General features: G+C 60.3%; 220 protein-coding genes, 6 tRNA genes, 1 other RNA gene and 1 pseudogene (2 of these 228 cut by a window edge). 95 read left to right on the top strand and 133 right to left on the bottom strand.

The features are described from left to right. Together RPE78_RS12490 and RPE78_RS12485 are read right to left on the bottom strand one after the other, a co-directional pair. Positions 1-210, bottom strand: the start of a protein-coding gene (locus tag RPE78_RS12490; RefSeq protein ID WP_339107254.1) for a hypothetical protein. It extends 312 nt beyond the left edge of the window; only the first 210 of its 522 coding nucleotides appear in the window; it begins with the start codon at positions 208-210; its stop codon lies beyond the left edge, outside the window. A gap of 532 nt (positions 211-742) precedes the next feature. Continuing rightward, positions 743-1,216, bottom strand: coding sequence for a hypothetical protein (locus RPE78_RS12485; RefSeq protein WP_406720739.1), 474 nt, complete (start codon positions 1,214-1,216; stop codon positions 743-745). Between the two features lie 349 nt (positions 1,217-1,565). Here RPE78_RS12485 and mazG point away from each other — a divergent pair, with 349 nt between their 5' ends. Beyond that, entirely contained in the window at positions 1,566-2,411 is an 846-nt protein-coding gene (gene mazG / locus RPE78_RS12480) for a nucleoside triphosphate pyrophosphohydrolase (protein ID WP_339107252.1), read from the top strand. Between the two features lie 23 nt (positions 2,412-2,434). Here mazG and RPE78_RS12475 read toward each other — a convergent pair whose 3' ends face one another. Continuing rightward, a complete protein-coding gene (locus RPE78_RS12475) occupies positions 2,435-3,253 on the bottom strand; it encodes a sulfite exporter TauE/SafE family protein (protein WP_406720738.1) in 819 nt (272 codons plus the stop codon). Between the two features lie 37 nt (positions 3,254-3,290). Next, positions 3,291-4,331: a tRNA dihydrouridine(20/20a) synthase DusA gene (gene dusA / locus RPE78_RS12470; protein WP_406720737.1), complete on the bottom strand. Its 1,041-nt coding sequence runs from the start codon at positions 4,329-4,331 to the stop codon at positions 3,291-3,293. A gap of 111 nt (positions 4,332-4,442) precedes the next feature. Here dusA and RPE78_RS12465 point away from each other — a divergent pair, with 111 nt between their 5' ends. Continuing rightward, positions 4,443-5,498, top strand: a complete 1,056-nt coding sequence (locus tag RPE78_RS12465) for a tyrosine-type recombinase/integrase (RefSeq protein WP_406720736.1) — start codon at positions 4,443-4,445, stop codon at positions 5,496-5,498. A gap of 175 nt (positions 5,499-5,673) precedes the next feature. Here the strand turns inward: RPE78_RS12465 and RPE78_RS12460 are convergent, their stop codons facing one another. Further along, on the bottom strand, positions 5,674-5,907 hold the full coding sequence (locus RPE78_RS12460) for a hypothetical protein (RefSeq protein ID WP_406720735.1): 234 nt from the start codon (positions 5,905-5,907) through the stop codon (positions 5,674-5,676). A gap of 174 nt (positions 5,908-6,081) precedes the next feature. Between RPE78_RS12460 and RPE78_RS12455 the strand changes: the two genes are divergently transcribed. Continuing rightward, a complete protein-coding gene (locus RPE78_RS12455) occupies positions 6,082-6,522 on the top strand; it encodes a LexA family protein (RefSeq protein ID WP_406720734.1) in 441 nt (146 codons plus the stop codon). 3 nt (positions 6,523-6,525) lie between these two features. Further along, positions 6,526-7,806 carry a Y-family DNA polymerase gene (locus RPE78_RS12450; RefSeq protein ID WP_406720733.1) on the top strand — a complete coding sequence of 427 codons (1,281 nt, stop codon included), beginning with the start codon at positions 6,526-6,528 and terminating at the stop codon, positions 7,804-7,806. A 390-nt stretch (positions 7,807-8,196) separates the two neighbouring features. Here the strand turns inward: RPE78_RS12450 and RPE78_RS12445 are convergent, their stop codons facing one another. The 3 genes from RPE78_RS12445 to RPE78_RS12435 form a co-directional block, all read right to left on the bottom strand. Next, positions 8,197-8,910, bottom strand: coding sequence for a hypothetical protein (locus RPE78_RS12445; RefSeq protein WP_406720732.1), 714 nt, complete (start codon positions 8,908-8,910; stop codon positions 8,197-8,199). Further along, positions 8,910-10,193, bottom strand: a complete 1,284-nt coding sequence (locus RPE78_RS12440) for an AAA family ATPase (protein WP_406720731.1) — start codon at positions 10,191-10,193, stop codon at positions 8,910-8,912. The genes RPE78_RS12445 and RPE78_RS12440 overlap by 1 nt, the downstream gene beginning before the upstream one ends. 305 nt (positions 10,194-10,498) lie before the next feature. Beyond that, positions 10,499-11,023 (bottom strand): hypothetical protein, encoded by a 525-nt coding sequence (locus RPE78_RS12435; protein WP_406720730.1) that lies wholly within the window; start codon positions 11,021-11,023, stop codon positions 10,499-10,501. Positions 11,024-11,539: 516 nt separating this feature from the next. Between RPE78_RS12435 and RPE78_RS12430 the strand changes: the two genes are divergently transcribed. Both RPE78_RS12430 and RPE78_RS12425 read left to right on the top strand, forming a co-directional pair. Continuing rightward, complete coding sequence (locus tag RPE78_RS12430; protein WP_406720729.1) at positions 11,540-12,478, top strand: hypothetical protein; 939 nt, start codon at positions 11,540-11,542, stop codon at positions 12,476-12,478. Between the two features lie 657 nt (positions 12,479-13,135). Then, complete coding sequence (locus RPE78_RS12425) at positions 13,136-13,681, top strand: GNAT family N-acetyltransferase (RefSeq protein ID WP_406720728.1); 546 nt, start codon at positions 13,136-13,138, stop codon at positions 13,679-13,681. 123 nt (positions 13,682-13,804) lie between these two features. Here RPE78_RS12425 and RPE78_RS12420 read toward each other — a convergent pair whose 3' ends face one another. The 32 genes from RPE78_RS12420 to RPE78_RS12265 form a co-directional block, all read right to left on the bottom strand. Beyond that, entirely contained in the window at positions 13,805-15,601 is a 1,797-nt protein-coding gene (locus RPE78_RS12420) for an SGNH/GDSL hydrolase family protein (RefSeq protein WP_406720727.1), read from the bottom strand. Positions 15,602-15,664: 63 nt separating this feature from the next. Then, the gene (locus tag RPE78_RS12415; RefSeq protein ID WP_406720726.1) at positions 15,665-16,000 is read right to left on the bottom strand and encodes a hypothetical protein; all 336 of its coding nucleotides are present in this window, start codon (positions 15,998-16,000) and stop codon (positions 15,665-15,667) included. Positions 16,001-16,011: 11 nt separating this feature from the next. Further along, entirely contained in the window at positions 16,012-16,665 is a 654-nt protein-coding gene (locus tag RPE78_RS12410; RefSeq protein WP_339109278.1) for a glycoside hydrolase family 19 protein, read from the bottom strand. A 43-nt stretch (positions 16,666-16,708) separates the two neighbouring features. Further along, a complete protein-coding gene (locus tag RPE78_RS12405; protein ID WP_406720725.1) occupies positions 16,709-17,155 on the bottom strand; it encodes a hypothetical protein in 447 nt (148 codons plus the stop codon). Next, positions 17,155-17,541, bottom strand: coding sequence for a hypothetical protein (locus RPE78_RS12400; protein ID WP_339109275.1), 387 nt, complete (start codon positions 17,539-17,541; stop codon positions 17,155-17,157). The genes RPE78_RS12405 and RPE78_RS12400 overlap by 1 nt, the downstream gene beginning before the upstream one ends. Positions 17,542-17,617: 76 nt before the next feature. Continuing rightward, a complete protein-coding gene (locus RPE78_RS12395) occupies positions 17,618-17,908 on the bottom strand; it encodes a hypothetical protein (RefSeq protein ID WP_406720724.1) in 291 nt (96 codons plus the stop codon). Positions 17,909-17,969: 61 nt separating this feature from the next. After that, positions 17,970-19,019, bottom strand: a complete 1,050-nt coding sequence (locus tag RPE78_RS12390; protein ID WP_406720723.1) for a hypothetical protein — start codon at positions 19,017-19,019, stop codon at positions 17,970-17,972. Continuing rightward, complete coding sequence (locus tag RPE78_RS12385) at positions 19,019-19,936, bottom strand: hypothetical protein (RefSeq protein WP_406720722.1); 918 nt, start codon at positions 19,934-19,936, stop codon at positions 19,019-19,021. The genes RPE78_RS12390 and RPE78_RS12385 overlap by 1 nt, the downstream gene beginning before the upstream one ends. Further along, a complete protein-coding gene (locus tag RPE78_RS12380; protein ID WP_406720721.1) occupies positions 19,933-25,089 on the bottom strand; it encodes a hypothetical protein in 5,157 nt (1,718 codons plus the stop codon). The genes RPE78_RS12385 and RPE78_RS12380 overlap by 4 nt, the downstream gene beginning before the upstream one ends. A gap of 89 nt (positions 25,090-25,178) precedes the next feature. Then, a complete protein-coding gene (locus RPE78_RS12375; RefSeq protein ID WP_339109270.1) occupies positions 25,179-25,685 on the bottom strand; it encodes a hypothetical protein in 507 nt (168 codons plus the stop codon). Between the two features lie 101 nt (positions 25,686-25,786). Continuing rightward, positions 25,787-26,062: a hypothetical protein gene (locus tag RPE78_RS12370; RefSeq protein WP_406720720.1), complete on the bottom strand. Its 276-nt coding sequence runs from the start codon at positions 26,060-26,062 to the stop codon at positions 25,787-25,789. Positions 26,063-26,142: 80 nt separating this feature from the next. Next, positions 26,143-26,595: a hypothetical protein gene (locus RPE78_RS12365; protein WP_339109268.1), complete on the bottom strand. Its 453-nt coding sequence runs from the start codon at positions 26,593-26,595 to the stop codon at positions 26,143-26,145. A 106-nt stretch (positions 26,596-26,701) separates the two neighbouring features. Further along, entirely contained in the window at positions 26,702-27,148 is a 447-nt protein-coding gene (locus RPE78_RS12360) for a hypothetical protein (protein WP_339109267.1), read from the bottom strand. 3 nt (positions 27,149-27,151) lie between these two features. Further along, positions 27,152-27,358, bottom strand: coding sequence for a hypothetical protein (locus tag RPE78_RS12355; RefSeq protein WP_406720719.1), 207 nt, complete (start codon positions 27,356-27,358; stop codon positions 27,152-27,154). Positions 27,359-27,396: 38 nt separating this feature from the next. After that, positions 27,397-27,807: a hypothetical protein gene (locus tag RPE78_RS12350; protein WP_406720718.1), complete on the bottom strand. Its 411-nt coding sequence runs from the start codon at positions 27,805-27,807 to the stop codon at positions 27,397-27,399. Beyond that, complete coding sequence (locus tag RPE78_RS12345; RefSeq protein ID WP_406720717.1) at positions 27,804-28,130, bottom strand: hypothetical protein; 327 nt, start codon at positions 28,128-28,130, stop codon at positions 27,804-27,806. The genes RPE78_RS12350 and RPE78_RS12345 overlap by 4 nt, the downstream gene beginning before the upstream one ends. Continuing rightward, the gene (locus RPE78_RS12340; RefSeq protein WP_406720716.1) at positions 28,127-28,462 is read right to left on the bottom strand and encodes a capsid cement protein; all 336 of its coding nucleotides are present in this window, start codon (positions 28,460-28,462) and stop codon (positions 28,127-28,129) included. The genes RPE78_RS12345 and RPE78_RS12340 overlap by 4 nt, the downstream gene beginning before the upstream one ends. 86 nt (positions 28,463-28,548) lie before the next feature. Then, a complete protein-coding gene (locus RPE78_RS12335) occupies positions 28,549-30,714 on the bottom strand; it encodes a head maturation protease, ClpP-related (RefSeq protein ID WP_406720715.1) in 2,166 nt (721 codons plus the stop codon). 10 nt (positions 30,715-30,724) lie between these two features. After that, a complete protein-coding gene (locus tag RPE78_RS12330; protein WP_406720714.1) occupies positions 30,725-32,227 on the bottom strand; it encodes a phage portal protein in 1,503 nt (500 codons plus the stop codon). Further along, the gene (locus RPE78_RS12325) at positions 32,227-32,433 is read right to left on the bottom strand and encodes a phage head-tail joining protein (protein WP_406720424.1); all 207 of its coding nucleotides are present in this window, start codon (positions 32,431-32,433) and stop codon (positions 32,227-32,229) included. Before RPE78_RS12325 ends, RPE78_RS12330 begins: the two co-directional genes overlap by 1 nt. Before the next feature lie 4 nt (positions 32,434-32,437). After that, a complete protein-coding gene (locus RPE78_RS12320) occupies positions 32,438-34,597 on the bottom strand; it encodes a terminase gpA endonuclease subunit (protein WP_406720713.1) in 2,160 nt (719 codons plus the stop codon). Continuing rightward, on the bottom strand, positions 34,597-35,244 hold the full coding sequence (locus RPE78_RS12315) for a hypothetical protein (protein WP_406720712.1): 648 nt from the start codon (positions 35,242-35,244) through the stop codon (positions 34,597-34,599). The genes RPE78_RS12320 and RPE78_RS12315 overlap by 1 nt, the downstream gene beginning before the upstream one ends. A gap of 144 nt (positions 35,245-35,388) precedes the next feature. After that, the gene (locus RPE78_RS12310) at positions 35,389-36,099 is read right to left on the bottom strand and encodes a hypothetical protein (RefSeq protein WP_406720711.1); all 711 of its coding nucleotides are present in this window, start codon (positions 36,097-36,099) and stop codon (positions 35,389-35,391) included. A gap of 99 nt (positions 36,100-36,198) precedes the next feature. Beyond that, positions 36,199-36,873 (bottom strand): hypothetical protein, encoded by a 675-nt coding sequence (locus RPE78_RS12305; RefSeq protein ID WP_406720710.1) that lies wholly within the window; start codon positions 36,871-36,873, stop codon positions 36,199-36,201. After that, positions 36,870-37,448: a hypothetical protein gene (locus RPE78_RS12300; protein WP_406720709.1), complete on the bottom strand. Its 579-nt coding sequence runs from the start codon at positions 37,446-37,448 to the stop codon at positions 36,870-36,872. The genes RPE78_RS12305 and RPE78_RS12300 overlap by 4 nt, the downstream gene beginning before the upstream one ends. A 260-nt stretch (positions 37,449-37,708) precedes the next feature. After that, a complete protein-coding gene (locus tag RPE78_RS12295; RefSeq protein WP_406720708.1) occupies positions 37,709-38,323 on the bottom strand; it encodes a hypothetical protein in 615 nt (204 codons plus the stop codon). After that, positions 38,323-38,781 (bottom strand): DUF1937 family protein, encoded by a 459-nt coding sequence (locus tag RPE78_RS12290; protein ID WP_406720707.1) that lies wholly within the window; start codon positions 38,779-38,781, stop codon positions 38,323-38,325. The genes RPE78_RS12295 and RPE78_RS12290 overlap by 1 nt, the downstream gene beginning before the upstream one ends. 211 nt (positions 38,782-38,992) lie before the next feature. Beyond that, the gene (locus RPE78_RS12285; protein ID WP_406720706.1) at positions 38,993-39,223 is read right to left on the bottom strand and encodes a hypothetical protein; all 231 of its coding nucleotides are present in this window, start codon (positions 39,221-39,223) and stop codon (positions 38,993-38,995) included. Further along, the gene (locus RPE78_RS12280; protein ID WP_406720705.1) at positions 39,223-40,110 is read right to left on the bottom strand and encodes a hypothetical protein; all 888 of its coding nucleotides are present in this window, start codon (positions 40,108-40,110) and stop codon (positions 39,223-39,225) included. The genes RPE78_RS12285 and RPE78_RS12280 overlap by 1 nt, the downstream gene beginning before the upstream one ends. 52 nt (positions 40,111-40,162) lie before the next feature. Continuing rightward, positions 40,163-40,525, bottom strand: coding sequence for a hypothetical protein (locus RPE78_RS12275; protein WP_406720704.1), 363 nt, complete (start codon positions 40,523-40,525; stop codon positions 40,163-40,165). Continuing rightward, the gene (locus RPE78_RS12270) at positions 40,525-40,989 is read right to left on the bottom strand and encodes a hypothetical protein (RefSeq protein WP_406720703.1); all 465 of its coding nucleotides are present in this window, start codon (positions 40,987-40,989) and stop codon (positions 40,525-40,527) included. The genes RPE78_RS12275 and RPE78_RS12270 overlap by 1 nt, the downstream gene beginning before the upstream one ends. Positions 40,990-41,067: 78 nt before the next feature. Continuing rightward, positions 41,068-41,265, bottom strand: a complete 198-nt coding sequence (locus RPE78_RS12265; protein WP_406720702.1) for a helix-turn-helix transcriptional regulator — start codon at positions 41,263-41,265, stop codon at positions 41,068-41,070. 25 nt (positions 41,266-41,290) lie between these two features. On the opposite strand from RPE78_RS12265, the gene RPE78_RS12260 reads away from it, so the two are divergent. The 11 genes from RPE78_RS12260 (at position 41,291) to RPE78_RS12210 (ending at position 47,152) form a co-directional block, all read left to right on the top strand. After that, positions 41,291-41,662 carry a helix-turn-helix domain-containing protein gene (locus RPE78_RS12260; RefSeq protein WP_406720701.1) on the top strand — a complete coding sequence of 124 codons (372 nt, stop codon included), beginning with the start codon at positions 41,291-41,293 and terminating at the stop codon, positions 41,660-41,662. 390 nt (positions 41,663-42,052) lie between these two features. Beyond that, positions 42,053-42,202, top strand: coding sequence for a hypothetical protein (locus RPE78_RS12255; RefSeq protein ID WP_339109246.1), 150 nt, complete (start codon positions 42,053-42,055; stop codon positions 42,200-42,202). Between the two features lie 92 nt (positions 42,203-42,294). After that, the gene (gene dnaN / locus RPE78_RS12250) at positions 42,295-43,407 is read left to right on the top strand and encodes a DNA polymerase III subunit beta (protein ID WP_406720700.1); all 1,113 of its coding nucleotides are present in this window, start codon (positions 42,295-42,297) and stop codon (positions 43,405-43,407) included. Between the two features lie 115 nt (positions 43,408-43,522). After that, a complete protein-coding gene (locus tag RPE78_RS12245) occupies positions 43,523-43,798 on the top strand; it encodes a DUF2312 domain-containing protein (RefSeq protein WP_406721656.1) in 276 nt (91 codons plus the stop codon). A 211-nt stretch (positions 43,799-44,009) separates the two neighbouring features. Continuing rightward, complete coding sequence (locus RPE78_RS12240) at positions 44,010-44,210, top strand: hypothetical protein (protein ID WP_406720699.1); 201 nt, start codon at positions 44,010-44,012, stop codon at positions 44,208-44,210. Between the two features lie 58 nt (positions 44,211-44,268). Then, entirely contained in the window at positions 44,269-44,541 is a 273-nt protein-coding gene (locus RPE78_RS12235; RefSeq protein ID WP_406720698.1) for a hypothetical protein, read from the top strand. A gap of 208 nt (positions 44,542-44,749) precedes the next feature. Continuing rightward, positions 44,750-44,980 carry a response regulator transcription factor gene (locus tag RPE78_RS12230; protein ID WP_406720697.1) on the top strand — a complete coding sequence of 77 codons (231 nt, stop codon included), beginning with the start codon at positions 44,750-44,752 and terminating at the stop codon, positions 44,978-44,980. 127 nt (positions 44,981-45,107) lie between these two features. Continuing rightward, positions 45,108-45,743 carry a hypothetical protein gene (locus RPE78_RS12225; RefSeq protein ID WP_406720696.1) on the top strand — a complete coding sequence of 212 codons (636 nt, stop codon included), beginning with the start codon at positions 45,108-45,110 and terminating at the stop codon, positions 45,741-45,743. Continuing rightward, a complete protein-coding gene (locus RPE78_RS12220) occupies positions 45,744-46,019 on the top strand; it encodes a pyocin activator PrtN family protein (RefSeq protein ID WP_406720695.1) in 276 nt (91 codons plus the stop codon). A gap of 711 nt (positions 46,020-46,730) precedes the next feature. After that, the gene (locus tag RPE78_RS12215; RefSeq protein WP_339109504.1) at positions 46,731-46,937 is read left to right on the top strand and encodes a cold-shock protein; all 207 of its coding nucleotides are present in this window, start codon (positions 46,731-46,733) and stop codon (positions 46,935-46,937) included. After that, positions 46,934-47,152 carry a hypothetical protein gene (locus tag RPE78_RS12210; protein WP_406720694.1) on the top strand — a complete coding sequence of 73 codons (219 nt, stop codon included), beginning with the start codon at positions 46,934-46,936 and terminating at the stop codon, positions 47,150-47,152. The genes RPE78_RS12215 and RPE78_RS12210 overlap by 4 nt, the downstream gene beginning before the upstream one ends. A gap of 264 nt (positions 47,153-47,416) precedes the next feature. Here the strand turns inward: RPE78_RS12210 and RPE78_RS12205 are convergent, their stop codons facing one another. Continuing rightward, positions 47,417-48,352: an AEC family transporter gene (locus RPE78_RS12205; RefSeq protein WP_406720693.1), complete on the bottom strand. Its 936-nt coding sequence runs from the start codon at positions 48,350-48,352 to the stop codon at positions 47,417-47,419. A gap of 93 nt (positions 48,353-48,445) precedes the next feature. Here RPE78_RS12205 and RPE78_RS12200 point away from each other — a divergent pair, with 93 nt between their 5' ends. Next, complete coding sequence (locus RPE78_RS12200; protein ID WP_339107247.1) at positions 48,446-49,324, top strand: LysR family transcriptional regulator; 879 nt, start codon at positions 48,446-48,448, stop codon at positions 49,322-49,324. 193 nt (positions 49,325-49,517) lie between these two features. On the opposite strand, the gene RPE78_RS12195 is transcribed toward RPE78_RS12200, so the two are convergent. Then, positions 49,518-50,009 (bottom strand): MarR family transcriptional regulator, encoded by a 492-nt coding sequence (locus RPE78_RS12195; protein WP_339107246.1) that lies wholly within the window; start codon positions 50,007-50,009, stop codon positions 49,518-49,520. Positions 50,010-50,076: 67 nt separating this feature from the next. Here RPE78_RS12195 and RPE78_RS12190 point away from each other — a divergent pair, with 67 nt between their 5' ends. After that, the gene (locus RPE78_RS12190) at positions 50,077-51,042 is read left to right on the top strand and encodes a zinc-binding alcohol dehydrogenase family protein (RefSeq protein WP_406720692.1); all 966 of its coding nucleotides are present in this window, start codon (positions 50,077-50,079) and stop codon (positions 51,040-51,042) included. Positions 51,043-51,157: 115 nt separating this feature from the next. Here the strand turns inward: RPE78_RS12190 and RPE78_RS12185 are convergent, their stop codons facing one another. From RPE78_RS12185 to RPE78_RS12175, 3 genes are read right to left on the bottom strand one after another with little or no spacing between them, the layout of a single operon-like run. Next, entirely contained in the window at positions 51,158-53,395 is a 2,238-nt protein-coding gene (locus tag RPE78_RS12185; protein ID WP_406720691.1) for a PAS-domain containing protein, read from the bottom strand. After that, positions 53,392-54,594 (bottom strand): FIST N-terminal domain-containing protein, encoded by a 1,203-nt coding sequence (locus tag RPE78_RS12180; protein ID WP_406720690.1) that lies wholly within the window; start codon positions 54,592-54,594, stop codon positions 53,392-53,394. Before RPE78_RS12180 ends, RPE78_RS12185 begins: the two co-directional genes overlap by 4 nt. 22 nt (positions 54,595-54,616) lie before the next feature. After that, on the bottom strand, positions 54,617-55,300 hold the full coding sequence (locus RPE78_RS12175) for a response regulator transcription factor (protein WP_339107242.1): 684 nt from the start codon (positions 55,298-55,300) through the stop codon (positions 54,617-54,619). Between the two features lie 470 nt (positions 55,301-55,770). Here RPE78_RS12175 and RPE78_RS12170 point away from each other — a divergent pair, with 470 nt between their 5' ends. Both RPE78_RS12170 and RPE78_RS12165 read left to right on the top strand, forming a co-directional pair. Then, positions 55,771-56,889, top strand: coding sequence for an RNA ligase RtcB family protein (locus tag RPE78_RS12170; RefSeq protein WP_406720689.1), 1,119 nt, complete (start codon positions 55,771-55,773; stop codon positions 56,887-56,889). Further along, on the top strand, positions 56,886-57,518 hold the full coding sequence (locus RPE78_RS12165) for a peptide chain release factor-like protein (protein ID WP_339107240.1): 633 nt from the start codon (positions 56,886-56,888) through the stop codon (positions 57,516-57,518). Before RPE78_RS12170 ends, RPE78_RS12165 begins: the two co-directional genes overlap by 4 nt. Positions 57,519-57,630: 112 nt before the next feature. Here RPE78_RS12165 and RPE78_RS12160 read toward each other — a convergent pair whose 3' ends face one another. The 3 genes from RPE78_RS12160 to RPE78_RS12150 all read right to left on the bottom strand — a co-directional run bounded on the left by RPE78_RS12160 (position 57,631) and on the right by RPE78_RS12150 (position 61,930). Further along, positions 57,631-58,869 (bottom strand): aminopeptidase, encoded by a 1,239-nt coding sequence (locus RPE78_RS12160; protein ID WP_406720688.1) that lies wholly within the window; start codon positions 58,867-58,869, stop codon positions 57,631-57,633. Positions 58,870-58,988: 119 nt separating this feature from the next. Further along, positions 58,989-60,614: an alpha-D-glucose phosphate-specific phosphoglucomutase gene (locus tag RPE78_RS12155; RefSeq protein ID WP_406720687.1), complete on the bottom strand. Its 1,626-nt coding sequence runs from the start codon at positions 60,612-60,614 to the stop codon at positions 58,989-58,991. Between the two features lie 260 nt (positions 60,615-60,874). After that, positions 60,875-61,930: a sensor histidine kinase gene (locus RPE78_RS12150; protein ID WP_406720686.1), complete on the bottom strand. Its 1,056-nt coding sequence runs from the start codon at positions 61,928-61,930 to the stop codon at positions 60,875-60,877. A gap of 170 nt (positions 61,931-62,100) precedes the next feature. On the opposite strand from RPE78_RS12150, the gene RPE78_RS12145 reads away from it, so the two are divergent. Further along, complete coding sequence (locus RPE78_RS12145; RefSeq protein ID WP_339107236.1) at positions 62,101-62,520, top strand: hypothetical protein; 420 nt, start codon at positions 62,101-62,103, stop codon at positions 62,518-62,520. Between the two features lie 17 nt (positions 62,521-62,537). Here RPE78_RS12145 and RPE78_RS12140 read toward each other — a convergent pair whose 3' ends face one another. Both RPE78_RS12140 and gmk read right to left on the bottom strand, forming a co-directional pair. Continuing rightward, positions 62,538-63,056, bottom strand: coding sequence for a gamma carbonic anhydrase family protein (locus RPE78_RS12140; protein WP_406720685.1), 519 nt, complete (start codon positions 63,054-63,056; stop codon positions 62,538-62,540). After that, complete coding sequence (gmk, locus tag RPE78_RS12135) at positions 63,053-63,691, bottom strand: guanylate kinase (RefSeq protein ID WP_339107234.1); 639 nt, start codon at positions 63,689-63,691, stop codon at positions 63,053-63,055. Before gmk ends, RPE78_RS12140 begins: the two co-directional genes overlap by 4 nt. A 972-nt stretch (positions 63,692-64,663) precedes the next feature. On the opposite strand from gmk, the gene RPE78_RS12130 reads away from it, so the two are divergent. Next, positions 64,664-65,389 carry a PAS domain-containing protein gene (locus RPE78_RS12130; RefSeq protein ID WP_406720684.1) on the top strand — a complete coding sequence of 242 codons (726 nt, stop codon included), beginning with the start codon at positions 64,664-64,666 and terminating at the stop codon, positions 65,387-65,389. Positions 65,390-65,573: 184 nt separating this feature from the next. Here RPE78_RS12130 and RPE78_RS12125 read toward each other — a convergent pair whose 3' ends face one another. Further along, a complete protein-coding gene (locus tag RPE78_RS12125; RefSeq protein ID WP_339107232.1) occupies positions 65,574-66,947 on the bottom strand; it encodes a class II 3-deoxy-7-phosphoheptulonate synthase in 1,374 nt (457 codons plus the stop codon). 217 nt (positions 66,948-67,164) lie between these two features. On the opposite strand from RPE78_RS12125, the pseudogene RPE78_RS12120 reads away from it, so the two are divergent. The 7 genes and pseudogenes from RPE78_RS12120 to RPE78_RS12090 all read left to right on the top strand — a co-directional run. Then, positions 67,165-68,199, top strand: a pseudogene (locus tag RPE78_RS12120) (GlxA family transcriptional regulator); the annotation flags it as partial. A 340-nt stretch (positions 68,200-68,539) separates the two neighbouring features. Continuing rightward, complete coding sequence (locus RPE78_RS12115; protein ID WP_339107231.1) at positions 68,540-69,724, top strand: ABC transporter substrate-binding protein; 1,185 nt, start codon at positions 68,540-68,542, stop codon at positions 69,722-69,724. A gap of 109 nt (positions 69,725-69,833) precedes the next feature. Further along, positions 69,834-70,625, top strand: a complete 792-nt coding sequence (locus RPE78_RS12110) for an ABC transporter ATP-binding protein (RefSeq protein ID WP_406720683.1) — start codon at positions 69,834-69,836, stop codon at positions 70,623-70,625. Next, positions 70,622-71,326: an ABC transporter ATP-binding protein gene (locus tag RPE78_RS12105; RefSeq protein WP_339107229.1), complete on the top strand. Its 705-nt coding sequence runs from the start codon at positions 70,622-70,624 to the stop codon at positions 71,324-71,326. The genes RPE78_RS12110 and RPE78_RS12105 overlap by 4 nt, the downstream gene beginning before the upstream one ends. Before the next feature lies 1 nt (position 71,327). Then, a complete protein-coding gene (locus RPE78_RS12100) occupies positions 71,328-71,690 on the top strand; it encodes a hypothetical protein (protein ID WP_406720682.1) in 363 nt (120 codons plus the stop codon). Beyond that, positions 71,690-72,742: a branched-chain amino acid ABC transporter permease gene (locus RPE78_RS12095; protein WP_406720681.1), complete on the top strand. Its 1,053-nt coding sequence runs from the start codon at positions 71,690-71,692 to the stop codon at positions 72,740-72,742. Before RPE78_RS12100 ends, RPE78_RS12095 begins: the two co-directional genes overlap by 1 nt. Then, positions 72,739-74,070 carry a branched-chain amino acid ABC transporter permease gene (locus RPE78_RS12090; RefSeq protein ID WP_339107226.1) on the top strand — a complete coding sequence of 444 codons (1,332 nt, stop codon included), beginning with the start codon at positions 72,739-72,741 and terminating at the stop codon, positions 74,068-74,070. Before RPE78_RS12095 ends, RPE78_RS12090 begins: the two co-directional genes overlap by 4 nt. 36 nt (positions 74,071-74,106) lie before the next feature. Here RPE78_RS12090 and RPE78_RS12085 read toward each other — a convergent pair whose 3' ends face one another. The 5 genes from RPE78_RS12085 to RPE78_RS12065 form a co-directional block, all read right to left on the bottom strand. Beyond that, positions 74,107-74,382, bottom strand: a complete 276-nt coding sequence (locus RPE78_RS12085) for a putative quinol monooxygenase (protein WP_406720680.1) — start codon at positions 74,380-74,382, stop codon at positions 74,107-74,109. Beyond that, complete coding sequence (locus RPE78_RS12080) at positions 74,355-74,984, bottom strand: hypothetical protein (RefSeq protein WP_406720679.1); 630 nt, start codon at positions 74,982-74,984, stop codon at positions 74,355-74,357. Before RPE78_RS12080 ends, RPE78_RS12085 begins: the two co-directional genes overlap by 28 nt. A gap of 353 nt (positions 74,985-75,337) precedes the next feature. Then, the gene (gene guaA / locus RPE78_RS12075) at positions 75,338-76,900 is read right to left on the bottom strand and encodes a glutamine-hydrolyzing GMP synthase (RefSeq protein ID WP_406720678.1); all 1,563 of its coding nucleotides are present in this window, start codon (positions 76,898-76,900) and stop codon (positions 75,338-75,340) included. 150 nt (positions 76,901-77,050) lie between these two features. Then, on the bottom strand, positions 77,051-78,160 hold the full coding sequence (gene aroB, locus RPE78_RS12070) for a 3-dehydroquinate synthase (protein WP_339107222.1): 1,110 nt from the start codon (positions 78,158-78,160) through the stop codon (positions 77,051-77,053). Further along, positions 78,153-78,710, bottom strand: coding sequence for a shikimate kinase (locus RPE78_RS12065; protein ID WP_406721655.1), 558 nt, complete (start codon positions 78,708-78,710; stop codon positions 78,153-78,155). Before RPE78_RS12065 ends, aroB begins: the two co-directional genes overlap by 8 nt. Positions 78,711-78,755: 45 nt before the next feature. On the opposite strand from RPE78_RS12065, the gene RPE78_RS12060 reads away from it, so the two are divergent. The 4 genes from RPE78_RS12060 to RPE78_RS12045 are packed head-to-tail and all read left to right on the top strand — an operon-like array spanning position 78,756 to position 83,072. Then, positions 78,756-79,142, top strand: coding sequence for a hypothetical protein (locus RPE78_RS12060; protein WP_339107221.1), 387 nt, complete (start codon positions 78,756-78,758; stop codon positions 79,140-79,142). A gap of 13 nt (positions 79,143-79,155) precedes the next feature. Beyond that, entirely contained in the window at positions 79,156-80,772 is a 1,617-nt protein-coding gene (locus tag RPE78_RS12055; RefSeq protein ID WP_406720677.1) for a hypothetical protein, read from the top strand. Next, a complete protein-coding gene (locus RPE78_RS12050; protein WP_406720676.1) occupies positions 80,769-81,716 on the top strand; it encodes a site-specific tyrosine recombinase XerD in 948 nt (315 codons plus the stop codon). Before RPE78_RS12055 ends, RPE78_RS12050 begins: the two co-directional genes overlap by 4 nt. A gap of 30 nt (positions 81,717-81,746) precedes the next feature. Then, positions 81,747-83,072, top strand: a complete 1,326-nt coding sequence (locus RPE78_RS12045) for an HlyC/CorC family transporter (RefSeq protein WP_339107218.1) — start codon at positions 81,747-81,749, stop codon at positions 83,070-83,072. Positions 83,073-83,135: 63 nt separating this feature from the next. Here the strand turns inward: RPE78_RS12045 and RPE78_RS12040 are convergent, their stop codons facing one another. Together RPE78_RS12040 and RPE78_RS12035 are read right to left on the bottom strand one after the other, a co-directional pair. After that, positions 83,136-84,614, bottom strand: coding sequence for a trimethylamine methyltransferase family protein (locus RPE78_RS12040; protein WP_406720675.1), 1,479 nt, complete (start codon positions 84,612-84,614; stop codon positions 83,136-83,138). Positions 84,615-84,689: 75 nt separating this feature from the next. Further along, positions 84,690-86,324 carry an alpha-glucosidase gene (locus RPE78_RS12035; RefSeq protein WP_406720674.1) on the bottom strand — a complete coding sequence of 545 codons (1,635 nt, stop codon included), beginning with the start codon at positions 86,322-86,324 and terminating at the stop codon, positions 84,690-84,692. 251 nt (positions 86,325-86,575) lie between these two features. Here RPE78_RS12035 and RPE78_RS12030 point away from each other — a divergent pair, with 251 nt between their 5' ends. The 9 genes from RPE78_RS12030 (at position 86,576) to RPE78_RS11990 (ending at position 93,754) form a co-directional block, all read left to right on the top strand. Next, on the top strand, positions 86,576-87,601 hold the full coding sequence (locus RPE78_RS12030) for a LacI family DNA-binding transcriptional regulator (protein ID WP_339107215.1): 1,026 nt from the start codon (positions 86,576-86,578) through the stop codon (positions 87,599-87,601). Between the two features lie 111 nt (positions 87,602-87,712). Then, entirely contained in the window at positions 87,713-88,696 is a 984-nt protein-coding gene (locus RPE78_RS12025; RefSeq protein ID WP_339107214.1) for an ROK family protein, read from the top strand. Positions 88,697-88,818: 122 nt separating this feature from the next. Beyond that, positions 88,819-89,094, top strand: a complete 276-nt coding sequence (locus RPE78_RS12020; protein ID WP_339107213.1) for an STAS domain-containing protein — start codon at positions 88,819-88,821, stop codon at positions 89,092-89,094. Next, complete coding sequence (locus RPE78_RS12015; protein ID WP_339107212.1) at positions 89,091-89,456, top strand: response regulator; 366 nt, start codon at positions 89,091-89,093, stop codon at positions 89,454-89,456. Before RPE78_RS12020 ends, RPE78_RS12015 begins: the two co-directional genes overlap by 4 nt. 11 nt (positions 89,457-89,467) lie before the next feature. Beyond that, complete coding sequence (locus RPE78_RS12010) at positions 89,468-91,651, top strand: chemotaxis protein CheA (protein ID WP_406720673.1); 2,184 nt, start codon at positions 89,468-89,470, stop codon at positions 91,649-91,651. A 5-nt stretch (positions 91,652-91,656) separates the two neighbouring features. After that, on the top strand, positions 91,657-92,124 hold the full coding sequence (locus RPE78_RS12005) for a chemotaxis protein CheW (RefSeq protein ID WP_339107210.1): 468 nt from the start codon (positions 91,657-91,659) through the stop codon (positions 92,122-92,124). After that, positions 92,121-92,963, top strand: a complete 843-nt coding sequence (locus tag RPE78_RS12000) for a CheR family methyltransferase (protein WP_406720672.1) — start codon at positions 92,121-92,123, stop codon at positions 92,961-92,963. Before RPE78_RS12005 ends, RPE78_RS12000 begins: the two co-directional genes overlap by 4 nt. Before the next feature lie 15 nt (positions 92,964-92,978). After that, on the top strand, positions 92,979-93,365 hold the full coding sequence (locus tag RPE78_RS11995) for a response regulator (RefSeq protein WP_339107208.1): 387 nt from the start codon (positions 92,979-92,981) through the stop codon (positions 93,363-93,365). Then, complete coding sequence (locus tag RPE78_RS11990) at positions 93,362-93,754, top strand: hypothetical protein (RefSeq protein WP_339107207.1); 393 nt, start codon at positions 93,362-93,364, stop codon at positions 93,752-93,754. The genes RPE78_RS11995 and RPE78_RS11990 overlap by 4 nt, the downstream gene beginning before the upstream one ends. A gap of 31 nt (positions 93,755-93,785) precedes the next feature. On the opposite strand, the gene RPE78_RS11985 is transcribed toward RPE78_RS11990, so the two are convergent. From RPE78_RS11985 to speB, 5 genes are all read right to left on the bottom strand, one after another. Continuing rightward, positions 93,786-96,098, bottom strand: coding sequence for a Tex family protein (locus RPE78_RS11985; RefSeq protein ID WP_406720671.1), 2,313 nt, complete (start codon positions 96,096-96,098; stop codon positions 93,786-93,788). Positions 96,099-96,220: 122 nt separating this feature from the next. After that, positions 96,221-96,616, bottom strand: coding sequence for a VOC family protein (locus RPE78_RS11980; RefSeq protein WP_339107205.1), 396 nt, complete (start codon positions 96,614-96,616; stop codon positions 96,221-96,223). Between the two features lie 59 nt (positions 96,617-96,675). Beyond that, the gene (locus RPE78_RS11975) at positions 96,676-97,905 is read right to left on the bottom strand and encodes an MFS transporter (protein ID WP_406720670.1); all 1,230 of its coding nucleotides are present in this window, start codon (positions 97,903-97,905) and stop codon (positions 96,676-96,678) included. 230 nt (positions 97,906-98,135) lie between these two features. Continuing rightward, positions 98,136-99,752: an FMN-binding glutamate synthase family protein gene (locus RPE78_RS11970; RefSeq protein WP_339107203.1), complete on the bottom strand. Its 1,617-nt coding sequence runs from the start codon at positions 99,750-99,752 to the stop codon at positions 98,136-98,138. A gap of 86 nt (positions 99,753-99,838) precedes the next feature. Beyond that, positions 99,839-100,810, bottom strand: coding sequence for an agmatinase (gene speB / locus RPE78_RS11965; RefSeq protein WP_406720669.1), 972 nt, complete (start codon positions 100,808-100,810; stop codon positions 99,839-99,841). A 182-nt stretch (positions 100,811-100,992) separates the two neighbouring features. Between speB and RPE78_RS11960 the strand changes: the two genes are divergently transcribed. Further along, positions 100,993-101,478 carry an Rrf2 family transcriptional regulator gene (locus RPE78_RS11960; protein ID WP_339107201.1) on the top strand — a complete coding sequence of 162 codons (486 nt, stop codon included), beginning with the start codon at positions 100,993-100,995 and terminating at the stop codon, positions 101,476-101,478. Between the two features lie 142 nt (positions 101,479-101,620). Here the strand turns inward: RPE78_RS11960 and ndk are convergent, their stop codons facing one another. After that, on the bottom strand, positions 101,621-102,043 hold the full coding sequence (ndk, locus tag RPE78_RS11955; protein ID WP_406720668.1) for a nucleoside-diphosphate kinase: 423 nt from the start codon (positions 102,041-102,043) through the stop codon (positions 101,621-101,623). Between the two features lie 166 nt (positions 102,044-102,209). Between ndk and ssrA the strand changes: the two genes are divergently transcribed. The 6 genes from ssrA (at position 102,210) to RPE78_RS11925 (ending at position 106,513) form a co-directional block, all read left to right on the top strand. Beyond that, positions 102,210-102,565: a transfer-messenger RNA gene (ssrA, locus tag RPE78_RS11950) on the top strand. Between the two features lie 203 nt (positions 102,566-102,768). Further along, the gene (locus RPE78_RS11945; RefSeq protein ID WP_406720667.1) at positions 102,769-103,197 is read left to right on the top strand and encodes an ester cyclase; all 429 of its coding nucleotides are present in this window, start codon (positions 102,769-102,771) and stop codon (positions 103,195-103,197) included. Positions 103,198-103,301: 104 nt separating this feature from the next. Beyond that, positions 103,302-103,763, top strand: a complete 462-nt coding sequence (locus RPE78_RS11940) for an SspB family protein (protein WP_406720666.1) — start codon at positions 103,302-103,304, stop codon at positions 103,761-103,763. A 188-nt stretch (positions 103,764-103,951) separates the two neighbouring features. Beyond that, positions 103,952-105,346, top strand: a complete 1,395-nt coding sequence (fumC, locus tag RPE78_RS11935; protein ID WP_339107197.1) for a class II fumarate hydratase — start codon at positions 103,952-103,954, stop codon at positions 105,344-105,346. Between the two features lie 79 nt (positions 105,347-105,425). Continuing rightward, entirely contained in the window at positions 105,426-106,046 is a 621-nt protein-coding gene (locus tag RPE78_RS11930; RefSeq protein WP_406720665.1) for a murein L,D-transpeptidase family protein, read from the top strand. Further along, positions 106,043-106,513 carry a hypothetical protein gene (locus RPE78_RS11925; RefSeq protein ID WP_406720664.1) on the top strand — a complete coding sequence of 157 codons (471 nt, stop codon included), beginning with the start codon at positions 106,043-106,045 and terminating at the stop codon, positions 106,511-106,513. The genes RPE78_RS11930 and RPE78_RS11925 overlap by 4 nt, the downstream gene beginning before the upstream one ends. Positions 106,514-106,565: 52 nt before the next feature. Here the strand turns inward: RPE78_RS11925 and cydX are convergent, their stop codons facing one another. The 5 genes from cydX to cydD all read right to left on the bottom strand — a co-directional run bounded on the left by cydX (position 106,566) and on the right by cydD (position 113,012). Beyond that, complete coding sequence (gene cydX, locus RPE78_RS11920) at positions 106,566-106,676, bottom strand: cytochrome bd-I oxidase subunit CydX (RefSeq protein WP_339107194.1); 111 nt, start codon at positions 106,674-106,676, stop codon at positions 106,566-106,568. A 16-nt stretch (positions 106,677-106,692) separates the two neighbouring features. Further along, positions 106,693-107,853: a cytochrome d ubiquinol oxidase subunit II gene (gene cydB / locus RPE78_RS11915; RefSeq protein WP_339107193.1), complete on the bottom strand. Its 1,161-nt coding sequence runs from the start codon at positions 107,851-107,853 to the stop codon at positions 106,693-106,695. 6 nt (positions 107,854-107,859) lie between these two features. Further along, entirely contained in the window at positions 107,860-109,470 is a 1,611-nt protein-coding gene (locus RPE78_RS11910; RefSeq protein WP_339107192.1) for a cytochrome ubiquinol oxidase subunit I, read from the bottom strand. 108 nt (positions 109,471-109,578) lie between these two features. Continuing rightward, positions 109,579-111,246 carry an amino acid ABC transporter ATP-binding/permease protein gene (locus RPE78_RS11905; protein WP_406720663.1) on the bottom strand — a complete coding sequence of 556 codons (1,668 nt, stop codon included), beginning with the start codon at positions 111,244-111,246 and terminating at the stop codon, positions 109,579-109,581. Continuing rightward, the gene (cydD, locus tag RPE78_RS11900) at positions 111,243-113,012 is read right to left on the bottom strand and encodes a thiol reductant ABC exporter subunit CydD (protein ID WP_406720662.1); all 1,770 of its coding nucleotides are present in this window, start codon (positions 113,010-113,012) and stop codon (positions 111,243-111,245) included. Before cydD ends, RPE78_RS11905 begins: the two co-directional genes overlap by 4 nt. 188 nt (positions 113,013-113,200) lie before the next feature. On the opposite strand from cydD, the gene RPE78_RS11895 reads away from it, so the two are divergent. Both RPE78_RS11895 and RPE78_RS11890 read left to right on the top strand, forming a co-directional pair. Continuing rightward, positions 113,201-113,398, top strand: a complete 198-nt coding sequence (locus tag RPE78_RS11895; RefSeq protein ID WP_406720661.1) for a DUF4169 family protein — start codon at positions 113,201-113,203, stop codon at positions 113,396-113,398. Then, entirely contained in the window at positions 113,395-113,652 is a 258-nt protein-coding gene (locus RPE78_RS11890; RefSeq protein WP_339107188.1) for a ribbon-helix-helix domain-containing protein, read from the top strand. Before RPE78_RS11895 ends, RPE78_RS11890 begins: the two co-directional genes overlap by 4 nt. Here RPE78_RS11890 and RPE78_RS11885 read toward each other — a convergent pair. The 3 genes from RPE78_RS11885 to RPE78_RS11875 all read right to left on the bottom strand — a co-directional run bounded on the left by RPE78_RS11885 (position 113,641) and on the right by RPE78_RS11875 (position 115,560). Continuing rightward, complete coding sequence (locus RPE78_RS11885; protein ID WP_406720660.1) at positions 113,641-114,471, bottom strand: lysophospholipid acyltransferase family protein; 831 nt, start codon at positions 114,469-114,471, stop codon at positions 113,641-113,643. The two genes, RPE78_RS11890 and RPE78_RS11885, sit on opposite strands and share 12 nt — an antisense overlap. Beyond that, positions 114,468-115,244 carry a GNAT family N-acetyltransferase gene (locus RPE78_RS11880; protein WP_406720659.1) on the bottom strand — a complete coding sequence of 259 codons (777 nt, stop codon included), beginning with the start codon at positions 115,242-115,244 and terminating at the stop codon, positions 114,468-114,470. The genes RPE78_RS11885 and RPE78_RS11880 overlap by 4 nt, the downstream gene beginning before the upstream one ends. A gap of 142 nt (positions 115,245-115,386) precedes the next feature. Beyond that, positions 115,387-115,560 (bottom strand): DUF3553 domain-containing protein, encoded by a 174-nt coding sequence (locus RPE78_RS11875; RefSeq protein WP_339107186.1) that lies wholly within the window; start codon positions 115,558-115,560, stop codon positions 115,387-115,389. Here RPE78_RS11875 and RPE78_RS11870 point away from each other — a divergent pair. Beyond that, a complete protein-coding gene (locus tag RPE78_RS11870; protein ID WP_406720658.1) occupies positions 115,559-116,197 on the top strand; it encodes a histidine phosphotransferase family protein in 639 nt (212 codons plus the stop codon). The two genes, RPE78_RS11875 and RPE78_RS11870, sit on opposite strands and share 2 nt — an antisense overlap. Here the strand turns inward: RPE78_RS11870 and RPE78_RS11865 are convergent, their stop codons facing one another. The 8 genes from RPE78_RS11865 to RPE78_RS11830 form a co-directional block, all read right to left on the bottom strand. Beyond that, complete coding sequence (locus RPE78_RS11865) at positions 116,198-116,629, bottom strand: hypothetical protein (protein ID WP_406720657.1); 432 nt, start codon at positions 116,627-116,629, stop codon at positions 116,198-116,200. A gap of 193 nt (positions 116,630-116,822) precedes the next feature. After that, a complete protein-coding gene (locus RPE78_RS11860) occupies positions 116,823-118,088 on the bottom strand; it encodes a glutamate-5-semialdehyde dehydrogenase (protein ID WP_406720656.1) in 1,266 nt (421 codons plus the stop codon). Between the two features lie 105 nt (positions 118,089-118,193). After that, positions 118,194-118,270: transfer RNA gene (locus tag RPE78_RS11855), tRNA-Asp, on the bottom strand. Between the two features lie 31 nt (positions 118,271-118,301). Then, a tRNA-Asp gene (locus RPE78_RS11850) sits at positions 118,302-118,378 on the bottom strand. Positions 118,379-118,416: 38 nt separating this feature from the next. After that, positions 118,417-118,493, bottom strand: a tRNA-Asp gene (locus RPE78_RS11845). Positions 118,494-118,746: 253 nt separating this feature from the next. Further along, positions 118,747-119,685: a pirin family protein gene (locus RPE78_RS11840; protein ID WP_339107182.1), complete on the bottom strand. Its 939-nt coding sequence runs from the start codon at positions 119,683-119,685 to the stop codon at positions 118,747-118,749. Between the two features lie 197 nt (positions 119,686-119,882). Beyond that, positions 119,883-120,554 (bottom strand): class I SAM-dependent methyltransferase, encoded by a 672-nt coding sequence (locus RPE78_RS11835; protein ID WP_406720655.1) that lies wholly within the window; start codon positions 120,552-120,554, stop codon positions 119,883-119,885. Positions 120,555-120,735: 181 nt separating this feature from the next. Further along, positions 120,736-120,969: a hypothetical protein gene (locus RPE78_RS11830; RefSeq protein WP_406720654.1), complete on the bottom strand. Its 234-nt coding sequence runs from the start codon at positions 120,967-120,969 to the stop codon at positions 120,736-120,738. A 605-nt stretch (positions 120,970-121,574) separates the two neighbouring features. Here RPE78_RS11830 and RPE78_RS11825 point away from each other — a divergent pair. Together RPE78_RS11825 and RPE78_RS11820 are read left to right on the top strand one after the other, a co-directional pair. Next, positions 121,575-122,159, top strand: coding sequence for a TetR/AcrR family transcriptional regulator (locus RPE78_RS11825; protein ID WP_406720653.1), 585 nt, complete (start codon positions 121,575-121,577; stop codon positions 122,157-122,159). 1 nt (position 122,160) lies between these two features. Beyond that, entirely contained in the window at positions 122,161-123,084 is a 924-nt protein-coding gene (locus RPE78_RS11820; protein ID WP_406720652.1) for a DMT family transporter, read from the top strand. Between the two features lie 425 nt (positions 123,085-123,509). Here the strand turns inward: RPE78_RS11820 and RPE78_RS11815 are convergent. From RPE78_RS11815 to RPE78_RS11765, 11 genes are all read right to left on the bottom strand, one after another. Continuing rightward, positions 123,510-123,586 (bottom strand) — tRNA-Arg (locus RPE78_RS11815). Positions 123,587-123,661: 75 nt separating this feature from the next. Next, on the bottom strand, positions 123,662-124,882 hold the full coding sequence (locus RPE78_RS11810; protein WP_339107177.1) for a cysteine desulfurase: 1,221 nt from the start codon (positions 124,880-124,882) through the stop codon (positions 123,662-123,664). A gap of 70 nt (positions 124,883-124,952) precedes the next feature. Further along, positions 124,953-125,537, bottom strand: coding sequence for a YIP1 family protein (locus RPE78_RS11805; protein ID WP_339107176.1), 585 nt, complete (start codon positions 125,535-125,537; stop codon positions 124,953-124,955). Positions 125,538-125,539: 2 nt separating this feature from the next. Next, entirely contained in the window at positions 125,540-126,037 is a 498-nt protein-coding gene (locus tag RPE78_RS11800) for a YIP1 family protein (protein ID WP_339107175.1), read from the bottom strand. 9 nt (positions 126,038-126,046) lie between these two features. After that, entirely contained in the window at positions 126,047-127,357 is a 1,311-nt protein-coding gene (locus RPE78_RS11795; RefSeq protein ID WP_339107174.1) for a SufD family Fe-S cluster assembly protein, read from the bottom strand. Then, a complete protein-coding gene (gene sufC, locus RPE78_RS11790; protein ID WP_339107173.1) occupies positions 127,357-128,130 on the bottom strand; it encodes a Fe-S cluster assembly ATPase SufC in 774 nt (257 codons plus the stop codon). Before sufC ends, RPE78_RS11795 begins: the two co-directional genes overlap by 1 nt. Before the next feature lie 14 nt (positions 128,131-128,144). Continuing rightward, positions 128,145-128,396 (bottom strand): heavy metal-binding domain-containing protein, encoded by a 252-nt coding sequence (locus RPE78_RS11785; protein ID WP_406720651.1) that lies wholly within the window; start codon positions 128,394-128,396, stop codon positions 128,145-128,147. Between the two features lie 10 nt (positions 128,397-128,406). After that, the gene (locus tag RPE78_RS11780) at positions 128,407-128,745 is read right to left on the bottom strand and encodes a DMT family protein (RefSeq protein WP_406720650.1); all 339 of its coding nucleotides are present in this window, start codon (positions 128,743-128,745) and stop codon (positions 128,407-128,409) included. Positions 128,746-128,760: 15 nt separating this feature from the next. Continuing rightward, positions 128,761-130,275, bottom strand: coding sequence for a Fe-S cluster assembly protein SufB (sufB, locus tag RPE78_RS11775; RefSeq protein WP_406720649.1), 1,515 nt, complete (start codon positions 130,273-130,275; stop codon positions 128,761-128,763). A gap of 83 nt (positions 130,276-130,358) precedes the next feature. Then, complete coding sequence (locus RPE78_RS11770; protein WP_406720648.1) at positions 130,359-131,444, bottom strand: cysteine desulfurase family protein; 1,086 nt, start codon at positions 131,442-131,444, stop codon at positions 130,359-130,361. A gap of 126 nt (positions 131,445-131,570) precedes the next feature. Further along, complete coding sequence (locus RPE78_RS11765; RefSeq protein WP_339107168.1) at positions 131,571-132,029, bottom strand: Rrf2 family transcriptional regulator; 459 nt, start codon at positions 132,027-132,029, stop codon at positions 131,571-131,573. A 300-nt stretch (positions 132,030-132,329) separates the two neighbouring features. On the opposite strand from RPE78_RS11765, the gene RPE78_RS11760 reads away from it, so the two are divergent. From RPE78_RS11760 to RPE78_RS11745, 4 genes are all read left to right on the top strand, one after another. Beyond that, positions 132,330-132,989 (top strand): alpha/beta hydrolase, encoded by a 660-nt coding sequence (locus tag RPE78_RS11760; RefSeq protein ID WP_339107167.1) that lies wholly within the window; start codon positions 132,330-132,332, stop codon positions 132,987-132,989. Next, a complete protein-coding gene (locus tag RPE78_RS11755; protein WP_339107166.1) occupies positions 132,989-133,219 on the top strand; it encodes a hypothetical protein in 231 nt (76 codons plus the stop codon). Before RPE78_RS11760 ends, RPE78_RS11755 begins: the two co-directional genes overlap by 1 nt. 218 nt (positions 133,220-133,437) lie before the next feature. Continuing rightward, complete coding sequence (locus RPE78_RS11750) at positions 133,438-134,058, top strand: HD domain-containing protein (RefSeq protein ID WP_339107165.1); 621 nt, start codon at positions 133,438-133,440, stop codon at positions 134,056-134,058. A gap of 297 nt (positions 134,059-134,355) precedes the next feature. Further along, on the top strand, positions 134,356-135,564 hold the full coding sequence (locus RPE78_RS11745; RefSeq protein ID WP_406720647.1) for an NADP-dependent isocitrate dehydrogenase: 1,209 nt from the start codon (positions 134,356-134,358) through the stop codon (positions 135,562-135,564). Between the two features lie 59 nt (positions 135,565-135,623). Here RPE78_RS11745 and RPE78_RS11740 read toward each other — a convergent pair whose 3' ends face one another. Next, the gene (locus tag RPE78_RS11740) at positions 135,624-135,944 is read right to left on the bottom strand and encodes a hypothetical protein (protein WP_406720646.1); all 321 of its coding nucleotides are present in this window, start codon (positions 135,942-135,944) and stop codon (positions 135,624-135,626) included. A gap of 231 nt (positions 135,945-136,175) precedes the next feature. On the opposite strand from RPE78_RS11740, the gene RPE78_RS11735 reads away from it, so the two are divergent. The 4 genes from RPE78_RS11735 (at position 136,176) to typA (ending at position 139,856) form a co-directional block, all read left to right on the top strand. Continuing rightward, positions 136,176-136,784 (top strand): YitT family protein, encoded by a 609-nt coding sequence (locus RPE78_RS11735; protein ID WP_339107162.1) that lies wholly within the window; start codon positions 136,176-136,178, stop codon positions 136,782-136,784. A gap of 85 nt (positions 136,785-136,869) precedes the next feature. Beyond that, on the top strand, positions 136,870-137,577 hold the full coding sequence (locus RPE78_RS11730) for a YitT family protein (protein ID WP_339107161.1): 708 nt from the start codon (positions 136,870-136,872) through the stop codon (positions 137,575-137,577). Positions 137,578-137,633: 56 nt separating this feature from the next. Then, positions 137,634-137,966: an SMR family transporter gene (locus RPE78_RS11725; RefSeq protein WP_339107160.1), complete on the top strand. Its 333-nt coding sequence runs from the start codon at positions 137,634-137,636 to the stop codon at positions 137,964-137,966. Between the two features lie 72 nt (positions 137,967-138,038). Beyond that, positions 138,039-139,856, top strand: a complete 1,818-nt coding sequence (typA, locus tag RPE78_RS11720; protein ID WP_339107159.1) for a translational GTPase TypA — start codon at positions 138,039-138,041, stop codon at positions 139,854-139,856. A gap of 159 nt (positions 139,857-140,015) precedes the next feature. Here typA and RPE78_RS11715 read toward each other — a convergent pair whose 3' ends face one another. The 4 genes from RPE78_RS11715 to RPE78_RS11700 form a co-directional block, all read right to left on the bottom strand. Next, the gene (locus RPE78_RS11715) at positions 140,016-141,089 is read right to left on the bottom strand and encodes an ABC transporter ATP-binding protein (protein ID WP_406721654.1); all 1,074 of its coding nucleotides are present in this window, start codon (positions 141,087-141,089) and stop codon (positions 140,016-140,018) included. Between the two features lie 26 nt (positions 141,090-141,115). Continuing rightward, positions 141,116-141,922, bottom strand: coding sequence for an ABC transporter permease (locus RPE78_RS11710; RefSeq protein ID WP_339107158.1), 807 nt, complete (start codon positions 141,920-141,922; stop codon positions 141,116-141,118). Continuing rightward, positions 141,919-142,809: an ABC transporter permease gene (locus RPE78_RS11705; RefSeq protein WP_339107157.1), complete on the bottom strand. Its 891-nt coding sequence runs from the start codon at positions 142,807-142,809 to the stop codon at positions 141,919-141,921. The genes RPE78_RS11710 and RPE78_RS11705 overlap by 4 nt, the downstream gene beginning before the upstream one ends. Before the next feature lie 139 nt (positions 142,810-142,948). Next, positions 142,949-144,376: a PLP-dependent aminotransferase family protein gene (locus tag RPE78_RS11700; protein ID WP_406720645.1), complete on the bottom strand. Its 1,428-nt coding sequence runs from the start codon at positions 144,374-144,376 to the stop codon at positions 142,949-142,951. Between the two features lie 172 nt (positions 144,377-144,548). Between RPE78_RS11700 and RPE78_RS11695 the strand changes: the two genes are divergently transcribed. Further along, entirely contained in the window at positions 144,549-144,686 is a 138-nt protein-coding gene (locus RPE78_RS11695) for a DUF1127 domain-containing protein (RefSeq protein ID WP_339107155.1), read from the top strand. A 115-nt stretch (positions 144,687-144,801) separates the two neighbouring features. Here RPE78_RS11695 and RPE78_RS11690 read toward each other — a convergent pair whose 3' ends face one another. The 4 genes from RPE78_RS11690 to RPE78_RS11675 all read right to left on the bottom strand — a co-directional run bounded on the left by RPE78_RS11690 (position 144,802) and on the right by RPE78_RS11675 (position 152,833). Further along, the gene (locus tag RPE78_RS11690; protein ID WP_406720644.1) at positions 144,802-145,488 is read right to left on the bottom strand and encodes a Hint domain-containing protein; all 687 of its coding nucleotides are present in this window, start codon (positions 145,486-145,488) and stop codon (positions 144,802-144,804) included. 125 nt (positions 145,489-145,613) lie between these two features. Further along, positions 145,614-146,765, bottom strand: a complete 1,152-nt coding sequence (locus RPE78_RS11685) for a Hint domain-containing protein (RefSeq protein WP_406720643.1) — start codon at positions 146,763-146,765, stop codon at positions 145,614-145,616. A 245-nt stretch (positions 146,766-147,010) separates the two neighbouring features. Next, complete coding sequence (locus tag RPE78_RS11680; protein ID WP_406720642.1) at positions 147,011-151,963, bottom strand: Hint domain-containing protein; 4,953 nt, start codon at positions 151,961-151,963, stop codon at positions 147,011-147,013. 786 nt (positions 151,964-152,749) lie between these two features. Then, positions 152,750-152,833 (bottom strand) — tRNA-Leu (locus tag RPE78_RS11675). Between the two features lie 215 nt (positions 152,834-153,048). On the opposite strand from RPE78_RS11675, the gene RPE78_RS11670 reads away from it, so the two are divergent. From RPE78_RS11670 to gluQRS, 7 genes are all read left to right on the top strand, one after another. Further along, complete coding sequence (locus RPE78_RS11670; RefSeq protein ID WP_339107119.1) at positions 153,049-153,627, top strand: YqaA family protein; 579 nt, start codon at positions 153,049-153,051, stop codon at positions 153,625-153,627. Next, complete coding sequence (locus tag RPE78_RS11665) at positions 153,624-154,094, top strand: disulfide bond formation protein B (RefSeq protein WP_406720641.1); 471 nt, start codon at positions 153,624-153,626, stop codon at positions 154,092-154,094. Before RPE78_RS11670 ends, RPE78_RS11665 begins: the two co-directional genes overlap by 4 nt. Positions 154,095-154,329: 235 nt before the next feature. After that, positions 154,330-157,041: a DNA gyrase subunit A gene (gene gyrA, locus RPE78_RS11660; RefSeq protein WP_406721653.1), complete on the top strand. Its 2,712-nt coding sequence runs from the start codon at positions 154,330-154,332 to the stop codon at positions 157,039-157,041. Between the two features lie 84 nt (positions 157,042-157,125). Further along, a complete protein-coding gene (locus RPE78_RS11655) occupies positions 157,126-157,830 on the top strand; it encodes a porin (RefSeq protein WP_406720640.1) in 705 nt (234 codons plus the stop codon). Between the two features lie 171 nt (positions 157,831-158,001). Next, positions 158,002-158,352 carry a DUF6614 family protein gene (locus RPE78_RS11650; RefSeq protein ID WP_339107115.1) on the top strand — a complete coding sequence of 117 codons (351 nt, stop codon included), beginning with the start codon at positions 158,002-158,004 and terminating at the stop codon, positions 158,350-158,352. 217 nt (positions 158,353-158,569) lie between these two features. After that, positions 158,570-159,913, top strand: coding sequence for a methylenetetrahydrofolate--tRNA-(uracil(54)-C(5))-methyltransferase (FADH(2)-oxidizing) TrmFO (gene trmFO / locus RPE78_RS11645; RefSeq protein ID WP_406720639.1), 1,344 nt, complete (start codon positions 158,570-158,572; stop codon positions 159,911-159,913). A 6-nt stretch (positions 159,914-159,919) separates the two neighbouring features. Continuing rightward, positions 159,920-160,753, top strand: coding sequence for a tRNA glutamyl-Q(34) synthetase GluQRS (gene gluQRS / locus RPE78_RS11640; RefSeq protein WP_406720638.1), 834 nt, complete (start codon positions 159,920-159,922; stop codon positions 160,751-160,753). Here gluQRS and hisI read toward each other — a convergent pair. Continuing rightward, on the bottom strand, positions 160,743-161,102 hold the full coding sequence (gene hisI / locus RPE78_RS11635) for a phosphoribosyl-AMP cyclohydrolase (RefSeq protein WP_406720637.1): 360 nt from the start codon (positions 161,100-161,102) through the stop codon (positions 160,743-160,745). The two genes, gluQRS and hisI, sit on opposite strands and share 11 nt — an antisense overlap. A gap of 61 nt (positions 161,103-161,163) precedes the next feature. Between hisI and RPE78_RS11630 the strand changes: the two genes are divergently transcribed. Further along, on the top strand, positions 161,164-161,595 hold the full coding sequence (locus RPE78_RS11630; protein WP_406720636.1) for an iron-sulfur cluster assembly scaffold protein: 432 nt from the start codon (positions 161,164-161,166) through the stop codon (positions 161,593-161,595). Positions 161,596-161,647: 52 nt separating this feature from the next. Beyond that, positions 161,648-163,054: a methyl-accepting chemotaxis protein gene (locus RPE78_RS11625; protein ID WP_406720635.1), complete on the top strand. Its 1,407-nt coding sequence runs from the start codon at positions 161,648-161,650 to the stop codon at positions 163,052-163,054. 452 nt (positions 163,055-163,506) lie between these two features. Here RPE78_RS11625 and recG read toward each other — a convergent pair whose 3' ends face one another. The 4 genes from recG to RPE78_RS11605 all read right to left on the bottom strand — a co-directional run bounded on the left by recG (position 163,507) and on the right by RPE78_RS11605 (position 169,007). Continuing rightward, positions 163,507-165,597, bottom strand: a complete 2,091-nt coding sequence (gene recG, locus RPE78_RS11620; protein ID WP_406720634.1) for an ATP-dependent DNA helicase RecG — start codon at positions 165,595-165,597, stop codon at positions 163,507-163,509. Next, positions 165,597-167,720 carry an NAD-dependent DNA ligase LigA gene (gene ligA, locus RPE78_RS11615; RefSeq protein WP_406720633.1) on the bottom strand — a complete coding sequence of 708 codons (2,124 nt, stop codon included), beginning with the start codon at positions 167,718-167,720 and terminating at the stop codon, positions 165,597-165,599. The genes recG and ligA overlap by 1 nt, the downstream gene beginning before the upstream one ends. Positions 167,721-167,925: 205 nt before the next feature. Further along, positions 167,926-168,633: a response regulator transcription factor CtrA gene (ctrA, locus tag RPE78_RS11610; RefSeq protein ID WP_339107107.1), complete on the bottom strand. Its 708-nt coding sequence runs from the start codon at positions 168,631-168,633 to the stop codon at positions 167,926-167,928. A 95-nt stretch (positions 168,634-168,728) separates the two neighbouring features. Further along, positions 168,729-169,007, bottom strand: a complete 279-nt coding sequence (locus RPE78_RS11605; RefSeq protein WP_339107106.1) for a DUF1153 domain-containing protein — start codon at positions 169,005-169,007, stop codon at positions 168,729-168,731. Positions 169,008-169,133: 126 nt separating this feature from the next. Between RPE78_RS11605 and mnmA the strand changes: the two genes are divergently transcribed. Continuing rightward, complete coding sequence (gene mnmA / locus RPE78_RS11600; protein WP_339107105.1) at positions 169,134-170,273, top strand: tRNA 2-thiouridine(34) synthase MnmA; 1,140 nt, start codon at positions 169,134-169,136, stop codon at positions 170,271-170,273. A gap of 98 nt (positions 170,274-170,371) precedes the next feature. Beyond that, positions 170,372-171,778 carry an MFS transporter gene (locus tag RPE78_RS11595; protein WP_406720632.1) on the top strand — a complete coding sequence of 469 codons (1,407 nt, stop codon included), beginning with the start codon at positions 170,372-170,374 and terminating at the stop codon, positions 171,776-171,778. A gap of 17 nt (positions 171,779-171,795) precedes the next feature. On the opposite strand, the gene RPE78_RS11590 is transcribed toward RPE78_RS11595, so the two are convergent. The 7 genes from RPE78_RS11590 to cysS all read right to left on the bottom strand — a co-directional run bounded on the left by RPE78_RS11590 (position 171,796) and on the right by cysS (position 181,945). After that, positions 171,796-173,145: an ATP-binding protein gene (locus RPE78_RS11590; RefSeq protein ID WP_406720631.1), complete on the bottom strand. Its 1,350-nt coding sequence runs from the start codon at positions 173,143-173,145 to the stop codon at positions 171,796-171,798. Between the two features lie 16 nt (positions 173,146-173,161). Further along, a complete protein-coding gene (locus tag RPE78_RS11585) occupies positions 173,162-173,674 on the bottom strand; it encodes a chemotaxis protein CheD (RefSeq protein WP_339107102.1) in 513 nt (170 codons plus the stop codon). Next, positions 173,671-174,717 (bottom strand): chemotaxis response regulator protein-glutamate methylesterase, encoded by a 1,047-nt coding sequence (locus tag RPE78_RS11580; RefSeq protein WP_406720630.1) that lies wholly within the window; start codon positions 174,715-174,717, stop codon positions 173,671-173,673. The genes RPE78_RS11585 and RPE78_RS11580 overlap by 4 nt, the downstream gene beginning before the upstream one ends. A 76-nt stretch (positions 174,718-174,793) precedes the next feature. Continuing rightward, positions 174,794-177,931, bottom strand: coding sequence for a methyl-accepting chemotaxis protein (locus RPE78_RS11575; protein WP_406720629.1), 3,138 nt, complete (start codon positions 177,929-177,931; stop codon positions 174,794-174,796). Positions 177,932-178,047: 116 nt separating this feature from the next. Then, on the bottom strand, positions 178,048-178,806 hold the full coding sequence (locus RPE78_RS11570; RefSeq protein WP_406720628.1) for a squalene/phytoene synthase family protein: 759 nt from the start codon (positions 178,804-178,806) through the stop codon (positions 178,048-178,050). Further along, positions 178,803-180,422: a citramalate synthase gene (gene cimA, locus RPE78_RS11565; RefSeq protein WP_406720627.1), complete on the bottom strand. Its 1,620-nt coding sequence runs from the start codon at positions 180,420-180,422 to the stop codon at positions 178,803-178,805. Before cimA ends, RPE78_RS11570 begins: the two co-directional genes overlap by 4 nt. Next, entirely contained in the window at positions 180,419-181,945 is a 1,527-nt protein-coding gene (cysS, locus tag RPE78_RS11560) for a cysteine--tRNA ligase (protein WP_406720626.1), read from the bottom strand. The genes cimA and cysS overlap by 4 nt, the downstream gene beginning before the upstream one ends. A 288-nt stretch (positions 181,946-182,233) precedes the next feature. On the opposite strand from cysS, the gene RPE78_RS11555 reads away from it, so the two are divergent. After that, on the top strand, positions 182,234-183,166 hold the full coding sequence (locus RPE78_RS11555; RefSeq protein ID WP_339107096.1) for a hypothetical protein: 933 nt from the start codon (positions 182,234-182,236) through the stop codon (positions 183,164-183,166). A 43-nt stretch (positions 183,167-183,209) separates the two neighbouring features. Here the strand turns inward: RPE78_RS11555 and RPE78_RS11550 are convergent, their stop codons facing one another. The 4 genes from RPE78_RS11550 to recA form a co-directional block, all read right to left on the bottom strand. After that, complete coding sequence (locus RPE78_RS11550) at positions 183,210-183,500, bottom strand: DUF1330 domain-containing protein (RefSeq protein WP_339107095.1); 291 nt, start codon at positions 183,498-183,500, stop codon at positions 183,210-183,212. 51 nt (positions 183,501-183,551) lie between these two features. Continuing rightward, positions 183,552-186,206: an alanine--tRNA ligase gene (gene alaS / locus RPE78_RS11545; protein WP_406720625.1), complete on the bottom strand. Its 2,655-nt coding sequence runs from the start codon at positions 186,204-186,206 to the stop codon at positions 183,552-183,554. An 89-nt stretch (positions 186,207-186,295) separates the two neighbouring features. Then, entirely contained in the window at positions 186,296-187,177 is an 882-nt protein-coding gene (locus RPE78_RS11540; protein ID WP_406720624.1) for a GNAT family N-acetyltransferase, read from the bottom strand. A gap of 134 nt (positions 187,178-187,311) precedes the next feature. Then, positions 187,312-188,379, bottom strand: a complete 1,068-nt coding sequence (gene recA / locus RPE78_RS11535; RefSeq protein ID WP_339109499.1) for a recombinase RecA — start codon at positions 188,377-188,379, stop codon at positions 187,312-187,314. Positions 188,380-188,595: 216 nt separating this feature from the next. Between recA and RPE78_RS11530 the strand changes: the two genes are divergently transcribed. Next, complete coding sequence (locus RPE78_RS11530; protein ID WP_339107092.1) at positions 188,596-189,204, top strand: hypothetical protein; 609 nt, start codon at positions 188,596-188,598, stop codon at positions 189,202-189,204. Here RPE78_RS11530 and RPE78_RS11525 read toward each other — a convergent pair. Next, entirely contained in the window at positions 189,192-191,450 is a 2,259-nt protein-coding gene (locus RPE78_RS11525) for an ATP-binding protein (protein ID WP_406721652.1), read from the bottom strand. The two genes, RPE78_RS11530 and RPE78_RS11525, sit on opposite strands and share 13 nt — an antisense overlap. Before the next feature lie 182 nt (positions 191,451-191,632). Continuing rightward, entirely contained in the window at positions 191,633-192,805 is a 1,173-nt protein-coding gene (locus RPE78_RS11520; RefSeq protein ID WP_406720623.1) for an RsmB/NOP family class I SAM-dependent RNA methyltransferase, read from the bottom strand. 259 nt (positions 192,806-193,064) lie between these two features. On the opposite strand from RPE78_RS11520, the gene guaB reads away from it, so the two are divergent. Next, positions 193,065-194,513: an IMP dehydrogenase gene (gene guaB / locus RPE78_RS11515; RefSeq protein WP_339107089.1), complete on the top strand. Its 1,449-nt coding sequence runs from the start codon at positions 193,065-193,067 to the stop codon at positions 194,511-194,513. Positions 194,514-194,599: 86 nt separating this feature from the next. Here guaB and RPE78_RS11510 read toward each other — a convergent pair whose 3' ends face one another. Together RPE78_RS11510 and RPE78_RS11505 are read right to left on the bottom strand one after the other, a co-directional pair. After that, positions 194,600-194,866, bottom strand: coding sequence for a hypothetical protein (locus RPE78_RS11510; RefSeq protein WP_406720622.1), 267 nt, complete (start codon positions 194,864-194,866; stop codon positions 194,600-194,602). An 80-nt stretch (positions 194,867-194,946) separates the two neighbouring features. After that, a complete protein-coding gene (locus tag RPE78_RS11505) occupies positions 194,947-195,846 on the bottom strand; it encodes a GNAT family N-acetyltransferase (RefSeq protein WP_406720621.1) in 900 nt (299 codons plus the stop codon). Between the two features lie 71 nt (positions 195,847-195,917). On the opposite strand from RPE78_RS11505, the gene RPE78_RS11500 reads away from it, so the two are divergent. The 5 genes from RPE78_RS11500 (at position 195,918) to RPE78_RS11480 (ending at position 200,132) form a co-directional block, all read left to right on the top strand. Beyond that, on the top strand, positions 195,918-196,046 hold the full coding sequence (locus RPE78_RS11500; RefSeq protein ID WP_339107087.1) for a hypothetical protein: 129 nt from the start codon (positions 195,918-195,920) through the stop codon (positions 196,044-196,046). A 53-nt stretch (positions 196,047-196,099) separates the two neighbouring features. Continuing rightward, a complete protein-coding gene (locus RPE78_RS11495; RefSeq protein ID WP_406720620.1) occupies positions 196,100-197,224 on the top strand; it encodes a hypothetical protein in 1,125 nt (374 codons plus the stop codon). A 124-nt stretch (positions 197,225-197,348) separates the two neighbouring features. Further along, positions 197,349-198,221 carry an ATPase gene (locus RPE78_RS11490; RefSeq protein ID WP_339107085.1) on the top strand — a complete coding sequence of 291 codons (873 nt, stop codon included), beginning with the start codon at positions 197,349-197,351 and terminating at the stop codon, positions 198,219-198,221. A 56-nt stretch (positions 198,222-198,277) separates the two neighbouring features. Further along, positions 198,278-199,198 carry a homoserine O-succinyltransferase gene (gene metA, locus RPE78_RS11485; RefSeq protein ID WP_406720619.1) on the top strand — a complete coding sequence of 307 codons (921 nt, stop codon included), beginning with the start codon at positions 198,278-198,280 and terminating at the stop codon, positions 199,196-199,198. Next, the gene (locus RPE78_RS11480; protein ID WP_406720618.1) at positions 199,173-200,132 is read left to right on the top strand and encodes an alpha/beta fold hydrolase; all 960 of its coding nucleotides are present in this window, start codon (positions 199,173-199,175) and stop codon (positions 200,130-200,132) included. The genes metA and RPE78_RS11480 overlap by 26 nt, the downstream gene beginning before the upstream one ends. Here RPE78_RS11480 and RPE78_RS11475 read toward each other — a convergent pair. After that, the gene (locus tag RPE78_RS11475) at positions 200,129-200,761 is read right to left on the bottom strand and encodes a LysE family translocator (protein ID WP_406720617.1); all 633 of its coding nucleotides are present in this window, start codon (positions 200,759-200,761) and stop codon (positions 200,129-200,131) included. The two genes, RPE78_RS11480 and RPE78_RS11475, sit on opposite strands and share 4 nt — an antisense overlap. 142 nt (positions 200,762-200,903) lie before the next feature. Between RPE78_RS11475 and ppk2 the strand changes: the two genes are divergently transcribed. Together ppk2 and RPE78_RS11465 are read left to right on the top strand one after the other, a co-directional pair. After that, positions 200,904-201,800 carry a polyphosphate kinase 2 gene (ppk2, locus tag RPE78_RS11470; RefSeq protein WP_339107081.1) on the top strand — a complete coding sequence of 299 codons (897 nt, stop codon included), beginning with the start codon at positions 200,904-200,906 and terminating at the stop codon, positions 201,798-201,800. Continuing rightward, a complete protein-coding gene (locus RPE78_RS11465) occupies positions 201,793-202,410 on the top strand; it encodes a TetR/AcrR family transcriptional regulator (RefSeq protein WP_339107080.1) in 618 nt (205 codons plus the stop codon). Before ppk2 ends, RPE78_RS11465 begins: the two co-directional genes overlap by 8 nt. A gap of 90 nt (positions 202,411-202,500) precedes the next feature. Here the strand turns inward: RPE78_RS11465 and RPE78_RS11460 are convergent, their stop codons facing one another. Beyond that, the gene (locus RPE78_RS11460; RefSeq protein ID WP_339107079.1) at positions 202,501-203,061 is read right to left on the bottom strand and encodes an outer membrane beta-barrel protein; all 561 of its coding nucleotides are present in this window, start codon (positions 203,059-203,061) and stop codon (positions 202,501-202,503) included. Between the two features lie 361 nt (positions 203,062-203,422). Here RPE78_RS11460 and RPE78_RS11455 point away from each other — a divergent pair. Next, positions 203,423-203,512, top strand: a tRNA-Ser gene (locus RPE78_RS11455). A 41-nt stretch (positions 203,513-203,553) separates the two neighbouring features. After that, a complete protein-coding gene (locus tag RPE78_RS11450; RefSeq protein WP_406720616.1) occupies positions 203,554-204,588 on the top strand; it encodes a DUF6538 domain-containing protein in 1,035 nt (344 codons plus the stop codon). A gap of 938 nt (positions 204,589-205,526) precedes the next feature. On the opposite strand, the gene RPE78_RS11445 is transcribed toward RPE78_RS11450, so the two are convergent. The 4 genes from RPE78_RS11445 to adhP all read right to left on the bottom strand — a co-directional run bounded on the left by RPE78_RS11445 (position 205,527) and on the right by adhP (position 209,622). Continuing rightward, a complete protein-coding gene (locus RPE78_RS11445) occupies positions 205,527-206,447 on the bottom strand; it encodes a hypothetical protein (RefSeq protein WP_406720615.1) in 921 nt (306 codons plus the stop codon). Continuing rightward, positions 206,441-207,547: a DNA cytosine methyltransferase gene (locus tag RPE78_RS11440; protein ID WP_406720614.1), complete on the bottom strand. Its 1,107-nt coding sequence runs from the start codon at positions 207,545-207,547 to the stop codon at positions 206,441-206,443. The genes RPE78_RS11445 and RPE78_RS11440 overlap by 7 nt, the downstream gene beginning before the upstream one ends. Next, complete coding sequence (locus RPE78_RS11435; protein ID WP_406720613.1) at positions 207,544-208,008, bottom strand: hypothetical protein; 465 nt, start codon at positions 208,006-208,008, stop codon at positions 207,544-207,546. Before RPE78_RS11435 ends, RPE78_RS11440 begins: the two co-directional genes overlap by 4 nt. Positions 208,009-208,587: 579 nt before the next feature. Next, positions 208,588-209,622: an alcohol dehydrogenase AdhP gene (adhP, locus tag RPE78_RS11430; protein ID WP_339107078.1), complete on the bottom strand. Its 1,035-nt coding sequence runs from the start codon at positions 209,620-209,622 to the stop codon at positions 208,588-208,590. 277 nt (positions 209,623-209,899) lie between these two features. On the opposite strand from adhP, the gene RPE78_RS11425 reads away from it, so the two are divergent. Continuing rightward, on the top strand, positions 209,900-210,748 hold the full coding sequence (locus RPE78_RS11425; RefSeq protein ID WP_406720612.1) for a DUF1206 domain-containing protein: 849 nt from the start codon (positions 209,900-209,902) through the stop codon (positions 210,746-210,748). Positions 210,749-211,083: 335 nt separating this feature from the next. On the opposite strand, the gene RPE78_RS11420 is transcribed toward RPE78_RS11425, so the two are convergent. The 4 genes from RPE78_RS11420 to RPE78_RS11405 form a co-directional block, all read right to left on the bottom strand. Next, positions 211,084-211,707: a thermonuclease family protein gene (locus RPE78_RS11420; RefSeq protein ID WP_406720611.1), complete on the bottom strand. Its 624-nt coding sequence runs from the start codon at positions 211,705-211,707 to the stop codon at positions 211,084-211,086. Positions 211,708-211,940: 233 nt separating this feature from the next. After that, entirely contained in the window at positions 211,941-212,540 is a 600-nt protein-coding gene (locus RPE78_RS11415) for an HNH endonuclease (protein ID WP_339107075.1), read from the bottom strand. 218 nt (positions 212,541-212,758) lie between these two features. Next, positions 212,759-213,421, bottom strand: a complete 663-nt coding sequence (locus RPE78_RS11410; RefSeq protein ID WP_406720610.1) for an alpha/beta hydrolase — start codon at positions 213,419-213,421, stop codon at positions 212,759-212,761. Then, a complete protein-coding gene (locus tag RPE78_RS11405) occupies positions 213,418-214,050 on the bottom strand; it encodes a DNA-3-methyladenine glycosylase 2 family protein (protein WP_339109497.1) in 633 nt (210 codons plus the stop codon). Before RPE78_RS11405 ends, RPE78_RS11410 begins: the two co-directional genes overlap by 4 nt. 81 nt (positions 214,051-214,131) lie before the next feature. Here RPE78_RS11405 and RPE78_RS11400 point away from each other — a divergent pair, with 81 nt between their 5' ends. The 5 genes from RPE78_RS11400 (at position 214,132) to pgi (ending at position 219,743) form a co-directional block, all read left to right on the top strand. Further along, positions 214,132-215,349, top strand: coding sequence for an MFS transporter (locus RPE78_RS11400; RefSeq protein WP_406720609.1), 1,218 nt, complete (start codon positions 214,132-214,134; stop codon positions 215,347-215,349). Next, positions 215,346-215,819 (top strand): DUF2478 domain-containing protein, encoded by a 474-nt coding sequence (locus tag RPE78_RS11395; protein WP_406720608.1) that lies wholly within the window; start codon positions 215,346-215,348, stop codon positions 215,817-215,819. The genes RPE78_RS11400 and RPE78_RS11395 overlap by 4 nt, the downstream gene beginning before the upstream one ends. Positions 215,820-215,947: 128 nt before the next feature. Continuing rightward, entirely contained in the window at positions 215,948-217,420 is a 1,473-nt protein-coding gene (zwf, locus tag RPE78_RS11390; RefSeq protein WP_339107071.1) for a glucose-6-phosphate dehydrogenase, read from the top strand. Further along, on the top strand, positions 217,420-218,091 hold the full coding sequence (gene pgl, locus RPE78_RS11385; protein WP_339109496.1) for a 6-phosphogluconolactonase: 672 nt from the start codon (positions 217,420-217,422) through the stop codon (positions 218,089-218,091). Before zwf ends, pgl begins: the two co-directional genes overlap by 1 nt. Positions 218,092-218,138: 47 nt before the next feature. Next, on the top strand, positions 218,139-219,743 hold the full coding sequence (gene pgi / locus RPE78_RS11380; RefSeq protein ID WP_339107070.1) for a glucose-6-phosphate isomerase: 1,605 nt from the start codon (positions 218,139-218,141) through the stop codon (positions 219,741-219,743). Positions 219,744-220,167: 424 nt separating this feature from the next. On the opposite strand, the gene RPE78_RS11375 is transcribed toward pgi, so the two are convergent. The 3 genes from RPE78_RS11375 to RPE78_RS11365 form a co-directional block, all read right to left on the bottom strand. After that, positions 220,168-221,433: an arabinose transporter gene (locus tag RPE78_RS11375; RefSeq protein WP_406720607.1), complete on the bottom strand. Its 1,266-nt coding sequence runs from the start codon at positions 221,431-221,433 to the stop codon at positions 220,168-220,170. Positions 221,434-221,636: 203 nt separating this feature from the next. Continuing rightward, complete coding sequence (locus RPE78_RS11370; protein ID WP_339107068.1) at positions 221,637-222,185, bottom strand: RSP_2648 family PIN domain-containing protein; 549 nt, start codon at positions 222,183-222,185, stop codon at positions 221,637-221,639. Next, a complete protein-coding gene (locus RPE78_RS11365; RefSeq protein ID WP_406720606.1) occupies positions 222,185-223,378 on the bottom strand; it encodes an RSP_2647 family RNA methyltransferase in 1,194 nt (397 codons plus the stop codon). Before RPE78_RS11365 ends, RPE78_RS11370 begins: the two co-directional genes overlap by 1 nt. Positions 223,379-223,608: 230 nt before the next feature. Here RPE78_RS11365 and edd point away from each other — a divergent pair, with 230 nt between their 5' ends. Together edd and eda are read left to right on the top strand one after the other, a co-directional pair. Then, the gene (gene edd / locus RPE78_RS11360; protein WP_339107066.1) at positions 223,609-225,429 is read left to right on the top strand and encodes a phosphogluconate dehydratase; all 1,821 of its coding nucleotides are present in this window, start codon (positions 223,609-223,611) and stop codon (positions 225,427-225,429) included. A gap of 21 nt (positions 225,430-225,450) precedes the next feature. Continuing rightward, positions 225,451-226,041, top strand: the 5' portion of a protein-coding gene (gene eda, locus RPE78_RS11355) for a bifunctional 4-hydroxy-2-oxoglutarate aldolase/2-dehydro-3-deoxy-phosphogluconate aldolase (RefSeq protein WP_339107065.1). It continues 51 nt past the right edge of the window; the window shows 591 of its 642 coding nt (coding positions 1-591); the start codon lies at positions 225,451-225,453; the stop codon falls past the right edge of the window.

Genomic DNA, 226,041 nt, shown 5'->3' with positions numbered 1-226,041 from the left:
AATGTCGGTGGTGCCACGCAGAGCCTGCTTGATACGCTCTTCGCTGATCATCTGGTGATAGCGCGACATCTTGGCCTGCTGTTCGGTCAGGACGCGATCGCACAGCCCTTCGATATAGTCATAACGACGGATCAGTTCGATCAAGGTCTTGCTGTCTGCACGCTCTGCTTTGGGAGCACCGATGGTTTGGAATTCAACTGCGTTCTGCATTGTGTTCGTCCTTCTGTTCGCCTTGGGCAGTCAGCCCTGTCTGCTGCCGATGAACACATAATTGCGAGTAGGCTTGACCAAATGAGGGAGGAACCAAGGCATTGTTTCCCACTTGGTTACCAATTCCTTAACGAAGGCGGGAAGATGGTTAAATTTGGTTAACACGAAGGCATGGAAGATTTTTTGTTATTTTTCATAAACTTGTAAGGTTAGGTTTGAAGGCGAAAATAAGGCAGAAAATCTGGTGCGTCGGGGCGCCGTGAATCTTTACCCTTTATTTACCAATCAGGCAGGCTTTGCCCTATTTCACAGGCGATCAGGGCAGATTTGGACAGTGGTTCGATCTTGGCAACAATCGTGATTTGCCGGTGATTCCCCATCGGAGCAGAATCACCCCCTGCATCGCGGCAGCCAAGCGCATGACAGGGCGGATAACGGGCCGATACACCGCAGGCAGATGAAAGGCGCCCGAAAGCGCCTTTCGTCAGATACGCCCCCGGCCCTGCGGCTGAGGGGGCCACTAATGATGGCGCTAATGATGGAACGCCATCAGACTCTCGCAGCCCTGAACCGCGCCATGATCCAGAAGCTCGGAACATTCTTCCATGACATTCGCGAAATAGTCGGGAGAGAATTCATAGCCATCCTGCATCTGCCCCGAGAGAAAGCGCAGTTTGGCCAGAGCCTCTGCCGGATCGCGCGGAGGCGTCTCGAAGATCACATCCTCGATCAGTTCCATCTGGTATCCGAGAATGCGGATCTCCTGTTCCAGCTCGTCAATCTCGGCAAGAAGCTTATCGGCAAGCGCCGACATTTCTGCAGGCATCGCATCGGGCGCAAAACGACCCTGCCCTGCCGATACGGTGCGCGCCAGCGCATCCTGTTCCCCGATCATCTTGTCGCTAAGATCGCGAAGATAGCTGTGGCGGGCCACGAGCTCTGTCATCGGTAGCCGTCCTGCGGGGCTACTGCCCGATCCGGTCTCGGTCTTCACTTCTGCAAACATCACCCGTCATCCCTTCTTGGTGCGCAATCGTTTCCGGCTTTCGCCATAGAGCCCCGAAATACGGCAGCCCGAAACACCACGGCCCGAGCACGCCCCGTTCGAGGACATCCGGACAACTGCGCCAAGCGAAGAGACGGCAATTTTTGCCGTACATATTCCACAAGCTCCTGCTTGCAGCCCCGCCTGGCTGGCGCGGTCTTCACGGTTGACGTTAGTGCAGCACGCTTAACGCAAGGTGAATTTGTTCCCCTTTTGATCACTTTTCTCCGCCACCCGCTCTGGACTTTGGGGCGGCGCGGTTTGATAAAGACCCCCATATGGGCGCACAGACTGCAGGAAGGGTTCAGACATGACATCTCCCGATGATCCGATCATCTTCGACGACCAGCCCGAGGCCGGCCACCAGTTCCAGCGCCTGCTGGCGATCATGTCCAATCTGCGCAACCCGGATACGGGCTGCCCGTGGGATATCGAACAGGATTTCGGCACCATTGCGCCCTATACTCTGGAAGAGGCGCATGAGGTGGCCGATGCGATCGAGCGCGCGGCATGGGACGAGCTGCCTGCCGAACTGGGCGATCTCGCGTTGCAGGTGGTGTTCCATGCGCAGATCGCCAAGGATCGCGGCCTGTTCGACGTGACGGATGTGCTGCGCGCGATCAATAACAAGATGGTGCATCGCCATCCCCATGTCTTCGGCACGGAAAATCGTGACAAAACGGCGCAACAGCAGAGCGCGGACTGGGAAAAGATCAAGGCCGCAGAGCGCGCGACCAAGGGAAAACGCGAGACGCCGACGGGCGTGCTGGACGATGTGGCTCTGGCCCTGCCCGCGCTCACCCGCGCCCTCAAGCTGCAGAAGCGTGCTGCGCGGGTCGGGTTCGACTGGACCGATATCGGGGATGTTCTGGCCAAGATCTCGGAGGAATCCGAAGAGCTGGTCGAGGCGCGCGCCATGCTGGGCGCAGACGAGATTGCCGAAGAATATGGCGATCTGCTGTTTGTCATGGTGAATCTGGGGCGGCATCTGGATCTTGACCCCGAAGCCTGCCTACGGGCGGCCAATAGCAAGTTTACCCGCCGGTTCGCCTATATAGAAGACGCCCTGCGCAAACGGGGCAAAACGCCAGATCAAAGCGATTTGGAGGAAATGGATGCGCTTTGGAACGCGGCAAAAGCGGCAGGGATCAAATAATCCCTGCCTTATCGGTCCGAGCCTTAAAAGAAAACCTTCCGCGCCATATTCAGCGCGACCAGCGCCAGAAAGAGCGCAAAAACGCGTTTGAGCACTTTCGGATCCAGCTTATGCGCCAGCGTGGCGCCTATGGGTGCGGTCAGCGTGGTGGTGGCGATCACGATCAGGAAGGCCGGAATATTCACCGCCCCGACAGTGTAAGGCGGCGGATTGCTGACCGAAGTCAGCAAGAATCCGATAGCGGAAGGCACCGCGATAATCACCCCGAAGCCCGAGGCCGTCGCGACCGCGCGATGGATCGGAACGCCATGCAGGGTCATCAGCGGCGTTCCGATGGACCCTCCCCCGATCCCCAGAAGCACGGACACCAACCCCGTCAGCGGCGCATAGATCGCCCGCCGCGCAAGACCGGGCATCGTTTCGGCCAGCCGCCAAGTGGGTTTTCCAAACAGCATATACATTGCAATCACAAACACCATCACCGCAAAAAATGCCTGCAATATCGTGGTGCTGAGATGGTGGACCACCAAAACCCCAGCCAGCGCGCCAATGGCAATGAACACCGCCCATGACCGCAGGATCGACCAGTCGACCGCGCCGCGCTTGTTATGCGCCAGCAGCGAGCGGCAGGAGGTTACGATGATCGTGGCAAGCGAGGTTGCCACGCAGATCTGCATCAGATCATCGGACGCATAGCCCAGAGCCGAGAACAGGTAGAGGAACGCGGGCACAAGCACGATGCCGCCCCCAACGCCCAAAAGCCCTGCCAGGACACCCGCAACGGCACCGGTTGCAATCAGGATAAGAATAAGCGGCCCTAAAGTGGCAGCGTCAGTCGTCATACGGACATCCCCGAAAATGTGGAGAGCCCGCAAGGGCTCATGGATCTTGCTCTGCCTGCGCCGCCATCGCCTCGGATACGGCGGCAACCGCCTGACGGAACAGCGAAACCCCAGCCCCGGAGCGCGTCGCCCCTTCGGACAGGATCTGCCGGTATCGCCGCGCCCCCGGACGGGCATGGAACAGGCCGAGCATGTGACGGGTAATCTGGTGCAAGCGCCCGCCCTGAGCAAGATGTGACTCGATATAGGCGATCATATTTTCGGCAATTTCAAAGGGATCGCGCGGGCTCCCCTCTTGCCAGATCCGCAGATCGGCCTCTCCAAGGATCGCCATCGGTTCATGATAGGCCGCCCGCCCGATCATCGCCCCGTCCAAGCCGCGCGATAAAGCGGCCTCGGCAGCAGACAGATCCGCCAGCCCGCCATTCAGCGACAGGTTCAGATGCGGGAACTCCAGCTTCATCCGATCCACGAGTTCGTAATCCAGCGGCGGGATCTCGCGATTGTCTTTAGGCGAAAGCCCCTGCAACCAAGCCTTGCGCGCATGGATGGTAAAGCGGTTCACCCCTGCCGCCGAAACGGTTTCCAGAAAGCGCGGCAGCACCTCCTGCGGGTCCTGATCATCCACCCCGATCCGGCATTTCACGGTAACCTCCGCCGTGCTGACCGCGCCCATCTCTGACACGCATTCCGCCACCAGCTCGGGCGTTTTCATCAACACCGCTCCGAACGCCCCCGATTGCACCCGATCAGACGGACAGCCGCAATTCAGGTTGATCTCGTCATACCCCCAGTCATTGGCAATCGCGCTTGCCGCACGCAATTCCGCCGGATCGGAGCCGCCAAGTTGCAAAGCCACGGGGTGCTCGGGGGCGTTATACTCCAGAAGCTTGCGCCGGTCCCCATGCACAATCGCCGGAGCCGTCACCATCTCGGTATAGAGCAAGGCGTGACGGGAGATCTGGCGATGAAAGAAACGACAATGCCGGTCCGTCCAATCCATCATCGGTGCGATGGAGAGACGTGAAGCCCTTATAACCAAGGATTTCTCTTTTATTTCTGGACTCTGTTCAATCATCGGCCTTGCTAGTCTTGTCCGGTTTTAGTTGATTTTTGTCCGTTTTTGCTGTCGAAATCCAACACAGTTGGATTTTCATAGGCATCAGTTGGACTCGACGTGGGAAACATCATGGAACGCCGCCGCGCCGATGGCTCGGTAAGCTATACAGCGCAGGTCACAAAGAAAAAAGACGGTAAGATTATCTATCGAAAGTCTCAGACGTTTGACCGAAAAGCAGCAGCCAATGCATGGATCAAAAAGAAAGAAGCCGAGCTGGCAACGCCTGCCGGTCTTGCTCAAGCCGTTGCTAAGGAAGCAGATGCCACGACAGTTGGCGACCTGATCGAAAGATATACTGCGCTTTATGGGGGCGAGATCGGTCGCACCAAGACGCAGGTTCTCAGGTCCCTCCTGTCACATGAGATTGCAACTGCACCTGCCAACGGCCTTCGATCTTCGCAAATCATCGAGCTTGCGGCCGATCTTGGAAAAGACAAACAGCCCCAGACCGTCCTCAACTACCTCTCGCACCTATCTGGTATTTTCCGGGTAGCGAGACCCGCCTGGAACGTCGATATTGATCAGCAGGTTATGCGTGATGCTATGGACGCGTGCAAACGCATGAAACTGACATCCAAAAGCAAGAAACGAGAACGACGCCCTACAGTCGATGAAATGGACAAGATCATGGCGCACTTCGCGGACAAGCAGATCAGACGTCCAAAGTCGATACCCATGACGAAGATCCTGATATTTGCCCTCTTCTCGACACGCCGACAGGAGGAGATCGTCCGGCTACGTTGGGACGATTTGGAGCACGGGCGCGTTCTTGTACGCGACATGAAGAACCCAGGCGATAAGGTCGGAAACAATATCTGGTGCGATCTGCCGATTGAGGCAGAAGTCGTTGCACGCTCAATGCCCCGCGTGGATGATAGAATATTCCCCTTCAAATCGGACACGGTCAGCGCTGCATTTACCCGAGCCTGCAAGTTTCTGCACATCGAAGATCTGCGATTCCACGACCTCCGGCACGAAGGCGTTTCACGTCAATTCGAAATGGGGAAGAGCATCCCTCAAGCAGCAAGTGTGTCGGGACACCGCTCCTGGACGAACCTACAGCGCTACTCACATCTGCGACAGAGCGGCGATCGGTGGGCCGAATGGAAATGGATCTTGGATTGAGCGCTGCGTTCGGAGGGCAGCGCGCGTGGCTTTGTTTGCGCCTCGTTCGCCTTTTAGGCTTGGTTTAAACCCCAGTCAGCCTTAGTCAGACCGGATGTTTCCGGACTGCAACCGGACTGGAAGCGGGGGAGCCAACCGGCTCGCCTTTTCACAATATGATCGTGTCTGCGAAACGTCATAGCGGGTCTTGCAGGTCAGCCATCCATTCCGGCACCTCTTGCGTAGCGCCAAATCCCCGGATCTTCGCTCCACAGAAACCGAGCGCGGCATCGCGGGCCGTCATGTTCGCGGGAATGCAGTAGCTTGCGGCGACCGCATCACCGGCAACGCCCGACCAGCCGACGATATTATCGTTATGCTTAATCATGATCGCCTGCACGATCCAAAGGAAATCATCTCGCTTGCTCATCGCTCTCTCCCATCGCGTCATTCGGTCTATGCGAATACAGATTAGAGCGAATGGGCCCCGCGCCCACAAAATAGCCAGCGACAACGCCGCATCCTATAGCGCGCTGCCATCTTACTTGACCGAATCCCATCGCCAAGGCTAACAGGAACATTACAAGAACAAACGGAGGGCCATATGCCTGTCATTCCCTGTTCGAATGAACCTATTCAGCTGCAACCGCATTCTGTCCCCCTCGCCGAACCTTTGGTCAGCGCAGGCTTCCCCTCGCCTGCGGGTGATGACATCGAGGACGAAATCGATCCAATCGCGTGGGTCGTGCGCCGCCCGTCCTCGACCTTCTGGTGGCGCGTGGAGGGCGAGTGTCTGTGGGATGTGGGAATACGGGATGGTGACCTCATCGCAGTGGATCGCGCAGCGAAGTGCCGCCCCGGGCGCGTTGTGCTGGCGATTGTAGAGGATGCAATCGTCGCCAAAATCATCCAGCGCCGCAAAGACGGGTCCGTATACCTGACAACAGCCAACGCGCGCCAGTCCTACCAAGATATCGAGCTTACCGAAAACAGCCAGATCTGGGGCGTCATCGCTGGCGTCGTGCGCAAGCTACCTGTCGACTAAGCGATGCGCCGCCCCAATCTCATCGCGCTTTCCGACAGCGCAAATTTCTATGTCTCGGCAGAACGCATCTTCGACCCGACGCTTACAGGGGTGCCGGTCATAGTGCTGTCCAACAATGACGGATGCGCAATCGCGCGATCGGACGAGGCAAAAGCGCTGGGCATCAAAATGGGAGCGCCGCTGCACCTGATCCGCGACAAGGTTGAACGGCATGGCATCAGGGTCTTCAGCTCGAATTACACACTTTACGGCGATATCTCGCGGCGGGTGGTCGAAGTCTATCGCGACTTCAGCCCTGCGGTGGAGATCTATTCGATCGACGAATGCTTCCTTGATTTCTCAGGCATACGTGGCCTTGAAGCGCATGCCAGGTCACTGATCGCTGCTGTACAGCAGCGCATCGGTATTCCGGTTCGGGTCGGCATCGGCCCCACCAAAACGCTCGCCAAAGTGGCCAACGAGCTGGCCAAGCGCAATCCGATCTTCGACAAGGTAATGGATATCAGCGATCAAAGCATCGCTGAGCACATGCTGTCCAAAATGGCTGTGAAAGATGTATGGGGCATCGGTCGCAGGACACAAGCCAAACTCGCGCAGATCGGCATCCACACCGCCGCCGATCTGCGAGACATGCCCTCACGGCTGGCCCGCCAGATCGGCACTGTAACACTCGAGCGCACAGTGCTTGAACTGCAGGGCGAAGCCTGTATCGACTTTGAGGAAGTCGAGCCCCAGCGACAGGGAATGGCCGTCACCAGATCTGCGGGCACCCCCATGCGCGATCTGGAGACGCTTTGCGAAGCGCTTGCAGCCCACGCCACGCGCGTGGGTGAAAAACTGCGTTACCACGGCTTGGTTGCGGGACAATTAACGGTCATGTTTCACACCAACCCGCACCGCCAGGACAGGCCGCAATTCAGCACCAGCCGCACAGCTGAACTTGCCCCCATGACCAACAGCACTTTGGAGCTGGTCGCGATGGCCAACCGCTGCGCCAAAGCCGCATGGCCGCGCGATCACGCGGATAAGGGGTATGCCTTCACCAAAGCCGGAATTATCGTAGGAGACTTGCTTCGTGCGGAAGATCAACCGCGCACCCTGTTTGACGCGCCCAACCCCGCCTCCAGCGCGCTGATGCGAGCGTTGGATAGCGTGAACGCGCGCTTCGGAAAGAAGACGCTGGTACTAGCGGCTGAAGGCATCCGCAATAGCGGAACAGCCCAAGCAAGTCATCGCAGCCCCAAATGGACCACGCGCATCACCGACCTGCCTATCGTCCGTTGACCCTGTACAAATCCTGCAAATATTGCGCCATAAGGGCGGCAAGCCGACATTCTCTGCACGGGCGAACCGAACTCTGCCATATCATGAAAGCAGACGTTCGGCCAATATTAGCCCTCAGAGCCAAGCGCGACCTGAATAGAAAATACTGATGTTCCCTTCTGGTGCAGACTACCTCGTGATCAATCTTGAATTCGAGGCACTTGAACACGGTGCCTGAGACTTTTACGGAAAATCATCAAGTAATGCGCAAATTCTGTTTCTCTATCAAAGCCACGATCCAAAGCTAAAAATCCCGAGATTGCTCTTCTCCGCGCTAAGACATTACCGGTGGTTAAAACTTGAATCTAGGAGACTTTATGATCAGTGTTGAGCAGATTTGTTGCGGCGCCACTAACCTACAGCAACTTCACAGGCATCAACGAGCAGCTGATTGAAACTACCGCTCCTGCTTATCAAGCGATCTGTCTTTCCAAGGTTTGTCTGACAAAAAACATGTCGCAAAGCTCTATCTTTCAACCTTCGCCTCTCATCGACGAGAGCTGCATCCGGCAGCGCTGAGAGCGCCGCGAGAAGCAATGCGTTGGTTTCTTCGATTGGAATTTCCTCGACATTTTCTGGATCATCGGACAGGACACCCACGCACCATGACTCAGAGTTATGTGCAGCAGCACAAATCACGTGATTTTCGGCTTTAGCGCCTTCCAAAGATAGCTCGCTAAAATTCTCAATCGCTCGCTTCACGGTGTCGATGTAGGTAAGTCCCTCGGGAACTTCTCTGGCATGCTTTCTGCAAAAATTCAGAAATCCTTCATCCGCCGCACAATCAGAATCCAATAAGATTATTATAGCATCGCACTTTTTGGAGGCGAGCCTGCCACTAAAAAGCCCCCGACCCAAAATAGACACCTGCCTTTGCTTGAGATTATTGTTTTTGAGCCAGAGAAGCGCATTCGACCACCCGCAATTTATCTCGCTCGTTTTGTCAAGCCCCGGTTGCAGGTCAATAAAATCTGCAGCCACCCCCATGTCGGACAACGCTTTTGATAGGAAGCTTGCCACGGTAATGAAATCCGTAGCACCCTCGCACACGAGACCAAAGCGCATCAAATTTCTCTCCCTAATGCGCCCTCGATTTCACCATCGATCCACATCTCAGACAATCGGCGCCCTTGGCTTACTTCAAGCCAGTCAGATGGCGACATGCCGCTTGGAGGCTGCAGCCTTTCGATCATGGTTTCACCATCTTCGGATCTCGAAACTACAAAAATGCGGGTCGAGTCGTCAAAAATGTCAAACGCATCCAAAGACGTCGGATTGTGACTTGTTAGGAAAACCTGTTCCGGACCTCGATTGAGCGAGTATTTAGATTTCGCCTCAGTAGAATATATTATTTCATCCAGAAGAAGGCGCGTCAATCTTGGGTTTAGGGCGCTATCGACATTATCCATCGCGAAAATTTTTGGGGATTGTTTGTGTGCGATGAGCATCGCAGCAAACAATAGGAATAGTGTTCCCTCACTGCTATCGTACACGGAGAGCTTGTTGCGCTTGGCATGCATAAAGCTGTCAACAAAGTATACCATATCTTCATTGGCCAACTCCATATCGCTGGAAGTGGTCAATTCGGAAAGCTTACCGACTTGGAACGAGGAGGCCCAGCCAGGAGCAAACGGCAAATGTGCCGCTCGGTTGACAAGGGTCACCTCCGGATCACTTCTATCACCTTTTTTTCTTGATCGGTTTGAAATAGGAAAATCATGAAGAAAAGTCCTTACCGCACTTGGCAGGCCCTCACCATGCAATCCAATCGGAGGAGTATCTACCGAACCTACTCTGCGCCCTCTCAAAAATTCTGTTTGAGGCGAGTAAATGGCGTATTTGGAGATTTTCTCAATTTCCTCAGAAGCCTGTTCCGGGTAATCAAAGATACTTCTCGTTTGGTCCCAAATGCCTCTGTACTTGTCCATTCCGCGCTTCAAACGGCTGCCCATTGCGGTCGCACCATTCGGGCTTCTCGCGAAAAGCTTTTCTCCTGACTGCTGGAAGTTTTCGTGCGAGAATGAAAGCGCGGTGTCGGTCTCGGATGAACTCAAAGTACATGAATACTGCACATCACAGGAGGCTTTAGCCTTCAAAGTAAATGTTCGCGGGAGATCTTGGTACTTAAAGGCCGACTTCATCAAGGCGGGCGGTGTGATTCTAACGCCTTTTCGACGAAAATCGCTATCTGAGAGACCTCTACTTAGAGCTGCCGAGATGATACCTATTGCCTCAAGGAAGTTAGATTTCCCACTACCGTTGCCACCAATAAAAATGTTGACCCTACCAAGCTCAAGCTTTAGCGCGCGGATTGACTTAAAGCGCTCAATTTCGATTTCTGTGATCACGGGTCTGCCTCAATTTGGCCCGATGAGGGGGCGTTGAACAAAGTTCTACACGCCTTTGAGCCGCATGGCAAATGTGGCGTTTGGATCGACGCATTAATAAGCAATTGAAGACGAATGATTTTCATCCTGCGGTCGATCCTCTTCAGTTTGGGTGTGTCTCGATACTTAAGACCCAGCTCAGAGAGTGGATGTCCTCTCGTTGCATCGTGTTGGCTTCAAAGTCCGCTCCGGTAAAGCTGCATTGCAGCAATCAGCAGTTTGGTGAACTGCGGCAAAGGGCCGAAAGCAAAGACACAGGGGGCTCTTCACCTCGTTTCAAGACCTTTCAATCCAAACTCTGAATTCCACCAATCGCGGTTCTCAGAATTATCAACCAATCTACTTCCGACCTTGGCGTGACGATGGCTGGAGATAATTCTAATGGCGATTGGTATCTTTGAGAGCCATGCGAAAATTATCTGTAACTCCTGCCAAGTGACACTGCCCGTTTCGTCGTTCATTTCCCAAGTTAAAGAGGCGGGCTTATTGTCCTGAGAGGCCGAGACGCCCGCCAAGCCATGACATAGTCCGTTCCGAATATTGAGCGGATGCTGAAGTTGTTCCCGAAGTTTAAGGGCCAGAAACTTGCTAAACGGTGATGTATTTTCCGCATTTTCTATGGTCGCCACCCAAGCGTTAAGGGAATTAGCAATACCATATGCCGACTTGGGAACTTGTCCGTCGTAAGTCCTTGCGATCTCGGCACGCGTCACTTTTTCGATTTTCGACCACAACAGCAACAATGATGCCAGTGCACCTTTCAGTTCCTCGAAGGATACGTGCTCTTCCATCTACTCCACTTTCGCGTTTCTCGCCTGTGCGGTCGTTCTCCACCGAATTACGTCGGTTGGCCTCCTCAAAAAATGTTGCACCGTGCATGAACGACTGCAACGCGAAAGCTGCACTGCAGTGGGGCCTGACCTGATAAATGTCGGCAAAGGGCCGGACGCGTCGGTCGCCGGTCCGAAGCGGAGGGCGGATAGCCGACTTTGGCTGCGCGGGTTATCGGATCACCCAACAGAAATAGAAGCCGACATTCAGAACGGAACAGAATCGAGGTCTGTGCTGCAAAGGCGCATGACATTACCGTGGCCATACAAGCTTTGGTCAGGCAAAGCGAGTTCGCAGTGGCAGTGAAGCGCGCCGCGATAATAGTGGGCTAATCTGGCTAAGTACGAGTTTTTTCGCAACCGCTTGCAACGGATAGAAAAAACTTGATCGACTGATCCGATCAAGAGATCTTGTCGACAAAAGCTGTGCCATTCGGGGAATGTCGGATGAAGATTGAGTCGCGAGGATAGATCACTGTGAAGCAGGACAACGATTTCGACGCCCAGAAAAAAACGAATCCGCTGCAGGGCTTGCTTCCGGATACTCTTGCCGAATTCATAAAGAAGGAAGCTGTTTATGTCGCCTTGGTTACGGGAATTAGCTATTATTTGACCTATAGTTTCCAATCATCATATCTGAGCTACTTTGGCGTCGCTAAAATATTTGTGGATTTGGCGTTGTCGAAAGTTATCGTCTCCGCAATTGGTGTGATTTTTCTTTCATTTTCAATCTACCAAATAGCATCATTGTTGCCACTACCAGCTCTCAAAAGATTTGTGGAAGCTAGCTATGTATTCCCACACATATCTTTTCCACTATTTATTTTGATGTTTTCGATGTGGATTTCTGGGTATTCTTACTTCTCTCAAGCTATAGCAGCGTATCTCCTGATTGTTGGGCCCTGGACTGGGATCCGGCTTCGCCGCAAGTTACGAAGCGGGACTCTATGGCGAGAAATTCTCCGAGAATCCGTTGATAATGATGAAAAAATTCGCCCCCATCTTCTTGGAACCGCAATTGCCGATAGCAGCTTTGGCGGTGTTTTCCTTCTCGCTATCATTTTGATAACCGGCACTTCCTTGCTTGGAGATTGGGCGGGAAATCGGGCTGCTTTCCGTGAAAGAGACTTCATGCTCGTGGAGTTTCAAAAGATGGAGGTTGCACTCATAGGGACGTATAATGAACAATTGATAGGCGTCGCAGTTGAACGGGTCGACGAAGACGCTTCTCTGACTGGATCTATTTTTCTTATTCCACCAGCATCCGGAGACGGGCATCTTTCCATGCAAACTCAGAGAATGCATATCAAAAAAATTGAGCACCCCGAACGGAACTCTATTGAATGGATAACCTTCGAAGATGCTTGGAGAAGAAATAGCGCCAGTATTCTCGGCTTGTTAGGTGTTTATGATTGACTCCCCCTCCTTCCTTTTCACTTAGCGGGCACAAGGTAATTGTCACATACTGCGGATGGTAGCTTTGATAGACCGACCCGCAGCATTTTGATAGAGGGCCTCCCCCCCGGAGTGGGCCGGAAGCCCTTGCCATAGTGATATTACACGGCGGAGCGACTGTCGCATCGCCGTATGACTCCTTCGCATCCGGAGCAAACATTGACGATCGCGTCGATGTTCAGTCTTATTCTTATCCATCTGGACTGGAGTGAATTCTTGAGCATCTATGATCCTTTGCACGAACGCCTTTCGTCCCTGCATGTCACAACAGTGAGAATGAGCTTTACCGACATCGAAGAGATTATCGGTCAAAGCCTACCCGCGAGCTCAAGAACATATTCCGCATGGTGGAGAAATAACGATCAAGGCGGGAAGAGGCACTCAGCTGCCTGGCTGAGGGCTGGGTGGCGTACTGAAGGTCTCGCTCTGGAGACCTGTCTCAGATTGCGCTTAAGATCGCGGACCAAGGCGAATTATTCGACAAGTAAAGGAGGTTCGTGAAGAACGCTGATAGCAGACGTTGGGGTAACCGGAGAGAAAGTTCACTTCGTCTGCAATGCGGGACGATCCGGCCATTCTACAGCTTGCCGTTTGCTATTTCACAGGTAGGGTGGAAGAATGAGTAGGCATTATCTTCTGCCAGCTGAGTTCGAGACCGCCCGCTACCACCTTCGCCGTGTGGAGGTGAACGATGCAAAGGTTATATTCGATAGCTATGCCACCGATGCGGATGTCACGCGCTTTCTCGGCTGGAAACCACATCGCAACATCGCAGACACGTCTGCGTTTTTAGAAAGAGCCGCGGCGGAATGGATCCGAGGGAATGGCTTTCCCATTGTGGCATTCGACCGAAAAAACGGCGATTTCATCGGAATGTTCCATCCCAAGCTGATCGGCCATAGGGTGAATTATGGCTATGTTTTGCAAAAAGCGGCATGGGGAAAAGGCTGCGCAACAGAGGTAATGCGATGGCTTCTAGAGCATGCACTAGCCCACCCCGAAATACACAGGGCCGAGGCTTTCTGTGACGTGGAGCACCCTGCGTCGGCCCGAGTGATGGAAAAAGCAGGTATGGAGCGCGAGGGTATCCTGCGGCGTTACTTCCGACACCCCAATATCTCTGAAGCGCCCCGCGATTGCGTCATCTATTCAAAGGTCCGATAAGGGCCAAAGCCCACCCCCACGAATTAGGCAGCCCTTAACCTGCCCGCGCTATCAAGATGGTGCTAACATGTCCTAAGGCGTGCAGAGTGCGGGGAGCCACACGGCTCCCCTTTTCCTTTCCCATCAGGCGGCGTTGCGCACCCAGAGCACACCGTCATAGGCGTAGCCCGACAGGAGCGTCTGCACGAGCTCCAACCGGCCATTCCCGTCCGTCGTGAACTGCGCCGAGACGATCGAGGTCGGGTCTGCCGTGCCGCTATGCTCGACACTGGTGCCGTCCGAGCCCGTCCAGAGCGCATTGGTCACGCTGGTCGATTTGCGCGAGGCCGTGAAGTCGATATCGAGCACCGTGTTCGGGGCCGCATGCAGCTCGATCTTCACCGCCTGCGCGGTGTTCCACGAACAGGACCGGCGCGTGAACTCGATGTAATCCAGAGTGCCCTGCCACTCGGCGTTCCCGTCCGCACGGCCCGTCGAGTTATAAAGCACCGCCGCGCCGGTATAGGTGCCCTTGGCCGTCAGGCCCCCATAGCTGCCGTCGTAGTTCAGCACCTTGTCGGCAGGCCCGTCAAAATAGGCCCCCGTTTCGGTGAAGCTCAGCCGGTGACAGCCATGCACGATCTGCGGCGAGATCAGCACGAAGGCGTTGATCGCGGGCGCGGTGACCTCTGGGGCGAAATCCGCCCAGCCGAAGCGGACCGCCTTCCGGCTGCCCCTGACCAGCGGCGCCAGACGCTCGGCAAACCAGCCGCGCAGCCGCTCCTGCCCGTCCGCGTCCGGATGCACGATGTCATCGGTCTCGAAGAAATGCGCCCGATGCGCATAGACCCAATCATTGAAACAGGTCACGGCGGTCATGTCATCGTAGTAGCCGTCGGCAAACAGCGTGCTCTTGGCCGCCAGCAGTTTCGCCTTGAGCCAGCTGTTGTAATTGGCCGCGGTCGAGACCGCATCGGCCTTGGTGGTGACATAGGGCGTGCGCCAGCTGATATCGGACCAGAGCACCTGCCCCGGGCGCGTGGCGATGACCGCGAGCATGGCATCGACCTCGGCCTCGAAAGTCGCCTGATCCTGCCCATTGGTCGCATTGTTGCCGCCCGCATGCAGGCAGAACAGCGTGTCATCGCCGGGATAGGCGTCCAGCGCCTCCTGCAACAGCGGCTGGATCTGCGCCACCGTATAGCCGCCCACCGCGCGGCAGCGCACCTCGACCCCCGGCGCGCCATTGGCCGCCAGCTTGGCCTCCATATCGGCCCAGGAGCCGCCCGAGGAATCCTCGGTAAGGCTGGCCCCGCCGAAGGTGCGGTTCATGATCGAGGCCCCGACAAAGACGAGCCGCTTGAAACGCTTGCGCCCCGCCGGACGCCCGCCCAACGCCCGCAGCGGACGCGACACCGGACCCGCCCCGAGCGCGTTCACCGCCCGCAGCTGCAGCAGGTGGCTGCCGGTGCCAAGCGCCAGCGTGTAGCTGCCGCCCGCCACATCGGGCAGCGCGGTCCAGCTGATCCCCTGATCGAGGCTGTATTCCAGCGCGGTCAGCGGGCTGCCGCCATCATAGGGCGCGACCAGATCGAGCGTCACCTCGCCCTCGCCCGCCCCCGGCGCAAGCCGTGCCTCGCGCACCGGCTGTGGCAACAGCACCCCCGCATGCGAGACGCTGGCCGCCCCGCCCATCAGCCCCCAGGCCCAAAGCGTATCGGCCCCCGCGATGCCGGGAAACAGCGTGGCGATCTCCACATCGCGCAGCGCCCCTGCCGGAAGCCGCTGCGCCCCCGCAAGGCTGCGCGGTGCCGCATCGCCCACGCCGGCCAGCAGGTAGATGTCGAAGCCGCCCGAGTTCTGCACCCGTGCCGCCTGCGCATCGGCCCGCATCAGCGCGACAAATTCACCCGCAGGCAGCGGGAAGGTATAGCTGACCATAACGGTCTCCTGTTCTGAAACGGATAGAGCCGGCGCGCGATCCGCCCGCGCGCCGGCAGAAGGTCACGCGGCCAGCGCCGCGATCTTGGCCTCGGCCAGATCCTGCAGCACCTGCGCCGAAGGGCCGAGCCTGGTGATCGCGTCGGGCACCGAGGTTCTGGCGTAATCGACGGCGGCCTGTGTCAGCGCCGTGGGGCCCGCCCCTGCCCCCAGCCGCGCCAGCGCAAGCTGCGCGCCGGTCATCAACGCCGAATGCAGCGCCTCGCGGTGGCGGGCCTCGATCTCGATACCGAAGCGGCGTTTGACCTCGGCGGCGATCCAGCCGACCAGCGCGGTGACCGCCAGCGCCAGCAGTTGCAGAAGATAGGGGGCCAGTGCGGCCATGAGGGCATCAAGCATGGGAGATCCTTTCAGAGCTTGAGAAGATGGGAATGGAGCGCGCCGCGCGTGGCGGGGCCTGCTAGGCCGTCGACCGTCAGACCGGCCAGCCGCTGGAAGGCCCGCACATCGTTCGGGCCCTGCCCCAGCAGCACCAGCCCCGCGCGGGTATAGAGGGCCAGCCGGTCGGCATAGCCGTTCAGCCCGCCATTGATGCGGCGGGTGATCATCTCGATATCGCCTTTATCGGCATAGGCATTGAGGCTGCGCCCCGCCCCCGCCTGCCAGAACCAGACCGCCGACAGCCCGAGCCACGGATCGCCCATGACCGCATCGGGCACCGCCTCGAAATCCGGCCCCTCGGCCCAGGCGGTGAAGCGGGCATAATTCGCCCGCCCCGTGATCTGGATCGGCCCGCGCCCGCGAAAGCGGTAGCCATCGCCCGCCTGCAGATTGCCCAGATCGCGCCGCCCCTCATAGCGGCGCTGCGCGCGGGTCGGCCCCCAGGCCTCGGCGGCATAGCGGAAGCGCGCGCTTTCATGCGCGATCTGCGCGACAAACTGCGCCAGCCGGTGCGGCGGGGCCATATCCCGCGCGCGGGGATCGGCCAGACCGGCCACCACCGACCGCATAAGCGGGGTTTCCCGACGGCCCGCGATAGCCGCCAGATGTGCTGTGCTCAGCATGTGGTTTCTCCATGAAAAAACCCCGCCCAAAGGGCGGGGTGTGTCAGTTCCAGAATTTGGACGCTGTGGCCCAGAGGAAGGCTTTCTCGCCGATCCGCCCGTGGCAGGCGTGGCGCACATCGGCGTAGCTCTCGGCCAGCTGGGCCTCGGTCAGGCCGACCACCAGCGCCTCGAACTCCATACGCCCGACCGCGCGGATCTGCGGCTTGTCATCGAACCGCGCGGGCACCCGCACCGCCTGACCGTGGCGATCGCCCAGCCACCAGACAAGGCCGAGGAAATCGCAGCCCGAGCGGTAGCGCTCGGCCCAGCCCCTGATCCGCACGCCCTCTTCGGTCTGCGTGACCTGCGTGATATGCAACGGCCCCGAGACCGGCCAGAGCTGGCTTTCCACCCAGGGCGGCACCGTCACGAAGACCAGATAGCCCACAACCAGCCGGAACCAGATCTCGCGCTCCCGCAGAAGCTGCCGCCATAGCGCCTCGAACATCACTTCTTCCCCGTGAACTTATGGCTTTGCGCGTCGATCATGGCGATCACGACCTTGGCGACCGACATGCCGCCCACCCCCGCCAGAAACCCCGCCGTGGTGGCGTCTCCGGCATCGGGCCACATGCCGACGCCCGCCAGCCAGTTCGCGATGACCGGCCCCAGATAGCGGGCGAAAATCGCCCCCGTGATCACGGCGGTGACCCCGTCGAGGAGGATCCGCAGAAAGCTGATCGGGCTCTTGCCCTTGATCTCCATGATCCAGCGCACCGCGCCGCCGACCCCGCCCGACACATAGATCTGACCCGCCGCGCCGGTCGCCCATGTGATGATCAATGACAGGTAGAGCCAGATATTTTCCCAGAGGCTGGGATCTTTTTCGGGCATTGTTTCGTCTTTCCGGTTGGCCGCGCATATCGGGATGCGCAGGTTTCCTCATAAAAAAGCCCGCCTCGGGGGCGGGTCAGAGCGTGTCTTCAGGGGCGGGATCTTCGGGCGGAGCCTCGGGCGGCTCGGGCAAGGGCACCGGCCCGCTGTCCACCGTCACCGGCACGGGGAAGCGCTGCGCCTCGGAGGCGCTGTCCCCGATCGGCAGGAGGAGGGTGACGGTCCAGCTATCGCCATCGTGGACGGCGCTCTGGATGTAGCCGGCATCGAGCGCAAGGCCCGTCTCGGGATCCACGGCCAGCGCGGCGAGATCCTGCGCCTGACCGTTGAGGGTCAGCGTGGAGCCGGAAACCGAGAGCGAAACCAATTCGGCTTCTGCGCCCGGAAGGCGCACGACGGGTGAGAACGTGATTTCCATATTGCTTCCCTTATCTCCAAGTGCCTATTGCATGCAGGTAAACGTATTTGTTTGCCCCCGAGGCGCTCGCATTCGCGACCCACGGGCGGAAGTTAACCGTCGATTGCCCGAGGGCGCTGAAGGAAACTCCTGCCGGAATGGCGCCACCGATTTCGACAGAACCTGAAAAACCAGTGGGAACAGAGGCAAACGCAGCTGGATACGACCAGATCGCACCTGCCGATCGCGTGTAGAATGGACCAATCGGCGTATCCCAAGCATCCGAGGCCATACCGATGCGGGCCGTACAAACCTGCGTACCATTCGCAAGACGCACATAGTTACCGTTGGCATTTGACCCGTGTTCGATAACAGCACCTGTCGGGTATGAGCCGTCATGCGAAACAGAGCCAACGACATTTTTCTGGCTATAAGCATAGCACCAATCGGCATCCCAGCCCTCGGAGCCGCCTGCTCTTTTTCGCCATGCCAAATGTGGCACGACGCCGCCAGACCGCGACACGGCCAGCTGTACGGCGATATCATCTGCGACGCGGCTCATATGTATGCCAATCCAGTTCGACGCATTTCTGGCCGGACGATTGATAGAGGTCTGTTCCGCCCCGAAGAACCGGGTTTGGCTCAGCGTATTCAGGTCAAAATCCTGCGTGACAGGTATGCTGCCTCCCAACCCTCCATCACCTACTTTCATCAAACGACCGGACGTCACATCAAACTGGTTCTGCGTGACCGCCGTACCGCTTGCCAGACCACCGGCCACCTTCAGCGCGCCGGACTGGCTCAGAAGGGACCGCCCGTCCGCCGTCAGATCCGCCATCGCCATTGCGCCCGCGCCGGTGAAATAGGGCAGCTTGTTGGCGGCGCCGGTCAGATGGGCGAAGGCTGCGATATTCTCGGAGGGCACATCGCCGATCATGGTCTCGATCCAGTCGCCCATGTCCTGCATGTACTGGCCCATCACCGGAAACCAGCCGAGAAAGCCTTGCGCATCAGCGGCGAAGGTCGGGCTGCCAAGGATCGGCGGGTCATTGGGCGCGGGGGTGAGGGTGGGTTTTGCCATCAGGCGACTCCTGTCAGGGAAAGGGTTGCAATCGTATGCCCGCCGCCCGAAAGCGCGGGGAAGAAGTCATCGGCCACGCCATAGACGGCGAGGGCGAAGGGCGTCATGTCATCGCCCGGGTAGAAATAGGCCGGCGCCCCGCGTGCCTGTTCGAGCGCGCGCTGGATGCGGCGGTTGGCGGTGGCCTCGAACGAGAGCTGCCATTCGGCCTTGCGGGCGGTGGCGCGTTTGACGATCGAGATATTGCCGAAATCATCCACCTCGCGGCGCGAGTAATCGGTGAAGCCCGATTTGGACCCTTCCAGCACCTCGCCCAGCAATTCGCCCCGCCCCATCACGATCTCGGAGACCGAGGCCGTGCCGCCGGGATTGGCGATGGTGATCTCGAGCGTGAAGCCCGACAGCGCGCCCAGATCGGCAAAGATCTGTTCGGGGTCGAAGCTGTCCTCATAGGTGAAGAAATCCAGCCAGCTCTGGATCGCGCCCGTGTCCAGCAGATTGGCGGTGCGGTCATAGACCACACTGCCGCCACTGTCGCGGATCACCAGCTGCAGCGACACCGCCACCAGCCCGATAAAGGCCACCGCATCGACCCGCGCCGGCAGGCCGATGCGATAGGTGATCGCCTCGGGCCAGCTGGTGACCAGCCCGAGCGTCGCGTCAAAGGCCCGCCAGCGATTGGTCGAGCCCGCCGCCACCCAATATTGCGCCGACAGATCCGCGCCCTCGGGGGCAATACCGGAGTTGTCGTCCGCCAGACTTTCGTAGATCTGGTGACGGGCGGCCAGAATGACCCGCTCGCCTGTCTGGTAGACCGCAGCGGCGTCCCATTCGGGATGGTCTTCCTCGGTCACATTCGTGGCCTGCATCGCCCCCGCGCCAATCGCCACGGGGATGATCATCAGAGCTTGGGTCATTGCGCCTCGGCCTCCCGCCGTTCTTCAAGGGTGCGGATCTTGCGCAGATCGCTATTGCCATTGAGCTGCAGCTGGCGGTTCTCCTGCCGCAGGCTCTTCAGCTCGGCGATCACCTCGCGCAGAAGCCCGTCCTGCGCGCCCTCCCCGCCCGAAAGCATCCTGCGGGTCTGGTCCGCCGTCCAGATCCGGCTGGCACCGGTGGCCTCCAGCTCGGGGCCGTTCTCGCCCACCAGCCGCAGCCCGCCGCCATGCAGCCCGCCGCGCGCGAATTGCGGGATCTCGATATCGACCCCCATCGCCTGAAGCTCCTGCGCCGCCGCCACCAGCGCCTCCTGCAGCCCCGATTGCTTGAGCTGTTCGGCGGCGGCATCGGCATTGAGCGTCTGCGCATAGGCCAGCGCTTTCTCATAGGCCGAGCGGTTGAGCGCATTGACCGCCGTCAGATAGGCCTCGCTGCCATCGGAGCGGCTGAGACCGGCCAGCGAGGGGTCGCTGGCGCTGGCCTTGAAGGTCTGGCCCGCCACCACATAGCTTTGCAGCCCCGTGCTGACATAGGAGCCCAGCTTCATCAGCTGCGTCACCGCGCTATAGACCGGCAGCGCCACCGCCTGCGCGGGCGAGAACGCGGCCAGCTCTTCGGCCAGCGCCGCATAGCTGGCCTGCGCCTGCGCCAGCTTCACCTCCTGCGCCTGGGCCTGGGCGAAGGCGGTCTGCGCCTGCACCGCGACCCGCAGCGCGTTGAGATGGTTGCGCAGCTGCACCATCGTCTCGCGCGCGGCCTCTAGCGGCACCTCGACCGTGCTGCCCAGCAGGCTGGCAAAGGCCGCGCCCGGATCGAAGCTGAAGCTGCCGCCCAGCCGGATCGTGGCCGAGGCCCCGCCCGAAAGCGCCGCCACCAGCGTCTTTTGCGCCGCGCTCAGCCCCGACTGATCGACCGCCACCGCCACCGTGCGGGTCATCGCGCGGTCGGTGGCCAGAAGGGCTGCGCGCAGATCGGCCTCGAGCCCCTGCGCCAGATAGACCCGCACCCCGCGCGCCAGCGTCGAATTGCCCGCAAGCGCCAGCGCCATCTCCTGCGCATCGAGGCTGTTGACCGCCCAGAGCCGCACCTGTTTCTGCAGGCTCGAAGTGGTCGCCAGTGCCAGCGCGGTCAGATCCGCGCCCAGATCGTTCTGCGCCAGATAGGTGACCGTCTTCACATGTTCCGAGGCCCCCGTCAGCGCCAGCCATTTCTGCTCGGCGCTCAGATCCGAGCGGGTGATGAAATCCACATAGCGGCTCACCCCCGTGGCACTATCGGCCAGCATCGCCTTGAGATAGGCGGGGATCTGCGCGTCCTCGACCACATCGATGGCCAGATCGATCTGCTTGCGCAGCCCCGCATAATTGAGCGCGGCAGCGGCGGTGATCGCCTCGTCCAGCGCGCCCAGCTGCGTCTCGAGCACCCCGATCTGCGCATCGCTCAGCGCATTGCCCGCCGCCAGATAATCGCGGGCCTCGGTCAGCAGATCGACCTGGCTCTGGCTCAGGCTGGCCATCGCCTCGGCGCGCGCGCCCTCGATCTGCGCGATGCCCTGCGTCTGGCCCAGATCGGCGGCCACCTGCGCCTGTGCCCGCGCCAGATCGAGCGCCGTGCCCGCCTGATCGCCCATCCGGTCGAGATAGGTCTGCGCCACCTGCGTCAGGCCGGTGACCGCGTCCAGATCCCCCGCCTGAGCGGCGGCCAGCGTCATCTGGTAGCGCCCCTGCGCATAGGACAGCGCCGCCCCGGGCGAGGTCATCGCCGAGGAGGTGCCGCGCATCTCGGCGATAAAGGCCGCGATTGTATCGGCGGCCTTGTACCAGTTGGTGGCGGCCTGCGCCGAGGCCTGCTGGGCGGCGGTATAGGCCGAGATCGAGCTGTCGAGCGAGGTCGAGACCGTGCCCGACAGCGCCTCGATCTGCGCGGTGAAACTGGCGACCTGCGGCAGGATCTCGTCAAACACCCCCGCCATGCCGACCAGCGCCGCCCAGAGGCTGCGCCCGCCCGCCGTGCCAAGATCCAGCGCCTCGACCAGCGCGCGGTATTGCGCGCGCGAGGCGGGCATGCTCAGCCCCAGTTCCGCCAGCGCCTCGGTGGTCTGGCGCGTGGTGGTGGCCAGCCGTTCGCTCTCGGAATAGACGGCCTGATAATAGCTGCTGACCGCCGTGCCGAACGCCTCGTCGCCGCCCAGAAGCTGGGTCAGCTGGCTGGCCATATCGGCCCCCACCAGCCCCGTGGCGCGGAACGTATTGCCCAGAGTGTCCATCGCCGCATTGACCGTGGCCAGCGCCGAGGCCAGACGGGTGATCGTGGCCATCGCACCCTCGCCTTCCGCCTGGAACGCCGCCAGCCCCTCGATCTGGCCGGCATAGGCATCGCCCAGACCGGTCAGCTTCTCTTCCAGCACCTCGAGCGCCTCGTCTTTCGACAGGCCCTTGGTCGAGAACTTCAGCGCATAGGTGAAGCCGTCAAAGGCCTCGGCCCCGATCTCGAGACTGTCCGCCGCCGCCACGATCGAGGCCTGCACGTCATAGACCGCGCGGGTGACCGGATCGGCCAGATCGGCAGAGGCCGCGCTATATTTGGTCTTCGTGGACTTGGACAGCCCCCAGAATCTGGATTTCTCGATCAGCTGGTAGGTCTGCACGGTGACATCGCTGCCCGAGATCAGCGCGCGGATGCCGGTATCGAGCACCTTGGTCTTGCCGATCAGCCCCGAGATCAGCAGGCTGACAGCGGCAACCGGCAGGGCAATCGCCCCGACCGCCGCGGCAAAGCCCGACAGGCTGGAGGTGGCCCCGCCCAGCACCGAGCTGAGATAGGTGCCCGCCGCCCCGAAGCCGCCGCCTGCGCCGGTGAGGCTGGTCCAGAGCCCCGCCGCCCCCGAAAGCGCGGACGACCCCAGACCGCCGACCGTGCCCGCAAGCCCCAGCCCGTTGGCCGAGGCCGCCCCGCCCGCCGCAGCCGCCGCACCAGAGCCCGCCGCCGCCGTTCCGGCCACGCCGGTGAGCGAGCCGGTCAGCCCCATCGCCACCATGATGCGGTTCTTGGCCGCCGTGGCGATCATCTGTTTGAGCCAGGTTTTGAACATATCCCCGATATCTCCCAATGTGCCGCGGAAGCCCGCAAACAGCCCGTCGACCAGCGTGTCGGTCAGCTCGCCCGCCAGCGGCAGGCTATCGGCCAGCCCGGCATTGAGCTGCGCCATTGCCTTGTGCACCTCTTGCGGGGTCAGCAGGCCCTTCGTGGCCAGCGTATTCAGCTCGGCCAGCTCGCGGCGGTATTTGTTGAGCGGATCGATCAGATCGCGCCAGCGTTCGGCCTCTTTCGCCTGCGCCTTCTCGAGCCGCTCGGCGGCCTTCGCGCCTGCCGTGCCCGCCTTGGTCGCGGCCTTCTGCGCCGCCGTCAGCTGGTCGAGCGTGGCCAGATCCTTCTCCATCGTGTCGATCTTCTGGTTCTGGCTCAGAAGTTGCGCATCGGCCAAAGCCAGATCCACCCCTTCCGCCACCGCCTTGTCGCGCAGCGCCTGCGCCTCGAGACGCAGCCCCGCAACCCGCGTGGCATTGGCCACGTTCTGCTTGTTGCGCGTGGCTTCGATCTGCACGTCGAGCATGGCGATCTGGTTGTCGAGATTGGCCGAGAACCCCGAAGCCGCTGCCATCGCCGAAGCCAGACGCTGGGCGGCATCGGCGGCGCTGTTCAGCCCCACCGGCAGATTGGCTGCGATCTTCTCGGCCTGATCGGTATAGCCCGCAAGGCGCAGCGCCTCGAGCGCGGTCTGGGCCGCCGCTTTGGCCGCTTCCTGCAGATCGGGCGGAATGCGCCCGCTACTATCCTGCACCGCCATCAGGGCCCGCGTCAGGTCTTTGGCTCCGACCGCCACCTGATCGACATCGCCCGAATTGATCTTCGCCAGCGCATCGGCCACGCCGCGCGCCTCGACGATGGTCAGGCCGAACTGGCTTTGCAGCTGGCGGATGCTGGTCTGCGCCATCGCCAGAAAATCGTCACGCATCGCGCCACTGGCCTGACGGGTCGCGGCATCGAACTGGTCGACCTGCGCCACCAGATCGGCAAAGCAGGTGCGCAGCGCCTCGGTCGAGGCCTCGAGATTGTTCATCGCCTCGAGCTTGGCCAGATCCAGCATCGCAAGGTTCATCTCGCGCGCAGCCTCGGCATTGAGCCCGAATTCCTTGCGCAGCGCCGCCAGCGGGATCGCCGCCACATCAAGGGCGGACCGCAGATCGCCGAGCGAGCTTTCGAGGTCATCAACAGCGTCATCCATGCTTTTGGCCTTCTTGCCAAAATCCACGAGCATCGGCAGCACGACCGCCCCCACGGCCACCAGTGTGCCAAGCGCCGAGCCAATCATCGCGAGCTTGCCCGAGAACCCCAGCGCGCCCAGAAGCTGCGGCGCCTGCATCGCGAAGGCGCGCATCGCATCGGTGCCGCCCGCGATCTGCACGAAGAAGTCCTGCACCTGGAACGAGGCGTTCGAGAAGGCCGAGGACATCCGCCCCGAAATCCCGCCCGCCTTCTGCATCACGCCATTGGTGGCCGAAAGCTGCTGGCCCAGAAGCTTCAGCGTATTGGCCCGCGCGCGGTCATCGATGACCCCTGCCGCCTGCGCCGCATTGAGCACCTCGACCGCTTGCTTGTAGCGCTGCGAGCTGGCATAGAGCGGATCGACCGAGGCGCGCAGGCTCTCATAGGCGCGCGCCGCACTGGCCGCGCTGCGGGCCTGTTCGGCCTGCGCCGCCTCCCCCGCCCGCACTGCCTGCGCCGCGCGATCGGCAGCGGTCGCCACGCCCAGATATTTGGCCGCCGCCTGTTCGAGCACCTGATTGGCCGCGCGCTGGCTGGCCACGCCGCTTTCGACAAAACCCGCCACCTGACGCTGGATATCGGCATAGCGCTGGCTGGCCGCAAAGGCCGGATCGATCGAGGCGCGCAGCTGGTCGAAGGACCGCGCCGCCTTCCCCTCGACCGAGGCGCGCACCCCCGCCCAGGCCTGATTGATATTGCCCGCCATCTTCTGCGCCTCGGCACTCGCCGCCCGCGCCCCGGACTGAAACTGGCTCAGGTCCAGCCCCAGCTTCGCCTGCATCGCTCCCGCTTGGCCCATCGCCATAACGCACCTCATTCGCATAGAAAAAGGGGCAGACCGTGAGGTCCGCCCCTAGGGGAAATTCATGTTTGTTGGGTAATCAGGCCGAGGCGCTAGTGTTCCGAACCAACGTTTTGGTCATCATCGGAAACGGCATTATGCTCTTGAACTGCACGATGCAACTCTTGGGAGTAAGGCTTAACGCGCCCGAATGCCTGCGTGCCAATCTGTAGAGAATACCATCCGAGTATAAGAATGAAGATTCCGCCTACTACAAGAAGCAAGTTAAACAGCCGGCGCCCTAATTTTCGATACCATTTTTCGGAGCTGGAATTCGCCTGCGGGCTTGCGATTGTTGCGATCATTCCACAAACCAAAAGGCTAAGTGCAAAAATGAGAACGCATATCAGAAAACCGATTATACCCCACAAAGCATTAGCAAATAGCGGATAGTCTTGCGATTGTGCAGAGACGTTCAGCAAGTAACCGATTGCAACAAACGGCGCTCCAGCAATCGCCAACAATTGGGTTTTCCATTCGCGGACAAATGCGGCCACACCGCCGGACGGAGCCGCATTTTCAGGTGTAGCTTCTGATACGTTATTTGTTTGGGTATTCAATTTCAGTTCCTCTCAAACGGACCTTGTAGTTTCGAAATCGTTCGTAGTTCCAACGAATAGATCGCAACCTAAGGATGCACTTTACGAATAGAACCAAGACGTTACGTCTCATTGATAATCTCTATCTCAAAATCCCCCAACGCCAGCGGATCCTCCCCTGCCTGCCTTGCCTCGAAATACCCCGCGCACATGTCGAACAGGAGTTCCGCCTCCCAGCCCTCGCTGATCCGGCCCGTGGCCTGCATGAAGGCGCAGAGTTCGGGCCAGTCGGTCGCGCGCAGATCCAGCCCCGTGGAGCGCACCGGATCGAGGCGGATCATCGCCTCGACCAGATAGGCCCCCGCATCCAGATCGGGCAGGCCCAGAGGCCGCCCCATCCGGCGCGCAAAGGCCAGCCGGGTCTCCTTCCACGAGCGGGGCGTGGAATGGAGATGGCCCAGCTGGCGGGCATAGCGGATCAGCGCGCGTTTGCGTTTCCCAGATAGCTCTCGCGGGTGGAGGCGAAGGCCAGCACCTGTTCGACAAAGCTCTTCTCGCCCTCCTGCCCGTTGAGCATCTGCAGGTTCAAAAACCAGCGCAGATCATCCTCGGAGGTGGTCAGCGCCGCTTCGCCCCGCGCGATATTCTCGAAGCCGGTGACCAGCGGCACGGCGCTATCGACCATCTGGCCGTGCAGATCCTCGAGCGAGCGGACCTCCTCGTCCTTCTTGGGCTTGTCCTTCAGCTTGGCGCGCTGCAGCGCCCGCAGCGCCGCCTGCACGCTGCGGCTTTCGGTGCCGCGCACCAGCACGATGCAGGGCTTGGTGCGCCCGGCATCGGCAAAGAGCGGCTCGCCATTGGCGGGGTCTTTCAGATGCAGGCGGGCGGGGGTGTCCGCAGCAGAGCGGCTGTCGAATTTGGTAAAGTCCATGAGGTAAATCCCTGCGGTTCCGGTTCAGATGAAACGGCCCGGAACGCGTGAACCACGCGCGCCCCGGGCCGTACAGCCACGCCGGTCTCCCGGCGTGGATCAGGGGTTAGGGCGCCACGCGCACCAGCGCCGAGTTGATGCGGAACTGGCCGGTCATGCCCTTGGCGGTGGAGGCCGTGCGCGAACGGTCGCGAACATTGGCGACCTTGGCGTGCAGATAGACCACCTCGCCATCGGGATCGGTGATCTTCACCGACACGTCGTCATTGCTGTTCGATTTGGCCTTCAGGATCTCCTGCCCCGCATCCGTGTTGCCGGTCACGAGGAAGGTAAAATCGCAGGTGCCGCCATCGAGCGCGCCGTTGACGTGGAGCGTGCGGCCCTTGAGCGTGGTCTCGGTGGTGTCTTCCGAGGTGTCGCCGATCTCCCCGAACTCGAGGATCTCGCCCACCTCGGCAAAGCCGGTCATCGCGCCGAAGCCCGCCGCATCCAGCGTGGCCGGCTTGCCTTCGGCCACTTCCACGGTGGCGCCGATATAGGTGCGTTGGGTCATCGCTTAGCCTTTCTTCTCGGGGGTGGTGGTGGCGGGTTTGGCCTCCGCCGCAAGGGTGATCGCGCCGGAGCGGATCCGCCCGCCCAGCACATTGCGGTTGTCGATCAGATCGAGCACCGATTGCGCGATCTCGGTCTCTTTGCCCGCAGGCAGGATGTGACCGCTGGGCAGGGTCAGATCACTGGCCCCGGTATTCTTGACCTTCGGCATCGCGAAGCTCCTTTGCTATGAGGAAAGATCCCCGCGCCTTAGCCGCGCAGGGGTTTGAGATAGTTGAGGGTGAAGCTGACCACGGCGGTGCCGATCACCGCCTCGCCCTCGCCATTGAGCGTGGTGGTGACCTCTTCGGGGGTCAGCGTCAGCCGCTCGGCCCCGAAGGCCCCCATCACCGCCGCCTCGATCGCCGCCGCATCGCGGTCGAGCTGATCCTCGATCTCCGCGCCGCCGAGGCGTTTGATCACCACCTGCAACAGCACCTCGCGCTCGAAGGCATTGAGCGTGCCGGGCCTCCCCCGCTCGCGCGGGGTGGCGACCCCCATCACCGGCAGGTCACTGGCCGAGAAGTTGCCCGCCCAGGCCGAGACCAGCGTGACCCCCGCAAGATCGGGGGCGCTGGCAAGAGCGGCCTTGGCCCGCGCGCGATAGAGGGCGCGGCTCATGGCTGCACCTTGCGCAGCTCGCAGATGACAAAGGCATCCCCTGCGGGCGAGCCCGAGGGGCGGATCAGCTCGACGGTGTAAAGCGTCCCCGTCTGCGGATCGATCCGGTCGCCCCTGGCCAGCTCCGGCACCAGATCGCGGCCCACCCGCCAGCTGGGGGCGATGATGACGATCGGGTGGCCGTCCTGATCTTCCGCCTCGATCGGTTCGGTGCGGAAGATCGAGCGGATCTCGCGCGGGGCCCCGCCCTTGGGCGTATAGAGCACCGGCCCGCCCAGCACATCCGCCAGCACCCCCGCCATGCCCTCGAAGACCCCCGTCACCGGATCACGCCGTCCAGCAGGCCGTAGACAACCGTGCTTTCCGCCGCTGCATCCGCCAATGCCGCCCCGACCAGACGGTTCTCCGTGCCGGGATCGGTCGTCAGAACCCGGTCCGTCTCGTCCCAATAAAGCGCATCCCCCTGCGCGATCGCCAGAGCCTGGGGTTTGGGCAGGTCACACGCGATCTGCCGGGTGATCTCCACCTCGGTCCCCTGCGCGGCGGCATAGCCGGTCAACCCGAACACGACCCCCACCCGCACAGGCTCGGAGGCATTCACGTCATAGGGCGCGATAACGGCGACGCTGTCGCCCTTGTGGTAATAGCCTTTCATGGCTCGTTCCTTTCACCAGAAATCCAGAACGACGAAGAGCGCCACAGCGGGCGCTCTTTCGTCAGATCATCGATCCCGCAGGCCGGTTATTGGCCGGGGTTCTTGTAGGCCCCGCGGAAATTGACCGCGCCCGCGCCAAAATCATGCTCGAGGGTCATCCGCATGCCCTGCACGCCGAACGGCTCGTCAACGCGCACCCGCGGGGCTTTGCGCCCGCGCAGATAGCCGTGCTTGAACACATGCGAGCGCTTGGAGGGATCCACGAACAGATACCATTCCTTGCCTTCGATGGCCTCCACGACAACCGGACGCAGCTTGCCGGAGAAGGTGTTCACATCCGCCGCCTTGGTGGGCTGCACGTTCTGCGCCAGATACTGTTCGGCAAGCGTTTCGTTCTCCGGCCCCACCAGCAGGATCGCCGGGGCGTTCATCGCGATCACCCGTTTCCCATCCGCCGCCTTCATCTGGCGCAGCGCCTTGCGCCCCGCCGAAAGCGAGGTGACCGAGATCCCCGTGCCCGCCGCGGCAAGGTTGCCGTGATCGGCATGGAACACCTCGACCCCGTCGCGCAGCTTGGGATTGGACAGGAAGATCTGCCAGAACAGGCTTTCCTCGAACTCGGGCACGATCGCGCCCGCATTGTCGATCACCGACTGGATCGCCCCCATATCGTCATTGACCAGCGCCTGACGGCTGATGGACAGCCCCGTGGCATAGGAGCCAAGCGCCAGCATCTCGGAGCTGTCGCCGATCGAGCCGAACTTGATCTCGCCCGTCTCGTTGACCTTGCGCAGGCCGGGGAATTCATCGGGGCGCACCACGGTATGCTCGCGGAAATCGTTGAACTCCATCTCGCGGGAGATCTCGGTGAAGGTGCGACCGATCAGGTCATAGCCCTGTTCCAGCACCCGGTTCACCGAGAGCGACAGGATATTCGGGAAATCGGACCCGCTCTGCATCGCGCTCATGATGACATCCTCGCGCGAGGCATAGGAGCCAAAGCCCGGTGCCCGCGCGCCTGTCGCGGCGGCGGCCATCTCGTGGATCGACATCTCCATATAGGGCCGCGCACGGTCATCTTCGGGGGCCGCCCCCGAGATCCGCGCGGTCAGCGCCATTGCCAGACCCTCGCGGCGCGTGTCGCGATCCTCGCGGCCCACACGGGCAGGATGGCGCGCGCCCCGCTCGGAGCGGGCCATCGAGATATCGGGCTGGGCCGCCGAGATCTCCTGCAACATGCGATGCGAGGCGGTCTCGATGCTCACGCCCTCGTCGATCAGCGCCTCGACGAAGCTCTCGCTGAGGCTGCCCGCGCTCATATGCGGGCGCGCCGCCGAAAGGATGGCGCGGGCGCGGCGGCGTTCATTGGCCACCGCCTGATCCGAGTTCATCTGCATCGTGGCAGACGGCTGGGGGACCGGCGCCGTGCCGGCCTCGGGGGTCGGGGTGCCGGGGGTGGGCATCGCTGCGGGCGTGCCCGCGTCATCCTCGGGCGCGCGGGTGGTCTGGGTCGTCTGGGTCGTGGGGGTGGGCATGGATACCTCCTTGGTGGCCATCTGGGCCGGTTGGGATTGATTGGGCCTGCGGGCCGTCAGCGCGGACATCCGCAGGCAGGTCTCGGAATAGTGGCGCTGCGCGGCGGCAATGCTCTCGGCCATCATCTCGGGCGCCACCTCGGGCACGGGGCCTGCCCCATCGGGGCTGGCGCGCGCCTCGCCCGCGATCACCGCATCGGCAAAGCCCCGATCCACCGCCTCCTCGGCGGTCATCCAGGTCTCGGCCACCATCAGCGCACGGGCCTCCTGCGCAGGGATCTTCGCGCGGGCGGCATAGATTGCGGCATAGCCCTGGGCTGCACTTTCAAGCCGCTCGGCGGCCTTCAGGTGATCGGCGGCATTGCCCATCGCCAGCACGGAAGGGTCATGGATCATCATCACCGAGCCCGCGCTCATCTCGATCCGGTCCGCCCCCATCACCAGAAGCGAGGCCGCAGAGCAGGCCTCGCCGATGATGCGCACCGTGATATGGGCGGCGGCCTCGGACAGCATCATCCGCACATCTTCCGCCGCCGAGGGGTCCCCGCCCGGCGAATTGACCCGCAAGGTGATCGCGTTTTGCCCCGCGCAGGCATCGAGCGCGCGGCGCACCATCGCGGGGCTGAAGACGCCCTCGTCTTCGGGATAGACATAAGGGTCCGGCAGGATCGCGCCGGTCAGCACGATCTCTGCGCCCTGTAGCAAAGGCTGTGGCATGGAACTGTCCTTAGGGTTTGGGGCCGGTCGGGGCCGCAACGGGCGCGCCCGGCGTCGTCTTCGGGGCGGGCACAACCGGCCCGCCGCCCTCCGTATCGTCCTGCGCCGCATCCTCGATCCGCTCGCGCCGGATCACCGCCGGATCGAGCCCCATCTCGCGCTGCGCCCGCTGGCGGCTGGTCAGACCCGCCTCGATCTCGCGGATCTTCGCGGGGATCTCGCGGGTCGGGTCGATCACCGGACGGCGCGGGGCCGTCCAGCCAAGGGTGAAGCCCGGTGCACGCAGGAATGCCATCTGCCACGCCTCGAGCGTCCAGCGCCCCAGACCCTCGCAGAGCTGGCCGATCATCACCTGCTGCTGCCAGGTCTCGACATTGCGGTCCATCTCCATCCGGCCCATCCGGCCCGAGGAGAAGTTCACATGGCTCAGATCACCCGCCAGCGCCTCGTAGGTGATGCCCAGCCCCATCGCGACCGCCGCCAGCGTCTGGCGCATGAACAGATCATAGCCATCGACCTTAGGCGGCGTGCTCCACGAGATTTTCGTGCCGGGCGGCAGCTCGGTCAGCGTGCCGGGGGCCACATTGCTGAGCCCCATCGCCTCGGCCTCTTCCTCGGCATCCGACGAAGACGCAGGCCCGTCATTATCCTCGCGCTCGATAAAGCCCGCCATGAGTGCGGCCATCTTCTGCTTGAGGATCTCGCCCTCCTGATAATCCGACAGATCGCCGAGCGTCAGCAGTACCGGCGCAAACCAGCTGATCCCGCGCAACTGGCCCGGGCGATCGATGCGGCGGATATGCAGAATGTCCTCCGCCGGCACGCGGATCACCGACAGATCGGTCCGGGTGGAGGCGGTGCCGGGATGCTGGCGGAAGAGGTGATAGGCCACCACCCTGCCCTCGGGCCCGATCTCCAGCCCGTCGATCACCTCGTTATCGCCATGCGATGTCACCCAGGGGCAGAGATAATCGGTCTCGAGAAGCTCGATCTGGAAGGGCAGCTTCAGGCGGCGTGCCTGCGCGCCCTGCCGCCAGCGCCGGCGCACCAGCACCTCGCCATCCTCGACCACCGCATTCATCGCCGCCCGCTGCAGCCCTGCCAGATGCAGCACCCCCATCGCATCGAGATCGGTGCTGCCCAGATGCCCGAGCACGATCTCTTCGGCCTTCATGCGGGTGCGATCGGCACCGGCCTTGACCGAGGGAATGATCCCCGTGCCCACCACATTGCCGGTGATCACCGAGATCCCGCGCGCCGCATAGGGGCGGTTACGGACAAAATCGCGGGTCACCCCGCGCAGCCGCGCCCGCGCGCCCTGCGCCATCCCCGCCCGATCCGCCGAACTGGCGCTGCCATGCCAGCTGCTGGTGCGCGACGAGCGCGAGGCGGCGTCATAATGCATCAGCATACCAAGCCGCTGGCGGGCCACCATCCGCGCCAGCCCCGCCTCGGGGGCGAGATAGCCGATCATCCGGTCCAGCAGGCCGGGGGATTTGATCCGGTCCGCCATCACAGCCCCCGGCTCAGACGCGGGCGCAGCTGGCGCAAGGTCGAGACGCGCCGCGCCCCTGCCACCTCGGCCTGCATCCGGCCCAGCTGGCGCTGCATCTCGTCGAGGCTGCGGAACTGCACCCGCTCGCCATTCATCTCGACGCTGGTCACGCCCTTGGCCATCGCAGCCTTCAAGCTCTCGATCTGGTCCTGCGTATAGGCCATGCGATCATCTCCGCAGATAAGTGAGTGTCTGGACCCTGCGCCGGCGGCGCGCGGGCTTTGCAGCGGTGGCCGGAGCTGCCGTCTCCGACAGGGCCACCGCCATAGAATTGAGCGGGCCCGCCGCCGCCCAGCCGGGGGCCGCGTCCCAATCCGTGATGCGCAGGAGGCCGAGATATTCGGCCAGGGCCCGCGCCTGCACCGAAAGATCGAAGCTCTCGTTGCGGATCTGGCCGCGCCGCTTCTCCCAGCCATCCTTGCCGCGTTCTTCGGCAAGCAGTTCCGAGTGCTGGTCATCGCTCATCCACAGCGCGGTGTAGAACGCGCCCGCGGCATCGCCATTCACCTTGCCGATGGCCGCGCTGATCGTGTCCTTGACCCGATCGGTCGCGATATTGAGGATCTTGATCGAGCGTGCCTTCTTGCCTTTCGAGCCCCGTTCGGGCGTGTCGAGCCAGACGCGCCCGGGCAGTTTGAACCCGCCCCGCCCCCGGCTGACAAACCAGCGTTTGCCGAGGCCCGCCGCCCGCCGGCCGCGCCAGAAGGCCTCCGCATTATCGGACACCCCCGCCGAGCCCTGGAAATCGACAACCAACGCAATCGCCCGCAGCCCGTATGCCGCGCCCGCCACCGGCCAGACCTGTTCGCCAAGCGCCTCGAGCACCGCCCAATCCTCGCCATAGCGCGGCGGCTGCACCGAGCGTTCGGCCTCGGTGTTGGGCGCACCCGCGGGCGGGGTGACCAGATCGTAGCGATCCACCACCTGCGCCCGTCCGCCCTCGCCCCAGGCGGTGACCTGCACCGGAAAGCGGTTGTCCTGCACATCGACCGAGACGGTGACAAAGCGCACCCATTCGGGAAGCACCCCGCGCGGTGTGGCCTGCGCGTGATCCTTGAGGAATTGCAGGCCGATCTCGGCATCCTTGGCCAGACTGCCCCGATAGGGCTTACCGATCTCGGTGTAGAACACCCCCGACAGCTCGCTGTCATCGTTCAGATCTTCCGCCTTGCGCCGCGCCGCCTCGTAGTTTGCCACGAGCTCCGCCCAGTTGGCGAAGGTGGCCGCCGCCCCGTCGAGCGAATAGCTCGCCACATCGGTGCGGCGGACCGCGCTGTCATCGATCGGCACCAGCACGCGCTGCCCGATCCCGTCCACCGCCTGCCCTTCATGCAGCCACCCGCCATGCCCCGCCAGAGCCCGACGGTTCAGCTCGACCTTGTGGCGATGCGCGATCAGCGCGCCGCAATGCGGGCAGCCCATCTCTGCCACAGCCCCCGCCTCGCCCGGATCGAGTGCGCCATCATAGACCAGCCGGTCGAAGCGCGGCTCGAAGAGGCCGTCGCAATCGGGGCATTGCCAGTACCACCGCCCACGGGTGCCCTCGTTATAGATGTTCACGATCCCCGCCGTGGTCGGCGGCAGCATATGCGGGCTATCGATCCCGTTATGCCAGCTCGGATCCTCCCAAGGGTGGGCGGGCGTGCTTTCCACCAGCACGCAACCGCGGCTGAGATAGGTCCGGATGCGCTGGCGCGCCATGCGGTAGGGCGTGCCTTCGGGGCTGTCCTTGGTGCCCATCATCACCGGAAAGTGGTCGAAATCCGTCATCGCCACCAGACCATAGGTCCCGCCCGAAAGCTGCTGCGCGGTCGGATAGCCGATCTCGACCCGTGTGCCGCGGAACCGCTTGCGCGAGAAGGTGCTGTCATCGCGGCCCTTGCCCAGAAGGTCATGGATGCGCGGGCTGTTGCGCACGATCGGATCAAGCTTGTGCTCGACCCATTTATCGCGCTCGGGGCGCGACATATGGATCACCTGCACCGGCATCGGATCGCACATCACGCGGTGCAGGCAGCTGGTCTGCAACATCACCGTCTTGCCCGATTGCGAGGGGCCCACGAAGGCCACCACCTTGAAGCGGCGCGAGCCGGTCATGTCGGCGGGCTCGACCATATAGGGCGTCAGCATCCGGTCGATGGATTGCCAGGTGCCCTGCGTCTCGACCCGCACATAGCGTTCGGCGGCATCGGTCACGCTCATCCGGTTCACCGTCTCGAGAATCGGCATGGAATCGGCGAGGATCTCCTCGGGCCGCGTATAGGGCGGCAGCGGCTCGCGCAGCCGCACCGAATGCGCGCCCATACGGGTGGTCTCGATCTCGATCATCAGGCGTCCTCCTGCTGAACGGGATCGCCTCCCCTCAGCTGCCGCACGACGGCGGGTGTTTCGAACATGTCCTTGCGGATGCGCACGGCGGCCTGCACCAGCACCTCGTCACAGCGGCGCTGCAGCTTGTCGACCTGAAGCGGTTCGAGGCCGAACTCGACCTCGGCGTAATCGGGCAGCGACATCATCGAATTGCGGAAGATGGTCAGCACGTCATCGACCAGCGCCTGCATCCGGGCGCGGCGCACCAGATCGCCCCGCGCCTCGGCGGCGCGCGAGCGTTTGTAATCGGCATCGGCCTCTTCGGCGATCTGCGCCGCCGTCAGCACCTGCTCGTTGGGATCGGCATCCTCGTCATTGCGGAACAGAAGCGACATCTGCGCCGAGGCGCGTTCGCTGGCTTCGAAACGGCGCTGCGTCTCCCCGTCGCGCCACATCTTCCACGCATAGCATTCCGAGAGCCGGAACTCGTAGGACTGCCCGTTCGAGCCGCGCGCCACCACCGGCATGCCCTGATCGAGATATTTGCTGATGATCGGCTCGGTCTTGTTCAAGGCCCGTGCCAGCTGTGTGCGGTTGACGATCTGGTCCTCGACCGTGTCGGGCAGAGGATAGCGCGCCAGTGCCGCCTCCAGATCGAACTCCATGAGGCCAACTCCCTTAAAAACAACAACAACCCAAACCGATACCCCCGACAAAAAAACATCATGTCCGAGGCACGGGGTGCGAATTACCCGCATGCGGGCAGGCCCCCGGAAGGACCCGTGGCCGATCCGACGCGGATGGCGGGCTCAGCCGAACCGCTTGGCGATCATCTTGGCCAGCGTCCGGCCCAGATGCGCGGGCAGCCGCGTCTCGTAGATCCGTTCGGCCTCGGCAAAGAAGCCCAAGCGCTTTTGATAGACTGGCACCTTGTCCGACAGGATCGCCACCCGCTCGGCAATGCCCGACGGCCCGCGCTTGTAGATGTCCTGCGTCAGCCCCGCCTTGGGCACGAAGTAGCGCGCCCGCTTGGGGCGGCGCTTGCGCGAGGCCGTGGTCTCATTGGCGATCCGGTCCCGCTGGGCATTCAGCGCCGAGAGCACCTGATTGCGCTCGCCCGTCGACCAGTTGCCATAGGCATCGAGCCGCGCGCCCTCGGCGGGGATCACCGACTGGATGATGCCCTCGAAGGCGAGGTTCTGCGCCAGCAGCTTCTCGAAGCCCGTCTGGCCGCGCGGCCCGCCCTCTTCCTGCACCTTCAGGTAATGGCGCCGGCCAATCGTCGCCCGCTCCTCCACCGCCGCTTCCAGATCCGAGGCCCGCGCCTTCTTCACCCGAAAGGCGTTCTGCGTGAACCGCGTGGGCCGGTCGAAGACCACCGTCATCCGGTCGGCCACCTGCGCCCGCGCCTCCTCCACCGTGTCATTGAGCGCCCAGGTCGAGGCGATCACCACATCCCGCGTGGCCAGCGTATCAAGCGCGGCGGTGAAGCCCGACACGTCGAGGATGGGCTGGGGCATGAGGGGCACCGATGTCTGGAAATGCAAAACGCCCGCAAGGTCTTTCAACCTTCGGGCGCTCGTGTGGTGACTGCAAAATGTCAAATCGGACTGATGCAGTCAACTGATATTTTGCCACGGAGAAAGCACAGGCTGCGTACTGGTGACAATGATCGTGTCGAGGTAGCCAGGCACACGAAGCTGGGAAGCCACCTCCAGAAGCGCACCACACCAGTCAAGATAGGCTCGACGGCGCTTGGCCGTCTCCGAGCCACCACCAACGAAAGAGATCGGACAGCATCGACTGCCAACCTTTCGCAGGTTACGCGACCGATCCGAGCGATAGGACCAGACATCACCTTTCGCCTCGAGTGCAATCGATCTGCCTTCGTCATCGAAGTCCCAACCGACCGGCACCACATGCCGCCGCACCGATCCCCGCCAATCCGGCGCAGTCCCTGCCCGCGCATGCGTGGCCACCAGCACCGCCATCTCGCGCCCGAACATCGGGTTCATCTCCAGCGCCTCGACCGCCGCCGCAATCATCGCCGCATCGGGGTGGATCTGTGGCGCGGGGCCAGCGCCGCCGCCATCAATCCGGCAGCCCAGCTTGGCCTGCTGCATCATCCGCCACTCCGGCGAGACGCCCACGCGATCGAACTCATGCGCCCCGCTATGATCGAAGTCCATCCGCGCGTTCTCCGGCCCGAAGGCCCATTCCAGCGCCGAGCGCACGCTCATCACCCGAGGCCCCGCCGCCACGATCCGGTCCCGCCGCACATCCGCCATCATCATTGCTCTGCCTCTGCCAACCGCGCGATTGTCTCGCATTTGCCCATTGCCGCCCGCCGCCGCTGGCGGAAGGCCAGATCCGCGTCGCTGACCATCCGGTCCGCCGCGAGGTTTTCTTCGATCACCGTCAGGCGGCGCAGGTTCTCGCGCGCCTGTTCGCGCAACTGGCTGGCCACAAAGGCATTCGGCCAGCGCCGATTCTGTTTCAGCCAGAAGCGCAGCTCGGGGGCCCAGCCATCGCGCAGCGCCTCCTGCCCGATCCCGTTGGCAAAGACCGCGCGCAGAAGCGGGCTGCCATCATCGGAGGGCGGCTGGATCTCGGCGGCCCATTCGAGGATCTTCACCGCGATCGGGAACCGGTCCCCCGCCTTGCCGCCCGGATTGGCCGCCACCTGTTCGGCCAGCGCCGAAAGCGACAGCTCGCTCATATAGGCCAGCCGCTCGCGCAGCCCCCCCTGCATCTCCTCGAACCCCGCCTTGGTCAGGGTCGAGGGCTTGGCCAGCCCCTGCCGCAAAAGCGGCTCGATCAGCATCGCCTGCACACGCTTCTCGCCATTGGCCTGTTCTGCACTGTCCATGTCACCGCTCCTTTCTCAGCAATGGCCGAAGCCCGCCGCAAGCAAGAGGCTCAGGGCGGTGCGATCCGGTATTTCTCTTTTCTTTTCATCTCTTCTCTTTTCCTTTCGGCGGTTACAGAAACCGCGCAAAAAAAGGGAAGACAGGCGGATATTCACGGAAAATTCCGTGTCATTTCCGTTTTGATCTGTGTTTTTCCGTAACCATTCCGGAATATTCTGTAACCGTAACAGAATATCACTGATTACACAGAAGCCTCGCATCACCCGTGAACCTCCATGAACTCGTTAAGAGCTTGGCGCACCAACGCCTCGCGCCGCTGCTTGCCGGTGTAGCGATCTTCCAGAAACTCGTTGAACCGGTCGAGGAACATCGGGTTATTCAGCAACTGCCCTGCCCCGATCCGATCCTTGATCATCGCCTCGAGATCCTTGAGCTGCTTTGCAACCTTCCGGTTCTCGGCATCCACAGCGTTGCGGCGCTTCGACTTTAGCGCCTCTTCGGCCACCTCGGTCACCACGTTATGGGCATAGCGCACCTCGCCATTATCGCAGCGCACCTTGTACCAGCCATGAAGCGGCGTGATATCGCGCTCGCAAAGCTGCTGCCAACGTTCAAGCGTGATCCCCAGAGCCTTGGCCAGCAGCCGCTCATTCGTGGGCAAAGTACCGACCGGCGTTTCGTCATGCGCCTCACAGAAGAGCTGGAAGCCATACCAGCCCACATCGGGCTCGGCCAGCTGGCGGAACTCGCTTTTGCGCCAGCGCTTGAGGTTCCACTGGATGAAGAAGTGGCTGTCGAGCCGTTCTTCGGCAGAGATCGGATAGAATGGCATGCTGTTATCGCCCACCACCGTAAAGCTGCGTTCCGCACCCATCACATTACCCCTTTCGCTTCGACCATGACGGGCACCCCATGCGAGACGGCCCATTGCACATCGGCCCAGATTTGCGGGCAGCTTGCCCAGCCACGGCAGGCAGGAACCCAGATCGCGCCAGCCGCATTGCGGAGACCTGCGACCTGCTTGGCCCACCCGACCGGCTCATTGATTTTGAGATGCATATCGACCTCAAGCATCGCAGCCCCGAGGATTACGGGCGAAGCCGCCCAGATGCCTACGCGCGACAGCTCCGCACATGCCCGTGCGGCGAAAAGCGTGACCGCTTCCGGCACTTGGCACAGCTTGAGACGGACGGGCGAACTGACATAAACAGGCTTCCCGCCCGCATGGCCCACCACATCCGCAGGCCCGACCCCGAAGACAATCGGGCCGGACCAATCCAGCGGCTTGGCCGAACGCGACAGTGCGGCCCAGTTTTCAAATGTAGAGGTCAAGACATCACCGCCTTGCAATATTGCGAGCGAAGAAAGATGCGGGACGGTTTGCGCCAACAAACCGCCCCATAGCGCCGCCCGACCACGCCCAATAGCCGGGAAGCACTTGCACGACACCCACCACTCAAAAGAAGTGCCGCGCGCTTTGCCACAGAAAGGAATTTAACATGGCAAAACCTAAGGAGACGCACCGCTGAGACCATCGCCCCCATCATTCATCCCCCACAAAATTCAGGATACTCTGCGCAACTAACCGCGCCAGTGCGGGGCTGAGATCGACCACCGCGTCAACCGCGCCGCCCGCCTCGATAACCCGCAGTGACAGGCTGCAACCACCCTGCGCCACCACCTCGACCGCCTTACCACCTCTCAGGCCATCCAGCCGCGTCGAAAGGACGAGTTTCTGCGGGCGGGGCGGCGGGCCAACTGTTCTTTCGACCATCACGCCACCCCGCCCGACTTGGCCACATCCGCGCGGTATTGCAGCGCCTCGATCATGGCATCGGTCATCTCCTTGCCCATGCCGATCACCGGCCCGCAGATCAGGCGGAACCGTTTCATCATGGCCTTGCCATCAACACCAAGGTCAGCGGCAACCATGTTCTGCAACTGGCCGTCCAGCAGCGCCTTGCACATGGCCGCCTCGGTCGCAGGGTCAAACGCCGGATCGGGCCGGAGGCCTCGCACATGCCCGAAACACTTGGCCGCGATAGGCGAAAGATCCGGCTTGGCCTCGGACACGACAGACGCGGGCGCGGGCGCGGGTGCCGCCTCGCGCTCCACCAACTGACCGTTCGCGATCATGTATTTGATCTTCGCGCCGACAGACTGATTGCGCCGACCCAACACATTGGCGATCTCCGGCACCGTCTTGCCCGCGCCATAAAGCTGGCGCAGCTTCTCCAGCTCGCCATCCGTATAAGCGCCAGTCCGGTAATCCTTAGCATCGACTGGGATCGCCTCGACAGCAGACACGGGCGCAGCCTCTTCTGCCTCACCCCCATCAGCCACAGGCGCGGCAGGCAGATCGACAATCTCGGGGCCGCGTTGTTCTACAACGGCCCGCGCAAAAGCACCAAGCGCCTCAGGCAGGCACCGGCCTACATCCTCCACCGCCCTCTGAAAAACAGATGACGCATCCTCGCGCGGCCCCTCGAAAGCCACATGGATCGAGGCCCCCGTAACGCCCGAAAGCTGGAACGCTACGTCCCAGCCCTCTTTCGACATCGCATCGCCAATATCCACCAGCGAAGCCAGATTGCTCAAGCTCTTGCGCTGCGCCTGCACGCTACGGTGAAGCTCTTCCAGCGTCATCATTCCGTCGCTCATCACATGGCCCCTTTCGTCTGGATTGTTTGCATGAGGATCGCGTTGAAGGCAGTCATGCTGCCCCCATCTGGCCATTAGACCGGTCGCTTGAAGATCCCACCTTTTGTCTAAGCGCCTCGGCGTCCATCCCCGTCACAGAACGCACCACAAGACGCTTGCCTATGATCGAAAGGTCATAGCGAGCAGCAGACGACACACCCGAATACGGATAATGCGCGATCTCGCCGCCAAAAATTGCCAGACACAGATAGGGATGAAGCTCTTTCTGTGTGATATTCGCCCGAACGGCAATCTCGGCTTCCGTCAACTGCACCCAGTCTTTGCGCGAAGGGGACCAGAAGACGCCGCATATCTTCCGCATCATCATATCTTCATCGGGCCGGATCGCTCTGGAGCGAGCAGATTTAGAAGTCATCACTTGGCCCCTTTCGTCTGGATTGTTTGCATCAGGATCGCGCGAAGGCCGGTCATCTCGGTGATCGACTCGTCCACTTCCGGCAATGCCGCCCGCGCATCTTCCCAGCGGCCCGATTTTGCCGCCTGCAAGGCAAAGAAAATCGCCTCGCCGTTTTCCTTGATGGCATCGGCGCAGGCGCTCGTAAGCTCTTCCATAGCGACCAGCTTGATCGGCTGAAACACACCGCCCGCCAGCGCCGCGAAATGCCGCGCCAGCACGGCAGCCGCCTCCACATCCATTCGCGCCATGCGGTCGAGGTAGTTCACTCCCAAACCGCCGGGGCGATCCTCGCGCATCTCGGTGCCGTAGCTCAGGACCGAAGGCGCAAGCCCCGTCGCCGCCGAGGCTTTCCGCACCCCGCCAAACACATCATAAACATCTGACACCACATCTTGGATCGAACCGGCCTCAACAGGGCGCATGTGAACCTCCGGAAAAACTGTTCGCTAGGATCTGGACGCAAGCCGCGTCACAAAGAGAGCATGGAAAAACCGGCACCATCACTGATCACCGCGCTTGAAATCGGTCGCTCTAACCTCGCCCGAGGTTGCATCCTCAATGGCAATGGCCAGATCCAAACTGGGACGTTTTTTCCCCCGCAGGATCGTACTAATGTGAACCGTGCTGCAGCCCACACTTTTAGCGAAGGCTTCAAGGGTCAGACTGCGACCAGTGATGTACGCGCGAAGTTTTTCCATTCCTCATCATTAGCTGAGAGCTAATATGATAGCAAGCGCGTATCTTCTTTCAGCTAATTGCCAGTTTTCATCCCCAATGCGAAAAAATAGCATGGGTAACAAATTGAAATATTATCGGCAAAAGCGCGGATATACGCTCCAACAGCTAGGAAAGCTGTCTGGTTATGCTGGCCCAACACTGGGCAATGCCGAAAATGGCAAACGCAATCCATCCGTCGAAATGATTAGTCGTCTAGCAGAAATCTATGGCGTTAGCCCCAACGAGCTTTTAGACGACACACCACTTAGTTCCGTCGACGAGCAAATCCGAGACCATGCGGAACTTCTTCGCTCAATGAGCGACGAAGAGCGTATGGCTGTAATACGGCACGCTCAGGCACTCGCCTCCAGGCATTAACATCTCGCCAAAAATTTCGCTGCACTTCCGTGTCCATGCATAATAACGCATGGCGCAGCTCGAGTGAAAATTCATCGTCGTCCAAAGAACAATCTCACACTTACGCGGCTAATAAACCAGCACCTTCGCTGAATTCTTGCTAGTTCTATAAGCAAAATCATATCTTATCGATCCCACGGGTCAAGCTGGATGTTCTTATTTTGTTTTCACCCTGAAGAGCGATCCAAAAGCCACCTTTAGCTTGAGCATACTTGCGGATTACTAGCTACCAGAAATCGTAAGTTAGCCTGTGGCTAATTTTCTCATTGCAAATATATTAGCCTAGAGCTAACGTCTATCCCATCGGCAGCGACATATGAGCCTGCCGCCCCCTCAGGATGGAGCCGCGCAATGCAGACGATGTCACGAACCACCAACTCACGGATGCCCCTCTGGGCCGCCGTCGGCATTGGCGCGGCTCTCCTTGCCCTGATGATCCACCTCGACCCCGTCGCGCAGATTTCCCACGCACATTGGCAGGTCGAGCACCCCGCTTTCTGAGATCGGTTGCCTGATGACTGCTCGCAACCCAACTGCCGGGCGGTGAGCTGCTCGCCGCCGCCCGGCCTTTTCTTTCCACCGGAGGATTGCCCGTGTTTCACGACCCCAAACCGCCCGTAGAACAGGCCACGCGCCTGCGCTGTGATGCGGCGGATCTGCATAAGGCCGTGAAATCGGCCAAGGCGGTGATCAACCGCCACAATACAATCCCGATCATCGGCATGCTTCTGCTGGCCTTCGATGGCGAAACCCTGACCGTCACCGCTACCGATCTGGACATGCGCCTCGAGCTTGAGGTCGAAACCGAGGCACCGGCCTTGCCCTTTAGCGTGACGGTGAAACCCGAGACCATTCTGCCTATCCTGCGCAATGCAAAGGGCACCGTTACGATCAGCCTTGAAGGCGACATGGCCACGATCATCGCAGGCGACATCACCGCGAAGATCCGGCAGGTCTGCCCCGCCGAGGATTTTCCGACCGTCTGGGCTGATGACTATCCTCTCAATGCGGTCGAAATGCCCGAAAGCGCGCTGCACAAGGCCCTGAGCAAAGTGTGCCACTGCATCAGCATGGAAGAGACCCGTTATTACCTGAACGGGATCTACATGCACGAAAAGGCGGGAAAGCTAGCCACGGCAGCGACCGATGGGCATCGTCTCGCCCTGTATCAATCCGATCTGGATTGGCCCTTCCTGCCGGTGATTGTGCCGCGCGAGACCGTGCCAATCATTCTTCAGCAACTGGCAGAGCGCGGCAACAAAGCCGTCATGATGACGACCAGCGCGAAGGACAAAGCGCCCAGCATCGCCATTCAAGGCGACGGCTGGAACTTCCGCGCGAAAACCATCGACGGCACTTATCCCGATTACCAGCGCGTCATTCCGACCCAACCAGAGAAGCCTGCCATCGCCTTCACGCTGTCGAAAGGTGCGGTCGACTGCATGCACCAGAGCGAGCGCGGGGCGACCCTGCGCATACATGCCGACGAGGGCCGCATGTGGCTGAGCGATCTCGGCAAGGAAACCGAAGTTTCGGCTCCGGTGACAGGGCGTGGCGAGCTTTGCGCGTTCAACCTCAGCTACGTCAAAGCCTTCCTGCAGAAGGACAAGATCGTCCGCCTGCAATCCAATAATCAGGGCGATCCGTTTCACATCATCACCGAAGATCCCGCCTTCACCCAAATCATTATGCCCAAGCGCGCCTGATAAGGAAACGGATGCCGTGAACGCCATGACAAACATCAGCCAAGACACCGAGACGCCGGATTTCCTTGCACGCTCGGCCCATAACATCAGCCGCACAAAGGCTGGCAAGCCGCCGATGAAAGAGGATGCCGACTTCAAGGTGGCCGAGGACAAAGCCTATCAGGTCACTGCCGACGAGCTGCGCCAGTTCATCGAACAGTTCGAAAGCCTTGCCGCTGAAAAGGCCGATATCGCCGAACAGCAGAAGGACGTGATGGCCGAGGCCAAAGCCCGCGGCTACGACACCAAGGTGATCCGGAAGATCATCGCCCTACGCAAGCGCGACAAGAACGACGTGGCCGAGGAAGAGGCCATCATGGCGATCTACAAGGAAGCGCTCGGCATGGAATAGCGAGATTTGGCCCCATCCTCCCTGTTTCGGGGGCCAGATATGGGGCGGCGCAAATTCACCCCGCGCCGCCCCGAGACCCGAATTCGTCCGATCCCACTCGGATGATAGGCGGAAGCCGCGCGTAACCCGTGCCCTGTTTGTGCATCGCAGCTTCCGCCGCCCGCGCGACGCGCACGACCCCACCTAAATTGTCATCTGAAAGGACACCCCTATGACCAGCCCCATCATGAAATATTTCACCTACAAGCACCTGCCGGCGCATCTGCAGGAGGTCAGCCGCCCGTTCGGCATTCTGGCCGAAGCTATGGACGGCACGCTGCCAGACGGCCCCGAGAAGAGCGCGGGCCTGCGCAAGCTGCTGGAGGCGAAGGATTGCCTGGTACGGGCCGCCCTCGAAAAGCCCGCCGCCTGATCCTCCGGCGTCCGCCCGCCTCACGCGCGGGCTGCGCCCTTCCCCCGAAGAGGTTGCCATGTTCACATCCCGCCGCAAATCCAACGCCATCCGCGCCGCGAAAATCACCTATCTCGACCATCTGGCGAAAAACCGGCCCTTCTTCCTGATGGGCCTGCCGAGCCGTGCCGACCGGATAGGCGCGCTGCACCTCGCCGCCCGCGCGCATAATCTGACGATGGACGATCTCTGCCCGCATATCGGGGCCTGCGCCCCCGGCAAGTGCAAGGGACACAAACCCTCGGGCACCGCCGCCCTGCCCGCCCGCCCCAAGCTTCTGCCAAGCACCTGATCTTCCGGTGCCCGCCCCCGTGCCGGGGCGGCATCCCGAAGAACAGGAATTCGCGCGGCGGTCGCCCGGATGATCTGCGGGGGCAATGCTGTCCGACGCACCCCCACAGATCCAGTCATTCAGGAGGCCACATGCTGATCGCCATTATCGCAGGCGCGGCGTTCACCGCCTGCCTCGCAATCCTCTTTTATCACGAATGGACTTTCAGATGACCACGATCACCCTGCTATCCCCCGCCGAGAGCCGTGTCCTGCCGCTGATCGCGCTGCCCTACAAAGAGGCCGCCCACCGCCTGAACCTCTCGGAGCCCTGCATCAAGATGCACATCCGCCAGATTGCCCGGAAGCTCGGCGCGCGCGACCGCTATGGCGCGATCGCACTGGCCACCCGCTTCGGCGTGGAGATCGAGATCCGCCGCCCCAAGCGGCTCCCCTGCTGAAAGAGAGACCAATGACCCTCACCCCCGCCGAAGCCAACGCCAAAGACGAACAGGCCGAGCGCCAGCGCGCCACCGGCCACCACGAGGACAGCGCGCCCGCCAATCGGGTCGCGAGGAAGGGGAGCCAATGACCCGCAACACCAGCAGCGCCGTCATGCAGCAGCGCATCGAGCCACACGATAGCCTGGACGATTTCCCGACCCCGCCGTGGGCCACCCGCGCCCTTTGCGACTGGCTTTTGTCGATCGGTCAGGATCTGGCCAGCATGGCCTGTCACGAACCCGCCGCGAACCGTGGCCACATGGTGCGCCCCCTTCGCGAGACGTTCGGGGGCGTCACAGGCAGCGACGTTCACGACTATGGCGCGGGCTTCCCGATCGAGGATTACCTGTTCTATCCGGCGAATCCTGACAGCTTCGATTGGACGATCACTAACCCGCCCTTCCGGCTGGCCGAACAGTTCATTCTGAAAGCACTCGCCCAGAGCCGCGCAGGCGTGGCCGTGATCGTGCGCAGCGCCTTCCTTGAGGGAATCGGACGCCACACGCGCCTGTTCGCGCTGCATCCGCCCACGGACATTCTGCAGTTCACCGAGCGGGTCGTGATGCACAAGGGCAAGCTGTCCGAGAACGGTAGCACCGCGACGGCCTACTGCTGGATCGTCTGGCGCAAGGACGCGGCGGGCGAGCCCGCGCGCTTTCACTGGATCGCGCCCTGCCGGAAGCGGCTGGAGCGGAACGAAGATTATAGGATGGAGGAATAGATGGGGAAGCAAGGTTTTAGCACCATGTGGCTGCTAATGGCGCAATATGAGGGGCGCGCGATGATACCCGCAGAATTGGTATGCCAAGACTTCTTCCCCCCCATGACATTGCAGGTCTTCCTGCGGAAAATCAACGATGGGGAAATACCTCTGCCCTTGGTCAGGATGACGTCGAGCCAAAAGGGGGCTAAAATGGTCCACCTGAAAGACTTGGCAGAGTACATCGACAAAGCCGCAGAAGCCGCTCGGAAAGAAGCAAAAGCTCTCGCAAAGTGAAAAGTTGGACTGCAAAAGTCCAACTGACTCAATGTTTCAAATATTAATGTACTGAATTCAATCGCAAATTATAAAAATGCTCCCCAATCCATCATCGGTGCCACAGAGAGCCTAAAGCTACTGTTTTTATGAATAAAATCAGGTTTGTTCAGGCCTTGTTCTGTCATATCATCCCGCAAGATTTTCGTTTATTTACAGTAGGTCTTGTTGATATCCGTTTTGCATCTGCTGAATTTCAGCAAATTGCAGCACGGGGTTTCAGCAAATGGCCCCCATTCACAACGGCGCTGCCGCGATGGGTCAGCGGTCTATACCGCACAAGTCCGAATAATGCGAGACGGCAAGAGTGTTGCGTTTCTTTCGGTTTTGAACGGCCAAGGCCGCGTAAAGGGCCTCGGCAAAACACGACCATTTCTTGAAAACATGGGAAATTCTTCCTGCAAGGCCGGAACCGCCGACACTGTCGCAATGCGCCCCTGCCATATGGCAAAACATGGACAGGCGCGAACATGTCAAACCCGTACCGATTTCGCACGCCATCAAAAATTTTACTTGCCAATTCCAATCGCGCGCTTCATGTTTGGGCGGCTATTGCTTTTCTCTTCGAAATTCTGCCCCCGCGGTTTCGCGGTCTCGGCTGATCGACTTGGATCGACTTTCGCCGGGTTGCCGCATATCGCGGGCAGCATTTTAAAATTGGAGACTACGGATATGGCCAACGGCACCGTAAAATGGTTCAACAGCACTAAAGGTTTCGGTTTCATCGAGCCCGAAGGTGGCGCGAAAGACGTTTTCGTGCATATCTCGGCAGTGGAGCGCTCGGGTCTGCAAGGCCTGAAAGACGGTCAGAAAGTGACCTTCGAACTGCAAGCCGGTCGCGACGGTCGCGAATCTGCTGTTAATCTTGAACTCGTTTGAGTCGCGCTGACGATCTCTTCAAGAAAATCTCTGATGCAACAGACGCGGCATCGGTACAAAAGCCACTTTCCGGCAATGCTTCACGCAAGCCTGTGAGCGCTTTGGACAAGACCGATGCAGCGTTCTGCAGCATCATGGATGAAGAGACGTTAGAACGTATCGAGAAGACGGCGCGGCTCAAGGCCGCCCGCCTTACCCGTGATAGCCAGAATTAATTCTGTTCATCATCGGCCTCTGGCGAGGGTGTTTACCCCCCTGCCTGTCCTCCCTTCCAGATATCATATACCTCCCACCGCAAACGTCCTGTTATTGCGGTTTTCTGCTATGGCAGCTTGCATATCGGACTAACACGCGCACCACCGGCAACAAGGGAGAAGCTCCCTACAACGCTTGGGTCACGCCTTGCCAAAGCGCTTTTTGCAGCAAAAAGGCCCGATTGATGCGGGCCTCTATGCCTTCCCTGCGTGGGAGGTGACAAATCAGAACAACGCGAGACAGGCCGAGAGGGTTACGATGGACAGCACCGTAGAGATCAAGACCACACGGCCGGTCAATAGCGCTTCGCGGCCATAGAATTCCGCCAGCATGAACGGGCCGGTTCCGGTGGGTAAAGCCGCCAGAATCACAGCGGCAGACGCCATAGGGAGCGGCAAATGCAGCAACGGCACCGCGACAATCCATGTGACCAAAGGCTGGCTTACCAGTTTCAGCAGCACCAGCATCATCTGCATCGGCTTTCCGGCCTTGGGGGCACGCCCCGCATTCTCGGCCAGAAACAGGCCCAAAGCGATCAGTGCACAGGGTGAGGCCGCGCCTCCCATCAGCTTGAGATAGGTATCAAGCGCATGAGGCATCGGCAGATGCCCCGCCATAAAGACCAACCCCAGAACCGGCGCGATAAGAAGCGGGTTTTTCACCAGTTTCAAAACGGTTTGGAACACAATTTGCGACGGGCGCGCCGCCTCCATCGTGCTCACCTCGATCAGCACGATCGCAATCGCGAATAACACGCAGGCGGTGATGATCGTCGCCACCAGTGTCACCCCAAGAGCATCTTGCCCGATCACGGCGGCGATCAGGGGAAATCCGATAAATCCGGTATTGGCATAACCGGCATTCAGCCCGTCAATCGCGGCATCGGCCAGAGCGGTGCCCTGCCACTTGCGCAACAAAACGGTCCCAGCAAACACCACAAGACAGCCCGCGCCAAAGGCGAGGATAAACCCAGGCTGCCAGATCTGCGCCGGATCCGCCTTGGCCATAATATCGAAAAGCAGGGCGGGCAGCGCGAGATAGACCACCACGCGATTGACCTCGCGCGTGGCATTCGGCCCCAATGCCCCGCTCCTGCGCGCGACCCATCCGGTGAGGATCAGGGCAAAGATAGGCAACACGATAAGAAGGTTCGCCAACATGATTGGGCTCCGTTACTAAAAACGGGTTCTTTTTAGAAAGGCTGACCGATATAATCCAATCCATATCAAATACGCTCAGGATACCAAAAAGGTATGGACACACGGCATATGCGGCTTTTCGTGGCCCTTGGTGAAACCCTGAATTTCGGGCAGGCGGCCGCGCGGATGAACATGACGCAGCCGCCATTCAGCCGACAGATTGCCAATCTCGAACGGGATATCGGCACTGTGTTGGTGGATCGCAGCGCCCGTCAGACCCGCCTGACCGCGGCGGGACAACGTTTTCTGGAAGATGCCCGTAAGGTTCTGGCAAGTTTCGAGGATGCCTGCCGCGATGCCCGCCTTGTCGGCGAAGGGCTGAAAGGAGAGTTGCGTCTGGGCTTCATGATGCATGCCGCGCACCGACTTGTGCCGAACCTGCTGCGCGCCTACACCGCGCTCCGCCCCGATGTGCGTGTGCGACTGGAAGAAACAACGCCCGGCGAGATCGAAAATCTGCTGCTTTCAGGAGTTCTGGATGCGGGGATTACCTTCGCCGGTCGCACGACGCCCGCGCTGCACGAAGTGGAGGTGATGCGTGACACGCTCAGCTTCGTGTGTTGCCCCACGCATCCGCTGGCCAAGCGCGCGATCATCCATCCCGAAGACCTCAAGGCGCAGCCGCTGATTGCGGCCCCCGACCAGACGGTGGCCGTTTTGCGTCACGCAATCACCGAATTTCTGGCTCGCGCAGGACTTCCAGCGCATTTCACGCTGGAGCCAAAGCTGCAAAACACCGTCTTGCGCCTGATCGCTGCCGATCTGGGGGTAGCGCTGGTGCCCTCCTCCATCTGCGACCAGCTAGGGGCGGAGGTTGTGATGCGCCCGCTTTTCCAGCCTCCACATCTGTCCGTCGTGCTCAAGACGCGCCGCGATGCGGACAATGCCGCGCTAGCGCCGCTTATCACGCTTGCACAAAACATAAACATTTAATTCCAATGCGTTGTGCAGAAAATATTCTGGCGCAACGCGGGGAACATGACCCGCAGCACGGGCCTTCAAAGCGCTTTGAGGACCATGTGAAACGGCGATCAAGCCCGCACTCCCGCATGCTTCAACAATGCGCCTTTGTGGATCGCGGCCCATGCCGCAGAACCGGCATGACAGCCCCCCAGCAAAACCGTCCCTAGTCCTGCGGATCGGCGAGCCGCGCACTTTGTTCCAGCATCGCATCCGCATAACGACGGGTCAACGTCACCAATGCCGCCACCTCCTCCCCAGACCACCCCGTCAACGTGCGGCGCATAATGGCTTCGCGGGCCGCATCGATACGGTCCGTCATCTGCCGTCCCGCGTCGGTAATGACCGCCGCGCGTACCCGCCGGTCATCGCGCGAAGCCTGACGCTGGATCAGCCCCAGTGCCTCCAGCTTGGCGGCCTGACGGCTGATTGTCGTATGGTCACGCCCGACCCTGTCCGCCAGTTCGCCCAAGGCAATCGGCCCCAGCCTCTCGACCAGCACCAGCAAAGGAAACAATGCCCGATCCAGCTTGATCCCTGCGGCCTCGACCATTTTTCCATCATGCTGCGGGCGGTTCATCACCGCCACGATATCCAGAACCGCCCCGTGAAGCTGCCGCATTTCTGCCGACATATGTGTATTATGCACGTTTTTCATTGACACCCTCAGGCTGCGTGAATTACCTGCATAATACACATATATTCATCTATCGAAAGAGAGATTCATGAAAGCCGCCATTGTCACCCAACTGGGCCAGCCCCCTGAAGCCTCGACGTTTGACGCTCCTTCCTGCAAGGACGGCGAAGTTCTGGTACATGTCCGCGCGGCGGCCATCAGCCAGCTTGTGCGCGCCCGTGCATCCGGCACGCATTACTCTTTCGATGGGCATTACCCGTTTATTCCCGGCGTCGACGGGGTCGGCACCCTGCCCGATGGCACGCGGGTCTATTTCGCCTTTCCCGCCGGGCCGTTCGGGGCAATGGCCGAACAGGTGGCCGTGCCCCGCCTGCAATGTGTCACACTGCCCGACGGGCTTGACGATATCAGCGCCGCGGCGCTCGCCAATCCGGGTATGTCGTCCTGGATCGCGCTCAAGGAACGTGCGGGCCTGCATGCGGGCGAAAGCGTGCTGATCAACGGGGCCACCGGCGCATCGGGGATGCTTGCGGTGCAGATTGCCAAACATCTCGGGGCCAGCCACATCATCGCGACAGGGCGCAATGTCCAGAAACTGGCCCATCTCAAAACGCTTGGGGCGGATGAGACCATACAGCTGACCGAAGATGCCACTGCGATGCAGAAGACCTTCTCGGCGGCGCTCGATACGGGGGCGGATGTCATTCTGGATTATCTCTGGGGCCCGTCGGCGCGCGCGCTCCTTGAGGCGGCAAGCCATGCGCTCCCTCATGAGAAGCGCCGACGCTTCGTACAGATCGGTTCGCAAAGCGGGGCCGAAATCAGCCTTCCCGGCGGCTGGCTGCGCTCTTGCGCGATCGAGCTGATGGGCAGCGGCCTTGGCAGCGTGCCGACCCCGAAAATCATCGCCGCCATCGGCGAGATGCTACAGCTTGCCGCAGACACGGGGATCCGTATACCGACACAGGCCCATCCCCTGAGCGCGTTGCGCAAAGCATGGGCCGATACCGGTTCGGATATGCGGCAGGTCATCACATTCCCGGAAACGGTGTAAGCCGACCGATCCAATATCGCACAGGGCCCGCCTCCTGCGGGCCCTGCCACCATACCTCGCCTCGCTTGGCGCCGCGCCTTTGCAGGAGATGACGGGGCACGCCCCTCACGGGACCCTAGCGCCCTTGCTCCAACCCCGAGAAAAACACCGACAAAGCGGCAGGGACAATCGGCTTGGGCAGGATCGTGATCTTCTCGGCCTCGGCCTGCTTCATCAGTTCCAAGGAGCGATTGGCCGTCACCAGCCGCACCTTGATATCCCCCTGCTGCTGACGCAGCATGCGGATCAGCTCGACCCCGTTCATACCTTCGCCAAGCTGATAATCCACCAGCCAGAAATCCGGCTCTACACCCGTATCGGCGATCAGCTCCAACGCCTCTTCAGCGCTTGACACATCAAGCACATTGATGCCCCATTTTTCAAGCAGTTGCACCATCGCCCGCGACAGTTCCGCGTCATTCTCGACCAGCAGGACGGTCTGTTCCCGGCTATCCGGTTCGCTGGCATGATAGGCCAGAAGATCGGCCGCCGGTTTGGGCAGGCTGTCCTTGCGGGCCAGAGGAATCTCGACGCTGAACGTCGCACCACATCCCAACTGCGAACGCAGGGTCAGCGGATGGCTCAGCAAGGCCGCGGCCCGCTCGACAATCGCAAGCCCGAGCCCCATCCCCTCCGAGGCAGAGGCCTTGGCATTGACCCGATGGAATTCGCGGAAGATCAGCTCCTGTTCGTCATCGGGAATACCGGGCCCGCTATCACGCACCTCCACCCGCACCGCGCCACGCCGGTGACGGGCGCGGACCAGAACCCGTCCCTTGGGCGTATAGCGGATCGCATTGGAGATCAGGTTTTGCAGGATACGGCGCAGATAGGTGTTGTCGGACACCACAACCGCATCCGTGTCGCGGATCAAAAGCTGCAAACCTTTCATCTCGGCAATGGGCGTAAATTCGTCGCGCAGCGCGCGGAACATCGGGGCCAGCGGGATCGGACCGGGATGCACAGCCGCCTTACCGGCCTCGAGCCGTGAAATATCCAGCAGCGCTGAAAGAATCCCCTCGACCGATAGCAGCGCATTCTGCGCCTTTTCCAGCGTTGTTGCCGCGAGCGGGGACATGGTCTCGTCGCTGAGCGAGGCCATATAAAGCTTTGCGGCGGAGAGCGGCTGCAAAAGATCATGGCTGGCGGCGGCAACAAACCGTGCGCGCGAGGCATTGGCCCGTTCCGCCCGTGACAGCGCGTCTTCAAGCTCGAGCGTCCGCTCCATCACCCGCGCCTCAAGCGTATCCTTGGCGCGGCTCAACTCGCTGATGGCCTGCCGCTCGGCGGTGATATCGGTCAGCGACATCACGAAGCCACCATCGGGAAGTTCCTGCGCGTAAAGGTCATAGACCTGCCCGCCCTCGCGCGTCAGCTCCATCTGGAAATTGTCGCGCCGCCGCGCGCGCCGCACCCAATCCGCCAGCCGGTAAGCCGACAGACCATGCGGAAAAACGAACTGGTCGCGCACCTGTTCCAGCAAAAGATCGAACTGCATCCCGCGCCGCAACCGGTTGCGCGGCAACAGCAAAAGCTCTGCCAGCCGTTCATTCCACCCCAACAGACGCAACCGCGCGTCAAAGATACAGGCCCCCAGCTTCAGATGTTCCAGCGTGGCTTGCAAGATCCGTGTCTGGTCATCCAGAAGCCGCCCGCGCTCTTCGCGTTCGCGGCGGATCAGATCGGTCACCTCGGTCTGCAAGATCACCGTGCCACCATCGCGGGTCCGGTGTTCGCTGACCTGAATCCAGCGATCATCGCCCATCTCCTGATTGAAGATGAAGTGATGTTCGTCATGGCGCTTGCGGCGCATCGCCACCCAGTCCGCCCGCGTCATGCCTGCCGGCAAATGCAGATGCGACGAGGCCGACACCAGATCGAGATAGTCGAGAAAGCCGAGGCCGGGCTTGAGATCGGCACGAATATCGATCAGCAGCGCGTTGAAACGGGTATTGCACATCACCAGTTGTTCATGCGCATCGAACAGGGCAAACCCCTCCTGCACCGTCTCGATGGCCGAGGCCAGATTCTGGCGGGCAGATTCGGTTTCGCGATTGGCCTCGGCCAGCCGCGCATTCGACATGTTCAGCAGATCCAGCGCCTTTTCCAGATCCCGCGTGCGTTCGCGTACCTGATCTTCCAGAAGGGCCGCGCGTTCGAACTGCGCATATCCTGCCTCGCTGTCACCACGAGACGATTCCGCATGGCGGATCAATGCCGAGGCAATCGCCAGCAGCTTCTCGTTCTGTCGCAGAATGTCATCACCGGGCCCAAGCAGGGATGCTGCAAGCTGGTCCGGCATCCGGTCCGTCATACTCTCTCCTCTTCCTCCCCTTGGCCCCGAGGCCCGCGACCCAAGGGAGAGTAAAACGCGATGCCGGTGAAAGTCTGATTAACATGCATCGCTCCGAACTGCTCGCCATAGGTGGAGAACCCCTGCACATTATAGCGCCGCAACAAATCGGATACGGGCTGCATAATCTGCCGTCCCTCGACCTCTATACGTCTGAAAATACAATCGAAGGCCAAAATCAGACCGGGGGCGGCGGGCTGACTGAGACGCTCCAGTTCATCTTCCAGATGACGCACCATATTCTGCGGACGCGCAAGCGTTAACACCAATCCGCGATCAATCGCCGAGAAAAACACCAGCCCGCCATCCTCGCTGCATTCACGGATAGAGCGCACGTAATAGCGCCCGCCCACACGCACCTGCACAGGGTTTATTGAAAAAAGAAACTGGCACAGATCTTTCTCGGCAACCCCGAGCAGTCGGGCATATTCGGCAGCGGCAGGTTCGTCATTGATCCGCAGCACGGCGCGGCGGGCAGGATCTGCCTGCGTGACCACCATGCGCCGCCCCGTGGGCACCAGATGGTCCACCGAAAACATCCGGAAGCTGGCATGGGCGCGCACCAGAAGCAGGATGGCCGCATCCTGATAGAGCCTGCCCGACAGGAACAGGCAGGTCTGCCCCGCCGCCCCCCCATCGCCCGCCGAGCCGCCGAAAACCGGCACCGGCCCCAGACCGCCGGACAGCGTGTTCAGCAGCGCATCCTCTTGGGCATTGGTCCCGTCGGCCAGCAAAAGGGCGAATTCATTCGGCCCCGCCCCCTCGCGCAGGGCCATCGCCTGCCGCCGGTTGGTGATCTGTTCGATGATCTGGCGCGCATCTTCGCGTGCCAGCGACGACACCAGCACCGGTTCGACCTCGAACCCCTCCTGCGGGAAGGCAAAAGCCAGAATCTGCCCCTCGCTATAGCCGTGGCGGGTCAGCTCTCCGCTTGTCGTGCAACCCGCCACAACAGAGCCGGAAAACAGCACCTCGGCCTCCGCGACGATCTTGCCGATCTGCGCCTGCGGGCTGCAAAACAGCAGCACCAGCGCGAAGGGCCCCGCGCCCAGTTCTTCGGACAGCGCCTGTAACGGGCGCGCTGCATCGGCACTCACAGAGGCGGTCAGCGGCATCAAAGCGCCTTCGATGCGCCTGTGTTCTATTGCAGCGGACAGCATGGGCGAACTCCGTCAGGCGGGATCAGCGCGGGGTCGCAGGATCGGGCGAGGACGAAAGCGAATGGGCTTCGCGCGCCAGAAGCACGGCCTGCGTGCGCGAATAGACCCCGAGCTTGCGCATGATCGCGGTGACATGCGCTTTCACCGTGGTCTCGGCAATCGACAGATCATAGGCGATCTGCTTGTTCATCTTGCCCTCACAGATCTGGTCGAGAATGCGCGCCTGCTGGCGGGTCAACTGGCTGAGACGGCGGATCGCCTCATCCTGCGACGACGCCTCGTCGGATTTGGTCAGATCGTCGCCCGAACATTCGGGGGCGAAGACCTCGCCTTGGGCGATCGCGCTGAAGGCGATGCGGAACAGTTCGCGCTTGGAATGTTTGGGCACGAAACCCGCCGCCCCCGCCAGAAGCGCCTGCCGGATCACCCGCGGCTCATCCACCGAGGAAATCACCACGATCGGCAGTTGCGGTGCGGCAGCACGCAGCTTCATCAGGCCGTCAAGCCCCGTGACATCGGGCAGGTTGAGATCAAGCACGATCACATCGGGGCTGGGCCTGCTTTCCAGAAATTCCAGCGCCAGACCGATCCGCTCCGCATGGCTGACCTCTTCGATCCCTGCGACCGTCTGCAAGGTCATCGCCAGCGCATCCCCGAAAAGCGGATGATCCTCGACGATAAGGGCGGTGCGAAACTCTCGGCTCATAAGCATCTCCTGCAAGGCATCGCGTCTACTCGTTCACAAGGGAAGCAATCGTTTCACGCAAAAGCATCTGTAATAGGCTCTAGGGTAGCGGTGTCCCTAGCCTTTCTCATACTGGCAAAAAGTATAAGCCAGAATGGCGCAGGAAACGATAAAATGATCCCCGAAGGCCTTGCCCTCCCCGAAAGAGGGAAAAAGCCCCGCGCAAAGCGGGATATAAAAGCAACACACGCGGTGCATAATTAGCACTATTTCTCAACGATCCCGCCCTCAGCTCTGGTGCTTTGCCGCATATCGGCCTATCCAGCCCCCCTCTGAAACCCCAGCCCGAGGAGAGCATGACATGACGACATTCATCACCACAGTCCTTTCTTCGGACATGGCGCGGTTCTGATCGGCCCAAAGCGTTCCTTTCCCCGTCTGTCCAGTCGCGATTCCAGATCGCTATTTCTTCTTGGAAAGACATACAGCCTATGGGCATTTCCTTTTCAGGCAGGACAGGCCGCGCGCCCGTCCGCCATTTCTACACGCGCGACAGCTGGATTGACGGCCGCGCGGAAGACCAGCTTGCGCAAGTGGCGGGCTGGTCCGGCATGCAATCGGTGGCGGGCTTTCCTGACCTCCATCCCGGAAAATTCGGGCCGGTGGGGGCGGCCTTTCTGGCCGACCGGATCTATCCGCAGCTTGTCGGCACCGATATCGGCTGCGGTATGGGGCTCTGGCGGCTGGACCTGCCACGCCGCAAACTGAAACTCGACAAAGCCGCGAAACGACTTGAGGTTCTGGAACGGGGGACCGATCCCGCGCAGGCCGCTGATGCCTTGGCAGCCGCAGGGCTGACGGGGCAGATCGGGGAGGCTGGTCTGGGCACCATCGGCGGCGGCAACCATTTTTGCGAGCTCCAGACCGTCGAGGAGACCGACGGAACTGCGGGGCTGCACAAGGGTGATCTGTGTCTGCTGGTCCATTCGGGCTCGCGCGGTTACGGGGCACAGATTTTCGACGGGCTGGAGGACAGCTGGAAGGCGGGGTTTGACCCGCAAAGCGCGGCGGGGAACGCCTATCTGGCCCTGCATGCACGGGCCGTGGCATGGGCGCGCCTCAATCGTCGTCTGATTGCCGAAACCGCCGCCGACGCTCTGGGCACGACCGTCACGCCTCTTTGCGACAGCGTCCATAATTCGGTGGTGGCGCATCAGGGGCACTGGCTGCATCGCAAGGGGGCCGCCGAGGCCGATCGTGGTCTGGTTCCGCTGGCCGGTTCGCGCGAGGCACCAAGCTTCCTGCTGGCGTTGCCGGATACGGTGCCCGAAGCCCTCTCCTCGGTGTCACATGGTGCAGGACGGCGCTACGACCGCGCCTCGATGCATGGGCGCGTCCGCAAGGTCAGATCCGAACTGGAAGCGCTGACCCGCACCCGTTTCGGGGGCCGCGTGATCTGCCATGACCGCGACCTGCTGATTGAAGAGGCCGGCCCTGCCTATAAGGCTCCCGAAGCGGTGCTGGCGGATCTGACCGCTTTCGGGCTGGCCACGCCGCTGGCGCGCATGGTGCCGCTGATCACCTATAAAACGTCAGGAGGCCAAAGATGAGCCCACGCGAAACCCTACTTGTCTCCTCGGGCAACGGACCGGCAGAATGCCGTCAGGCGGTCGCATATCTGCTGGAGGCACTGGCTGACGAGGCCGGGATCCTCGGGCTGGATATCGACATATCCGAACGTGCTGCCCTGCATGGCCCGTCTTCGGCTGTGGTCGTTCTGACCGGCTCGGGGGCGACGGATATGGCGCGCGACTGGGAAGGCACGGTGCTATGGCGCTGCGCCTCAAGGCTGCGCCCCGCACATCCGCGCAAGAACTGGTTTGCCCAGATCTTCCGCCTACCCTCCCGCCCTGCCTGCCTGTCCATTGCCCCCGATGAGGTGGTGATGGACGGCCTGCGCGCCGGAGGTCCGGGTGGCCAGCACCAGAACAAGACTTCCAGCGCGATTCGGGCACGCTGGTGTGACCCGCAGGGCCGCCTCTGGTCGGTTGTGGTGCGCGAGAGCCGCTCGCAGCACCAGAACCGCAAGATCGCAATCGACCGGCTTTCGGCGCTGATCTCTGCCGATCGGGCCATGAACGAGGCGGCGGCGCGCATGGCGCTGCACGACCTGCACGGCCAGATCCAGCGCGGGAACCCGAGGCGGGTGTTCGACGGGCCGAACTTCCGGCCCGCATGAAGCGTCCCGTTTCAAACCGGTTTGAAGATCAATAACTTAAAAAACGGCCCCGTCCTGCGGGGCCGTTTGTTGTGTCAGGGATGCTCGCCAGCTTGGACGAAGACCCTGCGGATCAGGCCCAATCGCCGTTGCGGAAAATCGCGACACGACTGCCATCGGCGCGAATACCATCGATATCGGTCTGCGGCCCGCCAATCATCCAGTCGACATGGATCAGCGAGCTATTGCCCCCTTTGGCCGCAATCTCGTCGGGCTTCAGGCGTGCGCCGTCAAGGAAACACTTCGAATAGCACTGCCCCAAAGCGATGTGACAAGCGGCATTCTCGTCATAAAGCGTGTTGTAGAACAGAATACCGGATTCCGAGATAGGCGAATGGAAGGGCACCAACGCCACCTCGCCCAGACTGCACGCGCCATCATCGGTCGCGACAAGCTCTTTCAGAACCGCCTCGCCCTTGCTCGCGCGGACCTCGATGGCGCGGCCATCCTTGAACACCATCTCGATATTCTCGATCAGGCTGCCCTGATGCGACAGCGGCTTGGTCGCGCGCACGGTGCCATTGATGCGGTCCTTATGCGGCGTGGTGAAAACCTCTTCGGTCGGGATATTCGGATTGCAGACGATCCCGTTCTGCGCGGGCGAGGCCCCGCCATGCCATTCATGATCATCGGCCAGCCCCACCACCAGATCAGTGCCCGGCCCCGTGAAATGCAGCGCCGAAAACCGTTCTTCGTTGAGCCAGGCCGATTTTTTCGCAAGCGTCGCGTTATGGTCGGCCCAAGCCGAGACCGGATCAGCCCGATCTACACGGGAAGCCGCAAAAATCGCCTCGGCCAGTTTCGCCTGAGCCTCCCGATCCGAGAGATCGGGGAAAATACGCTTGGCCCACGCCACGGTCGGATAGCTGACAATCGACCAGTTGATTTCAAAATTCGAAATTTTCTCCAATGCGGGTTTATAGGCTTTGGCATTGGCCTTGCCCGCGCGCGACACTTTCGCCGGATCGCATTCCGAAAGCAGCATCGGGTCTTCGCCCACAATCGCCAGACGTGCCGCGCCATTGGCATAAGCCTTGGCCATACCTTCATAAAGCCAGCCCGCTGCGGTGTCGAAACTATCATCCGCAGCATAGTCATAGCGCGCCTTTGCCATCTCGCCATCCGACAGGATCGGCGTCACAAGGCCCGCGCCCGCCTTATAGGCCTCGGCCACGATACGACGCAGAAGCGGCAGTGCCTCGACCGGCGCGGTCACCACAAGATCCTGCCCCTTCCGCAGGTTCAAACCGGTTTGGACAGCCACTTTCGCCAAGCGGTCAAGGGCTTCAAGATCAAAGGGTAAATCAGCCATAGGGCCCTCCGTAATCGTCTTCGCCCCCACGTTCTGCCCTTCCCCACGCAAGGTCAAGCAAGTGGCAAAAGAAAAGGGGCGGAAAGACCCGCCCCTTCTGCCGTAAAACCTGACCAAGATCAGGTAATCACATCCGGCTGCTGCTTGCCGGTGGTCGCGGCAATGCCGACAATCTCTTCGGTCGCCTTGATGATTGGGGCCAAGGCCTCTTGCGGGTCCTGAGCCAGACCTTCGGGACCTGCAACATAGCGTTCCAGATAGACCCGCAGGGTTGCGCCCTCGGTGCCCGTGCCCGACAGGCGCAGCACAACACGCGACCCGCCCGCAAACAGGATACGGAAGCCCTGATGCTGCGAAACGGATTGGTCGACCGGATCGGTATAGGCGAATTCATCGGCATTGCCGACGACAAGCCCCTGATATTCCTTGCCGGGAAGGTCGGAAAGCTTGGCGCGCAAATCATCCAGCATGCCTTCCGCCAGCTCTTTCGGCAGCGCCTCGTAATCATGGCGCGAATAATAGTTGCGGCCAAAGCGCTTGAAGTGATCCGCAACGATCTCGCCGACCGACTGGCCACGCGCCGCGATGATGTTGAGCCACATCAGCACCGCCCAGAGGCCGTCCTTCTCGCGCACATGGTCGGAGCCTGTCCCGAAGCTTTCCTCGCCGCAGAGCGACACGCGCCCCGCATCCATCAGGTTGCCGAAAAACTTCCAACCGGTCGGGGTCTCGAAACAGGCCAGTCCCAGTGCCTCGGCCACACGGTCCACCGCCGCCGACGTCGGCATCGAGCGTGCCACACCCTTCAGCCCCTCGGCATAGGCCGGCACCAGTTTCGCATTGGCCGCGATCACCGCCAGACTATCGGAAGGCGAGACATAGGTGCCCGCGCCCAGAATCATGTTGCGGTCGCCATCGCCATCGGAAGCCGCGCCGAAATCGGGGGCATTCTCGCCCATCATCTCGGCCATCAGCTCATGCGCCCAGGTCGGATTCGGATCGGGATGCATGCCGCCGAAATCCTCCAGCGGCACCTCGTGGACCACAGTACCTTTCGGCGCCCCCAGACGGTTCTCGAAGATCTCGACCGCATAGGGACCGGTGATCGCGCACATCGAATCCATGCGCATCCGGAAGCCCTTGGCAAACAGCGCCTTCAACGCGGTAAAGTCGAAAATGCCTTCCATCATATCGGCATAGGCCGCCACAGGATCGAGTACCTCGACAACCATTTCCCCCAGCGTCTGCGTGCCGATATGGCCCAGATCCACGTCCGGCACGTCGAGTTTGAGATAGGAGGTGATGTTTTTCGTGCGCTCGAAGATCGCATCGGTGATCTTTTCCGGCGCTGGCCCCCCATTGGCCGCGTTATATTTAACGCCGAAATCCTCTTCGGGGCCGCCCGGATTGTGGCTGGCCGACAGGATAATCCCGCCATCGGTTTCAAGCGTGCGGATCAGATGAGAGGCCGCAGGCGTCGAAAGCCACGCACCCTGCCCCACAAACACTTTGGCCGCCCCATTGGCCGCCGCCATTTTCAGAATGATCTGCGCCGCTTCTTTGCCGAAATACCGTCCGTCACCGCCCAGAACCAGAATTTTACCATCCACACCGCCGATCGCGTCAAAGGTGGATTGAATAAAATTTTCCAAAAAGTGCTTCTGCATGAAAACCTTGGTTTTCTTGCGCAACCCCGAAGTGCCGGGCTTCTGGCCCTCGAACGGGGTGGTCTGAATCGTTGTCATGATCTCTCCTCATGGACAGTCGGTCGGCTAATGATTTGATCATATTGCGACTTCTTGCAAGTGCTTGGCGGGTTATGAGCGTGGAACTGCGCATCCGGTTCCGTCACGCGCGACCGCTGCGCCCCTCTCCGCGCCCCTTTCTCATCGCATAGTTAACGCGAGCGGATACATATTCCAGCCAGAGACGCGCGTCCTGAGAACGGCACGTCACAAATGCCACAACCTTAAGCTGAAGGTGAAAAAAGCATCAGCCGGACGCGTCATGCCAGCGGCAGATAGACGATAAACCGCGAGCCTTTGCCCTTTTCGCTTTCAACCTTCAGCCGTCCCCGATGGCGCGAAACGATATGTTTAACAATCGCCAAGCCCAGCCCCGTCCCCCCCTGTTCGCGCGAACGATGGGTATCGACGCGATAGAAACGTTCGGTCAGGCGCGGCAGATGGATCGCCTCGATGCCCTCGCCCTGATCGGCCACCACCACCCGCAGCGCGGGGCCGCGCAGGGTAGGCTCATGTTCGACAGAGCCGAGCGTCACGCGCACCTGCGCATCGCGCGCCCCATATTTGATCGCATTCTCGATGAGATTCGAGAAAACCTGTGTCAACTGGTCCGGATCGCCCGAGACCCTTTTGGGTCCGGGTTCACCATCGCGCAGCAAGGTCACATTGCGCGCCTCGGCCACCGGAGCCAAAGCCTGTATCGCACCGTTCAGAACGGCAGAGATATCCACCTTTTCCGTCGGACGCCTGCGCTCTTCCGATTCGACGCGGCTGAGCGACAGAAGATCCCCCACCAGCCGGTTCATCCGCGCCGCTTCCCGCTCCATGATCGACAAAAACCGCGTCCGCGCGACCGGATCATCTTTCGCTGCATGCAGTAAAGTCTCGATAAATCCCGAAAGCGCGGTCAGAGGGGTGCGCAATTCATGGCTGACATTGGCCACAAAATCGCGGCGCTGCGCTTCCGCCTCTTCCAGAGCGGTAATATCCTCGATCACCACCAATGCGCCCCCATGCGGCAAGGTGCCCCCCGGCTCGGCCGGCATGGGCGAGACCGTCACCCGCACCGACATCTCGCGCGCGCCAAGCGAGAGGCGGTCGCGCACACGCTCTTCCCGCTCCTGCCTGAGCGCCTCGTCGAGGGCGAAATTGATGGCGGGTTTACGGATCACGGTCACAAAAGTGCGTCCGGTAAGCCCCTCTCCGAACAATCCAAGCGCCGAGGGGTTGGCGTAGACGATTTTCTCGTCCTTTCCTACCAGCAGGATCGGAAAGGGAACCGCCCCCAAGGCCGCAATCGTCGAAGATTTATTCAAAACGGACTCCTTTTTCCTTTTTGCAGAATTGACCTAAATCAGATCACGGTAAACAGTTGATGACAGGAAATTTTCGCATTTACCATTTGCTAACCACTAGCTGTTTTTGGGGTGTGACATTCCACCCGTTGGCGAGTTAACCTGATCATAACGAAAAGGATTGACGCTAAATGATCTCTCGTCTTGGACCCAATAACCCTCCATCAGAGGTCGAACGCAAATCAGCAGAGCTTGCCGACCGACGGATCTTGGTCATAGAACCGACAATGGAACTGCCGCATGCGCTGCGCGGCGTAACGGGCGCGGCCATCACTATTGCACGGCTGACAACTATAGATGCCGCTCTGATTGAAAGAACAGCACCAGATCTTGTGCTCTCGCCGCTGCTTTCCGAAGCGTTCGATATTCTGGATCTCGCGCGGGTGATGATCCGCTATGGCTATAACGGACCGTTGCGGGCCTATTCCCTGCCCCTGCCCAATGCAGACCTGATCCGGCGCGAAGTGCGCCAGATCTGGCCAAATGGTGATTTCGATATATTCGAAATCCCGAATCTCGCGCCCTCTCCAAACTTTTCACGCAGAAGGTAAACGCAAGGCTCGGGAGGTCAGAGCGCTTTGAGGCCCTTGCGATACCGCTCCGCATTGGCGCGGTAGCGATCAGCCCCCTTGCGCAGCATCGCACGATCCGCCTCTTGCAATTCACGCACGACCTTGCCCGGAGCCCCCAGAACCAGCGAATTATCGGGGATGACCTTGCCTTCGGTCACCAGCGCACCCGCACCAATCAGGCAGCCCTTCCCCACTTTGGCGCCATTCATGATCATTGCGCCCATCCCGACAAGCGTGCCCGCGCAGATTTCGCACCCATGCAGCAATGCGCGATGACCGATGGTGCAGTCCGGCCCGACCACAAGCGGGAACCCCATATCGGTATGCATAATCACGCTTTCCTGCACATTGGACCCCGCGCCGATAAAGATTTCCTCGTTATCGCCGCGCAGGGTTGCGCCGAACCAGACCGAGGCCCCCTCTTCCAGCACCACGCGCCCGATCAGATTGGCATCTGCGGCAATCCAGACATTCTCCGCAAGACGCGGCTTGATCCCGTCAAGTTCATAGATCATCGGTTTTCGAACTCCTCATCCAAAGAACGAATGAACGCATTCAGCCCGGGCTGACGATCCCGCCTTGCCCGTTCGGCCATCAAAATGGTTTTCAGCTCGGCCTCCGCAACATCCAGATCGCGATTGACCAGCACATAGTCATATTCCGCCCAATGGCTGATCTCGGACATGGATTTCTCCATCCGCCCCGCAATCACCTCGTCACTATCTTGCGCACGTGTACGCAACCGGCTTTCCAGTTCGGCAATCGAGGGAGGAAGAATGAAGATCGACACCACATCCTTGCCAAGCGCCGAATTGCGGATCTGCTGCCCGCCCTGCCAATCAATGTCGAACAGCGTGTCGCGGCCTGCCGCCATCGCGGCCTCGACCGGCGCTTTCGGTGTGCCATAGGAATTGCCGAAGACGCGCGCATGTTCGAGCATCTCGTCCTGCGCCACCATATGATCGAACTCTTCATGGGTTTTGAAGAAATACTCGACCCCCTCCCGCTCGCCCGGTCGCGGTTCGCGGGTGGTTGCGGACACGCTGAAGCTCAGGGTCGGGTCCCAGCTCATCAACCGGCGCGCCAAAGTGGATTTTCCCGCCCCCGAGGGCGAGGAAAGAATAATCAGGATACCACGCCGATCGGCCATTCAGTCAGCACTCCACATTAGGGTCGTGTATGGGGAATCTGCCGCCGCGAACCAGCCGGACGATCCGGCTTTCGCACGAGAAACAGACATGTCCGCCCCGCCTAGCATCTTTAGCAATAAAAAGTCGAGCCACAGAGCCCGCCCGAGGCCGGTCACCTCCCGATCTGGCGCAAAGATCTGCCACAAGGCGGTTTTTTGGTGGCCCCACCCGCAGAAAACCGGACCGTTTCCATGCCGCAGTCCCGCCACAAACCCCTCTTCGTTACGATTCGACGGGGCAATCCATTAAAATATCGGCGGGCTTTCTTACGATTGACGCTGAAAAAATCTGACGCGACTCAGGTCCAAATCGACAAGTCTTAACAAATCCTTTCCAAGGCCCAGAAATAAACCTCGGTTTCTTCAGAAATATTAACCATAAGACATTGATTTATTTACTTTAATCACCTGGCCATTTGGACAGGTCTCAAGCCGGGATGCGTCAAAGCTTCAAATTGGTCATATATTTTTCTCAAATCATCTTAAAGATGCAAAATCTGATAATATGCAGGCCCTATGTATGAAATATATAACCTATAAATTCCAAAAACTTGCGTGCCATACTTAAGAATATTCCGCCCGTTGATCCAAGGCATGACACATAGGGATTCAACCATATGTTCGCCGCTAACAGGCCCGCCGACATGTCCTGACCTAGGGGCAAACTTTCGCAAAACGGGCCCGAAATTCTGCCCCTCCTGCCGCAGAAAACCTGCTATAAATTTCTCAAGGGCAGGCAGGGCGCACAGGGCTCCGGCCTTAACCATTTAACAAGTTAGTTCTCCATTCGACGAGAAAATGGCGTATTAAGAGTTCAGTAAGCAATTCGATCCCACGGCCTGCAAAATGGCCCATGCCGCAAAAGCGAGGGGACCACAACGCAATCAGACTGGCAGGCACGATACGCCGCCGCGGATGGTAGGAACGATAACGATGGAAAACGATACGAAGATTGTGCGCATGGACCTTAACGCTGGCAAAGCCCGTCAGGTGACCTCTGAACTCCGCGCCTATTGGGAAGCGCTTCGCATGGGCCGCACGGTTCCGGCGCGCTCGGATATCGACCCCCGTGGTATCGAACGTGCTCTGGAATATGCGTTCATCATCGAACGTGTCGCACCGGGTATGGGCCGTTTCCGTCTGGCCGGTATGCATCTCAATGACCTGATGGGAATGGAAGTGCGCGGCATGCCGATGACCGCCATGTTCGAACCCGCTGGCCGTAAAAAAGTGGCCGAAGCCACCGAAGCCTGTTTTACCGGCCCCGCGATTGCCGAGCTGGATCTGATCGCCGATGACGGGATCGGGCGCCCCGCCCTGAAAGCCAAGCTTCTGATTTTGCCGCTGAAATCCGATCTGGGCGATATCAACCGCGCGCTTGGTTGCCTTGTGGCCGAGGGCGAGTCGATCGGGCGCACGCCGCGCCGCTTTACCGTGACCGATGCGCGCATCACGCAGGTCCAGCAAGGCAAGCCGACCCCTGCCGAGCTGCCCCAGCCCGTCCGCCCCGAGCTGGCCGGTTTTGCCGAGGACGCACCGGTCTTCGGCCATGCGCCGCGCAAACCGCGCCCCGCCGCACCCGAAATGCCTGCGGCCCCGCAGATGACCACCCCCGAGGAACGTCGCGCCATGTTCCGCGTGGTCAGCAATAACGACTAAACCATAAGGACGGCGCCTCCTTGCGGTTTTCCGCATCGGCGCATGGTCACTCAGAGCCTTCAGAAAGAAGTGAAGCCCCAACGCAAAACGCGGCGGGGCTTCGACCATTTGGGAATATCACAGCCTCAAAGCCCTTTGGATATAAAAAAGGGGGCCGTAGCCCCCCTTTTCAAAGGTTTCCCGCTTACAGATTACTGACAGCGCGTTGCTGCGAGCGGCGGTTTTGCAACTCTTCTGCCACAAGGAAGGCCAGTTCCAGCGCCTGATTGGCGTTCAGACGCGGGTCGCAGGCGGTATGGTAACGTGACGACAGATCTTCGTCGGACACGGCGCGCAGACCACCGGTGCATTCGGTCACATCCTTACCGGTCATCTCGAAATGCACCCCCCCGGGGATCGTGCCTTCGGCATTATGCACGGCGAAGAATTCCCGCACCTCTTGCAGCACCGCTTCAAACGGACGGGTTTTGTAACCGCTGGCCGATTTGATGGTGTTGCCATGCATCGGGTCACAGGACCACACAACATTGGCCCCCTCTTCCTGCACGGCCTTGATCAGACGCGGCAGATGCTCGCCCACCTTGCCCGCGCCGAAGCGCGCGATCAGGGTCAGACGACCGGCCTCGTTTTTCGGGTTCAGCTTGGACATCAGAACCTTGAGGTCTTCCGCCGTGGTCGACGGGCCGCATTTGAGGCCGATCGGGTTTTGCACCCCGCGACAGAACTCGACATGCGCGCCATCGGGCTGACGGGTGCGATCGCCGATCCAGATCATATGACCCGATCCCGCAACCGGCAGACCCGTCGTGGTATCGGTCCGGCACAGCGCTTCTTCATATTCCAGAAGCAGCGCTTCATGCGAGGTGAAGAAATCGACCGTTTTCAGCTCGGGCGCCGTTTCCGATGTCACGCCAGCGGCGGCCATGAAATCCATCGCTTCGGTGATGCGATCTGCCAACACACGGTATTTCGCGGCTTTTTCCTCGTCGGTGAAGCTGGTGATCCAACCGTGCACGCGATGGATATCGGCGTAACCGCCGGTCGAGAACGCGCGCAGAAGGTTTAGCGAGGCCGCAGCCTGCGTATAGGCCTGCAGCATCCGGTTCGGGTCCGGCACGCGCGCGGCTTCGGTGAAATCGAACCCGTTGATGATATCGCCACGATAGCTGGGCAGCTCGACGCCACCCACCACCTCGGTCGCCGACGAACGCGGCTTGGCGAACTGGCCTGCCATCCGGCCAACCTTGACCACGGGCACTTTCGCCCCCCAGGTCAGGACAATGGCCATTTGCAGCATTACCTTGAATGTATCACGGATATTATCCGCGCCGAATTCTGCAAAGCTTTCGGCGCAATCCCCCCCCTGAAGCAAGAACGCCTCGCCGCGGCAAGCCCGCGCCAACTCGTCACGCAAACTACGGGCCTCGCCCGCAAAAACCAGAGGAGGCATTCGCGAGAGCGACTGTTCAACGGCATTGAGCGCCGCCGCGTCGGGATAGTCGGGCATCTGTACCCGCGGTTTCGCGCGCCAGTCCGACTTTTTCCAACTCTGAGCCATCAGTTCCTCCATTCCGGCTTCTTATAATTAGGCCCGCGTTATAGACCGGACCTTCGCGGCAATAAACAATATTTTCCCCGACTGCATAAAGTTTAATCCATGATGACAGAAGTGGCAGTGAATTGCCTAGCCCGAGGGCATCGGGGCCGTGCTTTCTCTTGCGGGCGTCCATATTCGGTGATTGGGTCGAAGCCCATCAAAGAGTGATGTGTGTAGGATGCGCAAAACCACCCCCAAAAGACTCACGGCCAGGCCAGCCCCTTCCTATGGCTCCCAGCGCCTTCCGGTGCAGAACCGCGCCAAGCGTGTGGTCTTCCTGCTGCTGGACCGTTTCACATTGATGGCCTTTACCAGCGCGCTCGAACCGCTGCGGCTGGCCAACCAGATCTCGGGTCAGCCGCTTTACGAATGGGCGCTGGCCGCCGAGGGGGGCACCAAGGTGCAAAGCTCCAGCCGTGTCGAGATCACGGTGGATATGGGGCTGGACGAGGTGCAGCGCGAGGACACGATCATTGTCTGTGGCGGGATCGATGTGATCGAGGCCACCACCAAGCCGGTGATCAGCTGGCTGCGGCGCGAGGCCCGAAAAGGGGGCGTGATCGGCGGGTTGTGCACGGGTGCATGGGCGCTGGCCGAAGCGGGGCTTCTTGATGAACGCCGCGCCACGATCCACTGGGAAAACCACGATGCCTTCACCGAAGAGTTCGACGAGGTGGATCTGGCGAAATCGGTCTATGTGATCGATGGCAACCGGATGAGCTCGGCAGGTGGCACGGCGGCCCTTGACCTGATGTTGCGCATCGTGGCACGCGATCATAGCGAGGCTCTTGCCAACACGGTTGCGGATCAGCTGATATACACTTCTATTCGCACAGAAAAAGACAGCCAGCGTCTTTCCATTCCCACACGGATCGGGGTGCGCCACCCCAAGCTTTCGCAAGTGATCGGGCGGATGGAGGCGAATATCGAAGAACCGATTTCCCCCGCCAAGCTGGCCACCGAAGTCGGCATGTCGACACGGCAGCTGGAACGGCTGTTCCGCCGCTATCTCGACCGTAGCCCGAAACGCTATTATATGGAATTACGGCTTCAGAAAGCGCGCGCGCTGCTGATGCAGACAGAGATGTCGGTGATCAATGTGGCACTGGCTTGTGGCTTTGCCTCCCCTTCGCATTTCTCAAAATGCTACCGCGCGCATTACCAGACCACCCCCTATCGCGAACGCGGTGCCTCGGGCGGGCATCCGGCTCCTGATCTGGTCGAGGAAGCCCTGCCGATGGTCGAGGAACTGCCCATCGACGCGCCTTGGGATATCGAGATCGCGCAGGACGATTTCGACGAGAACGAGGCCTTCGACGCAGACGATCCAGAAAATGGGCCAGAAAATGGACCAGAAGACGGAAATGCGCCAGCCCGCCGACCGCATGAGCGGAACTTCTAGGCGATCAACTCGCGCAAGGGGCGATTATTTTCTGTGCCACCAGCCCCTTCGCCGTATTTTCGTCCAGCACCTGCTGTGGCACACCTTCCCTTTGATGCGCATCCCTTTTATTCTGACCGGCAAGTCAAAACACGATCAGGGGAGATAACTGATGCGCAACCTTTTGCTGGTAACCACCGCTCTTGCCATGACCGGCACGGCGGCTCTTGCCGATGACGTGAAAATCGGCGTTCTGCTCGGGTTTACCGGCCCTCTTGAATCGCTGGCCCCCGGCATGGCCGAAGGTGCGGAACTGGCGATGAAAGAAGTCAGCGATAGCGGCAAGTTCATGGATGGCTCGACCGTGACGCCGGTTCGCGGAGATTCCACCTGCATCGATGCAGGTGCGGCAACCTCCACCGCAGAGCGCCTGATCACCAGCGATGGCGTGAAAGGCATCTTTGGTGCGATGTGTTCGGGCGCCACCAGCGCCGTTCTGCAAAACGTCGCTATGGCCAATGGTATGGTCATGATCTCGCCTTCCGCCACCTCTCCGGCCCTGTCGGATATGGAAGATGACGGGCTCTTCTTCCGCACCGCGCCCTCCGATGCGCGTCAGGGCGATGTCATGGCCGATATCATTCTGGAACATGGCATCAAATCGGTCGCCCTGACCTATACCAATAACGACTATGGCAAGGGGCTCGCGGATAGTTTCCAAAGCGCCTACGAGGCCAAGGGGGGCACAGTCACGATTTCGGCGTCGCATGAGGATGGCAAGGGCGATTACTCGGCCGAAGTCGGCGCGCTGGCCTCGGCGGGCGGCGATGCGCTGGTGGTTGCGGGCTATGTCGACCAGGGCGGTTCGGGCATTCTGCGCGGGGCGCTTGATACCGGTGCGTTCGACACCTTTGTTCTGCCCGATGGCATGATCGCCTCGGCGCTTGAAAACAACTTTGGCGACGAGCTCGACGGCTCTTTCGGCCAGATCCCCTCTTCGGAAGGCGAAGGCAAGGACAAATTCCTTGCGCTGGCGCAAGCGGCAGGCTTCGACGGCAATCAGGTCTATTCCGGCGAATCCTACGATGCAGCGGCCCTGATCATGCTGGCGATGGCCGAGGCGAAATCCACCGATCCGAAGGTCTACAAGACCCATATCATGGATATTGCAAACGGTCCGGGCGAAAAGATCCTGCCCGGTCAACTGGGCCATGCGCTTGACCTGATCGCTGAAGGCAAAAAGATCGATTATGACGGCGCCTCTTCGGTCAATCTGATCAAGGGTGGCGAGTCCGCAGGCACTTTCCGCGAAGTCGAAATCAAGGATGGCAAGATCGAAACGGTTAAATACCGCTAAGCTCTCCGACATGCAGTGGACAGCCCGGGACCAATGCGCCCCGGGCTGTTTTCCGTAGCGCAAGGATCAGGGGTCAAGGGTCCGGCGCGGTCAACAAACGGGACAAAAAATGATAAGGGTTGAAAACCTAAAGAAACAATTCGGCGGCTTCCATGCTGTCGACGGGGTCACATTGAACATCGCCAAAGGCTCGATCACCGGCTTGATCGGCCCGAATGGCGCGGGAAAATCCACCCTGTTCAACGTCATCGCAGGCGTCCATAAACCGACCTCCGGTCAGGTCTTTCTGGATGGCGAGGACATCACCGGCCTTTCACCGGATTCCTTGTTTCACAAGGGCTTACTGCGCACTTTTCAGATTGCGCATGAATTCCCTTCGCTCACGGTGCGCGAAAACCTGATGATGGTGCCCGCAGGCCAGAGCGGCGAAACGCTCTGGTCGGCCTTGTTCCAGCGCAAGAAAATCCGCGAGGAAGAAGCACAGCTTCTGAAGAAAGCCGATGAGGTGCTTGATTTCCTTACGATTTCCCATCTGAAGGATGAAAAGGCCGGCAACCTGTCGGGCGGTCAGAAAAAGCTGCTGGAATTGGGACGCACGATGATGGTCGATGCGAAGATCGTCTTCCTTGACGAGGTCGGCGCCGGTGTCAACCGCACCCTGCTGAACACGATCGGCGATGCCATCGTACGGCTCAACAAAGAGCGCGGCTATACATTCTGCGTGATCGAACATGACATGGATTTCATCGGGCGGCTCTGCGATCCGGTCATCGTGATGGCCGAGGGCAAGATGCTGGCCACGGGGGCTCCCGATACGATCATGCAAAACGAAGCGGTCATCGAAGCCTATCTGGGCACCGGACTGAAGAACAAGGCCGTTGTGGCCACGGAGGCAGAATGAGCTTTCTCTCAGCATCCCAGATGACTGGCGGCTATGGCAAGGCGGATATCCTGCATGGCTGCACATTAACGGTCGAGAAAGGCCAGATTGCGGTGATCGTCGGCCCGAACGGGGCCGGAAAATCCACCGCGATGAAGGCCGTGTTCGGCATGTTACCGCTGCGCAGCGGCTCGGTCACGCTGGATGGCGACGACATCACCTCCCTCACGCCGCAGGACCGTGTTGGCCGCGGAATGGGGTTTGTGCCGCAGGTCAACAATGTCTTCCCGACGATGAGCGTCGAGGAAAACCTTGAGATGGGCGCATTCACCCGCCGCGACGATTTCCGCGATACTATCGAGCAGGTCTACGAGCTTTTCCCGATCCTGCGCGAGAAACGTCGGCAGAATGCGGGCGAGTTGTCGGGCGGGCAGCGTCAGCAGGTGGCCGTGGGCCGTGCGCTGATGACGAAACCCAAGCTGCTGATGCTGGACGAACCCACCGCAGGGGTCAGCCCGATTGTGATGGACGAGCTTTTCGACCGCATCATCGACGTGGCACGGACAGGGATCTCGATCCTGATGGTGGAACAGAACGCGCGCCAAGCCCTTGAAATCGCAGATGTCGGCTATGTTCTGGTGCAGGGCGCAAATGCCTATACCGATACCGGCCCCGCGCTTCTGGCTGATCCGGAAGTGCGCCGCACCTTCCTTGGGGGATAAGATGAAAAACATCCTATATCCCTTTGTTCTAATATCTTTTTTCGCGCAATCTTGCGCTGCCGAAGGTCGCAAGGACACGCTTCTGACCTGTCACTTCGACAGCCGCGAGGTCATCCTTTCCCAGGATGGCGCCGACGGATTGCTCTGGACCGATAACCGCGACCATACCACCGGCGTCATGGCCGCATGGACACGCAACGACACCAGCATACAGATCACAACGCCTCTGGTGATGGATCTTTCCGTCATGATCACCCTGCCGGCAATGGACCACATCCCCGCTGGCACGCCTGCAAAATTCACCCGTTCGGGACTGGGGCTGACGCCGACCACTCTCGACGGCACTTGTGAGGAACCGGTTTAATGGAAGCCCTCAACGCATTGGTGGCCTTCGCCAATTACGTCTTCATCCCCGCGCTGTCCTATGGCTCGCAACTGGCCCTTGGCGCGCTTGGAGTGACCCTTGTCTACTCGATCCTGCGCTTCTCGAATTTCGCGCATGGCGATATGATGGCCTTCGGCACGGGCGTGACAATTCTTGTGACATGGCTTTTGCAGGATGCCGGTCTGGGCCTTGGCCCCTTGCCCACGGCGCTTCTGGCGCTGCCGATCGGCATCGTGGTCACCGCAGCGCTGGCCTTGGTGACCGACCGCCTTGTCTATGCCCATTACCGCAAGATCCGTGCGACACCGGTGGTGCTGGTCATGGTCTCGGTCGGGGTGATGTTCGTGATGAACGCGCTGACGCGCATCATGATCTCCGTGCTCTCCGTGCCTGTTCTGGGTGCGAAGGAGGCGGTCTCGGGCGTCGACGAAATCCGCTTTGCCGATGGCGAACGCTTTCTGGTCTCGGCGCGCGCATTCAAGAACTGGAGCGGCCTGTCGGAGCCGCTGGCCATCCGCGCCAGCTCGGCCATCACCTTCGTCACCGCAATCCTCGTGATGATCGCGCTATTCTGGTTTCTGAACCGGACGCGGGCGGGCAAATCGATGCGCGCTTTCTCGGATAACGAGGATCTGGCGCTTTTGTCGGGGATCGACCCCAAACGTGTGGTGATGATCACATGGATCATCACCGCCGCCCTCGCCACCATCGCAGGCACGCTTTACGGGCTTGATAAATCCTTCAAGGCTTTCAACTACTTCCAGCTGCTTCTGCCGATTTTCGCCGCCACCATTCTGGGCGGGATCGGCAATCCGATCGGGGCCATTGTCGGCGGCTATATCATCGCCTTCTCGGAGGTGGGTGTAACCTATGCGTGGAAGAAAATCGCGACCTATCTGATCCCCGGTTGGGAGCCCTCGGGCCTCGTGCAACTGCTCTCCACCGATTATAAATTCGCGGTCAGCTTCACCATCCTGATTGCCGTGCTGATCTTCCGTCCCACCGGTCTTTTCAAGGGGAAATCGATATGAGTTCTCGTCAAGCGGATGCCGCAGCGGGCGGCAAACTGCGCACCCCCATTCTGTTTCTTGCCTTGCTGGCGCTGTTCGCAATCGAGGCGGCGACATCAGGCTGGAATGCGGCTTTGGTGATTTTGAACATGGGCGTCATCAGCGCGATCATGGCGCTGGGGCTCAATCTGCAATGGGGCTATGCGGGCCTGTTCAACGCGGGCACTATGGGCTTTATCGCCTTGGGTGGCGTTGCGCCTGTGCTGATCTCCATGCCTGCCACCCAAGGCGCGATGAGCGCGGGTGGTTGGCGCATCCTGCTGGCACTGGCCATCGCCATTGCGGTGCTGGCGATTGCGGTGCAACTGTGGAAGCGGCTGCGTAAAGGGCTGCGCGGGCTGGCCACCTGCCTCGTGCTGGTGATCGGTTTCTTCCTGTTCCGCGGCGTCTTCGATCCCGGCGTCAGCGCGGTGGAGGCGATCAACCCCTCCGCACAGGGCTATCTGGGCGGGCTCGGATTGCCGGTGCTGTTGGCATGGCCGGTCGGGGCGCTGTTTGCCGCGCTGGCGGCATGGGCCATCGGCAAGGCCGCTTTGGGCCTGCGCTCGGACTATCTGGCGATTGCCACGCTTGGCATCGCGGAAATCATCGTGGCCGTGCTGAAAAACGAGAACTGGCTGGATCGGGGGGTGATGAATGTCAACGGCATCCCGCGCCCCTTCTTCATCCCGCGCGAGATAGACCTGCAGGCCTCGGGCGAGTTCGTCGCCCATGCCGCGCAATTCGGCATGGATCCGGTGCTGGCCTCGACTGTATTCGTCAAACTCCTGTATCTTGTGCTTTTCTCGGTGGTGCTGGTGGTTTTCGTGATTGCTGCGCAACTGGCCCTGCATTCGCCCTGGGGCCGCATGATGCGCGCCATCCGCGAAAACGAGGTGGCAGCCGCGGCTATGGGCAAGAACGTGACGAAGCGCCATTTGCAGATCTTCATCATCGGTTCCGCCATCTGCGGTTTCGCAGGGGCCATGATGGTGACGCTGGACGGCCAGTTGACCCCTGCAACCTATAACCCGCTGCGCTTTACCTTCCTGATCATGGTGATGGTGATCCTTGGCGGGTCGGGCAATAACTGGGGCGCGGTTCTGGGCGGTATTCTGGTGTGGTTCCTGTGGATCAAGGCCGAGGCTTGGGGGCCGGATCTGCTGCAGCTTCTGACTGCAGGCATGGCACCGGGCGCGCTCAAGGACCATCTTCTGGAATCTGCGGCCCAGATGCGCTATCTGGCGATGGGGCTGGTCCTGCTGCTGGTGCTGCGCTTTGCGCCACGCGGGCTTCTGCCCGAGCGCTGATGATAACTGGCGTGTCCCGTGACAAACGGGATGCGCCTAACTCCGCGTGATGTCATAGTCGCGCTTGATCGCACGGGTCCTTTCGCCCCAGATCGAATGGGCAAGCCGCGATTGATGCGCCTCAAACGCCCGCCTGTCGATAAAGCTTTCGGTCACGCGCCAGACCAGCGGATCTTCGGTTTCCTCCACCTCGAATAGCAGGCATCCCGGCTCGGCCAGTGTCAGCGCACGGTGTTGCGGCAGATAAAGGCGGATAAGCTCGGCCTCCTCGCGGTTTTTACAAATCAGATGGCCAGAGACATGGACCGGCATAGCGTTTCTCCCGGACGACTGGATCTGAGAACCAGATTTGGAATCAGATGTGCTTGTTCCAGAAGTTTATCGTCAAACGCCGGAGCCACCAAGATACCCGTTTGCGGCGTGGTCAGACGCGTTGCATCAAACAGGTTACGATGCACATGGAACAGATCCGCATGGACCGCCCGCACCGGTTTGTAATACAGCAACACCCTCTGCCCTTCGGCATCCAGAAGCTGCATCCGTAGCCCCTGAAAGGCATCCATCACCAGAACCGGTGCCTGTCTGACGGTCATCTGGTCCAAAGAGCCGGCGGCATCACTTGCGGGCATATAGCGCGGCAGGTGATCCATCCTCACGCGCCCGTGCAGATAGCGGTCATAATAGTCCAGGCAGGCGCGCAGCTCGTTCAGACACCCGATCAACCCGCGATTCATATCCGCCGCGTTCTGACGGGCGATCTGCGCCCCGTGCTGCAAGGCCCGCCGCACCGACACCCCATCATCACGTAGAAAATGCGCCTCCAACGGGCCATAGGCCTCTTCCAAAGCGCGCAGCCCCAGAACCATACCGGAAAGATGCAAAGGCTTCCGGTTCAGGTCGACGAGCTTACTCATATCACCATCCATGCGATCCTCCTTGGGTTGAAATCCTAAAGGCACGATGGGCGGCGAATGGTTAACAGAGATTGAAATAAGGCAGAAAATCCTGAGGATGAAACAAAACCACAGGTTGCATACGGGCAAGACCCCGAAGGCCGATCATATTTTATGCAACATGCTTATAATAAAGCCTGCCAGAGTATGACGCCAACGCCTCAAAGCCCGCACGAGTGCAAAGAGACGCGGCAAAAAAGCGGCCCGATGCGAGGGAAACTTTTGGCGTCGCCTTCTGACGACGCATGGCGGGCACAAAAAAGCCCGCAAGAATGCGGGCTTGAATGCAGTTTCTCAGGAATCAACGCCCGAAATCATTCCCACTCGATCGTGCCCGGGGGCTTCGAGGTGATGTCATAGGTCACGCGGTTGATACCCTTGACTTCATTGATGATCCGCGTGGCTGTCTCGCCAAGGAAGTCGTGGGTGAAGGGGTAGTAATCCGCCGTCATCCCATCGACCGAGGTCACCGCGCGCAGCGCACAAGCGTAGTCATAGGTGCGACCGTCGCCCATCACGCCCACGGTCCGTACCGGAAGGATCGCCACGAAGGCCTGCCAGATCTCGTCATAGAGGCCGTGCTTGCGGATCTGGTCGATATAGACCGCATCCGCCTTGCGCAGGATCTCTAGCTTCTCACGGGTGATCTCACCAGGGCAGCGGATCGCCAGACCCGGTCCGGGGAACGGGTGACGGCCGATGAAGCTATCGGGCAGACCGAGTTCACGGCCAAGCTCGCGGACCTCGTCCTTGAAGAGTTCCCGAAGCGGTTCGACCAGCTTCAGACCCATCTTTTCGGGCAGGCCGCCAACATTGTGGTGCGACTTGATGGTGACCGAAGGACCGCCCGAGAAGGACACGGATTCGATCACGTCGGGATAGAGCGTGCCTTGCGCCAGGAATTCGGCGCCCTCAATCTCATTGGCGTATTTCTGGAACACGTCGATGAAGAGCTTGCCGATGGTCTTACGCTTGACCTCGGGGTCCGAGACCCCTTCCAGTGCGCCGATGAACAGATCGGATTCATCTGCGGCGATCAGCTTGATGTTATAATTGTCGCGGAACATGGCGACGACCTGCTCGGCCTCGTCTTGACGCAGAAGCCCGTGGTCGACGAAGACGCAGGTCAACTGCTCGCCGATGGCCTCATGCAGCAGGATCGCGGTGACCGAGCTGTCCACACCGCCGGAGAGGCCGCAGATGACCTGCTTGTCGCCAACCTGTTCGCGGATGGTCTTGATGGCTTCCTCGCGGTAGGCCGCCATGGTCCAGTCGCCGGTAAAGCCTGCTTTGCGCAGGAAGTTCTCGATCAGCGCCTTGCCGTTGGGCGTATGATGCACCTCGGGGTGGAACTGGACCGCGTAGAACTGGCGGCTTTCGTCTGCGGTGATCGCATAGGGCGCATTCGGCGAGGTGCCGATGACCTCGAAGCCCGGAGCAAGCTGGGTCACGCGGTCACCGTGGCTCATCCAGACCTGCTCGCGGCCATCATTGAGGAAGAGACCGGCGAAGATACCGTCGAGCTTGTGGCCTTCGGCAGGCGTCACATAGGCGCGGCCATATTCGGCATGATGGCCTGCTTCGACTTTGCCGCCGAGCTGTTCCATCATGACTTGCTGACCGTAGCAGATGCCAAAGATCGGAAGGCCCATCTCGAACAGGGCCTGCGGCGCGCGGGGAGAGCCTTCGCGCGTCACGCTGTCAGGACCGCCCGAGAGGATCACGGCCAGAGGCGCGATCTCGCGGATCACCTCTTCGGTGACCGATTGATAGGGGCGGATTTCGCAATAGACATTCAGCTCGCGCAGGCGGCGCGCGATCAGCTGCGTCACCTGGGAACCGAAGTCGATGATAAGGAGGGTCTGATGCTGTGCCATATGCGAGCCTTTAAGGGGCGTTTTTCACAAAGGCAATAACTTTGCGAAAGCCGCGTGTGGATGGGGAGAAGACGGGGGCTCTGCCCCCTCTGGCGCGGGATGCCCCGCGCCATTCACCCCCGGGATATTTCGGGCAGCTGGATGCAGGGGTTACCGCCGACGGCCGAGGGCTTCTTCCAGCACCGTCTTCAGGGTGTCGCGCGGGACGTCGGAGGTGACAAAGGCCTCGCCTATGCCGCGCGCCAGAATGAAGCGGAGCTTGCCATCGAGAACCTTCTTGTCCTGCGCCATCAGCGCGATGAGGCCTTCGGCATCGGGCAGCGGACCCTCGATATCGGCAAGGTCGGTTTTCATGCCCATCGCGCGCAGATGGGCGCGGACGCGCGAGGGGGCCTCCTGTGCGCAAAGGCCCAGTTTCTGACTGAGTTCAAAGGCCAGGGCGCAGCCGATAGAGACGCCCTCGCCGTGAAGCAGGCGGCTGGAATAGCCGGTGGCTGATTCCAGCGCATGGCCGAAGGTATGGCCGAGATTCAGAAGGGCGCGGTCGCCTTCTTCGGTTTCGTCGCGCGCCACGATATCGGCCTTCATCTGCACCGAGCGACGCACGGCCTCCTGACGCAGCGCGGTATCGCCTTTGGCCAATGCGGGGCCGTTGGTTTCCAGCCAGTCGAAGAAATCCGCCGAGCCAAGCAGACCGTATTTCGCCACCTCGCCATAGCCTGCAAGGAAATCGCGCGGGGTGAGCGTGCCCAACAGGTCGATATCGGCCAGCACCAGGGAGGGTTGATGGAAGGCCCCGATCAGATTTTTGCCGCTGGGCGCATTGATCCCCGTCTTGCCGCCGACCGAGCTGTCCACCTGTGCCAGAAGCGTTGTCGGGATCTGCACGAAGCGCACACCGCGCCGCAGGACCGAAGCCGCAAAGCCCACGAGGTCACCGATCACGCCGCCGCCAAAGGCGATGACGATATCCTTGCGTTCGACCTTCTGTTCCAGCAGCCATTCCACCGTATGGGTGAAATGCGGCCAGCTTTTGGTGGATTCGCCTGCCGGAAGCGTCAGGGATACCATCTCCATATCCCCCAGCCCCGCGCGCAACGCTGCCAGATGAAGTGCGCCCACGGTCTCGTCGGTGACGACCGCCACGCGGGGACGGCGCAAGAGCGGCGCGATCTCGGCCCCCGCACGGGCCAGAAGCCCTGCCCCGATCCGCACCTGATAGGCGCGCGCGCCCAGTTCCACCGCTACGATATCAACCATTCTGTCGCTCCGTCTTGAATAGGTCCGGCACCTTATGCAGCGCCTCGAGCACCTTGGCTGTCATCGCGCTCACATCGGTTTGAGGACCGGCTTCCACATGTATCTGCGCTTGGGCATAGACCGGAAGGCGTACCTCCAGCATGGCGCGCAGGGTGCCTTTCGGATCAGCGGTTTTCAGAAGCGGGCGCGTTGTCTTGAGCCGCACGCGATGCCACAGGGTCTCCAGATCGGCCTGAAGCCAGACCGACACACCGCGTTCGGCGATGACGCGTCGATTGGCTTCGGACAGAAACGCCCCGCCGCCGGTGGAAATCACCGCAGGGGCACCGCGCAACAACCGTTCGAGGATCTCAGTTTCGCGCGCACGAAAGAACGGCTCGCCATCGCGGGCGAAGATCTCGGCGACACTCATCTGCGCAGCCTCTTCAATGGCCTCGTCGCTATCGAGAAAGGGCACATCGAGCGTCTGGGCCAAAGCCTGACCGATCGTGGTCTTGCCGCAGCCCATCATGCCCACCAACACGATGCTTCTTTCCAGCCGGTTTGTCACTCGTCCGCCCACGCGCCCCTCTTGTCTTGCCCTACAGTCGCCTCTGTGCACCACCGCACCGGAAATCGCAAAAAGGCCTGCAAGCCTCTTACTTGGCGCAATCGTGAAGATTTCCTTCCTCAATGGCGTGAACTTCCCCAAAATGCCAGTTATAATGTGCAGGATTTTGTGATCGATGCGGCAGCGGGGGACGGTTATCCGCCTTGCACCTGCCGCATCAACGCCGTGAAATCGCAAGAGCAGAACGCGAAAAGACATAACAGACGAAAGACGTGGGGACAGATGGGGCGCATCTTCAAAGTAATCGTAATCCTGTTGATATTGGCCGTTCTGGCCGTCATCGGTTACGCCTATATCGGTGATATGGCGCCGCGGCAGGAAGAGACATCCGTGGACGTTACCTTGCCGGACCAACCGGCCGCGCAAGAATAACCGGAGATCAGGCGTGCCCACCCCTCCTCTTGCAGCTGCGGCGATTCTCTGGATTGGGACGGTCGGCTGGGCGCAGGCTCAGGAGGATGCGCCGATTTCGGCCATCGACTGGCTGTCCAACTCGATCGTGACACCGACCGCCATGCCCGCCAGCCCGACCTTGGGGGGCGCACAGCCCGCCACTCCCGGCGGAAGCCTATCGGTGATGCCACCGGTTCCGGGCGAGCCTCCCATCAGCAAAGGCGTGGGAACGGAAGATATTTCCGTTTTCACTCTGGGTGGACCCGATCCGAATATGATCGGGCTTCTGCCTGCGGCGCGCGCGGGCCTGCCCAAAACGCTTTGGGGCAAAACGCCAGAGACAGATCTGGTGGCGCTGGTGCGCAAGGAGCAGATCAATACCGCGCTGCCGGCCATCCAGTCGCTCTTGCAAAAACTGCTGCTGGCCGAGCTGGACCCGCCCGAGATTTCCAATCCCAATCGCGAAGACAGCCTGTTTCTGGCGCGGATCGACAAGTTGCTGGATCAAGGCGCTTTGGAACCGGCTTTAGCGATGCTCGAACAGGATACGACCGCCGATCCGGAAGTGTTCCGCCGCCGTTTCGATGTGGCGCTTTTGTTGGGCGAAGAAGACAGCGCCTGCAAGCTGATGGACACCACCCCCGATGTGGCACCGTCTTTCGGGGCGCGGATCTTCTGTCTGGCACGCAACGGCGATTGGGAAGCGGCGGCTGTGTCGTTGCAAAGCGGCGAGGCCTTGGGGCAGTTCGATCCGGAAACCGCGACCCTTATGGAGCGGTTTCTGGAACCCGAACTGACCGATGACAGCGAGGATCTGCCGCCGCCCACCCGCATCACCCCGCTGAATTTCCGCATGATGGAGGCCATCGGGCAATCCCTGCCCACCACCAGCCTGCCTTTGGCCTTTGCCCATGCCGATCTCCGCTCGAATAACGGCTGGAAAGCCCAGATCGAGGCGGCCGAACGGCTGGCACCGCATGGGGCGATCGACCCGAACCAGCTTCTGGGCCTTTATACCGAACGTCGGGCAGCGGCCTCCGGCAGCCTATGGGATCGAGTCTCGGCGGTATCGCAACTGGATAAGGCGGTGGAGGAAAACGATCTCGACAAAATCAACGAGATCCTGCCGCAAGCCTATAAAGCGATGGAACAGGTCGAGCTGGAGCCTGTTCTGGCCCAGCTTTACGGGCCGCGACTGGCGGCGATGGATTTGCAGGGCGCGGCCAAGCAGATCGGTTTCCGGCTGGGCCTGCTGTCGGAAGATTACGAGAATGTCGCCAAGAATGCGGCGGATGACGATCCCGATGATGCGCTGCTGATCGCGCTTGCCTTGGGCAATACCGAAACCGTTCCCGCACAGGACCAGCTTGGCCTTGCGCTCAAGCGCGTGTTCGACGCCCCGCCCGAACAGGCCCCCGCGCCCTATCGTGGCCTCCTGCCCGACCAGCTTGGTGCGGCGGTGCTGGAAGCGGCGGATGACATCACTAATGGCGCCAGAGGCGATTACCCCCGTATGGTGAACGGCCTGACACTGCTGCGGCTGGTCGGGCTAGAGGATGTGGCGCGCCGCACCGCCTTGGAAATGATCATTCTGGAGCGCCGGGGATGAGTGATCCTGTCCCGACAGATCTCAACTGGCTGTCGATCTTTCTCGAGGCGCAGGCCGCCGAAGCGGGGGCTGCGCATAATACCGTGCTCAGCTACGGGCGCGATCTGAACGACTTTCTGGCCTTCACAAGCGCCAAGTCGCTGTCTTTCGGCACGCTTGCACAGGATGATATCGAGACCTATCTGATCCGCTGCGAGGCCGATGGTCTGGCCCAATCCACCCGCGCGCGCCGACTGTCGGCCATCCGGCAGCTTTTCCGTTTTGCCTATGAGGAAGGCTGGCGCAGCGACAACCCGTCTTTGCGGATCAGCGGCCCCGGCAAGGTGAAGGCATTGCCGAAAATCCTATCGATAGAAGAGGTTGACCGCCTGCTTGTGGCGGCGCGCGATCATGGGCGCCATCCGATTGACCGCGCTCGCAATCGCTGCCTGATGGAAATGCTCTATGCCACCGGCATGCGTGTCAGCGAGCTGGTCACCCTGCCCGTCTCGGGCGCGCGCGGCAATCCGGCGATGCTGATGGTCAATGGCAAGGGCGGCAAGGACCGTATGGTTCCGCTGTCCGAACATGCGCGTCAGGCGCTGGCCGATTGGATCATATTGCGCGACGAAGCCGAAGATGACGCCCATCGCAAGGCCCGCAAGCCCTTGTCACGCTTTCTTTTTCCCTCTTCGGGCAAAGACGGGCATCTGACGCGGCAGGCTTTCCACCGGTTGTTGAAAGACTTTGCGGTCGAGGCGGGGATAAGCCCTGCCAAAGTCACGCCGCATGTGCTGCGCCACGCCTTTGCCACGCATCTGTTGCAAGGCGGCGCAGATTTACGGGCGATCCAGATGCTTTTGGGGCATGCGGATCTTTCCACGACAGAGATCTATACCCATGTGTTGGACGAGCGGCTGAAAACGCTGGTGATGCAGCATCATCCGCTAGCAAAACGATCTTGAAGCAGGGCAAAAGCAGTATAAAACTCGGCTATGGACACCAATTTTCTTGATGCCGCCTTCATTGGCTCGGCTGCAACCATCCTGATCCTTCTGGCCTTCTCGGCCTTTTTCTCGGGGTCCGAGACCGCATTGACCGGCGCGAGCCGCGCCAAATTGCGTGCACGTGCCGATAAGGGCGAGAAAGGCGCGGATGTGGCGCTGAATGTCACCGAAGACAGCGAAAAGCTGATCGGGGCCATTCTGCTGGGCAATAACGTCGTCAATATCCTGTCGACATCGCTGGCCACCGCCCTTCTGACACGGGTCTTCGGGGATTCCGGCGTGGCGCTGGCCACTTTAGCCATGACGGTGCTCGTGCTGATCTTTGCCGAGGTTCTGCCCAAGACCTATTCGATCAACAATCCCGAGACCGTGGCCACCAAGGTGGCCCGTCCGATCAAGCTGATCACCATCCTGCTTGCCCCCGTTGTCGCGATTGTCCGCCTTGTGGTGCGGGGGATCTTGCGGCTTTTCGGCCAGAGAACCAATGCCGATACGCATATGTTCTCGATCCATGAAGAGATCGCGGGCGCGCTGGCCTTGGGGCAATCCGAAGGCACCGTGGATAAGGAAGACCGCGACCGGCTTCTGGGCGCGCTGGATCTGGGCAACCGGACGGTCGAAGAGATCATGCTGCACCGCAGCCATATCGAGATGCTCGATGTGAATTCCGAACCGAGCGAGATCCTGACCGCTGTGTTGTCCTCGCCCTATACCCGTTTGCCGCTTTATGATGGCGAGCGGGAGAATGTCGTAGGGATCATCCACTCCAAAGACCTGCTGCGCGCGGTGGAGAAGCTCTTGCGCGAAGATGGGTCTACCTTGCAAAGCATCCGCCAGCTGGATGTGACGCAGGTGATGATGAAGCCCTATTTCATCCCCGAAACCTCGCCGCTGGATGAACAGATGCGCGAATTCCTCAAGCGCCGCACCCATTTCGCGCTGGTGGTGGATGAATATGGCGACCTTCGCGGCCTGCTGACGCTGGAGGATATTCTAGAAGAGATCGTGGGCGAGATCACCGACGAACACGACCCCACAGCGCCCTCGCGGCTGCTGCCCAATGCGGCTGGCGATTATATTGTCGATGGCGGCATGACCATCCGCGACCTCAATCGCGAAACAGACTGGTCCCTGCCCGATGACGAAGCCCATACGATTGCCGGTCTGGTGATCCACGAGGCCCAGACCATCCCGACGCCGGGTCAGGTGTTCAGCTTCCATAGCTTCCGCTTCGAGGTACTGGCCCGCAAGGATAACCGCATCACCCGCCTGAAGATACGCCCGCTCCTGCCCTCGGCGGCAGAAGAGGGCTAACATGGCGGCCTGACCCTGCGACCAAACCGGTTTGGACAAGATCCAAACCGGTTTTTTTCTTGCCTAGCCGCGTTGTATTTCCGCTTTGCGGCGGGCCACGAAAGCCTCAAGCGCGGCGCGCCGTTCGGGGGCCAGGGCTGGCGGCTGGTAAGTCTGCAAAAGCGCCGACACCCGCTGATGGGCATGCCAGACGGTATCGGGCCGCCCCGCGTGATCCCATGCGTCAAATGGCCGGTCCTCGACCACCTCGCTTTTCCAAAGCCGCGCCTGCCCCTCGGCAAGGGTTTCCTGCGCCCCCAGATAATGCCCGCCCGGCCCGACCTCGCGCAGGGCCGCAAGCGCGGCACCGCTTGGGGCCGCAATCCCGCCATACTGGCGCAGCATGGCCGAAAGCTGATCGGCATCCAGCACGAATTTCTCCGCCGAGGTCGCCAGACCGCTTTCCAGCCAGCCGCAGCCATGCAGCATGAAATCCACCCCTGCAAGCTGGCTGGCCCAAAGCGACCCTGCCGCCTCGTATCCGGCATGGGCATCGGACTGGAACGCCCCCGTCAGGCAGCCGCCCGCCCGATAAGGCACCCCCAACCGCCGCGCAAGCTGGCCTGCGGCAATGGTCAGCTGTGTGACTTCCGGAGAGGCGAAAATCGAGGCACCGGTCCTGAGATCCAGCGCACTGGCGTAAAGACCAAAGATCACGGGCGCGCCGGAGCGTATGAGTTGCGCATAGGCGATGCCGGCCATAACTTCGGCCAGAGCCTGCGCCAGCGCCCCTTCCACAGTGACCGGTGCGGTGGCCCCCATGATCGCATAGGCCGAGATCACCGTCGCCTGCCCCGCCTGCGCATAGAGTTCCAGACATCGGCTCATGGTCGCATCGAAGCTCAGCGGCGAACCGATATTGATCAATGCGCTCAGCAGCACCGGCAACTCTGTCCCTTCATATCCGAACAGGATCTTCGCGAAGGCGATGGAATCGCGGGCCCGTTCAGGGTCGGTTGAGGCCCCCATGAACGGCTTGTCCGACAATGTCGCATGTGCCAGCAACATATCCAGATGGCGGGTTTCCAGCGGCAGGTCCGTCGGTTCGCACAGCGTGCCGCCCGCATGGGTAACGCTGTCGCACGCTTGCGCCAGACGCATCAGAAGCTGGAAATCGCCAAAACGCGCATCCCGTCGTCCAGCCACCGGATCTTGCACGAAAGGCGGGCCATAGACCGGCGCAGTCACCGGCCGCGCGCCGCCGATCTCGACATCGCGGGCCGGATTGGCGGCATGCTGCACAAAACGGGCGGGGGCGGTCTGGCACAATTTGCGGGCAAGACCACGCGGCAGATACACCCTTTCGCCCTGCACCTGCGCCCCGACAGCCTGCCAGCGGGCCAGTGCCTCGGGGTGATCGGCGAAATTGATCCCGATCTCGGCGAGAATCGTCTCGGCCTCGGCCTCGATCTCCGCCGCCTTGGCCTCACTGAGCAGATCACAGGGCGGGATACGGCCCATCGGCTGCACGGCGCTATGTGGCGAGGAGGACGGCAGGGGCATTCGGGGTTCCGTTCATGGCAGACAGGTTCGGCCCCGATCTTGCCCCCGAACCCCGCCGGAGTTCAACCGCCCTGCTCAACTCTGTTGCAAAAGCAGAAGACTGGCCTGCCACGGGCCCAGATGCAGGCTGTGATCGGGATTGGGCCGGATCGATCCCAGCTCGCCCGCAATCGTCACCCAGTTGCCCGCAGGCACCGTCACACTGACCGGATGATCCGACAGGTTGAAAAAGCATTGCACCACCTCGTCCTCCAGCACGCGCTGGAAGGCCAGCACCTCGTCGCCTGCCCAGACATCGCGGATATCCCCCTTGCGCAAGGCCGGATGGTTGCGCCGGAACGCCAAGGCCCGACGGTAGTGATGCAGCAGGGCCGAAGGGTCCTTATCGGCGGCATCCACGGCAAGACGGGCATGGGCACGCGGCACCGGCAACCACGGTTTCGCCTGCGAGAAGCCCGCATAGGGGGCCTCCTCTTCCCAGACCATCGGCGTGCGCGCGCCGTCGCGCCCCTTGAACTCGGGCCAGAACTCGATGCCATAGGGGTCTTGCAGGTCTTCGTAATCCAGCTCCGCCTCGGGCAGGCCCAGCTCTTCGCCCTGATAGAGACAAAGGGAGCCGCGCAGACAGGACATCAGCGTGGTATAGAGGCGTGCCGCCTGCGGCGCGAGCCCCCAGCGCGTGATATGGCGCTCCACGTCATGGTTGGTAAAGGCCCAGCAGAGCCAGCCATCTGGCACCACTTCGGCCACCTTGTCGAACACCGCCTTGAAGCTGCTTGCAGGCAGGGGCGCGTGGCCCGAGAGGAACTCGAAAGCATAGGACATATGCACCTTGTCATTGCCCGACGTATATTCCCCCAGAAGCTCCAGCCCCCGCTGGGCATCTCCGACCTCGCCCACCGCAGCCGCATTATAGCCGTTCATCAAGGTGCGCAGCTTGCGCAGGAACTCAAGATTGCGCGGATGGTTCTTGTCGTAAAGATGGAGCTGGTGATTATAGGGATTGACCTTGGGGGCGGTGGAATCATTGCGCTGCTCCGGCGGCAGGGGCGGATTGTCGCGCAGCTTCTCGTCATGCATGTAATAATTGACCACATCCAGACGGAACCCATCCACCCCGCGGTCCAGCCAGAATTTCGACACATCCAGCAATGCCTGCTGCACCTCGGCGCAGTGATGGTTGAGATCGGGCTGCTGGGTCAGGAAGTTATGCAGATAATATTGCTCGCGGCGGCTGTCCCAATGCCATGCCGAACCGCCGAACATCCCCAGCCAGTTATTGGGCACCGTGCCATCGGGTTTCGGCTCGGCCCAGACATACCAGTCGGATTTCGGATTATCGCGGCTGGAACGGCTTTCCTTGAACCAGGGATGCTGGTCGGAAGTATGCGAGAAGACAAGATCGATCAGCACCTTGATGCCCAGAGCATGGGCTGTCTCGATCACCTGATCGAAATCGGCCAGCGTGCCGAACATCGGATCGATATCGCAGTAATCGGCGACATCATACCCGAAATCCTTCATCGGAGAGGTGAAGAACGGCGAGATCCAGATCGCATCCGCCCCGAGCCGCGCGATATGCGGCAGGCGACGCACGATCCCCAGTAGATCGCCGATCCCGTCCCCGTTGCTGTCTTGGTAACTGCGCGGATAGATCTGGTAGATCACCGCACCACGCCACCAGTCGGGATCCTTGCGCATCACACTCATACCAGCTGTCTCCTTTTGTCACTCTCCGGTCCTCGTCGCGTTCAAAGGATAGAAAGCCCTGCAAACGAGATGAACCCCTATGACAAAAAACTGAGGTGGAATATGTCGCGCGGGCCCATGCTGCGGCCCTGAAGCGACACCTGCATGCAACACCGCCCGTCTTTGACGAAAGAGACGGCAAAATCAGTTTGGAACCATTTCAAACCGTTTTAGCGTTTCCTTTCAAAGGACCAGATATCTCGGGGTTTGAAATGACGCTGAAAGACCTCGCCCGTCAACTCGGGCTTTCGCCCACGACTGTCAGCCGCGCGCTCAACGGGTTTCCCGAAGTGGCCGAGGCCACGCGCCTGCGCGTATGCGAAGCCGCGCGCGAAAGCGGCTACCATCCCAACATGCAGGCCCGCCGCCTTGCCACGGGCCGCGCGATGGCCATTGGCCATATCCTGCCGATGGCACCCGAGCATGATCTGGTCAATCCGGTCTTTGCCGACTTCATCGCCGGAGCCGGCGAGATCTATGCATTGCGCGGCTATGATCTGGTGATGACCCTCGTGCCCGCTCAGGACGAAGAGGCCGCCTATCGCGCGATGGCCGCCAAACATAATGTCGATGGGGTGATCCTGCATGGGGCGCGCCAGAATGACCCCCGCCCCGCGCTTTTGCGCAGCCTGGGCCTGCCGTTTGTCACGCATGGCCGACCGCCCGCATCGTCCGAGACCGATCTCTGGGTCGATGCCCATCATGAAGCCGCCTTCGAGCAGCTGACCGCTCTGCTGCTGGATCAGGGGCATAGGCAGATCGCCTTTATCAATAGCCCCGATCCCCTGCAAAGCTCGGCCTATCGCCGCACGGGGTTCGAGCGCGCCTTTCTGGCCCGCGGGCTGGAGGTGCCACGGCTCTATATGGTCGCGGGGGAGGTTTCCGATGAAACCGGCCGCGACGCGGCGGCTGAAATGCTCAGTTGGGAACAGCGCCCCAGCGCTTTTGTGACCGCCTCGCTGATGGCCGCGATGGGGGTGCGGCGGGCCGTCGAGGATACGGGACATGTCTTGGGGCGCGATATTTCGGTGGTGACATGGGATGACGAGCTGTCCTTTGTCAGCAATCGTGGCCTGAACCCGCTTTATACCACGATGAAATCCCCGATCCGCGAGGCCGGACAGCGCGCCGCGCAGATGCTGATTGACCGGATCGAGACCCCCGAGATCGCCCAGTCGCCCCTGCTGATCGAGCCTGCCTTGCTGATGGGCCATTCCATCGGCGCATGGAACGGCTGACCGGCGCCGATCAGCCAAGGCGCGGGGGCGCCGCTGTTAGCGCCCAAACGCACCCTTGCTTGGCCCTGTCAGGGCCTCTATCAAAGGGCGAGGATCGCTGAGGAGACCGAGATGCACACAGCTACCGCCCCCCGTTACACGCTTCTGGCCGATATCGGCGGCACCAATACGCGGGTGGCCCTGGCGCAGGGCTCGACGCTGGTGCCCGCCTCGGTCGCGCGGTTTCCCAATAAAGGGCGGGCCGCTCTGGAAGAGATCCTGACAGAATATATGGTGGCCGAGCGGGTATCCAATCTGGCGGGCGTCTGTGTCGCGGTGGCCGGGCCGGTATCGGTTGATGGTCAGGACGCACGAATGACCAATCTGGACTGGACAATCCGCGCCAGTGCCCTGCAGGCCACGACAGGGGCCGCGCATGTGTCCATCCTGAACGATCTTCAAGCTCAGGGCCATGCGCTTTCGGGGCTGGCCCCCGAGGCGCTGCGGATGGTTCTGCCCGGTGCCCCCGCGCCCAAGGGGGCCGCGCAGCTTGTCGTGGGCATCGGCACCGGCTTCAATGCCGCACCCGTGCATCACGCACCGCAGGGCTATGTCGTGGTGCCCGCGTCGGAATGCGGCCATATCACCCTGCCCCTGCGCAGCGAATTGCATATCGAGATCAAACGCTATTTCGAACGCAAGCACCGCTTTGCCAGTGTCGAACATGCCTGCGCCGGACGTGGTCTGGAACGAATCTACGCCTTCGTGACGGGACAGGAGGACGCCACGGTCGACGGAAAAGAGATTCTTTCCCTCATGCAAAGTGAAGACCGTGACGCCTTAAAGGCTGCCGAAATCTTCACGACTCTCCTTGGAGGTGTGCTGGGCGATCTCGCACTGACCCACCTGCCCTTTGGTGGCATTTATCTGATTGGCGGGGCCGCCCGCGCGATAGAACCCTGGCTGGAACGGTTCAATTTCCAGCAAGCCTTTAAAGACAAAGGGTCTTTTTCAGACTACATGGAGCGGTTTTCGATCCATGTAGTGGAAGATGATTATGCCGCGCTGGCAGGCTGCGCAAATTATCTTGCCGCCCATAAGCTGGGATTGCTGTAAAGCGACGCCGACCCCTGTGTCGTCAAGTCTATGTTAACAGACCTGCGCTAAACCCATTTCATTACCGAATGAAAGGGGAACTAGGTGCAGTTTTCTCACTCAGACATCCCTGGGGGTCGCACATGACGACGCTTCCCCTGGACCCAAAGCTAGACCTAACCAAGGTCGCAGGACTAACGGATACACTTCGCTCTCATAAGGGTAGCGATCTGGTTATCGATGCCGCAGAGGTAAGCCATCTGGGGGCTTTGGGCCTGCAGGTTCTTGTTTCCGCCGCGAAGACCTGGCGTGACAGCGGTCACTCGCTGACAATTTCTCCCCGTTCCGAAGCCTTCGACGAAGCGCTTGGGATCTTTGGGGTTTCCCTTGATGATTTACAATCCACGGAGGCCGCATGAGCCTGACAGTTCTGGCCGTCGACGACAGCCGTACCATCCGCGACATGCTCAAACTCGCTTTGAAAGATGCGGGCATTGAACTTCACGTCGCCGAAGATGGCGTGCACGGGCTTGAGGTGCTTGAGGGCATCGAACCCGACGCGATCATCTCCGATATCAACATGCCGCGCCTCGACGGCTTTGGCTTCATCGAAGCCGTCCGCGGTCAGGAAAAGCATCGGGCAACCCCGATCCTCGTCCTCACGACAGAATCCGCCCCTGAACTGAAGGCACGTGCCCGTGCGGCAGGTGCAAGCGGCTGGATCGTGAAGCCTTTCGACCCGCCCAAGCTGGTTAAGGCACTTCAGATGGTGGCAGGCTAAGGGAGGGATCCATGTCTGATCCGATGGCAGAAATTCGGGCCAGTTTCTTTGTTGAATGCGAAGAACTGCTTGAAAGTCTTCAGGACGCACTCATCGAGATGGATGAAGGCGCCTATGATAACGAGACGATCAACGTCGTCTTCCGGGCCGTGCACTCCATCAAAGGTGGGGCTGGAGCCTTCGGACTGGACGCGCTCGTCGCATTTGCCCACCGGTATGAAACGGTGATGGATGAGGTGCGCTCCGGCAAACTTCAGCTTTCGCCCGATGCCGTAAAGCATTTTTTCCAATGCGCCGATTTCCTGTCGGATCACGTCCGTGCAGCACAAGCTGGTGATCCTCCGCCACAAGGGGCCGAGGAAGCCCTGTGCGAGCTGGAATCCCTGATGGGCATGGCCCCTGGCGGGGCTGTCGAGGAAGAGGAAGTCTCCTCTGACGATTTCCAGCCGATGGGATTGAGTTTTGATCTTGATCTGGGAGCAGCTGACGAGGTCAGCGAAACCCGGATTGAAGTGGACTTCGTGCCCAAGGCCGAATTGTTCACCTCGGGCAATGAGCCGCTGCATCTGTTCCGTGCCTTGCACGAGCTATGTCCGGAAATGGTGGCGACCCTTGATCTGGATGCCATCCCCCCGCTCGACGACCTCAATCCAGAGATCCCCTATCTGTCCTGGAATGTTGTTCTGACAGGCGATGTCAACGAGATGGATATCCGCGAAGTCTTCGATTTCGTGGAAGATGTCAGCACGCTTGAAATCAAACAGGATAACGGCGTCGAAAACAGTTTTCTCCCTTTTGCCAATGACGGCGCAGAAGCATCGACTGATGCCGTCATGGATGCAGAATTCATGGATGCCCCGTCATCACCTGCTCCGCAACCCGAGCCCACGGCAGTAATGCCCGCTCCTGTGGAGGCGACACCTGTGCCCGAACGGGCGGCTCCGAAAGAGACGGAGGCGGGGGCTGCTGCGGCGCAAGCGAAACATGGCAATGACCCGTCCCCCACCGTGCGTGTGGATCTGGACCGGATCGACCGTCTTGTGAACCTTGTCGGGGAGCTGGTCATCAACCAGGCAATGCTCGCACAAAGCGTGGCCGAGGCCGGTTTGCCACCGAACTCTGCCGTCATGACCGGGCTTGAAGCCTTCATGATGCTGACCCGGGATATTCAGGACTCGGTCATGATGATCCGGGCACAGCCTGTCAAACCGCTCTTCCAGCGGATGGGGCGGATTGTGCGCGAGGCGTCGGCCGCAGTTGGCAAGGATGTCCGGTTGAAGGTCGAAGGCGAAACGACCGAGGTCGACAAGACCGTCATCGAACGCCTTGCAGATCCTTTGACCCATATGATCCGGAACTCGGTCGACCACGGTCTCGAGACGCCCGATAAGCGTCGCGCGGCAGGAAAACCCGAAGAAGGCGTCATCACACTCTCGGCGCAGCATCGCTCGGGACGTGTGGTTATCGAAATCGAAGATGATGGTGCAGGGATCAACCGGCCGAAAGTCCTGGCAAAGGCCATCGAAAAAGGTCTTGTCGCGCCCGAGGCGCAACTGACGGATGCAGAGATCGACAACCTGCTGTTCTTGCCGGGTTTCTCTACAGCAGATCAGGTCTCGGCCTTGTCCGGTCGTGGTGTCGGTATGGATGTCGTGCGTAGCTCTATCCAGTCTCTGGGCGGGCGGATCACCATCCATTCAGAACCCGGCAAGGGAACGATCTTCTCGATTTCTCTGCCGCTTACCCTGGCCGTGCTGGATGGTATGGTCGTGAATGTCGCCGGAGAAACGCTGGTCGTGCCTTTGAACGCCATTCTGGAAACGCAGACCCTTACGGCGGAAGATCTACGGAAACTGGGGCCGACGACCAATGTCATCCATGTCCGTGGCGAGTTCGTTCCCCTTTACGATCTTGGGGCCGAGCTTGGATATCGCGGCGCGAAAAGCAACTATGAGGGATGCATCGTCTTGCTCACCGCGCAGGAAGATGGCCGCCGGAATGCCCTGATTGTCGACCAGATCATGGAACAACGTCAGGTCGTGATCAAAGGTCTGCAGCAAGCCTACGGGCACATCCCCGGCATCGCCGCAGCCACTATTCTTGGCGATGGTCAGATCGCTCTGATCCTTGACCCCGCCGACCTTGTTCAAAACGCAACCGGCCACACCCGGTCCGACTTTGCCCTAGCAGGATGATTAAGATGACTGAAACAGCATCGAGCCAAACCTCGTCCGAGATCGAACTTCTGTCTTTCCGCTTGGCAGACGAAGAATATAGCGTCGATATCATGTCTGTGCGCGAGATCCGTGGATGGACGCGTGCAACCCCTCTGCCGCATGCCCCGCCGCATGTGCGTGGTGTCATCAACCTGCGCGGCACAGTTCTGCCGGTGGTGGATTTGTCCGTCCGTTTGGGCATGAGCCCGGTAGAAGGCGATGCGCGTAACGTGATCATTGTGGTCCAGTTCGGCAACCAGACCGCAGGGCTGCTTGTCCATGCCGTATCGGATATTCTCTCGATCCCGCGCGAAGAGTTGCAACCGCCGCCGGATCTTGCTGCAGATATGTCGCATAGCTTCATTTCGGCACTGACCATTGTGGAAGGACGTATGATCCGCGTCTTGGATCTCGCCACGGTTCTGCCCGAAGATACCGCGGAAGCCGCATGAACGCACTAACCCCCAATATTCCCCAGACGACCCCTAGCGAGAAAGAACTGGCAGAAATTGCCGCGATTCTTATGGCGCATGCGGGAATCGTCCTGGCACCGGGAAAGGGCTCGATGGTCCAATCCCGGCTACAGAAACGGCTTCGTGCTCTGGGGCTGAACTCCTACCGTAGCTATATCGACCTCGTCAGCAGTCAGGACGGCCTGAGCGAACGTCAGGAGATGATTTCTGCCCTGACCACGAATGTGACGAATTTCTTCCGAGAAAATCATCATTTCGAAACGTTGAAGACAACGGCCCTGCCTCAGTTGTTGGCCTCGCGCGGCAAAAGGCTCCGTATCTGGTCGGCGGGCTGCTCCAATGGTCAGGAAGCCTATTCGATCTTGATGACTGCGGCAGAATCCGTCCGAGATTTCGACCAGTCCGATATCCGGCTTCTGGCAACCGATATCGATCCGGTCATGGTCCGACGTGGCACTGCGGGCGTCTATTCTGAGACTATTCTAGAAGCCGTTCCCGGCCCTCTTCAGAAAAAGTACTTTCAGAAGCACGGGGAAGATTTTCAGGTTCTAGACAGGTTGCGCAATCGCGCAGCCTTCCGCGAGCTGAATATCCATTCGGATTGGCCAATGAAAGGCCAGTTTGACATCATCTTCTGTCGGAACATGATGATCTATTTTTCTCCAGAAGCCCAAAACCTTCTGTGGAAACGTTTTGAAAAAATCCTTGCTCCGGGCGGCTGGCTTTTTGTTGGCCATTCCGAGCGGGTTCCGCTGGACACGGGCAGCAAACTCCTGCCGGCCGGAATCACCACTTATCGACTCCCCGAAACGGGTTAATGAAGGAGGCCACAAATGGCATTGCGAGACCAACTTAAAGTCATGGTGGTCGATGATATGTCCACAAGCCGCGGCCTGATCCTACAGGCGCTGGACGCTATGGGTATTCGCCAGGTGGGCTATGCAGTCGATGGCCCGGGCGCATTGAGCATTCTGGAGAAAACTCCGGTGCACCTTGTCATCTCGGACTATAACATGCCGGGAATGGACGGGCTGCAGCTGCTTCATGCGATCCGTAAAAATCCGAAGACCCAGCGTAGCGGGTTCATTCTGATCACGGGTCGTGCGGATAAAGAGATCATCGAGAACGGCAAGAAGCTTGGCATGAACAACTTCATCAAGAAGCCGTTCCAGCCGCAAGATCTTCGCAACTGCATCGAGGCCGTTGTGGGGCGCCTATGATCACCAGCACCGCACAGGAAACCATTCCGCCAAAGCATCAAGACCTGCCTCTTGATGCGTTGGCAGCCCGTGTTGGCGACGAGCTGGAAACTCTGGCACGTCTTTCCGCCGATGTTCAGAAAGCGATTTCGGAATGCGAATTTTCCGAACATACGCGGGCCGAGGCGATCCGGGGGATGCAAGGCATCGACCGGATCACACAATCGCTCGAAGATCTTGGTCGCCTGATGGCGGCGGTCTCGGGGGAAATGCCGGAGGGCGTGAAACTTCACGCCGTTCCGATCCTGTCCCGTCTGCGACTTCACGAGCTGATCACAAATCTCAATCCATCCCAGGACCGGATCGTGCTCAGCCATGAAGAGGCCGATGGCGAAATCGAGTGGTTCTAAGCGGAGCAACCCGCTTAGAACGATCTCTGGATTATTTCCGTTTGCCAAACGCTTCGGCCAAGGCAGACCCTAAAGCCCCAGTGGAACCGGTTTTGGGAGAATCCCCGGTCCCTTTGCGGGATCGATATGCGTTCTGTTGATCGCGCGCAGGCTTGCCCTCTTTCGCGGCGGCGGCTGCGGGCTTGGCATCCCGACGCATACTCAACCCGATACGTTTACGGGCAATATCAACTTCGGTCACCATGACCTTGACCACATCACCCGCTTTCACCACTTCATGCGGGTCCTTAACGAAGCGGTCTGCCAACTGGCTGACATGCACAAGCCCATCCTGATGAACGCCGATATCCACAAAGGCTCCGAAAGCGGCGACATTGGTCACGGTCCCCTCAAGGCGCATTCCGGGGCGCAGGTCCGAAATTTCTTCAACCCCGTCTGCAAAACTCGCGGTCTTGAAATCCGGACGCGGATCACGCCCTGGCTTTTGTAGCTCTGCCAGAATATCGTGGATAGTTGGAAGGCCGAACCCGTCACGCAGGAAATCTTCGGCCCTGATCATACGCAAAGCGGCCTCATTGCCCATGACCGAACGCAGATCGCGCCCGCAGGCTTTTACGATATCGCGCGCGATGTCATAGGCTTCCGGGTGCACCGCCGAGGCGTCCAGAGGCTCTTTCCCGTCGCGAATGCGCAAGAAACCGGCGGCTTGCTCGAAAGCGCGCGGCCCCAGTCGGGCGACTTTCAAAAGGTCTTTACGTGCGGAAAATGCCCCGTTTGTTTCCCTATGGGACACAATCGCCTCGGCCAAAGCGGGCCCGAGCCCCGACACATGCGACAAAAGCGCCGCCGACGCCGTGTTCAGGTCAACGCCCACCGCGTTCACGGCATCTTCCACGACCCCTTCCAGCGAGCGCCCCAAACGGTGCTGGTCCACATCATGCTGATACTGCCCGACGCCGATACTTTTGGGTTCGATCTTGACCAGCTCGGCCAGCGGATCCTGCAGGCGTCGCGCAATAGAAACTGCTCCCCGCAGGCTCACATCCAGATCCGGAAACTCCCGCGCAGCCAGTTCCGAGGCGGAATAGACGGAAGCGCCTGCCTCGGAGACAATAACCTTTGTCGGAACAGGCTGCCCCTTGGGCAGACGTTTGAGAACATCCAGCACCAACCGCTCGGTCTCGCGCGAGGCGGTGCCATTGCCAATCGCGATCAATTCGATCTTATGTTTCATCATCAGGGCCAAGAGCGCGGCTTCCGCCCCCCGCAGATCATTTTTCGGCTGGAACGGGTAAATCGTTGCGCTCTCGAGCAGTTTGCCGGTGGCATCAATAGCGGCCACTTTCACGCCTGTGCGAATCCCCGGGTCCAGCCCCAATGTCGCGCGCGCCCCAGCAGGAGCCGCCAGAAGCAGATCCTTGAGATTGCGGGCAAATACCGAGATCGCCTCCTCTTGCGCCCGCGTCCGCAAATCCCCCAGAAGGTCCAGCATCATCGACAGGGACAACTTGACCCGCCATGTCCATGCAGCGGCCTGACGCAACCAATGCGCCCCCGCGCCATGCCCCCGCAGATTGAGCGACGCGGCAATCATCTCTGCGGGCCGGTCGGCCACGGCTTCTTCGGGCAGGATATCAAGCGTGATCACCCCCTCATTCGAGGCCCGCAACATAGCCAGAGCGCGATGCGACGGCGCCGTCTGCCATTTCTCGCTGTGATCGAAATAATCCGAAAACTTCGCGCCCTTGTCGGCCTGCCCGTCCACAAGCTTCGCCCGCAAGACCGCGTTCTGATGCATCCAGTCGCGCAACCGTCCCAGAAGCGCGGCATCCTCCGTCAGACGCTCGCCCAGAATGTCACGCGCGCCGGTCAAAGCCTCTTTGACAGTTGGCACAGCCTCGTTGAGATACGCGGCCGCCACTGTCTCGGGGTCCGCGCCATGATCGGCCAAAATCGCATCAAGCAAGGGTTCAAGCCCGTTCTCGCGCGCAATCATCGCCTTGGTGCGGCGTTTTTTCTTATAGGGGAGGTAAAGATCTTCCAGCTCTGCCTTGGTCTGGGCGCGCGCGATCTGCAGTGCCAGATCATCGCCAAGCTTCCCCTGTTCCGCGATGGATTTCACAATCGCCGCACGCCGCGTTTCCATATCGCGCAGGTAGATCAGCCGGTCGGACAGCAGACGCAGCTGAGTATCATCCAGTCCCCCCGTCGCCTCTTTACGATACCGCGCGACAAAAGGCACGGTCGCGCCCTCGTCCAGCAGCTTGACCGCGGCCACCACCTGTTCGGGGCGGGCAGAAATATCACTGGCAATCTGGCGGGATATGCGGAGTTCGGGGTCCAAGGCTTCCTCCATGCGTCTTAGGCAGTCTTCTCGGAAGAAGGGGTCTATCCCCGATCCGCCCAGCCGCCAAGGGGGATTGCATCCGCGCAAGGCCGACCGGCTCGGTTTTGCCGATCACAGCCTCAGGCAAAGCGCCCCGAACGCGCCAGCACCTCGATCTGGTATCCATCGGGATCGGCCACAAAGAAGAACCGCGCAATCGACGTGCCCGCCGGTGCGAAATCAACGATGTTGCGGGGGGCAAAACCTTCGGCCTCGAAACGCGCGTGTTCCGCATCGAGATCGGCCACCGTCACCGCCAGATGGCCATAGCCGGTCCCCAGATCATAGGGCGTGCCCTGCCCCTTGTTCACCGTCAATTCCAGTTCGAATTCCGTTTCGGAATTCGACAGATAGACCAGCGTGAATTCCGGAAACTCGAGCCGCTCCACCAGTTCAAGCCCGAAAGCCCGATGGTAGAAGTCACGCGATTTCCTCTCATCCGTCACGCGGATCATGGAGTGGACCAGTTTTGCCATTTTAAACCCTTTTGCTACGAGGTGGTTGCGCGCGCTGTCCCGCGTTCAGAGGCCGGCGTTCAGATATAGCCGAAGCGCGCGCGGCGACGCCAGTCGAAGACCGTGACACAGAACAGAAGCAGCCCGCCAAAACTCAGCGCAGCCCCCACATAGCCCGAAACCGGATAATCATAGCCCGCCGTCAAGGCTTTGGCGGCAAGAAACGGCCCCAGCGCATTGGCCAGATTGAAGGCCGCGTGATGGAGGGCCGCGGCAAGTTGCTGGGAGTCACGCGCCACATCCATCAGGCGGATCTGCAACGGCATAGAGACCCCGCTAAGAAGGCCCAACAGCAGCACACAGACCGCATAGCTGCCCAGATGGCTGGTGGCCGACGGATAGGCCAGCAACAGAAGCGTCCCCACCGTCAGGCTGAAAAAGGCGGTCGCGGTGTGGCTGCGGTCAGACGCCCAGCCATAGATCATCGTGAAAATCGTCATCCCGATCCCCGCCAGCGCCAGAATGAAGGGCACGTAAGTGGCCGGAAGATGCATGCTGTCCGTCGTGGTGGAGGCGAGATAGGTATAGACCGAGAAAAACCCGCCAAACCCGATAGCGCCGGTCGCCAATGTCAGCCAGACCTGCGTGTTTTTCAGCGCCCCCAACTCCTTGAGCGGGCTGGCATTCGGGTCCACGGGCACGCGCGGGGCCGCCAGAAAGACCGAGATCGCGGTCATCAACGAAATCGCGCCGACCAGCAGGAAGCTCCAGCGCCAGCCCACCGTCTGCCCCAATATATTGGCCATCGGCACGCCAAGCGTAGTGGCGATGGTCAGCCCCAGAAACATCTTGGACACAGCCGCCGCACGTTTTTCTTTGGGGACGGCCGCCGCGATCACCAGCGCGCCCACGCCGAAATAGGCCCCGTGCGGAAGCCCTGACAGAAACCGCATCGCCATGAAGCTGCCGAAATTGGGAGCAAGGGCCGAGAGCATATTGAACACCGCAAAAGCAACCATCAGCCATGTCAGCATCAGACGCCGCCGCACCTTGGCCCCGATCACTGCCAGCGTCGGCGCACCGATCACCACTCCCAGCGCATAGGCGCTGATGGCATCCGCCGCACGCGAGGCATTCACCCCGAGTTCCTTCGAGAAATAGGGCAGCAGCGCCATCGAGGCGAATTCCGTCGTACCAATGGCAAAGCCCCCGAGCGCCAAGGCCAGAATAATCAATCTCGGCGACGCCTTGAAGACGGGCGGTTCGGCCCCCTGCAGCGGGCCAGCCGTTGAAGAGTGTTCGATGCTCATGAGATGGGTCCTAGCATTGGAGGGAGAAGCCAGCGGGCCTTTATGTGCCTAGTATGGAGCATGTGGAAAAAGAACAAGCGACCGACATGATTTTATGTATGCGCTCATTGCAAGCCCGCTTGCAATCGGGCGCAAAGACGGGTTCGGCACAAAAAAACGGCGGTCCGGAAACCGCCGTTCTGCAAGGTCAGTTTGCAGCCCCCCAGTCAGGCAGGCCAGGACCTGCGAGATCACACACCGTCATCGATCGGGAAGAAACTATCGGAGCGCGCGCGGTGCCAGCGCGACAGATAGCCGAATTTATCCTCTTCCTCGCGCAGCAGGAAGCCTTCGGGCATATAGGGATACACCTCGCTGCCCACCACCATCTGCCGGTCCTTCTCGCGCATCATCAGGTGATGGGGCAGGAATTTCGACGGATGGTCCAGCCCCGCAGCGCCAGTCATTTCCTTGAGGGCTTTCATCGTGTTGCGATGGAAATTCGCGACCCGCGTCGCCTTATCTTCAACCACAAGCGCCTTCTGGCGACGGGCGTCCTGCGTGGCCACCCCGACCGGACAGCGGTTGGTATGGCAGGCCTGCGCCTGAATACAGCCAATCGCGAACATGAAGCCCCGTGCCGAGTTGCACCAATCCGCCCCGAGCGCCAGCGTGCGGGCAATATCAAAGCTGGAAATGATCTTGGCAGAGGCCCCGATCCGGATCTTGTCACGCAGCCCCGCACCGCGCAGCGCGTTGTGGACAAATGTCAGCCCTTCGACAAGCGGCATGCCCAGACGGTTGGCAAACTCCAGCGGTGCCGCCCCGGTGCCGCCTTCCTTGCCATCGACCACGATGAAATCGGGGGTAATGCCGGTTTCGATCATCGCCTTGATCATGCACATGAATTCGCGGCGGTGACCAACACAGAGTTTGAAGCCCACAGGTTTTCCGCCCGAAAGATCGCGCAGCGTCTTGATAAATTCGCACAGCTCGATCGGCGTCGAGAACGCCGAATGCGAGGCAGGCGAGACACAATCCTGATCCATCGGGATATCACGTGCCTCGGCAATCTCGGGCGAGATTTTCGCCGCCGGCAACATCCCGCCATGACCGGGCTTGGCACCCTGGCTGAGCTTGATCTCGATCATCTTGACCTGCGGGTCCTGCGCACGCTGCGCGAAGGTCTCGGGATTGAAGCTGCCATCATGATTGCGGCAACCGAAATAGCCCGAGCCGATCTCCCAAATCAGATCGCCGCCGCCCGCACGGTGATAGCGCGAAATCGACCCCTCACCGGTGTCATGGGCAAAGCCCCCCAGCTTCGCACCGGTATTGAGCGCCTGAATGGCATTGGCAGACAGGGCCCCGAAAGACATGGCGGAGATATTGTAGATCGAGGACGAATAGGGCTGCGTGCAATCCGGCCCGCCGATTGTCACACGGAAATCATGGCTCTGGATATGGCGCGGCTGCACCGAGTGGGTGATCCACTGATAGCCGGAATCATAGACCCGCTGCTTGGTGCCGAAAGGCCGCGCATCTTCGACATTCTTGGAACGCTGATAGACAAGCGACCGTTCCTCGCGCGAAAAGGGCTCTTCGTCCTGATCCGCCTCGATCAGATATTGCCGGATCTCGGGACGGATACTTTCCAGCAGATAGCGCATATGCCCCATGATCGGGTAATTGCGCAGCACCGCATGGCGTGTCTGGCGCACGTCATAGCAGCCCACAAGGAAAAGCGCGCCGAAGATCACGAGGGGCAACCAGAAAATCCCGTGAAAAGGCACCCCGAACAGCGATAACAGCGCAAGGGCACCGCAAACAATCATCGGTGTAAAGCGGCTGACATCTCTCGAATGCATGGCTTGCTCTCCTGTAAAGCGCATTTCTTGGGGCTATAGCCGAGTTTAATATGGGAGTGTAACCGGAAACTTACCGACACAACGGATCACAAACTGGTTCCCGAAGGCACAAGCCCGCGCAAGGCAATCAGCTCGGTCAGGACATGGGCACCGGCAATCGCGGTGGCCCCCGTGGTGTCATAGGGGGGCGAGACCTCGACCACATCCCCGCCAACCAGCATCAGCCCGCGTAGGCCGCGCAGGATCTCGGCCGCCTGCCAGCTTGCCAGCCCGCCCCAGACCGGCGTCCCCGTCCCCGGTGCAAAGGCCGGATCAAGGCAGTCGATATCGAAGGTGATATAGCACGGACGCTTGCCCACGACCTGCTTGATCTTGGTGATCACCGCCTCCACCCCTTTACGATGCACGAAAGGCGCGTCGAGGATCGTCACCCCCAGTGTATCGGGATTGTCGGTGCGGATCCCGACAGAGACCGAAGCCTTCGGGTCCACCAGCTTTTCCTTGATCGCCTTATACAGAAACGTGCCGTGATCAATCCGTGCCGGATCGTCATCGACCCATGTGTCGCTATGCGCATCGAACTGGATCAGCGCAATCGGGCCATAGATCTCGGCCACGGCGCGCAGGATCGGCAGGGTCACATAATGGTCGCCGCCCATCGACAGTGGCGTCACCCCCGCCGCAAGAATGCCGCGCAGATGATCGGTGATCCGTGCAGGCGTCTGTGCGACATTGGCATAATCGAACGCCAGATCGCCATAATCGACTATACTCAGGGTAGAGAACGGGTCATAGCCCCAGCCATAGGGCGCATCGAAGGCCTGCAGCGTCGAGGCCTCGCGGATGGCCCGCGGCCCGAACCGCGCCCCCGGCCGGTTGGTCACCGCCTGATCGAAGGGAATGCCGGTCACCGCCACATCGACCCCGACAAGATCCTTGCTATAGCGCCTGCGCAGAAAGCTGGTCGCGCCGCCAAAGGCGTTCTCGTAGCTCAGGCCACGCCGCTTCTGTCTGGTAAAGGCCTCATCGACCTGTGTCTTGGCATCCTCTAGCGCCATCCGTGCCTCCCTGTTTCAACCACGCCTTCAAGGCGTGACGCTATGTCACGCACGGGTCAAGCCCCATCCGGCCATAATCCGCACAGCCAAGCCCGTGCGTAAAGATGGGTTTCGGTTATATGATCTATGTCAAATCGCACAAATCAGAAACAGGTTAAGGTCCGCGCAACTTAGGAGGGAATATGCGACTTACAATCCGTACCAATCTGGCAATGCGCACCTTGATGTTCTGTGCCATCAATGCCGGTCGGACCGTGCGAAAATCGGAAATTGCGGAGAATTGCAACGCCTCCGAAAACCATCTCGCTCAAGTGATCAACACCTTGTCGCAGCGCGGCTTTATCGAGACGCGGCGCGGGCGTGCCGGCGGCATGCAGCTTGCGCGTCCGGCAGCCGAAATCTCGGTCGGCGAGGTCTTCCGCAGCTTCGAGGGCGGCCTGCCCTTTGCCGAATGTTTTGATGAAGGCTCGAACACCTGCCCGCTGCGCGACGGCTGCATGCTGCGCAACGCGCTGAGCAAGGCACTCGAAGCCTTCTTCGCCGAGCTGGATCGCTACAATCTGGCCGACCTTGTCGAAAACAACGACAAGCTTGAAAAGATCCTGCTGCTGCCCAATGCGATGCCCCATGTCACCGCCTGCAGCCCGCGGATCTCGGCGCTGCACTAAGTCTGTCTTGCGGAGCAGGCTCCCCCCTGCTCCACAGGCCTCCCCCGCGAGTCCTTCGCGCATGTCCCCTGGAAGGAAGAGCCGGGCCCATAAAAAAAGCCGCCTCGACCGAGGCGGCTTTTTCATGTGATGGCGGAAGAAATCAGCCCACCAGCTCGAGGCCGGAGAAGAAGAACGAGATTTCTTGCGCTGCGGTTTCGGGCGCGTCCGAACCGTGCACCGAGTTCTCGCCGACCGACAGGGCGTATTCCTTACGGATGGTGCCTTCTGCCGCATCCGCGGGATTGGTTGCGCCCATGACTTCGCGGTTTTTCAGGATGGCACCTTCGCCTTCGAGAACCTGAACAACAACCGGCTCGGATGCCATGAATTCGCACAGTTCGCCGTAGAAGGGGCGCTCTTTGTGGACTTCATAGAACTTGCCGGCTTGGCCCATCGACAGTTTGATGCGCTTTTGTGCGACGATGCGGAGACCCGCTTCTTCGAACTTGGCGTTGATTTTGCCGGTCAGGTTGCGGCGGGTTGCGTCGGGTTTGATGATCGACAGCGTGCGTTCGATAGCCATAGTCAGCTCTTTCCATTGCATCTTGCCCGCGCGGGGAGACCGGGGGCGATTGAGAATATCGCCTGCCTGCTATCATGGGCATCCGCGCTTGAAAAGCCCCGGCAACTGCTCTTGCCCCGCTTCCCGACCCGAAAACGTGACGTTTTCTGAAGACGGCGCATTACGGCGGCTTGAAACCCGCCAGACAGCGCCTTATATCGATCAATGTTCGGGGCTTGCTCCGGACTATGGACATAAACGCGCATGTAATACACGGCTCGGACCCGGGGGCGGTACCCGGCGGCTCCACCATATATCCTTTCGTTTGGGATCACGGGGCCGAAATAGGATCGACGAACGTCTAAAGATGTAGCTTTGTCTCGGTGAGATACCACCGTTATCGGTTCACAAAGTACAATTGCAAACGACAATCGTGCTCCGGTGGCTCTGGCTGCGTAAGCAGCTCGGGTACCGAAACCTAACTCCTTGCGTTTAGCGACGTAAGGCGGGGCCCGCAGGAGCCTGGCAACAGAATCCTGCACCTCTCCCCCAAAATCGCGTTTTGGCCCTGCCCTTCCTGCCATCCTCACACATGGCATCGTCGCACATTGCATCGACGGTTTATTTTGGACAACGCAGCCATAAATTGTAGGATGTAGCATATATTATGCTTGAGGGGTGTGTTGTTAACCCAGCTTCAAGTTGTAGCTGATGTAACTCTTTCCATGAGAACGTTTGGGGAAGATATGGCAGACAAACTCGATCTGTACCGGCAGTTTCTGGAAGAAGTCTGGGCGAACGGGCGCGTCGAGCGCCTGCCCGCCTTCGTGACGGATGCCACAGAATCACACGGCCTCATCACCGATGTCTGCATGACCCGCGGCGATCTCGAGGATCTGGTGCCCGCCCTGCGCGCCCTGCTTGACGCGATCCAGCACGACATTCTGTACTCCTATGAAAACGGCCGTTTTTTACATGTGATGATGCGCGTCAGCGGGCTTTCGAAATCCTCCGGTGAGACGGTCGCCTTTACCGGCCAGTCCCTGATCGAATTCGACGGGGACAAGATTGCCGGATCACAGGATCACTACGATCTGATCGGGTTGTTCAGCCAACTCGGCTTCTTACCCAAGGACACTGTCGAACTCTGTCTCTCCAGCGAGAAGATTTCGTAAGATTTCTCGCGTCTAAAGCACCTTGGACGCAAGAGTGCCCCTTTCCAACGGTCGTAAAACCCCTATGGTGAGGGAACACCTGCCAAGGTATGGAAGGACAAGGAATGACCCGCAGCATCGATTATGGCAACCTGATGCATCGCGCAATGCGAAGCCTGATACAGGAGGTGCTTTCGGATGTGGCCGAAAACGGCCTTCCGGGCGCGCACCATTTTTTCATCACCTTCGACACGCGGGCGGATGGCGTTGAAATGGCGGATTGGCTGCATTCGCGTTATCCTGAAGAAATGACGGTGGTCATCCAGCACTGGTTCGACAATCTCAATGTCGATGATGACGGTTTCGGCGTGACGCTGAATTTCGGCAACAATCCCGAGCCGCTCTATATTCCCTATGACGCGATCCAGACCTTCGTCGATCCCAGTGTCGAATTCGGCCTGAGATTCGAAACCCAGGACTCCGAGGAAGAGGAAGCGCCGGAAGAGGATGGCGATGACGATCCGCCGCCCGCAGGCGACCGCCCCGAGGCCGAAGTTGTCAGCCTCGACAAGTTCCGCAAGTCCTGAGCGGGCGCGGATCGGCATGACCGTCCGGCGCAGGTCACAGGCCGCCCTTCAGGGGGCGGCTCTTTTGTTATGTTAGCGCCCGTATACAGGCGCATACCGTTTGCATTCCCCCGTTCCAGCCCTTAGACAAAACGGCGTTGACGGCTGGCCGGTTTCATGGCCAGAGCTGGTTATTACGGAGGCCCACTATGACCGCGACCCGTACCGAGACCGATAGCTTCGGTCCGCTGGAAGTTCCCGCAGATAAATACTGGGGCGCGCAGACGCAGCGCTCGATCATGAATTTCCCGATTGGCTGGGAAAAGCAGCCCGTGCCGATCATCCGCGCGCTTGGTGTGATCAAGAAAGCCTGCGCGATGGCCAATAAGGCCAATGGTTCGATGGATGCGAAAATCGCCGATGCGATCATCGCCGCCGCCAGCGAAGTGATTGACGGCAAGTTCGACGACAACTTCCCGCTGGTCGTCTGGCAGACCGGCTCGGGCACCCAGTCGAACATGAACGCCAACGAGGTCATCTCGAACCGCGCGATCGAGATGCTGGGCGGCGAGATGGGTTCGAAAAAGCCTGTCCACCCCAATGACCACTGCAATATGGGGCAATCCTCCAACGACACCTTCCCGACCGCGATGCATGTCGGTATCGCCATGTCGGCGCGTGATGTGCTGCTGCCCGGCCTGACGAAGCTGGCCGAAGCGCTGGAGGCGAAATCCGCAGCCTTCAAGGATATCATCAAGATCGGCCGCACCCATACGCAGGATGCGACCCCTCTGACCCTTGGTCAGGAGTTCTCGGGCTATGCGCATCAGGTCCGCAAGGGCATTGCACGTGTCGAGGCCTGCCTTGGTGACATCTACGAACTGGCGCAGGGCGGCACCGCTGTTGGCACCGGTCTGAACACCAAGAAAGGCTGGGGCGAAGCGGTTGCGGCGAATATGGCCGAAATCACCGGCCTGCCCTTCGTGACGGCTCCGAATAAATTCGAAGCTCTGGCAGCCCATGATGCGATGGTCATGTTCTCGGGCGCGCTCAACACGGTTGCGGCCTCGCTCTTCAAGATCGCCAATGACATCCGTCTGCTGGGCTCGGGTCCGCGTTGCGGTCTGGGCGAGCTGATCCTGCCGGAAAACGAGCCGGGCTCCTCGATCATGCCGGGCAAAGTGAACCCGACGCAGGCCGAAGCGCTGACCATGGTTTGCGCCCATGTCATGGGCAATAATGCCGCTGTTGGTTTTGCGGGCTCTCAGGGTCACTTCGAGCTGAACGTCTACAACCCGATGATGTCCTATAACGTGCTGCAATCCATGCAGCTTCTGGGCGACTCGGCCTCGGCCTTCACCGATAATATGGTCGCCGGTATCGAAGCCAACGAGCCGCGCATCGAGAAGCTTCTGCATGAATCGCTGATGCTGGTCACCGCGCTTGCGCCGACCATCGGTTATGACAACGCCACCAAAGTTGCCAAAACCGCGCATAAGAACGGCACCACGCTGAAGCACGAAGCCATCGCGCTCGGCTTCGTGGACGAGAAGACCTTTGACGAGGTTGTCCGTCCCGAGCTGATGATCGGCCCGCATGACTGATCGGCCACCGGCAGTCTGATCTTTGAAGGGCGGCTTTCGGGCCGCCCTTTTGCGTATTCCCTTTCCGATACTGATTTCCATGACCAACCCCCCGCCTGTTCCGGGACCTGTCCCGAGGCTTATCCCGAAGCTTGTCCTGGCGATAGGCTGTGCGATCGCCCTGCCCGCCTATACGAAGATCATGGCCCGCATAGGCTCCGGCACCCCGCCCGCAATGGCCGCAACAGCGCAACAGGCCGATCTGGTGGTGGTCTCGAAGCCCGACCGGCAGATGGTGCTGATGCGACAGGGGCAGATCCTCAAACGCTATCCGGTCACCTTCGGCGCGCATTGGCAGGATGGCCCGAAACAGGTCGAGGGCGACGAGCGCACGCCCGAAGGCAGCTATCACATCGACTGGCGCAACTCTCAATCAATGGCCCATCTCAGCCTGCATATCTCTTATCCCGATGCGACAGATCGCGCGCGGGCGGCTGCGGCGGGCCATGATCCGGGCGGCAATATCATGATCCACGGGCTGCCCAATGGATGGGGCGCTTTGGGGCGGTTGCATAGGTTGTGGAACTGGACGGATGGCTGCGTTGCAGTGACCAATGCCCAGATGGAGGAGATCTGGTCCCTGGTGCCGAATGGCACGCGGGTCGTGCTATCGGATGCCGCGACAGATCGGGTCGTGGCAGCGCACCGGCCACAGCCATGATCGCGCCACTGTTTCGCACATGGCGCTATCCGGCCTTCTGGGGGCTACTGTTTTTGGCGCAACTTTTCTGGGGGGCCGTCAGCTTTGCAGTCGCGGCTTACCAGAATATGGGCCAGAATATGGGCCAGAATATGGACCATATCACACTGCTTGCGGCTTTCATGGGCATGAACAGCGTCAGTGAGACCCTGATGGCACAGGCGCTGCTCTGGCTGTGCCTGCGGCCCTTTTTCCTGCTACCGGAACTCTGGCTCTATTATGCGCTGCGCCATTACTATCCCTATTTCCGCAACCCGCGTGCGGTGACGGTGCTGGCCGGAACAGCGGGGTTTGTGATATGTGTGACGGTGCTGGCCCTGCGGCAAACTCCGGCACAGTCCCCCGCCTTCCTCCTTTTCAGATGCCTTTCCATCCTATGGCCAGCCCCCGCTTTGGCCTTCTGGATCTTTCCTATCGGGCGACACTAAAAGAGGCGGCATTTCTGCCGCCTCTTCCAACCCTGTCTCCAGTGACCAGGGTTTACTTATTGTCGATCTGTTTCTGGTCTTCCTTCAGCTCCAGCCACATCGCATTCATGACGGCGAAAATGGCGGCCAGCGGCAGGCCCAAGATCCATGCGAAATACCACATCTGTCTGTTCCTTTTCTCAGTAGACCGAATGCGAGTTATTGGTGATCTCGTCTTCGGTGACCTTACCCCAGAGCACCTTATAGACCCAGCTCGTATAGGCGATGATGATCGGCACGAAGATCACCGCACAAACCAGCATGATGAAGAGGGTCAGATGCGAGGAGGACGAGTTCCACACCGCCAGCGACGAATTCAGCGCGCTGCTCGAGGGCATGATGAAGGGGAACATCGTCAGGCCGACCGAAGAGATCACGCCCAGCACCGACACGCCCGATAGCAGCATGGTCGACACCTCACGCCCCGCTTTCAGCCCCAGATAGGTGAGCAAGGCGCAAACGATCCCCAAAGCCGGTGCAATCACGATCCACGGACGCTCGCCATAGGCGGTCAGCCAGGTCGAGGAGCGTTCGACGGTGAAGTAGAGCGGATTGGACGGACCGTCGGTGACCACATCTCCGGCAAAGGTGAAGCCCGGAATGAAGGCCAGCCAGATACCGGCCAGCACATAGGCTGCCACAGCCACCAGCGCGGCTTTGGACCCGATGGCACGCGCACGGGCGGCCACATCGCCTTCGGCCTTGAGGTTCACCCATGCACCGCCATGCATGATCAGCATGGACAGCGAGACCACCCCTGCCAGAAGCGAGAAGGGATCCAGCAGACCGATGAACTTGGTATACCACGCGCCTTCATAGACGGTGTGCAGGTCATCGGTCAGGTGGAACGGCACGCCCTGGATCACGTTGCCCACGGCCACACCGAAGAGCAGGGCCGGAACAGCACCCGAGATGCACAGCGCCCAGTCCCAGTTACGGCGCCATGTCACGCTGTCGCGTTTGGAGCGGTATTTGAAGGCCACGGGGCGCACGATGAAGGAGGCAAGCACCACGAACATCGCCAGATAGAAGCCCGAGAAGCTGACCGCATAAAGCGGCGGCCAAGCGGCGAAGATCGCCCCACCGCCCAGAATGAACCAGACCTGGTTGCCTTCCCAGACGGGGCCTACGGTGTTGATCACCACGCGGCGCTCGGTATCGGTGCGGGCGATGAAGGGGATCATCGCAGCCGTTCCCATATCGAACCCGTCAGTGGCCGCGAAGCCGATCAGCAAGATGCCCAGCAGCACCCACCAGATCACCCGCAAGATGTCATAGCTGATTAAATCATGAAGGATCATAGCAATTTACTCCGCAGGTTCCGCGATGGCATCGGCATGGCCTCTGCCGCTCAGACGTGCCCGATGGGCCTCCATCCAGCTTTCGGTTTCCGCGACATCCTCATGCGGGCCTTTGCGGATATATTTCAGCATCAGACCCATCTCGATGATGAACAGCACCGTGTAGAAAAGGATGAACCCGGCAATGGTCATCAGCAGTTCGGTGGCCGAAAGCGACGAGACCGAAAGCGCGGTGGGCAGGATACCGTCCACAGTCCACGGCTGACGCCCGAACTCGGCCACGAACCACCCCATTTCGGCGGCAATCCACGGCGCGGGGATCATCCAGACGGCGACATGCAGCATCGGGCGCGGATAGTTCATCCCCTTGAAGGACGCGCGGTAGAACATATAGGCCATCGTGCCGATGAACAGGAAGCCAAGCGCTGCCATCACACGGAAGGCCCAGAAAAGCGGCCAGACGGTGGGAACGGTATCATTGGCGGCCTGCTTGATCTGCGCGTCGGTCGCCTGACGCGGATCGTCGATATATTTCTTCAGCAGGAAGGCATAGCCCAGATCGGCGGAGTGATCCTCGAAGGTTTTCATCACCTCGGGCGCTGTGGCGGCGCGGTCCTGACGGACCGTCATCAGCGCGTCATAGGCGATCAGACCGTTGCGGATGCGTTCTTCCGAGGTTTTCACCAGATCCGCGATACCGGGGATCGGCGTATTCAGCGAGCGTGTACCGATCAGGCCCATCACATAGGGAATATGGATGGCGTAATGGGTTTCGCGCGCAGTCTGGTCGGGGAAGCCGAAGGCGGTGAACGGTGCGGGTGCCGGTTCGGTTTCCCACATCCCCTCGATCGCGGCCAGTTTCATCCGCTGGGTATGGGTGGCGTTATAGCCCGACTCGTCGCCCAGAAGCACGACCGACAGCGCCGAAGCCAGACCGAAGGCCGCAGCCACGGTGATCGACCGGCGGGCAAGCTCGGTATGGCGCCCGCGCAGCAGATACCATGCCGAGACACCGATCACGAAGACCGACGCCGTCACATAGCCCGCCGAAACGGTATGGACGAATTTCGCCTGAGCCACCTCGTTGAACAGCACCTCGAAGAAATTCACCATCTCCATGCGCATGGTCATCGGGTTGAATTCCGCGCCCACGGGGTTCTGCATCCAGCCATTGGCGATCAGGATCCACAGCGCCGAGAAGTTCGACCCGATGGCGACAAGCCATGCCACGACGCAATGCGCGATCTTCGACATCTTGTTCCAGCCAAAGAAGAACAGGCCGACGAAAGTGGCTTCGAGGAAGAACGCCATCAGGCCTTCAATGGCCAGCGGGGCGCCGAAAATATCGCCCACATAATGGCTGTAATAGCTCCAGTTCATACCGAACTGGAATTCCATGGTGATGCCGGTGGCAACCCCAAGGGCAAAGTTGATCCCGAACAAAAGGCCCCAGAATTTGGTCATCTGGCGCCAGATCGGGCGGTTGGTCATCACATAGACCGTCTCCATGATCGCCACGAGGATCGACAGACCCAGCGTCAGCGGCACGAAGAGGAAGTGATACATCGCAGTCATGGCAAATTGAAACCGTGACAGCTCGACGATACCGAAATCCATATCCTCAGCTCCTAGCGGGAAAGATGAGTTTCCCATTCGCGTTTTTCGATATGAGCGACCTACGCCTGTTGCGGAGGGCGCTCCTTGATCTGCGTCAAAAAGTAGAAATCAAATGCCTGTTTCGATTTTTACGGTTTTATCGGCGAAAACAACCTCAGATTGCCTATGAGAAGCCATTATGATGGTAGAGTGTAAAAGGTAATCACGAATGCCTTTTAAAACCTCGGCGGCGGTCTTCTGGTCCAGCCCTTCGGTGGGTTCGTCCAGCAAGAGCACCTCCGGCCTGCGCAGAATCGCGCGGGCAAGCGCCACGCGCCGCGCCTCGCCCCCCGAAAGCCCCTCGCCCCGCGCCCCGATCCGCATCTGCAACCCGCCCCGCGCGACACTCACCCGCTCGAGCGCGCAGGCCCGCAGCGCGGCCTGCATATCCTCGGGGGTGATCGTCTCGCAGCCCAGCCGCAGATTGTCTTCCAGAGTGCCCGCAATCAGCGCGCTACGCTGTGGCACCAGCACCACCGATGCCCGCAGCGCGGCCTCGTCCAATGTGGCAATCGCAGTGCCGTTCAGCCGCATCTCCCCCGACGCCACCGGCAACAAACCGGCCAGCGCAAGAAGGACGGTGCTCTTGCCGCCGCCGCTCGGAGCCGTCAGCGCCACCGTCTCGCCCTGCGCCGCCGTCAGGGAAAGGTCGCGAACCACCGGCAGACGGGTGCCCGGACGCGCGATCGACACCCGCTCCAGCACCACTCGCGGGCCGGTCCGTGCAACAGGCGCCCCCCCCGCAGGCCGCACCGGATCCGCCGCCGGAACGCCAATCTGGACACGCACCCGATGTGCAGCCATCCGCATCCGCCCCAGATCGGGGGCCAGACGACGCAGCGGGGCCAGAGTCTCGGCCAGTCCCAGCGCGGCGAAAAATCCAAGCGAGGCAAAGGCGGGCGCGAAGTCTCCGGCACTGACCGCCGCCACGCCCAGCCCCAGCGCCCCTGCCGCAATGCCCTGTGTCAGAAGGTTGAGCAGCACCCCGACCCGACGCTCTGCCGCATCCTGCCCCTGTGCGCCCGCCGCCTGACGGATCTCGGCCCCGCCAACGCGCGCGGCCTGTTCGGGCAACCGCCCATAGACCGCCAGATCGCGCCTTGCGCGGATCATATCGATCAGCGCGCTGCGAAAGTCCTGACTGGCCCTCTCGCGCGCGGTGGCCCCCTGCGCGGCCAGACGCGCCGCCACACTCAGGATCAGCCCGCCCCCCAGCACATAGCCCAGTGAAATCCATGCCGCGATCTGCCCGCCCAGCAGCCAGTGCAGCCCCAGATAGACCACCAGATGCGTCGCCAGCGCCGCCATGACCGGCAGGAACAGCCGCAACGATACCCCGTCCAGCGCATCGACATCCGCCGTCAGCCGGTTGAGCGCCTGCGCCCCCCTGATCCGCGTCATCCGGCCAAAGGAGGCCCCCAGAAAGCTGCGCAGGATATCGGCCCGCAGATGCTCCAGCCCGCGCAGCGTCGCATCATGGGTCAGCAGCCGTTCCCCATAGCGCCCCGCCGCTCGTCCGAGAGCCAGAAACCGCACCAGTGCCGAAGGGCGGAACACGTCGAACATCGCCCCCACACCGGCAAGTCCTGCTGCTGCCGCCGCCACGATGAACCAGCCCGACAGACCCAATAGCGCCGCCCCCATGAACAGCACCACAAAGCTCAGCCCCCCCCCACGGATCATCGCCCAGCGATGCGCCCGCAACAGACGCCAGAAAATGGCCAAGAGATCTTTCATAGCCCGTCCTCCAACCGGATGATCCGGTCCATACGCTGCGCAAGCGCCATATCATGGGTGGCCACCAGCACCCCCATCCCCCCGGCATGGGCGGCCAGAATCCCGTCGCTGACCAGTCGCGCCGTCTCTTCGTCAAGATCGGCGGTCGGCTCGTCGGCCAGAAGCAGATCGGGGGTGCGCGCCAATGCACGCGCCAGCATGATCCGCCGCGCCTCCCCGCCGGACAAACCGCCACCGGTTTCCCCCAGCGTGGTCTCGAGCCCTTCCGGCAGCGCGCGCACCACATGGGCCACGCCCGCCCGTTCCAGCGCCGGCCAAGGGTCGGCTCCTTCCGGCAGCATCAGGCTGTCGCGCAGGCTTCCCGACAGGAAATGCGGAGTTTGCGGCATCCAGCCCAGCCGCGCCCGCCAGCCATCGGCCCGCTCGGGCACAAGGGCCTGTCCGGCCACATCGATCCGGCCTGCATCGGGCTGCAAGATCCCCGCCACCAGCCGCAGCAACGTGGTTTTTCCAGAACCGGACGGCCCCACCAGCGCCACACTCTCGCCCGGGGACAGGTGCAGATCGGGCAAGGCGCGCCCATGCACCACCAGCCCCGTCGCCGCAATCTGGCAGCGCCCCGCCACAGGGGTGGCCTGCCCCCCCGACCCGATCAGCGGGGCCGGACGGGCCTGCATCCAGTCCTCGATCTCGGCCCCGACCGCCTCGGCCGAGGCGCGGTCATGCCATGCCGCCGACAGGTCACGCAGCGGCTGGTAGAATTCGGGCGCAATCAACAGCAGGAAAATCCCCGCCTCGGGGCTCAGCGTTCGTCCCCATGTGCCAAAGCCGATCTCGCCCAAAAGCGAGAAGCCGACAAACACCGCCACCATCGCCACACCGATCGCCGAGAAGAGTTCGAGCACGGTCGAGGACAGGAAGGCCACCCGCAGCACCGCCATCGTGCGCTGGCGCAGGCGGCCTGTCTGGGCCTCGAACCCCGCCATCACCTGCTTTTGCGCTCCGAGCACGCGGATATCGAGCACCGCGCCCAGCCGTTCGACCAGCAGGTCGTTCAGGCTGCCGACCTCGTCGAGCTGGCGCATCGAGGCTTCCTTTGCAGCCATGCCTACCAGCGCCATGAACACCGGAATAAGCGGGCCCGAGATCGCAAAGATCACCGCCACCGCCCAAGAGGGCCACAGCGCCAGTGCCAGAAACAGCAAAGGCACCACGGCCACCCGAAACTGCGCGGGCATGTAGCGGGTGATATAGGGCTTGAGCAGGTCCGTTTTCTCTGCGGCCAGCGCCGCAATCGCCCCCGCACCACCAAACGCGCTTTCTTCGCCGCAGGACGCTTCCTGCGCCACGATCTGCAGGCGCAACCGGTGCAGCACCTGATTGGCCGCCCGCTGCGCCATATGCTCGGCGGCCCATCCCAGCCCAGCACGCAGAGCCCCCAATGCCAGAAACACCAAAGCGGCGCGCAGCGGATCGGACGGCCTACCCAGCAGCAGCCCTCCCAGCACATGCGCCACAAGCAGCGCCTGAAGCGGCCAGACCAGCGCGGCCAACACCGACAGGCCTGACGCCGTCCGCAGCTGCCGCTGTTCCGGCATCATCAACGACCGCAGCAGCTTGCGCCCGCGCCGCGCACGGATCAGCGCCTCGTCCGCTGCGGGGGATGCCCCGCTTGCCTCGCCCGCCTCGCCCCTTGGTTCGCCCCTTGGTTCGCCCGTGAGCTCGCGCCCCGGTTCGCGCCCCGGTTCGCTCTGTGAGTGGCCCATCCTGTGCACCCCGTCCTCGCTTTGTTGCGTCCGGCTTTAACGGCAATCCGCAAAAGTCCATTTGATCTGCATCATTTCAACGGCAAAAAGCGCAGGCGCAATATATGTTTGCCCGCTGCAAGAGCGGCGGAAGCGGGCGCTATGGGTTGGGCCTTTTCAGCGCTGCCGAAGCATGGCAAAATCACCCCATGAGCAATGTCACCAATCTCAACCAGTTCCGCAAAGCCAAGGCCCGTGCCGAAAAGCGCGCACAGGCGGATGCCAATGCGGTGAAATTCGGGCGCAGCAAAGCCGAGCGCGCCCGTGACGAGGCCAGCGAAAGCGCCGCCTCGCGCCATCTGGATGGCCACAAGATCACACCGCCCAAGGCGGACCCCACCCCATGAGCCGCCCGCGCAAGCATTCGCTGACCCTGGGCCGACACCGCACATCGGTGACGCTGGAAGAAGAGTTCTGGCAGGCATTCCGCGACATTGCGCGCGACAGGGATCAGGGGATCAACGCGCTGGCCGCCGAGATTGATGTGGCCCGTGGCATGGAGATGGGGCTGGCCACCGCTATCCGGCTGTTCGTGCTGCGTCATTACCGTGCGCAGGCAGAGAACGCTGGGCCGAAGGCGGCTCCGGCCTCAGAGGGCTAGGCCGCCATGCCGCACGGCCTCCTCGCAGGCGGCCGCGAGGCTTTTGCGATTGGCCTGATCCCTGACGCGCAGCGCCGGATGGAAATCCAGCACGATCCGCCCGCCACGTTTTGCCACCAGCACTTTGCGCAGATGCGGCCCCAAGGGCATATCGCCCCACCAGCCATAAAACCGCGGATCCTCCCCCTCGGGGGCGATATAGCGCAGGGTCACGGGCTGGACCCACATGCGCTCTTTCAGATCCTCGGTAAAGAACGCCTGAAAAAGCGTTGATTTGAAAGGAAGAATTCGTTGTGTGTCGGTGGAAGTGCCTTCTGGGAAAAACAGTAGGCGATGGCCCGCGCGGATACGGTCTTCAAAAAGCTGCGCCTGCTGGGCCGCCTCGCGACGGTCGCGGCGGATAAAGACGGTGCCTGCCGCCCGCGCCAGTCCGCCAATGCCCGGCCAGCCCGCCACCTCGGCCTTTGCCACAAAGAACACATTCACCGCCGCATTCAGTGCCAGAATATCCAGCCATGATCCGTGATTGGCCACCACCGCGCCCGGATGGGTCATGGGCCGCCCTTCGACGTGATAGGCAATCCCCAGTATCGCCACCGCCGCCCGCGACACCAGACGCGGCACATGGGCTGACCAGCGCCTGTCGCGCCTGCCGCAGAGCCGCTCCGCCGCAGAAACCAGCCCCAGCACAAGCAGACCGGTCGCAAGGCACAGGCCCAAAGCCAGCAGCCGCCCGACCAGGCGCCAGCGGTCTCCGGCCCGCGCGGGCGGCAATGCGGGCGGCGGTCCGCCCTCCCATGTCGGAGACGGCGGGCTCATAGAGGCGCCCTGCGGGTATAGAAGCTGCGATGTTTCCCGCTCATGGCTTTGGTATCCATCATCACCAGCACATCGGTCGTATTGAACGCATGATCCACAAACGCCCCCTCGCCGACATAGCCGCCAAGCTTGAGATAGGATTTGATCAGATTGGGCATGGCCGTCATGGCCTGCCGCCGGTCAAGCGCGTCGGGCGGGACCAGATTCATAGGCTGGAAAGCCCGCTCCTGCGCCCGTGCCCGTAATCCGGCGGGCGCAAGGTGATGATGGTGCAACCACGCCAGAGGCATCCTGAGCGCCGCGATATCGGTGCCATGAAAAGACGCCACACCGAACAGGATCTCGATCCCATGCGTGAGCACATATTCCGCCAGACCGTTCCACAGCAGAAACATGGCCGCCCCCCCGCGGTGATCGGGATGCACGCAGGAGCGCCCCAGCTCCAGCATCGGCCGCCCCAAAGCCCTGAGCGGCGTCAGGTCGTATTCGGCATCGCAATAATAGCGCCCGAACGCCTCTGCCCGCTCCGACCGCAGCAACCGGTAGACCCCCACCACATGCGCCAGACTGGCCGGATCCCTCTCGGGGTCCACCAAAAGCAAATGATCGTAAACGGGGTCGAAAGCATCGCATTCCAGCTGGCGGGCATGGTCCACCATCTCGCCCCCGCCCCCCAATTCGGTTACAAAGACCTGATAGCGTAGTCGTTGCGACGCAAGAAGATCCTCCTGACTGGCCGCAAGACGGATCTCTAAACGACTGCTTTCCATCATGTTTTCTTCCGGTCACTTCTCAGCAGGGTCACGCCTTGCGCCTGTTGTGGCGAGCCACCCGCCAAAAGGCAAGTCCGGCAAGGACGGCTGGCAAAGAAAGAATACCCAAGCGGCCCCCTTTCACGTTAACCTTTCATCAACTTTAATCTTCAATAACGAGAGTCAAAGCAATGAAGCGCCCGTCAATCACCTGTTTACCCGCTTCGCGGAAATTGACAGTGATCTTGTCGCCTATGCGCGATTGCACCTGACCCACACCCCATTCCGGCGCTTTCGGGTTCCGGACCAACATCCCCGGCTCAAGGAATTCGTTCATGACTGCCCTGTCTTCTCCGTTGCTTCCCTCTGACGCCAGCGCCGAACCTTCCGAGGCCGATCTTGTGGCCCTTGTCGGGTCGCGCCTGTGTCATGACCTTATCAGCCCTTTGGGCGCAATCAGCAATGGGGTAGAATTGCTGGCCATGTCGGGCGGCGCGATGAGTCCGGAAATGCAACTGATCGCCGAAAGCGTCAGTGCCGCGAATGCGCGCGTGAAATTCTTCCGTGTGGCCTTCGGGCAGGCCAATACCGAACAGCGCGTCAGCCAGAACGAAATCCGCAGCCTTCTGTCCGAGATGTCGGCGACCGGGCGCACGAAATTCGACTGGCAGGTTGACGGGGACCAGCCGCGCCATCTGGTCAAAATGGCCTATCTGGCGATTCTGTGTATGGAAACCGCGCTGCCCTTCGGCGGGCGTCTGGTGATTACCGAACATAATGGCGAATGGCATCTGGTTGCGGAAACGCGGCGCACCAAACCCGATGACGCGCTCTGGCAGGCGCTTGCGGGCCACGCTCCGGCAGATCTGCGCCCTGCGCAGGTGCAGTTCATCCTGCTGCCGCGCGAAGCCGAGACATATGGCCGCCATATCGACTGGCAGATCAACGAGACCGAAGCACGGATGAGCTTCTGATCAGCCGCCCGAGCTACAGGGCCGTGCCGTGCCGCGGCCCTGCGCAAACCACGTTCCCTGCCGCATTGGTGCCGGATCACGGCCTGTGAGGATCCGCACCATATTGGACACCGCGCCGCAATCCCGCGCCTCCTGCCGGTTCAGCACCTCCTCCACCCGCGCCGGATCGCCCGACAGGATCAGGTCGATATGGTGATCCACAGTCACCTGCTGCGTCACGGGACGCATCTGGTAGAGGCTGTGCAAAAACGCCTGCAGAAAGATCCGTCGCTCGGGGTCGGCCTTCATCCGTGCGAAAGCCGCCTCCGAGATCGCAAACCTGAAGATCTTGTCGACATGCCCCGACGCCACGGGCAGTTCATAGACCAACCCTTCGGGACCGATTTCCACGATCCCGTCCCATAGATGGTCGAAGCGATATATCTCTCTCATGTCACCTGCCCGCAAGCGCGGCCTCCGGCTGCCTGCCAGCACCGTAGGAGAGTGCTGCCATAAAAACGGGGGGCATATCCGGCCGCACGATACCTGCCCCGTGCGATCCGCCTGACCCGTGCGAGCCGAATGGCGCGGCGCATCCGTCAGGCGTTCTCCGATACCTGCCGTTTTCCCGGGGCCACCCCTTTGCCTAGGCGCGGATCGTGCCGTCGCCCGTCACAAGATATTTGAACGAGGTCAGCTGTTCGGCCCCCACAGGCCCGCGCGCATGCATCTTGCCGGTGGCAATCCCGATCTCGGCCCCCATCCCGAATTCGCCACCATCGGCAAACTGGGTCGAGGCATTATGCATCAGGATCGCGCTATCGAGCCGCTGGAAAAAGCGCGCGACGGGGGCCGGATCCTCGGCGATGATGGCCTCGGTATGGTTCGAGCCGTAGCGGCGGATATGGGCAATCGCGCCATCCACCCCGTCCACGATTTTCGCGGCGCAGATCATGTCAAGGAACTCGCGCCCGTAATCGTCATCGGCGGCTTCCACCACCCCCTCGGTCGCCAGAAGATCCCCCTGCCCGCGCACTTCTACGCCTTTGGCCAGAAGATCGCGGATCAGCACATCGCCATGTTTTGCCCAGAAACCCTGATCGATCAGCAGACATTCCATCGCGCCGCAGATACCGGTGCGGCGGGTCTTGGCATTGAGGACCACACGGCGGGCTTTCTCCAGATCGGCGCTACCATCGACATAGATGTGGCAGATGCCCTCCAGATGCGCAAAAACCGGCACGCGCGCCTCGCGTTGCACCAGCCCCACCAGCCCCTTGCCGCCGCGCGGCACGATCACGTCGATATACTCGACCGCCTGCAGCATGGCGGCCACGGCGTCACGGTCGCGGGTGGGCACAAGCTGGATCGCGGCTTCGGGCAGGCCTGCGGCCTTCAGCCCCTCGACCAGACAGGCATGGATCGCGCGCGAGGAATGGAAGCTTTCGGACCCGCCACGCAAAATCACGGCATTGCCGGATTTGAGGCAGAGCGCGCCCGCATCGGCCGTCACATTGGGGCGCGATTCATAGATGACCCCGATCACCCCCAGAGGCGTGCGCACGCGCTGGATATGCAACCCTGTGGGGCGGTCCCATTCGGTGATCACGGCGCCCACGGGATCGTCCTGCGCGGCAATGGTGCGCAGGCCCTTGCAGATCCCCTCGATCCCCGCCTCGTCCAGCTTGAGGCGGTCCATCATGGCCGGCGTCAGACCTTTGGCCGCGCCATAGGCCAGATCCTCGGCATTGGCCGCGATGATCTCGGCGCGGCGTGCCCAGACAGTATCGGCGGCGGCTTCAAGGGCTTGGGTCTTCTGAGGCGCTGGTGCGAAGGCCAGCTCTCTTGCGGCCTCACGGGCAGCGGCACCGAGGGTGTCGATCAGCTGCTTTGCATCCAACGCATCTTTCATCCGTCTACTCCTTTTGTGACACTCCGCATATAGCGGCCCGTCCGGTGCAAAAGAAGCCTAAAACGACAAAGGCACCCCGAAGGGTGCCTGATGACGGGAAGATGGTGGCGCGGTTGACGGGGCTCGAACCCGCGACCCTCGGCGTGACAGGCCGATACTCTAACCAACTGAGCTACAACCGCACAGCATCTCCAAACTCCAATTCCGAAACAGTGGCGCGGTTGACGGGGCTCGAACCCGCGACCCTCGGCGTGACAGGCCGATACTCTAACCAACTGAGCTACAACCGCGCATATGTTTCGGCTTTGGGCGACTTGAGTGAGGATGATGGCGCGGTTGACGGGGCTCGAACCCGCGACCCTCGGCGTGACAGGCCGATACTCTAACCAACTGAGCTACAACCGCTCTCATCCTCTCCGGCATCGCCCGGAGCGTGGGGTGGGTAATACGGGCCAGTATCGCGCCCGTCAAGCACGGTTTCGCATTCTTTTCAAAAAAACACGAAATCCCCGCCGCGCGCCGTTGGAAACCTTTGAAAACAACGCGTGTTCAAGGCGTTGCCGCCCCTTCATGGGGGCCAGCGCGGCACTGACCCTGCGGGAATCAGAAGAGATTTCCGCCAGAAATCTGTCCGGTGCCCGCCCCCTTCATAACCGGATCACTCCGGCAGCGGGATAAACTCGTCGCGATCCGTCGGCGGCAGGCGGAATCGCCCATGCATCCAGTCGCCCGCCCGCCAAGCCTCTTTGGCGGCCTCGATCCGTTCTTTCGAGGAGGCCACGAAATTCCACCAGATATAGCGCGGACCTTCCAGCGTCGCACCCCCCAGCACCATAAGCCGCGCGCCCTGCGTCCCCGCCCGCAGCGAGATCCGGTCCCCGGGACGGAAAATCAGCATCCGCCCCGCCTCATAGGTCGCATCGCCCACGCGCACCTGCCCGCGCAGCACATAGACGCCGCGATCCTCGTGATTGTCGGGCAAGGGCAAGGCCGCCCCTGCGGCAAGCTCGGCATCGGCGTAAAACAGTTCCGACGGCATCTTCAGCGGCGCTTTCGCGCCCCAAGCCTCGCCCAGCACCAGCGTCACTCTCTTGCCTTCGGCCTCCAGCTCGGGCAGCGTCCCCGCCTCCGAATGCACGAATTCCGGCGCGTGATCCTCTGCATCCTTGGGAAGCGCGACCCAGGTCTGGATGCCGAACATCGTATCTCCGGTCACACGCAGGTCTTCATCTGTGCGTTCGGAATGGGTGATCCCGTGGCCCGCATTCATCCAGTTCACCGCACCGGGGGTAATCCACTGATCGGTCCCGAGGGAATCGCGATGATGCAGCCGCCCCTGCAGCAGATAGGTGACCGTGCCCAGACCGATATGCGGGTGCGGACGGATATCCACCCCCTTCTGACCCGACAGGAATTCGACCGGCCCGATCTCGTCAAAGAAGATGAACGGTCCCACCATCTGCCGCTTGGCCGAAGGCAGCGCGCGCCGCACCTCGAAAGACCCAAGATCACGCGCCCGTGGCACGATCTCCATATCGACCAGATCCACGGCATCGCCAATCGGGATATCGGCATCGAGAATCGGGTTCCAGCTCATCTTGGCGCTCCATCATGGCATCATTTGCTGGGGAGAAATGTGGCAGCTTCGGGCGCAAATGAAACAGGCACAGGCGCGCAGACCCTGTGCAGGGGCCACAGGGCGCCGCAACGGCGCGGGGCTGCGCAACGGCGCGGGGCTGCGCCTTTCAACCAGCCCAGCCGTCCAGCCAGCCCGCTCTTTGAGCCAATACGACTTTAGCCAACACGACGGGCGTGAAACAGGATCTGCCCGCGCGGCAGCTTCTTCGGGTCCTCGCGCAGCGACCAGCCGGTGTCGCGGGCCATCCCGTGAACGGTCCCGGCCCGCATGTCATGGGGAGCACGCGCTGCATGGGTCACCACCCCGTCCCGCTGACGATAGGGCAGCTCCGCCTCTATCTCGTCGGGACGCAGAAACACCGTGAACATGAACAGTTCGAGCTGCGGGAGCCGCTGCAGATTGCGCAGGCATATGGCCAGATTTTCGGGCGGCAGATGCGGAAACACCCCGAAGGCGATCGCATGGGTGATGCGTTCGGGGATATCCGGAAATTCGAAACCGCTATCCTCGACCAGTTGCGCAGGGTCCAGACGCGCCGGATCGACCAGTTCACGCCCATGCCCGACCAGCATCAGCGCGCGTGAGGCATCCGTTGCCCAGTAATGGCCGGGGTCGAGATACTCGACCACCTTGCAGCCCAGACGCAGCGGCCCCGCCCCGATATCCAGCAGGTGGTGATGCGGCAGCACTCCGGCCTCTTCGATAATCTCCATCTGCCGCTCGCCGGTCTCTTCCCAGCGCCCACCGACGATATCGCGATGCATGCCTTTGGCCAGCATATCCGCGTAAAAGCCGGGGCGGGTATAGGGCGCGTGGGAATAGGACATTCGCTCTCTCGCAGAAAGGCGCGGCAAGGCGCGGGACAGTCAGGACATCCGGCGGACCATGCCGGAGGGCAGCGCCGTCTCATAACGGGGCATTCCCAAGCCGGCAAGCCCCTTCCCCGTTGGCGCGCGGCCTGCATGAAGCCCGCCCTCTCGCGACCGGTGCGGGATCGGCTGCGCGGTGCTAGACTGCCCTCCGGTCGCGGAAAATCTCGATGGTGGGCACGCGCTCGACAAGATAGGCCCCATCGGCCTTCTGGATAACCTTCGTGCCATCTTCGAGCGTGTATTTGACCGGACCGCCCAGACTGAGATCTCGGCCAGAGGGCAATGTCCGCATCACGCGCGCCCGCCATGCCTGAACCGTGTAGCGGTTCCCCGAGGCATCAAGACAAACAAATGTATATGCAACCTGCATGATGGCGAGCTCCCTCCGAGACGCACAATATGGCATGCCCATTCTGTTCCAGAACCGGCAATAAAGATGCATATACAAAACATCAATCAAATAAATTGGCGCATTCAATCCAATTATTGATTTATATATTTCATCTGTATATTATAAGCGGGTAACGTGTTTTGCATAACGAGTATCGGGTGCGGCCCAGACCGCGCCTGCCCTTACCTTGTTTTCCTGCAAGATCTGACGGCTGATCTCCGGAAGGCCCATTCCGCAGCCGCTCTGCTTGCAGGCCATCAGGACCGGCTCCGAAACCTGGCACCGGCAAGGCCGCACCAGGTTTCGGGGGGCTTGTGAAATCGACCAATGTCGCGATTGAAAGATCGCCGACCCCGGCCCATATTGATGATGTAACGAGTTTCGGGCGCGGGGTTCACACCGTCGTAACAGCCCCGCGCCCATTCGCCCCCCCCTTTTCCTGACATCGCCTGATACACGGCCTGCCTACGGCCAAGCCCCTGTCTTGTGACAGGCGCCCCTTGTCGCGGGGGAAGGCTTTGCGTCTTGCGGCGGACCGGAAGCAGGTATACCAATCGACCTACCTTCAAGGAGGTCGCCGCGTGATGCCCCACCCCCGAACCGGACACACCGCCCATGACCGCCTCCTGCAGGCGGCGATGGAGCTCTTTTACAGTCACGGCATCAACGGCACGGGGATCGACGCGATCATCACCCGCGCAGGCGTCGCAAAGAAAAGCCTCTACAACAACTTCACCTCGAAAGCGGATCTTGTCGGCCAGTATATCGAGGCCCGCCACGCCGAATGGCTGGCCCTTTACGATCGGCGACTGGCGCAGGCCGTAGATCCGCGCGCGCGGGTTCTGGCCGTGTTCGAGGCCTATCAGGATCATGCCGAACAGGCCTATGAGCGCGGTTTTCGCGGCTGCGGATTGCTGAATGCCGCCGCCGAACTGGAGGCTGGCGACCCTGCACGGGACGCCGTGCGCCGCCATAAAGAACAGGTCGAAGCCATTCTGGCGCAGCATCTTCAGGCCATGCTGCCCGAAACGCCGGATCGGGCCGCCGCACTGACCGCCCATATCGCCTTTCTGCTGGAGGGCGCGATGATGCGGGCAGGCCTTGAAGGCCACAATGCGCAGATGATACGCGCCAAAGCCCTGATCACCGACCTGCTGGAGAGGCTGTGAGATGAGCGCAAGCTATGGCAAGGGCGTCGCGGCCATTCTCTTTGCGGCCTGTGTATGGGGCACCACCGGCACCGCTGCAACCTTCGCCCCCGATGTCAGCGCCGCCGCAATCGGCGCGGCCGCAATGGGGATCGGCGGCATTGCACAGGCCCTTCTGGCCGTGCGCGGGATCAACCGCGCCGCCCCCGCCCTCTGGGCAGACCGGACCCTGCTTGTGGCAGGCGCTCTGGCGGTGGCCATCTATCCGCTGGCCTTTTACGGCGCGATGCGGCTTGCCGGTGTCACAGTGGGCACGGTGGTCACGATCGGCTCGGCCCCGCTGCTCTCCGCGCTGATCGAATATGCGTTCGACAAAACACGGCTGAGCCTGCGCTGGGGCATCAGCGCCGCGGTCGGATTGCTCGGCATGACGTTGATTTGTCTGGCAGAACAACTGCCCGATACCCCGCTGGACAAAGGGCATGACACGATCATCGGCATCCTGCTGGGCATCTTGGGAGGGCTGACTTACGGGCTTTATGCCTGGACCGCACGTCGTATGATGCTGCGGGGGCTGCCCTCCTCTGTCGCGATGGGCGCCACGTTCGGCTTGGGCGGGGTGCTTCTGATGCCGGTCCTTCTGGGCACGGGCGGCGCGTTTCTTATGTCTTGGTCGAATGCCGCTGTAGGGCTTTATATGGCCGCCGTGCCCATGTTTCTGGGCTATCTCTGCTTCGGCTACGGCCTCGCCCATGTCGAGGCCAGCACAGCCACGACCATCACCCTCCTCGAACCCGTCATCGCCGCCATTCTGGCCATTCTCGTCGTCGGCGAACACCTCCCTCCCTTGGGCTGGGTCGGCGTGGCACTGGTGGTGGGATGCCTCACCCTTCTCACCCTGCCACCCGGTTCCGCAGATCGAAAAACAGAGCCACCCCCATCGTAAGCGCCCCGAATAAAGACCATCCTCAACCCAAAGGCGTCCTTTGTGTCTGTCGGGGACCAGACGCGAAATGAAAAGGAGGCGAGGCCCAGCCCGCCAGCCCTCCTGCCCACCGAGATCGGGGCGCCTGTGAACTTGGCCAGAAGATGGCTTGGAACTGTGGAGTGCGAATCAACCTATCTGACATCACCCCGCACACCCTGAAGCATACCGCGATCACATGGACGTTGCAGAAAGGCGCATCCATCTGGGACACCGCCGGATACTTCGGAACGAGCGTCCAGACCATTGAGAAAACCTATGGCCATCACAGCCCGCACTTCCAAGAATCTGCGCTGGATGCCATCGATAAACGGGCATAATTTAGCAAAATCCGGACTTATAACGGACTTGGCGCGAAGAACGATTTTGGTAAGTGATTGATTTAATGGCGCACCCAAGAGGATTCGAACCTCTGGCCTCTGCCTTCGGAGGGCAGCGCTCTATCCAGCTGAGCTATGGGTGCGTGCTGTCGTCCGTATATCCGAGCCGGAAGACCTTCGCAACGGGCAAATCACCCTGCCCGCTGCATTAAATCGCCTCACCCCAGAAGATCGTGGCAAAGCTCAAGGGCCGAAACAAGCGCATCGGCTTCGGCTTTGGTGTTATACATCGCAAAGGACGCGCGCGCCGTCGCCGTGACCCCCAGATGCTGCATCAGCGGCATGGCACAATGGCTGCCCGCCCGCACAGCCACGCCGCGCTTGTCGAGAATCGTCGACATATCATGCGGATGGGCCGGACCGTTCAACGTCATCGAGAAAATGGCACCGCCCTCTGGGGGCACGCCTTGCAGGTTGAGCCAGTTCAACCCCTGCAGCTTCTCGGCGGTGTAGCGGCGCAGATCCTGCTCATGCGCCTCGATCGTCTTCATGCCGATCGACATCAGATAGTCCAGCGCGACACCCAGCCCGTATTGCTGCACGATCCCCGGCGTCCCGGCCTCGAATTTCATCGGCGGTGTGTGATAGGTCACCGTATCGCGGGTCACCGTGTCGATCATGTCGCCCCCGCCAAGGAAGGGACGCATCTCGGCCTGACGGTCCTTCGCAATCCAGATCGCGCCAGACCCCGAGGGCCCGTAAAGCTTGTGCCCCGTGATCGCGTAGAAATCGCAGCCGATCGCCGCCACGTCCACCGGCATATGCACCGCCGCCTGCGAGCCGTCGACCAGCACCGGCACGCCCTTCTCGCGCGCGCCTTTCGAAATGGCGGCCACATCGACCAGCGTGCCCAGCACATTCGACATATGGGTGACGGCAATCAGCTTGGTGCGCGGCCCCACGGCCTCCAGCACTTTCTCGGCAGGCAGCGAACCATCGGGTTCCGGCTCGACCCATTTCAGCACCACGCCCTGACGTTCGCGCAGGAAATGCCACGGCACGATATTGGCGTGATGTTCCAGAACCGACAGCACGATCTCGTCGCCCGCCTGAAGGCGCGGGGCGGCCCATGCATAAGAGACCAGATTGATCCCCTCGGTCGAGCCGGTGGTAAAGATGATCTCGTGCTCGTCAGGCGCGTTCAGGAAGCGGGCAATGATGCCACGAACGCCCTCGTATTTCTCGGTCGAAAGATTGGAAAGCGTATGCAAGCCACGGTGGACATTGGCATAGTCCTCCTCATACATCCGCGTCATCGCATCGATCACCACCCGCGGCTTCTGCGCCGAGGCACCGTTATCGAGATAGACCAGCGGTTTGCCGTTCACTTCACGCGACAGGATCGGAAAATCGGCGCGGATGGTTTGAACATCGAACATGGGAGCCCCCCTGACGGGATATAGAACAGATGGAACGGGCCCCAGCGGGACCCGTCCGGAACGATTTGGCTTATGGCGAGGGCGACGGCATGACCCCCAGCAGCATCAGGACCAGACCGGTCGCGAAGGCCGAGGCAAAGAACGTGACAATCGTGCCGATCGCAACCACAGCAAGGTTGCGGAACCCGTGCAAAGCCGCCACGAAATTGACGATGAAATAGAACATCAGCGTCAGCAGGATAACGGTTGTGGCCCCAAGGCCGGAGGGCAGGATCATGATCAGCGCAAGCTGCACCACCTGCAGGATGACCATGACAAATTCGGCCCATGTCATCAGCAAAAGCGCATCGCGGAAAGCACCGTGGCCATTGCCCATCCGCCCGACAAAGGTCATGGCCCCTGCCGCATAGATCAGGATCGCGGCCTGAATCAGGATCATCGGAATGGGGTTCAGGCTCAGTCGCTCGGTATCGGGGACCATTGTGCTGGCCAGCACCTGACCGAACAGGCCAAGACAGGCGGAGAGCACCACCACAACCGCCAGCCCCAGCCAGCGCGCCTGCGTTGGCGGGTTCCAGTCAATCAGCGCCCGTGCGACGGATTGCGGCTGGGTAATCGTGCCTAAAATTGCCTGTCTGAAAGTAAACTGTTCCAAGATCATCCCCGCTTTGCGGTGGTCTCGAAGAAGGCGACGCGCATTCCCGAGATCCAGAATATGACGAACACGAGAAAGGTCGCGACCCCCACCATATTCGCCTGATGCCCTACGCCAATAAAGCCAGAGACCAGCCCGCGCAAGAGCAGCAGCGGCGAGGCCGCCAATAGCGCCCAGAAGAGCGCGATCCGCGCGCCATATCCGCTGCCCTTCCCGCCCAGAAGCTTTGCCACCCCCCTGGCGATCAGCGCCACCAGATAGAAAAGCGGCACGGCCACCAACAGCCCCAGCGCCTGTCCCAACATCAGGGCAGGCAAAGGGGTAGCGGGGTTTTCAAAGGCAAACCGGGACAGTCCCGGCCATTGTGCGATGTAAACCAGCACCAGCGCCGACAACAGAAAGGTCAGCGCCCGAGGTTCGGACGGCGCGTGCGACAGGTGATCGCGCACCACCTGACGGGGTGCGCGATAGCTGCGAAGGATATCCGAAAGAGCCGACATCCGACAGGCTCAGGAGCGGTGACGGGCCAGCCAGCCCTCAAGACGCGACAGCACGTCTTCGCGCAAGGCCTCGTCCTCGATCTCCTCGACCGCATCGGCCACGAAGCTCAGGACCAGCAGATTGACCGCAACCGCCTTCGGCACACCGCGCGAGCGCAGGTAGAAGAGTGCGGTCTCGTCAATCGCACCGGTGGTCGAGCCATGCGAACAGGCTACGTCATCGGCATAGATCTCAAGCTCGGGCTTGGCGAGGAACTGGCTGTCCTCGTCCAGAAGAAGCGACTGGCTGATCTGGTAGCCATCGGTCTTCTGCGCGCCCTCTTTCACCAGGATCTTGCCCTGGAAAATGCCATGCGCGCCGTTTTTCAGCACTTTCTTGAAGACCTGACGGCTTTCGCCGCGCAGAGCGCCATGCGTGATGAAGACGGTATCATCATGGTGGAACGGACCTTTGTGACCGTCGCCCAAAGCGGCACCCGCCACATGTGCCACAGCATCGTCGCCCACCATATCGATCACGCATTCATTGCGCGTCAGCTGCCCGTTCGAGGTCATGGTGAAAGACTTGAAAAGCCCCTCTTCGGCCACGCGGGTGAAGATATGGGTATTGGCCAGACGTTCCTGCGAACGGCCCTGAATGCGCAGATGGTGGAACTTCGCGCCCTTGGCCACATCGACCTCGGTCACGATATTGAAACGCGCGCCCGCAGGACCGCTTTCCAGCAAGGTGATCTCGGAGCCTTCTTCCAGCTTGACGACATGGTGCAGCATCACGTCGGAGCCGTCATCCTCGTGCAGGTAGTCGATATGCACGGGTTTCGCCGCCTGCCCCGTGACCCTGATCAGCAGCCCGTCCTTGGCCGCAGCGGTATTGAGCGCGGCATAGGGACGGTCGACCGGTTTCTGGCCATCGGCTTCCAGCTTGCCATAAAGCGACTGCGCCCAATGGATATCGGCGGCATCCGCCTCGGCCAGACGCGAGATCTCGACACCGGCATTGATCAGGTCGTCCGACAGATCCTCGTTGAAGACGCCATCGACAAAGACCAGACGCACGCGCTCGAACGTGTCGAAATTCGCGGGCTCGTCCTTGGGGTTGAACAGCGCGGCTTTCGGTGCCTCCGGCGCGTTCAGCCCCGTCGGGTTGGTCCAGCGCCAGTATTCATCACGACGGCCCGGCAGACCCATCGCGGTCAGCCGTTGCAGCGCATCGGCACGGGCGGCTGCGGTGAACCCGCCTTCGGGCAGATCCAGCGCGGCCAAGCGGGCGGTCAAGGCTTCGGCCTTGAGCGCCTGATTGCGGAGTTTTGCGCTTGCCATCAGGCCATCACCTCGCTGATCCCGTGTTCTTTCAGCAGGTCGGAATAGCCGTTCTTCTCGACTTCCAGTGCCAGCTCGGGGCCACCGGTCTTGATGATACGGCCCGCCGCCATGATATGCACGACATCGGGTTTGATATGGTCCAGCAAGCGCTGGTAGTGGGTGATCACAAGGAAGGACCGGCCTTCCGAGCGCAGCGCATTCACGCCGTCCGACACCAGTTTCATAGCGTCCACATCCAGACCCGAGTCGGTCTCGTCAAGGATGCACATCTTCGGTTCCAGCATCGCCATTTGCAGGATCTCGTTGCGCTTTTTCTCACCGCCCGAGAAGCCCACATTGACCGGACGCTTCAGCATCTCGGCGTCGATCTTCAGCGATTTCGCTTTTTCGCGCACGATCTTCAGGAATTCGCCTGCCGAATACTCTTCCTCGCCACGCGCTTTACGCTGGGCGTTCACGGCCGTGCGCAGGAAGGTCATATTGCCCACGCCCGGGATCTCGACCGGATACTGGAATGCAAGGAACAGACCTTCGGCGGCGCGCTCTTCGGGCTCCTGCTCCAGCAGGTTCTCGCCATCAAGCGTGGCCGAGCCTTCGGTCACGGCATAGCCGTCACGGCCCGAAAGCACATAGGACAGCGTCGATTTACCCGAACCGTTCGGCCCCATGATCGCATGGACCTTGCCGGTTTCGATGGTCAGATTCACACCCTTGAGGATCTTCTTGCCACCCTCTTCGAGTTCTGCGTGCAGGTTTTTGATCTCTAGCATAGTCTTTTTCCTGTTCAGTCGATGGTGACAGCCGTGCCGGATGCCGACACCATCAACATCGAATCCGCGACGACCTCGTAATCAAGATCGACGCCAACGATTGCGTTTGCGCCCTTGGCCCGGGCGCGCTCTTCCAGTTCTTTGAAGGCCACCTCGCGCGCATCGGCAAGTTTGGCCTCATAGGCGCCCGAACGGCCGCCCACGACAATGCCGTGATAGGCGGTGATCTTGTGACCTTCGATCGTGGCTGTGGTGGTGACGATCATGACGCGCTCCTCATCCCTTGAAGACCAGCATGGCCCCCAACCCGATCAGCACAAATCCCGCGACGGTCGTCAGGCTGGGCGGCTCCTTCAGATAGAAGGTCGAAAACCCCACAAAGACCACCAGCGTGATGACCTCCTGGATCGTCTTGAGCTGTGCCGTCGAATAGACCTGATGCCCGATCCGGTTGGCCGGAACGGCCATCCAGTATTCGATAAAGGCAATCGACCAGCTGATGATCACCACGGCCCAAAGCGGTGCCGTGGAATATTTCAGGTGCCCGTACCACGCCACCGTCATAAAAACGTTGGACGCGATCAGCAGCACGACCGGAAGGAGATATGCGCTCATGAACGCCCAACGCCCCTAGCCCACAGAGCCTTCCAGCGAGATCGCCACCAGCGACTGCGCTTCCATCGCGAACTCCATCGGCAGCGCCTGCAGCACCTCGCGGCAGAAGCCGTTCACCACCAGAGCGACCGCCTCTTCCTCGTCCATGCCGCGGGCACGGCAGTAGAACAGCTGGTCGTCATCGACCTTCGAGGTGGTGGCCTCGTGTTCAACGCGGCTCGTGTTGTTCTTGACCTCGATATAGGGCACGGTATGCGCCCCGCATTCCGACCCGATCAGCAGGCTGTCACATTGCGTGTAGTTGCGCGAGTTGGACGCTTTCGGGTGCATCGAGACCAGCCCCCGATAGGTGTTCTGCGCCTTGCCCGCCGAGATCCCCTTGGACACGATCCGCGAGCGCGAATTCTTGCCCAGATGGACCATCTTGGTGCCGGTATCGGCCTGCTGGTAGTTATTGGCGATGGCGATCGAGTAAAACTCGCCCGAGGATTCCTCGCCGCGCAGGATGCAGGACGGGTATTTCCACGTGATGGCCGAGCCGGTTTCCACCTGCGTCCACATCACCTTGGCACGGTCGCCACGACAATCGGCGCGTTTGGTCACGAAGTTATAGATGCCGCCCTTGCCGTCCTCGTCACCGGGGAACCAGTTCTGAACGGTCGAATATTTGACCTCGGCATCTTCCTCGATGACGATCTCCACAACAGCCGCGTGCAGCTGGGCGGTGTCCCGTTTCGGCGCGGTGCAGCCTTCAAGATAGGACACATAGGCGCCCTTGTCGGCCACGATCAGCGTGCGCTCGAACTGCCCCGTATTTTCCGCGTTGATACGGAAATAGGTCGACAGCTCCATCGGGCAGCGGACCCCCGGCGGGATATACACGAAGGACCCATCCGAGAAGACCGCAGAGTTCAGCGTGGCATAGTAGTTATCCGACTGCGGTACGACCGAGCCGATATATTTCTTGACCAGCTCGGGGTGTTCCTTGATCGCTTCCGAGATCGAGCAGAAGATCACACCCGCCTCGCGCAGCTTGTCCTTGAAGGTCGTGCCGACCGAGACCGAGTCGAACACCGCATCCACGGCGACCTGACGCTTGCTCGGGTCATAGTCTTCGGCACCTTCCACACCGGCAAGGATCATCTGTTCTTTCAGCGGGATGCCCAGTTTCTCATAGGTCGCCAAAAGCTTGGGATCGACCTCATCGAGCGATTTGGGCTTGGTTTCCATCGATTTCGGACGCGCATAGTAATACTGGTCCTGAAAATCGATTTCCGGCACGTTGAGCAGCGCCCAATCGGGCTCTTCCATCTCTTTCCAGCGCGCGAAAGCCTGAAGACGCCATTCGGTCATCCATTCCGGCTCTTCGTTCTTTTCAGAAATCAGGCGGACGATATCCTCGTTTACGCCCTTGGGGGCGTATTCCATCTCGATCTCGGTATTCCAGCCGTATTTATACGACCCCATATTCTGGACCGTTTCAACCGTCTCGCGGTCGACGCCCTCGCGGATTTGCAAATCGTCTGCCACGTGTCATTCCCTATCTTGCTGGTCGCGCTCATGGCCGACCGTTTCCCCAAATCCGCCGCACCAAGCTCTGGCTTGCGGACCTATCACATACGCTCCCGAAGCTTGTCGCCATGCTTGCGCCGAGCTTTGGACCAAGCCTCCACGAAACGGTCGATCGCCTCGCGCGTGATGCCCGGCCCAAGCGAGACGCGCATCGCACATCCCGCAAGATCTTCGCCCCACCCCATAGCGCGCAACACGCCAGAGGCCCGAACCTTACCCGACGAGCAGGCCGATCCGGCAGAGACCGCAACCCCTGCAAGGTCCATCCGCATCACCTGCGTCTCGCCTTTCCAGCCGGGGCTGATCACCGACAATGTATTGGGCAGAAGCGCAGGCGCTGCTGCCTGACCCTGCCCGTCTGCGGGTGCGTTCCATCCGGGAAAGTAAACGTCTTCGACAGCCTCTTCCAGTGCCTTTTTTAGAATATTTCTAAGTTCGGCCACTTCTTCCCAGACACCATTGGCCAGATCGCGCATCGCAGCCTCGGATGCCGCAGCAAATCCGGCGATACCGATCAGATTTTCCGTTCCTGCGCGGCGCCCCATCTCTTGCCCGCCGCCCTTCAGGCCCGCTGCCAGATCGGTGCCCTGTTTCAGGATCACCGCCCCCACCCCTTTGGGCCCGCCCAGCTTATGGGCCGACACAAGACCACAGGTCGCGCCCATCCAGTTGAAGGCCAGAGGGATCTTGCCAAAGCCCTGCGTCAGGTCGGTCGACCACAGCCCCTCGGGCAGATCCTGAATCACACCGGTTTCCGAATTGGCAATCTGCAGACTGGAGCGCGCGGGGTCCGCTACGGTCACACGACCATAGCCATCCACCGCAAGATCGGCCTCGCACCATGCTTTCACCGCGTCATGCTCGACCTCGGCGCAATGGATACCGCGCCCCGCATGCACCAGCGCCGATGCCTCGGTCGTGCCGGAGGTAAACACAACATCCTGACCATCGGCACCAATCGCATGGGCAATCTGCGCACGGCAACGTTCCATCAGCGATTTCGCGGCCCGCCCCTCGGCATGAACCGAAGACGGATTGCCCAGCAGGTCCATCGCCTCGACCATCGCCGCCTTCGCCTCTGCCCGCAGAGGCGTGGTTGCGTTCCAGTCGAGATAGAGCCGTTCCATGACACGATGTCCTTCTGCGCCCGTAACATGGGCCGTTATCTGGCTTTGGACATAGGCGCAGAACGGATAAAAGACAATAACCCGAGTCTATGACTCAGGTTAGCAAGGGGGGTGTGCGCAAATCGCTTAATCATCCACCACCGAGAACAGCGACGGCACGGCCGGACAGGGTTTGAGCCCGTTGCCGATGACATCCTGCAGCGTGGTCTGGTGCAAAAAGACGAAGACCTGCGCCGAAAGGCTTTCCCACAGACGGTTCGACAGAGACTGCGCCCGCGTGCCGGATTTCCCGCCCGAGGCTCCTGCCCCCACATGCATGGCCGAGACTTTCTCGTCCACCGCCTCGAACACCTCGCTCACGCGGATTTCGGCGGGCGGACGTGCCAGTTGGTACCCACCACCCGGACCGCGCACCGACTGCACCAGCCCCGCACGACGCAGCCGCACGAAGATCTGTTCGAGATAGGCCAGCGAAATATCCTCGCCTTCGGAAAGCTGCGATAATGAAACCCGGCCATTCGGTCCCGACAAGGCCAGGCTTGACAAGGCCACCATCGCGTAACGCCCTTTGGTCGATAGTTTCATACAGTATCCTCCGCTTAATCACCCGCGCCGAAAAGGACGGGCTCTGACCTCCCCGAGAGGCGATCATGCCATGCCACCTCCGAATCGCGGCAAATTTACGCTAGAATGCCCCGATGTCGATCATCAATACAGAGAGAATGGCGCAAGAACCATTGACCTTGCGCGCTGGCCCCCTTAACTCGTTTCCACCCGTAGATCCGGCATTGTGCCGGGGATGGCCCTCCCTAGGGGGATGCAGACCCTGCGTCAAGCAACCCTGCACCCTTGGATCCGGGCCCATGCAAGAGCAGACGAGAACCGATGCCCGAAGTCATTTTTCCCGGTCCCGAAGGTCGCCTAGAAGGCCGCTATCACCCGCAAGCCGCCCCCGACGCGCCGATTGCCATCATCCTGCATCCCGATCCGCAATTCGGTGGCACGATGAACAACCGCGTCGTCTACAACCTGCATTACGCGTTCCACAAGCTGGGCTTCACCGTGCTGCGCTTCAACTTCCGTGGTGTGGGCCGCAGCCAAGGGGAATATGATCAGGGGATCGGCGAATTGTCGGATGCCGCCTCGGCGCTGGATTACCTGCAATCGCAGAACCCCAATTCCAAACACTGCTGGGTTGCGGGGTTCAGCTTTGGCGCTTGGATCGGGATGCAGCTTCTGATGCGCCGCCCCGAGATCACCGGTTTCGTCTCGGTGGCTCCGCCGGCGAATATGTATGACTTCAGCTTCCTCGCGCCCTGCCCCTCGTCGGGTCTGATCATCAACGGCACCGCCGACCGCGTCGCGCCGCCGAAAGATACCGCCACGCTGGTCAGCAAGCTGGGCGAGCAGAAAGGGATTACCGTCACCCATGAAGAGATCAGCGGTGCCGATCACTTCTTCAAGGATGACGAGGCGCATATGAAGCCGATGATCGATACGGTCCAATCCTATGTGAAGCGCCGCCTGACGGAGAACACCCGCTAATGGCACTGCTCGAAGACCTGGCCGAAAAGCTGGCCTTCGACTGCATGCAAGCCCAAAAGGAGATCGGCCCCACGGCCGATCGCCTCTACCAAGACGTTGCCACCCATATCGGCACCGCCTCGCCCTCTCTCGAAGAGGCCTTTCTGACCGCCTGCCGCCTGCATATGGCCGCCCTGCGCGCCGAAGACTTCATGGCGCGGCGCATCTCTGCCCTGAAATCCGGCAAATAAAGCTGTGCAGCACGTGACCGGCGGCTATGCGCATTTAGCTGGTATCTGGCACTGGCTCTGGGCGTGCAAACCCGTTAGGTCGGAAGCAGGCCTTTCGTCCGTCTCGCATGGCGCAAGGACCGCCGCACCTGCCCGCTCCGCTTGCGGGGCCGTGGGCTGATCCTGGCGCAGCGTTCAGGTGCCCGTCTTTTCCCGCCGGGGTGAAAAGGATAAGGCCCATGACCACCGCAGCAGACCCAGCCACCCAACGGCTTGATCGGCAACTGGCCTTTCTGGCCGAGGCCGAGAAGCTTAAAGGGGTCATCCGCGCGACCCCCGTCATGGACGATTCCCGCTTCGAGAATTCTGCCGAACATAGCTGGTCTCTGGCGCTTTGGGCGCTGGTACTGGCCGATCAGGCCGATCCCGCAGTCGATCCGGTGCGCGCGATCAAGATGCTGTTGCTGCATGATATGGTCGAAATCGATGTGGGCGATGTGCCGATCCATTCGAAGGGCGGTAAGGCGCATGACAGCGCCGAGACCTGTGCCGCCGAAGCCCGCGCGGCAGAGCGCATCTTCGGACTGCTCCCGACGGATATGGCGCAGGATTTCCTGAGCACTTGGCAGGAATTCGAAGCCAACGAGACCCCGACCGCCATCTATGCCAAATCGCTCGACCGCGCGCAGCCGGTGATGCTGAACCTGCAATCGGGCGGCGGATCATGGCGCGAATACAAGGTGACGTGGGACCAGTTACAAGAGCGCGTGGGCTGCAAGATCAATCGCGGCCTTCCCGCGCTCTGGTCCGCGATCAAGGCGCGGATCTTTCCGTGGTTCGAAGACAACCGCCGCCTCTGAGCCGCCCCGCCCTCCATGCGGGCCCGACCGGCACCGTTTTGACGCGATACGGTGCGGGCCTGCGGCAAGCTGCGCCTATTTTTCAAGCAGGCTCATCTTCGCAACGATATCTTTGCAAACAGCCCCTACCTTTCGGCACAACCGGATTTCATGCTGCGCTAACATAAAACCGGACGAATATGTCGAATTGTAGAATACCGTCGTATACTACGGCATACAAACTCTGGCTATTCCCATAAGTTTGCGCTAAATGGGGCCTGTCCCGACTCATATATATAAGCCTAGGAAGGGGTTCATATGTCCAAGATCAAGGTGGAGAATCCGATCGTCGAACTCGACGGCGACGAGATGACCCGGATCATCTGGGATTTTATCAAGAAGAAACTGATCGAACCCTATCTGGATGTCGATCTGCTGTATTACGATCTCGGCATCGAAGAACGTGACCGCACCGATGACCAGATCACCATCGATGCCGCCAACAAGATCAAAGAGATCGGCGTTGGTGTGAAATGTGCGACCATCACCCCCGATGAAGCGCGCGTCGAGGAATTCGGCCTCAAGAAGATGTGGAAATCGCCCAACGGCACGATCCGCAATATTCTGGGCGGTGTGGTCTTCCGTCAGCCGATCATCTGCCGCAACGTGCCGCGCCTTGTGCCGGGCTGGACCGACCCCATCGTTGTGGGCCGCCACGCTTTCGGTGACCAGTATAAGGCGACCGATTTCACCTTCCCGGGCAAAGGCCAGCTGACGATGAAATTCGTGGGCGATGATGGCACCGTAATCGAGAAGGTCGTCTATGATGCGCCCTCGGCGGGCGTCTATCAGGCGATGTATAACCTTGACAGCTCGATCTATGACTTCGCCCGCGCCTCGTTCAACTACGGTCTGTCGCTGAACTGGCCGGTCTATCTGTCGACCAAGAACACCATCCTGAAAGCCTATGACGGCCGCTTCAAGGATATCTTTGCCGAAGTTTACGCCAATGAATTCGAAGAAGAATTCAAGAAGCGCGGCATCTGGTACGAACACCGTCTGATCGACGATATGGTGGCGTCGGCCATGAAATGGTCGGGCAAATTCGTCTGGGCCTGCAAGAACTACGATGGCGATGTGCAATCGGATACAGTGGCACAGGGCTTCGGCTCGCTGGGCCTGATGACCTCGCAGCTGATGACGCCCGACGGCAAGATCGTCGAGGCCGAAGCTGCCCACGGCACCGTGACGCGCCACTACCGCCAGCACCAGCGCGGCGAACAGACCTCGACCAACTCGATCGCCTCGATCTACGCTTGGACCGGTGGCCTGAAGCACCGCGCGAAACTCGACAACAACAGCCAGCTGATGAATTTCGCGGAAACGCTGGAACGCGTGGTTGTCGAAACCGTGGAATCGGGCTTCATGACGAAGGACCTTGCCCTGCTGGTCGGCCCCGACCAGAAATGGCTCACCACGATGGGCTTCCTCGAAAAAGTCGACGAGAACCTCAACAAAGCGTTCTGAACATCCTAAAAAGGCCGGGCATCACGCCCGGCCTTTTTCATTGGCAAATCCTGCAACCTTCAGGCAGCGATAAGCTGCAGATCCTGCCAATAATGACGCATTTCGGTGAGGGCCGCGCGGTCCTGCCGACGGGCCAGAAGCTGTAGGTAAAGCTGGCCGGGGCCTTCGAAATAGATCACGAAGATCATGATCCGAAGCGCCTCGCGCATATCTTCGCTCAACGCCTCCCATTGCGGCACAGGCCCCCGCAAATTCACCCCTTGCTCTTCCAGCACGGTCAGAAGCGCGTAATGACGCAGGAAACGCTTTTCCTGCTCCATCTGGATGATCCCGTGCCGCTCATGCGCCCGCTGCGCCTGAGAAAATCGGAGCTTCGCCATGCGATCCACCAGCGCAAGGCGAAAATGAACAATTACCATCGCAACCGTCAGACAAGACAGCACGATCCCTAGGCAAAACACTGATAAGTCAGACATTAATTCCCCAGCCACTAGTTAACATTTTGTTCACTAAAGTTAACCCGTGGCGAAATTGTGGCGTGAAAATGGATTACACACGTCAAATGACACAACATCTTGCACTTGGCCCTGCCCGCGATAAATCATGGCCGCATGACACATCTTCTCCCCCCTTCCCACAGCACGCTCGATGATGCTCAGGGCATCGCCTATGGCGGCATCATCGCAGGGTTCGGCCTGCTGATCCTGACCTCGCTCGGTTTCGTCACCGGCCAGACCGCCGGAATGGCGGTGCTGATCTCCTATGCAACCGGATGGTCCTTCGGGGCCGTCTTCTTCGTGATCAATATCCCCTTCTACTGGCTGGGCTGGAAACGGATCGGCCCCGCCTTCGTGTGGAAATCTCTGGCCGCAGTCAGCCTGCTGTCACTGACCACCGCCGTCCTTCCCCGCTACGTCCATTTCGACCTGCTGCATCCGGCAGCGGGGGCGGTGCTGTTCGGACTGATCACCGGCTCGGCGCTGCTGGCGCTGTTCCGGCACGGCTCCAGCCTTGGCGGAATCGGCATCGTCGCGCTTTACCTGCAGGACAAGACCGGCTTTCGCGCAGGCTGGACGCAGATGGGCTTTGACGTGGCCGTTTTCGCGCTGGCCCTGACCCTGCGCGACCTCGAGACCGTGGCATGGTCCTTCCTTGGCGCTGTCGTGATGAATATGGTTATCGGCATCAACCATCGGCGCGACCGCTATATCGCAACCTGAGTATTTATTAAGCATCCTTAGCTATTCTGTCAGGGCCGCGTGCTGCGGCCCTTGATTTTTTGCCAGATCGGCGCATAGTTAGGTCATGTGTGCTGACATTAATGCCGATCTCAAACTGCGCTGCCCCCCACCGACCGGACGCCGCAAACGTTTGGTTGCCAGACCTGGCCTGCGCCATCCTGATGACAAACATTATACCCGCCTCGAAGATGCCCAAGGGTTGCTGATTGCCTGTGCGCAGGCCGCGCTTGGCATCCACCTGTTACGTGCGGCGGGTCTGATGACCGGAGGAACGGCGGGGCTTGCGCTTTTGCTGACCTATATCGCGCAAGATCACGGCATCCACCTGACCTTCGGGGGGATTTTCTTTGCCATCAATATCCCCTTCTATGCTTTCGCCTACAAAGCACGCGGGATCGGCTTCTGCCTGAAAAGCCTTGCCTCCGTGACGCTGGTCTCGCTGATGGCCGAGGCTCTCAAACCCTTCCTGCATGTCGACCAGATCCACCCCGCTGTCGCCGCCCTTCTGTTTGGGGTCAGTGCGGGGGTCGGGCTGCTGGGGCTATTCCGCCATTCGGGCAGTCTGGGCGGCGTGTCGATCGTCGCGCTGGTGCTGCAGGACCGCTTCGGCTTCAAGGCAGGCTGGACCCAGACGATCCATGATCTTGGCCTGTTCCTGATCGCTTTCTGGGTGCTGCCGCTTGGCAATGTAGGCTGGTCCCTTCTGGGCGCGGTTGTCCTGAATGCGGTGATTGCCTTCAATCACCGACGGGACTGGTATGTTGTGACCTGATCTGGCAGGCTCGGCAGGACACCGAGCACAGCTGGCCCGATTGGAGTATCTCCCGCATGAAAACCTATCTGCTGCTGACGCTCGCTGTCCTGTTCGAGGTGTTCGGCACAAGCTGCCTGCAAGCCAGCCAGCAATTCAGCAGGCTCTGGCCCAGCCTCGGGGTTCTCGCCGGTTTTGCAGGGGCCTTCTATCTGTTCACACAGGTGCTCAAGACCTTACCGCTGGGAATTACCTATGCGCTCTGGTCGGGGATCGGGATCGTGCTTACGAGTCTGATCGGCCTTGTGATTTTCAAACAGAGGCTCGACTTTGCGGGGATTTGCGGCATTATCTTGATCCTTGCGGGCGTATTTGTGATCAATCTCTGGTCTAAATCCGCTGTTCATTGAGTTGAGGGCTAGAATGACCGGCCCAAATGCACTATGCGCTGGGGCAATCCTCCCTAGCAGGCAAGATTTCTCATGGAACTTCGCAATATCGCGATCATCGCGCACGTTGACCACGGCAAGACAACTCTGGTCGACCAGCTTCTGAAACAATCCGGTGCATTCCGCGAAAACCAGGCCGTTGCAGAACGCGCCATGGACAGCAACGACATCGAACGGGAACGCGGGATCACCATCCTTGCAAAATGTACCTCGGTCGAGTGGGAAGGCACCCGCATCAATATCGTCGACACCCCCGGCCACGCCGATTTCGGTGGCGAGGTGGAGCGCATCCTGTCGATGGTGGACGGTGTCTGCCTTCTGGTCGACGCGGCCGAAGGCCCGATGCCGCAAACCAAATTCGTGACCTCGAAGGCACTGGCGCTCGGCCTGAAGCCGATCGTGGTGCTCAACAAGGTCGACAAGCCGGCCGCCGATCCCGATCGCGCGCTGGACGAGGTGTTCGACCTCTTCGCCAACCTCGGCGCGACCGAAGAACAGCTTGATTTCCCGCATGTCTACGCTTCGGGCATCGGCGGCTGGGCCGATGACGAACTGGACGGGCCGCGCGAGGATCTGAGCGCGCTGTTCCGCCTGATCGTGAAGCATGTCGAGGCCCCGAAACAGGTCGAGAAAAAAGACGAGCCCTTCGCGATGCTGGCCACCACGCTGGCCGCCGATAACTTCATCGGCCGCATCCTGACCGGCCGTATCGAATCCGGCACCCTGAAAGTGGGCGATAGCCTCAAGGCCCTGTCGCGCAAGGGCGACAAGATCGAGCAGTTCCGCTGCACCAAGATCCTTGCCTTCCGCGGCCTGAGCCAGCAGCCCATTGACGAAGCGCAGGCCGGTGATATCGTCACCGTAGCAGGCATGACCAAAGCCACCGTGGCCGACACGCTCTGCGCGCTGGAAGTCGAAGAGGCCATTCAGGCCAAGCCGATCGACCCGCCGACCATCTCGGTGACCTTCGGCATCAATGACAGCCCGCTGGCGGGTAAAGACGGCTCGAAGGTCCAGTCGCGTGTCATCCGTGACCGCCTGATGAAAGAAGCCGAAACCAATGTGGCAATCCGTGTCGAGGATACGCCCGGCGGGGAAGCCTTCATCGTGTCGGGTCGGGGTGAACTCCAGATGGGTGTTCTCATCGAGAACATGCGCCGCGAAGGGTTCGAACTGTCGATCTCGCGCCCGAAAGTGATTTTCCGCGAGGAAGATGGCGTGCGCATGGAGCCGGTGGAAGAAGTCATCATCGATGTGGATGACGAATATTCCGGCGTCGTGATCGAGAAGCTTACCGGCTACCGCAAGGGCGAGCTGGTCGAGATGCGTCCGGCAGAAGGCGGCAAGACCCGCGTTGTGGCCCATGTGCCCTCGCGCGGCATGATCGGCTATCAGGGCGAGTTCCTGACCGACACCCGTGGCTCGGGCGTGCTGAACCGTCTGTTCCATAGCTGGACCCCCTATAAAGGCGCCATCGAAGGCCGCCGTCAGGGCGTTCTGATCTCGATGGAGAACGGCACCTCGGTCGCTTATGCCCTGTGGAACCTCGAAGAGCGCGGCAAGCTGTTCATCGGCGCGCAGGAAGCGGTCTATACCGGCATGATCATCGGCGAGCATTCGCGTGACAACGATCTGGAAGTGAACCCGCTCAAGGGCAAGAAACTGACCAACGTCCGTGCCTCGGGCACCGATGAAGCCGTCCGCCTGACCCCGCCGGTGCGCATGTCGCTGGAAGAGGCGATCGCCTATATCGATGATGACGAGCTGGTGGAAGTGACCCCGAAAGCCATCCGTCTGCGCAAGGTCCATCTGGACCCCCACGAACGCAAGCGCGCCTCGCGCGAGGCCTGATTTCAGGCGTGGCACTGACGATCGAGGAAGGGGGGCTGTCTGCCCCCCTTTTTCGTCTGCGACGAAAAATTCCCCCCGAGGATATTTCCGGCAGCTGGATATGGAAACGGCGCGAAAGGCAGAGCTTCGCGCCGTTTTTCCTTGTGATAGGATGATGGTTTAGCGGAACAGGATCAGCGCGCCCTCGTTCCATGCGATACGGGTCCGCGCGCCCACATCCAGCACCGGCCGTCCGAAGACATTGCGCATCGACAGGCGCACGGTCTGTTCGACGCCATCGAGGCGGACATCGTAATAGGTCATGTCGCCATAATAGACGACTTCTTCGATGGTTGCGGGGGCTTCGCGGCCTGACGCGGGTTGGTCGCCGAAGAGAATTGTCATGGTTTCGGGGCGGAACCCCACAGAGACCTGCCCGTCATGGGCATGCGAGACCTGATCGGGGCGCAGGTGACAGGCGCCAAGCCCTGCGACCATGACCCCGATCCGACCCTCCGTTTCGTCCTCGATATGGGCCGGAAGGAAGTTCATCGCGCCGATGAACTCGGCCACACGGCGGGATTTGGGGCGGCGGTAGAGTTCTTCGGGATCGTCGAGCTGGGCGATCTCGCCTTCGAACATCACGGCAATCCGGTCCGACATCACCAGTGCTTCTTCCTGATCATGGGTCACGAGCACGAAGGTGATGCCCAATTCGCGCTGGAGTTTGATCAGCTCGACCTGCATCTGCTCGCGGATCTTGCGGTCGAGCGCCGACATGGGTTCATCCAGCAGCAGCACCTTGGGTTTGAGGATCAGCGCGCGGGCCAGAGCCACACGTTGGCGCTGGCCGCCCGAAAGCGCATGGGCTGCGCGTTTGCCATAGCCGCCAAGCCCGACCATTTCGAGCGCCTCCTCGACGAGCTTGGCTTTTTCCAACTTGGTCCGCGGGTCACGGCGCAGACCGAAGGCCACATTTTCGGCCACGGTCAGATGCGGGAAGATGGCATAGGACTGGAACACCATATTGGTGGGGCGGCGATTGGCCGGCACGGAGCCCATATCCTTGCGGTCAATCAGGACCACCCCCGAGGAAATATCCTCGAAGCCCGCAATGGTACGCAAAAGCGTGGTTTTGCCGCAGCCCGAGGGACCGAGCAGCGAGAAGAACTCGCCTTCGCGGATGGTGGCGTTGATGCCGCGCAGGGCATGGTAATCGCCATAGTATTTCTGCACATCGCGAAACTCGATCATCGGTTTCGCATCGGTTTTGACTTTGTTCACAGGAAACCTCCCTGATCCTTACCACCGGTCTTGGCGATCCCGCGGCGTCGGAAATATTCGGCAATGGTCAGCAGCACGATCGAGGCCGCCACAAGGCAGGTGCCAAGGGCAAGGATTACCGGCACGGCCTTGGGGAAGCGCAGCTGCGAGAAGATATAAGTGGGCAATGTGGGTTCGTTGCCCGCGAGGAAGAAGGCGATGATGAATTCATCCATCGAGATGGTGAAGCTGATCAGCATCGAAGAGATGATCCCGGGCAGCACCAGAGGCAGGGTCACCAGACGGAAGGTCGACCATCTGGTTTCGCCAAGATCATAGGCGGCCTCTTCATAGGACGGATCGAGAGAGGCGAATGCCGTCGAGAGGATGGTGACCGCGTAGGGCGTGGCAATCAGCACATGGCCGAAGATCACCGTCAGGATCGAGAGCTTCACCCCCATCCCCAGAAGCACGATCAGAAGCGAGCCGCCAATCATGATCTCCGGAAGCACCAGAGGCAGCATGATGAAGCCCATCACCGGCCCCTTGCCTTTGAACTTGAACCGCGTGGTCGCGCGGGCCGCAAAGAGCCCCAGCACGGTCGACAGGATCGCGGTGGACAGGCCGATGACCAGTGAATTGCCCAAAGCACGGCGCAGGGTATCGTTTTCGGCCATTGCGGCGAACCATTGGGTGGTCCATCCCGTCAGTGGGAAAGCAACAATAGTGCCATTGTTGAACGCGAAGACCGGCAAAAGGATGATCGGCGCGTAGAGAAAGACCAGATAGAGAACCGTATAGAGTTTCAGACCCGAGAGTTTCATTTGGGGCCTCGCAGATATTTCCGGTTTGCCAGAACAAAGAGCGCCGCGATCAGCGCCACGACGGCCATAGCCGAGATGGTGATGGCAGATCCCATCGGCTTGTTATCCAGAGGCAGCATCTGTGCCTGAATGAGATTGGCGACCATCGGCATCTTGCCGCCGCCGATCAGTTCCGGCGCGACGTAATCGCCGATCACCGGAATGAAGACCACCAGGACGGCCCCGACCACCCCCGGCATGGCCAGCGGCAGGGTGATCCGGCGGAAACTGTTGAAATAGCTCTCGCCCAGATCCCGCCCGGCTTCCAGAAGCGAGCGGTCAATTTTTTCCAGCGCCACGAAGATCGGCAGAATGGCAAAGGGCGCATAGGCATGGGCCAGCGCTACCGCAATCGCCGGAACCGTGCCCATCATGCGGAACGGCTCTTCGAACAGATGGCCCGGCCCCATAAGACCCAGCATTTCAAGGCCCGAATTGATCACACCATTATAGCCGATGATCACCTTCCACGCGAAGATGCGGATCAGGTAGGACGTCCAGAACGGGATGGTGATGAGAAAAAGCCAGAAGCTCTTGCGCGAGGGGGCGACCTTGAACGAAATGAAATAGGCGATGGGGAAGGCCGTGCCCACGGTAAGCGCCGTGACGATCAGCGCCACAATGACCGAACGCAGGAGGATCGCGCGGAAGATCGGGTCTTTCCAGACGTCGATATAGTTCTGCAACGTGAATTCATGGATGATCGTCAGATACCCGTCCTTGAAGAAGGAATAGGCAAAGATGGTCAGCAACGGTGCAGCCAGCATCACCAGAGCATAGAGCAAAACCGGGCTGAGCGTAAAATATCCCTGGGCGGTCTCGCTCCGCCTCCACGAGGATGACGCCATATGAATCTCCCAAAATCTGACGCGCTTTCCTTGACGAAAGCATAGCGATTAAGCGGAGGAAAGCCCTAGCACAGTATTTTAAGCCCTATCTGACGGCAGACGCCTAAATATTAAACACAAACCCCTCTTTATCCGCCAATCATACCGGAAGATCGTTGGGCTGGTTCTGCAAAAGTACTGTCAATCGCGTCAAGGCCTGACACATCAGCTCTTCCGAAACGCCGCCCGAAAGCGCGATGCGCACCGCATTCGGGGCGTGACCGTCTTGCAGGACATATTCATCGGCCGAGCGCAGCAGCACGCCCTCGGCCTCGGCCATCCGCACGAATGTCGAGCTGCGCCAGCCCAGCGGCAGACGCATCCACAGGAAGGACAGCCCCTCCTGCCACGTGATCTCCTGTGCGCCCAATATATTGATCGCCATCTTCAGACGCCGGTCCATCTCGGCCTGCGCGGCAAATCGCAGGCGCATCGCATCACCGGAGGTGAACAGCCGCGTGACCATATCGGTCACCGGACGCGGCAGGCCAAAATAGCTATGCTGCGCAGTCAGACGCCCCGCCTCGCCCATGCCATCGGGAGCGACAACGATTCCGAAACGCATGCCCGCCGAAATCGTCTTGGAAAGCGAGGTCACATACCAAGACCGCTCGGGGGCAACCGTGCGCATCGCGGGCAGATTGGTCACCGGCGCGGTGTAACAGTCATCCTCGACGATCTGCAGATTATGCCGCCGCGCCACCTCGGCAATCGCGATACGACGCGCGGTGCCCATGCGCACGGCTGTCGGGTTCTGGGCATCCGGAGTGATGAAGACAAGCTGGCCATTATAGCGCCGCGCGGCATGGTCCAGTGCCTCGGGGATCATACCCTCGTCATCCAGTGCAATCGGCTGGATCTCCGCACGATGCAGGCGCGCCGCATGCCGGAAGCCCGGATAGGCAAGTTCTTCGGCAAAAACGACAGGACGATCCCCGCGCAGGCAACATTGCATGACAAGCGACAGCCCGTTCTGCCCGCCTAGCGTCAGCACGACATCCTCGACCGTCACCAGAGACCGTAGACTGAATCCCGGCGGAAACCATTCCAGCACGGCCTCGCGGCAATAGGCATCGCGCCGCAGCCCCGGATATTTCAGGTACTGGTCATTCACTTCGCGCGCAGCTTCGGCCATCGCGCGCGACAATGCCGCCGCCTGCCCGACATCCGGCAGAATGGGCGAGCGGAAATCGACCACGCCGTCATTCTGCCCCTCTCTATATTCGTAGCTGCTATTGGAATAGAGCGGCTCTGTCGGGCCGAGTCGGGCAGATTGTATCGATACAAACGTGCCGCGCCCCACCTCGGCCTGAAGCAGGCCTTCCTGCGTCGCAATCTGATAACCACGCGCCACGGTGCCAGGGGTCACCCCCAGCCGCCAAGCGAGATCCCGAACCGTTGGTAACTTCTGCCCAGGCATCAGTTTTCCTTCGCGAATTCCTTCCCGCAAAGCCCTGACGAGCGCCAGATATTTCGGACCTTTCTGGTTGGAAAGCTGCGGCTTCCACTGCAGGGCCTGATCGGGCATGGGCACCTCTCTTGTATCGGGTACAATATTTCACTGGCTGACGGTAGCAGGCTCATTGTACCAGTATTTTACCGAAAGGATCGGATTGTATCAATACAAAATACTCAGGTGCCCCATGCAAAGCCTTTTCATCTTCAGACATCCCGCGCAGCACATTGCGAAACCGTCGATCATGAAAACGGTCATGCTCTGGATGTTCCGCGCCCGCAGCCGCCGCGCCTTGGCAGAGCTGCCCCCCTATATTCTGAAGGATATCGGTCTGTCGACATATGACGCCGAACGCGAGGCGGAACGCCCGTTCTGGCGCTAATCGCAGACCATAACGAACCCCAGTGAGAACCGTCTACCCCTGTCGGTTCTGCTGTACTGGCCGGGCAAATGCCCGGCCTTTTTTGGCTTACCGGTCTTCATCCGATAGATAAAGTTCAGCCCAGAAGATGCCGTTTATGAAACAGAATTTCCATCCGGTCATCATCTGCCAACAGGCCGATATTCTGACGGGTCGGCACATAGCTTTGCAGCCAGACCCCCTCGACAAGCATTGCCTCGGTGTCCGCAAAAAGGATCTGCACATAGTTACAGGCGCTCACCGGCTCTAGCCCCGCCGAACGCGTGGCAAGATCTTTCCCACATATCTCGGACAGTGACGGATCGGCTACAATCCTTTGCATCGGCGCAAGGCTCAGATCTGCCTCCGGCAGGCCACCACCCAATGTCCCCGCCGCAATCCGGCTGGGTCGTAATTGCGGCGCAAGGCCCAGAACACGCCATTGCAAATGCCGGTGGCCAACCCAGAGAACCGGCTGCAACCCGTTCCGCGTCATCACCAGATCGCCATTCCGAAGCTCGTCACAGCGTCGTAGCCCGTCCGCCGTTAAAACACGGCAGCCTCCCTCGATCCCCGTCCCCAGCGCATAAAGCGCGTGGAGAGGGCCGGACGCCGCCGGTCCGTCCTCCGGGTCTGCAAAAGAAAACTCTCCCGCCTTCTCGTCATAATCGGAAAATGCGAAGCGCGCCTCTGTCGCCTGCTCGATCGTAGACAGAACAAGCACATCGTCCGAACAAGGCTCGGCCCCGAGCGAAAGGGCGGAAAACGCGTTGAGGTTCGGCAAGCCCATCATCCCATCCAGATAGCGCCATTGATACAGCGGTTCGGGGATGACTATGCGGATGCAAGTTTAATAAAATCTAAAATTGCCCCGTTTCCTTGAACGGGGCAACCGATTGCGGGGATTGCTCAGGCGTAAAGCAGCAATGCCGCCTCGTGACGGCGCAAGCTCCGCCGCGCCGAGGTGAAATTCGTCAGATTGGCTGCTGTCTGCAACTCGGGGAAAAGCGCAAAGATCTCTGTCTTTTGCGCCTCGCCCATCGTGGTCAGCGTCACCTCACCGGGCTGGAAGCTTTCGGTCCATGCCCCATCGACCAAGGCGATCTCGTGGCGCTCGCACATGAAGTGGATATAGCTCACCGACGGCACAACCGCGCTCACGATCCCGGGCAGGCCTACCAGATATTTTGCCGCCACAAGCACTTCATATTCTTCGAAATAAAGCTGGGCGCGTTCGCCGGTGACCAGCATACGGTGATTGGGCGACACAAACATGTCCCGCTCGGGCAGGCCATTGCCCAAAGCGCCCGCACCAATCATCACCGGCGCCTGCTCGGGCTTGCGCAGCAGCGTCTCGCGTCCCAACTCGCAACGCCCGCTCCAGACAAGCTCCTGCACGCCATTGTCACGGGTCAGAATCTTGTCACCGGCTTTCAGCTCCTCAACGAGCACTTCCCCATAGGGCGTGGCCACCATTGATCCGGGCGTAAAGCAGGGCACGACATGCTCGATATCACAGTAATGCACCGTGATATATTTTCCGGTGTCGCAATTATAGAATTTCAGAACACCGGATTGCCCCCAATTTCCGCAGAATTCGGGATAATGCCAATCCGTTTGCAATTCATAGCCTGCTTTCAGGATCTGACCATATTGCAGCGTATCGCAATCCTTGCCGGTCCAACCGCCATCCACATAAATGTCGCCCGCCGAGTCTCCGGTGAGGATGAATGTGTCCGCGTCACGCTCTCCGAACAGCTTGTCGCCGCCGCTGCCGATGAGCGTGTCATTGCCGCTGCCGCCCAAAAGGGTGTCGCAGCCAGCGCCGCCATCCAGAAGGTCATCCCCGCCGAGCCCTTTAAGAAGGTCATTCCCGCCCAAGCCGTTGATCACATCGTCACAACCATCCGAGCCGACGAGCACGTCCGAGCGATTGGTGCCGGTGATTGGCCTGCAATGACCATCCTTGTCGCAACCGCTACGGTCATATCCGTCTTTATCATAGCCATCTTTATCGTAGCCGTCCGCGTCATACCACGCGCCGAGAAGACTCTCCGTCATCTTATTCCCCTCATTAACGAGAAAACGGCCAGGATTCTGCTCGGCCCGGCTCTGAACCATTAAAGAAACGTTACCCTAAGGTTAGCTTTGTGAAAAGTGAAGCTCTTACGACACAGCGATAAAACATAAAACTGCGCAAAAAAAGAGCTATTACGCGCAGAACATCAATGGGATCGGGCGCAATACGACTGACCGAAGCCCGAAACGGGAAAGGCCGGCTCCCTTCAGGGGAACCGGCCTTTCTTTCACGCGCGTTTCAGAAGCTCTGCCTCGTGGCGCTTGAGCGATTTCCGCGCCGATTGATAGTCTTCAAGGCCTTTATGCGTTTTCAGTTCGGGGAAGATCTCGAAGATCTCGTCGCGCTGTGCATTGCCCATGCTGCCCAAGGTCTGATCCCCGGGCTGGAAGCTTTCGGTCCATGCCCCGTTGCCCAGAACCACCTCATGGCGGTCGAACATGAAGTGCAGATAGCTGGTGCCCAAGGTCTCGACCGTGGCCACCCCCTCCATCCCCGCCATATGCTTGGCCGAAACGAAGACCTCGTGCTCTTCGAAGAACAGGCTCGTTTTCGCATTGGCCACCAGCATACGGTGATTGGGCGACACCATCATATCCCGTTCGGGCAGGTTCGGCCCCAAGGCTCCGGCACGGATCAGAACCGGCTTGAGATGGGCTGCTGCATCCAGTTCGGCTTTGGTCAGATCGCGACGCCCGACCCAACGGATTTCCTGAATGCCGTTGTCGCGGGTAATGACCTTGTCACCGACCACCAGCTCTTCCACCAGCTTTTCGCCACGCGGGGTCGCGATCAGCGTGCCCGGCGTGAAGCAGGGCACCAGTTCCTCGATGTCGTAGAAATTGACATTCGCATAGGAATGGGTGGTGGGGTTGTAGAAGGTGATCTGGCCATTAAAGCCCGGATTACCGTTATATTCCGGATTTTTGACTATGCTCTGGACTTCATAGCCCGCCGCGATCATCCCCGAATAATCGAGCGTATCCCAGTCGTCGCCATCCGAACCGCCATCGACGGTGATATTGTAGTTTCCGGTCGTGCTGATCGGGGTGATCTTGAACAGGTCGCGGCCCGCATTGCCCTGCAGCACATCATTATCGCCGCCGCCGATGATGGTGTCATTGCCATCACCGCCCGAAACCGTATCGGTGCCGGTGCCGCCTTCCAGCAGGTCATCGCCCGCGCCACCCTCCAGCAGATCATTGCCCTGACCGCCAATCAGCGTGTCATTGCCCTCATCGCCCTTGAGAGTGTCATCATCAACGCCGCCATCCAGATAATCATCCCCGATGCCGCCCTCGATCGAATCGTCGTCATCCTCGCCATAGATCACGTCATTGCCGGCACCGCCGATCAGCGTGTCCATGCCATTGTCGGTGACCTTGTCGCCTGCGGTGTCAGGCAGGTTGACATCCAGACCGCTGGTCGGACCGATGCCACCATAAATCGTGTCATCGCCATCGCCGCCTTCGACATAATCGCTGCCTTCGCCCGCGATGATGCTGTCATTGCCCGCACCACCCAGAACGGTGTCATCGTCATAGCCCGCATTGATGGAATCGTCGCCATCGCCGCCTTCGATATAGTCGTTATCGTCACCGGTGAAGATGGTGTCGTTTCCGGCCCCACCCAGAACGGTATCGCGATCGTCATAGGGGTCGCTATCAGCAGACCAGAGCCCCTCATAGCCACGGTCGGGAAGCGCATCGACAAGCGGCTTGCCGGTATCGATATAATCATCCCCGTCGCCGCCTTCGACATAATCGCTGCCCTCATCGGCATAGATCGTGTCATTGCCCTCGCCGCCGAACAGGCGGTCATCGCCGGTGCCGCCATGCAATTCGTCATTGCCCGCATCACCATAAACGGTGTCATTGCCCGAATTGCCACGCAGCAGGTCGTCATCGGCCCCGCCATGCAACTCGTCATCACCGTCAGCGCCGTTCAGGCTGTCCTGACCGTCATCGCCCCAGAGCGTGTCGTTGTCGATCCCGCCATTGAGCGAGTCATTACCGGCACCACCATGCAATTCATCATCGCCATCGGCCCCTTGCAGGGTGTCATTGCCATCACCGCCCCAGAGCGTGTCATTTTCCGACCCGCCCACAAGACTGTCATCGCCCGCACCTCCTTCGAGAAGGTCGTTGCCCGCGCCACCTTTCAGCGTGTCATTGCCATCGCCGCCCAGCAGCGTGTCATCGCCCGCGCCGCCATCCAGAACGTCATTTCCGGACTCGCCATACAGCGCATCATCGCCCGCATTGCCCTGAAGGTTGTCATTGCCGTCGCCGCCATACACCTCGTCGTTGCCCGCACCAGCCTTGACCGTGTCATCGCCCGCGCCTGCCTTGACGATATCATCATCGCCGACCTCTCCGGGAAGCAGAGCATCGCCATGATCGATCATGTCGCCCTGCGGGTCGCCGGTATAGGCATAATCGATGGTGTCATTCCCATCGGTGCCCTGCACGATCCCGTCCTTGGGATTGGCCCCGACGGTGACCGTGAGGGTCGCGTCATCCAGCCCGCCCTGACCATCGCTGACCTGATAGGTCACGGTCGCTTCCCCCGAGAACCCCTCGTTGGGGGTGAAGGTCAGCGTGCCATCGCTATTGACGCTTACAGAGCCATCCTCCGAAACCGGCGTGCCCGAGATCGACAGCGCATCGCCATCGATATCGGTGTCATTGGCCAGCACATCGACCGTCACCGGAGTGTTATAGCCCGTGCTTGCCGTATCATCCTGCGCAACCGGATCATCATTGACGGGCGTCACGCTGACAGCCACTTCGGCGCTGTCGGTGTTCCCGTTGCCGTCGTCGATCGTATAGGTGATCTTGTCGTCGCCGTTATAATCGGCATCCGGCGTGTAGGTCAGCGTGCCGTCATCATTCACCGTCACGCTGCCATGTTCGGCGCTGGCCGAGGTAACGGTCAGCGTATCGCCCTGCGGATCGCTGTCATTGCCCAGAACATCGATGATAACGCTGTCATCCTCGGCCACGGTGGCGGTGTCGTTTTCCGCATCCGGCGAGAGGTTGATGCCATCTCCCTTGATCTCTTCGATCTCGGTATAGTTCAGCGAGCCGGTGACATTGCCGTCATCATCCAGAAACTCGACGGTGCCATTGGTGCCGTTGCCGTTTTCGTCTTCGGTCACATCGGTCAGACGATAGGCACCCTGCCCCGTCAGATCCAGCGTATCCCAATCGTCGCCGCCCGCGCCCCCATCAACGGTATCGCCCGCGCCGCCCATGATCGTATCGCGGTCATCGCCGCCCGAGATGCTGTCGGCACCGTCGCCACCGCTCAGCAGGTCGTTGCCGCCGTTTCCTTCGATGACATCATCACCGGCGCCACCCTCAATAGTGTCATCGCCTTCGGTCTCGTCCACGATCGTGGTGGCATTGATATCGCTCAGGTAGATCGCCTGATCGGAATCGCCGCCATTGTCGTAATCGATCACGATCTTGGCCACATTCCCGTCAACCGTCACCAGGGCAGAGCCCTGCGCGCTGCTGGCGTTCAGGCTGCCCGTATCCTGCACCCCGCCCGAGACGGTATTGCCATCCACCGTGGCGCCGCCCGCGGGCGTGATGGTCACATCCAGCTCGTTGCCATCGGCGTCATAGGCATGAACCGTGACGATATCCTTGTGATATCCGGCCGTGTCATTGGCGTAATCGATATCATTGATACGGAAGCTGACATTGGTCACCGCATCGGCCACACCCTCGGCATCCGAGGAGAAATCGAGCGTGGTGGTCGAGGTATCCCCCGCCTTGCAATCGCCGCCAGCCCCGTAAAGCATCAACCCGCTATTCGCGTCCAGACCATCGCCGCTTTCGGTATATTCGCTGGTATTGGTCACTTTGGCATAGGCACCACGCTCCTGCGCGGTAAAGCCGAAGGTCACCTTCACATCGCCCATATCGAACGAGGAGCCAGAGGCCAGCGTACAGCCCGCGCTGCCGAACTGCGTCCAGTCCACGCTCACATCGCTGCCCGAGGTCGTGCCGGTGCCGCCATCGCCGATCAGCGTGTCATTCCCGTCATCGCCGGTCAGGGAATCGTTGCCCGCATTCCCCTCGATATAGTCATTGCCCGCGCCACCGATCAGCGTGTCGTTATCGGCCCCGCCATAGAGCGAGTCATCCCCGCCCTTGCCATCAATCAGATCATCGCCAGCATTGCCATAAAAGACGTTGGTATAGCTGTCATCGCCCGCCGTGCTCTGCTGGTCGTAGCCGGTCAGCGTGTCATCATAGGCAGAGCCGAACGCGCCGTCGATCCCGTCATACTGGTCCCCCGCCGCATCCCCCGCGCTGCCGGTCATCGACACCAGATCGACATTCACCCCTGCGGATGACGCCGAATAATCGACCATATCCAGCCCGGTGCCGCCCGAAAGCGTATCGACTTCGGCACCGCTGACCAGCGTGTCATCGCCCGCGCCGCCCGACAGGTAATCATTGCCCGCGCCGCCATCGAGGAAATCATCGCCATCGCCGCCCCAGACGGCGTCATCGCCCGCGCCCGAAAAGACCGTATCATCGCCCGCGCCCGCCACGACCACATCGGCGTCGCCGGTATACCCGTCAAGATGACCATCATTATTGTCGATCATGTCGCCGTCATTATCGCCGGTATAGGCGGTGTCGATCAGGTCATTGCCATCCGTGCCATAGACGACCCCGTCGCTCAGATCGGGGGCCTCGTCAGGATAGGTCGCCAGATCGCTGTAATGGACCGAAGGCGTCTCGTAGCTGCTGTTGCAGCTTTCATATTTGGTAATCGTATAGGTCTCGCCCGGCACCAGCGGTGCATCGGAAACCAAGCCGGATTCATCGGTTCCGCGACCGATATCAAAGACATAAACATTGATGCTGTTGCCGCTGCTATCGGTCACCACATAGCGGTATTCGGGCGTGATCGAAGAGGACGCGCTATAGGTGCTGCCTTCCAGTGTGGTGGTCTGGGTGATGTGCTGGTTGCTGTCATTATCGCTGAAGCGGTCATCGCAATCGCTCAGCGAGATCGACTGAACCCATGCGTCGGAGCTGATCGTGAACGACTGGCCGACGGCGCTTTTCGAACTGGTTTCGCTATCGGGGAACACACAGGACGAGGACGCAGCAATATCGGAAAGATCCCACGCTTGAAGTGTATAAGTATTTGTCACGTCTACTCAACCTTACCCAAAACCGGCCTTCACTCCGGTAGCAGCCAACCTATGGCGCATGCCTGCGCCTCTCAGCCCACCCCTTCAGGGGCAGATGGCGACATGAAAGCAGACCGAACCCGACCCTTTCGGGCCAGCAGGACCGGAAAACGGACTGAAGGCTGCGCCTCCTGATCCCCGCCACCGCGCGCTACCCCCATAGCTCGCCTTTCCGTCGCGTTATTGCCTGAAATAACGAAAGCTTGAGAATATAAAAAGCAATATTTTTATTCTCTTACGAAGTTCATAAGCGTCACTCACCACATTTACCACAATCTGGACGCGAACCATCTTATTGTTGCCAAAATCCCGTTTCCCTTAACGAAACAATACCCCGCCATGATTGCGGAAACCGTGGGTTTGCACCAATAGACGCGCCCAATCTTCGCCACATTAGAAACAATTCAACATATCGACGCATGGGCGAAATGCCGTCAAATCAACGCAAATAAGTCGCGATCGAAGTTAACGCATTCCCTCCAATCAGAAACAGTGCCGCTGGAAAAAGAGGATTGATCACGCGGTTCACGGCCCAAAGCGAATCGTGGATTTGGAAGCGGCCCACAAGCTTGCGCTCCTCAGCACCGGCCACGCCGACCTCGCCCGGAAGCGACTGCCGAAAGCGGCCTACAAGCTTGCGGAACAGAACAGGGACGGCAGATGAAAGTGAGAACCGGATTGGGAACGGCGGGGAGCGAGGCGCTCGACCCTATTGCAAACCAACCTGTTTTTCATTGAATTTCAGATTGGTACGGGCGGCCGGACTTGAACCGGCACTCCTCTCGGAAGCGGATTTTGAATCCGCCGCGTCTACCATTCCACCACGCCCGCAATGCAATGTGCCTTGGTCTCTTACTGGGCTTCAAATCGCTAGTCAATGTCGCTACCGCATAAATCCCTGCGGTGCGGGCAAAATTGTGGAAAAACCGCGCATCCGCCAGAGACCTCACGGCAGACTGTCGCGACAGGGCCTGTTTTGAGGTTGAGGATGCTTGACCCTTCCTGCGGGTCAGGGCATCCCTTACAAACACAAAACAGGGGGCGACATGATCCGCCGACTCTATGACTGGACCATGCGTCTGGCGGGACATCGTCACGCCACTTGGGCGTTGGCGTTCATCGCATTTCTGGAAAGCTCGGTTTTCCCGATCCCGCCGGATGTCCTGATGATTCCGATGATCATCGCGGCACCGCACCGGGCCTTCCGGATCGCTTTTATCGCCACATTGGCCTCTGTCATCGGCGGCATCGTGGGATACGGCATCGGCTACGGGCTGATGGATAGCGTGGGCAAGCCCATTCTGGAATTCTACGGCAAATCCGACAAATTCGACGAGCTGGCCACCCGTTTCAACGAATACGGACCCTGGGCGGTGATCATCGCCGGTGTCACCCCCTTCCCGTTCAAGGTCATCACCATCTTCTCGGGGGTCACCCACCTTTCCCTGCCGATTTTTCTGGGATCCGCGGTCTTTGCACGGGCCTTGCGCTTTTTCGTAGTCGCCGCGCTTTTGTGGAAATTCGGCGCACCGATGCGTGATTTCATCGAGAAGCGGCTCGGGCTTGTGTTTACGCTTTTCGTCGCCTTACTGTTGGGCGGTCTTTATCTGGTGAAATATCTATGACCCAATCCCGCGCCTATATCCTTCTTGCAAGCGTCGGTTCGGCGACTCTTCTGGCCGCGGCCTTCCTGTTTCAGGCGGCGGGCTATGCGCCCTGCCATCTGTGCCTGTTGCAACGCTGGCCGCATCTGGTGGCGGTGATCATCGGTGCCGCGATGCTGGTTTTCCACCTGCGCAGCCCCTTCGCCTATCTCGGGGGGCTGGCGGCGCTGACCACGGCGGGAATCGGCATCTATCACTCGCTCGTCGAGCGTCATATCATCGCGGGCCCCACAAGCTGCACCTCCGGCGGGCCGGGGCTTGGCTCTGTCGATGACCTGCTGGACCAGATCAACCGCGCACCGCTGGTCCAATGCGACCAGATCTCCTGGGAGATGTTCGGCGTCACAATGGCCAATCTGAACGTTGTTTTCTCTTTGGTGCTTTGGGTGCTCTGGATGCTGGCGGCAAGGTCCGGCGCGCGCAGCTGAACCGCGCCCAATCGCGCCCCTATCGAAAATGCATCGCCCCGAGCGCGGCCTTTCCCCGACAAGACGGGGAATGGAAGTTGCATACTAACCGTCGGGCGGGCTATAAGAAGCCCCAACAAGATCTAGAAGAATAGAGGCGCGCGTGAACGATACTCCCGATACGCCGGACACGGAAGATAAAGGGCCGGGACGCCCCTCTTCCGAGCAGTTTCCCATTGTCTCCATCGCGTCCGAGATGAAGACGGCCTATCTCGATTACGCGATGAGCGTGATCGTCTCGCGCGCGATCCCCGATCTGCGTGACGGCCTCAAGCCCGTGCACCGCCGCATTCTTTATGCGATGCATGAAACGGGCAATACGCATGACAAACCCTATCGCAAATCGGCACGTCCGGTGGGCGATGTGATGGGCAAATACCACCCTCATGGCGATGCCGCGATCTATGACGCTTTGGTCCGTATGGCCCAGCCGTTCTCGATGTCGCTGCCGCTTCTGGATGGTCAGGGCAACTTCGGGTCGATGGATGGCGATAGCGCCGCCGCCATGCGCTATACCGAGGTCCGGATGCAGAAGGCCGCCGCCTTCCTGCTCGCCGATATCGAAAAAGACACTGTCGATTTTCAGGACAACTACGATGGCAAGGACCGCGAGCCGGTCGTTCTGCCCGCGCGGTTCCCGAATATGCTGGTCAATGGTGCGGGCGGTATTGCCGTCGGTATGGCCACCAATATCCCGCCGCATAACTTGGGCGAAGTGGTCGATGCCACCCTTGCGCTGATCGACAACCCCGATATGTCGACCGAGGCGATCATGCAGATCATCCCCGGCCCCGATTTCCCGACGGGCGGTCTGATCCTTGGTCGTGGCGGTGCGCGCAAAGCCTATCTGGAGGGCCGCGGCTCTGTCGTGATCCGCGCCAAGACCCGTATCGAGGAGGTCCGCAAAGACCGTCATGCGATTGTGGTCGACGAGATCCCCTATCAGGTCAACAAGGCCGCGATGATCGAGAAGATAGCCGAGCTGGTGCGCGACAAGCGTCTGGAAGGCATCTCCAACATTGCCGATGAATCCGACCGTGTCGGCGTGCGCGTGGTGATCGAGCTCAAGCGCGATGCGACGCCGGATGTGGTGCTGAACCAGCTTTACCGTCTGACGCCTTTGCAGACCTCCTTCGGCTGCAACATGCTGGCGCTGAATGGTGGCCGCCCCGAGCAGCTGACCCTACGCGATTTCCTCACGCATTTCATCACCTTCCGCGAGGAAGTGGTGGCACGGCGCACCGCGTTCGAGCTGCGCAAGGCGCGTGAACGCAGCCATATCCTCTGTGGTCTGGCTGTGGCGGTGTCGAATGTGGATGAGGTCGTCGCCACGATCCGGTCCTCGGCAGATGCCGCCGAGGCCCGCGAGCGCCTGATGACCCGTCGCTGGCCCGCGCATGACATCGTCGAATATCTCAAGCTAATCGACGACCCGCTGCATCCGGTCAATGACGATGGCACCTATAACCTGTCCGAAGTTCAGGCCCGCGCGATCCTCGATCTGCGCCTGCAGCGCCTGACCCAGATCGGGGTGAAGGAAGTCACCGACGAGCTGGCGGAACTGGCCGAGAAGATCAAGGACTACCTTGCCATCCTTGCCTCGCGCGACCGGATCATGGCGATCATCTCGGACGAGCTGCGCGAGGTGCGCGAACTCTTCGCCGTGCCGCGCCGCACCGAGATTGCCGATTTTGTCGGCGATATCGACGACGAGGACCTGATCGAGCGCGAAGACATGGTCGTGACGGTCACCCAGTCGGGCTGGATCAAGCGCACGCCGCTGGCCGATTTCCGCGCGCAGAAACGCGGTGGCAAGGGGCTTTCGGGCGGAGGTCTGAAAGATGATGATGCGGTGACCACGATGTTCGTGGCCAATACCCATACGCAGCTTCTGTTCTTCACGACCGAAGGCATGGTCTACAAGATGAAGACGTGGCAGTTGCCTGCCGGTTCGCGTGCCTCCAAGGGCAAGGCGATCGTCAATATCCTGCCGATCCCCACGGGCGTTTCCATCGCCGCCATCACGCCGGTCGATCGCGACGAGGCCGAATGGGCTGATCTGCAGATGGTCTTTGCCACCTCGGCAGGCACCGTGCGCCGCAACCGCCTGTCGGATTTCACCAATGTCATGCGTAACGGCAAGATCGCGATGAAATTCGACGAAGAGAATGCGGGCATGCGTCTGATCAATGCGCGCATCTGTTCCGAGGAGGACGATGTGATGCTGGTCACCGCCAAGGGCCGCGCCATCCGCTTCCCCGTGCCGGAAGTGCGGGTGTTCAACTCGCGCAATTCGGTCGGTGTGCGCGGCGTGAAGCTTCTGGGCGATGACGAGGTCGTGTCGATGTCGGTCATCCGTCATTTCGATGCAACGTCGGAAGAGCGCACGGCTTACCTCAAGCAGCGCCGTCTGATGGCCGGTATCACCGAAGAGGACGAGGCCGACGAGGATGAGGACGCGGTAGAAGGCGGGCAGCTCTCGCCCGAGCGTTACGCCGAGATGTCTGCCGCCGAGGATCTGATCCTGACGATCACCGCCAAGGGCCTTGGCAAGACCTCGTCCAGCCATGACTACCCCGTGCGCGGGCGTGGCGGCCAAGGTGTGACCGCGTTTGACAAGAAGATGCGCGGCGGCGACCTTGTGGCCTCCTTCCCTATCGAGATGGGCGACCAGATCATGCTGGCCACCTCGACCGGCCAGTCGATCCGCTGTCCGGTGGACGGGATCTCCTTCCGCTCGCGCGGTGCAGGCGGTGTGAGGGTCTTCAATACGGCCGAGGGCGAGACGGTGGTCTCTGTCGCGCGCATCGCGGATCAGGGCGACGAGGACGGCGAAGATCAGCCGATCACGCAAACGTCACAGACGGATGATACGCCACCCGCTGACGGCGCATCGGAACAAGAGTAAAATCACGGGCAGGCACATGTAGATGTGACCTGCCCTAAAAATTCTGTGGCGCAAGATCACAGACCAACGAGCAGAGTAGAGACAATGAAAAAGACAGCTATCCTCGCCCTTCTGGCCGGATTTGCGCCCTTGGCTGGCCATGCTGCCGATGTCGTCGGTGCCAATGTCGGCCTTTCGCATTACAACTTCCTTGATGCGGATTCGCGGGACAATTCGCGCACCAGCATCGGTGGCCAGATGGAAATCGGCTTTGCGCCGCAATTCTCGGTGCAGGGTGACATGGCACTGAACCGTTATTGGGACGATAGCTGGGACGGCGCATCCACCGCCCTGCATGCGATCTATAACATGAACGACACCATGAAATTCGGTGCACGTGCGGGCTATGAGCGCCTCGACAGCGATGACATCACCACGCTGGGCGTGGAATATGGTGCGGATTACGGGCTGTTCTCGGTTGAGGCGGCGTATAACCACGTGAAGAACCACGATGCCGACCTGCAGGGCAATCTGTACAATGTGTCCGCCTCAATGCCGCTGAATTCGCAGGTCTCGGTGGGGGGCCGTGTGGATTATTACGACACCGATAATGTGACCGGCCGTCGTATTGCCGCAACCGGCGAATACAAGATGGGCAACGGCTATGCCATGACGGGCGAGCTGGGCTTCAATGATCCCAACCACGACGATGCGGAAAGCTATGTGGGGATCGGCCTGCGTGCCGATCTGGGCCAGGGTGGCGTCAGCTTCAGCGACCACAGCCTGTCGGATCTGATCGTCGGGCACTGATCTTTACCGACATACGATGATGCGGCCATCCGGTAATCGGGTGGCCGTTTGCCTATCGACCGGTGCAAAAGGGTTTTAATCGAATATCAAATCCTTTGTGCTGAAATCCCGACCACGCGCCTGAGGGACAGCCCGCAAGAACGGGGTGGTAGATGGGCCGGGAGGTTGGATATGAATTTGTATCACTGTATGATTGAATTGACATCGGGCACCAAAGCGCTGGCCTTCGCGGCAGCGGCTGAGATCTGGTATGGCGGGTTGCAAAAGCGCGGACTGATCAGTTCGTGGCGGCTGATGCGGCGCAAGCTGGGCTTGGGCGCCGAGGGTCAGGCGGATTTTCTGTTAGAAATCGAGGTGGCCGACATGGCCATGCTGGAAAACGCGTTTCGGGCTGTAGGCCAGAGTGACGATGAACTGGCCCGCCATTACGACCAGATGCATGCGATGATCGCGACCTCCAGCGTCGGGCTTTACCGTGAATTTCCAGATCCCGAACGGCGCGAGCGTATCGCCCTGATCTGACGGCCCCGATTATGCCGCTTCCTGCCGGCCAAGGGCCGCGCATCCTTATGCGCAGGGCCGCAGCCCTGCGGGGCATCGAGCCCCTTGGGCTGCGCGGGTTCGGGCCTTACGGCCCGCCCCGTAGAACAAACGACCGAGCCGATTTCTTGCACAAACCGCCGATTGTCCCTTGAGAATGGCTCTTTTCAAAACCACGGCTTTGGCCTAGACGAACGCCATGACAGATACACTCCATATCCTTGGCGGCGGCATGGCCGGTTCCGAAGCTGCGTGGCAGGCCGCGAATGCAGGCGTGCGCGTTGTGCTGCATGAGATGCGCCCGACTGTTGAGACCTTTGCCCATCGCACCGGCGATTTCGCCGAGATGGTGTGCTCGAATTCCTTCCGCTCGGATGATGACGAGCAGAATGCCGTGGGGCTATTGCATTGGGAGATGCGGGCGGCAGATGGGCTGATCATGGCGATGGCCGACAAGCACAGCCTGCCTGCCGGTGGCGCTTTGGCGGTGGATCGCGATGCGTTTTCTGCCGGTGTCACCCGCGCGATCAAGGATCATCCGCTGATCGAGACGCGCTATGGCGAGATCACCGAACTGCCCAAAGACGGGCATTGGATTGTGGCGACGGGGCCGCTGACCTCTGGCGCTTTGGCCGAGAGCATTCGCAGCGAGACCGGCGCCGATGCTTTGGCCTTCTTTGATGCCATTGCGCCCATCGTCTATTTCGAGTCCATCGACATGGATGTAGCCTGGCTGCAATCGCGCTATGACAAGGGCGAGACCGAGGAAGAGCGCACGGCCTATATCAACTGCCCGATGACCAAGCCCGAATATGAGGCTTTCATCGATGCGCTTCTGGCCGCCGATAAGACCGAGTTCCACGAGGGTGAGACGGCGAAATATTTCGACGGCTGTCTGCCGATCGAGGTGATGGCCGAGCGCGGGCGCGAGACTCTGCGCCACGGTCCGATGAAGCCCATCGGCCTGACCAACCGCCATAAGCCCGAAGAGAAAGCCTATGCCGTGGTGCAGCTGCGCCGCGATAACGCTTTGGGGACGCTCTATAACATCGTGGGTTTCCAGACCAAGATGAAATATGGCGCGCAAACGGAAGTGCTGCGGATGATCCCGGGCCTTCAGAACGCGAGTTTCGCGCGTCTGGGCGGCATCCACCGCAATACGTTTATCAACTCGCCCACGCTTCTGGACAATCAGATGCGGTTGAAATCGCGCCCCAATATCCGTTTTGCGGGCCAGATCACCGGTGTCGAGGGCTATGTGGAATCCTCGGCGATGGGACTTCTAGCGGGCCGTATGGCTGCCGCCGAGATCCTTGGCCGCGACCTGCCTCCGCCCTCCTATGAGACCGCGATGGGCAGCCTTGTGAACCATATCACTGGCGGTGCCGAGGCGAAGACCTTCCAGCCGATGAACGTCAACTTCGGGCTATTCCCGCCGGTCGAGGCCCGTGGCGGGCGGCGCGGCCGCAAGGACCGTTACAAGCTGTATACCGACCGCGCGAAAGAGCAGTTCACCGCGTGGCTTGACGCCCAGCCGAAATAAAGACGGATGCGGACGCGCTTTGCTCCTTCGCCCACCGGCCCGCTGCATCTGGGCCATGCCTATTCCGCCTGTCTTGCGTGGGATATGGCGGCGGACGGGGAGTTTCTGCTGCGGATCGAGGATAATGACACCCAGCGGTGCCGTCCCGAATATGAGGCGGGCTGTTATGAGGATCTGCGCTGGCTGGGGCTGTCATGGCCCGAGCCGGTGATGCGCCTGTCGGACCGGCGTGAGGTCTATCTGGCAGTGATCCATGATCTTATCGACCGTAGCCTGGCCTACCCCTGTTCCTGCACGCGGCGCGATATTCAGGCGGCGATGTCCGCCCCGCAAGAGGGGGTCAGCGCGCCGCATCTTTATCCGGGCACCTGTCGTCACCGGAAGGGGCACTATCCGCAGGCGGGTGATGCGGTGCGGCTGGATATGGCGGCGGCTTTGGCCAGCTTGCCGCAGCAGGCTCTGACATGGGAAGAAACGGGGCTTGAGGCGGGGCTGCACCATCTGGACCCTGCCTGCCTGTTGCAGGATCATGGGGACATTGTGCTGATGCGCAAGGATATCGGCACGGCGGCCTATCACCTGTCGGTCGTGGTCGATGATGCCGAACAGGGCATCACCGACGTCATTCGCGGGGCCGATCTGGCAGAGGCCACCATGCTGCACCGCCTTTTGCAGGCCGTGCTGGACCTGCCCACGCCGCGTTATCATCACCACCGGCTGATCCGTGACGAGAACGGCAAGCGGCTGGCCAAACGCAATGATGCGCGGGCGATCTCGCTTTACCGCAGCGAAGGTGCCTCGCCCGCCGATATCCGCGCGATGGTTGGCCTTAAGTCATAGGCTCTGCGGTGATCACCTCTTTGCCATCCTCGACCAGCGTATAGAAACAGCTGCGGCGGTTGGTATGGCAGGCCGGCCCCTTCTGCGTCACTTTCAGCAGCAGGCAGTCACGGTCGCAATCGATGCGCAATTCGACCAGATGTTGCATATGGCCCGAGGTCGCCCCCTTGGCCCAGAGGCTTTGACGCGAGCGCGACCAATAGGTGACATGGCCCGTCTCCAGCGTCTTTGCGAGGCTTTCGGCATTCATCCAGGCCATCATCAGAACCTCGCCATTCTCGGCATCTTGGGCGATGGCGGGGATCAAGCCGTTGGCATCATATTTCAGGCTGGAAAGATCGAAAGACATAGGGGTTTCCTCTGCAAGGTGAAGGCCCTATCTATCGCAAACCGAGATAGGGGAAAAGACCATGAGCGACGGCGATCTGTTCCGGCTTTATTCGCAACGCATTCTGGCGCTGGCGGCGGATATTCCGCATAGCGACCCCCTGCCCGCACCCGATGCCACGGCCAAAAAACGCGCGCCGCTTTGCGGCTCGACCGTCGAGGTGGCGCTGACTGTCGAAAACGGGCGCATCACCGGCTATAGCCAGACCGTGCGTGCCTGCGCGCTGGGGCAGGCCTCGGCTGCGATTTTCGGGCATAATATCATCGGTCGGTCGCGCGAGGAGGTGCAGGCGCTGCGCGATGCACTGGCGCGGATGCTGGCGGGCCAAGGCCCCGTCCCCACGGCCCCTTTTGCGGAATACGAGATCCTGCAGGCCGCACAGGACTATCCCAATCGCCACGGATCTATCCTGCTGGCACCGGATGCGACCCTGCTGGCTTTCGACCAGATTTAACGGGATGTAAAACCTTCCATGCGAGCCTCCCAAAGTCTGAGGTGGAGGCTGCATGAACGATCTTTCTTTTCATCCCGGGGCCGGGACTAATGGAACCGGACTGGACCAGATCGCCAAACAGGCGATCACATTAGGTCGCGAAATCGTCGAAATTGCAGCCGCTCTGGATCTTCTGGCCCAGAACGCGACGGAACAGATGGGCCATCTGACCCATGCCGATCGTGCCGCAACCATTATCCAGAGTGCGAATGAACGGGTCATCACCGGCATCGAGGCCGTGGCCGGCGCCGCGCAGCGCACGCAGGATCATGTGGCCGAAACCACCACCCAGATGCGCGAAACGGCCCAGCATGCGCAGAAGATCGCCAGCTGGGTCACATCGGTCGCGCAGCGCATGTCGGATGTCGGCAAGACCCTGGCGCAGGTGCAATCGGAAAACAGCGAGATCCGGCAGATCGCCTCGCAGGTCAATATTCTGGCCATCAACGCCAAGATCGAGGCGGTACGGGCGGGAGATGCGGGGCGCGGCTTTGCGGTGGTCGCCGAGGCCATTAACGAGCTGTCGCGCAAAACGGCAAATGCGGCGGGCGGGATCAGTCAGGCCATTGAAGGTCTGGACAGCGGCATCCAGACCTTGCGCAAAGAGGCCGAGAACATCACGGATAACGCATCCCGCGTGCTTAGTGGCACCGTTGAAACGGATCAGGCCATGTCGCGCATGACGGCCTCTGTTGACGAGACCCGTCAAGCCGTGGGCGAGATTGCGCAGCGGGCGAATGAAGTGCGCGAAGCCAATAGCCGTTTCGCACCGGCTTTCGGGGCGATGACGCAGGCGATGAAGCAGACCGGAACACAGGTTACGCAGGCGCAAAAACGCACAACCGCCCTAATCACCGTCGGCGAGACCATCGTGCAAAACTCTGTCCAGCTTGGCGGCGCGCTGGAGGATGCGGCCCTTATCGACTTCGTGCAGCAGGAAGCCGCCAAGATCAGCGAGATTTTCACGCAGGCAGTTGCTTCGGGGCAGATCGAAACTGCGGCTCTTTTTGACCGGCGCTACGAACCGATCGAGGGCACGAACCCGCAACAGGTCATGGCGCGATTTACGCTATTTACCGATAAGGTTCTGCCCCCCATTCAGGAAGCGGCATTGGAGCTGGACGGCAAGATCGTGTTCTGCGCAGCGGTGGATGAAAACGGATATCTGCCCACGCATAACAGAAAGTTCTCGAAACCGCAGGGAGCCGATCCTGCATGGAATACCGCAAACTGCCGCAATCGGCGGATTTTCGATGATCGGGTCGGGTTGCGTGCAGGCCGCTCGACCGCGCCTTTTGTCCTGCAGATCTATCGTCGCGACATGGGAGACGGGCATTTCGTTCTGATGAAAGACCTCTCGGCCCCTATCACCGTGAACGGACGGCACTGGGGCGGGTTGCGCATTGCCTATGCCTTCTGATCGAAAAACCTATATGGCCCTGCCTTTCCGGAGGGAACGGATCGTTCCAATGCATGCCAAGCCGATGATGAGGGCCTGAAACGGCGCTCCACAGCATCCTCGAAACGGACCTTGAATGAAAAAACCGCCATCCCGAGGATGGCGGCGAGTAAGGCACTTTCTACGCGCCCGGTGTGATCAAGAGGCTCGTCCGGGCAGGACGATGGGCGCGCGCCGCGGGGACAGTGCGGCGCAGTGCGAGGCAGACCGGGCTTTAAAAAAGCCCCGGCAAACACAGAAGCCCCAAGCAGGTTACACAGATCGACGCGGCGCCAAGCACGTCGGACAAAAGGCTATCGCCTTCGATAACCGTTCCAATTTTTCGCAACATCGATGTAACCTCCTTGCTTCTGTTGCTCTTTTGTTCCCATTAAAAAGAGAACAAGTAAAGAACATTTTTACCGAGCTTAGGGTTACCCAACGGAAATCAGTTTGATTGCGCGATCCTGCTCCATCAACCAAAGCAGCGTTCTGGCTGCGCGTCCCCTCTCGCTTTCAAGCTTGGGGTCCCCTTCCAGAAGCGCGCGCGCATCGGTTTGCGCGGTCGCCATCAACCCCGCCTGACGTTCCAGATCGGCCACGCGAAACCGTGGAAGCCCCGATTGCGCGGTGCCGATCATATCGCCCGCACCACGCAACGCGAGATCTTCCTCGGCAATCCGGAAGCCATCCTCGCTATCGCGCAACACCTTCAGTCGCCGCTCGCCGGTCTCTGTCAGGGGCGCGCGATACATCAGAAGACAGGTTGAGGCCGCAGCCCCGCGCCCGACCCGTCCGCGCAACTGGTGCAATTGCGCAAGCCCGAAACTCTCGGCGCGCTCGATCACCATGATCGAGGCATTGGGCACATTGACCCCCACCTCGATCACAGTGGTCGCCACCAGAACACGTTTCGTCCCCGATAGAAATTCTGCCATCGCCGCGTCCTTTTCGGACGGAGACATCTGCCCGTGCACCAAGGTTACCACCTCATCCCCCAAGGCCGCCCGCAGATGTTTGAACCGTTCTTCAGCCGATTGCAGATCCGATTTCTCGCTTTCTTCGACCAACGGGCATACCCAATAGGCCTGACGCCCCTCGTCTACCGCACGCGTCAGATGCGCGACGACCTCTGCCAGACGCTCATCCGCGATCAACGCGGTCTTGACCGGCGTCCGGCCAGGGGGCTTTTCGTCCAGAACCGAAACATCCATATCGCCATATTGGGTCAGTGCCAAAGAGCGCGGGATCGGCGTCGCCGTCATGACCAAAATATCGACCGCCTGCCCCTTAGCCCCCAATTCCATCCGCTGCGCCACGCCAAAGCGATGCTGCTCGTCTATGACCACAAAGCGAAGGTCATGAAAATGCACATCTTTCTGGAAAACGGCATGGGTACCGAGCAAGATATCAATGCGCCCTGCGGCAAGATCTTCCAGCTTGGCCGCACGATCCGCACCCTTATCGCGCCCCGTCAAAAGCTCGACCCGCACCCCCGCATCGCGGGCAAGAGGCGCAATCCCCTCCATATGCTGGCGCGCCAGAATCTCGGTCGGGGCCATCATAACGGATTGGCCTCCCGCCTCGACCGCTGTGACCAAGGCCAGCAATGCCACCAGCGTTTTCCCCGCCCCGACATCCCCCTGAAGCAAACGGTTCATGCGGCGATCAGAGGCCATATCGCCCCGAATTTCGGCAACCGCACGGGTCTGCGCGCCAGTTGGCGCATAGGGCAGATTTTGCAAAATGCGCGCGGAGAAACGGCCATCACCGCGCGTCACCCGCCCCGGTTTGCGTTTGGCGTTACGTCGCGCCAAAGCCAAGGTCAGCTGATGCGCGAACAACTCGTCATACGCCAGCCGCATACGCGCCGGCGACTGCGGCATACAGTGCGCAAGATCTTCCGGATGATGCGCCGCCTGCATGGCCACGTGCCAATCCGGCCAATCTTCACGCTTTTTCAGGTTGGGATCGATCCATTCGGGAAGCTCGGGCAACAAGGCCAGCGCTCCTTCGGCGGCCTTGCCCATGACCTTCTGCGTGATCCCCGCAGAGAGAGCGTAAATCGGCTCGAAGCGCGGAATCTCTTCAAGTTGCTCAGGCAGAAGGATAAAATCCGGATGTACGATTTGCGCGCGGCCCTCGTAGATTTCGACCTTCCCCGAAACGATCCGCCGCTCGCCCAAAGGAAGCTGCTTCTGGAACCATTGGTCATTGCCCCGAAAAAAGACCAGCGTGATCTCGGCCTGCGCATCTTCAACGATCACCCGCGAAGGTGCCCCCGCCCGCGCGGCCTTCACATGGCGCAGAACCGTTACCTCGGTCGTCACGACCTGCCCGTGCGGCACCCCCGCCACCGTGGGCACCGGACGGCGATCGACCAGGCTGTAAGGCAGAGTGAGCAGCAGATCACGCGGCTTTTCGAGGCCAGCCTGTGTCAATGTCTGTGCCAGCTTCGGGCCGATACCGGGCAAGCTTTCAAGCTTACCGAATAGCGGGAAAAGACTCTCGGGCCGACCTGCCATCAGCCTTGCCCGGCCATAACCAGCCACGCATCCTCATCAATCACCCGCACACCAAGATCTGCCGCTTTGGTTGCCTTGGATCCGGCCCCCGGACCGGCCACAAGGATATCGGTCTTCTTCGACACGGACCCCGCCACTTTTGCCCCCAGCGCCTCGGCCCGCGCCTTGGCTTCCGAACGTGTCATCTTTTCAAGCGTTCCGGTAAATACGATCGTCAACCCTGCGATTTCGCTATCATTTTTCGGCTTTTCGGCCTCTTGCACCCGAAGCTGCGCGATCAGACGGTCAATCGACCCGCGCTCGGCTTCCTGATGGAAGGTGCTCACCAGACTTTCGGCAAGAACCTTGCCAACACCGTCAATGCCAAGCAGATCCTCCCAGGCTGCATTGCCTTTCGGATCGGCCTGCGTCATTGCGGCTTCGAAAGACGGCCATGTGCCATAATGGCGCGCCAGCAACGTCGCGGTCTGTTCTCCCACATGACGGATCCCCAAAGCAAAGATCACACGCGCAAGCGCGATATCACGCCGCTGGTCAATCGCGTCAAACAGTTTGAGCGCGGATTTCTCCCCCCAACCATCGCGATTTTTCAATTGCCGCACCTGACCCGGCCCATATCTGTCCCGCAGAGTGAAAATGTCGACAGGTTCCCTGACCCAGCCATCTTCATAAAACGCCTCAACCTGTTTGGCGCCAAGCCCGTCAATATCGAACGCAGCGCGCGAGACAAAATGCTTGAGCTTTTCAACTTGCTGCGCCGGACAGATCAATCCGCCGGTGCACCGACGCACCGCATCCCCTTCCTCGCGAATGGCGTCCGAACCACATTCAGGGCATTTCGAAGGAAATTCATAGGGTTGCAGACCTTCCGCGCGACGCGCAAGATCCACATCCGCAATTTTCGGGATCACATCGCCTGCGCGATAAACCTGCACCCAATCCCCCTCGCGGATGTCGCGCCCGCCACGGATCTCTTCGCCTTTCGAATCGCGCCCTGCAATATAGTCTTCGTTATGCAAGGTCGCGTTGGAGACAACCACACCTCCAACCGTGACCGGTGTCAGACGCGCCACGGGACTGAGTGCACCAGTCCGCCCCACCTGAATCTCGATCTTCTCAAGTTGGGTCCATGCCAGTTCGGCAGGGAATTTATGTGCGATCGCCCAACGCGGCGTTGTCGAACGAAAGCCTAGCCGAGCCTGCAACGCAAGGTCGTTGACCTTATAGACGACACCGTCAATATCATAGCCGAGCATCGCCCGATCTGCTTCGATCGCATGATACTGGGCAATCATCTGCGCCGATCCGGAACAGGTCTTGGTCAGCGGATTCGTCGAAAAACCAAGTTCGGCCAAACGCTTGATCGCTCCGCTTTGGGTATCTGCAAGAGGAGCCGACAGCACCCCCCAAGCATAGGCAAAAAACTTCAATGGTCTGCGTGCGGTGACCCGCGGATCCAGCTGGCGCAACGACCCTGCGGCGGCATTCCGCGGATTGGCAAAACGTTTCTCGCCCCGTTCATCTTGCGAGATATTGAGCGCCGCAAAATCGTCATGCGCCATATACACCTCGCCGCGCACCTCAAGGAGATCCGGCGCATCTTTCAAATGCTGCGGAATATCGGGAATCGTCCGCGCATTTTCTGTAACGTTTTCACCCGTTTCCCCATCGCCACGCGTTGCAGCGTAAACAAGCACACCTTTTTCATAACGCAACGAAAGCGATAGCCCGTCAATTTTTGGCTCTGCGGTAAAAGACAAGGGCGTATCCGCTGCCAATCCGAGATATTTCCGGATGCCACGGACAAAATCCTCGACATCTTCATCCTCGAAGGCATTGCCCAAGCTCATCATCCGTTGTTCATGCCGGACCTTCGCAAACCCTTCCGCCGGGGCCGCGCCTACTTTCTGGGACGGGCTGTCGCCACGTTGCAGATCCGGGAATTGCGCCTCCAATGCAAGAAGGCGGCGTTTAAACGCATCATATTCGGCGTCAGAAATCTCCGGCGCATCCTGCGTGTGATACGCCGTATTCGCCCGTTCAAGCCGCACCGATAGGTCCGCAATCTCGCGTGCCGCCGTATCTTTTGTCATATCACCGGGGGGAATGGCGGAAGAATTCATGGCGGGCTCTCTATCTTGCTACATCGCGCGCGTCACAAATATGGCCTTCTCCGCCGCACGTCCAGCCACAGCACCCAAACAGCCGTGAAATACACAGATACGAACTTCATGTTACAGATTAAAAAATGCCGCTAACAAAATGAAAAAGCCGCATTTTCATGCGGCTTCTCAGATCAAACAAGGAATACGCGACACTGAGTCGATTTTAGACGGCGACGCGGCGCTCCATCTCGCCCGGATCGGGATCGCGCAACACATAGCCACGGCCCCAGACGGTCTCGATGTAATTCTCCCCGCCAGTTGCATCCGCCAACTTCTTACGAAGCTTACAGATGAAAACGTCGATAATCTTCAATTCCGGCTCGTCCATGCCACCGTAGAGATGGTTCAGGAACATCTCTTTGGTCAGCGTCGTCCCCTTACGAAGACTCAGAAGTTCGAGCATCTGATACTCTTTGCCAGTCAGATGGACCGGCTTATTCTCGACCTCCACGGTTTTGGCGTCGAGATTGACAGAGACCTTACCCGTGCGGATCACCGATTGCGAATGCCCTTTCGAGCGACGGATGATCGCATGGATGCGGGCGACCAACTCTTCGCGATGGAAGGGTTTGGTCATGTAGTCATCCGCACCGAACCCGAACCCCTTGATCTTGTTCTCGGTATCATCAGCACCGGTCAGGATCAGGATCGGGGTATCGACCTTCGACATGCGCAACTGCCGCAGAACCTCATGCCCGTTCATATCGGGCAGATTCAGGTCAAGCAGGATCAGGTCGTAGTCATACAGCTTGGCGAGATCGATCCCTTCTTCACCAAGATCAGTGCAATAGACGTTGAGATTGGCATGAGTCAGCATCAACTCAATGCTTCGCGACGTCGTGGGATCGTCCTCCACCAACAAAATCCGCATATTCGGTTCTCCGCATTAATTCCTTGGTTATTGGAACCCTCGCACCAAATGGTTAACACACTATTACCCTAGAACGTTAATTTATTCAATTCCTCCTAGGGTTGTCTGAATTTCTGGATAGCAGTCACCTTCAACCCCGCCAGACCGTGTTTTTGCACGGCATGGGTCCAGATATCGAGTTCCTCATCGGACAGATCGTAGCGCTCCAACACTTCACTGCGCGTGATCAGACCATGAGAGACCGCATTAACAATAATAGCCTTACGCGACGCCACCCAACGGCGCGTTTCGGCAGGTGGCAGGTCCGCACGGGTCAAAATCGTACCATCAGGCAGTGTGATAGACCGCGGACCATCGACTTTTTTCAGATACATGGGCACACCCCTTCACTTCGATGCTCTAGAATGTGACGGATGGGTCTTAACGACGGGTGAAACTAACCCTTGAGAATAGGTAGGATTTTCCTATATTTCTGCGGACCTGGTTAAGGGACGTTTTCCATGAGCAAGGATATGCCACTCAATTCGCTTGGTTTTGCCAAGCGCCCCGAAGACACGCGAGTCGTTGTCGCCATGTCTGGCGGCGTCGATAGCTCTGTCGTGGCCGCGGAATTGGCACAACAGGGCTATGATGTCGTGGGGGTGACGTTGCAGCTATACGATCACGGGGCCGCGCTTGCCAAAAAGGGCGCCTGCTGTGCCGGACGTGATATCCATGACGCGCGGCGCGTGGCGGAAACGATGGGGTTCCCGCATTATGTGCTTGATTATGAAAACATCTTCCAAGAAGCGGTGATCGACGAATTTGCCGATGCCTATCTTGGCGGAGCAACCCCTGTCCCCTGTATCCGTTGTAACGAACGCGTCAAATTCAAGGATCTTCTGGAAACCGCGAAGGATCTGGATGCCGATTGTATGGCGACGGGGCATTATATCCAGCGCAAAATGGGGCCGAATGGTCCCGAGTTGCATTCGGCAGCCGATTCGAATCGTGACCAGAGTTACTTCCTGTTCTCGACCACACCCGAACAGCTTTCTTTCCTGCGATTCCCGCTTGGACATTTGCATTCCAAGGCCGAAACCCGTGCTTTGGCTGCAAAACACGGCCTGCCGGTTGCCGACAAGCCCGACAGTCAGGACATTTGCTTCGTTCCGAACGGCAATTATGCCAGTGTAATCGAAAAACTGCGTCCGGGTGCCGCCGATCCGGGCGAGATTGTCGATATGGACGGCAATATTCTGGGCGAACATCGCGGCGTGATCCATTACACGATCGGCCAGCGACGCGGTCTTGGAATTGGTGGCATGGCCGACCCGCTCTACGTGGTCAAACTCGACCCCGATCATCGCCGTGTGATCGTGGGACCGAAAGAGGCCTTGGCCACCCGCACGATTCCGGTGCGCGAGATCAACTGGCTCGGCGACGAGCCCTTCACGTCGCGCAAGGAATGGCATGTTTCGGTCAAGGTCCGTTCGACCCGTCCACCGCGTGCTGCCATCATTCGCCCGATTTCAGCGACCGAAGCGGAGGTCGAGCTGATCGTACCGGAAGAAGGCGTCTCGCCCGGTCAGGCCTGCGTCTTCTACTCCAATGATGACAGCCGGATCTTCGGCGGCGGTTGGATCTGGAAGGGCCGGTAACGGGGCCCAAAATCGTCAAAGCACACCCTCCTGTGCAGCCCTGTCATGGACAGGAGGGGTTCGGGCGCTAGGATCGCGATGTTGACGAAAGCCCGATCATGCAAAAACTCCGCGAAAACATTCTCCCCCTGACCATTGCCTTCGCTCTTCTAATGGAGCTGATCGACGCGACAGTGCTCTCGACCGCCCTTCCGGTGATGGCGCGGGACCTCGATGTTGCGGTGCTATCGCTGAAAATGGCGATGACCACCTATCTCATTGCCTTTGCAGCATTGGTGCCGATTTCAGGCTGGATCGCCGATAAGTTCGGAGCGCGCCGCACCTTCATCCTTGCCATGCTTCTGTTCATCGGCGCCTCCGCACTCTGCGCAGATCAATCCACCTTACTTGGCCTGGTTCTGGCGCGCGCCTTGCAGGGCGCAGGGGCCGCGATGATGACCCCTGTCGGTCGCCTGATCGTACTGCGCAATACCGACAGGCAGGAACTGGTCAAAGCGATGGTCTATCTGACGGTCCCCGCGCTGATCGGTCCAGCCCTCGGACCGCTGGTTGGCGCGGTAGTAACCCAAACACTTGGCTGGCGCTGGATTTTCCTGATCAACATCCCGCTCGGGTCTTTCGCGCTGGCTCTGGCATTCCGCCACCTGCCGCATGACACCCCCGCCCCCCCGAAGCGGTTCGACATACTGGGTTTTTTTATCTCGGCCATCGGCTTGGGCTCCCTTATGGCAGGACTAAGCGCCTTGGGCGAGCATATCATGCCCATGCCCGTCGCCCTTGGGCTGAGCCTGACCGGTTTGGGTTTAATGGTGGCCTATGCCTTGCGCGCCCGTCACCGCAACGACGCTCTTCTCGACCCGAACCTCTTCCGGCACCGGACGTTCAGCATTGGCATCTGGGGCGGCACGGCCTTCCGCCTGAGCAACGGCGCCATTGCGCTTTTGCTGCCTCTGCTATTCCAGCTTGGCCTGGGAATGTCCATTCTCGCCTCGGGGGCGCTTGCCGGTTTGACCGCCGTCGGCGCACTCTCCATCAGGGGATTTTCCGGCAAGGTTGTCGACCGGTTCGGATTTCGCAGCATGCTGATCCTTGGCACCTGCGTCCGTGCCGCGAGCCTGTTGGGGTTTGGAACCGTCACCAACCCCTATGACTGGTATCTTGTACCATTGCTTTTAATCGGAGGCGTCGCACAAGCACTGACCTTCACCGCGATCAATGCCATTACTTTTGCCGATCTGGATCCGCAAGAAATGAGCCGCGGCTCCTCGCTTGCAGCGGTCGCCCAACAGGTCTCGCTGACTTTGGGGATCGCGCTGGCCGGTGGTGCTTTGGAACTTTCTGCCTTCGCAACCGGTGCCGAAATTAGCAATAGTGCCATACCATTGCACGCCTTTACTCTAGGCTTCGCGATTGTGGCCACCACCGGGCCTTTGGCCATCCTGATTTTCAGCCGATTGAAAACAACCGACGGAGCATCTTTACGTCACCTCAAACGCACTGCATGATCATACGGGCGTCGCGCCTATGCGGCCCGATTGGCAACCAGATTAAGCGGCGCTTCCACTTCTTTCAGATAGACCGAGACATGGGTCCCGGCGGCAGAGCTGCGCAAACTCAACCCCCCGCCAGATTGACGCGCGAATCCCAACACCATCGGCAAGCCAAGCCCTGAACCTTTGCCCACGGGCTTTGTCGTGAAAAACGGCTCCAGCACATGATCCAGCACGGTTTCAGGAATGCCGGTCCCGGTGTCGGCAACGGTTAGCTCCACATAATTTCCCGCAGGCAGAACATAGCCGTCTGCCATCAATTCGGGGCTCTCGAAACATCTATGATCGGCAGAAATCCGGATCCGACCACCCTTCGGCATAGCATCGCGGGCATTCACGATCAGGTTGATCAACGCCGTCATCAATAGGGTCTCATCGACCTTTACCCAGTTACGCCGAGGAGAATTGATCACCTCCAACGAGATGGACGCCGGTATAAGCCGCGCGCCCAGAACCCGCACACGCTCCAGCATGACTTCGATATCGCGCGGCTCCGCTTGCAGGTTGGACTTGCGCGAATAGGCCAGCAGTTGCTGCACCAAAGTTGCAGCACGTTGTGCCGCTTCTCGCGCATTGTGCACCATATCATCCCGCTCGGGGCGATCTTCGGTCAGCTCGTACAGATCGAGATTCCCGATGATCGCAGTGAGGATATTGTTAAAATCATGTGCGACCCCCCCAGCCAACTGGCCGACAGCTTCCATCTTCTGAGCCTGTAAAGTCCGCTCGGATGCTCGCTCTGCGTCAAGGCGCATTTTCCGGCCTTCCAACAAAGCATTCGCAAAATAGACAATCAACGCAGCACAACAGACCAGCATGGCCGATTTGGCACTCAGCGACGGAACCTGCGGCAACACCAGAAACGCAACAGCCCCAAGAATCAGGGTGATCATAACGATTTCGCCATAGATCATCAGTTTCAGACGGTCGCTCCGCCGGATAAGAAACACCATCAGGCATCCCAGCCCTGCCGCCGCACTGATCCGCAAGGCCGTATCCTGCTCAAGCAGCATCAGCGCAGGAAGCCAGCTGAACCAGCCGAGCAAGACCAGAAACAAGATAGAAGCAATCGTTGTGTCTCTGGCCGTGCATACCGGCGCACGACTACGCAAGAAAACGTAATAAAGCGCCTGCAATGCGAAATAGACCGGCATCCATAGTAGAGCAGAGGTCCACTGCAAATAGAAGTGCAGTGTCAAACCACCATTAAACACAGCAAGATATCGCAAAACGAGTTCACTGCGCGAGCCGAACTCCAAACGCATCAGACGATCAATTTCACGCCTGTAATCTATGGAATGTCCGGCTTCACGTGAACTCATAATGGGGCCATTTCGCTCAGAACAGTTCAACATCATTGCTCGGCGGCGGCGGCGGCGGCGTTTCGATCACCTGCGCCTCGCCCAGAAGGCGCTGGCGCGCGCGCCCACCATTCGGCCAGAATTCGACCCGGCGAGCCTGCGTACCACCAAGACTTTGCCCAAGGCATTGAATCCCTTCCCGCCGCAGGAAGTCCAAAACGAAGCTACCATTTTTCGCGCCAACATCAGAAAGCCCTGCGATCATCCGCGCACCGCCAAAAACCTTCGCTTTCAAGGTGGTCCGTTGTCCGCCGTTCTTGATGATCTCGTTGATCAGCAATTCCATCGCATTCACGCCGAAACTGGCGGTAGAGCCAGTCCCTTCCGGCAAAAGAAAATGGTTCATGCCTCCAACACCGCTATGTTCATCATAGAGGCAGGTCGCAACGCAGGAGCCGAGAATTGTCGTGATAGACATGCCCTCGACCCGCCCAACAGCGAACTCGCCCTGAGAGATGTGCTTCGGGCGACCGATCCCCATCATCGTCATGCGAAACGCCCCCCTCTTTCGACGGCGGCCGTTTGTCGCCCGCATTGTGCTAGAACTGTCGACGCAATCCGCCCCAAGGGAACAGCCTTTTCTGCCGCACCATTTTCAACCGCAGCGCGCGGCATGCCATAGACCACGCTCGTTGCGGAATCCTGCGCAAAGCACCGTGCACCAGCCTGCCGCAGGCGCAGCATCGCGTCCGCACCATCGCGCCCCATGCCGGTCAGCATGACAGAAACGACCTTTGAGGCCATAGGCACAGCTGAATCGAACAGAACCTCGACCGAAGGACGATGACCATTCCGTTTCTCGCTTGCCTCAAGCTGGCAACGGGCCGGTTCACCGGGTTTTACCGCAAGATGATACTCCCCTCCTGGCGCAAGATAGACATTGCCCTGTGTCAAAGGCAGGCCATCTCGGGCCAAGCCCATATTCGGCGCGATACATCCCTGCAAACGACGGGCAAAACTTGCCAGAAAACTTTCCGGCATATGCTGCGTAATCAGGGTCGGTGGACAATTCGCAGGGAAACCCGACAGAACCGTTTCCAGAGCATCGACGCCGCCCGTCGACGAACCGATCAAGATGACCTTACCGTTCCAAGTAAATCCACTTGCAGGTTCGACTTTTTTGCGCGGGCCAGAACGCAGGCGCGCGTCTGCGGCCGCGACCAGCAGGTCCGGCAGGATGCCGAAAGCCTCGATAGGGTTGCCGTATTTCGGCTTGCCGATGCAATCGACAGCGCCCAAAGACAGAGCCTCCATCGCCTTTGTCGATCCACGTTGCGTCAGCGTTGATACCATAATGACAGGCATCGGACGCAGACGCATGATCTTCTCAAGAAACTCCAAACCGTTCATACGGGGCATTTCGACATCCAGTGTCAGCACGTCAGGCGCTAGAGCTTTGATCTTTTCTCTAGCGTCATAGGGATCAGAGGCCTCACCCACCACCACCAGACGTGAATCTCCCTGCAGCTGAGCTCGAATCAGCTGTCGAATTGTGGGAGAATCATCGACAATCAAAACACGTTTGGCACTCATTTCTTGCCTTTCTTGCCGTCAAAAAGTGACGTTCTAAGTCTTTTTGAATAGGGTTTGGGCGATCCCCAAACCTGTTTTAAAAGTCTTCCCAATCATCGCTGCTCGGTGCCGGCGGCACCTGACGGGCGAGATTTCCTTCAACCACTGGCACCGAAGCTTTAGGCATAGCGGGCTTAGACGCAGGCTTAGCAGCCGTCCCAGGCGCTCCTGTCGCTTTGGACGCGACAGCCTTGGGTGCAGGCTTGGCTGAAGCCGCCGCCGGTTTTGCGTGATTGTCGATGGAGAAGCGTCGCGTTGTCTCGTTGAGAGCATTCGCACTTTGACTCAGGGATTGGCTTGCCGCCGTCGTTTCCTCAAACATTGCTGCGTTATGTTGAGTCACCTGATCGAGCTGATTGACCGAAGTATTGATCTCGGACAAGCCGGAGGCCTGCTCTTTTGCCGATGTCGCGATACGTCCCACCCGCTCGGCGATATCCGTTACGGAATGAAGGATCGTCTCCAAAGCATTTCCGGCCTGCCCGACCAGCCCGACGCCGCGACTGACCTGATCGGAAGATGCCGTGATCAGACCGTCGATCTCGCGCGCCGCTTCCGAAGATCGTTGCGCAAGCGCCCGCACTTCCGATGCCACCACAGCAAAACCGCGCCCCGCTTCTCCTGCCCGTGCCGCTTCGACACCCGCATTCAAGGCAAGGAGGTTGGTCTGGAAGGCGATATCGTCAATCACACTGATAATCTTGGAAATCTTTTGCGAGCTTTCCGAGATTTCACCCATTGCTTCAACAGCTTGCTGCACAACTTGGCCGGAGCTTTCCGCGTCTTTGCGAGCCTGCATAACGATGCGATCGGCTTCATTGATCCCGTCGGACGCGCTGGCCACAGAAGAAGTCAACTCATCAAGCGCTGCTGCGGTCTCTTCAAGCGTAGCCGCCTGCTGCTCGGTGCGACGGCTCAGATCTTCTGCCGCATTCGAGATTTCGCGCGCTTCGTTATCAATGGCAACCGCATTGTCGATCACGACCCGCATTGCCTCTGCCAGACGGTCGACAGCCGTGTTGAAATCCGCCCGAAGCTCCTCGTATTCATCGCCCAGATGCTCCGCAATCTTAGCCGTGAGATTACCATCGGAGAGCGCACTTAGCCCCACGCGCAAGGTCTCGACAACCTTGGCCTGCCGGCGGGATGTCTCTTGCGTTTGTTCTGCTGCACGCGCGATTTCCTTACGGGACGTCGTTACGTCGCTGCCGATAAAGACAACCTTGACCACATCCCCCATCTCGTCGTGAACCGGTGCGATAATCCCCTCCGAGATCGCTTCGCGCCCGTCGCCCGCAGAAATTTTCCACGTACCGGTCACGGATACACCTTCGCTCATCACCCGTTGCGCAACATCCTCAATCGTGAATTCGCTGTCCACGGTGCTGGTGACATCCACAACGGGACGACCGATAAACTCTTCGGCGGAGATGCCGACAGCCTTACAATAATTCTCGTTCACGCTGCTGATACGACCGTTCAGATCGGCCTCGCCCAGCATCTGTGCGGAATCAAGCGCTTTCAGCATGGCACGCGACATACCGATTTCCGTAATATCGCGCCATTCCACCACATAACCGATGCGCCCCTCGCCCGGCATGACAACTTCGGAGATGCCAAGCGCAAACTGGGCCTGACCGATTTTGAGATTGGCCGAGTAAGGCAGGTTGGCGCTATCGGCAAGGAAATCACGGATACGCTGCGGATTTTTGTGGAACGTATCGATCGAACGGCCAACCATGGTATCTGCTTCGATGGTCTGATCGAGCACCTGGAAATCTTCCAGACGATTTTCGATCAGATGCGTCATCGCGGGATTGACATAGCTGATATTGAAATTCGTATCGGCCATCATCATCGAGGACGATCCGGCATTGAAGGCCGCCCCTTTCAGCGCCACATCCTTCGACGCCGCCTCTGCCGTCGCCAGCGCAATCTGGAAGTCTTCGAGTGCCACAGCCATCCGCCCGACCTCGTCCTTGCGGCGGGTAAAGGGCACGACAAGATCGTAATCCTTAGCCGCCAGCCGATCCATCGTGTCTTTCAGCCGTACCAGCGGCTTAGAAATACTGCGCGCCATAAGGGTGGCCAGCAGGACCAAAGCGACCAGAACGATTGCTCCATGCAGGCTCATCGATTTCGCTAGCGCAATAATCGGCGAGAACAGTTCCTTGTCGGATTGTTCGACGATCAGCGCCGCCGGATGGTTCATGAAACTGATCGGCAGGAACGCAGCAGTCGCATCACTGCCATCCAGTACACCAGCGGCATCCACCGTGCCACTTTCTCCCGCCAGAGCACGCGTGATCGCCGGATTTTCGGGCGCAGCCTGCATGACCGTCGGCACTTGCGACAGGCGCAGATTATTCTGATATTTCATATTCTGGTCAACAAGATAGCTTTGACCGGTCTCCTGCAATCCGCGCCCGTCCGCCAGAATGGCATTCAACCCCGAAAGCGGAATTTCAAATGCAAGCGCACCTTTGGGGTTGCCGGCATGATCCAGGATCGGAGCGGCCATAAAATAGGACAGAACACCCGCATGATCCGTTTCATGGATCGTCGCTTCGGAGATCTGCGGATTTTCGGTGCTGGCCTTCAGCGCCTTTTGCACCAGTTGACCGAGTTTGCTATCGGCAAAGGGGCCCGTCACGAAATTCGTGCCGAAGTCATCCGCCTTCTCGATCGAATACAGGACATCCCCCTCCGCACTAATCAGATAGATGTCGGAAAAGCCCGCACGCTTCGCCTGCTGCAAAATCATCGGATGGTATTTTTCATGGCGCTTCGAATACAAGGATCCGTCCGCCGCCGCAGTCAGCTTCCAGCGATCCTCCGCCCGATAGGCATTGCCCTCGACATAGGCGCTCCGCACCTGATCTGCGGCGCCCTCCCCAAGACGCGTCCACGAATTCTGGAAATCCCGCAGCGTATCGCGCATGAAATCGGATGCGATGCTGTCTTTTACCTCGGTCCGGAAATCGGCTTCCCATTCATTCACACGGTCAGCCTGCACCTGTGCAACATGCATAAGACGTTCCGTCGCGGCCTGTTCCAGCAAATGCCGGGAATCCCGATAGGCGGTCAGGGCCATGACGGAAAGTGCAACCAAAGCAATCGTAAAAAGAATCAGGGGCAACTTTACCCCGATCTTCACATTATCCAGAACTCTCATACAGCAGCCTCCACTCGGACACGACGCGGTGTCCCAACCCAAAGCGGGATTCTGCCCCCGCGTTAGGTCATAAACATGCTGTGAAGTGCTGAAGATTCATTTAAGCCAAAAGCAGCTTACGCCGCGAGCGCATGCCTCAGGAAAGAAAATTGGCGTTTGAGGCCGTTTTTCCTAGGAATATCTTGGCTAACACAGGCAGGATTGCGCGATATTTCTGTCAAAATCGCACGACTTTCCCATCCCGGAAGTAGCGCCCGCCGCGCCTGCCGCGACAGATTTCCATGCGCAAGCCGCGCCAGACCGGCCTGCGCCAGACCGGCGATAGCGGCGCTGCGGCCATCTGGCAAAGGGTGACGTCCGCGCCGCTCGATCTCGGGAACCGCACAAAGATAGGCCGCCAGACCGACCCCTTGTGCCTGCCCACGCAGCACGGACCATTCGCGCGCATCAACCCCCAGAAGCTGCGCCGCCGCCAGATAGAGCGCCCCGGCGGTGCCATCCAGATACCGCCAGAGCGCCTCGTGATCCTCGAAGCCATCGGGCCAGCAATCCTGTCGCCGTGTTTCGGCCAGTTCCAGCAAAAGCCCCGCCACAGGCCGCAGCCCCGCCAATGCCGGACCGATCTCGGATGGTGGCGCCGTGCCCTCTGCCCGCAAGGCCTCCAGCGCATCGACCCACCATTGCACGCGCATCTCGGCAATCATCGGCTCTTTCGAGGCCCAAGGCGCCCGCGCCAGTTCGAAGTTCACCGCATAAAGCGGCCAGAGTTTGCGGCGATCCGCCTCGGGTGTCGCCATCAAGGCACGGAACCGCTCGGGGTCGCTCTGCTCGACCATCTGCGCACAATGGGCCTCGGCCTCGGTCAGGTCACTCATAGCGGGCGCACCCCGTCACGCAGGAACTTCCACTGGATCGCCTCAAGCAGCGCCTCGAAAGAGGCATCCACAAGGTTGGCATTCACCCCGACCGTCGACCAGCGGTTGCCATTACCATCCTCGGAATCAATGACCACCCGCGTCACCGCCGCCGTGCCGCCGCCGGTAATCCGCACGCGGAAATCGACCAGCTTCATATCCTCGATATGGCATTGATACGGCCCCAGATCCTTCGCCAGAGCCTGCCACAAAGCGTTCACCGGCCCCTGATCATAACCTTCGCTATCCCAGCTTTCCGACACCGACAGCATCCGCTCGCCGCCCACATCCAGAACCACGACCGCCTCGGAGGAATTGGCCATCTCGCGCCCGTTATGGCGACGCTCGATCACCACGCGATAGCGTTCCACCTTGAAATAACGCGGCAACTCGCCCAGCACCCGCCGCGCGACCAGCTCGAAACTCGCCTGCGCCCCGTCATAGGCATAGCCGTGATCCTCGCGGCGCTTGATCTCGTCAAGGATCTCGGACAGCCGCGCGTCGCCCTTGGCGATCTCGAGCCCCATATCCGCCAGCCGCGCACGCAGGTTCGACTGCCCCGCCTGATTGGACATCGGGATCTGGCGCGTATTGCCCACCGTCTCGGGCGGGATATGCTCGTAGGTCGCAGGGTCCTTCAGGATCGCGCTGGCATGCAGCCCCGCCTTATGGGTAAAGGCCGAAGCGCCGACATAGGGCGCGCTGCGCAAGGGCACGCGGTTCAGAATATCGTCCAGCTTGCGCGACAGCCGCGTGATGCCTGCAAGCGCGCTCTCCGGCACGCCAGTGTCATAGTGGCTGCGATAGGGCTCTTTGAGCAAAAGCGTCGGGATCAGAGCCGTCAGATTGGCATTGCCACAGCGCTCGCCCAGCCCGTTCAGAGTGCCCTGAATCTGGCGCACCCCCGCATCCACCGCCGCCAGCGAACAGGCCACAGCCATGCCGGTATCATCATGGCAATGGATGCCCAGATGATCCCCCGGAATGCCCGCCGCAATCACATCGGCCACAATAGCGGAAATCTCGGCAGGCAGCGTGCCGCCATTGGTGTCACATAGCACCACCCAACGCGCCCCCGCCTCATAGGCCGCCCGCACAGAAGACAGCGCATAATCGGGATTGGCCTTATAGCCGTCAAAGAAATGCTCGGCGTCAAACAAAGCCTCGCGCCCCTCGGAGACCATATGCGCGACACTCGCCCCGATATTCTCGAGGTTCTCCTCAAGCGAGATCCCCAGCGCCGCCGTCACATGATAATCATGCGTCTTGCCAACCAGACAAACGGCAGGCGTTGCGGCATTCATCACCCCCGCCAGAACCTCGTCATTGGCCGCCGACCGCCCTGCCCGCTTGGTCATACCAAAGGCGGTGAATGTCGCGCGCGTCTGGGGCCGCGCCTCAAAGAAATCGCTATCGGTCGGATTGGCGCCGGGCCAACCACCCTCGATGTAATCCACCCCGATCCGGTCCAAAGCCTGCGCAATCTGCACCTTCTCGGAAACCGAAAACTGCACACCCTGCGTCTGCTGGCCATCCCGCAACGTCGTGTCGTATAGATAAAGACGTTCTTTCATCATTGCAGGAAATCCTGTTGAATTTTTGTCAGCATCTCAGTTTGGTTTTCTTGCGACGCCTGCTCACCAGCTAACATAGCTCTTGCAATCGCTCCCCAAGCCTCCGCTTCATGAAAATCTTCGCGGACACGAGCATTCAACTCTCTTGCAAGTATCGTCTTCACTGAGTCGAGTCTTTTTAGACTAAGCTCCACCCCCGCCTTCGACATCCGCACCTCAACACCCGCTGCCGCCAACGCCTGCTTCATCGCATCCACAGGGGCGAAATCCTTTGTCTCCATCGCGCGCGCGCGCAGGTCGGCAAGATGCTCTGCATAGGCCGAGAGATCCACCGCGGGCGCCTCGGCCCACTCTCCCATATCCTCCAGCAACAGCCCCAGCATCTGCGCCGAAGCCTTCAACTCCGCCGGATCGCTCAACGCATGCAATGCCGCAATAGCGCCCGCCGTGTTCAAGTCATCCGCCAGCGCAGCGATCACCGAGGGCGCTGCGGCCGGCGCGGGTTCGATGCCCGCGACGGCCGCCCGCCACTTGCGCAACGTGGCTTCGGCTTGGCGCGCCTTCTCGGCAGTCCAATCCATCGGCTTCGAATAATGCGTCTGCAAAAACACAAAGCGGATCACCTCGCCCGGAATGCCCTCGTCCAGCAAATCCCGCACGGTGAAGAAATTGCCCAAGGATTTGGACATCTTCTTCCCCTCGACCTGCAGCATCTCGTTATGCAGCCAGAAACGGGCAAACTCGCCATGCGGATGGGCGCAGCAGCTTTGCGCCACCTCATTCTCGTGATGCGGGAATTGCAGGTCGATGCCCCCGCCATGAATATCGAAGCTATCCCCGAACAGCTCATAGCTCATGGCCGAGCATTCGATATGCCAGCCCGGACGTCCGCGGCCCCAAGGGCTGTCCCAACCGGGCAAACCATCATCCGAGGGCTTCCACAGCACGAAATCCATCGGGTCTTCCTTATAGGGCGCCACCTCGACCCGCGCGCCCGCGATCATATCATCAACCGAGCGCCCAGAAAGGCGGCCATAGTCCTTATACGACCGCACCCGAAACAGCGCGTGCCCTTCGGCGGCATAGGCATGCCCGCCCTCGATCAGCCGCTCGATCATCGCGATCATCGCATTGATGTAATCGGTGGCGCGCGGCTCGTGGTCGGGGCGCGCCGCTCCCAGAGCATCCATATCCGCATGATACCACGCGATGGTTTCCTCGGTACGGGCGCGGATCAGATCCTCAAGCGTCCCTTCCGCTCCCTCTTCACGGCGCTTCACGGCGGTGGCGTTGATCTTGTCATCCACATCCGTGAAGTTGCGCACATAGGTCACATGGCTCTCGCCATAGACATGGCGCAGCAGCCGTTGCAGCACATCAAACACCACCACAGGGCGGGCATTGCCCAGATGCGCCCGATCATAAACCGTCGGCCCACAGAGATAGATCCGCACATTCTTCGGATCAATCGGCGCGAAATCCTGCACCTGACGGGACATCGTGTTGCGCAAGCGAATCTGGGTCATCTGAAGTCTCTCCCCCACGGCATGGAACGGCCACCGCTCGGGCGGGTTCGGGATTTCAGCTTTGGGAAAGCAAGACCGGACCGCCCGACGAATGTCAGCCGATAATGCAGCAGATCGTGATGGTTGCGGTCTGGGTCATGGAGGTTCTCATATCCTGTCCGACAGAGCTTGTGAAGCACAAACTGCCCGCCGCACGAGACCGCCCGCCCCCATATCGCAGGGCGAAAAAACATGCCTTACCTTCCCGCCGTCTTGCGTTATCCTGAGGCCAACAGACAGGACCTGCCTATGAACGACGTCACACCCATCCATCGCTCTTTCACCGATATCACCGCCGAAGCGGAACAGCAGGGCGGGTTCTGCCATGAGCTGGCCCATCACGCGCTGGCCTATCTGCCGCAATCAGGCGTCGAAGGTCAGCATCTGGTGGTCAGTTTCGGTAATCTCTCGACCAACCGGATTGAAGGCGAGCAGCACCCCTGGGGCCATCACCTGCTGCGCAAACAGGGATGGTCGATCCTTGGCCTGATCAACAAACGCAACGACTGGTATCGCGATCCCGACCTGATCGCCGCGCTGGAAACGCTGCGCGCCGAGGGGCTTTTCCGCCGCTTCGAGCGCGTCACATTCTACGGGGCGTCGATGGGGGGCTTCGGGGCGTTTACCTTTTCGCGGCTCTCGCCCGGCGCGCATGTGGTGGCCTTTGCGCCGCAATCGACATTGGACACAAGCATTGCCCCTTTCGAGACCCGCTACCGTTACGCGCGCAAGATCACCGACTGGACCCTGCCCTATGGCGATGCGGCAGAAGCGGTCGGAGACCTGGCCTCCGCGCATCTTTTCTTCGATCCGTTCGAGCCGCAGGACAAAGCCCATGCCGCGCGCTTGTCCGGCCCCACTGTCCAGCTGCACCGCCTGCGCCATTTCGGCCATAAGGTGCCGCCGGTCCTGCTGAAATTGCGGCTTTTGACCGAGGTCTCCCTGCGCGCGCTGCGTGGCGATATCAGCGACCAATGGCTGGCACAGGCGCTACGGGTACGCCATAAATCCGTACTCTATAACGAGTTGATGCTGAAAAATGCGAAAGAACGCGGACACTACCAGATGGGGTTATGGGCCGCCGATCTGGCCTTGCAGCACGAACAGCATTGGAAGCTGAAGCAGATGCGCAAAGCCCTGCGCATCGGGCGGCGTGACGCAAGACAGGCCACGCTTCCATAAAAAGCGCCCCTTGGGGGGCACTTCGCGATGCAAAGGCGGGGTCTTACTCCATCGCCTCGACGACCAGCAACTCGCGCTCTGCAGCCCCTTTGGCATGCGCAAGCGCCGCCTGATAGGCAGGCCCGTTATAGCACGCGACGGCGGCCTCCAGACTCGGGAACCACGCCAGAACATTGCGCGGGCGTTCCCTGCCCTCAAGCTGCACGAACCGCGCCCCACGGGCCAGAAACTTGCCGCCCGCTGCGGCGATGGCAGGGCCTGCCAACTCGGCATATTTGCCATAGGCCTCGGCATCCGTCACCGTCACATGGGCAATCCAATACGCACCCGGCATCCGCTCTCTCCTGTTGAAAGGGGCCGCATTTTGACTGCGGCCCCGTTTTGCTTATTTGCTTTCGATCAATGCCTTGACGGCGGCAATCGCCTCATCCGATTTCGACGGATCGGCCCCACCGGCCTGCGCCATATCCGGACGGCCACCGCCGCCCTTGCCCCCCAGCGCGCCAGCAGCCGCACGGACCATATCCACCGCCGACAGACGCGCGGTCAGGTCTTCGGTGACGCCAGCGGCCACAGCGGCCTTACCACCGGCATCGGCCACCAGAAGCACGGCCCCCGAGCCAAGCTTGGCCTTATACTCATCGACGAGCGGCGGCAGATCCTTGCCGGTGACGCCGGTCAGGAACTGGGCCACAACCCTGATCCCGTTGATCTCTTCGGCTTCATTGCCGCCGGTCGCGCCGCCCGACATCGCCAATTCGCGGCGCAGCTGGGCCACCTCATTGGCCAATGCCTTACGCTCGTCCGACAACGCCTTCACGCGATCTGCCAGATCGGCAGGTGCTGCCTTGAGAACATGGGCGGCCTCGACCAGATGCGCTTCCTGCGCCTTGAGGTAATCGATCGCGGCCTGACCGGTCAGCGCCTCGAAACGGCGCACACCTGCCGAGGACGCGCTATCGCCCAAAGCCACAAAGGCCCCGATATCGCCGGTGCGGGTCACATGGGTGCCGCCGCAAAGTTCCAGCGAATAGACATCGCCCGCCGTGCCTTTGCCCGAGCCCGCCAGCTTGCCCATCGACACAACGCGCACCTCATCGCCGTATTTCTCACCAAACAGCGCCTGAGCGCCAAGCGCGCGGGCATCATCGGGGGTCATGATACGGGTATCAACGGCGGTGTTCTGGCGGATGAACTCATTCACCTCGGCCTCGACTTGGCGCATTTCCTCAGTCGAAAGCGCCTTGGCATGGCTGAAGTCAAACCGCAGGCGGTCCTCGGCATTAAGCGAGCCCTTCTGCGCCACGTGATCGCCAAGCGCACGGCGCAGCGCCTCATGCAGCAGGTGCGTGGCCGAGTGGTTCGCACGGATCGCCGAACGACGGGCATGATCCACCACCAGACGCGCGCCCTGCCCACGGGCAATCTTGCCCTCGGTCACCTCAGCCATGTGGATGAAGACGCCCGCAACCTTTTTGGTGTCGGTGATGCGCGCCTTACCCGTTTCGGTCTCGATCACGCCGGTATCGCCAACCTGACCACCGGATTCACCGTAGAACGGCGTCTGGTTGACCACGATCATGCAGGTCGCATCACTTTCGGCCACTTCCGCACCATCAGACACCAGCGCGGTGATCTGGCCTTCCGCCACTTCGGAGTCGTAACCAAGGAATTCGGTCACGCCCAGCTTGTCGGCCAGTTCGAACCAGATCTTGCCATCGGCGGCCTCGCCCGAGCCTGCCCAAGCCGCACGCGCCTTGGCCTTCTGCTCGGCCATCGCGGCGTCAAAGCCGTCCACATCCACGGTCAGGTTCTTCTCGCGCAGCGCATCCTGCGTCAGATCCAGCGGGAAGCCATATGTATCATAAAGCTTGAACGCCGCCTCACCCGGAAGGGCCGCCCCCTCGGGCAGGCCCGAAAGCTCATCATCCAGCAGCTTCAAGCCACGGTCCAGCGTGACCTTGAAGCGGGTCTCTTCCAGCTTCAGCGTCTCTTCGATCAGCGCCTGCGCCTGACCAAGCTCGGGGTAAGCCGCGCCCATCTCGCGCACCAGCGCCGGCACCAGCTTGAACATCACCGGATCCTTCGCACCCAGCATATGCGCATGGCGAGCGGCACGACGCAGGATGCGGCGCAGCACATAGCCGCGACCGTCATTCGAGGGCATCACCCCATCGGCAATCAGGAAGGAGGTCGAGCGCAGGTGGTCGGCAATCACGCGGTGATGCACATTGCCCGCCCCATCAGGGTCGGTCGAGGTGGCATGGGCCGAGGCCTCGATCAGATGGCGCATCAGATCGGTGTCGTAATTGTCATGCTTGCCCTGCAAGAGCGCGCCGATCCGTTCCAGCCCCATGCCGGTGTCGATCGACTGCATGTCGAGTTCGCGCATCGAGCCGTCCTCGAACTGCTCGTTCTGCATGAAGACGTTGTTCCAGATCTCGATGAAACGGTCGCCATCCTCATCGGGGCTACCCGGAGGGCCACCGGCAATATGTTCGCCGTGGTCAAAGAAGATCTCGGTACAGGGACCACAGGGGCCGGTCGGGCCCATCTGCCAGAAGTTATCCTTCGTGGGGATGCGGATGATGCGGTCATCGGTAAAGCCCGTGACCTTTTTCCAGATATCGGCCGCCTCGTCATCGGTGTGATAGACAGTGACCAAGAGCTTGTCCTTCGGGATATCGAAATCCTTGGTCAGCAGCTCCCATGCGAAATTGATCGCGCCTTCCTTGAAGTAATCGCCGAAGGAGAAATTCCCCATCATTTCAAAGAAAGTATGGTGGCGCGCGGTATAGCCCACATTGTCGAGGTCATTATGCTTGCCGCCTGCGCGCACACATTTCTGCGCGGTGGTCGCGCGGGTGTAATCACGCTTCTCGACACCGGTGAAGCAGTTCTTGAACTGCACCATGCCGGAGTTCGTGAACATCAGCGTGGGGTCGTTGCGCGGCACCAGCGGCGAGCTGGGCACGATCCGGTGCCCGTTCCGCTCGAAGAAGTTGAGGTAGGTGGACCGGATTTCGTTCAGAGAGACCATATCTTGCGCCCTTCTTGGGGATTTGCTTCCGTTTAGCGCCGTGCGGGCTGGCTGTCCAGCAAAGCACGGGTGTTGTGACCAATCGAGGCTTATAATTCCTTGCCAAAGAAATGATCGGCATAGGGATTGTCGTTATACCGCGCGATTTCGCCCCAGCCCGTCTTGAGGTAAAAAGCCCGCGCCTCCGGCAATCTGGCCGAGGTATCCAGCACCAGCTCGCGGTGCCCCAGATCATAGGCGCGGGTTTCGGCCTCGCGCATCAGACGATGGGCCAGGCGCATGCCGCGCGCCGAAGGATCGACCCAAAGGCGTTTTATTTCAGCACGTTCCCCCATGTCTTTCACCGCGACACAGCCCATCGCCAGCCCTTCCGATAGCGCCAGAAGGAAGGTGCCGCGCGGCGGACGCATCGCATCGGCCTCGGGCTCCCCCGAGCGCGCGCGGTCGAAATCCTCGCCAAAACGGCGCGAGAGTTCGGCCACATAGGCATTCACGCAGGCAATCGCGCGCGCGTCATCTGGATCAACCTCGACAATCTCGATCCGCTCGCGCCCGATGACAGAGGCCACAAGATCCACGGCTTTGAGAAATTCCTCTTTGTCCTTCACGCGGTTTAACACGGTTTGGGCGGCCTGATCGGACAGCGCCTCATAGGCGTCAAATTCCCGTTCCCCTTTGCGGGTCCGCAGAATGCGCTTACGACGGCCATCCTTCGGATCGGGCGAGAGAACGATGAGTTCTTCGGCCTCAAGCTTGCGCAACAGGCGGCTCATCAGCCCGGAATCGAGGTTCAGCCGCTCACGCAGATCCCCCACATCCGAAACACCGGACCCGACCGCATGCAGCACGCGCGCCTCAAGCAGAGGACGCCCGCGCCCCAGAAAACTCTGATCAAGCGCTCCCAATTCGAGCGTCACAACCCGATTGAACCGCCTCAAACGCTTGACCGCCGGCTCTGCCTCACGTGCCATATACTGACTCCGATCCGATGTTTTCACTGACTTTAGTCAGACAAAAGCCTCAAGACAAGAAAAACCGGGCCACAACGGGCCCGGCCAGATTTCAGTGCATTCTGCACCTTATTGGCGCGTTCTGCGCCGCGCGCTTACTCGTCTTCGGTCAGCGCGTTATCCTCATCGTTCGAATCAAGGTTCAACCCATGACTCGACCGGATCTTCTCTTCGATCGCATTCGCGATATCGGGATGGTCACGCATGAATTGCTTCGCGTTTTCACGCCCTTGGCCAATGCGTTCATCCCCATAGGAATACCAAGCCCCCGATTTCTCGACGACACCTGCCTTGACACCAAGATCGATCAATTCACCGACCTTCGAGATGCCCTCGCCATACATGATGTCAAACTCGACCTGTTTGAAGGGCGGAGCCACCTTGTTTTTGACGACCTTCACACGGGTCGCGTTGCCCACCACCTCATCACGATCCTTGACCGCACCGGTGCGGCGGATATCCAGACGGACAGAAGCATAGAATTTCAGCGCGTTGCCGCCCGACGTGGTTTCCGGATTGCCGAACATCACGCCGATTTTCATGCGGATCTGGTTAATGAAGATCACCATGCAATTCGACCGCCCGATTGACGCGGTCAGCTTGCGCATCGCCTGAGACATAAGCCGCGCCTGCGCCCCGACCGTCGCATCGCCCATATCGCCTTCGATCTCGGCCTTAGGGGTCAACGCAGCCACGGAGTCGACCACGACAAGGCTAACCGCCCCCGAACGTACCAGCGTATCGACAATCTCCAGAGCCTGCTCGCCCGTGTCGGGTTGGGAAATCAGCAGTTCATCAAGATTAACGCCCAGCTTGCGTGCATAGGCCGGATCAAGGGCGTGCTCTGCATCGACAAAGGCACAGACGCCACCCTTTTTCTGCTCTTCAGCAACCGTATGCAGCGTCAGCGTGGTCTTCCCCGAGCTTTCCGGACCATAGATCTCGACAATCCGCCCTTTCGGCAGCCCACCGATACCCAAGGCAATATCAAGCCCCAAGGAACCGGTTGAGGTTGCTTCGATATCAATCTTGGCCCCTTCGCCAAGCTTCATGATCGAGCCTTTGCCAAATTGCCGCTCAATTTGCGAAAGCGCCGATTCCAACGCCTTCTGCTTATCTGCTTTCATCTTGTCCGCCATATCGAAAAGGCCCGCCGTTACCATTAGGATCATCTCCTTATTTCACAGTGCACGCCGGATCACAATTACCCGGACATGGTGAATGTTCTAGTAATGTTCGTTAAGCCGAAATTGAGACCAAAACAAGAACAATTCAACATATCGGCCTAACAAAGCTTGCGCCCGTATAGTTAATCAATAGTTTACAACAAAACCGGGCTCTGCGGCCTGACACCAAAATAATAGAATTCTGGGCGAATTATGCTGATTTTCTGGGATCAAAAACTGGTCTTTCTTGCAACACCGAAGGCGGGTTCGACCGCGATCGAAACGGCCCTCGAACCACTGGCCTCGGTCTCGATGCAACGGCCGGATGTGCTCAAGCACATGACTGCAATGGATTTTCAGAAACACCTGAAGCCCTATCTTTGCGCCAATTCATCAAGCCCCTTCACCACGGTCGCTCTTATCCGGCATCCGGTAGAATGGCTGCGCTCGTGGTACCGATTCTTGTTGCGGGACGGGTTTGATCTGCCCGACCATCCGCTCCACAATCGCAGTTTCGAGGAATTTGCTTTGGACTATATGCAGGCGCCTTGTCCCCCGCATGCAAAGTTGCAGAAACAATCGGACTTCCTGACAGATACAGCCGGAAATCTACTGGTGGATCGACTGTACCGTTACGAGGATATCGGAAATTTTCTACAATTTCTGGAAGACCGGTTAAGATTCGAAATCTCTCTACCGCGCATAAATGTCCCCCCAACCGTGGACACAAAATTAAGCGCGCCCGTCGAGGCGCGCTTGGTCGCCTTTATGAAAGACGATTTCCGGCTTTATGATCAGGCTCTCTCTTCTCAGCCCAACTGATTTTGCACCGTAGCGGTCAGTTCGCTTAACGAGAAGGGTTTCGGCAAGAAAGCCGACCCTTTGATCGGCGGCTTGCCGTCAAGGAAGACATCTTCGGCATAGCCCGACATGAAGACCACCGCCGTCCCCGGTCGTTTCTTCAACGCTTCGACAACCCATGTCGGTCCATCCATGCCGGGCATGATCACATCTGTCACGAAAATATCGACAGCAAGCCCTTCATCTTCCAGTATTTCAAGGGCTTCCTCGGCATTCTCCGCCTCGAAAACAGTATAGCCACGCAGTTTCAACGCGCGGGAGGCAAAGGCACGCACCGGTGCCTCATCCTCGACCAGTAACACGGTTGCGGTCCGCTCGCTCTGGGCCAGTTCCTGAGTGACAATGGGCTTGGCCACCTCGTCGTCATCGCCCTGCGCCTTATCATGAGCCGGAAGGTAAATAGTGAAACAGGTGCCCGACCCCAAAACGGAATCACAGAAAATATAGCCGCCCGTCTGCTTGATGATCCCATAGGCCGTCGACAACCCCAGACCGGTGCCTTCCCCAGTGCGTTTGGTGGTGTAGAAAGGCTCGAAAATCTTCGTCAATTTGTCCGGCGCGATCCCTGTTCCCTCGTCAATCACCTTGACCGAGACATAATCGCCCTTCGGAACGGACACCCGATCACGCTTGAAGTCCTCTTTGAGATACAGATTTTCCGTCTCGATCCGGATCTCGCCCCCCTCCGGCATCGCATCGCGGGAATTCACGACCAGATTCATCAAGACCTGTTCAAGCTGGCGTTTGTCAGCACGGATCTGGCGCAGGTCAAGCGGATGCTGGAGTGTCAGCAGGACCTTCTCACCGACCAGACGATTGAGCAGATGTGTCAGATCAGACAGCGTATCGCGCAGATCCAGCACCTGCGGCTTGAGCGTTTGCTTGCGCGAAAAGGCCAGAAGCTGACCCACCAGCGAAGCGGCGCGATTGGCGTTTTGTGAGATCTGGTCAAGATCGGCAAAGTCGGGATCCCCCTTGTCGTGGCGCAGCATCAACAAATCGCAATGCCCCGAGATCGCCGTCAACAAGTTGTTGAAATCATGCGCAACGCCGCCCGCCAACTGACCGATTGCCTGCATCTTCTGGCTTTGCACGAATTGCGCCTCAAGCGTTTTGAGTTGCGTGGCATCGGACAGCACCGCCACCAGTCCGGGGCGCCCTTCCTCGACCACACGGCTCAGCGTGATTTGCAGATAGGTTTCCTTTTCGCCATGCCGTGTACGCAAAACCTCGGGACGATGCTCCGCACGCCCGGCCAATGCATCCACGACCCAGTCATTGACCGGACGTCCCAGACCTTCGAACATATCGACCATAGTGGGATGGGGCGGCAGCATGCCCAGCAAGGCACGGCTGGCGCGGTTGGACGCAATGATGCGCCCATGCCCGTCAACCCGCAGCAAAGCCACAGGCAGCGCCTCGAACGAGGCCGGATCATGCTGCAGCGGACGCGTCTCGGCCACCGGCAACAGATAGATCTCCCGGCGACCGGCACGCGCCTCGATTTCGGACACCAGACAGCGGATCGGCCCGTTGGGCGTGCCGATCTCGTGTTCTTCGCCCGAACGCAGCGGCAGGTCATTGAAGATACGATCCAACGTGCGATAGCGCTCGCCGGTCAGGCGGCGCAATGCCTCGTTCATAAACAGGATCGTGCCGTTTTTCGACGCCGTCAGCATGGGCAGGCTGATCGTTTCGGCCCCACGACCGCCAGACGGGCGTTCGGCCATATCTTCGAGACGCCAGAGAAAATCGCCATCCCCGATCTGATGGACCGATAGGCGCACATGCCCGCGCCGCGTCACAAGATCCTCGCGCGCGGCCCCCAGAGCGGTTGCTTTGGCTTGCAGACGGTTCAGGACCGACCCAGGATTGGCAAAAAGCTCCCCGAGGGCGTGGGTCAGGCTTTGCTGGCCCCGCGCCCCGAACCGTTCCAGCGCCGCACGGTTCTGGTAGCCGATCTCGCCCTCGGCATCCGTCGTAAAGGAGGGAGACGCATCCTGTGCCACGAAATTGGCAATCTGCAGATGCATCTGGCGCCGCTGGTGACGCGCCCAAAGCTGCGACAGTTTCATCCCTGCGGAGATCGCCACAAATGTCGCCGCCACGGCAAAGAGCACGATCATCATAAGCCGGTCCTGCACCACCAGCCCCGCGACAATCGCGCCAAGAGCCGCAAGCAGCAGATACATCGCGCCAGGGGTCATCACACCAACATTGCGGCCGATGCTGTGCACGGGCTGATCGGGATGGACCACCTTCTGGACCTCATTCTTGTCTTCGTTCTCAGGCATGAAGCATCAAATCAGTTAAGGGCGAATTAACAGGCATCAAAGCACAACCTCGAATTGAGACCATTACAGATAGTGTGGCAACCGGTATTCTGGCATCATTCCGCATTCATCCTTTTGAAAACAGAATAGAAAAACCCATCCGATCCGTCTTGCGTCGTCAGTTGGCGATGTTCGACCCATTGCCATTCTGGGTTAACAGCAAATTGCTCCGCCTGCGCGATATTCTCGCAATGCAATAGCGAACAGGTCATATAGACCAGATAGCCCTCCGGCGCGACATACCGAGAGGCCGCCTGCAGAATCTCCGATTGCAGCGCCACAAGCGCGTCCAGCCGCTCCGGAAGCAGCTGCCATTTGGCATCCGGCGTCCGCCGCCACGTGCCCGAACCGGAACAGGGCGCATCCACAAGAACCATATCCCACTGCCCCGTCACGGCCCCCGGGGGGAGCAGGTTGATCCACGCGCCTGCCCGCTCGGCCCGCAGGGGCAAATCCTTCATACGTCCGGCATCTATGTCATGTGCACTGAGACGCAGCTTCGGGGCCCGTGCGGCCAAAGCCAGCGCCTTGCCTCCGCCACCCGCGCAGAAATCAAGCGCCGATGCCACCCCGTCAAGCGGCAAGGCCTCGATGGCAATCTGCGAGGCCAGGTCCTGCAACTCGACCGACCCGTCCAGATAGGCCTGCGCCAGACGCAGCTTGCGCGCGCCCTGCACGACCTTCAGCGCCGTTGAAGCGGCAGGATGCGGCTCTGCATCGATATCGTCGCGCCGGAGCATCGCCATCGCTTTCTCGCGCGTGGTCTTTGCCAGATTGACCCGCAGGAAAAGCGGCGCCCGCTCCCGCTGGGCCAGGCTGACCGCCACGAAAGCCTCTCCCAGATCGGCCTTGAGCTGCGGCAAGAGCCAGTCCGGCCAGTCCAGAAGCTCCAGCCCCTCGGGCACAGGCGCCAGAAGCGCGGCCTCTTCCGTCGCGGTCAATGGCGCAGGCGCATGCCCCACCCCCGAGAACACCTCGCCAAGGGTGACATTCTGGCTCCGGCACGCACCGATCATCAGACCGCGCCCGCTTTTCGCCCCGCCCAGACGGGCAAAACTCTCGCGGCACCGCAAGGCATCATAGACATGATCGCGGATCGCCGCACGGTCCTTGGACCCTGCAAAGCGGTTATTGCGCGCCCATGTCGTCAGACACCGCTCTGCCGGCTCGCCCGACAGTACCAAATCCAAAATCTCGATCGCTGCCGCGACCCGCGCTGCCGGGGTCATAAGAACCTCTTCGTTTTTCCTAGTGCTACGCAAAGACCGCCACACTTGCCAGAGGTGTTGCCGCTTTCACCCGTTGGCGGGTGCAAACGGAGCACAGGCGTTGCGCCAGACCCACAACCCCGTGCCAGAGGCTCTCAGGACAGTTTTCCCACCAGACGCACATCGACTATGCACGAATCAACATGCTCTTGGGGTTGCCTTTCCCGAAAAGTAGTGAAATGAGGAAGCGTCAAACGAACCCTGCCACGGAGACCCGGTCATGCAGATTCGCGAGGCGCTTACCTTCGACGATGTCCTATTAGTTCCAGCAGCATCCACGGTGCTGCCATCGACGGCCGATGTTTCGACCTTCGTCACGAAATCGATCCGTCTGAACATCCCCCTTCTTTCTTCGGCCATGGATACTGTGACCGAAAGCCGTATGGCGATTGCTATGGCGCAGGCTGGCGGGATGGGCGTGATCCACCGCAACCTCACCGTTGCCGAGCAAGCCGAGGAAGTCAGCCGTGTGAAGCGGTTCGAATCCGGCATCGTCTATAACCCGATCACCCTGCGCCCCGACCAGACATTGGCCGATGCACAGGATCTGGTGACGCGCTACAACGTCTCTGGCTTCCCCGTTGTGGATGCCGATAACCGTCTGGTCGGCATCGTGACCAACCGCGACATGCGGTTTGCCTCCGATGCGAAAACGCCGGTCTCGGCGATGATGACCAAAGACAATCTGGCCATTCTGCAAGAGCCTGCCGACCGCGACGAAGCACGCAAGCTGATGAAAGAGCGCCGGATCGAGAAACTGCTGGTGACCGATGCCAATGGCCATCTGACGGGTCTGCTGACCTTGAAAGACAGCGACAAGGCCGTACTGAATCCGCTCGCGTGCAAAGACGACAAGGGGCGGTTGCGCGTGGCGGCGGCCTCCACCGTAGGTGACGCGGGCTATGAACGCTCGACCGCGCTTGTCGATGCAGGCTGCGATCTGATCGTGATCGACACCGCCCACGGCCATAGCGCCGGCGTGGCCAAAGCGGTCGAGGCCATCAAGGCCTATCGCTCCGACGTTCAGGTCGTGGCGGGGAACGTTGCGACAGCAGCAGCCACCCAAGCCCTGATCGCGGCGGGCGCGGATGCCATCAAGGTCGGGATCGGCCCGGGCTCGATCTGCACCACCCGTATCGTGGCAGGCGTCGGTGTTCCGCAGCTTTCGGCGATCATGGACTGCGTCTCGGGCGCGGGTGACACCCCGATCATCGCCGATGGCGGGATCAAGATGTCGGGCGATTTCGCAAAGGCGATTGCGGCGGGCGCAAGCTGCGCAATGGTCGGCTCGGCCATTGCTGGCACCGATGAATCGCCGGGCGAAGTGATCCTTTACCAAGGTCGCTCCTATAAGTCCTATCGCGGGATGGGGTCTCTGGGGGCAATGGCCCGCGGCTCGGCAGACCGTTACTTCCAGAAAGATGCCGCGTCCGACAAGCTGGTCCCCGAAGGGATCGAAGGTCAGGTGCCCTATAAAGGTGCCGCCGGTGCCGTGATCCACCAGATGGTTGGCGGCCTGCGCGCAGCTATGGGCTATACCGGCTCGGCCACGATCGCCGACATGCGCGGCGGCTGCGAATTTGTCCGCATCACCGGCGCGGGCCTCAAAGAAAGCCATGTCCACGACGTGCAGATCACGCGGGAGTCGCCGAACTATCGGATCGGCTGACCCCATATTTTACTGGGCTTTATGGGGCTGGGGCGAGAAATCGCCCCGGCCTTTTTTCATGACCACAAGGCGAACCGGGCAGAGTATCAACCAGATGGCGGATACAGAAATGTTTGGAACCATTCCGAAAAAGGAATAAACGCCAGCGGCGGGTCTGGGAGAAAACAACGGCCCTGCAGAGGATGGCTGCTGGCCCGCTTCACATCACTGTCACGCTTGTTCGGCTCGCTCGCGCCCTTCGGCATCATGCGCAAGTCCCGAACGTCGATATCGGCATGCGCAGAACCAAGGGAGGAACGCGCACCGCCTTTCTTGCCCCTCCCACTTGTCTGGACGAGACGAGTGCGCCCCATGACCTCTCCGTCGCGCGGATCATCATGGCTCCAGCCCCTCTGTCCAAAGAAGAAACACCGCAAAGGCTGGCAGACATTCTCTAGATCGGCAGCACCCAGACTGTCGCACCAAGCGATTGCAGCTGTGCCCCCGTTCCCATCTTGAAGCGCATGAGCCCCGCCCCCTCTTCCGAGTTCACATCCCCCAGATCGATCCATCGGATTCCCTGAGCGCGCAGCGCGATCGAGACCTGCCAGAGCAGGAAATTATGCGCCCCCGCCTTGCGACCTTCCTCACCGGACCAGCCAAGATGATAGGTCGCAACCCGCCCGTGACACATCAGCACCATCCCGGCCAAACGCGCGCCGCTCTCGGACTGCACCCCGAGAGAGATCACCGACCCGGGCATCGCCATCTCCCACGCCGTGATAAAATCACGTGGCAGTGCCTTGTAACCACGCTGTTTTCTTTGGGCGTGCTCGGCCTCCAGAAGCCATGCCGGATCTTCCTCCAGCGTGATCCGCATCCCCTTGCGCTCGGCAGAGGCCAGGCGATTGCGCCATTTCGGGTCCAGCGAGCTGCGCAGATTGGCAATCTCGGGGCCCAGGGCCCAAACCGCTTCATGTCGTGCCGTTACAATCGGAATAAGGCCACGCCCTGACAGCGGCGTTTCGGGCGTTACAAGCAGAAGACCCGGCGCAAATCTGCGCGCCAGTTTACGCAAGACCCGCGCCTGATCCGCATCAGACACGCCCTTGGCAAAGACAGGCCCCCGCCCCAGCCACCAAAGACCACGCCGGCCGATCACCTGCGCCAGCGCGATCCGTTCCCCTGCATGTGACAGCACAAGCCGCGCCACACGCCGCCCGCCAGCCCGCGCAATTTCGCCATAGGCCCCGAATTGCTGGAACGCCGGAGGGTAAGCCGCATTGAAGGCCAGCAGGGCAGCATCCCATCCCGCAGCGTCCAAGCGCGATTCTGTAACCGTTATTTTGTTCATGGTCTCTGTTAAGCACAAATTCACCTAACGCGTGCTTAATGGCGATCGAATTCACGGCTAAAGGATAGTCCATGTCCGATCATTCATCTCTGCCCAGAATTGCCGCGCCGCGCTATACGCTCTGGGCCGCAGGATGCCTTGCATCCGGCCTGTCGATCCTCTGGCTTGGCCTGTTTGTCTGCGTCCGTCTGATCACCTGACAGCGACGGACTATCCGTAGCCTGCCCCCACTCATTGCGAAAACGGATCCTCTATGTGCGTTTCCTGCAAAGCCGTCATGGCCTGTGCCGTCACCCTCTGTCTCTGCGGTCCCGTCCATGCGGGCGGAATCGACCGTACCCCTTTCAGCACGGGGTTACTGTTTGAACCCGGTCGCATCGTCCAGTTCGAGCTGGGCGGCTTCCAGCCGGAGGTCTCGGGGAAATTGCGCTCCGGCACCGTCTTCCCGCCCGGACTGAAATCCGGCGATATGTCGACGGGCTTCGGCACTTGGACCTTGGGTGTCAAACTGCCGCTATCCGAGAAAACGGATCTTGTACTGAGTGTCGACCATCCCTTCGGGGCAAATGTTGCCTATCCTTCCTCGACAGATGGCTATCCGCTTGCCGGATCGGTCGCCAAACTGGAAAGTCAGGCGCTGACCGGCCTGTTGCGGTACAGGCTCACTCCCTCGATCTCGGCGCTGGCGGGGATACGTATCGAGCAGATGACGGGCGATGCCGCATTGCAGCTGCATATGGGACCGGCCGTGCTGACCTATGATCTGGCGGCCAGTCGGGAAGCCGATCCGGGCTATATCATCGGCGTGGCATGGGAGAAGCCAGAAATCGCGGCACGTGTGACACTCAGTTATCTTTCCTCGATTACCCATGACTTCAGCGGCAGGGAAACCACAATGGGCCTGCAGGCGCGCAGCCACTGGACCACCAAGACACCGCAATCCATTCTGCTGGAAGCCCAGACGGGGATCGCCCCCGACACGCTTCTCTTCGGCTCTATCCGCTGGACGGACTGGAGCAGTTTCTCCATCGGACCGGATCTCTACCGCCAGACGCCTTTCAGCGTAGAGGGCAGCGATCTTGTTGATCCGGTGGCCGATACGATGACCTACACGCTCGGTGTCGGGCATCGCTTCAACGCGATGTGGTCGGGAGCGGTGATTGCAACCTACGAGCCCTCCAGCGGCGATATCGTCGGCAATCTCGGTCCGACCGATGGCTACCGGAGCCTCGCGCTGGCCGCCACATGGACCGATGGCGCGCTTTCGGCCACGTTAGGGCTGCGTTATATCGAGATCGGTGGCGCAAAAACACGGATTGCCGAATTTGACGACAATTCCGGCTGGGGCGTCGGGCTGCGGCTCGGCTATCGGTTTTAAAAACCGGTCCGGTTCTTCCCCACGGATCACATCGCTCAGATCGCCGCCATGCGATGAAACCCCGTGACCTTGGCCGCCCGACCCGCTAAAGCTGCGGCTGAAGACAGAGGGTTGAGGCGCGCCGATGAGCTACGGAACACCGATTTACAAGACACGGGCAGACTGGCTGGCGGCCAAAAACAGACATGTCCTGCTTTTTGCAATGTCGGGTTTGGGCAAAACCTACCTTTCCTCCATGCTGCGCGCTGGGGGGAGATGGTTCCACTATTCCATCGATTACCGCATCGGCACCCGATACATGGGCGAATATATTGCCGATAACTTCAAAAGCGAGGCGATGAAGGTGCCCTTCCTGCGCGAGCTTTTGCTGCAAGATGCGGTCTATATCGCGTCCAACATCACCTTCGACAATCTCGCGCCGCTGTCCACCTATCTCGGCAAGCCCGGCTCCAGCCAGAAAGGCGGCCTGCCCTTCGAGGAATATATGCTGCGTCAGGACCAGCATCGTCGCGCCGAGACCGCAGCCCTTCTGGATACGACCCATTTCATCCGCCGCGCCCGCGCCATCTATGACATCCCGCATTTCATCTGTGACACCGGCGGGTCCATCTGCGAGGTCGTGGACCCCGAAGACCCGAAAGATCCGATCCTGTCGGAACTGGCCGCCCATAACCTGATGATCTGGATCGAGGGGTCGGATGCCCATACGGACGAGCTTGTCCGCCGCTTCGACCGTGCTCCCAAACCCATGTATTACCAGCCGCAATTCCTTGAACGGAAATGGGTGGAATATCGGGTGGCGCGGGGCCTCAAGGAGGAGGAGGTCGATCCCGATGATTTCGTGCGCTGGACCTACCGGCAGGCACTTGAACACCGTCAGCCGCGCTATGCGGCAATGGCACGGAACTGGGGTATCACGCTGAAGGCGGAGCAGCTTGTCACGGTGCGCGATGAACAGGACTTCATCCAGCTGGTGGCCTCTGCCCTTCCCAAATAAGCCTTTCCTCCCTATCTACTATCTTCCGCATAGACATTACCTTCAGGAACAGACCCATGCCCATCACCCTGCCCGAAACGCTCCCCGCCTTTGACATCCTGTCGAAGGAAGGCGTGATGGTGATGAGCCCCGGTCGCGCGGCGACACAGGATATCCGGCCTTTGCGGATCGGGCTGCTGAATCTGATGCCCAAGAAAATCCAGACCGAAAACCAGTTTGCCCGTCTGATCGGGGCAACCCCCCTGCAGATCGACTTCCAGCTGATCCGCATGACCGAACATCAGACCAAGAACACCGCCGCCGAACATATGGAGGCCTTCTACCGCCCCTTTGCCGAGGTCGAGGCCGCGGGCGAGCGTTTCGACGGGCTGCTGATCACCGGCGCCCCGATCGAGCATCTGCCCTTCGAGGAGGTCACCTATTGGGACGAGCTCCGCCGCGTCTTCGACTGGACGCGGACCCATGTGTTTTCCACCTTTGGCGTGTGCTGGGGCGGGATGGCAATGGCCTATCACACCCACGGCATCCCCAAGCACCTGCTTCCCGAAAAACAGTTCGGCCTTTACCGGCACGAGAACTGCGACCCGACCTCGCATTATCTGCGCGGGTTTTCGGATGACTGCCTCGTGCCCGTCTCCCGCTGGACAGAGATGCGCCGTGCCGAGATGGAAGCGGCAGGGTTGAAGATGCTGCTTGACAGTGCCGAAACGGGCCCCTGCCTCGTCGAGGACAAAGCCGCGCGGGCGCTCTATGTCTTCAACCATTTCGAATATGACAGCGCGACGTTGAAAGACGAATATGATCGTGATGTGGCAGCGGGGAAACCCGTCACCCTTCCGGTGAATTACTATCCTGAGAATGACCCAACCCGGATGCCGAAGAACCGGTGGCGCAGCCATGCGCATCTTCTTTACGGCAACTGGATCAATCAGATCTATCAGGATACGCCCTATGACCTTCGCGATATCGGCGCTTGACTATACGGTTCTGGCTGCGGCCATCGCATCGGGGGGCACGCTCTGGCAGGCTGCGCGGCGCGAAGCCCGCGCCGAAGCGCGATACCCCCCTACCGGCGAGATCGTGACGCTTGCGGCGGGCGAATTTGCCGGAGCCCGCGTCCATATCGACATGCGCGGCCCCGAAGCGGCCCCGCAGATCGTGTTGATCCACGGGGCCTCGGGAAGCCTGCGTGACATGACCTTCCAGCTCGCCCCCGCTCTGGAGCGCGATTACCGCCTCTTTATCGTTGACCGCCCCGGCTTTGGCTGGTCGGACCCGCTCAAACACGACAGCATCTTCCGTCAGGCGCGTCTGCTACAGGCGGCCACCTCCCAGCTTGGGGCGCGACAGCCCTTGATCGTCGGGCACTCCTATGGTGGGGCCGTGGCGCTGGCATGGGCGAGCGAGGCTCCTGACAGCCTGTCGGGACTGGTGCTTCTGGCGGCCGCATCGCAGGAATGGCATACGCCTCTGCCGTGGCTCTACCGCCTGACCGCCCCTGCGCTGGGGCAGGCCCTGGCCGTGCCGGTGATTTCTGCTTGGGCACCCGACGGGGCTGTCAGCTCTGCCGTCGAAGAGGTGTTCGCGCCCGAGGCCATGCCCGAGGGCTATATCGCGCATTTCGGGCCACAGATGACCCTGCGCCGCAAGACCATGCGCGCCAATGCCCGCCAGCGTGCCAATCTGGAGACGGAAATCCGGCAGATGGTGCCGCGTTACCATCAGATCCACGTGCCGGTCGAATTGCTGCATGGCGATCGGGATACAATCGTCGATCTTGGCATCCATTCGCGCCCGACACAGGCCCTGCTGCCACAGGCGCGGCTAACGGTGCTACAGGGAGCGGGCCATATGATCAATCATACGCGGCTGGACGCGGTTCTAGCCGCCATCCGGCGGATTGCGCCCTAACGCTGGGACACCACCAGACGCACCCCCAAAACGATCAGGATCGACCCGAACATCCGGTCGAAGATCTTTCCGAGGCGGGGTGCGCGGCGCAAACCTGCACAAAGCCTGTCTGCGACAAAAACAAGCGGCAGCTCGAAAAGCGCCGCCACCACAATGATCAACCCGCCATGCAGCGCCAGTTGCGCCCAGACGGGCCCTGCCCCGTCCACCACGAATTGCGGCAGAAACGCGAGGAAAAACAGGGCCACCTTGGGATTGAGGACAGACACCATAAGCCCCTGCCGGAGCGTTCTGCCAAACGAGGCTGGCCGGACGGGGGCAATCTGCAACACGCCCGCTTTCGTGCGAAACGCCATGAGTCCCAGATAGAACAGATAGGCCGCGCCGATCCATTTCACGACGGAAAAGGCCACAGCCGACCCTGCCAGAAGCGCCGAAAGCCCGGTCGCTGCGGCACAGATATGCACAAGCGCCCCGCACCAGACCCCCGCCAGCGCCGCAAGCCCTGCCCGCTTTCCACGGCTGAGCGTCTGGCCGAGGATAAAGGCCATATCCGGACCGGGCGAGACATTCAGCACAACCGCCGCCGACAGGAATGTCAGCCAATGCAGCAAAGAATATTCAAACATCAACGGCTTCCTTGAAAAATTTCCGTAATCTTCGGGCATCGCACGGCATTCTACAAGCAGGATATCGCGCGGCATATGGCAGGGGCGACCCTTGCCCTGACGGTCGCAGTTTTGCATAGTAGAACGATCCAAAGGAGGGCCCATGAGCGAGACACCTCAACCCAGCACGCAGGCCGTACCCTTCATCGGGCAGATCACTGATTTTCTCGAACATACCGCGCCCGAAGACATCCGCGAGGCCATTCGCACCAAAGGCCCCAAAGAGATGCTCAGCCCCTCTTATCCCTATCCGACAGCGATGAAGGGGAAGGACTATGACAAGCGGATGGAAGAGCTCCAGATCGAGCTTGTCAAAATGCATTACGGCCTGAAGGCGTCGGGCAAGCGGATGATGGTGCTGTTTGAGGGCCGCGATGCCGCAGGCAAGGGCAGCACGATCAAGCGGGTGCAGGAAAACCTCAATCCGCGTTCGGCCTATGTGGTTGCCTTGCCCAAGCCCAATGACCGCGAAGCCTCGCAATGGTATTTCCAGCGCTATGTCGAACGGATCCCCGCCGCCGGAGAGATCGCGCTGTTTGACCGGAGCTGGTATAATCGCGGCGTGGTCGAGAAAGTATTCGACTTCTGCACCCAGCGACAGCGCGAGCATTTCTTCTACCAGCTGCCGGAATTCGAGAAAATGCTGGTGGATGACAGTATCATTCTAGTGAAGCTCTGGCTCAATGTCGACCGCGCCGAGCAGCTGCGGCGCTTTCTTGACCGCGAAAGGGACCCGCTCAAACAATGGAAGCTGAGCTGGATCGATGTCGAGGGGCTGCGTAAATGGGACGCCTATAGTCAGGCGATCGTCGAAACACTGACACGCTCGGACAATCTGCATGCCCCTTGGACGGTCATCCGTTCGGATGACAAGAAACGCGCGCGGATCGCGGCCATCCAGACAATTCTCAATGCGATCAGCTATCCGGGCAAGGATCGGGATGTGATCGGCGAAATCGATGGCAGCATCTGTGGCGGGCTCGACATCCTGAATGTCTAAGCAAGGCTATCATCACGGGGATCTGCGCCGTGCGCTGGTCGAGGCGGCGCTGCATCTGATCGAAGAGAAAGGCCCCACGGGGTTTACCCTGTCGGAGGCGGCCAAAACCGCAGGTGTCACCCCCGCTGCCGTCTACCGCCATTTCGCCGGACGCGAAGACCTGATCGCCGAATGCGCACGTCAGGGCTTTGTGATTTTCGGTGACGTGCTGGAACATGCGTGGGATGGCGGCCAGCCTTCGGCCCTCTCGGCCTTCAGTGCGGTGGGACGGGCCTATCTGGCCTTCGCCAAACGCTATCCGGGCCATTATATGGCAATGTTCGAAAGCGGCCTTTCGCCCCAGAATTCGCCCGCCTTGGGACAGGTTGCGCTTAAGGCGCGCAATGTCATGGATCAGGCCACCGAGGCCCTGCTGGCCCATATCCCGCCCGACCGCCGCCCGCCTCTTGCGATGGTCTCCGCCCATATCGCCGCATTATCGCATGGCGTGATCGAACTTCATGCCCGCCCGCCCGCTGGCACGCGCAGCCCCTATAGTCCGGAAGACCTGCTGGAAAGCGGTGTCGGGATCTATCTGCGCGGCTTGGGTATTTTGCCGCCAGATCAGTAAAGCGTCACGCATTCGCCCGTATAGCTACGGGTCGTAGAACAGCAAAAAAGCGCGCCCGAGGGCGCGCTTTTCCGTAGAGGTTCCGACAAATCAGAATTTGTAGGAAGCTTTCAGAGCAACCGTGGTGTTGTTGAAGTCACGGTCGGTGCTGTCGAAATCATTGGTATCCGCATAGGAGACTTCGCCGCCCAGAACCCAGTTGTCGTTATACATGTAATCGACGCCTGCGCTGACGGACGGTGCCCAATCGGAGTTGTCTTTACCGTCGATATACGCGCCACCGAGCGAGCCGTAATACAGCCATTGGCCGTTTTTCACACCGGCGAGGGCTTTGATATGGCCCATGCCATCATAGTAGTCGGAATCGATTGCCGAGTAATCGACTTCACCACCAACGACGTATTTGCCGAGGTCGTATTTATAACCGGCTTGAACACCAAGCGAGCCACCACGGTCATCGCCGTAATCGCCTTCCATGTTGTTATAGCCGAGATTGGCACCAGCGTAGAAGCCGGTCCAGTTTGCAGCGGGGGTCACGACCGGAGCGGGAGCGATCGGGGCCGGAGCCACAACGGGTTGCGAATAGCCGCCAGCCATAGCAGCACTTGCGCCGGCGATCAGAGCGGTAGAAACCAGAACCAGAGTTTTCATCTTAACTCTCCTTTTTTCGTTATCTTGAGGGCTGTCCCTCTCAAGCTCGTATTGCTCACATATACCTCTTATCGGAAATTGGGAGAGGCCAGATGATCACAAGAAACGGCGCAGCATGTGAGGCCCGCAAGTTCCCGCCGATGCCCCAAGGTAACACAAAAACCGGTGCTTTTTTCGTAGATTAGCGACCGCTTCGCTTGACTTTCCCCTGCGCGCGGGCGCGCTGCGACATTCACAAGGCGCAATTTCGGGGCCATTTCGGGGCGTAGCGAAAAAAATCATGCAAAGCCGAAAAAAGCTGTTGCGCTCCCCTCGGGACTTGGGTACATCGCCGCTACCCGATCGAAAGATGATCCAGTGCGGAGAGGTGCCGGAGCGGTCGAACGGGGCGGTCTCGAAAACCGTTGTGGGTGAAAGCCTACCCAGGGTTCGAATCCCTGTCTCTCCGCCATTATTTTTTCCACGAAAGATGCCTAAGCCACTGTTAATACAGTGGATTTTGACGTTTTTGGAATTGAGTGCGCTATCATTCCGCTTGATTTGCTGCACAATCTGCCGCACATCAGCGGGGAGTGCGACAGCATGGCAAAGGGTCTTGGAGTGACCAAGCGCGGCGATACGTTCCATCTTCGCAAACGTGTTCCCGTCCGCTATCGCGACATTGAGGGACGCGACACCGTCTGGATCAGCCTGCACACCGACTCCGAGTCCGTCGCCAAGAGCAAGGCAGATCGGGCATGGAGTCAGATGATCGAGGCTTGGGAAGCCAAGCTGGCAGGTGATACCGAAGATGCAGAAGCCAGGTTCGCTGCCGCTCAGGAATTGGCGCGCGTCCGGGGCTTCCGGTATCTGGACGTGGGTAAGGTTGCTAAACTGCCCGTTGAAGCCCTGATAGAGCGTGTAGAAGCCGTCACAGCGCCCGCAGGACAGCCAGACAAGGTAGAAGTTGCCGCGCTCATGGGAACCGTCCCCGAACCTCAGTTGACTGTTAGCAAGGCACTGGAAACCTACTGGACCCTTGCCCGCGAAAAGACGTTCGGCAAGAGCGAAGATCAGCTTCGCCGCTGGAAGAACCCGCGCATTAAGGCGGTCACTAATTTCATCGCAGTCGTGGGCGACAAGGGAATCGACAACATTACGCGCGATGACATGTTGGACTTTCGCCAGTATTGGCTGGACCGGATCGAAGGTGGCGAAGTCACGGCCAATTCGGCGAACAAGGATTTGATCCATCTTGGCGACGTGTTGAAGACCGTAAACAAGATGAAGCGACTTGGGCTGGACCTGCCCATTTCTGACCTGTCCTTCAAGGAAGGCGAAAAGCGAACCCGCCCGCCGTTTTCGACAGACTGGATACGCGCCAAGTTGCTTGCACCGGGTGCGCTGGACGACTTGAACGCCGATGCGCGCGGGGTTTTTCTTGGGATAGTGAACACTGGCTATCGCCCCTCTGAGGGATGCGCGTTGGTGAAAAAGATGAAATCGGGTCGCATGATACTTTCCTGCCCTTTTTTTTGGGGTAAGTGATACCTAGTGACTCTGGGCTGGCGGATGCTGGGTTGCGATACCAAGCTACGAAGCCGTCGCGCTGGGCTTCCTTGGCCAGCACTTCAAGTTCCCACGAATTGAACAGAGCCGGGAATTTGCCGTTCTCGTCGCTTAGCAGGTGCTTTTCGTAGAGCGGCAAGGTGGCCTCTGAACCGTTCTCCTTGCGCTCCACAGTCGGCTGCAGGCTATTGCGCGGCATGGCCAGCGACACATCCAACGGATTGGCGCTCAATTCGCGCAGTTCACGATAGACGTCCTGCCGCTCATCGCTCAGGGCCTTGATTGCCGCCTCGTGCGTGGTTAGCCAATCGTTTGCCAGAGCCTCAGCAGCCTTTTCCAAATCATCCTTGATTGCGGGGACCAGGCCGATTGCGGCAACGTCCGTGTGGGCTTCGATCAGGGCTTCTTCTTCGTCCTCACCGTCGTCGTTCTTAGCGGCCAGGTATTCGCTGTAAGTCTTGGCCACATCGGGCGAGATCATGCGGGCGGCGCGTTTGTAGGCGTCTTCGATCACGGCCAGATCGGCGTCTTCAACGAAGTCATCAAAGGTCATGTCGGTGCTGCCCACCGCCGCGCGGCCCGTCTTGCCTTCGACCGTCAGAACCGCTTTTCGCGCCTTCTCGATAGCCTCGGCATAGTCGGCTTGCGCCTTGTCCAGCAGCCCGTGCAGACGCGCGTGAGCGGCCTTCCCAGCATCGGGCAGGATCGCATCTGCAGCCAATTCATGCGCAAGCCCGGTCAGGCGTTTGATGGGCCTTGCCTGCTTATTCGGCAGCGTCTTGGACGGCAGCTACACCAGTTTATCCCAGACCTCTTGAGGCACTGCCGAGTTTGGGGACGTTTCCTTTAGGTTACGCAAAGTACCCGTCAGTAGCCACCGCCACTCCACCAATGCCATGCTTAAGTAAACAAGATTCCTACCACGTTATATCTAATGACCTCATGTGAATTTCGAGGGTTTCAACTTGGCTGTGCAGCTGCCTCAATTCGTCAAGATCCGAAGCAGTCACACTAAACTGCGCACCATCAGTATATACTACGTCGTACACGTACTCATGTTTTTCACCGCCAAGCGCCGCCCAATCGGTCTCAGTGTCTAAGAATTTGCGGACTTCCTCAGTCGTCTGGAAAACAACAGGACCCGTTCGGGTAAGCACATAGAGCCTAATTTCTTGTGGCATAGCGGCAAGAGAGCTAGCCACCTTAACTTGAAATGCCTTAAACGACTTATCGCCAACAATTTGCTTTAACGCAGAAAATGCATCTTTCTTTGCTTGATCTGTCAAAGATTCTTCAAGATCATTGACAAGCTTCAATTTATCAGGCTCCGGTAAACTGTCCGGATAATCAATCGTCAGCCCCAGCTTTGCGAATGCTGCTACGATATTTGTTTTGCTGATATAAAACAGTTCAACTTCTCTGGAGCGAACATACTCTCGCGCTGGTTCGGTGAACTCTCCACATGCGGCGATAGCAAGAAATCGAGCCGTGGGATAGGTAGAACGCATAGGCAATAGCTTATTTGTATCGTCTCGCGCCTTATCTTTGGAATGGCGCGCTCCGCGTCGCCAAAAGCTCTCAAAAAATGCAACTGGCACACCCTTGGCGCCAATAGTGCCATCGAGTTCCAAAACGTAATCGTAGTCTACTTGATTTCCGTCGCTGTCGGGCCAAAGTATTTTACCGCCTCGACACGTGCGCTCAACAAATCGATTGTCCAAAAAGAGACCAAGTTGCGAAGCAACGTCGCTCAAAAGGGGCAGCACTACGTGCGCTTCCCACCAGTCGCCGACAATCTGACCAAGCTTATGCCCAGCAGAAGCAACCATATTCACCATCCCATTTTATTCTTTAAATGAAGTCCAATTGCTCTAGCGAGCAATGGAGGTACGGCATTTCCGACTTGATCATCTTGGGTCACCCACTTAGCTTTTCTCGTGAGATTTCCAAAAAATCTGTAGTCATCATCGAAGCTTTGCAAGCGCGCAGCCTCCCGAACTGTGGTGCCGCGCGGTATCTTGGGATGAAGTAAATCCGTCCGATGATTGCACGTTACAGTCCGGGCGGGCATCTCGCTGTGGATCTTGTAAACGTTTACCTTCTTCGTGCGGAGGTGCTCTGGCACTTGTGAATTATCCCCTCCCTCGGGAATAGCAGCGTATCGCTCGATAATCTTCTCAGAATGCGACGTGGCTCTGTGATTGAATATCTTGCCCGGCACGCGATTGCCTCTACGCGCACTTTGGTATTGGTTAAAATAATCGCCAGAATGGGACAGTTCCTCATCACCCTGACCCTGTTCTATTATTGGCAAGTCTGATAGAGCCTCCCAAGAAGTAACGTAGGGCTGCAAGCTATCACCAAAAAGGCGTGCTTGACCCGTTACTGCCCCGTGAGTCGGCGAAGGAAATCCGATTTTCTCATTCGATCGTGAACCAATCAATATGAAGCGAGGGCGCTTTTGTGGCACCCCATAATCGGCTGAGTTAAGAACTCGATATTCGCAATTATATCCAATATCCTCAAAAGCTGCTACTATTGCCTTGACGACCTCACCCTTTTGCATCGTTTGAATGCCGGAAACATTCTCAAACACAAACGCATGTGGATGGAGTCCCTCAACGATGCGGACAAACTCGAGAAACATACGGTTTCTAGGGTCGTCTATCATCCTCCGTCCAGCGAGACTAAAGCCCTGACAAGGAGGCCCACCCACCACTAGGTTAAGCTCCCCTTTACGCAAACCTGTTTTTTCAAGCACTTCTTGAACTGAGAGGCGCGCGATATCTCGGCACACTATCGGAACTTCAGGATGGTTGTAGGAAAAAGTCTTACAAGCCATTTCATCAAAGTCATTAGCTAAGATAGCATTGTATCCAGCTTGCCTGAGACCTTCAGTAAAGCCTCCAGCGCCACAAAATAGATCAACGCTTTTCATACCGCCTCGCCCGCTAGGACATTTGCTACTGATGCCGGTATTCTTGAAAACCCGCCCATCAGAAAAGCGCCCCATTTCTTGTTCTCTTCTTTAATCACGCCTTGCTGGATCAGAATTGGCTTCAAAAGGGTCGGTTCAATTAACTCGATTTCGCCCAGCCGTAACAAGCTATCAACAACTCCAGTCGCGTAGAGGCGTTGTGGAATTCTGCGCATTGGAGCCATAATGGAATGCAGCTTTGCCCTAGCTATTACACAACCACCGAGCGGCCCCTGACCGCCGGCATAAAAATACAGCACGTCACCCTGACTGAGTGCATACTTATTTTTTGTTCGTTCATACACCGGCCAGAGTTTTTCATTCAGCCTTGAGCGAATGATCTCGTGAGAAAACAGTTTACCACCATCGTCGTCGAAGCCATCCTGCGTATTCGCCAAGAAATTACTGTATTCATTCTGCATTACCTAGGTGGTTCCTTCGCACTTTTTGATTGGCTCTCCAGCGCAACACATCATTGAGCGTAGATTTTACCGCGCTTTATCCCTCTACTTCATAGCTCCGCAAGACACCGGATGTCGGACAGCCTTCTCAAGCGGATAGCAGATGCGGCAACGGCACGAAAGCCTCAGCTCGTATTCGCTATGACAATAACTTGGCGCGATTCCGCTACCTACTCTCGCACCCACCCTCTCATCGCTGTAGCCCCGCCGCTAGACGCTGCTCGACGCACTACAACAAGACTTGATGGAAATTCCTGCGGCAAACTGCTGCCCCGCGCGACGATTCTGGCTTGCGCCGCGCCCTGCGTACTTTGGCCTTGTTCGTCGCCGCAACGCCGCGTCCATAAGCTCCGCCCGTGTTCAGCAAGAAGTTTATATAAAGCGAGTTCTTCGTAATAGCGCATGATTGTGTTGCGCGTGACGCCATGCGACGATAGCGACCGCTGGCAAAGCCCTGCACAGCCAAGGACACGACCGCCAAAAGGAAACGCGCCAGCGGGGTATCGCTGGCGCGCTAGTTCGCTTTCCGGAGCGGCTAGATTAGCTTGCGAGATCCAGCACCATGCGGCCTTCGATCTGCCCCTTGCGCATACGGTCGAACACATCGTTGATCTGCTCGAGCGGCGCTTTGGAGATGGTCGCCTTGACACGGCCTGCAGCAGCAAAATCAAGCGACTCCTGCAGATCCAGACGGCTGCCTACGATCGAGCCGCGCACCGTCACACCGTTCAGCACCATACCGAAGATGTTGAGCGGGAAATCCCCCGGAGGCAGGCCGTTCAGCGACACGGTGCCACCGCGGCCAACCATGCCAACAGCCTGCTCGAAGGCTTTCTCGCTGACCGCAGTCACCAGAACGCCATTGACGCCGCCATCGGTTTCTTTCTTCACGTAGGCTGCCGGATCCTGAATATCGCGGGCGTTCACGGTCAGTTTCGCACCAAGACGGCGCGCCAGATCGAGCTTGGCATCATCGATATCAACGGCCACGACATTCAGCCCCATCGCCACAGCGTACTGAACCGCCATGTGACCCAGACCACCGATACCGGAGATGGCAACAGTATCGCCCGGCTTGGTTTCGGTCATTTTCAGACCTTTGTAGACGGTCACACCGGCACACAGGACGGGCGCGATTTCGGCGAAGTCGCTGCCTGCGGGAAGGTGGCCGATATAGTTGGGATCCGCGATCACATAATCCGCGAAGCCACCATTGACCGAATAGCCGGTATTCTGCTGGCTCTCGCACAGGGTTTCCCAGCCACCAAGGCAGTGACGGCAGCAGCCGCATGCGGTGTAAAGCCACGGAACGCCCACACGGTCGCCTTCCTTGACATGCTTCACGCCCTTGCCGACCGCCGACACATAGCCCACACCTTCATGGCCCGGAATGAACGGCGGTTCGGGTTTGACCGGCCAGTCGCCCTCGGCTGCGTGCAGGTCGGTGTGACACACACCCGATGCCTGGATCGCAACCTGAATCATGCCATCCGAAACCTCCGGCACCGGCACTTCATCAATGGTCAGCGGTGCGCCGAATTTACGAACGACAGCGGCTTTCATTGTTTTAGCCAAAATATTTCCTCCGATAGTCCCGGTTCCTCCGACCGGGTAAGGAAAGATGTGTCGTAAGTAGGCATAATGTCAGCCCCGTTCGGTGCTTTTACTGCGGCACGCTGTTTCGATATTGAGACAGCTTCACACAGAATATTAACAGCTTTGATGCGTGCCATTTTTCCTGCACCGCCCGCATTCCGCGCGCCCTGTCCCGTCCCGACAGGCAACCGGGAACCTCTTCCGGCACGGACGCATTGTAGAACCGTGATGATCCATAGGTAAAAAAGGCGGCGAAATGGCTGGAAGCACTCACAATCCTGACGACTTCGCATGGGCCGTCCCCGTGATGCGCGCAGGCTATGCAGGGCGCGGGCTTGTGTATCTGGCCGTCGGGGTGACGTCGATCTGGTCGCTTTTGCAAGGGGGCGAGGCCGAAGGCACGCAGGAGGCGTTGCGCCATCTGAAAGGCGCAGGCGGCAGTGTTGTTCTGATCCTGATTGCACTCGGGATGCTGGCCTATGCCGTATGGCGGGTCACCGATGCGATCTGGGATCTGGAAGCCTATGGCGCTGAGATCAAAGGTCTGGCGGCGCGGTGTGGACTGGCAATCAGCGGCGTGATCCATCTCGGGCTGGGCGGTGTTGCCGTGACCGCCCTGATGGCACGGCTGCAAAGCGACGGCTCTGCACAGCTGGTAACGCAGGTGATGCAGCTGCCTTTTGGCCGTCTTGCCGTCGGAGCGGTCGGCTTTGCTGTCATCGGCGCGGGGGGCTATTACGTCACAAAAGGCGCAAAAGCCAGCTACCGCCAGCGTCTGCGGGCGAATGCGGTAACCGAGAAAGCCAATGTGATCCTGCAACTCGGCCTGCTGGCACAGGCGGCCATTCTTAGCGTCGCGGGCGGGTTGATTATCTATGCGGCCTATGCCTATGCGCCGGAGGCCGCAGGCGGGATGGATCGGGCCTTCGAATGGATGAGGGCTCACCCCTATGGCCGCATGATCTGCGGCGCGGTCAGTGCAGGACTTTTGGGCTTTGCCCTCTTCTGTTTCGTAAACGCGCTCTACCGCATCGTGCCCCGCGCGACAGAAACGGATGTCGAGACGCTGGCCCGCAAGCTGAAGGCAAAGGCAGCCGGGGACTGACCCTGCGGCCTTTGCCTTATCGTGACTGCCCAGCATGGGGCAACGCGCGCCCTAGCCCCCAACCATGCCTGACCGGTTTGCTGTCAGGCCCCATCATAAGCTTCGGGTATTTTACGATCGGGACATTTCAGGCAATCCTGCTTCGGCTTTTCGGCGAAGGGGAGCCATGCCGATCTATCCGCGTCACGGGCACGGCCTGCACAAGGCGGCTCCGTTCAAGCCCAGCCAGACCGGATCATCCAGCGTTCACGGCGATACCACTCGCATTCGCAGCAAGCTTGGGTAGGGATCGCACCCTATCGCAGCGCCCTGCCAACATCTCGGACGTCTTGCCACTAGGGTCTGCGTTCCGCCTCTTTTAACGCGTCAAACTTTTCCCAGACACTCATACGGCCTTTTTGTCGTGCCTCGGCAAGCCAAAGCTTCTTACGGACACCTTCAACCTCAAGATCACTGTATTTTCCGCCCGAAAACTTTGGCCAGTCGATAGCGAGTCCTTGCTTCACCAGCTCCGCAGAAAGATCACGACCATCGGGCAGAAAGCACGTTGCAACCGCGCGGCCATAGATGTCTTCCTCCGTCATCTCAGCGCGTATAATCTGGCCTTTGCACAGACGTATCATGGCCCATTTGGCTTTCTTGCCAAAGGGATGATGGAGTTCCGGTGCGTCTATTCCAAAGAGGCGGATTTGGGTCTTTCGTATGGTTATCGTGTCACCATCCGTCACATAGGCTGGCCCCTCCAGCACCCGCGGCGGCGCAACCGGACGCGCATGTGCCTCATCAAATGTCTCCCTCTGCTCTACCGCATCGGATTGTGACATATGAGGCTGAGCAGAAGGCGGGGTCTCTTCAAGAGCCGTCTGACGGACACGCGTTTCCTCAACAGGTTTTCTATATACCCGAGGATTGGGTCGATGGGTCGACTTAAAAAGAGCTTTTAAAAGAATTTTCCACATAGCAGGATTGTAAGAACGGCCCGCTTTCCGGGCAAGCGTATTACATTGAAAACAAAGGACAAGATCCGTAAATCTCTCGATAAATTATCTTCGATATTCCTGCCGACATTCCAATCCCCCTGCAACGGTTAGCGCGTTATCAGGCGACATGCGCAGTGCCGGAACCCAAACACTGGCAGCCCCCCCCCGCACCGCGCGGACGCCATATGACCGCGTCAAGCGTTATATGCCGATCATTCCTCAAGCTCCGCATCCCAATAGAGAAAATCCATCCAGCTTTTATGCAGATGCCCCGGCGGGAAGCGGCGACCGATGCGCAGCATGTCTTCGGAGCTCGGGCGTTTCGGCATCCGGCGCAGTTTCAGCCCGCAGCGCGAGAGCGGCTTGTTGGCCTTTTTCAGATTGCAGGGCGAACAGGCCGCCACCACATTCTCCCAGCTTGTCACCCCGCCACGCGAACGCGGAATGACGTGATCGAAGGTCAGATGATCCTTGCAGCCGCAATATTGGCATTCGAACTCATCCCTCAGAAAAAGATTAAAGCGCGTGAAGGCCACGCGCTTTCTCGGTTGAACGAACTCTTTCAACACCACAACAGAGGGAAGACGTATCTCGGTCCGCTGACTTCGCACCACCTCTTCATATTCGGCCAGTATCGTCACCCGATCCAGACACACCGCCTTGATGGCTTCCTGCCACGGCCAGAGCGATAACGGATAATAGCTCAGAGGCCGGAAATCCGCGTTGAGCACCAGCGCCGGATGACGCCGCAGCGATGCCGCCTCGCGGGTGAAATGGTGCCTGAAATCCGTCCTGTCTGCGTGGTCCAGCATTGTGCACTCCCTGTTCGCGCGGCGGAACATGCCCCGAAGGCGGGATCATGTCCGGGGCGCGGGGAACGCCCCAGCCGATAAATCAACTATATATGGCGTCAGCCATCTGGCAAGCCTCTTGATCTGGGCGCTTTCCCACGGGGGCGGGAAAGCGCGGCTTGCGGGATCAGGCTTAGCAATATTGCGCGACATTGCTGTGACAGCGGTCTCTCTGCCCGTTATTTCGGCAAATGCGCCTTGAGAAAGCCCAACGCCGCCGAAAGCCCGTCTGGCGCGATTCCATGCCCCGTGCCTTTTTCGACATGGGCATAGACCTCGAAGCCTGCGTCGATCAACGCCTGCCCCGCCTCGGCCATAGAGGCGAAGGGCACGACCTCGTCGGCATCACCATGACACAGCAGGACCGGCGGTCGCGAGACGACATCGGCGGCCAGAAGTTCGGGCCGCAAGAGCCTGCCCGAGAAGCCGACGACCGCCGCGACAGGCGCGGCGCGGCGCGGGGTCACCTGTAGGGTCATCATCGTGCCCTGACTGAACCCGATCACAGCCATCGCACTGGCCGGCAGACCGGTTTCCTCCATAATACCGTCGAGAAAGGCGTTCAGGTCTTGGGCCGCAGCCTCCAGACCGGCGCTGGCCTGCGCCTCGGTCGATCCGTCAAAGCGCGGGATCGGAAACCACTGGCGGCCAAAGGGCGAGGCGGCACAGGTTTCGGGGGCATCGGGCGCGATGAAAAGCGTGTCCGGCAGGTGATCGCCCAGCGGATCGGCCAGCCCCAGAAGATCGGCGCCGTCCGCACCATAGCCGTGCAGCAGCACGACCACTGACTTCACCTGCCCCGATTTCGGCCCCTTGCGGCCAGCTTTCAATACACGCGTCATGGCGACACCCCTTCCCGTTTCTTGCTATAGGCATAATAGGCCCAGAGCCCGCGCGCCGCGACAGACCGCCACGGCGCCCAAGCGGCCGCCATCTCGCGGAAAGCGCGCGGCTTCGGGCGCTCGGGCAGATCAAACAGCATTCGGGCGGCCTCCGCCAGTGCCAGATCATCGGCGGCGAAGATATCGGCGCGGCCAAGCGCGAACATCAGATACATCTCCACTGTCCAGCGCCCGATCCCCGGAAGCGGTAGCAACTGATCGAAGATCGCGGCATCGGAACAGGACCGCAGTCGGGTGAAGTCGATATCCGACTGCGCCAGCGCCTGTATATAACGGATTTTCTGCCGCGAGAACCCGCAGGCGCGCAGATCCTCGGGGGCGGCTATGGCCAAGGCGCGGCGTCCCCCGAGCCCCGCCGCCTCCAGACGCAGACGGATCGCATTGGCCGACGCAACCGAGACCTGCTGCCCCAGAATGGCATCACGCAGCGCCCCGAAGCCGTCGGCACGGCGGCGCAAGGGCCAAGGGCCGGTCTGCGCCAGAACATCGCCAAAGCGCGGCTCGAGACGCGCCAGACAGGCGGCCCCTTCGGCAATATCCTCCTCGGTCTCGATGATCCTCATATGCATCGCGGCAGCTTGGCGCAAAGCGGGGCGCTGCGCAAGAATGGCCGCTTGCCAGCCGCGAAAACCCGCCTTACGCATAGGGTTATGAACAGCTCTCTTTTCCTCCCGCGCGACCGGCGCAATACTCTGGTTCTGGTCCTTGCCCAAGCGATCCTCGGGGCGCAGATGCCAATGATCTTCACCATCGGAGGCCTGGCGGGACAGATGCTCTCCCCCAATGCCTGTCTGGCCACCCTGCCCCTATCGTTCATCATTCTGGGCTCGGTGCTGACGGCACAGCCGCTGTCGCGTTTCATGGGGCGGCACGGACGCAGACGGGGCTTCATCCTTGCCAATCTTGCGGGCGCTCTGGGGGCGGCCATCTGCGCAGGCGGGCTTTACTGGGGCAGCTTCCCGCTGTTTACCTTTGGCGCGCTATTCACCGGCGTCTATATGTCCTCGCAGGGGTTCTATCGCTTTGCCGCAACCGATACCGCCGCGCCCGAATTCGCCCCCAAAGCCATCAGCTATGTCATGGCAGGCGGGCTGGTGGCCGCCCTTCTGGGACCGCAACTGGTCAAGCTGACATCGGATGCCACCGTCGTGCCCTTCATGGCGACCTATCTGGTGATCATCGTGCTCAACCTTCTGGGACCGTTGCTCTTCAGCTTTCTCGACATTCCGCGTCCCGACCACCACGCGCAGGCCCGCGCCCCCAGAGGCCGCAGCAAAATGGAGCTGCTGCGCGATCCCGTGATCACCGTCTCGATCATCTGCGCGATGGTCTCCTATGCGCTGATGAACCTTGTGATGACCTCCTCGCCGCTGGCGGTGGTGGGCTGCGGCTTCACCCCCAATAATGCCGCCGATATCGTCTCGGCGCATGTGTTGGCGATGTATATCCCGTCCTTCTTCACCGGCCATCTGATCGCACGCTTCGGCGCGCGGGTGATCGTGGGGCTTGGGCTTTTCATCCTGATCTGCGCCGGAGCTGTGGCGCTTAGCGGGGTGGAGCTGATGCATTTCTTCGGTGCCTTGGTGCTGCTGGGGCTCGGCTGGAATTTCGGCTTTATCGGCGGCACGGCCATGCTGGCGCAAAGCTACGCCCCCGAGGAACGCGCCACCGTGCAGGGGGTGAATGATTTCATCGTCTTCGGCGGCGTCTTTCTGGCCTCGCTCAGCTCGGGCGGATTGATGAACTGCCTTGAGGGAGGCGATGCGCAGGCCGGATGGCAGGCGGTCAATCTGGCGATGGTGCCCTTTGTCACACTGGCAGGTGGTGCGCTGATCTGGCTGGCGCTGCGCCCGAAAGACGGCCGATGAGGCTGGGATATGTCCAGTCCGCCAAGCGGGGCATGACCGACCGCCTTCTGACCGAACTGGCCCTGAGGCTGCGACCGGATGTGGCCGCGCTTGTCAGCCCTGACCCGCAGGACAATCTGTTGCTGCACCTGTGGCCCGCCGATCTGCGCTGGCCGATCCGGCAGGATCTGGGCCGCGGGGCGGCGGCCTGCACATTGGACAGCACCGCGCTGGAGGGCGCCGTGTTCCGCCTGTCGCAAGACCTTGCCCGCCTGCCCTGCAACGTGCCGGTGATCTTGAACAAATTCGGACGGCAGGAGGCCGAGGGCCACGGCCTGCGACCGCTGATCGCGCAGGCCCTCGAGGCGGGACATCCGATCATCCTCAGCGTCCCGACCCAGACCGAAGCCGCATTTCACGCCTTTGCGGGGCCGCTTGCGGAGAAATTGGACCATGATATCCAAGGCCTTATCGATTTTTTGCGTGGCTAAGAGAAGATTCTTGCCCGCAGAATTTGCGCCTGCTCTCTTAGAGCACTAGACTTTCCTGTGCCGTTGTGGCCAATTGCGCCCCGTTAGCGCTATCACAGCTCAAGCGACGGTGTATTACGGAGGACCCCATGGTTTCGCGCATCATCCCGGTGGACGCATTCGATCTGGTAATTTTCGGTGCCACTGGCGACCTTGCCAATCGCAAGATCTTTCCGGGCCTGTTCCGCCGTTTTCTCGCGGGCCAGATGCCCGATGACGCCCGCCTGATCGGCGCGGCGCGCACCGAACAGAGCCGCGAGGAATTTCAGGCCCAGATCCGTGCGGCCATCAAGGAATTCGTGTCGCCCTCCAAACAGGATAGCGCGCAGATTGACGCCTTTATCAGCCGCCTGCATTATGTCCCGATCGATGCGCGTGGCGAGGCGGGCTGGCCCGAACTCAAGGCCCTGATCCGCCCCGAGGTGATCAATGCGTTCTACTTCTCGGTCGCGCCCGCACTTTTCGGGGATCTGGCAGAGCGCCTCAAAGCCTATGGCATTGCCGGTGACGACGCGCGCATTGTGGTGGAAAAGCCCTTTGGCCGCGATCTCGCCTCGGCAAGGGCGCTGAACAAATCGCTCGCCGAGCATTTCGAAGAACATCAGATCTACCGTATCGACCACTATCTGGGCAAAGAGACGGTGCAGAACCTGATGGCCGTGCGCTTTGCCAATATCCTCTTCGAGCCGATCTGGAATTCGCAATATATCGACCATGTGCAGATCACCGTGGCCGAAACCGTGGGCGTGGGGGGCCGCGGCAGCTATTACGACAAATCGGGGGCGATGCGCGATATGGTGCAGAACCACCTGATGCAGCTTCTGTGCATGATCGCGATGGAGCCGCCCTATCACTTCGACCCCGATGCCGTGCGCGACGAAAAGCTGAAGGTGATCCGCGCGCTGCAACCGGTGCCGCCGCAGGATATCGTGCGCGGGCAATATCTGGGCTGGCATCGCGAAGATCAGGACACCCCGATGCCCGGCTATCTGGAAGATTGCGAAGACCCGCATTCCAAGACCGAATCCTATATCGCGATGAAGGTGCATATCGCCAATTGGCGCTGGAAGAACACGCCCTTCTACCTGCGCACCGGCAAACGTCTGCGGGCACGCACCTCCGAGATCGCGATCACCTTCAAGGAACCGCCGCATTCGATCTTCGACGAGGCGGAAGGCTCGTGGCAGCCCAACCAGCTTGTCATACGCCTGCAACCTAACGAGGGCATGAACCTCAAGATGATGATCAAGGAACCCGGTCCGGGCGGCATGCGCCTGAAACAGGTGCCGCTGGATATGTCCTTTGCGCAGGCGCTTGGCGAGGAAGGCGCGGATATGCCCGATGCCTACGAGCGGCTGATCATGGATGTGATCCGTGGCAACCAGACGCTGTTCATGCGCGGCGACGAGGTTGAAGCGGCCTGGGCCTGGACCGATCCGATCATCCAAGGCTGGGAAGAGCGCGGGGATACGCCCCGCCCCTATGATAGCGGAACGACCGGCCCCGATGATGCGCTTATGCTGATGCATCGTGACGGGCGGCGCTGGAGACATATCAAATGATGGATTTCAAAACCTATCCCGACCGCGAATTGCTGATGGTCTCGCTGGCCGACAAGATCGCCAGCCAATTACGGGCCATTCTCGACCGCGAGGGCCGTGCGACGCTTTCGGTGCCCGGCGGCACAACGCCCGGCCCCGTCTTCGACATTCTCAGCGATATCGATCTGGATTGGGAACATGTGGCCGTTGTGCTGAATGACGAACGCTGGGTGCCGCTGTCGAGCCCGCGCTCGAACACTGCCCTGCTCTCGGAGCGGCTATTGAAAAACAAGGCCATCAAGGCCCGCCTCCTGCCGCTTTATGTCAATGCCCCCGTCCCCGAAGAGCGGCTGGATGCGCTGTCGGAAAACCTGCGCCCCAATCTGCCGATCTCGGTGCTGCTGCTGGGAATGGGGGCCGATATGCATACGGCCTCGCTCTTTCCCGGAGCGGACCGCCTGCAAGAGGCGCTCTCGGATGACGCGCCCGAACTGATGGCCCTGCGCGCCGAAGCCGCAGGCGAGCCGCGGATCACCATGACCGCGCGTGTGCTCAAGAATGCGATGCACACCCATGTGCTGATCACCGGCGAGGAAAAGAAGCGCGCGATAGAGGCGGCGCAGAATCTGCCCGTTGAACAAGCCCCGATCAAGTGTATTCTGCACAACGCAACCGTGCATTGGGCGGCGTAAGCTCGCGCTCAGATACACCGACACAGGGTCACACATAAGGAATTTCCATGAGCATCTGGCAAACGCTACGCAGCCACGCATCCGACGTGCGTGAGCGCCGCATTCTCGACCTGTTCAACGACAGCCGTGCCGAGAAGTTTAGCGCATCCTTTGGCCCCTTCCTGTTCGACTATTCGAAGACCAATATCGACACTTCTACCCGCCATCTTCTGGTCCAGCTGGCCGAGCAGTCGGGTCTGGCCGAAAAACGCAACGCCATGTTCTCGGGCGAGAAAATCAACGACACCGAAGGCCGCGCCGTGCTGCACACCGCATTGCGACGGCTGGAAAACGATGTCGAGGTCGATGGCGAGAACATCATGGGCGAGGTCCGCGAGACCTATGACCGCATGGTCCGTTTTGCCGATGATGTGCGTTCGGGCAAATTTCACGGTCATGGGGGCCGCATCACCGATGTCGTCAATATCGGCATTGGCGGCTCGGATCTGGGTCCGGCGATGGCCTGTCTGGCGCTGGCCCCCTATCATGACGGGCCGCGCTGCCATTTCGTATCCAATGTCGATGGCGCGCATATCCACGATACGCTGAAGGATCTCGACCCCGAAACCACGCTGGTGATCGTCGCATCGAAAACCTTCACCACCATCGAGACCATGACCAATGCGGAAACCGCGAAGGCATGGATGGCGAAAGACATCGAAGACCCTGCCGAACAGTTCGTCGCGCTTTCGACCTCGGCGGAAAAGACGGCGGCCTTCGGCATTTCTCCCGAACGCGTCTTCGGCTTTGCCGACTGGGTCGGCGGGCGCTATTCGATGTGGGGACCGATCGGGCTGTCGCTGATGATCGCCATCGGGCCGAAACATTTCCGCGATTTCCTCGCCGGTGCGGCCGCGATGGACCAGCATTTCTGCGAGGCCGGTTTCGAGGAGAACCTGCCTGTCCTGCTGGCGCTTGTCGGTATGTGGCACAACCAGTTCTGCGATTTCGCAACCCGTGCCGTGCTGCCCTATGACCAGCGCCTCTCGCGCCTGCCCGCCTATCTCCAGCAGCTTGAGATGGAAAGCAACGGCAAGCGTGTATCGATGGATGGCGAGGTGCTGCCCTATCATTCCGGCCCTGTGGTCTGGGGCGAGCCGGGCACCAATGGCCAGCACGCCTTCTACCAGCTGATCCACCAAGGCACGCGGATCGTTCCCTGTGAATTCATGATCGCCGAAAAGGGCCATGAACCCGATCTGGCGCATCAGCATATCCTGCTGGCGGCGAATTGCCTCGCGCAATCCGAGGCGCTGATGCGGGGCCGTTCGATGGATGAGGCCCGCAAGCTGATGGAAGCCAAGGGCTTTGAGGGCGAAGAACTGGAACGTCAGGCCGCACATCGCGTCTTCCCCGGCTCGCGCCCTTCGACCACGCTGATCTACCCGATGCTGACCCCCGAGGTCTTCGGCGGCATCGTGGCACTTTACGAACATCGCGTTTTTGTCGAGGGCGTGATCCTTGGCATCAACAGCTTCGACCAATGGGGGGTCGAGCTGGGCAAGGAACTCGCGCTGGCATTGCAACCTGTTCTGACCGGCGAGGCTGACGGAGCAGGCAAGGACGGTTCGACCCTGCGGCTGGCGCAGATGATCCGCGACGCACAAGACTAGACGCGCGACAGAGTGCCAAGCCCCCATCGGCCCGCCTTTCGCAGACATGACACAGCCGCCGGAACACCGGCGGCTGTTTTCATAGGTCGGACCGGTCGGGGGCGGATGCTACACGGCGACGTAGCCGCCACCGAGAAGTTTCGACACCGTCGTATCGTCATGTCTCATGACATGCCGCATATTGCAGAAGCATGCGTCGCACATTCCGGCGAAGAGATGCCGCCCCTATAGCGACAGCAAATCCGCCCTATGACCGCGACTTTGCCCGATCGAATGGATCATCGACATGATCCCATTCGATCGGGCAAAACCGAGACGCCCCAAGACCTGATGCCGCGCGTCTTCAACGCGGCTCTCATGGCCCCTGTAGCGCCCCCTCCGGATCGCCAGTTGTCCTTCGCCACAGGGCGCATGGAGATGACGGTCAGGTGCCGTGCACGGCAATCCGCGCCCCGCGCCGGAGCCACAGCACCATGCCCAGCCCCGACGCCGCCGCAATCGCCCCAATCAGGAAGATCGGCCCGTAGCCCGCACGGTCTGCCAGCATCCCTGCGACAGGCCCCGTCAGACCATAGGCAAGGTCCTGAAAGGCCGCGAACCCGCCCAAGGCCATGCCGCGCTGCTGTGGCGAGACAAGTGCCACCACCTCGCGCCCCATGGACGGGTAGATCATCGAACATCCCAGCCCCGTCATGAATGCCCCCAGCAAGGCAAGGCCGGACATATCCCCGCCCCAGATCAGCAACTGCCCGATAACCTCGACCCCGAGAGAGACCATCGCCACCGGCAGCCCGCCGATACGGTCGGGCAGATGGCCAAACAGCACCCGCACCAGCACGAAGCCCGCCCCGAAAGCGGTCAGACCAAGCCCAGCGCCCTGCCAGCCCTGCGCAAGGAAATAAAGCGAGAAGAACGCCCCGATCGCGGCAAAGCCGATCCCCTGTGCCAGAATGACAAAGCCATGTTTCCAGATCGTGCCGATCATGCTGAGGAAGGACCGCCGCATCGTAGCAGCATGCGGTGCCACACCGGGCATCTTGATAATCGCCAGAAGGCCGATCAGCGGCAAGAGGGCGCTGAAGGACATGACCGCACTGAATCCGCCGATATGGTAAAGCAGCAGCCCCAGCGGTGCCCCCGCCCCCAGCGCGCCATACATCGCAGCCCCCATGAACGCCATGACCCGACCGGCGCGGTGCTGTCCGGCCAGACCGATGCCCCATGCCACCATACTGACCGACACATAGCTTTCACCGACACCGACAATCGCCCGCCCCAACAACAGAACAGCCAGCGCCAGCCAAGGTTGCGCGCCCAAGACACCGGCGAGAATGCAGATCACCGCGCCCATCAGATAGAACCACAGCCCGCGCGCCATTGCCGGTTTAGGGCCGAGCCTGTCCGATACTCCACCCGCCCAAGCGCGGCTGAAGATGGTCGAGACAAAGGCCATACCGGCGGCAAGCCCGCCCCAGCCATTGCTCAGCCCGAGCCCTTTTACCACATGCACAGAGACCACAGGCAGCGCCATCGCCACACAGATATAGGCGAAAAACAGGATCACGCTCAACGCCAGCAGCAGCCGCAGGCCCTGCGCCTCGCTGACCACGGGCTTGGCCTCGGATGCTCCGTTGTGGACAGGCGGACCCGGGGGCGGATCGGCAATGATTTCGGAAAGTCTGTCAGACATGTTCTCACTCCGGTGTCTGGTCACATCGGCGGGAGAGCGGCGCAAGCCATGCACACACCCTCCCCGACCGAGCGGAAAGAAGGTGCGTTGCTTGACGTTAGACGCTTACGACCGAAGACGTCCGACCAAGATTGATCGCTCCGGCGTTTATGAGCTACCTTACGAAATTTGCCCCGTCAACCTGTTTGCGCAAGCGGCGCCGGTCAGGAGGCCGCCTCAAGCGCACGGCCAAGGCGCGATAGGCGGATACGTTTGAGAAGCGCACGCACGGGTTGGGGCTTGCCCGACAGGCGCTCGGCTTCCTGACGGACGGTCTCGACCACCTCGGCCACGGTGTCAGGATGATCCGACCACAAAGCCCAAAGCACGTCATCAGGGCTGCGACGATCCAGCCCTTCGGATTGCAGCACCCCACGCGGGAAATCCGCTGCATTCATTGTGACAATCGCATCTGCGTTTCCGGCAATGGCCGTGGCCAGAACATGGATGTCGTTTTCATCCGGTAGATGCAGGCGGTTCTCCAACCCCTCGTGACGGGCAATCATCGCCTGCGGGAAGCGGGCCTTCAACATGGCAACCTCACCCCGGGCGATAACCTCATCGGCCTCTCCACGACGGGCTGCCGCGCGCGCCCATTCCTCCAGCAGGCGCTCGGACCAAAGGGGCTGGTAAAGCCCCTTGGCCGCGACACCGATCAGGATCTCACGCAGGACCGTGGGATAGAGAACGCAGGCATCCAGAACCAGTTTCATCAGTCAAGCCGGAAGAAGAGAGACTTGAGGTAACCGCTTTCGGCCAGCTGCGGCAGCATCGGGTGATCAGCCCCCGCGAAACCGGTATGCAAAAGCTGGCTCGACCGCCCCGCCTTCCCGATGCCCCGCGTCGAGGCCGCACGGAAGTTCGACAGATCCGCCGCATGCGAGCACGAGCAGAGTACCAGATAGCCGCCCTTGGCCACCAGAGGGGCGGCCAGACGTGCCACACGCTCATAGGCGCGCAGACCAGCCTGAAGCGCGGGTTTTGCGGGCGCAAAGGCGGGCGGATCACAGATGACCACGTCATATTCCGCCCCTTCCGCAGCCAAAGCCTCCAGCGTGACAAAAGCATCGCCCTTACGGGTCGAGAACTTCTCTGCCATGCCCATCGCCTTGGCCCCCTGCTCGGCCAGATCCAGCGCCGAGGCCGACCCGTCCACCGACAGGGCCGAACGCGCACCACCCGCCAAAGCCGCCAAGGCAAAGCCGCCCACATGCGAGAACACATCGAGAACACGCGCCTCTTTCGACAGCGCCGCCGCAAAGGCATGGTTCGGGCGCTGGTCATAGAACAGGCCCGTCTTCTGCCCACCCATGACATCGGCCATATAGGTCGCGCCATTCATCTGCACCGCAACAGGCGCATCAACGCCCCCCTGTAGGGTCACCATCTCTTCAGGCAGCCCCTCCAGCGTCCGCGCACGCCCAGAGCCGTTCTTGATGACCGTCTTCACGCCCGTCACCTCGACCAGAGCACCCGACAGATCCTCGATCATCGCCTCGGCCCAAGCGGCATTGGGCTGGATCACCGCCACATCGCCGAAACGGTCGATAATCACCCCCGGAAGCCCGTCTGCCTCGGCGTGGATCAAACGGTAGAAAGGCGCGCCAAACAGACGGTCACGCATCTGCGCGGCCCGAGCGATCTTTTCCACCAGCCAAGCACGGTCAATCACCGCTTCGGCGTTGCGGTCCATCACGCGGCAGATGATCTTGGAATTGGGGTTCACCGTCACCAGCGCCAGCGGGCGGCGCGCATCATCTTCCAGCACCGCCATCGTTCCCGGAGCAATAGCCTTGGTGCGACGGTCCAGAACCAGCTCGTCCACATAGACCCAAGGAAAACCGTGACGGATGGCGCGGGCCTCTCCCTTGGGACGCAGACGGACGACGGGCAGATCGGTGGACATGGGGACGACTCCTTGGACGGCATTTGGCCTCTCCTATCCCCAATACCGCAGCGTTGCAAAGCCAAGAACGCCCCGAGCGTCTTGCCAAGCCCTCTCAAGGGGCCAAATATCAAACATTGTTCGATTGGTTGCACCGTTAGCGCTAACCGAGTAAAGTCGCCGCAACCACATATGCCGAGTCCCTACCCGCAAGAGCCGCGGCCCGTGTCAAACGATCAGGAAAGCCCATCATGACTGATACAGCCACCCCCCTCAATTCCACGATTGCCCGTGTGACCGACAGGATTCGCACGCGGTCCAAGGCGATGCGCGACGACTATCTGGCCCGTATCAACGAGGCGGCCTCGAAAGGTGTCGCCCGTGCCCATCTGACCTGCGGCAATCAGGCCCATGCCTATGCCGCGATGGGTGATGCGAAAGACGCGCTTGTGGGGGGGCGTGCGCCCAATATCGGGATCGTCACCGCCTATAACGATATGCTCTCGGCGCATCAGCCCTATGAGACCTTCCCGCAACTGATCAAGAAGGCCGCCGCCGAAGCCGGTGCGACCGCACAGGTGGCCGGTGGTGTGCCCGCCATGTGTGACGGAGTGACCCAAGGCCAGCCGGGGATGGAGCTGTCGCTGTTTTCCCGCGATGTGATCGCGCTGGCCTCTGCTGTCGCGCTGTCGCATAACACCTTTGACGCCGCGATCTATCTGGGGGTCTGCGACAAGATCGTGCCGGGCCTGATCATGGCTGCTGCAACCTTCGGCCATATTCCGGCGGTCTTCCTGCCTGCGGGTCCGATGACCTCGGGTCTGCCCAATGACGAGAAATCGCGCATCCGTAACCTCTATGCCACCGGCGAAGTGGGGCGCGAGGAACTGATGAAGGCCGAGATGGCCTCTTACCACGGTCCGGGCACCTGTACCTTCTATGGCACCGCCAATACCAACCAGATGCTGATGGAATTCATGGGGCTGCACCTGCCGGGCGCAAGCTTCGTCAACCCCAATACGCCCCTGCGCGAGGCGCTGACGGTTGCAGGCGCCAAACGTGCCGCCGAGATCACCGCTTTGGGCAATGACTACCGCCCCGCAGGCGAGATCCTTGACGAGCGGGCCTTCGTGAACGGGCTTGTCGGCCTGATGGCGACGGGTGGCTCGACCAACCTTGTGCTGCACCTGCCCGCAATGGCAAAAGCTGCCGGTATCGCGCTGGATCTGGAAGATTTTGACGATATCTCGGATGTGGTGCCGTTGATGGCCAAGGTCTATCCCAATGGTCTGGCCGATGTGAACCACTTCCACGCGGCGGGCGGTCTGCAATTCATGATCCGCGAGCTTCTGAAAGAGGGCCTGCTGAATGGTGATGCGAAAACCGTAGCGGGCGATGGCATGGCGCGTTACGCGCAAGAGCCCAAGCTGATCGACGGCCAGCTGACCTGGGAAGATGGCGCGGCAGAGACGCTGAACGACAAGATCCTGCGCCCCGCCTCTTCGGGCTTTGCCAAGACGGGCGGTCTGAAGCAGCTCAACGGCAATCTGGGCCGTGGCGTGATCAAGATCTCGGCGGTGGCCGAGGAACATCGCGTGGTCGAGGCCAAGGCGCGGGTCTTCAAGGATCAGGCCGAGGTGAAAGAAGCCTTCAACAAGGGCGAATTCACCGAGGACACCATCGTCGTCGTGCGTTTCCAAGGCCCCAAGGCCAATGGCATGCCGGAACTGCACTCGCTGACGCCGGTTCTATCGGTGCTGCAACAGCGCGGGCTGAAAGTGGCGCTGGTAACCGATGGCCGGATGTCGGGTGCCTCTGGCAAGGTGCCCGCGGCGATCCACGTCTCGCCCGAGGCGGCCAATGGCGGGCCTTTGTCGAAACTGCGCGATGGCGATATCGTCCGGCTGGATGCACCCAAGGGCGAGCTGACCTGCCTCTCGGCCGATCTGGACGCGCGTGAGCCGGTCGTCGAAGATCTCTCGGCCAATCACGTCGGTCTGGGCCGCGAACTTTTCGAGGCTTTCCGCAATCAGGTCGGCCCCTCGACCAGCGGCGCCGCCGTTGTCGTCTGATCATCACGAAAGGAGTCTCGCATGACCCCCGCAGAACAATCCGCCGCCTCCCGCAAGATTTGCGAACTGGCCCCCATCGTTCCGGTGATCGTGGTCAAAGAGGTCGCCCATGCGGTGCCTCTGGCCACGGCCCTTGTGAAAGGCGGCCTGCCCGCGCTGGAAGTCACCCTGCGTTCGGAGTGCGCGCTTGAGGCGATCCGCGCGATGGCCGATGTCGAAGGCGGCGTTGTGGGCGCTGGCACCCTGCTGACCCCCGCCGATGTGAAAGCCGCTAAGGCAGCGGGCGCGAAATTCGGCGTCAGCCCCGGCATCACCGATAATCTGATCAAGGCCTGCGCCGACGAGGGGCTGCCGCTGCTGCCCGGCACGGCAACGCCTTCGGATGTGATGAAGCTGCTGGAGCTTGGCTATGACATGGTCAAGTTTTTCCCCGCCGAAACCAATGGCGGCGCGCCCGCGCTGAAGAACTTCGGTGGCCCCTTGCCGCAGATGAGCTTCTGCCCCACGGGTGGTATCAACATGGGCAATGCCCGCGACTACCTGTCGCTGAAAAACGTGGTCTGCTGTGGCGGGTCGTGGGTCGCGCCTGACAAGCTGGTGCAAACGGGCGAC

It is taken from the genome of Thioclava litoralis (assembly GCF_045278885.1).
GTDB lineage: Bacteria > Pseudomonadota > Alphaproteobacteria > Rhodobacterales > Rhodobacteraceae > Thioclava > Thioclava litoralis.
Note: the sequence above shows the minus strand (reverse complement) of the source record. Positions and strands in the feature narration are given on the sequence as shown.

Excerpts from the sequence above, each read along its gene's own strand:
- RPE78_RS12005 (WP_339107210.1), top strand. The coding sequence starts at position 91,657 with ATGACTGAAACAGCATCGAGCCAAACCTCGTCCGAGATCGAACTTCTG.
- RPE78_RS12145 (WP_339107236.1), top strand. The coding sequence starts at position 62,101 with ATGATCTCTCGTCTTGGACCCAATAACCCTCCATCAGAGGTCGAACGC.
- metA (WP_406720619.1), top strand. The coding sequence starts at position 198,278 with ATGCCCATCACCCTGCCCGAAACGCTCCCCGCCTTTGACATCCTGTCG.
- RPE78_RS11425 (WP_406720612.1), top strand. The coding sequence starts at position 209,900 with ATGGCTGGAAGCACTCACAATCCTGACGACTTCGCATGGGCCGTCCCC.
- RPE78_RS11530 (WP_339107092.1), top strand. The coding sequence starts at position 188,596 with ATGCTGATTTTCTGGGATCAAAAACTGGTCTTTCTTGCAACACCGAAG.
- RPE78_RS11525 (WP_406721652.1), bottom strand. The coding sequence starts at position 191,450 with ATGACCCCTGGCGCGATGTATCTGCTGCTTGCGGCTCTTGGCGCGATT.
- RPE78_RS11970 (WP_339107203.1), bottom strand. The coding sequence starts at position 99,752 with ATGCATTCGAGAGATGTCAGCCGCTTTACACCGATGATTGTTTGCGGT.
- gyrA (WP_406721653.1), top strand. The coding sequence starts at position 154,330 with ATGAAGACGGCCTATCTCGATTACGCGATGAGCGTGATCGTCTCGCGC.
- RPE78_RS11400 (WP_406720609.1), top strand. The coding sequence starts at position 214,132 with ATGAACAGCTCTCTTTTCCTCCCGCGCGACCGGCGCAATACTCTGGTT.
- RPE78_RS11725 (WP_339107160.1), top strand. The coding sequence starts at position 137,634 with ATGAAAACCTATCTGCTGCTGACGCTCGCTGTCCTGTTCGAGGTGTTC.
- RPE78_RS11585 (WP_339107102.1), bottom strand. The coding sequence starts at position 173,674 with ATGACGATGATGGGGATCGGTCGCCCGAAGCACATCTCTCAGGGCGAG.
- RPE78_RS12025 (WP_339107214.1), top strand. The coding sequence starts at position 87,713 with ATGCACACAGCTACCGCCCCCCGTTACACGCTTCTGGCCGATATCGGC.
- RPE78_RS12365 (WP_339109268.1), bottom strand. The coding sequence starts at position 26,595 with ATGGACTTTACCAAATTCGACAGCCGCTCTGCTGCGGACACCCCCGCC.
- RPE78_RS11995 (WP_339107208.1), top strand. The coding sequence starts at position 92,979 with ATGGCATTGCGAGACCAACTTAAAGTCATGGTGGTCGATGATATGTCC.
- RPE78_RS12340 (WP_406720716.1), bottom strand. The coding sequence starts at position 28,462 with ATGAAAGGCTATTACCACAAGGGCGACAGCGTCGCCGTTATCGCGCCC.
- sufC (WP_339107173.1), bottom strand. The coding sequence starts at position 128,130 with ATGCTAGAGATCAAAAACCTGCACGCAGAACTCGAAGAGGGTGGCAAG.
- RPE78_RS11475 (WP_406720617.1), bottom strand. The coding sequence starts at position 200,761 with ATGTTTGAATATTCTTTGCTGCATTGGCTGACATTCCTGTCGGCGGCG.
- RPE78_RS11730 (WP_339107161.1), top strand. The coding sequence starts at position 136,870 with ATGTGTGCTGACATTAATGCCGATCTCAAACTGCGCTGCCCCCCACCG.
- ctrA (WP_339107107.1), bottom strand. The coding sequence starts at position 168,633 with ATGCGGATTTTGTTGGTGGAGGACGATCCCACGACGTCGCGAAGCATT.
- RPE78_RS11405 (WP_339109497.1), bottom strand. The coding sequence starts at position 214,050 with ATGCATATGAGGATCATCGAGACCGAGGAGGATATTGCCGAAGGGGCC.
- RPE78_RS11570 (WP_406720628.1), bottom strand. The coding sequence starts at position 178,806 with ATGAGTGACCTGACCGAGGCCGAGGCCCATTGTGCGCAGATGGTCGAG.
- RPE78_RS12350 (WP_406720718.1), bottom strand. The coding sequence starts at position 27,807 with ATGAGCCGCGCCCTCTATCGCGCGCGGGCCAAGGCCGCTCTTGCCAGC.
- RPE78_RS12485 (WP_406720739.1), bottom strand. The coding sequence starts at position 1,216 with ATGTTTGCAGAAGTGAAGACCGAGACCGGATCGGGCAGTAGCCCCGCA.
- RPE78_RS11910 (WP_339107192.1), bottom strand. The coding sequence starts at position 109,470 with ATGGATTTCGGTATCGTCGAGCTGTCACGGTTTCAATTTGCCATGACT.
- RPE78_RS11930 (WP_406720665.1), top strand. The coding sequence starts at position 105,426 with ATGACCAACCCCCCGCCTGTTCCGGGACCTGTCCCGAGGCTTATCCCG.
- RPE78_RS12335 (WP_406720715.1), bottom strand. The coding sequence starts at position 30,714 with ATGCCACAGCCTTTGCTACAGGGCGCAGAGATCGTGCTGACCGGCGCG.
- RPE78_RS12140 (WP_406720685.1), bottom strand. The coding sequence starts at position 63,056 with ATGATCTATGAACTTGACGGGATCAAGCCGCGTCTTGCGGAGAATGTC.
- RPE78_RS12280 (WP_406720705.1), bottom strand. The coding sequence starts at position 40,110 with ATGAGCGACGGAATGATGACGCTGGAAGAGCTTCACCGTAGCGTGCAG.
- RPE78_RS11755 (WP_339107166.1), top strand. The coding sequence starts at position 132,989 with ATGGCACTGCTCGAAGACCTGGCCGAAAAGCTGGCCTTCGACTGCATG.
- RPE78_RS11860 (WP_406720656.1), bottom strand. The coding sequence starts at position 118,088 with ATGAAAGATGCGTTGGATGCAAAGCAGCTGATCGACACCCTCGGTGCC.
- hisI (WP_406720637.1), bottom strand. The coding sequence starts at position 161,102 with ATGTCTTTCGATCTTTCCAGCCTGAAATATGATGCCAACGGCTTGATC.
- RPE78_RS11555 (WP_339107096.1), top strand. The coding sequence starts at position 182,234 with ATGAACGACGTCACACCCATCCATCGCTCTTTCACCGATATCACCGCC.
- RPE78_RS12085 (WP_406720680.1), bottom strand. The coding sequence starts at position 74,382 with ATGCCGGTCCATGTCTCTGGCCATCTGATTTGTAAAAACCGCGAGGAG.
- zwf (WP_339107071.1), top strand. The coding sequence starts at position 215,948 with ATGGTTTCGCGCATCATCCCGGTGGACGCATTCGATCTGGTAATTTTC.
- RPE78_RS11875 (WP_339107186.1), bottom strand. The coding sequence starts at position 115,560 with ATGAACGAATTCCTTGAGCCGGGGATGTTGGTCCGGAACCCGAAAGCG.
- RPE78_RS11395 (WP_406720608.1), top strand. The coding sequence starts at position 215,346 with ATGAGGCTGGGATATGTCCAGTCCGCCAAGCGGGGCATGACCGACCGC.
- RPE78_RS12170 (WP_406720689.1), top strand. The coding sequence starts at position 55,771 with ATGGGCATTTCCTTTTCAGGCAGGACAGGCCGCGCGCCCGTCCGCCAT.
- ndk (WP_406720668.1), bottom strand. The coding sequence starts at position 102,043 with ATGGCTATCGAACGCACGCTGTCGATCATCAAACCCGACGCAACCCGC.
- RPE78_RS11695 (WP_339107155.1), top strand. The coding sequence starts at position 144,549 with ATGAAAACGGTCATGCTCTGGATGTTCCGCGCCCGCAGCCGCCGCGCC.
- mazG (WP_339107252.1), top strand. The coding sequence starts at position 1,566 with ATGACATCTCCCGATGATCCGATCATCTTCGACGACCAGCCCGAGGCC.
- RPE78_RS12045 (WP_339107218.1), top strand. The coding sequence starts at position 81,747 with ATGGACACCAATTTTCTTGATGCCGCCTTCATTGGCTCGGCTGCAACC.
- RPE78_RS11905 (WP_406720663.1), bottom strand. The coding sequence starts at position 111,246 with ATGAAAGATCTCTTGGCCATTTTCTGGCGTCTGTTGCGGGCGCATCGC.
- gmk (WP_339107234.1), bottom strand. The coding sequence starts at position 63,691 with ATGGCCGATCGGCGTGGTATCCTGATTATTCTTTCCTCGCCCTCGGGG.
- RPE78_RS12360 (WP_339109267.1), bottom strand. The coding sequence starts at position 27,148 with ATGACCCAACGCACCTATATCGGCGCCACCGTGGAAGTGGCCGAAGGC.
- RPE78_RS11630 (WP_406720636.1), top strand. The coding sequence starts at position 161,164 with ATGAGCGACGGCGATCTGTTCCGGCTTTATTCGCAACGCATTCTGGCG.
- RPE78_RS11655 (WP_406720640.1), top strand. The coding sequence starts at position 157,126 with ATGAAAAAGACAGCTATCCTCGCCCTTCTGGCCGGATTTGCGCCCTTG.
- RPE78_RS11825 (WP_406720653.1), top strand. The coding sequence starts at position 121,575 with ATGCCCCACCCCCGAACCGGACACACCGCCCATGACCGCCTCCTGCAG.
- ppk2 (WP_339107081.1), top strand. The coding sequence starts at position 200,904 with ATGAGCGAGACACCTCAACCCAGCACGCAGGCCGTACCCTTCATCGGG.
- RPE78_RS11715 (WP_406721654.1), bottom strand. The coding sequence starts at position 141,089 with ATGATCGAGTTTCGCGATGTGCAGAAATACTATGGCGATTACCATGCC.
- RPE78_RS12165 (WP_339107240.1), top strand. The coding sequence starts at position 56,886 with ATGAGCCCACGCGAAACCCTACTTGTCTCCTCGGGCAACGGACCGGCA.
- RPE78_RS11780 (WP_406720650.1), bottom strand. The coding sequence starts at position 128,745 with ATGAGCGCATATCTCCTTCCGGTCGTGCTGCTGATCGCGTCCAACGTT.
- RPE78_RS12125 (WP_339107232.1), bottom strand. The coding sequence starts at position 66,947 with ATGGCTCAGAGTTGGAAAAAGTCGGACTGGCGCGCGAAACCGCGGGTA.
- RPE78_RS12090 (WP_339107226.1), top strand. The coding sequence starts at position 72,739 with ATGAGTTCTCGTCAAGCGGATGCCGCAGCGGGCGGCAAACTGCGCACC.
- cydD (WP_406720662.1), bottom strand. The coding sequence starts at position 113,012 with ATGGGCCACTCACAGAGCGAACCGGGGCGCGAACCGGGGCGCGAGCTC.
- RPE78_RS11500 (WP_339107087.1), top strand. The coding sequence starts at position 195,918 with ATGTCCGATCATTCATCTCTGCCCAGAATTGCCGCGCCGCGCTATACG.
- RPE78_RS11440 (WP_406720614.1), bottom strand. The coding sequence starts at position 207,547 with ATGAAAAGCGTTGATCTATTTTGTGGCGCTGGAGGCTTTACTGAAGGT.
- RPE78_RS11375 (WP_406720607.1), bottom strand. The coding sequence starts at position 221,433 with ATGTCTGACAGACTTTCCGAAATCATTGCCGATCCGCCCCCGGGTCCG.
- RPE78_RS12460 (WP_406720735.1), bottom strand. The coding sequence starts at position 5,907 with ATGAGCAAGCGAGATGATTTCCTTTGGATCGTGCAGGCGATCATGATT.
- alaS (WP_406720625.1), bottom strand. The coding sequence starts at position 186,206 with ATGGTCTCTCTGAACGAAATCCGGTCCACCTACCTCAACTTCTTCGAG.
- RPE78_RS11575 (WP_406720629.1), bottom strand. The coding sequence starts at position 177,931 with ATGAGAGTTCTGGATAATGTGAAGATCGGGGTAAAGTTGCCCCTGATT.
- RPE78_RS12400 (WP_339109275.1), bottom strand. The coding sequence starts at position 17,541 with ATGCCCGAAAAAGATCCCAGCCTCTGGGAAAATATCTGGCTCTACCTG.
- RPE78_RS12450 (WP_406720733.1), top strand. The coding sequence starts at position 6,526 with ATGCGCCGCCCCAATCTCATCGCGCTTTCCGACAGCGCAAATTTCTAT.
- RPE78_RS12185 (WP_406720691.1), bottom strand. The coding sequence starts at position 53,395 with ATGACGGACCGGATGCCGGACCAGCTTGCAGCATCCCTGCTTGGGCCC.
- RPE78_RS12110 (WP_406720683.1), top strand. The coding sequence starts at position 69,834 with ATGATAAGGGTTGAAAACCTAAAGAAACAATTCGGCGGCTTCCATGCT.
- RPE78_RS12130 (WP_406720684.1), top strand. The coding sequence starts at position 64,664 with ATGGAAAACGATACGAAGATTGTGCGCATGGACCTTAACGCTGGCAAA.
- RPE78_RS11945 (WP_406720667.1), top strand. The coding sequence starts at position 102,769 with ATGGCAGACAAACTCGATCTGTACCGGCAGTTTCTGGAAGAAGTCTGG.
- RPE78_RS11770 (WP_406720648.1), bottom strand. The coding sequence starts at position 131,444 with ATGGAACGGCTCTATCTCGACTGGAACGCAACCACGCCTCTGCGGGCA.
- RPE78_RS12410 (WP_339109278.1), bottom strand. The coding sequence starts at position 16,665 with ATGCTGAGCACAGCACATCTGGCGGCTATCGCGGGCCGTCGGGAAACC.
- RPE78_RS12385 (WP_406720722.1), bottom strand. The coding sequence starts at position 19,936 with ATGACCCAAGCTCTGATGATCATCCCCGTGGCGATTGGCGCGGGGGCG.
- guaB (WP_339107089.1), top strand. The coding sequence starts at position 193,065 with ATGCAGATTCGCGAGGCGCTTACCTTCGACGATGTCCTATTAGTTCCA.
- RPE78_RS12215 (WP_339109504.1), top strand. The coding sequence starts at position 46,731 with ATGGCCAACGGCACCGTAAAATGGTTCAACAGCACTAAAGGTTTCGGT.
- RPE78_RS12285 (WP_406720706.1), bottom strand. The coding sequence starts at position 39,223 with ATGGTCGAAAGAACAGTTGGCCCGCCGCCCCGCCCGCAGAAACTCGTC.
- RPE78_RS12455 (WP_406720734.1), top strand. The coding sequence starts at position 6,082 with ATGCCTGTCATTCCCTGTTCGAATGAACCTATTCAGCTGCAACCGCAT.
- RPE78_RS12180 (WP_406720690.1), bottom strand. The coding sequence starts at position 54,594 with ATGCTGTCCGCTGCAATAGAACACAGGCGCATCGAAGGCGCTTTGATG.
- RPE78_RS11490 (WP_339107085.1), top strand. The coding sequence starts at position 197,349 with ATGAGCTACGGAACACCGATTTACAAGACACGGGCAGACTGGCTGGCG.
- RPE78_RS11685 (WP_406720643.1), bottom strand. The coding sequence starts at position 146,765 with ATGACGGAGAGTCTTCTCGGCGCGTGGTATGACGCGGACGGCTACGAT.
- typA (WP_339107159.1), top strand. The coding sequence starts at position 138,039 with ATGGAACTTCGCAATATCGCGATCATCGCGCACGTTGACCACGGCAAG.
- RPE78_RS11435 (WP_406720613.1), bottom strand. The coding sequence starts at position 208,008 with ATGCAGAATGAATACAGTAATTTCTTGGCGAATACGCAGGATGGCTTC.
- RPE78_RS12330 (WP_406720714.1), bottom strand. The coding sequence starts at position 32,227 with ATGGCGGACCGGATCAAATCCCCCGGCCTGCTGGACCGGATGATCGGC.
- ligA (WP_406720633.1), bottom strand. The coding sequence starts at position 167,720 with ATGAATTCTTCCGCCATTCCCCCCGGTGATATGACAAAAGATACGGCG.
- RPE78_RS12190 (WP_406720692.1), top strand. The coding sequence starts at position 50,077 with ATGAAAGCCGCCATTGTCACCCAACTGGGCCAGCCCCCTGAAGCCTCG.
- RPE78_RS12220 (WP_406720695.1), top strand. The coding sequence starts at position 45,744 with ATGGGGAAGCAAGGTTTTAGCACCATGTGGCTGCTAATGGCGCAATAT.
- RPE78_RS11885 (WP_406720660.1), bottom strand. The coding sequence starts at position 114,471 with ATGAGCCCGCCGTCTCCGACATGGGAGGGCGGACCGCCGCCCGCATTG.
- RPE78_RS11700 (WP_406720645.1), bottom strand. The coding sequence starts at position 144,376 with ATGCCCGATCAGGCCCTGCAGTGGAAGCCGCAGCTTTCCAACCAGAAA.
- RPE78_RS12245 (WP_406721656.1), top strand. The coding sequence starts at position 43,523 with ATGAAAGAGGATGCCGACTTCAAGGTGGCCGAGGACAAAGCCTATCAG.
- recG (WP_406720634.1), bottom strand. The coding sequence starts at position 165,597 with ATGGCAGGTCGGCCCGAGAGTCTTTTCCCGCTATTCGGTAAGCTTGAA.
- RPE78_RS12355 (WP_406720719.1), bottom strand. The coding sequence starts at position 27,358 with ATGCCGAAGGTCAAGAATACCGGGGCCAGTGATCTGACCCTGCCCAGC.
- RPE78_RS11410 (WP_406720610.1), bottom strand. The coding sequence starts at position 213,421 with ATGACGCGTGTATTGAAAGCTGGCCGCAAGGGGCCGAAATCGGGGCAG.
- RPE78_RS11420 (WP_406720611.1), bottom strand. The coding sequence starts at position 211,707 with ATGTGGAAAATTCTTTTAAAAGCTCTTTTTAAGTCGACCCATCGACCC.
- RPE78_RS11795 (WP_339107174.1), bottom strand. The coding sequence starts at position 127,357 with ATGGCAAGCGCAAAACTCCGCAATCAGGCGCTCAAGGCCGAAGCCTTG.
- RPE78_RS12275 (WP_406720704.1), bottom strand. The coding sequence starts at position 40,525 with ATGACTTCTAAATCTGCTCGCTCCAGAGCGATCCGGCCCGATGAAGAT.
- RPE78_RS11735 (WP_339107162.1), top strand. The coding sequence starts at position 136,176 with ATGACACATCTTCTCCCCCCTTCCCACAGCACGCTCGATGATGCTCAG.
- RPE78_RS11745 (WP_406720647.1), top strand. The coding sequence starts at position 134,356 with ATGTCCAAGATCAAGGTGGAGAATCCGATCGTCGAACTCGACGGCGAC.
- RPE78_RS11840 (WP_339107182.1), bottom strand. The coding sequence starts at position 119,685 with ATGAGCTGGAACCCGATTCTCGATGCCGATATCCCGATTGGCGATGCC.
- cimA (WP_406720627.1), bottom strand. The coding sequence starts at position 180,422 with ATGATGAAAGAACGTCTTTATCTATACGACACGACGTTGCGGGATGGC.
- RPE78_RS12115 (WP_339107231.1), top strand. The coding sequence starts at position 68,540 with ATGCGCAACCTTTTGCTGGTAACCACCGCTCTTGCCATGACCGGCACG.
- RPE78_RS11550 (WP_339107095.1), bottom strand. The coding sequence starts at position 183,500 with ATGCCGGGTGCGTATTGGATTGCCCATGTGACGGTGACGGATGCCGAG.
- RPE78_RS12040 (WP_406720675.1), bottom strand. The coding sequence starts at position 84,614 with ATGCCCCTGCCGTCCTCCTCGCCACATAGCGCCGTGCAGCCGATGGGC.
- RPE78_RS11445 (WP_406720615.1), bottom strand. The coding sequence starts at position 206,447 with ATGGTGAATATGGTTGCTTCTGCTGGGCATAAGCTTGGTCAGATTGTC.
- mnmA (WP_339107105.1), top strand. The coding sequence starts at position 169,134 with ATGAGCAAGGATATGCCACTCAATTCGCTTGGTTTTGCCAAGCGCCCC.
- RPE78_RS11925 (WP_406720664.1), top strand. The coding sequence starts at position 106,043 with ATGATCGCGCCACTGTTTCGCACATGGCGCTATCCGGCCTTCTGGGGG.
- RPE78_RS12205 (WP_406720693.1), bottom strand. The coding sequence starts at position 48,352 with ATGTTGGCGAACCTTCTTATCGTGTTGCCTATCTTTGCCCTGATCCTC.
- RPE78_RS11810 (WP_339107177.1), bottom strand. The coding sequence starts at position 124,882 with ATGTTCGATGTTCAAACCATCCGCGCCGATTTTCCGATCCTGTCGCGT.
- RPE78_RS11540 (WP_406720624.1), bottom strand. The coding sequence starts at position 187,177 with ATGGCACGTGAGGCAGAGCCGGCGGTCAAGCGTTTGAGGCGGTTCAAT.
- RPE78_RS11465 (WP_339107080.1), top strand. The coding sequence starts at position 201,793 with ATGTCTAAGCAAGGCTATCATCACGGGGATCTGCGCCGTGCGCTGGTC.
- RPE78_RS12405 (WP_406720725.1), bottom strand. The coding sequence starts at position 17,155 with ATGTTCGAGGCGCTATGGCGGCAGCTTCTGCGGGAGCGCGAGATCTGG.
- speB (WP_406720669.1), bottom strand. The coding sequence starts at position 100,810 with ATGGCGCTAGAGGATGCCAAGACACAGGTCGATGAGGCCTTTACCAGA.
- RPE78_RS11800 (WP_339107175.1), bottom strand. The coding sequence starts at position 126,037 with ATGTCGGCTCTTTCGGATATCCTTCGCAGCTATCGCGCACCCCGTCAG.
- RPE78_RS11870 (WP_406720658.1), top strand. The coding sequence starts at position 115,559 with ATGACTGCCCTGTCTTCTCCGTTGCTTCCCTCTGACGCCAGCGCCGAA.
- RPE78_RS12155 (WP_406720687.1), bottom strand. The coding sequence starts at position 60,614 with ATGACAACGATTCAGACCACCCCGTTCGAGGGCCAGAAGCCCGGCACT.
- RPE78_RS11760 (WP_339107167.1), top strand. The coding sequence starts at position 132,330 with ATGCCCGAAGTCATTTTTCCCGGTCCCGAAGGTCGCCTAGAAGGCCGC.
- RPE78_RS12175 (WP_339107242.1), bottom strand. The coding sequence starts at position 55,300 with ATGAGCCGAGAGTTTCGCACCGCCCTTATCGTCGAGGATCATCCGCTT.
- edd (WP_339107066.1), top strand. The coding sequence starts at position 223,609 with ATGACTGATACAGCCACCCCCCTCAATTCCACGATTGCCCGTGTGACC.
- RPE78_RS12010 (WP_406720673.1), top strand. The coding sequence starts at position 89,468 with ATGTCTGATCCGATGGCAGAAATTCGGGCCAGTTTCTTTGTTGAATGC.
- RPE78_RS11980 (WP_339107205.1), bottom strand. The coding sequence starts at position 96,616 with ATGGCAAAACTGGTCCACTCCATGATCCGCGTGACGGATGAGAGGAAA.
- RPE78_RS12195 (WP_339107246.1), bottom strand. The coding sequence starts at position 50,009 with ATGAAAAACGTGCATAATACACATATGTCGGCAGAAATGCGGCAGCTT.
- trmFO (WP_406720639.1), top strand. The coding sequence starts at position 158,570 with ATGACAGATACACTCCATATCCTTGGCGGCGGCATGGCCGGTTCCGAA.
- RPE78_RS11835 (WP_406720655.1), bottom strand. The coding sequence starts at position 120,554 with ATGTCCTATTCCCACGCGCCCTATACCCGCCCCGGCTTTTACGCGGAT.
- RPE78_RS11495 (WP_406720620.1), top strand. The coding sequence starts at position 196,100 with ATGTGCGTTTCCTGCAAAGCCGTCATGGCCTGTGCCGTCACCCTCTGT.
- RPE78_RS11890 (WP_339107188.1), top strand. The coding sequence starts at position 113,395 with ATGAGCCGCCCGCGCAAGCATTCGCTGACCCTGGGCCGACACCGCACA.
- RPE78_RS11820 (WP_406720652.1), top strand. The coding sequence starts at position 122,161 with ATGAGCGCAAGCTATGGCAAGGGCGTCGCGGCCATTCTCTTTGCGGCC.
- RPE78_RS11710 (WP_339107158.1), bottom strand. The coding sequence starts at position 141,922 with ATGAAACTCTCGGGTCTGAAACTCTATACGGTTCTCTATCTGGTCTTT.
- fumC (WP_339107197.1), top strand. The coding sequence starts at position 103,952 with ATGACCGCGACCCGTACCGAGACCGATAGCTTCGGTCCGCTGGAAGTT.
- RPE78_RS12240 (WP_406720699.1), top strand. The coding sequence starts at position 44,010 with ATGACCAGCCCCATCATGAAATATTTCACCTACAAGCACCTGCCGGCG.
- RPE78_RS12300 (WP_406720709.1), bottom strand. The coding sequence starts at position 37,448 with ATGGACAGTGCAGAACAGGCCAATGGCGAGAAGCGTGTGCAGGCGATG.
- RPE78_RS12390 (WP_406720723.1), bottom strand. The coding sequence starts at position 19,019 with ATGGCAAAACCCACCCTCACCCCCGCGCCCAATGACCCGCCGATCCTT.
- RPE78_RS11765 (WP_339107168.1), bottom strand. The coding sequence starts at position 132,029 with ATGAAACTATCGACCAAAGGGCGTTACGCGATGGTGGCCTTGTCAAGC.
- RPE78_RS12465 (WP_406720736.1), top strand. The coding sequence starts at position 4,443 with ATGGAACGCCGCCGCGCCGATGGCTCGGTAAGCTATACAGCGCAGGTC.
- RPE78_RS12255 (WP_339109246.1), top strand. The coding sequence starts at position 42,053 with ATGCAGACGATGTCACGAACCACCAACTCACGGATGCCCCTCTGGGCC.
- RPE78_RS12295 (WP_406720708.1), bottom strand. The coding sequence starts at position 38,323 with ATGGGTGCGGAACGCAGCTTTACGGTGGTGGGCGATAACAGCATGCCA.
- RPE78_RS11595 (WP_406720632.1), top strand. The coding sequence starts at position 170,372 with ATGCAAAAACTCCGCGAAAACATTCTCCCCCTGACCATTGCCTTCGCT.
- pgi (WP_339107070.1), top strand. The coding sequence starts at position 218,139 with ATGAGCATCTGGCAAACGCTACGCAGCCACGCATCCGACGTGCGTGAG.
- RPE78_RS12320 (WP_406720713.1), bottom strand. The coding sequence starts at position 34,597 with ATGATCGAGATCGAGACCACCCGTATGGGCGCGCATTCGGTGCGGCTG.
- RPE78_RS12315 (WP_406720712.1), bottom strand. The coding sequence starts at position 35,244 with ATGGAGTTCGATCTGGAGGCGGCACTGGCGCGCTATCCTCTGCCCGAC.
- RPE78_RS12230 (WP_406720697.1), top strand. The coding sequence starts at position 44,750 with ATGACCACGATCACCCTGCTATCCCCCGCCGAGAGCCGTGTCCTGCCG.
- RPE78_RS12380 (WP_406720721.1), bottom strand. The coding sequence starts at position 25,089 with ATGGCGATGGGCCAAGCGGGAGCGATGCAGGCGAAGCTGGGGCTGGAC.
- RPE78_RS12425 (WP_406720728.1), top strand. The coding sequence starts at position 13,136 with ATGAGTAGGCATTATCTTCTGCCAGCTGAGTTCGAGACCGCCCGCTAC.
- RPE78_RS11895 (WP_406720661.1), top strand. The coding sequence starts at position 113,201 with ATGAGCAATGTCACCAATCTCAACCAGTTCCGCAAAGCCAAGGCCCGT.
- RPE78_RS12265 (WP_406720702.1), bottom strand. The coding sequence starts at position 41,265 with ATGGAAAAACTTCGCGCGTACATCACTGGTCGCAGTCTGACCCTTGAA.
- RPE78_RS11960 (WP_339107201.1), top strand. The coding sequence starts at position 100,993 with ATGCGACTTACAATCCGTACCAATCTGGCAATGCGCACCTTGATGTTC.
- RPE78_RS11505 (WP_406720621.1), bottom strand. The coding sequence starts at position 195,846 with ATGAACAAAATAACGGTTACAGAATCGCGCTTGGACGCTGCGGGATGG.
- RPE78_RS12310 (WP_406720711.1), bottom strand. The coding sequence starts at position 36,099 with ATGCCCCAGCCCATCCTCGACGTGTCGGGCTTCACCGCCGCGCTTGAT.
- RPE78_RS11750 (WP_339107165.1), top strand. The coding sequence starts at position 133,438 with ATGACCACCGCAGCAGACCCAGCCACCCAACGGCTTGATCGGCAACTG.
- RPE78_RS12415 (WP_406720726.1), bottom strand. The coding sequence starts at position 16,000 with ATGCTTGATGCCCTCATGGCCGCACTGGCCCCCTATCTTCTGCAACTG.
- gluQRS (WP_406720638.1), top strand. The coding sequence starts at position 159,920 with ATGCGGACGCGCTTTGCTCCTTCGCCCACCGGCCCGCTGCATCTGGGC.
- RPE78_RS11990 (WP_339107207.1), top strand. The coding sequence starts at position 93,362 with ATGATCACCAGCACCGCACAGGAAACCATTCCGCCAAAGCATCAAGAC.
- RPE78_RS12105 (WP_339107229.1), top strand. The coding sequence starts at position 70,622 with ATGAGCTTTCTCTCAGCATCCCAGATGACTGGCGGCTATGGCAAGGCG.
- RPE78_RS11460 (WP_339107079.1), bottom strand. The coding sequence starts at position 203,061 with ATGAAAACTCTGGTTCTGGTTTCTACCGCTCTGATCGCCGGCGCAAGT.
- RPE78_RS11590 (WP_406720631.1), bottom strand. The coding sequence starts at position 173,145 with ATGAGTTCACGTGAAGCCGGACATTCCATAGATTACAGGCGTGAAATT.
- cydB (WP_339107193.1), bottom strand. The coding sequence starts at position 107,853 with ATGATCCTTCATGATTTAATCAGCTATGACATCTTGCGGGTGATCTGG.
- aroB (WP_339107222.1), bottom strand. The coding sequence starts at position 78,160 with ATGGTTGATATCGTAGCGGTGGAACTGGGCGCGCGCGCCTATCAGGTG.
- RPE78_RS12100 (WP_406720682.1), top strand. The coding sequence starts at position 71,328 with ATGAAAAACATCCTATATCCCTTTGTTCTAATATCTTTTTTCGCGCAA.
- RPE78_RS11520 (WP_406720623.1), bottom strand. The coding sequence starts at position 192,805 with ATGACCCCGGCAGCGCGGGTCGCGGCAGCGATCGAGATTTTGGATTTG.
- RPE78_RS11605 (WP_339107106.1), bottom strand. The coding sequence starts at position 169,007 with ATGTATCTGAAAAAAGTCGATGGTCCGCGGTCTATCACACTGCCTGAT.
- RPE78_RS11975 (WP_406720670.1), bottom strand. The coding sequence starts at position 97,905 with ATGAGCATCGAACACTCTTCAACGGCTGGCCCGCTGCAGGGGGCCGAA.
- RPE78_RS12475 (WP_406720738.1), bottom strand. The coding sequence starts at position 3,253 with ATGACGACTGACGCTGCCACTTTAGGGCCGCTTATTCTTATCCTGATT.
- dusA (WP_406720737.1), bottom strand. The coding sequence starts at position 4,331 with ATGATTGAACAGAGTCCAGAAATAAAAGAGAAATCCTTGGTTATAAGG.
- RPE78_RS12000 (WP_406720672.1), top strand. The coding sequence starts at position 92,121 with ATGAACGCACTAACCCCCAATATTCCCCAGACGACCCCTAGCGAGAAA.
- pgl (WP_339109496.1), top strand. The coding sequence starts at position 217,420 with ATGGATTTCAAAACCTATCCCGACCGCGAATTGCTGATGGTCTCGCTG.
- RPE78_RS12095 (WP_406720681.1), top strand. The coding sequence starts at position 71,690 with ATGGAAGCCCTCAACGCATTGGTGGCCTTCGCCAATTACGTCTTCATC.
- RPE78_RS11740 (WP_406720646.1), bottom strand. The coding sequence starts at position 135,944 with ATGGCGAAGCTCCGATTTTCTCAGGCGCAGCGGGCGCATGAGCGGCAC.
- RPE78_RS11650 (WP_339107115.1), top strand. The coding sequence starts at position 158,002 with ATGAATTTGTATCACTGTATGATTGAATTGACATCGGGCACCAAAGCG.
- RPE78_RS12420 (WP_406720727.1), bottom strand. The coding sequence starts at position 15,601 with ATGGTCAGCTATACCTTCCCGCTGCCTGCGGGTGAATTTGTCGCGCTG.
- cydX (WP_339107194.1), bottom strand. The coding sequence starts at position 106,676 with ATGTGGTATTTCGCATGGATCTTGGGCCTGCCGCTGGCCGCCATTTTC.
- RPE78_RS11880 (WP_406720659.1), bottom strand. The coding sequence starts at position 115,244 with ATGATGGAAAGCAGTCGTTTAGAGATCCGTCTTGCGGCCAGTCAGGAG.
- RPE78_RS11625 (WP_406720635.1), top strand. The coding sequence starts at position 161,648 with ATGAACGATCTTTCTTTTCATCCCGGGGCCGGGACTAATGGAACCGGA.
- guaA (WP_406720678.1), bottom strand. The coding sequence starts at position 76,900 with ATGGCACAGCATCAGACCCTCCTTATCATCGACTTCGGTTCCCAGGTG.
- RPE78_RS12435 (WP_406720730.1), bottom strand. The coding sequence starts at position 11,023 with ATGGAAGAGCACGTATCCTTCGAGGAACTGAAAGGTGCACTGGCATCA.
- RPE78_RS11370 (WP_339107068.1), bottom strand. The coding sequence starts at position 222,185 with ATGAAACTGGTTCTGGATGCCTGCGTTCTCTATCCCACGGTCCTGCGT.
- recA (WP_339109499.1), bottom strand. The coding sequence starts at position 188,379 with ATGGTAACGGCGGGCCTTTTCGATATGGCGGACAAGATGAAAGCAGAT.
- RPE78_RS12050 (WP_406720676.1), top strand. The coding sequence starts at position 80,769 with ATGAGTGATCCTGTCCCGACAGATCTCAACTGGCTGTCGATCTTTCTC.
- RPE78_RS12030 (WP_339107215.1), top strand. The coding sequence starts at position 86,576 with ATGACGCTGAAAGACCTCGCCCGTCAACTCGGGCTTTCGCCCACGACT.
- RPE78_RS11480 (WP_406720618.1), top strand. The coding sequence starts at position 199,173 with ATGACCTTCGCGATATCGGCGCTTGACTATACGGTTCTGGCTGCGGCC.
- RPE78_RS11830 (WP_406720654.1), bottom strand. The coding sequence starts at position 120,969 with ATGCAGGTTGCATATACATTTGTTTGTCTTGATGCCTCGGGGAACCGC.
- RPE78_RS11365 (WP_406720606.1), bottom strand. The coding sequence starts at position 223,378 with ATGTCCACCGATCTGCCCGTCGTCCGTCTGCGTCCCAAGGGAGAGGCC.
- RPE78_RS12270 (WP_406720703.1), bottom strand. The coding sequence starts at position 40,989 with ATGCGCCCTGTTGAGGCCGGTTCGATCCAAGATGTGGTGTCAGATGTT.
- RPE78_RS11785 (WP_406720651.1), bottom strand. The coding sequence starts at position 128,396 with ATGATCGTCACCACCACAGCCACGATCGAAGGTCACAAGATCACCGCC.
- RPE78_RS12445 (WP_406720732.1), bottom strand. The coding sequence starts at position 8,910 with ATGCGCTTTGGTCTCGTGTGCGAGGGTGCTACGGATTTCATTACCGTG.
- RPE78_RS11510 (WP_406720622.1), bottom strand. The coding sequence starts at position 194,866 with ATGGGGCGCACTCGTCTCGTCCAGACAAGTGGGAGGGGCAAGAAAGGC.
- RPE78_RS12015 (WP_339107212.1), top strand. The coding sequence starts at position 89,091 with ATGAGCCTGACAGTTCTGGCCGTCGACGACAGCCGTACCATCCGCGAC.
- cysS (WP_406720626.1), bottom strand. The coding sequence starts at position 181,945 with ATGACCCAGATTCGCTTGCGCAACACGATGTCCCGTCAGGTGCAGGAT.
- RPE78_RS11665 (WP_406720641.1), top strand. The coding sequence starts at position 153,624 with ATGACCCAATCCCGCGCCTATATCCTTCTTGCAAGCGTCGGTTCGGCG.
- RPE78_RS11670 (WP_339107119.1), top strand. The coding sequence starts at position 153,049 with ATGATCCGCCGACTCTATGACTGGACCATGCGTCTGGCGGGACATCGT.
- RPE78_RS11865 (WP_406720657.1), bottom strand. The coding sequence starts at position 116,629 with ATGAGAGAGATATATCGCTTCGACCATCTATGGGACGGGATCGTGGAA.
- RPE78_RS12225 (WP_406720696.1), top strand. The coding sequence starts at position 45,108 with ATGACCCGCAACACCAGCAGCGCCGTCATGCAGCAGCGCATCGAGCCA.
- RPE78_RS12035 (WP_406720674.1), bottom strand. The coding sequence starts at position 86,324 with ATGAGTGTGATGCGCAAGGATCCCGACTGGTGGCGTGGTGCGGTGATC.
- RPE78_RS11580 (WP_406720630.1), bottom strand. The coding sequence starts at position 174,717 with ATGAGTGCCAAACGTGTTTTGATTGTCGATGATTCTCCCACAATTCGA.
- RPE78_RS12020 (WP_339107213.1), top strand. The coding sequence starts at position 88,819 with ATGACGACGCTTCCCCTGGACCCAAAGCTAGACCTAACCAAGGTCGCA.
- RPE78_RS11940 (WP_406720666.1), top strand. The coding sequence starts at position 103,302 with ATGACCCGCAGCATCGATTATGGCAACCTGATGCATCGCGCAATGCGA.
- RPE78_RS12080 (WP_406720679.1), bottom strand. The coding sequence starts at position 74,984 with ATGAGTAAGCTCGTCGACCTGAACCGGAAGCCTTTGCATCTTTCCGGT.
- RPE78_RS12305 (WP_406720710.1), bottom strand. The coding sequence starts at position 36,873 with ATGATGATGGCGGATGTGCGGCGGGACCGGATCGTGGCGGCGGGGCCT.
- RPE78_RS11415 (WP_339107075.1), bottom strand. The coding sequence starts at position 212,540 with ATGCTGGACCACGCAGACAGGACGGATTTCAGGCACCATTTCACCCGC.
- RPE78_RS12370 (WP_406720720.1), bottom strand. The coding sequence starts at position 26,062 with ATGGGGCGGCCTCTGGGCCTGCCCGATCTGGATGCGGGGGCCTATCTG.
- RPE78_RS12325 (WP_406720424.1), bottom strand. The coding sequence starts at position 32,433 with ATGGCCTATACGCAGGACCAGATCGAGAGCTTGAAGGCTGCGATGGCC.
- RPE78_RS12235 (WP_406720698.1), top strand. The coding sequence starts at position 44,269 with ATGTTCACATCCCGCCGCAAATCCAACGCCATCCGCGCCGCGAAAATC.
- RPE78_RS12160 (WP_406720688.1), bottom strand. The coding sequence starts at position 58,869 with ATGGCTGATTTACCCTTTGATCTTGAAGCCCTTGACCGCTTGGCGAAA.
- RPE78_RS12200 (WP_339107247.1), top strand. The coding sequence starts at position 48,446 with ATGGACACACGGCATATGCGGCTTTTCGTGGCCCTTGGTGAAACCCTG.
- RPE78_RS11705 (WP_339107157.1), bottom strand. The coding sequence starts at position 142,809 with ATGGCGTCATCCTCGTGGAGGCGGAGCGAGACCGCCCAGGGATATTTT.
- RPE78_RS12260 (WP_406720701.1), top strand. The coding sequence starts at position 41,291 with ATGATAGCAAGCGCGTATCTTCTTTCAGCTAATTGCCAGTTTTCATCC.